The organism is Stenotrophomonas sp. YJH_SMC_53 (genome assembly GCF_059369995.1).
In genome coordinates, this window is the sequence record NZ_JCAFTF010000002.1 from 57,288 (window position 1) to 280,392 (window position 223,105).

Here is a 223,105-nt window from a genome sequence, read left to right on the forward strand (position 1 = left end):
TGGTTGACGGGATTGTCCGCTTGTTGTGGTACGCACATCTTTGTGACGGGTGTGTGAGCGCGTGGGTCGAAATGAAAACGGGGGCCCGAAGGCCCCCGCTGCGTACGCGTGGAAGGAGTGGCAAGGAGATCCACGCCATGCGTGGTCTCAGGCCGGGGTCAGAGCCCATTCCTGCGGAATGGGATCCGACCCCCGGCGTGGTGCAGTAGATCCACGCCATGCGTGGATGGAGGAGAGTCAGAAGAACGCGCGGATACCGAATGCGACGCCACGGCCCGGCAGCGGCGAGTAGTCGCGCAGCAGAGAGGTATGCGGACGCACTTCGCGGTTGGTCAGGTTGCTGCCATCCAGGAACACCTCGTAGCTGTTGCTGGCGTTGCGGTCCCAACGATAGGCCAGGTGCGCATCGACCAGGGTGTAGCCATCGCTCGGCTCCTCGTTCTGCGCCACGTCCTTCTGGCGGCTGTAACGCACCGCACCGACCGAGGCGCGCCAGCCGTCCTTCGACCAGCGCAGGTCGGCGCCGACGCGGGCCGGAGCAATGCGCGGCAGGTAGCCGGTGTTGGCCAGCTCCACCGTGTAGTTGTGGTTGTGGTCGCCATGCGGAACGGCAATGTCGAGGTTGCGGCTGCCGCTGCCATCCAGCTTGGCCTTCACGTAGTCACCGAACAGGCGCAGGTCCCAGTCACCGGCGCCGCCCTCGAACAGGTGCACCAGGGCCTCGGCCTCGGCACCGCGGAATACCGCGTCCTGCTGGGTCCACGCACGAACTGGCAGGCCCTCGGTAACGCCGGTGTCGGCCAGGTAGATGAAGTCCTTGAACCTGGTCTGGTAGACCGAGGCGGAGAAGTCCAGGCGCTCGCTGTGGGTGTGGATGCCCAGCTCCACGCGCTGGCCGCGCTCGGTCTTCAGGTTGCCGTCGCCGATCTCCAGCGAACGGGTAGCAATGTGCGCGCCGGCGGCGTACAGCTCTTCGTTGGTCGGTGCACGCTCGGAGCTGTCCACGCCGATGCGCAGGTCAACGGCATCGTTGAGCTTCCAGATACCGGCGGCAGACAGGTTGGTGGCACCGAACGTGCGGCGACGGTAGTCACCGGTCGGGTCCAGCTTGACCTGGTCGTGGCGGCCGCCCAGTTCCAGCTTGAACGGGCCGAACTGCTTTTCCTGCAGTACAAACAGGCCGATGTTCTTCGTACCGGTATCCGGTACGAACGCTTCTTCACCCTTGGCGCCGAAATCACTGTTGCCGAACTGCAGGCCGAAGGCGCCGTCCCAGCCACCGATCTGCTGCTGCACCGCTTCCAGGCGCGCTTCGATGCCGCGGTTGGTGAAGCGGGTGGAGGGCGTGCCAGCCTCCAGCTCCACGTGCTCGTAGTCGGTGTAGGCCACGCGTGCGTTGATGTTCTTCAGGAACGAGACCGGGTTGTAGATGCCGGCCTTGGTCTCGAAGCGGTTCTGCACCATGTCGATGCGCACGTCATGCTCGTCGCCGCCTTCCTCTTCATCGCCGTGGTCGTGGCCGTGGTCATGGCCGTGATCGTCGCCGTCGGCGTGCACGTGTGCGCCGTTGGGAATGCCGTAGTTGGTGCGGTAGGTGCTGGCCGACACACCGAAGTAGCCGCCGTCGCCCAGCCAGGTAGCGCCGACGCCGCCGGCGCGGGTGCGGATGGAGCTGTTGTCGAGGCGGCCGCGACGCGGCTCTTCGCCTTCCTCGCCCGCGTGGTCGTGGTCGTGGTCGTCGTGGTGGTCTTCCAGGCTGTCGATCACCGCATAGCCGGGAATGCGGTAGTCGTCGCCATTGCGCACCAGGCCGTCCACATGAAGCACGACATTGCCGCTGACGCCATCGAGGCGGAACATGCCGCTGCGCTCGTTGTTCACCGAATTGCCACGCAGCTCGGCGCGGCCGCTGAGCGGGCGCTCGGGCAGCTCGCGCGCGATGCGGCCGTCGACCACATTGACCGCACCACCGATGGCACCGCTGCCGAACAGCAGCGTGGCCGGCCCCTTCAGCACTTCGATCTGGTCAGCCAGGAACGGCTCGATGCTGGTGGCATGGTCCGCACTGACGGTGGATGCATCCATGTTGCCCATGCCGTTGGACAGCACCGCAACGCGTGGGCCTTCCTGGCCGCGGATGATCGGGCGCCCGACGCCGGGCCCGAAGAAGGTGCTCTGCACGCCGGGCAGCTTGGCCACGGTATCGCCGAGGGTGCCGGCCTTCTGTTCGTCCAGGCGCTCACCGGCCAGCACCTCCACCGGGCGCGCAAGGGATTCGGCATCGCCCTGCAGCGGCGACGCGGTGACTTGCACCGAGGACAGCTCGGTCAGGTGGCGGTCACGATGGGCGGTGTCCTGACCGGCTGCAAAGGCGACGGACGGCAGCAGGGCGGCGAGGGCCAGGGCCAGGGAATGCGGCTTGAGCCGTGCGGTGTGGGCGGGCATGGATGGGTCCTTTGTTACACTGTATCAATCGCGGGGCGCACGAATCCCGTCGATGGGACAGGGGGAGGGAAAGCGTGCGGGTCGGGAAGGGATGTTATATTATTCCATAACGATTCGCCGACCCTGCTGGAAGTCATGTCCTTGTCCTCACGCCTGCGCCACCTGCTCGACCGTTTCGGTGCCACCGGTTCGATGCTGTGCGCGGTGCATTGCGCAGTCATCCCGGTGCTGCTGGCGGCAGCGCCCTCGCTGGGCCTGTCGTTCTGGCTGAGCGACGGCGTTGAACAGGCGCTGGTGCTGTTCGTGACCCTGCTTGGGCTGTTCAGCCTGGTCTGGGGTTACCGCCGCCATGGCGCGCTGCGTGCGCTGGGCTTCCTGATCCCCGGCCTGGTCGCGCTGTGGGCCGGCGTGCTGTACGAGCCGCTGCATCACAACGCCGTGCCGCATGCGGTGGTGATGACCATCGGTGGCCTGCTGGTGGGCGTTGCCCATCTGGTCAACCTGCGCCTGAACCACGGCCACGTACACGACGCCAGCTGCGCGCACTAGGCGCTCCATGATAGGATTTTCGATCGTGCGCGGGGGCGCCCAGCAAGGCGGCCCCGCCGAACCCGTGTCAGTACGGGGTAACCAGATTTCACACTTGAGGAGTTGAAGACATGGGTAAGGGTGACCGCAAGACCGCCAAGGGCAAGCGCTACAACGCCAGCTACGGCAACGCCCGTTCGCATACCGCGAGCAAGGTCGCCGTAGGCGCCGCCGCCCCGGTTGCCAAGAAGACCGTGGCCAAGGCTCCGGCGAAGAAGGCCGTGGCGAAGAAGGCCGTCGCCAAGGCCTGATCCGGCCGCGCGACTGGTCCAAGGAAGAACGCGGCGCCTGGCGCCGCGTTTTTTTATGCATGATTTTGCAGAGCCGAGCCCATGCCCGGCTGGCGCAATGCAGCCGAGCGTGGGCTCGGCTCTACAACCGGATCAGCGCAGGGTCTTCTTCAGCGTTTCCGGGTTGCCGTCGTTCGGCGCGGCTGGTACCTGCAGAAGGTGTGCCAGCAGTGGATAGACATCGACATTGTCGAAGCCATCGATCACCAGGCCCTGGCGGAACGACGGGCCACTGGCCACGAACACCGCGCGCATGGACGGCAGCGCGTTGTCGTAGCCGTGCGAGCCGCGGTCCTGCTGTTCGCGCTTGGCGATCTTTTCCTGATGCAGGGCATCCCAGCCTGCATCCATCATGCAGACAATGGCGGGAATGCGCGGATGGGTGCCGTAGCGCAGGCGCGCCGGCAGTTTTTCTTTCTTCCAGCATTCGTAGTGCGCGTGGCGGCCGAGCAGAGCGCGTTCGGCGGCGGCTTCATGGCCGACCACCGGTGCGAAGCCGACCGACTGGCCCTGGCTGACATTGCGCGCAATCGCTGGGTCGACCATCGATTCGGTGGCGATCACCTGGCCAGCGGGGACACTGGCCATGCCATGGTCGGAGACCACGATCACATTGGTGGTTGCGGCCAGCCCACGTTGCTGGAGTCCGTCGAGCACCTGGCCGACGATCTGGTCGGCGCGCACGATGGCGTCGGCGTACTGCTTCGACTCGGGGCCGTAGTTGTGACCTGCCTTGTCCACGTGTTCCATGTACAGCGTGGTCAGGCGGGGGGCATCGGCGTCTGTCTGTGACAGCCAATCGAGCACGATGCCGGCGCGCTGTTCCAGCGGCTCCTTGCCGTCGTAGATGCGCCACTGGCTGGGGCGTACGCCACGGATCTCCGATTCACTGCCTGGCCATGACGTGGTGGCCGAACGCACGCCAGCATTCTCGGCGCCGACCCAGATCGGTTCGCCGCCCCACCAGCCACTGGTGGTAACCGCTTCGCGATTGCTCAGCTCGAACCGGCCCAGTGCTTCATCGTCCATGCTGTTGTTGACGATGCCGTGGTGGTCCGGGCGCAGGCCGGTAACGAGGGTGTAGTGATTCGGGAAGGTCAGCGACGGATAGGACGGGGTCATCCAGCGTGCGCGCACGCCGCCATCGATCAGGCGTTGCAGGTTCGGGGTCAGGCTGCGGTCCAGCGCATCGGCGCGCAGGCCGTCGATGGAGATCAGCAGCAGCTTCGGCGGTGCCGCCGCAGCGATGGAAGTGGGAACGGAGGCGGAAGGCGCGGGCGCGGTGGTGCAGGCAGCCAGGGGCAGCAGCAGCGCCAGCGCACAGGTCAGGCGTACGGAAGTCATCCGCGCATGATAAGCCGGCGCAATGACGCGCCCAAGACACGGCGCGCGCCCTTCAACAAGAAGGGGGCTTTTCTCCAGACAGATTCCAGATGCCTCCATCCACGCATGGCGTGGATCTACCGTGTCGACCAAGGTCGACACCTACCAGCCGCCGCGGGAATCTGTCGAAGGTGGGGCGGTGTGGGTGGGCAGGACCGTTGGCGCCATGGATGGCGCCATCGAGCCCCCATGGATGGGTTTACGGCGTGTCCTGCCCACCCATACCGCCCCACCCAACGCGTAGAAAATCGGAGCTGTATTGGCTCTTGACCTTGCCGTTGCCTCTGCGGGTGCCGGGCGCAGCCCGGCCGGCCCTCTCAGGCGAACAGCGGGGCCTGGCGCTGTTCCAGCCGCAGCAGCGCGGCCTTGGTTTCCAGGCCGCCACCGAAGCCGGTCAGTGCACCGTTGCTGCCGATCACGCGGTGGCAGGGCAGGATGATCGGCAATGGATTGCGGCCGTTGGCTGCGCCCACCGCGCGGGTCGCGCTGGGTTGGCCCAGGTGCTGCGCCAACTGCAGATAGCTCCAGGTCTGGCCGAACGGAATCAACGCCAGCGCCTGCCACACGCGCAGCTGGAACGGCGTGCCGCGTGGTGCCAGCTGCAGGTCAAACCGGCTGCGTTCACCGTGCAGGAACTGCAGCAGCTGTTCGCGTGCCTCCGGCAGTGCATCCGGTGCGTAATGCCAGCCGTCGCGCCCGCGTGCGGGGTGACGGTTCTCCGGAAACAGCACGTGCGCAAGACCACGCTCGTCACCGGCGATGGTCAACACGCCGATCGGGCTGTCGAAACGATCGAACAACAGGGTCATGTCGGTTCTCCAACGAACGTGCCGGACAGGTGCCACAGGTGCAGCACCGCGTAGGCGCGCCACGGCCGCCACGGTTGCGAGCGCGCTTCGGTCGCGCGTTCGCTCAGGCGCTGGCCCTGCGCATGGCCGAGCACCTGCTGCAGCACAAGGTCGCCGGCCGGGAAGGCATCGGGCTGGCCGAGGCCACGCAGGGCGATGTACTGCGCGGTCCAGGGGCCGATGCCGGGCAGTGCAACGCAGCGCGCAACGAATTCCTCCAAGGCCTGGCCGGGCCCGAAGTCGAGCCGGCCGCTGGCACAGGCGGCGGCCAATGCGCGCACGGTGGCGGCGCGGCTGCGCGGCAGGCCGATCGATTCCAGAGGCGCCTCGGCCAGTACCTCGGGCGCTGGAAACTGGCGATCGAAGTCGGATGGCATGCCCGGCAGGTGCGCGCCATAGGCGTCGACCAGGCGCCGCGCGAAGGTGGTGGCCGCGGCCACGCTGACCTGCTGCCCGAGCACCGCGCGTACGCCCACCTCGAAACCATCCCAGCCGCCGGGTACGCGAAGTCCGGGGCGTTCGGCGATGCCACGCGCGAGCAGCGGTTCTTCGCCCAGCGCGGCATGCACCTGCTGCAGGTCGGCATCCAGATCGAACACGCGACGCACGCGGCGCACGATGTCAGGGATCAAGCGCGGATCCACCGCGCCCAATTGCAGGCGAAGTTCCGGGCGCTTCGAATCGGCGGTGACGCGCAGCAGGGTGGGGCGCTCTGGCGTGCCCAGTACGCGCTGGTAGCTGTCTTCGCCGATCAGTTCGATGCCGGGCAGGCTGCGTTTGCGCAGGAAGGCCAGCATGCGTAGGAAGTCCAGTGGTGGACGGTAGCCCAGGCGCAGCACCAGGCCGCCATCATCTGCAGCCAACGGTTGATGCTGGCGACGCAGGGCGGTCGGCGCCATCCCACAGCCCTGCAGGAACGCGGTATTGAAGCGGCGCAGGCTGTTGTAGCCGGCAGCCAGCGCGACGTCGGTCACCGCCAGCGTGGTTTCGGTCAGCAACTGTTTGGCCAGCAACAGGCGATGGGTTGCGTGGATCTGCCCGGGCGTTGCGCCGAGATGTTCGACGAACAGGCGCTGCAGTTGGCGCGCGCTGAGGCCGAGCTTCGTTGCAAGATCGGCCACCGGCTGCTCCTGCAGGAAGCCGCCGTGGATCAGCGCCAGTGCGCGCTGCACGGTCTGTCCGGCCAGGGCCTGCTGGGCCTGCGGTGCCAATTCCGGGCGGCAGCGCAGGCAGGGGCGGTACCCGGCGGCCGCGGCGGCCGCGGCGGTGGGGAAGTAGGTGATGTTGCGCGGCTTCGGCGGCGGTGCCGGGCACACCGGGCGGCAATAGATGCCGGTGCTGCGCACGGCGGTGAAGAACACGCCGTCGAAGCGTGCGTCGCGGGCCAGGCGGGCGCGGTCGCAGGCGGCGGTGTCGAGGGCGAGAGGGGAGTCCATGGCGCCAGTCTAGGCCCGCGCGGGCGGCGATACTCGCCACATTCGGACATGGATGCTGAAGGGGGTCAGGCTGGGCTGCGCCCTGCACCCGCGGTAGTGCCGGCCGCTGGCCGGCAACGGCAACGGCAACGGCAACGGCAGAAGCTGGTTTTCTGTGGGGAGGCGGGGTGGGCCCGGTTGCGGGAGACGCCGTAAACCCGTCCTTGGGGGCTTGGTCGCGGCATCCATGCCGCGGACACTCCCGCAACCGGACCCACCCCGGCTTCGACAGGTTCCTGCGATCTGTCGGAAGGGCATCCCGCTCTGGTAGGTGTCGACCTTGGTCGACACGCTTTCCCAAGGGTCAGAAGGGGTTCATCACCACGCACTGAATGCGCGGCCTGGACGGGTAGACTGTGGCTCTTGCTCACGTGAAGACCGGTTGCCCGATGTCCGCCAAACTCCGCTGGTTGCCCCTGTTGTGCCTGGCCCTGGCGGGCTGCAGCCAGCTGGAGAATCCGGGCAATGTGACTGCCGCCGACAAGGCCGCGCGGGCGCCGTCCAGCGATGGCGAGAACATGGTGTCGATCAATGCGGCTGACGCACCGCCGCCGCCGGCACCGCCGCGCAGCCAGGCGGACCGGCCGTGGCCGCAGGCGCAGCTGGAGAATGGACGCGCCTGGATCAGTTGCAGCACCGAGTACGCCGGCGAAGCTGGCGACGGTGTCGAGCTGGAAGGCCTGCAGCGCGAGCAGATCACCCAGGCCTTGGCCCCGTGCGCCGAGCGTGGCCTGATGCGCGTGCGCTACGCCGGCAAGATCAATCCGGGCTTCGCCGAGATGATGTGGCGTCTGGCGGTGGTGGCCGACCAGCAGAAGATCCACAAGCGCATCCTTGACCTGGATTCCAGCGGCGGGCAGGTGGAGTCGGCGATCGTGGCCGGTGACAGCATCGGTGAATCGGGCTGGACCATCTGGGTGCGCGAAGGCTCGATCTGCCACAGCGCCTGCGTGTTCGTGCTGGCCGCCGGCGACAACCGACTGCTGTCGGGCAAGGTCGGCATCCACCGCATGATGCGCATCAGCTCCAAGGCCACCTCGCGCGCCGAGCTCAACCGCGAGCTGCACGAGGTCTACGACAACGTGAAGGACTACCTGCAGCGCAACGGCGTGGCGGTCGGTGTGGCGGATCTGATGATGACCGTGCCCAACCGCAGCCTGCGCCTGCTGACCCCGGACGAACTGCGCCAGTACGGCCTGGATGGCACCAATGCGGTGCAGGACGATCTGGAACGGATCAAGCAGATGCGTGCCTGCGGCGACGATTTCGTGCAGCGCAAGGACGCCTTCCTGGTCGCCTTCGACCAGCAGTGCAAGCGCGAAGGCGCCGACATGGAGTCGATCAACAGTTGTGGCCAGGCGTTGAAGCAGCGCTTCGGCTTCCCGGACGCGGTCTGTCCCGACGAAAGCCCGCTGTCGGAGATCGATGTGGCGACGCTGCCACCAGCGCCGCCGGAGCCCCCGCCGGTGGCCGAACAGGCGCCAGTGAACGCCGCCGCGCCCGCCGCGCAGGCTGATGCGGCAGCGGTGGCGGGCGACGCCCCGGCACGCTGACAGCATAGTCACCGCGCTGGCGTAGACTGCGGTTCTCTCCAGAAAACCGGCGGTGTCCATGAAGCGCGTGCTCCTGCTGCTGTCCCTGCTGCCCCTGACTGCGTTGGCGCAGGCACCTGCGCCGGCCACGCCTGCACCGGCTCCGGCACGCCCGGCCCCGGCATCGCCGGCGGCCGCGAAGCCCGCCACTGCCGGTGCCCCGGCGTTGACCGCTGCGCAGCAGGCCCAGGTGCAGAAGCAGGACGCGGAAATGGGCGCGGCTGCGTTGAAGGCGGCGCAGCTGGTCGATGCCAACCGCGCCGGCGAATTGTGGGATGGCGCTTCGGCCGTCGCGCGCCGTGCGGTGCCGAAAGCCACCTTCGTCAGCCAGTTGGCCGCCGAGCGCACGCGCCTGGGTGCGCTGGCCGGGCGTGGCCAGCCGACCATCACCCGGGTCAAGTACAGCCCCGGCGCCGCAGTGCCGGAAGGGTTGTACATCAACGTCAGCTTCCCGACCCGTTTCGCCAACAGCGCACAGCCGGTGCGCGAGCTGGTCTCGTTCCGCTTCGACGAAGACCAGGTCTGGCGCCTGGCCGGTTACAGCCTGCGCGCGTCGGCACCCTGAGGAGATGAACGATGGCAACTGAGCTGACAATGCTGGCCTGGTCGGTGCTGCTGGGCTTCGTCTACATCTTCGCCACCTCCACCGTGGTCACCCGCGAGCGCGGGATGAAGTGGAATGCCTCGGCACGCGATGGCGATGCAAAGCCGCTCAGCGCGCTGGCCGGTCGCCTGCAGCGTGCGCAGGCCAACTTCCTGGAAACGTTCCCGTTCTTCGCCGCCGTCGCGATCGCAGTGGTCGTGGCCGGGCGCAGCAACGACACCACAGCGCTGGCTGCGCAGGCCTACTTCTGGGCGCGTGTGGTCTACCTGCCGCTGTATGCCGCAGGCGTGCCCTACGTGCGCAGCCTGGTCTGGCTCGTATCGCTGCTGTCGATCCTGGCGCTGGTGTTCGCACTGCTGTAACCGGGCCTGATCCAGATCAAGGCCAGTCATGCGCGCGGCGCTATGCTGGCCCGGACTGAATCAACGGCAGGAGGCGCGCATGCGCAGGATGGACGTGGTGGTGGTCGGCGCCGGACCGGCGGGCCTGTGCTTCGCGCGTGCGCTGGCCGGCAGTGGCCTGCAGGTCGGGCTGGTCGAAGTGCAGCCGCGCCAGGCTCTGGCCGAAGCCGCCTTCGATGGCCGCGAGATCGCGCTGACCCATGCCTCGCGGCAGAGCATGGAGCAACTGGGGCTGTGGCAGCGCCTGCCGCAGGCCGAAGTCGCCGAGCTGCGCGATGCCAGGGTGATGAACGGCGGCTCGCCGTTCGCGTTGACCTTCGCCAGCAGTCAGGCTGATGGCCAGCCGCTGGGCTGGCTGGTGCCCAACCACCTGATCCGCCGTGCTGCATGGGATGCCGTGCAGGGCCAGGATGGGCTGGAGCTGTTCGACGGGCGCAAGGTGCTGGGCGTGCAGGCCGATGCGCAGGGCCACGTGGTCAGACTCGACGACGGCAGTCAACTGCACGCGCGCCTGCTGGTCGCGGCTGACAGCCGCTTCTCCGCCACGCGCCGCATGCTTGGCATCGGTGCGCAGATGCGCGACTTCGGCAAGTCGATGCTGGTATGCCGCATGCAGGTCGAGCGCGACCATCACCATACGGCCTGGGAGTGGTTCGGCTACGGCCGCACCATGGCGCTGCTGCCGCTCAACGAGGGCCAGGCATCGGCGGTGATCACGCTGCCGCCGCGGCAGATCGAAGAACTGCTGGCGATGGACGAGGTGGCTTTCGGCGAGGCCATCAGTGCCTGCTTCGAGCATCGCCTGGGCCGCATGCAGCCGGTGGCCACAGCGCAGGCGTATCCGCTGGTGGGGGTGTACGCGCACCGTTTCGTCGGCGAGCGTTCCGCGCTGATCGGCGATGCCGCGGTGGGCATGCACCCGGTCACCGCGCACGGCTTCAATCTGGGACTGGCCAGCGCACAGCGGCTGGCACAGGGCATCGCCGCGCAGCAGCGGCGCGGTGCCGACATTGCCGCCGCCGGCATGCTGGCCAGCTACCAGCGCGGTCATCGACTGGCGTCGCGGCCGCTGTACGAGGCCACCAATGCGATCGCCAGCCTGTACACCGACGATCGCCGCCCGGCACGCCTGCTGCGGGCCGCGGGCCTGCGCGTGGCGCAGGGCGTGGCACCGTTCAGACAGCTGATTGCCTCGCACCTGACCCAGCGCGTGGCCTGAACACTCTCGGATCAGCCAGCGGCCAGCACGCGGATCTGGCTGTCGGCGAACTCGACCACCTGGCCTGCGCGGATCTTGCAGGCCTTGCGCAGTTCGACCTCACCATCGACCCGCACCTGGCCCTCGCTGATGACCATCTTGGCCTCGCCGCCGCTGGTGACCAGGTCGGCCAGCTTCAACAGCTGCTTGAGTTCGACGTAGTCGCCGTCGAGGTCGAATTCGAGAATCTGCATGGAGCGAGGGGTCCTGGAAAGAGGGCGCAGGCCAGCGGCCGGGCCGGAAAGAAGGGCGCGTATTGTGCGCCAGCACGGGGCATGACGGCACGCGCATGGAAAGCTGTACGCCTCGTTCAGGATCAATGCGGTATCATTCCGCTCTGAGCGAGTGAAATCTCCTCCGACCGAGCAGCGCCAGGGCACGCGATAAGAAGGGCGCCCAAAGCGCGGACCATCACCCTTTTTATCGCACTGCCAGGAAGACGGCAGTGCCTTCGGAGTTCCCCATGTCCCAAGATTCCCAAGCGCCGCTGCAGTTCGCGCAGCTCGGCCTGTCCGAGCCCGTGATGCAGGCGGTCACCGCCATCGGCTACGAAACCCCGTCGCCGATCCAGGCCGCTACCATCCCGGCGATGCTGGAAGGCCGCGACGTGCTGGGCCAGGCCCAGACCGGTACCGGCAAGACCGCTGCGTTCGCACTGCCGGTACTGTCCAACATCGACCTGCAGCAGATCAAGCCCCAGGCCCTGATCCTGGCGCCGACCCGCGAACTGGCCATCCAGGTTGCCGAGGCGTTCCAGTCCTATTCGTCGAAGATCCCGGGCTTCCGCGTGCTGCCGGTGTACGGCGGCCAGCCCTACGGCCAGCAGCTGTCGGCGCTGCGCCGTGGCGTGCATATCGTGGTCGGTACCCCCGGCCGCGTGATCGATCACCTGGACCGCAGCACCCTGGACCTGTCCGAGCTGAAGACCCTGGTGCTGGACGAAGCCGATGAAATGCTGCGCATGGGCTTCATCGACGATGTCGAAGCGGTGCTGAAGAAGCTGCCGGAGCAGCGCCAGGTGGCCCTGTTCTCGGCCACCATGCCGCCGCAGATCCGTCGCATCGCGCAGACCTACCTGCAGGACCCGGTGGAAGTGACCATCGCGGCCAAGACCACCACCTCGGCCAACATCCGCCAGCGCTACTGGTGGGTGAGCGGCATGCACAAGCTGGACGCGCTGACCCGCATCCTGGAAGTCGAGCCGTTCGACGCGATGATCATCTTCGCGCGCACCAAGGCCGGCACCGAAGAACTGGCCAGCAAGCTGCAGGCGCGTGGCCTGGCCGCTGCCGCCATCAACGGTGACATGCAGCAGGCCCAGCGCGAGCGCACCATTGCCATGCTGAAGGAAGGCAAGCTGGACATCCTGGTCGCCACCGACGTGGCCGCCCGCGGCCTGGACGTGGAGCGCATCAGCCACGTGCTGAACTACGACATCCCGTACGACACCGAGAGCTACGTGCACCGCATCGGCCGTACCGGCCGTGCCGGCCGCAGCGGCGAGGCGATCCTGTTCGCCACCCCGCGCGAGAAGGGCATGCTGCGCCAGATCGAGCGCGCCACCCGCCAGCCGATCGAAGAGATGCAGCTGCCGAGCGTGGAAGCGGTCAACGACACCCGCATCAACAAGTTCACCTCGCGCATCAGCGAAACGCTCGGCGCCGGCGGCCTGGACTTCTACCGCCAGCTGCTGGAGCGCTTCGAGAACGAGCAGAACGTGCCGGCCATCGAGATCGCCGCCGCGCTGGCCAGGATGCTGCAGGGCGATACCCCGTTCCTGCTGCAGCCGCCGGTGCGTGCCCCGCGTGAAGAGCGCGCGCCGCGCGAGCGCTTCGACCGTGGCGACCGCCCGGAGCGTGGCGATCGCTTCGACCGCAACGAGCGGGGGCCGCGCTTCGAGCGTGGCCCGCGTCGCGACGACGCCGAAGGTGGTTTCGAGCCGCGTCCGCGCCGCGAGGTTCCGCCGCGTGGTGCGCCGGAGCAGGGCATGGAGACCTACCGCATTTCGGTGGGCCACCAGCACGGCGTGAAGCCGGCCAACATCGTCGGCGCCATCGCCAACGAAGCCGGCCTGGAAAGCCGCTTCATCGGCCGCATCGACATCCACGACGACTTCTCGCTGCTGGACCTGCCGGCACAGATGCCGCCGGACGTGCTGTCGCACCTGCAGAAGGTGTGGGTGTCCGGCCAGCAGTTGCAGATGCGTCCGCTGGCGGCCGGTGAAGAGATCAATCCGGCCCCGCGTCCGTTCAAGCCGCGCTTCGACAAGCGTGGTCCGGGCGGCCCGGGTGGCCCGCGTCGTGGCGGCCCGGGTGGTCCGGGTGGCCATGGGGGCGACCGCGGCGGTGACCGCGACAGCCGCCCGCCGCGTCGTGATGGCTTCAAGCCGCGCGGCCCGCGCAGCTTCTAAGCCGCACCCGCAGCCGTCAAGAACAACGCCAGCCCCCGGGCTGGCGCACAGGAAAAGGGGACGGAGGGGATTAAGTCGTATTTGGCAGGCCATGCGCTTATGCCGAAAACGACTTAATCCCCTCCGTCCCCTTTTTCGCATGGTCAACACATTGCCGGTCATAGGCTGGCCCGGTTCCAAAGGAGGTTGTCACCGCAGCACATTCGGGGGGATCCGGGATGGGTAGGAGTGGCACGGACCAACAGAGCCGGCGGGTGCCGATGACCCGGGGGCTGGGACTGCGTTTTGCGTTGTTGACCGGCATGGCGATCGGACTGGTCGCACTGTCGGCGTTGATCCAGGAACTGCAGGCGGCCTCCACCGCCTGGATCGCCGGCCAGGGATACTGGTCGCGCGGTCAGCAGGATGCGACCGCCGCGCTCAGTCGCTACCTGGCGCGCGGTGATGCCCAGGACCTGGACGATGCACGCCAGGCCCTGCAGGTGCCGTTGGGCGATCTGCAGGCGCGGTTGGCGCTGGAACAGGCGGAGCCTGACGAAGAGAAGGCCCGGCAGGGCTTCCTGCAGGGGGGCAACGCGCACGCCGACATTCCGCGCCTGGTGTTTTCGTTCCGCTACGCGCGGGATATCGGTGCCTTCCGCGAAGCGACCGCGTTATGGCGGCAGACCGACGGGGACCTGATGGCGCTGCAGCGCCTGGTCGATGAGTTGCAGCGGCGGCACGAGGGTGGCCCCGTACTGGCAGCCACGCGTGACCACTACCTGCAGCAGCTGCGCGACCTGGACCAGCGGATGAAGGTGCAGAGCCAGGCGTTCTCGCAGGCGCTGCTGCGGATGGCGACGCTGGTGAGGCTGGCCACGTTGATGGTCGCGGGCCTGTCGGTGCTGGCGATCAGCCTGATGGCGGTGGCCCTGGCGCGCCGCGTCGGCAAGGACCTGACCGAACACGAGAGCCGCTTCCGCGCAGCGTTCTACCAGGCCAACGTCGGCATGCTCAAGCTCGATACCGAAGGCAAGGTGATCGAGGCCAACCAGGCGATGGCCGACATCCTCGACCATCGTCGTGACATGCTGCTGCAGCTGTCGCTGGCTGACCTGCTGATGGACGGCGAGCTGGTCATTGATGGGGTGGGGCGCATCGATTGGGACCGCCAGCTGCGGCCGAGCGAACTGCGCTTCCGCCGTCGTGATGGCAGCCTGGTCTGGGGCCGCTGGAGCGGCACCGGTGTGCGCAGCGCCGGCGGTGGCCTGTCGGTGTTCGCGATCATCGAAGACGTCAGCCAGAACCATGCACTGGCGCGCGAGATCGAACACCACGCCAGCCATGACCCGCTGACCGGCCTGATCAACCGGCGCGAGATCGAACGCCTGCTCGAACGCGCGCTGATGCAGGTGCGCAGCGAAGGTGGTACGCACGCGCTGTGCTACATCAACCTGGACCATTTCAAGCTGGTCAATGACAGCTTCGGCCATGCCGCCGGCGACCAGATGCTGCGCAGCTTCGCCGATTACCTGGTGGCGGCGGTGCGCGATGGTGACTGGGTGGGCCGGCTGGGTGCGGACGAGTTCGCGGTGTTCCTCGCCCATGCCGGGCAGGACGAGGCCAAGCGCGTGCTGCAGCGGGTGATCCGCAATCTGGGGCAGGCGACGTTCCCGGTGAGCGAGGGCAGCCCGCAGTTGAGCTGCAGCATCGGCGTGGTCGAGGTCAGCGCCGATGCACCGGATGTGAACTGGTTGATGAGCGCCGCCGACAGTGCCTGCTATGCGGCCAAGCAGGCCGGGCGCAACCGCGTGCACTGCTTCAACGAGAACCGCATGGCGTTGGAGGAACGGCGCCGGGAAGCCGAGCGGCTGCAGGGCGTCAGCCTGGCCATGGCCGAGAACCGCATGGTGCTGTATGCGCAGCGCATCGCCCGCGTCGGCGATCCCACCTACCTGCACTACGAGGTGCTGGTACGCATGCGCGGCAGCGATGGCAGCCTGCACCTGCCGGGCCAGTTCATGCCGGCGGTGGAGCGCTATGGCATGGCCGTGGCGCTGGACCGGCACGTGCTCGGCCTGCTGTTCCGGCACCTGCAGGTGTGCCCGGCGCATGTGCGGCAGCTGGGACTGTGCAACGTCAACGTGTCGGCGCAGTCGATCGCCGAACCCGGCTTCCTCGCCTTCGTCTGCGACCTGCTGGAGCGCAATCGCGCGCTGGCCTCCAAGCTGTGCTTCGAGATCACCGAGACCGCAGCGATCAGCAACCTCAGCCAGGCGCGCGCGTTCATCGATGCGGTGAAGGCGCGCGGCTGCCGGATGGCGCTGGACGATTTCGGCTCCGGGCTGTCCTCGTTCGGCTACCTGCGCCAGCTGCCGGCCGACATCCTGAAGATCGACGGGGCCTTCGTGCGCGACATGGATACCGATCCGGTCAGCCACGCCACCGTGCGCGCGATCAGTGAACTGGGGCGCGAGCTGCAGATGGAGGTGGTGGCCGAATGGGTAGAGACCGCCGAAGTCGCCGCCGCGCTGACCCGGCTTGGGGTGCAGGGCCTGCAGGGCTATGCGGTCGAGCGACCGCAGCCACTGGAACGGATGACCCTGGCCGACCTGCGGCCGGTGCGCCTGGTGGCGGTGCAGGGCCCGCCTGCCGCAGGTTGAACGCCGTCGGCGACTTTGGTCTACACATGCGTTGCAGCCGCGGCTGCGATAATGCCTGCCAGGGGCGACGCGCAGTGGGCGCGGGCGTATGCAGGAACAGGACGTGGCGTGGGCGGCAGGCAGTGGCAGTACGGAACAGGGGCGGTGCTGGTCGTGCTGCTGGTGTGGTTGGCGACGCCGTGGCCACTGTGGGCCGCTGCCGTCGAAGCCGGCCGCGATTACCTGCTGGTCGGCGCAGCCACCGATGAACCCACTCCACATCGCGCATGCACGCCGGACATGCTGGCCGGTCACCGGCAGCAGGTGCAGGTGCCTGCGCCGCCGGGCGGCTGGTCGGGGCAACCGCAGGCCCTGGACGTGTTCAATGTGTTCGCTGGCGAAGTCCGCGTGCAGTATGGCGATCGCGAGATCTGCGGCAACATGCACGATGCCCGTACCCGAGACTCACGCTTCCGCGCAGGCATCGGGCTGGTGGCGGTGCCGCCAGCGGGCAGTCACGATCCATTCCTGGTGTCGTGGCAGACGCCGTTGAAGGCGCGTTGGGTACCCACCCTTCGGCTGGGCGCGCCCAGTCCCGTGCAGCAGAACGATACCGCCCGCCTGCTGGTGCGCGCGGCCTGCATCGCCGTGGCGATCGCACTGGCGTTGTCGGCACTGATGGCCTTCCTCACCACCCGCGACCGCAGTTTCCTGGCCTACATCGCCGGTACCACCGTGCTGGTGCTTTGGCAGGCCATCCTCGGTGGCCTCAGCGGCTATCCGGAACCCTGGTTGCCGGTGGGCGAGCGCGGTGCCTGGTGGCTGCTGGTGTTGACTGCGGCCACGCAGGCCTTGGTGCTGCCGGCGCTGTGGCGGCTGAATGGCGGTGATCGCCTGTTGCCGCGTTCGCGTCCGTTCCAGCTGGTGGCGCTTTGGGGATTGCTGGTGTTGGCTGCACTGGTGCCCTGGCTGCCATGGGACAGCCTGGCCTGGGTGGCGCAGGGCCTGCAGGTGTCCTATCTGCTGGGCTGTGGCCTGGCGTTGATGGCCGGGGTGTGGGCACGGCTGCGCGGTGACCGCTGGGCGCAGGCGGGGCTGGCGGCGCTGGCGCCGATGCTGGTGTTGATCCTGGCCGACGCCTGCCGCGCGGCGTGGTTGCTGGAATACCGCGTGGAGGCCCTGCAGCTGGCGGTGACCTGGCTGCTGATGATGGCCGCCTACGCACTGAACCAGCGGCTGGGCCGCCTGCGCCAGCAGCGCGATGAACTGCGCCAGCTGGCCGAGACCGATGGCCTGACCGGCCTGCCCAACCGCCGTGCCGGCCTGCAGCAGTTGGCCCGCCACCTGGAGCGGGTTGACCGCGAGCGTGGCCCGCTGGTGATCGGCTTCCTCGATATCGACCTGTTCAAGGACATCAATGACCGCCATGGCCACGCCGTGGGTGACCTGGTGCTGGTGGCGGTGGCGCGTGCATTGCGTGCCGCGGTACGCAGCCAGGACCAGGTAGTGCGGATGGGCGGCGAAGAGTTCCTGCTGCTGATGCCGGGCATGCCCCGCGAGGCGGCGTCGGCGCGCCTGGATCGCCTGCGCCAACGCATCACGGAGGCGGCCCGGGCGCTGCAGGTGCCCGGCCTGGAGGTCACCGCCAGCATCGGCCTGGCGCAGTGGCGGCCGGGCGAGGACGATCTCGCCGCGCTGCTGCGCCGGGCCGACCATGCCATGTACGTGGCCAAGCGTGCCGGCCGCAACCGGGTGTTCGACGGCGAAGAACTCGATCCACCCGGCCTGGCATGAAGCGCGGCGGGCGGCGATGCCGGATAATAGGGCGATGACCACCCGACTCAACAAACACATCGCCGACACCGGCTTCTGCTCCCGCCGCGAAGCCGATCGCCTGATCGCCGCCCGCCGGGTCACCGTCAACGGCCATCCGGCCGGCACCGGCGCGGTGGTGGGCGAGGAAGACCAGGTGCTGGTGGACGGCCAGCCGCTGCGCGCGCGCGTGGCCCGCAAGCCCGGCGCCCGCCGCCACGTCTACATCGCGCTGAACAAGCCGGTCGGCGTCACCTGCACGACCGAGACGTCGGTCAAGGGCAACATCGTCGACTTCGTCGGGCATGAACAGCGCATCTTCCCGATCGGCCGCCTCGACAAGGAGTCCGAAGGCCTGATCCTGATGACCAGCAACGGCGACATCGTCAATCAGATCCTGCGGGCCGAGAACGGCCACCAGAAGGAATACCTGGTGGCGGTGAACAAGCCGGTCACCGATGAGTTCCTGCGCGGCATGGCGCGTGGTGTTCGCATCCACGACCAGATGACGCTGCCATGCAAGACTTCGCGCATCGCCAAGTTCGGTTTCCGCATCACCCTGCAGCAGGGCCTGAACCGGCAGATCCGCCTGATGGCCGCCGAGTTCGGCTATCGCGTGACCCAGCTGCGCCGCGTGCGCATCGACAACATCAAGATGGGTGCGCTGAAGCCGGGCCAGTGGCGCAACCTGACCGAGCAGGAGCTGCAGGGCCTGCTGCCGAAGCAGCTGGACTGGTAGTGCCGGCCGCTGGCCGGCTGCAATGGGCGCGCGATGTATCCGGGATGCCGGCCAACGGTCGGCACCACCGCCATGCGGATTGCTCACCGGCATCCGCTAGACTTCGCGGTGACCTGCCGGAACGTGACGTTGCATGATCAAGCCCGACAAGCCCGCCAACGAAGCCCTTCGGCTCGAGGCGCTGTATCGCTACCGCATCCTCGATTCGGAGCGTGAAAAATCCTTCGACGACCTGGTGGTGATCGCCAAGGCGGTCTGCGGCACCTCGATGGCGGCGGTGACCCTGATCGATGTCGAACGGCAATGGTTCAAGTCGATCCAGGGCATCGATGCGGCGGAAAACCTGCGCAGCGAATCGATGTGTGGCCACGCCATCCTGCAGCCGCAGCAGATCATGGTGGTCGAGGATGCGCTGCAGGATGTGCGCTTCCACGACAATCCGGTGGTGGTCGGCGATCCGCACATCCGCTTCTATGCCGGCGCGCCGCTGATCAGCTCCGACGGCTTGCCGCTGGGTACGCTGTGCGTGTTCGACGCACAGCCGCAGCACTTGGCCAGCGACAAGGCCGAGGCGCTGGCCGCACTGTCGCGGCAGGTGATGCTGGTGATGGAATTGCGCCGTTTCGCGCTCGACATCCAGAACCACATGCTGGAACGCGATGATTACGAGCGCCTGCTGTCGGAGTACCACGACGTGCTGCTGGCGCAGAACGCCGACCTGGCCGAGCAGAGCCGCACCGATGCGCTGACCGGCCTGCCGAACCGCCGCGCGATGGCAGCGGCGCTGGACGAGGCGGTGGCGGTAACCGGGGATCAGCCCGCTGAGGCCTGCGTCGCGCTGCTGGACATCGATCACTTCAAGCACATCAACGACTTCCAGGGCCACGCTACCGGCGACCGCGTGCTGGCCGAACTGGGCGCACTGCTGCGTTCGCACTTCGCCGGCCGTGGCATGGCGGCGCGCTACGGCGGCGAGGAGTTCGTGGCAGTGATGCCCGCAACCGACCTGCGCACCGCCGAACTTCAGTGCGAGTTCCTGCGCCTGGCCGTGGCCGACCTGCCACTGGGCTTCCCGGTCACGATCAGTATCGGCATCGCCCAACACCAGCCCGGTGAAAGCGTGGACGACACGCTGGCACGTGCCGACAAGGCGCTGTACCGGGCCAAGGGCAATGGCCGCAACCGGGTGGAAGTGGCGGGCTGAAGTACCCCGCCCGGTAGATCCATGTCATGCGTGGATGCTCTTCCCGATTCACATCGCGTCGCAGCGCCTGCGATCAAGAGCGGGCAGCATGACGCTTTGTCTTCCCGGACGCCGACCATGCTGCAGACCCTGGCCATCGCCCACTATCGCTCGCTGCACGGGTTGGTATTGCCGCTGCAGCGGTTGAATGTGGTGACCGGCGACAATGGCAGTGGCAAGTCCAGCCTGTACCGCGCGCTGCGCCTGCTTGCGGAGACCGCACAGGGCGGAGTCGCGGCGGTGCTGGCCCGCGAAGGTGGGCTTGGTTCGGCGCTGTGGGCAGGTCCCGAATCCATCGATCGCAGGGTTGCGGCCGGCGAGATTCCGCTGCAGGGCGGGCTCCGGCAGGCGTCGGTGGGGCTGACGCTGGGTTTCACTACCGAAGAATTGGGCTATGCCATCGACCTGGGCTATCCGCCGCCCAGCCGTTCGGCGTTTGCGCTGGATCCGCAGATCAAGGCGGAGGCGATCTGGGCCGGGCCGTTCCTGCGCAGCGCCAACCTGCTGGTCGATCGTCGCGGGGCGATGGTGCGGCAGCGTCATGCGCGCGGTTGGGATCTGGTGGATGACCGGTTGTCGCTGTTCGACAGCCTGTTCACCCAGGTCGGCGATCCGCAGCGCATGCCCGAAACGATCACCCTGCGTGAGTACATCCGTTGCTGGCGCTTCTACGACCATTTTCGCAGCGATGGCGATGCCCCGGCGCGGCAACCGGCGATGGCCACGCGCACGCCGGTGCTGCATCACGATGGCCGGGACCTGGCGGCGGCCTGGGTGACCATCCTCGAGGTCGGTGACCCGGTTGCGTTGGCACGCAGCGTCGACGACGCGTTCCCGGGCGCCACGGTCGGTTTCGAGGAGCTGGATGGACGCCTGGCGCTGCGCTTCCACCAACCCGGGTTGCTGCGGCCATTGTCGATGGCCGAGCTTTCCGACGGCACGCTGCGCTTCCTGCTGCTGGCCGCAGCGCTGCACACGCCACGCCCACCGCCGCTGATGGTGCTCAACGAACCGGAGACCAGCCTGCACCCGGACCTGCTGCCGGCGCTGGCGCGGCTCATCATCGCAGCCAGTGCGCGCAGCCAGGTATGGGTGGTGTCGCACGCCAGCCGGCTGATCGCGGCGTTGGAACAGGCGCCAGGGTGCCATTCGCTGCATCTGTACAAGGAACAGGGCCGCACGCTGTTGAGCGGGCAGGGCCTGCTGGATGCGCCGGCCTGGCATTGGCCGCAGCGGTGATGCGGCCATCCACGCCATGCATGGATGCACTCAATCGGCGATGTTGCGTGCTTCGGCGGTACCGAGGATTTCCGGATGCTGTACCGGCTTGCGGCGGTTCAGCAGCGGATGCAGGAACACCGCGCCGACGATGATCGCCACGCCCAGGTAGAACCACGGGGTGACTTCGTGTTGCTCGCGCAGCAGCACCACGGCCAGTACCACCGCATAGACCGGCTCCAGGTTGGTCACCAGCTGCACCGTGTAGGCGCTCAGGTGGCGCAGCGCGACCAGGGCCAGGGCGAACGGCAGCAGCGTGCAGAACCCGGCCAGCACCAGCAGCAGGATGCCGTCGTGCAGATTCGGGACCACCCACAGCGGGCTGGCCAGCGCCGGCAGCAGATAGGGCATCAGCGGCGCCAGCAGGGTCAGGGTGAGGGTGCCGGCACCCAGCTCCAGCGCGGTGACCGTGAGCGGATCGGCATGGCTGACCATGCGCTTGTTGAGCGAACCGAACACCGCCACCAGCAGCGCCGAGATCGCGCCGATCAACACACCCAGGCGCATGCCATCGGGCACGCCACCGACCACCAGCGCAACACCCGGCAGCACCGCCAGGCCGAACGCCAGCTCACGCAGCTGGAACGGCCGCTTGGCCACCCACGGCTCGATGATCGAGGTGAACACCGGCGCCAGTGCGATGCAGGTGGCAGCCACCGAGGCATTGGCCAGCTTCACCGCGCCGTAGAACGTCAGCCAGTGCAGGGCGACCAGCGCGCCGATGCCGGCGTAGCCTGCCACCAGCCGCAGGGGCAGGGTGCGCAACCCGCGCCAGACCCGCGGCAGCAGCGCCAGCATCGCCGTCACCAGCAGCATGCGCCACCACACCAGCGGCAGTGCGGGCAGGGTGATCAGCTTGCCGAGGATGGCGGTGACGCCCCACAGCAGGACACAGAAATGGATCTGCCACAGCGCTTTGCGGGTGTCGGGTGTGCTCATCGGCCTATTGTGAGGCAATCGTACGGTCGCCGGCGACGCCTGTGGCATGCTCGCAGAAACTCCTCAGGAGAACCCTGCAATGGCTGCCAACCGCTCCGCCCTGCGTGCATGGGCAGCACTGACTGCACTGGTGGCCGCCACCGCGTTGCTGCTGCAATACCTGTTGCTGCTACGCGGCCCCGGGGCGGCTGCCGGGGTCGGCATGGCGACACTGCGCTTCGTTGGTTACTTCACGATTCTCAGCAACCTGGCGGTGTGCCTGGGATGCGTCAGGCTGATCCGTGCGGGTGTGCTGGACACGACTGTCGCCGCGGTGATCGCGTTGTGCATCGGGGTGACCGCGTGCATCTACATGCTGGCGTTGCAGGGGCTGTGGCAGCCCACCGGGCTGCAATGGTGGGTCGATGCCGGCCTGCACTACGCTGTGCCGGCGCTGTACCTGCTGGGGTGGTGGTGGCTGCTGCCGCATGGGGCGCTGCGCTGGCGCGCGCTGGGCGGCGTGCTGCTGGTACCGCTGGTCTACCTTGGCTGGGCGATGCTGGTCGCTGCAATGACCGGACAGGCGCCGTATCCATTCCTCGAACTGCAACGCCTGGGGCTGGCGGCCTTCCTGCTCAACGTGCTGCGCGTTGCGGGCGTGTTCGTGGTGGGGTGGACCCTGCTGTGGGGGCTGGACCGCTGGCGCCGTCGATGAGGCGCTGCAGGGCCATCGCTGCGGCCGGGTTGCGGGCCTTGCCGGCACCGATGCACAGCAGGTAGACCTCGCGCGGGGTTTCCGGGGCGGACCCGGCCAGGCAGGGCAGGTCGTCCACCGGCTCGCCGCGTGACCAGCGTCGCGCGCGTTCAGCCCAGCGCTGCTGCACGGGTGCAGGCAGGCCCTCGTTCAAGCGGGCCTGGCTGCGCTTGATCCGCGCGTAGACGAAGCCCGCACTGACATCGCCATGCAATGGCCCCTCGTCGCTGTCCTCGATCACCAGCGCCACGCCGTGGCGGCGCGCGGCGGCGACCAGTGCCGGTCCATGTGCTTCGGCGTTGCGCACTTCCAGAGCGTGCTGCAACGGCAGGCCCTCGAGCTGCTTCGGCAGCTGCGCCATCAGCGCTTCCAATGCATCGGCGTCGGCCGGATGGTGCGGATCGAACTGCCACAGCAGCGGGCCGAGCCGGTCACCGAGCGCAAGTGCCGCCTGCAGGAATGGCGTGGCTGCTTCCACGGTGCTGGCCAGGTCGCGGCGCTGCACCAGGTAGCGTGGCGCCTTCATCGAGAAACGGAAGCCTTCCGGCGTCTGCGCGGCCCACTGCGCGCACTGGGCCGCAGTCGGCGTGCGGTAGAAGGTGCCGTTGATCTCGATGCAGCGCAGGGCGCGGCTGGCATGGGCCAGTTCCTCGCGCTGCGGCAGTCCCACCGGATAGAACATGCCGCCGCGCCACTCGGGAAACACCCAGCCGCCAATACCGCAGCGGATCGCCATCTGGCCGGCGGCGGCAGCGTTCACTGGCTGTGGTCCTCGCGCCAGGGGTCGTAGCTGCCGAACCACCACAGGTAGCCTTCAGGATCGGCACAGGCATAGCCGCGGCCGCCGTAGTCCTGGTCGGCAATGTCGATGACGATGCGTGCCCCAGCCGCCTTGGCCCGCGCATAGTGCGCATCGACATCGGTGACGATCACGCAGGCGCTCTGGGTCTGGCGGCCGCCGACTTCTCCGGGCAGGACCGCGTGTTCACTCCACGCGCTCTGGTTGTTGGCCGAGCCGAGCATGATCATGCCGTTGCCGAAGGTGAGCTGGGCATGGAAAACCGTATCGCCATCGGCATACACGGCCTGGGCATGGAAGCCGAAGGCCCGCTGCAGCCAGTCGATGGCGGCCAGCGCGTCGCGGTAGCGCAGGCACGGAATGATGGTGGAGCCGTTGCTTGGTTGGCCATTCGCGCCCATGACACCCCTCCTATGGCACGGGGCAGGGTGCATCGGCGACCGTTACCATCCTGCGAAACCCCGGTGACGGCCTGCACATGGCCGCTACCCCTGTTCGGAGATGGTGCTGGATGAAAACCTGGATCGGAGGAGCCGTGCTGCTGGCGTGCACGACCATGGCCAATGCGGCGACCCCGCAGCAGCTGCAGGACCTGGATGCGACCGTCGAGCGCGTGCGCACGCAGTTCGACGTGCCCGGCATCGCCGTGGCCGTAGTCAAGGATGGCCAGGTGGTGCTCGAACGTGGCTGGGGCGTGCGCGAGCAGGGCAAGCCGGAACCGGTGCAGGCCGACACCCTGTTTGCCATCGCTTCCAATACCAAGGCGTTCACCGCCACCTCGCTGAACCTGCTGGCCGAGGACGGCAAGCTGAAGATGGATGACAAGGTGATCGATCACCTGCCGTCGTTCCGCATGTCCGATCCGTTCGTGACCGGGCAGATGACGATCCGCGACCTGCTGTCGCATCGCAGCGGGCTGAGCCTGGGCGCCGGTGACCTGCTGTTCTGGCCGGCCACCTCCTACAGCAACGCCGAAGTGGTGGAGCGACTGGGCAGGGTGCCGCTGAAGGGCGGCTTCCGCGAGAGCTATGCCTACGACAACATCCTGTACGCGGTCGCCCAACAGGTGATCGAGCGCGTGTCCGGCATGAGCTACCAGCAGTTCCTGCAGACGCGCATCTTCGACAAGGTGGGGATGGCCGGCACGCGCTACAACGCTGACCACCTGAAGCCAGGTGACAAGGCGGCGGTCGGCCACGCCAAGTACGATTTCAAGGACCTGCGCACCGTTGCACCGCTGACCTGGTCGAACAATGCCGGCGCCGGTGGCATCTATTCCAGCGCGCACGACATGGCGCGCTGGATGCAGGTGCAGCTGGCCGGAGGCAAGCTCGCCGATGGCACGGTGCTGTTCAGTGAAAAGAGCCAGCAGCAGATGTGGCGGATGATCACCCCGCAGTCGATCCCGGCGCCGAGCGTGCCGGAGCTGGCACCGGCGCGGGCCAACTTCGCCGGCTATGGCGAAGGCTGGAGCCTGAGCGACTATCGCGGGCAGAAGCTGGTCTGGCACACCGGTGGCTGGCCGGGCATGGTCTCGCGGTTGACCCTGGTGCCCGGCGAGAAGCTGGGCGTGGTGGTGCTGACCAACCAGGAAGTGGGCGCGGCGTTCAATGCGATCACCCTGAGCGTGCTTGACGCTTACCTGAGCGGAGAAAAGCACGATTGGGTGGACGCCTATGCCAAGGCCGTGGCCAAGGGCCAGGACAAGGCCGACGAGGCCTGGGCCAAGCACCAGAGCGCACGCGACAAGGGCAGCAGGCGATCGCTGGCGCTGGCCGGCTACGCCGGCAGCTTCCGTGACCGCTGGTATGGCGACATGCAGATCAGCGTCGAAGGCAAGGGCCTGCGCCTGCGCTTTGCGAAGACCGCGCAGCTGAGCGGGCGCCTGGAGCACTGGCAGCACGACACCTTCATCGTGCGTTGGGACGACCGTTCGCTCAACGCCGATGCGTTCGTGAACTTCAGCCTGGACCCGGATGGCAAGGTGCGCGAGGTGCGCATGCAGCCGATTTCCGACCTGACCGATTTCAGTTTCGATTTCCAGGACCTGCTGTTCACCCCGGCAACGTAACCCGATGCGGCCCACATGATCGGTAGCGCCGGGCCATGCCCGGCGAGCGCGCAGCGCGGTTGCAGGGGGAATCGCCGGGCATGGCCCGGCGCTACCAGAACCGGGGCATCGTCGGCCGGCGTACACATCCGGCGTGGGATACTCCGCCGGCTATTGATGGCGAGGGAATGCGATGTTCCGTTGGTTTGAATCCCTGATCCCGGTTTTCCCGCCCGTGGATGGGCGCATGCCACCGCGCAAGGTGCTGCCGTTCTACCTGCACTACCTGCGCCCGATCTGGCCGGTGCTGCTGGCGACCCTGATTGCCGGCCTGCTGCTGGCGCTGGTGGAAGTGGCCATGTTCGACTACCTGGGCCGCATCGTCGACATGGTCGCCGAGCAGCCCGGTGCCGATTTCTTCAAGCGCCATGCCAATGAACTGGGCTGGATGCTGTTCATCACGGTCATCGCGCGGCCGATCCTGGTGGGCCTGCACAACCTGCTGGTCAACCAGGCGATCGTGCCCGGCCTGAGCAACCGCTCGCGCTGGCTGATGCACAACTACGTGGTGCGGCAGAGCCTGAGCTTCTTCCAGAACGACTTCGCCGGCAGCGTCGCCAACCGGGTGATGCAGACCGGTACCTCGCTGCGCGAGTCGGCGGTACAGATGGTCGATTCGCTCTGGTACATCGTGGTCTATACCGGCACGGCGCTGTACCTGTTCGCGCAGGCGGACTGGCGGTTGATGGTGCCGCTGGTCCTGTGGCTGCTGGCCTACGCGGTGATCATGGTCTACTTCGTGCCGCGCGCGAAGGAACGGGCCTGGATTGCGTCCGAAGCGCGCTCCAAGGCGATGGGCCGCATCGTCGATGGCTACACCAACATTCCCACGCTGAAACTGTTCGCCCATGGCGGGCGCGAACAGGCCTACGTGGCCGAGTCGATCCAGGAACTGGCGGTCAAGCACCGCGCGCAGACCCGGGTAACCACCGGCATGGACCTGACCATCGCCATCGTCAACGGTTTCCTGATTGCCGGCACCTGTGGGCTCGCGCTGTGGCTGTGGAATGGCGGCCATATCACCGTGGGCGCGATCACGCTGGCGACCGGCCTGGTGATCCGCATCCACAACATGTCCGGCTGGATCATGTGGACCATCAACGGCATCTTCGAGGACATCGGCACGGTGCAGGATGGCATCACCACCATCGCCCAGCCGCTGACCGTGCAGGACCGCGGGGACGCGGCGCCGCTGCAGGTGACCCGTGGTGGCGTGCACTTCCAGGACATCCACTTCCATTACGGCAAGAAGGGCGGCGTGATCGCCGGCCTGGACCTGGTGGTGAAGCCGGGCGAGAAGATCGGCCTGGTCGGTCCGTCCGGCGCCGGCAAGTCGACCCTGGTGAACGTGCTGCTGCGCCTGTACGACCTGGAAAGCGGCCGCATCCTGATCGACGGCCAGGACATCGCCTACGTCACCCAGGAAAGCCTGCGCCAGCAGATCGGCGTGGTCACCCAGGACACCTCGCTGCTGCATCGCTCGATCCGCGACAACCTGCTGTATGGCCGCCCCGATGCGACCGAGGAGCAGCTGCGTGCTGCCGTAGCCAAGGCGCGTGCCGAAGCCTTCATCGATACGCTGGTGGACGGGCAGGGGCGTCGTGGCTACGACGCGCATGTCGGCGAGCGCGGGGTGAAGCTGTCCGGTGGCCAGCGCCAGCGCATCGCCATTGCCCGCGTGCTGCTGAAGGACGCGCCGATCCTGGTGCTGGACGAAGCGACCTCGGCGCTGGACTCGGAAGTGGAAGCGGCGATCCAGGACAGCCTGGATGAGCTGATGGGCGGCAAGACGGTGATCGCGATCGCGCACCGGCTCTCGACCATCGCGCGCATGGACCGGCTGGTGGTGATGGACCAGGGCCGCATCGTCGAGACCGGCAGCCATGCCGAACTGATTGCGGCCGGTGGCCTGTACGCGCGCCTGTGGGCGCGGCAGACCGGTGGTTTCGTGGCGGCCGATCAATGAGTACTTCCGGGGTCGGAGCCCTTTCCTTCGGAAAAGGCTCCGACCCCGGCGTGCTTCTGGAGACCTGCATGATCCGCGCCCTATGCTCCCTGTTTCTGCTGATCGCGCTGGCCGTGAGCACTGCGACCGCGATGGCCGCACCCGTTGCCGACGAGCAACTGCAGCAGGTCATCCTGCTCAGCCGCCACAACCTGCGCGCGCCGGTGGTCGCGTCGGGCGCCCTGGCCCATGCCACGCCAGAGCACTGGACACCCTGGGACGTAAGCCCCGGCGAGCTGACCACCAAGGGCGGCGTGCTGGAGGTCTACATGGGCCGCTACATCGGCCAGTGGCTGCGCCAGGCGCAGCTGCTGCCGGGGTCGGGTTGCCCGCAGCGGGCCGACTTTCACGCCCATGCCAACAGCCTGCAGCGCACCCAGGCGACCGCGCAGTTCTTCGTTGCCGGCGCGTTCCCGGGTTGTCATGTGGAGGTCGAGCAGCGCAGGGCGCTGGGCACGATGGATCCGTTGTTCAATCCGGTGATCCACCGTGACGATGCGGACTTCCGCGCCCGCGCGCTGGCGGCAATGCAGAACGCGCTGGCGGCAGCGGATCTGGCCCCGGCACTTTCCGTGGTGGAGGAAATCACCCGTTACCCGCAGTCGGCGGCCTGTGCGGGGCGCAGCGACTGTCATCTGGTGCCGGCCGATACCTCTTTCAGTGCGGAGCCGGGCAAGGAGCCTCGCGCCTCCGGTTCACTGGCACTGGCCAGCGGGCTGGTTGATGCCCTGTTGATGGAGCATTACCAGGGCAGTGGCATGCGCCGCGACGGTTGGGGGAGATTGAACACCCGGGCCCAATGGCAGGCGCTGGCGCAGATCCGCAACCTCTACCAGGACATCCTGTTCGGCACCGCCGAGGTGGCGCAGGATGTCGCCGGACCGCTACTGACCCACGTCAATGCGTTGTTCGCTGATCCGGCGTCACCGAAGGTGACCCTGCTGGTCGGCCATGACTCCAACATCGGTTCCGTGCTGGCGGCGCTGGGCATCACCGACTACACGTTGCCGGGCCAGTACGAGAAGACGCCGATCGGTGGCCTGCTGCAGTTCGAGCGCTGGCGTGACCGCCAGACGGGTGGCGAGCGGTTTCGCCTGGCCTACGTCTACCCGACCACCGCACAGCTGCGTGGCGCACAGCCGCTGACCGAGGCGCAGCCGCCGGGCCATGTCGCGTTGCGGGTGCCGGGCTGCGCGGCGCAGGGCTGCACCATCGCGGAATTCCAGCGTCTGCTGCAACCGGCAGCCCGCTGAGGCGCGTCACCAGCGCAGGGGCGTGCGCACGATGCCGTGCGTGGCCATCAGGGTAAGGTCACCGCCCAACCGCGGCGAATGGAACGGTCCGCGTGCATGCGCGGCATCGAACAGGCCGCCATCGGGTGAGCGCAACCGGTAGAACTCGACCCATCCGCTGGCCTGCAGGGGCAGTTGTGCAACACCGGTCTGCTGGTTGAACCACGCTGGGTCCTTGCTGCCTTCGATGACGCGACGCGCCAGGCGGTCGATGGCGTGATCGCGTCTGGCGTACCAGTCCTGACCGCGCAGCCGCGCCAGCTCCGCCATCATCACCAGCGGCGTCAGCGCGTAGTCGTGGTAGTGCAGGGCACGTTGCCCGCGCGCCATTTCCAGCGGCAGGCTGCCATCGTCCTGGATGTCATCGATGCCCTTCTGGAAGGCTGCATGACCAGCCTGCCACAGGGTCTGGTCATCGGTGACCAGGCCGGTGGCCAGCACGCCCAGGCCGCCCCAGTAGTAGTGATTGTTACGGCGCCGTTTCGGGTTGTCCCAGTAGGCCAGGTTGGCCCTTGCCAGCTGCTGCAGCCACGGATCGATGCGCGCGCGCTGCTGCGGGTCGGCCTGGTCATGCACTTTCAGGTAGGCCATGGCCACCGCATCGAGCATCCACTGCCGCATGTAGAACGACTGATCGTTGTTGACCCGGATCATCTGCCCGAGCATGGCGCCCTCGTCGGCCCACGCACCCAGCCAGTTCAACGTGCACTGCGCCGCTGCCGGGTCACCGCTGCGCAGATAGTCGTCGCTCATGCGCGCCACGTCGGCGGCATAGCGGTCCAGCGGCGCGGTGGCATCCTTGTTCTGCTGGTGCAGTGCCGGGTCGATCACCGAGCCGGCCTTGTCGGTGTAGTAGCCCAGGGCACGGATGTCGGGCTGGCCAGCGGGTGGCGCAGGGCACGCAGCAAAGGCACAGGCGCTGGCCAGCAGTGCGGGCAGCAGTGCAAGGCGGAGCAGAGGGAGAGACATGGATGCCGGTGGAAGGGGGAACCCGGCGAACGATGCGCCTGGCTCCGTTGCCGGCATGTGATGCGGCGATGGCGTGGCGATCCTGTGCAAACGGAACGGCCCGGGTTTGCCCGGGCCGCTCTCGTTCAACTCACACCTGCGCGATCACTCGATCGGCTGGTCCAGCATCAGCTGGCGGGCGAAACGCACCGGCGGTGCGCCGTAGGACAGCACCTGGTCGTGGTACGCCTTCAGGTTGAACTTGTCGCCCAGCTTTTCCTGCACTGCCTTGCGGGTGTCGAAGTGTTCCTGCGCACCGACGAAGTAGGTCGGCAGCTGTGCCGACGTCAGCTGTGCGCGCACCCACTTGCCCGCTGCCTCGCTCTCCTGCTGGAACGCATCGTGGGTCATCAGGTGCATCGCCTTTTCGCGATCCCAGTTGTCCACGTGCACGCCCTGGTCGAGGATCGCGTTGGAGATGGTGCGCAGGTAGAACTTCAGCTGCACCAGGTGGAACAGCGGATCGTTGTTGAGGTAACCCTGCTCCTGCATCATGCGCTCGGTGTAGACCGCCCAGCCTTCGGCGAACAGGCCCGAACGCAGCACCGCACGCAGGGTCGAGGGGAACTTGGCCGAGTGCCAGCCTTCCAGGTAATGGCCCGGAGTACCTTCATGGATGCTGAGCAGGTGGATCATGCGCGAGTTGTACTCACGCAGGAACGAGTCGACCTGCTTCTCGTTCCAGTCGTTCGGAATCGGCGACACGGCGTAGAAGGTCTTCAGGTTCTTGTCCAGCGGGCCCGGCGAATCGCAGTAGGCCACGGCCACGCCACGCTGGAATTCCGGCATCAGGATGATGTCCACCGGCGCATCGGGCAGCGTCATCAGATCGTGCTCGCGCACGAACGCGGTGGACTGCTCCAGCGCGGCCTTGGCATCGTCAACCACCTTGTCGCGTGCCGGCTTGTCGGCGTAGGCCAGTTCCAGCGCGGCCTCGATCGCCTTCTGCTGCTGCTCGTCGGTCGGCTGGGCCGGCATCTCAGGTGCACCCGGCTTGTCCTTCAGCACGGTCTGCGCGATGCCGTACATGTCCTCGCGCACGCGCTTGAGTTCGGCGCGCGCACGCTCACCGATCTCCTGGCGCGACAGCGAGGAGCTCAGCGCGAATTTCAGCTTCTGGTCGTATTTCTCCGCACCGATGCGGAAGTCGCCCTTGGCGTTTGGTACCAGGGTCTTGTCCAGCCAGGTCTGCTGCTCGTCCACGGCCTTCTTCAGGCCGTCGATGGCCGCTTGCAGACGCTGCTGGTCGGCCTGCGGCAGTTCGCCGATGTGCGGGGTGATGAAGGTATCGACGATGCTGAGGATGCCCTTGTTCTGCTTGGCAACGGTCTCGGCGTGGATCTTCGGCACGCGGGCCGGGTCCAGGTTCTCGCGGGCCTGGGCGAAGATCGCCGGCAGCTTCTCCATGCGCGCGGTGGCCGCCTTCAGGCGCTCCGGCAGCGGTGCGAACTCGCGCGCCATCAGGCCGTAGATCGCGCTGCCGGCGATGCCGTTGTACAGCTGCGGGTCCCACTTGCCGGACTGCAGCACTTCGGCGTTCCAGATTTCCGACTGCAGCTGGTTGCGCAGGATCGCTGCGTCCACCTGGTTCTCACGGCCCAGCTTGGCCACCTCGATCTTGTCCAGCTCGCCCAGCAGCGCCTTGTAGGCGGCCACGGTCTTCTGCTGGCCGGCGGCACTCAGGTCGTCCAGCTCGCTGTCGTAGCGGTGGTCACCGATCTGGGTGGCGCTGACTGGCGACAGCTGCATCCAGGTGTCCAGCGCGCGCTTGGACAGATCGGCGAAGGCGGCGTCGACCGCCGCGTCACCGGCCTGCTGGCTGGCGGCCGGGGTGGAAGCATTGGTCGGGGCGTCGGCCGGCTGGCAACCGGCCAGCGCGGCGACCAGGGCGAGGGCAAGAAGATGCGGGCGCATCGGCATTCCTGTACGGGGTCAAACCCTGAGCATAGGGCCCCGTCGCTGCTTTGTCCCCGTGCCATAGGATTACCATGGGCGGATTCAAGGACCCTCCAAAGGAGCGCAGGACATGGAATACCAAGGAAGCTGTCATTGCGGCAGGATCGCATTCACCGTACAGGCCGAGGCGCCGATCAGCGACGTCATCGACTGCAACTGTTCGATGTGCCGGCGTCGCGGCAGCCTGCTGTGGTTCGCCCCGCGTGCGGCGTTCCAGCTGGCCACCGATCCGGCTGACGTGGCCACCTACCACTTCAACAAGGCCCACATCGACCACCACCACTGCCGCCAGTGTGGTATCGCTCCCTACAGCGAAGCGGTCGACCCTCGCACCGGCACACCGATGGTGGCGGTGAACGTGCGCTGCGTGCCGCAGGTGGATCTGGCTGGCCTTTCGGTGACCTCCTACGACGGAGCGGCACTGTGAGGCCGGTGCGAGCGTGGACGCGCAGGGCGGCACTGCCGGTACTGCTGCTGGCGCTGGGCGCCTGCGCCAAGCAGGGCGACATGGTGGGGGATGCGGGCGCCACGGCCGCGGAGGCGGCCATCGCTTCGCCGGAAGGCGCCTTCCTGGCCTACGAACATGACGTGCAGGTGCAGCTGGAAGCGGCGCAGATCGCACCGCGCATCCAGCAGATCGCTCAGGCCTGCCAGAGCGCGAAGTTCGGTGACTGTGCAGTGTTGCAGGTCGAGCAGCACGGCGGCGAGCAGCCCAGCGGTGAAGTGAAGGTGCGCATCGCCCCGAAGGGCACCGAGCCGCTGATCACGATGGCTGGTGAAGGCGGCAAGCTGCAGTCCCGCAATACGCGCGCCGAGGATCTCGCGCAGGCGGTGGCCGACACGGCATTGACCAAGGCGCGGCTTGAAAAGGAGCACGCCCGCCTGCTGTCCTACCAGGACCGCAAGGACCTGAAGGTCGAAGACCTGATGGCGATCACCACGCGCCTGTCGGAGATCGAGGCGGGTGTCGAGCAGGCCAACAAGGACGCCGCGCAGCAGCGTCGGCGCATCGATACCCAGCTGGTGGCGATCCACTTCGACACCACCTCTGGCCAGCGCAGCCGCAGCGAGATCGGCGAGGCGCTGAGCGAGTCGGGCAGCATCCTCAGCACCAGCATTGCGTTCCTGATCCGCGCTGCTGCCGCGCTGCTGCCGGTGGCGGTGCTGGCCTTGATCGGGGCCTGGGGTGTGCGGGCATGGTGGCGTCGCCGCCGTCGCAAGCTACCGCCCAACCCCTGAGGTGAAGGCCGATGCCGGCCGTCAGCCGGCATCAGCCCTCGTCGGTCTCGTACTCGACGAACACATCGAGCTCCAGCGCCAGTTCCTGCACCGCATCGCGCACCTTCTGCGCGGTGCTTTCATTGCCGACTTCCACTTCCAGTTCGTGGATGCCCGGACCGATGTCATCGGACAGCCCGGCCGAACTGGAATCGTCGTCGTCCATGTGCGGCATCAGGTCGTCGGTTTCTTCAACATGTTCGATGCCGTCCAGGCCGAGCAGCAGGTCGCTGATGGCGCGGGCGTCGTCTTCGGTTCCGGTGATGCGCAGTCGCAGCATGGCCATGGCATAGGTACGTTGTGGGTTCGCCAGCAGCCTAGCCAGCGTGAGGCAAAGAACGGGTGAGGGCGCAGTCAGGCGTGCGTTGCCGGCCGCCCGAGCAGGCTGTCCGGCAATGCCGGGATCGGCGTGCGCTCGTCCTGCGCCTGTTCCAGCAACCAGTCGATGAACAGGCGCGCGGCCGGGCTCGGCGGTTGCCCTTCTGCGTGCACCACGTGATAGGCATAGCGCGCCTTCAATGCCGGGCCGGGCAGGCGTACCACCTCGTAGCGCTGCAGGTAGGGCTGGGCGATGTGGGTGCGCGCCAGCACCGCGCCCATGCCATACACCGCTGCACGCATCGCGTCGGTGCTGTCGGCGAAGGTGTGCATCGGCGGCATCGGCGACGGCGGGCGCGCGCCGGCGTGGCGGAACCAGTCGCGCCAGCCCTGCGGCGACAGGTCGGTCAGCAGCGGCAGCTCGGCGATACGCGCCGGATCGACCAGCGTTTCGACCCCGGCCAGTGCCGGTGAGGCCACCGGGAACAGATAGTCATCCATCAGGTGCTGCGCACGCAGGCCCGGCCATTGGCCCAGCCCGTAGCGGATGCCGACTTCCGGTCCGTTGTCGTCGTAGCGATCCAGCCCGCTGCCGGTGTGCAGCTCGATGCGGATGTGTGGATAGGCCTGGGTGAAGCGTGGCAGTCGCGGCAGCAGCCAGCAGTACGAGAGCGAGCGCAGCGTGGTGATCCGCAGCGGCACGCTGTCGGCATCCGGTTGCAGGTGATGGGCCACCGCCGCGACATCGGTGAAGGCGGCGCTGGCGGCGTCGGCCAGCTGCCGGCCCTCGGCGGTCAGGCGCACGCCGCGGGCGTGGCGCAGGAACAGGCGAACTTCAAGTACTTCTTCCAGGCGGCGCACGTGGTGACTGACCGCGCTGGCGGTCAGGTGCAGCTCCTGCGCGGCCTGGGCGAAATTCTGGTGGCGTGCGGCGACCGCGAACACGGCCAGTGCGGGGAGCAGGGAAGGACGGAGCAGCATGTCGAGCCTCAAGCCATATTTGTGGCTGACAGCGATACTACGCGCTTGTGCGGCGGGCGTCTGCGCCTGATCCTGTCTGCCTTGGCGAGGAATAGACGATGGACGGAGGCAGGACATGAATGCGATCCCACAGGCGGCCGAGCGCGACTGGCGCACGCCGCTGGAATTGACCCTGCTGGGCGCCATCTGGGGCTGCTCGTTCCTGTTCATGCGGGTGGCGGTGCCGTCGTTCGGCCCATTCGCGCTGGTCGAGGTACGGCTGGTGCTGGGGGCGCTGGTGCTGCTGCCGTTCCTGTGGCGCGCCCGCGCGCAGTTCCCGCCGCGCCGCTGGCTGTGGTTGGCACCGATCGGCCTGATCAACTCAGCGCTGCCGTTCGTGCTGTTTGCCTACGCCGCCGAGCAGGCGCCGGCCGCGATCGGTGCGATCTGCAATGCGATGACGGTGCTGTTCGCCGCGCTGATCGCGTTCCTGTTCTTCGGCGAGAAGATCGGCATGCGTCGTGCCGGGGCGCTGCTGGTCGGCTTCGCCGGCGTGGTGGTGCTGGCCACGGCCAAGGTCTCCGGCCTGAGCATCGGCACCGCAGTGCTGGCCGGTGCGGCGGCATCGCTGCTGTACGGCCTGGGCGTGAACCTGGTGAAGCGGCACATGACCGGGTTGCCGTCGGCCGCCGCCGCGGCGGCAACGCTGTCGTGCGCCTCGCTGTGGATGCTGCCGATGGCGGTCAGCCACTGGCCGCAGGCGGCGATTCCGTTGAAGGCCTGGGGCGCGGCGATCGCATTGGGCGTGGCCTGTACCGGGCTGGCGTTCCTGATGTTCTATCGCCTGATCGGTCGTATCGGCCCGTCGCGGGCGTCGACGGTGACCTACCTGATTCCGTTGTTCGGTGCGGCGTTTGCGTGGTTGTTCCTGGATGAGCCGGTGACGCTGCAGATGCTGATTGCCGGTGCGTTGATTCTGGGTAGCGTGGCGGTGAGTCAGAAGGGCTGAGACGTTTTTGCACGTGGCACGTGCTGAAGGAGCTTCACTGTTCATGGGCGTTACTTTTCTTTGTACGCAAAGAAAAGTAACCAAAAGAAACGTTCCGCCGGCCGCGAGCCGGTGCTGCGCACCGGTACCCTGCGCTCCTCGGCCCGTCGAGGGACGGCGCGGGAACTCGCTGCGCTCAAACACCCGCGCCTCTTCGCCCTCGCCGGACCTGCGGTGCTCGGCTCGCTCAAGGCGGACTGGAAGGTCAAGATCAACAGCAAGAGCATCCACGCATGGCGTGGATCTACTGGGTGCAGCTGTGGCCTTTGAACTGGGTCCGCCTTGAGCGAGCCGAGCATCGCAGGGGAATCAGGGGCGAAGAGGTGCCGATGTCTGAGCGCAGCGAGTTCGGCACCGTCCCCTGATTCACCGAGAAGCGGAGGGTACCGGTGCGCAGCACCGGCTCGCGGCCGGCGGAACGTTTCTTTTGGTTACTTTTCTTTGCGTACAAAGAAAAGTAACGCCCATGAACAGTGAAGCACCTTCAGCACGCGCCACGTGCAGGAAGCCAGGCTCCTACCGCACCGGCACCGGAATATTGCAAAGGTCGATATGCCCCGCCGGGCGCTTGTAGAAATCATCCACGCGGTTGCGCCGCGCCTCCACCGTATCGGCGAAGGTCTTCGAGTCGGTACGCAGTACCTGGATCGGTGTGCGCTCGGCCGCCGGCACGTCGCTGGCACGGCGGATCGACACGATCGGCGTGCGCAGCTTCGGGTCGGTGTAGAAGCCCATCGGCGCCGGTCCGCGCGGGGTCGCGCTGAGCAGTTCCATGCCCTTCAGCACGCGGCCGACCAGGGTGATGTTGCGGTCCAGCTGACGCGGTGACTGGCCGGTCACCACGTAGAGTTCGGCTCCGATGCTGCTGTCCTCTTCGTTGCTGCGGCCGGCGCCCAGCATGCCGTAGCAATGTGCCAGCCAGGCCTTGCCGGCCTGCGGGTCCTGGCCGACCGGGAAGCCGTCGACGAAACCGGTCTGCGCGGCCCAGCCATCGCGGTCCGGCAGCACGCTGACCTTCAGGCCAGCGCTGGCGCGCTCGAATTCAGCCGGCAGCTTGCGCGCGGCGCTGCCGAACGGCTTGGCCTTGGCCGCGTCATCGGCGTCGGCATCGCCGAACTGCACCACGAAGTTGTCCTGCGAACGGTAGATGCTGGTGCCGTCCCAGAAGTGCTCGTGGGCGAAGGTCTGGATGTTGGCGACATGGCGCGGGGCGAACTGCGGTGCCAGCTCGATGATCACCCGCCCGGCCGGCAGGTCCATGTACAGCAGGTTGGCCGGGTCCGGGGTGCGCCAGTCGTTGGCCGCCGACGCATCGAGGATCTGCTGCGGGCTGCGGTAGGGCGTGGCCGCACTGACCACGGCGGGCAGCAGGCAGGCGAGGGCGAGGGCGGTCAGGGCAAGGCGACGGCGGTGCGGCATGGGAACCCCGGAACATGAACGAGGCTTCGATTCTGCGCGAGCAATTCGGTCACGCCAACCGGCAGAGTGACTAACGACACATTCGCTATACCGAACTTCGCACTACTGTGGACTTCAACGTAGTGGAGGACCGGCCATGTCCGAGGACGATGTCCACCTGAAGAAGTTCCAGAAGGAGCTCAGTGCCGGAACGGTGTCGCTGGCCCTGCTGGCGGTGCTGGCCCGGGCCGGGGAGCCGCTGTACGGCTACCTCATTGCCAAGGAGCTGGAGCGGGTGGGCGAGGGCGTGCTGAGCGGCAAGCAGAGCGCGCTGTACCCGGTGCTGCGCAACCTGGAGGGCGCCGGGCTGCTGGAAAGCCATGTGGAGCCATCCAGCAGTGGTCCGCCCCGGCGCTACTACCGCATCAATGAACGTGGCCGCGAGGTGCTGGCGCATTGGCGCCAAGCCTGGCAGGCCACCCGTGATTCCGTCGATTCCGTGTTGGAGGGGGTACCGCAATGAACGACCCGAGCCTGGCAGGCCGCGCCCTGCCGACCACCATTCCGCAGTACCTGGCGCAGCTGCGCGCTGCGCTGGAAGGTGCCGATCCGGCGATGGTGCAGGACGCGTTGTACGACGCCGAGGAATACCTGCGCTCGGAGCTGGCGGCGCAGCCCGGCCGCAGCGAAGCCGAGGTGATCGCCGACGTGGCCGGCAGCTATGGCGCCCCGGACGAAGTGGCCGAGATCTACCGCGAGACCGAAGTGACGGTGAACCGCGCGCTGCGCACGCCGCGTGCGGATACCGCGCCGGTGCTGCGTGCAGCGGCCGAAGCCAGTGGCGTCGAGCCGGCCTCACCGCCGCAGGCGCCGGTGCAGCGTTCGCTGCTGGCGCGCTTCTTCGGCGTGGTGACCGATCCGCACACCTACGGTGCGCTGTTCTACATGCTGCTGTCGCTGGCCACCGGCATCTTCTTCTTCACCTGGGTGGTGACCGGCCTGTCATTGTCGCTGGGCCTGCTGATCCTGATCATCGGCATTCCGCTGACCGTGCTGTTCTTCGGCTCGGTGCGCGGGCTGGCGCTGCTGGAAGGACGGCTGGTGGAAGCGCTGCTGGGCGAGCGCATGCCGCGCCGCCCGCGTTACACCGACCGCAGCCGCACCTGGCTGCAGCGCATCGGCGACATGTTCACCGATGGCCGCACCTGGCTGACCCTGCTGTACTTCGTGCTGATGCTGCCGCTGGGCGTGGTCTACTTCACCATCGCGGTGACGTTGCTGTCGCTGTCACTGGGGTTCATCTGGGCACCGGTGGCCGCACTGTTCAGCGGTGACATTCCGGGCGTGTACGTCGACGGCGTGAACGTGTTGCCGATGGCCGCCTCGCCGCTGGTGGGCATCGTGATCGCAGCTGTGGGCGTGCTGCTGCTGCTGTTGACGATGCACCTGGCACGGGGCATCGGCAAGCTGCACGGGCTGATTGCCAAGAACCTGCTGGTGCGGTTGTAACAGGCCAGGGGTCGGATCCCTGTTCGCAGAACAGGGCTCTGACCCCGGGTCCCATCATGCTGGGTCAGAGCCCTCTCCGTTGGAAAGGGATCCGACCCCACGGCGGGGAGTTACCCCGCCTTTCGCCGCAACGGAGTAACGTTGCTCTTCTTCTTCGTGGCCTTCGCCGCCGGTGCCTCGGCATGGGCAGCGAAGAAGTCGCGCACCTTCGGATACACCACCTCGCGCCAGCGACGGCCGCTGAAGATGCCGTAGTGGCCGGCGCCTTCGACGATGAAATGCTCGCGGCGGTCAGTAGCAATGCCGGTGCACAGCGCCTGCGCTGCTTCGGTCTGGCCAAGGCCGGCGATATCGTCCAGTTCGCCCTCGATGCTCAGCAGCGCGGTATCGCGGATCGCCGACGGGTCGACCTTCTCGCCGTTGACCACCCACTCGCCACGCGGCAGCAGGAAGTCCTGGAACACCACGCGGATGGTATCCAGGTAGTACTTGGCCGGCATGTCCAGCACCGCGTTGTACTCGTCGTAGAAGCGACGGTGCGCGTCGGCGTCTTCCAGGTCGCCCTTGACAAGGTCGGTGTAGAAATCCCAGTGCGAACTGAAGTGGCGGCTGGGGTTCATCGACAGGAAGCCGGCGTGCTGCAGGAAGCCCGGATACACGCGGCGGCCGGCGCCGGGATAGCTGGCCGGCACGGTGTGGATGACGTTGTTCTCGAACCACGAAAGCGGGTTCTGCGTGGCCAGGTTGTTCACCGCGGTCGGGCTGCAGCGCGCATCGATCGGGCCGCCCATCATCACCAGGGTGCGCGGTGTCGGCTCGCCACGGCTGGCCATCAGTGAAACCGCGGCCAGCACCGGTACCGTCGGCTGGCACACGCTGACCACGTGCAGGCGTTCTACGCCCAGATGGCGGATGAACTCCTGGATGTAGGCGATGTAGTCGTCCAGGCCGAACTCGCCTTCGTTGGCCGGCACCATGCGCGCGTCCACCCAGTCGGTGACGTACACACGGTGGTCGCGCAGCAGCGTGCGCACCGTATCGCGCAGCAGCGTGGCGTGGTGCCCGGACAGCGGTGCCACCACCAGCACGAACGGCTGGTTGAGCATGGTGTGCAGCTGGTCGGCCTCATTGCTGTGGCGCTTGAAGCGCAGCAGCTTGCAGAACGGCTTGCTCACTTCCTCGTGCACGACGATCGGCACGCGCTCGCCGTCGACCTCGATTTCGTTGATGCCCCACTCGGGCTTCTCGTAATCCTTGCCGATGCGATGGAACAGCTCATTGACCGCCGCCAGGCGATCGGCGCCGGGCATCTGCGACCACCAGTGGCCCGGGTTGGCGAAGAATTTGGCGTTGGCCTGGGCCTGGTGCACCCAGGGGGCGAGCAGGTTGCGGGTCAGTTCGTGCAGTTGATAGAGCATGACGACCGAATATGTATGGTCATATGTTGCCGCGCAGCATATCCCATCCGGGTGTCCCGCAGGTTAAGTTGGCTGAAAATAATGAATCCGGATTCACATCCGTTCCAGCGCGGCGGCATCGCCTGCCAGGGCGGGGCCGAGCCAGCAGTGCGACCCTACCGGCTGCAGGCCGTGCCGGGCCAGCGTCCGCCGATACCAGCGTGCTGGGCGGGCCTGGAAGCCGTCGTGGTCGCCTTCGAACGCGTCCTCGGCGGCGAAGGTCTCCAGGAAGGCCACACCGCCGGTCAGCTCGGTCGCGCCGGCCAGGCCGGCGCGCAGCTCGCGGTCGGGCACGTAGTGCATCACGTCCGAACACACCAGCAGGTCGACCGGCGCGCAGGGCCGCAGCCAGGCGAAATCGCCGAAGCTGGCCAAGTGCAGGTTGCGGGTGCGGCCATAGCGGCGCACAGCGTACTCGCTGCTGTCGAAGCCCAGGTATTCGACCTTCGGACGCAGCTTCAGCAGCGGTGCGCGCCAGGCGCCTTCGCCGCAGCCGATGTCCAGCACACTGCGGATCGGTCGTTCCAGGTAGTACTCGGCACTGGCCACGGCCAACGCGACCTTGCGCGCCAGGCGGGCGCTGCCGCCGATGTCGGCGCGGCGGTACCAGCGTTGGAAGTAGGCGGCGTCGTAGGTCTTGTCCATGGGGCGGTGCGCGATCGGGAAAACGGCGCCTATCGTACGGTGTTGCGCCCCCGGGTGTGGTGGACCCGCAGTAGAGCCACGCCATGCATGGCTGTCCTGATGCGGCGATTGGACGCGGCAGCCACCCATGAGGTGGCTCTACTGCGACAATAGGCGCCCATCTACGCCAGCCGCCGGAGCGAGCGCATGCAGAGCTACTACTGGGTCAAGACCTTCCACATCGTGTTCGTGGTGGCGTGGATGGCCACGGTGTTCTACCTGCCGCGCATCCTGGTCAACCTGGCCGAGACCGCAGGCCAGCCGGCGGTGACCGAGCGCCTGCAGCTGATGGGCCTGCGCCTGTACCGTTTCGGCCACTCGATGTTCGGCCTGGCCTTTGTGCTGGGCCTGGTGCTGTGGCTGGGCTACAAGGTCATCCCGGATTTCCCGACCATGGTCGCGCCCGGTGGCGCTGGCTGGCTGCACGCCAAGCTGGGCCTGGTGGTGGTGCTGCTGGTGTATTTCAGCTGGATCGGCCGTCTGTTGAAGGGCGTGGCCAAGGGCAGGGCGCTGCCCTCGTCGCGCGCGCTGCGCTGGATCAACGAGATTCCGTTGCTGGCGTTCATTCCGATCGTGTGGCTGGTGCTGGCCAAGCCGTTCTGACCGTCCGTTATCCGTAGAGCCATGCTTGGCTCTACGGGTTCGCGTGATTCTTCGCCAAAGCAGAGGCATCCACGCATGGCGTGGATCTACTGGGTGCAGCCGTGGCTTTTGATGTTCAGGTCCGCCATGAGCGAGCCGAGCATCGCAGGTGAAACAGGGGCGAAGAGGTGCCGATGTCTGAGCGCAGCGAGTTCGGCGCCGTCCCCTGATTCAGCGAGAAGCGCAGGGAACCGGTGCATAGCACCGGTTCGCGTTCGGCGGCGTGTTCTTTGGTTACTTTCTTGCACGAGCAAGAAAGTAACAAGCCGATGAATCAGGCCGCTTCGTACGTGCCGTAGCTGCGCAGGCGGGTGTAGCGCTGCTCCAGCAGCTGTTCGGTGGACAGCTTGTCCAGCGCGTCCAGTTCGTTCAGCAGCACGGCCTTCAGGCGCTTGGCCATCTGGGTCGGGTTGCGGTGGGCGCCGCCGGTGGGCTCGCGCACGACCTTGTCGACCAGGCCCAGGCTCTTCAGGCGCGGCGCGGTCAGGCCCAGCTGCTCGGCGGCTTCCTTGGCCTTGCCGGCGTCCTTCCACAGGATCGAGGCGCAGCCTTCCGGGGTGATGGTCGAGTACACCGCGTATTCCAGCATCACGGTGCGGTCGCCCACGCCCAGCGCCAGCGCGCCGCCGGAGCCGCCTTCACCGATCACGGTGCAGATGATCGGCACCTTCAGCTCGGCCATCTCGATCAGGTTGCGCGCGATCGCTTCGGACTGGCCGCGCGATTCGGCGTCGATACCCGGCCAGGCACCGGCGGTGTCGATCAGGGTCAGCACCGGCAGGCCGAAGCGCTCGGCCATCTTCATCAGGCGCAGCGCCTTGCGGTAGCCCTCCGGCTTGGGCATGCCGAAGTTGCGCTTGATCTTTTCCTTGGTGTCGCGACCCTTCTGGTGGCCGATCACCATTACCGCGCGGCCATTGATGCGGGCCAGGCCGCCCATGATCGCCTTGTCGTCGGCGAAGGCGCGGTCACCGGCCAGCTCCTGGAACTCATCGAACATGACGCGGATGTAGTCGGCGGTGTACGGACGCGACGGGTGCCGGGCCAGCTGCAGCACCTGCCACGAGGTCAGGTTGCGGAAGATCTGCGCGGTGCGCATGCGCAGCTTGTCCTGCAGCGCGTGCACTTCCGCCTCGACATTGACCGCCGGCCCGGCACTGGCGTTGCGCAGTTCCTGGATCTTGGCTTCCAGGTCGGCGATGGGTTGCTCGAAGTCGAGGTAGTTCGGATTCATCGGAAGCCGTCGTGTAAAGAAGGGGGCAATTCTAGCCGAATGCGTGCAAACCGCCCGTACGCCTTCGTCTGGAAGGCGACGGTAGCGCAGCCGGGCAGGCGGCGCCAGTCAGCTCAGGGCACCACCAGGGCGCTGCGGCCCATCAACTGGCTGCGCTGGGAAACGAAGTCGTTGTAGGCCTCGTTGGCCTCCCGGCCCAAGCCGCTGCCCAGGGTGGCAGTGGCCGAGGTGAAGGCCATCTGCGCAGCGAAGTCCTGCTTGCGCAGGGCCTTCTGTTCATCGGCGGTGGTGGCCTTCAGCCATCGCGCGTAGACCTCGCGAAGCGGCGCGGCATGCGCCTCGAAGGCCGGTGCCAGCGCCGGCAGGCTGGCCGGTGCCGGTTCAAGGCTGTATGCCGGGGCCACGTAGCCGGCCGGCTGTTCGCGCTTGAACGCGCCCGGCTCGCCCATGCCTTCCTCGACGTAGGCGATGAAATCCGGTGCCGTGAACACCTTGGCGACGATCTGGCCACCACTGGAATCGACGTGGGCGACCACCTTTTCCTTCGGGAACGGTTCGCGCACGCCGTAGGTCCAGGTCTTGTCGATGAACAGGTCGTGGTGCTTCTCGAAGGGGCCCTCGAAGTCGACGCCGCCCAGCTCGATGCCGGCCTTGCCGGTGCCGAAATTCTTCAGCTTGCTCTCGTCGGTGACGTAGACCTCGCGTGCGATCACGTATTCGCTCAGGGTCGGGTTGATCAGGCCGCCACGACCGTCGACGTAGACGATGAAGCGCACGTCGCCGAGCGTGTCGGTATGCAGGCGATGCTCGCCAACGGCCAGCGAGACCGGGCGCGAGCCGTGCGCGGCCACCGGCAGGTCCTGGCCGTCGATGCTCAGCGCCAGCGACGTGTCGGTCGGGTTGTCGATCTGGAACTCGATCTTCGACGGCGAGCAGGCGGCCAGCGCCAGTGCGGCAACGAACGGGAACAGCAGGGTCTTCATTGGCGATCGTCCTTGATGTCTGGAACGGGAAAACTGGAACACGAAGCAGCCAGCCTCAGCTGGCCCACGGCGGGCTGTAGCGCACCTTCAGCGTACGTACGGCGGGGTCGGCGCGCAGCGCCTCCATCAGCTTGGAATCGATGCGCACTGCGCTCTGCCCGGAGACATCCAGCATGCCGGCGACACCGCCGTGCGGGCCCTTCAGCAGCAGGTCCAGGCGCAGCGGCGTGCGCCCCGGGCGATGGCGGTCGAGCAGGGCATTGATGCGCTCCCAGACCGGGCGCTGCTGGCGCAGGTCCAGGCGCAACGACAGCCGCGTGGCGTAGTTGGCGCAGACTTCGTCGAAGTCCCAGCACTGGCGGATGCGCAGTGCGTAGCCGCCGTTGAATTCGTCCTCGCGCAGGCCGCCCTTGACCACCAGGATGCGGTCCTTGGTCATCAGGTGGCCGAACTCGGCCATCGCATCGGAGAACGCGCTGCACTCCACGCGGCCGCGACCGTCCTCCAGCTGGATGAAGATCTGGCTCTCACCCTTGCGGCGCACGCCGACCACCTGGCCGGCCAGCACGGTCTGCACTTCCGGGCGCCAGCGCTTCTCGCCGCCGCCGCCGCCGCTGTTGGCGCTCCAGATCTTCTCCACCGAACCCAGGTCGTTGCCGACCAGGTCGCGCACATCGTCGCGCCAGGGATCGAACGGGTGGCCGCTGAGGTAGAAGCCCAGCGTGTCGCGCTCGCCGTTGAGGCGCTGCAGCAGCGGCCATTCTTCGGCTTCGGGCAGGTCCAGCTGGATCGACACGGTGCTCGGATCAGGCCCGCCAAACAGCGAATTCTGCCCGGACGCACGCTCGCGTGCCATCTGGTCGGTGGCCTTGATCACTTCCGGCAGCTGCAGCATCAGCGAGGCACGGTTGCGGCCGAGCTCATCGAGCGCGCCACAGTTGATCATCGCTTCCAGCGTGCGCCGGTTGAGCTTGGCCGAGCCGACGCGGGTGCAGAAGTCCAGCAGATCCTTGAACGGTCCGCCCTTCAGTCGTTCCTCGACCACCGCTTCGCAGGCGCCCTGGCCGACGCCCTTGATCGCGCCCAGGCCGTACTGGATCGTGTCCGGTGTGACCGCTTCGAACATGAAGGCCGACTGGTTCACCTTCGGCGGCAGCACGGTCAGGCCGAGGTTGCGCACCTCGTCGAGGAAGCCGACCACCTTGTCGGTGTTGTCCAGGTCCGAAGACAGCGTGGCCGCCATGAACTCGGCCGGGTAATGGCGCTTCAGCCAGGCGGTCTGGTAGCTGACCAGTGCGTATGCAGCGGCGTGCGACTTGTTGAAGCCATAGCCGGCGAACTTCTCCATCAGGTCGAAGATTTCGTCGGCCTTGGGGCCGTCGACGCCGCCCTTGGCTGCGCCTTCGCGGAAGATCTCGCGGTGCTTGGCCATTTCCGCCGGCACCTTCTTGCCCATCGCGCGTCGCAGCAGGTCAGCGCCGCCCAGCGAGTAGCCGCCGACGATCTGCGCCATCTGCATCACCTGCTCCTGGTACACCATGATGCCGTAGGTGTCCTTCAGGATCGCTTCGGTGCGCGGATCGGGATAGATGATCTCTTCCTGGCCGTGCTTGCGCGCGTTGAAGGAGGGAATCAGGTCCATCGGGCCGGGGCGATACAGCGACACCAGCGCGATCAGGTCTTCGAAGCGGTCGGGGCGCGCGTCCTTCAGCAGGCGGCGCATGCCCGAGGATTCGAACTGGAACACCGCGCCGGTGTTGCCGTTGGCGAAGATGTCCTTGTAGGTGGGCGCATCGTCGAGCGGGATCGCGGCAATGTCGACCGGCGGAATGCCCGCGCGTTCGTGGCGCTTGTTGATCGCCTTCACCGCCCAGTCGATGATGGTCAGCGTGCGCAGGCCGAGGAAGTCGAACTTCACCAGGCCCACTTCTTCCACGTCGTTCTTGTCGAACTGGGTGACCGGGTTCTTGCCGAGCCCATTTTCGTCGTGTTCTGCGTACAGCGGGCAGAACTCGCTCAGCGGCTCGGGCCCGATCACCACGCCACCGGCGTGCTTGCCGGCGTTGCGGGTCAGGTCTTCCAGCTGCAGCGCCAGGTCGATCAGGTCGCGGACATCGTCCTCGGTCTCGTAGCGCTGGATCAGTTCCGGCGAGGCCATTTCCGAGCTCGGGCCTTCCTTGCCCTTGCCCAGCGCATCCTTCAGGTGGATGCCCAGGATGTTGGGGATCAGCTTGGAAACACCATCCACCAGGCCGTACGGGAACCCGAGCACGCGGCCGGAGTCGCGCACCACCGCCTTGGCGGCCATGGTGCCGTAGGTGATGATCTGGCTGACGCGCTCGCGCCCGTATTTGCGCGCGACGTAGTCGATCACTTCGTCACGGCGGTCCATGCAGAAGTCGATGTCGAAGTCGGGCATCGACACGCGTTCGGGATTGAGGAATCGCTCGAACAGCAGGTTGTACGGCAGCGGGTCCAGGTCGGTGATCTTCAGCGCCCACGCCACCAGCGAACCGGCACCCGAACCACGGCCGGGACCGATCGGAATGCCCTGGTTCTTGCCCCACTGGATGAAGTCGGCCACGATCAGGAAGTAGCCGGGGAAGCCCATCTTGATGATGGTGTTGAGCTCGAACTCCAGGCGCTCGAAGTACTCCTCACGGGTCTTGCCCGGCGCCAGCGGATTCTTCTCCAGGCGCTCTTCCAGGCCGTCCCGCGACATCTTCTGGATCCAGGTGTCCAGGGTCTCGTCGTCGGGCACCGGGTAGTTGGGCAGGAAGTAGGTGCCCAGCCGCATCTCGATGTTGCAGCGCTCGGCCAGCGCCAGCGTGTTGTCGATCGCATCGGGGATGTCGGCGAACAGCGCGCACATCTCCTCGGCCGACTTCAGGTACTGCTGGTCGCTGTACTCGCGCGGGCGCTTGGGATCGTCCAGCACGCGGCCGGTGGAAATGCACACGCGCGCTTCGTGCGCGCTGAAGTCCGACGGCGACAGGAAGCGCACGTCGTTGCTGGCGACCACCGGCAGGCCGCGCTGGCCGGCGGCCATCAACGCGAACTGGTTGAAGGTTTCCTCGCCCTCGCGGCCGGTACGGGTCAGCTCCAGGTGCAGGCCATCGCCGAACACGCGCTGCCAGTCGGCCAGCTGCTGCTCGGCCAGTTCATGCTTGCCGTCCAGTGCCAGGCGCCCGGCCAGGCTCTGCCGTCCGGCCAGCGCGAACAGGTTGGCGTTGCCGGCCTTCAGCCAGTCCGGGTGGATGGCCACACCGCCTTCCGGGCGATGGCCTTCCATCCAGGCGCGGGTCAGCAACCGCGACAGGCTCAGGTAGCCCTCGCGGTCGCGGCACAGCAGGGTCATCCGCCACGGGTCCTGGCCTTCCTCGGCGATCAGCACGTCGGCACCGGCGATCGGCTTGATGCCCACGCCTTCGGCGGCCTTGTAGAACTTGACCAGGGCGAACAGGTTGTTGAGATCGGTCACCGCCAGCGCGGGCAGGCCGAGCTCCACCGAGCGCGACAGCAGGTTGGCCTGCTTGGCCTTCTTCGGGTCCGCCTGGTCCGGCTTGGCCGGCACGCGGATGGTCGAGTCCGCCAGCGAGAACTCGGTGTGGACGTGGAGATGTACGAAGCGGGAGTTGGACATGCCGGACCAGGTTGGAGCGCGCGGGCCCCGGGTGCTGACGGAGGTTCGTCGCCGGGGTCGGGAAGCGCTGGAATGCCCGGTCAGGGTAGCGAGGGCAGGGGGTTGCCACAAGGCTTGACAGGGGCACGGCGTGGCGCCGGATTCAGGCGTGCGGGAGGCCGCCTTCTGTAGCGCCGAGCCCATGCTCGGCTGTCCACAGCTGCCGAGCATGGGCTCGGCGCTACAACGCCAGCAGGCTCAGGCGATGGCCGCGACAGCCGGCGCTTCCAGGCACTCGCGCACCGGGGCGAAGCTGCGCCGGTGCTCCACGCAGGGGCCGTGCTCGCGCAGGGCGGCCAGGTGGGCCGGAGTGCCATAGCCCTTGTGCTGCTCGAACCCATACTGGGGGTGGCGGGCGTGCACGTCCTGCATGTAGCGATCGCGCGAGACCTTGGCCAGGATCGAGGCGGCCATGATCGCGCGGTCGATGCCATCGCCGCCGACCAGCGCCTGCGCCGGCAGTACCAGGCCCTTGGGCACCACGTTGCCGTCGATGCGGGCGAAGCCGGCCACGTGGGCGACCGCTGCAACGACGTCACGCATGCCCTGCAGGGTGGCCTGGTAGATGTTCAGGCGGTCGATGGTGTCCACGTCCACCAGCACCACATGCCAGGCCAGGGCGCGCTCGACGATGCGGTCATGCAGCTGCTCGCGGCGGGCAGCGGTCAACTGCTTGGAATCATCCAGGCCGTTGATCCGTGGCCGTGACGGATCGAATACCACCGCCGCCACCGCCACCGGCCCGGCCAGCGGGCCACGCCCGGCCTCGTCGACACCGGCGACCAGGCGCTCCGGCTCGACCACTGCCGTACCGTCGAACAGGGCCAGGCTTGCTGCTGCGGCGTGGCGGCGGCTCATGCCTGCGCCTGGTCGCGCATCAGCAGCTCGCCGACGGCATCGGCGGCACGCGCCGAGGCGTTGCGTCGCAGTCGCTCGTGCAGTCGCACATAAGTGTCCTGCAGGTCGATCACCCGCTGCGGGTGGTCGAACCACTGCTGGATGGCCGCGGCCAGCCTGTCCGGCGTGCAGTCGTGCTGCATCAGCTCCGGTGCCAGGTCCTGGCCGGCCAGGATGTTGGGCAGGGCGAAGCGGTCGACCTTGATCAGGCCAAGCGCCTTGACCAGTCGATAGGTCAGTTCGTTGACGCGGTAACCGACCACCATCGGCCGCTTCACCAGCATGGCTTCCAGGGTCGCGGTGCCGGAGGCCAGCACCACCACGTCGGCGGCGATCATCGCGTTGCGCGCCTGGCCGTCAAGCACGTGCGAGTAGGCCACCGGCAGCGCCGAGCGCGACAGCTGTTCTTCGATCAGCTGCCTGCAGGCCGGGTTGGCGGCAGGCACCACCACATGCAGGCCCGGAATGCGTTCGGAGACCTGCCAGGCGGCTTCGAAGAACGGTTCGCCCAGGCGCGAGATCTCGCCGAGGCGGCTGCCCGGCAACACCGCCAGCACCTTGGCCGAGGCCGGCAGGCCGAGCGCGGCGCGTGCTTCCTCGCGGTTGCCTTGCAGCGGAATGTCATCGGCCATCGGGTGGCCGACGAAGCGCGCGTCGATGCCGTGCCGGGCATAGATCGGCGGCTCCATCGGGAACAGGCACAGCACCAGGTCGGCGCTGCTGCCGATTTTCTCGGCGCGCTTTTCGCGCCAGGCCCAGACCGACGGGCTGACGTAATGCACGGTGCGCACGCCACGCTGCTTCAGCCAGCGCTCGATGCCCAGGTTGAAGTCGGGGGCGTCGATGCCGATGAACACGTCCGGCTGCCAGTCCAGCGCACGCTGGCGGAACGCCGAGCGCAGCTTGAGCAGGCGCGGCAGGTGGCGCAGCACTTCGGTCAGGCCCATCACCGCCAGCTCGCTGGCATCGTGCCAGGTCTGGCAGCCGGCGCTGCGCATGGCATCGCCGCCGATACCGGCGAACTCGGCATTCGGGAAGCGTGCCTTCAGTTCACGCACCAGGCCCGCACCGAGCAGGTCGCCGGAGGCTTCGCCGGCAACCAGCGCGATCCGCAACGGGCGCTCGCTGAGCACCCGCTGCGCGGGAACGCTGCCGGCCATCGAGGCCAGCGGGATCACCGCGGCGCCGGCCGGCGCCTGGCCGGTCGAGCAGCTCATCGCAGCAGGGGCCTCTCGGCGTGCTCGATGAAGTCCAGCATCGCCTTCACGTCGTCGCTGTCACGCGCCTGTTCGGTCAGCTGCACCTTGGCCTCTGCCAGCGGCAGGCCCGCGACGTACAGCGTGCGGTACGCACGCTTGATGGCCGAAATGCGGTCAGCGTCAAAGCCGCGCCGCTTCAGGCCTTCGCTGTTGATGCCACGCGGGCGTCCCAGCGAATCGGTGCCGACCATGGTGAACGGCGGTACGTCACCATTGGTCAGCGCGCCCATGCCGAGGAAGGCATGCGCGCCGATGCGGCAGAACTGGTGGGCACCGGCGAAGCCGCTGATGATCACGTAGTCGCCCACGGTCACATGGCCGGCCAGGGTGGTGTTGTTGGAGAACACGCAGAAGTTGCCGACATGGCAGTCGTGTGCCACGTGCGTGTAGGCCAGCATCCAGTTGTCGTTGCCGATGGTGGTGATGCCGCCGCCGCCGCCGGTGCCACGGTTGAGCGTGACGAACTCGCGGAACACGTTGCGATCGCCGATCACCAGTTCGGTGCGCTCGCCGCCGAACTTCTTGTCCTGCGGCTCGCCACCGATCGCGGCATGGCCGACGAAGCGGTTGTCGCGGCCGATCCGGGTCGGGCCGTGGATGCTGCAATGGGGGCCCACCACCGTGCCGGCACCGATTTCAACGTCGGGGCCGATCAGGGTGAAGGCGCCCACCTGGACATCGTCAGCCAGGCGTGCGGCCGGGTCGATGACGGCGGTGGGGTGGATCCGCGGTTCGTTGTCAGTCATTGCTGCCTCCAGTGGATCAGCCCTTGGCGCCGGCACACATGACCTCGGCCGACGCGACGACTTCGCCGTTGACCTTGGCTTCGCCGTAGTACCAGCCCATGTTGCGGATCAGGCGCTTCATCTGCACGTCCAGCATCAGCACGTCACCGGGCACGACCTGCTTGTTGAAGCGGGCGTTTTCCACCTTGACCATGTAGAACAGCTTGGACTGCGCATCGCGGCCGAGCGTGAGCTGGGTCATGACGCCGCCAGCCTGCGCCAGCGCTTCGATGATCAGCACCCCGGGCATGATCGGGCGGCCCGGGAAGTGGCCCTGGAAGAACGGCTCGTTGATGCTGACGTTCTTCTGCGCCAGGATCCGCTTGGCCTCGACGTCGAGTTCAAGCACCCGGTCCACCAGCAGGAACGGGTAGCGGTGCGGAAGCAGTTCCTGGATCTGGCAGACGTCGATCGGAAGCTGCAGCGAATCGTTCATTCTTTCTCCTTGCCAGCAGCCAGAACGCGGCGAGCCAATGCGTCCAGCTGCTTGAAGCGCGCGGCGTTCTTGCGCCACGTGCGGTTGTCGGTCAATGGGGTGCCGGACGAATACTCGCCCGGCTCATGGATGGAGTTGCGGACCACCGACTTGCCGGTGATCACGACCTTGTCGCAGATCTCGAGGTGGCCGACCACGCCAACGTGGCCGCCGAGCAGGCAGTAACGGCCGATCTTGGCGCTGCCGGCGATGCCGGTGCAGCCGGCAATTGCCGAGTGGGCGCCGATCTGCACGTTGTGGGCAATCTGCACCAGGTTGTCCAGGCGAACGTCCTCGGCAAGGACGGTGTCTTCCAGCGCGCCACGGTCGACGCAGGTATTGGCGCCGATCTCGCAATCGTCGCCGATGCGGACACCGCCGAGCTGCGGCACCTTGATCCACTTGCCAGCGTCCATCGCCAGGCCGAAGCCATCGGCGCCGAGTACGGCACCGGGATGCACGCGCACGCGCTTGCCCAGCGTGACCCGGGTGACCAGGGTCACGCGGGCGATCAGCTCACAGCCGGTATCCAGGCTGCAGTCCTCGCCGATCACGCTGCCGGTGCCGATGATGCAGTTCTCACCGACGACGCTGCGCGCACCGACCGAGACGAACGGGCCGATATGGGCGCTGGCGGCGACCTGGGCGCTGGGATCGATCACTGCGCTGGGATGGATGCCCGGCGGGCGGGTCGGCGCGATGTCGAACAGCGCGGCAATCTTGGCGAATGCGGTGTACGGGTCCTTGGCGACGAGCGCGGCGCCGGGGGCGGCCTCGACGTCATCGGCACGCAGGACCACCAGCGAAGCCCGGCTGTCGGCCAGCTGGACGCGATAGCGGGGGTTGGCAAGGAAGGTCAGCTGGCCAGGACCGGCATGGGCGAGGGTAGCCACGCCATGGATGGCGGTAGCGGGATCGCCATGGACCTGCAGGCCGAACTGCTCGGCGAGTTGCTGGGCGGTGTAGGTGGGAGTATTCACGGCGGGAGTTTAACGTGTGGCGCCATTTCGGTCATGCGGGGTCAAAAGAGGCGCCTGCCTGATGTCCCGGGGTGATGGCGCAGGGGGCTGCCCAGGACACGCCGTAAACCCATCCCTGGGGGCTCGATGGCGCCATCCATGGCGCCAACGGTCCTGGTCAGCCCCCTGCGCCATCACCAGATGATTTCACGCGAGCGCGGGAAGTAACGGCGGCGAGCAAGTAAAACGAAAACGCCGGGCAATGCCCGGCGCTTCGCACCCCGTCTGATGGAGAGCCCCCCTTTGATGAGGGGGGCGCCAGCGGCGCGGGGGATAGGTGGAATGCGGGGGCAGTTCTGGCGAACCGCCTCGCGGTTCCTCAGAACTGGCCACCGAACGTGAATTGCAGCCGCTCGATCTTGTCGCCGTCTTCCTTCTTCAGCGGGAAGGCATAGCTGATCGAGATCGGGCCGACCGGGGCGCGCCACAGCAGGGCGACACCGGTCGACACGCGCAGCTCGTTGGCCTTGAAGTTGTCCACGCCGGTGTAGACGTTGCCGAAGTCGACGAAGGCCGAGACACGCGCCGACGGGCTGTCGAACAGGCGCGGGAAGTAGGCTTCGACCGAACCGACGGTTTTCAGCGAGCCACCCAGCGGCTGGCCATCCGGATAGCCGTCCGTGGCCTCGCGCGGGCCCAGGGTGTTGTCCTCGAAGCCGCGCACCGAGTTGGTACCACCGGCATAGAAGTTCTCGTAGAACGGCAGCCCGCTGGCAGTGACCGAGCGCAGGTTGCCATCCTTGTCCGGCACCATCGCGGTCTTGTCCTTGCCGTAGCTGTCACCGTAGCCGATTTCGGCACGAGTGTTGATCACCAGCGACGGCATGATCGGCCAGTACTTGCTGATCTGGTAGTTCAGCTTGTAGTACTCGATGGTCGAGCCCGGCAGCGTGGTTTCCAGGCCGACGCGCTGGTAGGTGCCGCGGGTCGGCATGAAGTAGTCGTTGCGCGAGTCGCGTGCCCAGCCCAGCTCGGTGCGCCAGGCATGGAAGGTCTTGCTGCCGAGCACGTTGATGTAGTCGATGATCGACTGCGGGGTGGAGCCCCGGTAGGTGGTGATCTGGTTGCTGTCGATGCCGAACATCAGCGAGACGGTGTCGGTCTCGGTCAGCGGCACGCCGAACACCACCTGCGCGGCACCGTTGGTGCTGTTGTACTGCGCGGTGTTGAAGTCGGAGTAATCCAGTTCGCGCCAGGACAGGTTGTAGCCCAGCGACACGCCGTCATCGGTGAAGTACGGGTTGGTGTAGCTGAAACCGTAGCGCTGCAGGTAGCTGCTGCGCGAGGCTTCGACCGACACGCGGTTGCCGCCACCGAGGAAGTTGTTCTGCGACAGCTGCACCGAGGTGGTCATGCCGTAGGACTGCGAGTAACCCAGGCCGAACACGAAGCTGCCCGAGGTGGTTTCCTTGACGTTGTAGACGACGTCGACCTGGTCGTTGCTGCCGCTGACGGCCGGCGTCTCCACTTCCACCGATTCGAAGTAGCCCAGGCGCTGCAGGCGGATCTTGGAGCGGTCGATTGCGGCCTGCGAGTACCAGCTGTTCTCGAACTGGCGCATTTCGCGACGCATCACTTCATCGGACGTGCGGGTGTTGCCGCGGAACAGGATGCGGCGCACCGACACGCGCGGGCCGGGCACGACCTGCATGTTGATGGCCACGGTCTGCTCGGCGCGGTTGGTGGTCGGAATCGGGTTCACCTTGGCGAACGCGTAGCCGATGTTGGACAGCGAATTGGTGATGGTGTCCGAGCTGAATTCCAGCAGGGCACGCGAGAACGTGTCGCCGGACTTCTGGATCACCATGCGCTCGACGTCCTCCTGCGGGAGGATGGTGTCGCCGCTGACCTTGATCTCGGAGATCTTGTACTGCGCACCCTCGGTCACGCCCGCGGTCAGGAACATGTCGCGCTTGTCGGGGCTGATCGAGACCTGGGTGGAATCGATGCTGAAATCGACGTAGCCGCGATCCAGGTACCAGGAGTTGAGCTTTTCCAGGTCGCCGGACAGCTTTTCCTTGGAGTACTGGTCGTCACGGCGGTACCACGACGCCCAGTTGTGCTCCTTGGACTCCCAGGTCTCCAGGATGTCCTTGCTCTCGAACTTCTCGGTGCCCACCAGGTTGACGTGGCGGATCTTGGCGGCCTTGCCTTCCTTGATGGCGATGGCGATGTCCACGCGGTTGCGGTCCAGCGGGCTCACCGTCGGGGTGATGTCGACGTTGTACTTGCCACGGTCGTTGTACTGGCGGCGCAGTTCCTGGGTCACGCGGTCCAGGCTCAGGCGATCGAAGGTGCCGCCCTCGGTCAGGCCGATGTCGGACAGGCCCTTGAGCAGCTGGTCGGACTTGATGTCCTTGTTGCCGGTCACGGTCAGCTTGTTGATCGCCGGGCGTTCCTTGACGGTCACCACCAGGATCGTGCCCTGGCGGTCCAGCTGCACGTCTTCGAAGAAGCCGGTCTTGTACAGGGCGCGGATCGTCTCGCCGACCTTGTTGTCGGTGATCGTCTCGCCGCGTTCCACCGGCAGGTAGGTGAACACCGTGCCCGAGCTGATGCGCTGCAGGCCATCGACGCGGATGTCGCTGACAGTGAAGGGCTCGGCTGCCTGGGCCAGGGCGGGAGCGCCGGTGACGGCGGCGAGGGCGAGGGCCAGCAGGCGGCGATTGGGGAGTCGCGTCATGTCACGTCCGGTAGGAAGGTCGATTTCATTGGTGCGGGATGCCGACGCTGTAGACGGCAACAACGTGGAAAAGTTCATCGCGGGACCAGGCCGAGGATGTCGTTGTAGAACGCCAACCCCATCAGCCCGGCCAGCAACGCCAGGCCGATGTATTGGCCGGCGGCGATGGCACGCTCGCTCAGCGGGCTGCCCTTGACCAACTCGATAAGGTAATACAGCAGGTGGCCGCCGTCCAAGATCGGGATCGGCAGCAGGTTGATGATGCACAGGCTGAGCGACAGCAGGGCAAGGAACTGCAGGAACCAGTCGAGGCCGCGCTTGGCCGAGACATTGGCCACGCGGGCGATGGTGACCGGCCCGGAAACGTTCTGCAGCGAGGCCTTGCCGGTCACGATGCGACCCATCATGCCCAGCGAGTCGGCGGCCAGGCGGCCGGTCTCGCGCACCGCCACGGTCACCGCATCCAGCGGGCCATAGCGCAGCAGGGTGTCATAGGCGGGGCTGTAGCTGGTGGGGAAGCCGACGCCGATCTGCCAGACCGGATTGCCCTTGCCGTCCTTGCCCTGGCGCGGGGTGACTTCCAGCGCCAGGCGCTCGCCGCCACGCAGGACCTCGATCATTCCCGGCCCGCCGGCACGGCCCAGGGCCTGGATCTCGCCGATCACCTGGTCGACGCTGTCGATGCGCTGGCCATCGATGGCCACGATCAGGTCGCCTGGCTGCAGTTGCCCTGCCACCACGGAGTCCGCAGTCAGCGATTCCACTTGCGCCGGCTGCAGCCACGACTGCCAGTGCAGGCCAGCCAGGATCGGCACCCGCCGCTCATCGAAACCCGCCGGCAGCTGCGACAGCGGCAGGGTGCGCGTGCGTACCTGGTCGGCCGTATCCAGCACTTCCAGCTTCACGTCGCGGCGGTCCATCGCGGCTGCGGTCAGCGCCATGCTGGCCTCGCCGAGGGTGACCACCTGGCGGTCGTCCACGCGCAGCACGCGGTCGCCGCTGGCCAGGCCGGCACTGGCGGCGATGCCGCTGACACGGCCGATGGTGGGCGAGTAATCCTGCTTGCCGATCACGAACATCGCCCACAGCAGCAGGATGCACAGCAGCAGATTGGCGATCGGGCCGGCGGCAACGATCGCGATGCGCTGCCAGACGGTCTTGTGGTTGAAGGCCTGGCCGCGCTCGTGCGGGTGGACTTCGACCTCGCGTTCGTCGAGGAACTTCACGTAACCGCCCAGCGGGATGGCGGCGATGGCGAACTCGGTGCCGTGCCTGTCGCGGCGCGACCACAGCGGCCGGCCGAAGCCGACCGAGAAACGCAGGATCTTGACCCCGCACAGGCGCCCGACCCAGTAATGCCCGAACTCGTGGAAGGTGACCAGCAGCCCGAGGCTGACGATCATCCACCAGACCGATCCGATGAAGTCAGTCATGCAGGCTCACAGTGGTGGGCAGGGGCGGCGGCGTCATGCTGGGCGAGGCGGTCGTTCAGGCGGCGTCGATGGCGTTCAGGGTGAGCTGGCGTGCCCGCTGGTCGGCGGACAACAGGATCTCCAGTGTATCGGCTGGCTGGGTCGGCAGTGTTGAAAGAGCGTTAGCAACCAGCTCCGGGATCGTCAGGAAACCGATCCGGCCCTGAAGAAACGCTGAAACTGCCTCTTCATTGGCGGCGTTCAGTACCGCCGGTGCGGTGCCGCCGGCCTGCATCGCCTGCCAGGCCAGCGCCAGGCAGGGGAAGGCGTCAGTATCCGGGGCCTCGAAATCCAGGCGGCCCTGGGCCAGCAGGTCCAGCCCGGCCACGCCCGATTCGATGCGCTGCGGCCAGCCCAGGCCGACGGCGAGAGTGGTGCGCATGTCCGGCAGGCCCATCTGGGCCAGGGTCGAGCCATCGACGAACTCGACCAGCGAATGGACCAGGCTCTGCGGGTGCACCAGCACCTCGATGCGCTCGCCGGGCACGCCGAACAGGTGGTGGGCCTCGATGACTTCCAGGCCCTTGTTCATCAATGTCGCCGAATCGACCGAGATCTTCGGTCCCATCGACCACTTGGGGTGGGCAACGGCCTGGGCAGGGGTGACCTGGGCCAGTTCGGCGCGGCTGCGGCCACGGAACGGGCCGCCGGAGGCGGTCAGCAGGATCCGGCGCACGCCGGCGCCGTCGACACTGGCATCGCGCGAGCGCAGGCACTGGAAGATCGCGCTGTGCTCGCTGTCGATCGGGATGATCTCGGCACCGGCACGTTCGGCCGTCCGGGTCAGCAGTTCGCCGGCCAGCACCAGCGATTCCTTGTTGGCCAGCAGGATGCGCTTGCCGGCGGCCGCGGCAGCCAGGGACGAGGACAGGCCGGCCGCGCCGACGATGGCCGCGACCACGGTATCGCAGGCATCGCTGGCGGCCAGCTGGTCCAGCGCGGCCTGGCCAGCATGGGCCTCGGTGGCAAGGCCGGCCTCGCGCAGGCCGTCACGCAGTTCGGCGAACAGCGATGCGTCGGCGATCACCGCGTGCGCGGGTCTGTGCTGGCGGCACAGCGCCAGCAGCGCCTGCACCTGGCGGCCGGCAGCGAGCACCGTGGCCTGGTAGAGGTGCGGGTGGCGGGCGATCACGTCCAGCGTGGAGGCGCCGATCGAGCCGGTAGCGCCGAACACGGCGACCCGGCGCAGGTCTGCAGCAGCATTCATGGTCAGAACCCGAAGATTTCCTTGCCCAGCGCGAACACCGGCACGGCGGCGAGGACGCCGTCGACCCGGTCGAGCACGCCACCGTGGCCCGGGATCAGGTGGCCCGAGTCCTTGGCGCCGGCATGGCGCTTGATCAGGCTCTCGAACAGGTCGCCCAGGACCGAGGCGAACACCGCCACCACCGCGGTGATCAACAGGCCGGGCAGGTGTGCGGCATCGATGCCAGCCAGCCAGCCCAGGCCGAGGGCCACGGCGACACCGGCCAGCAGGCCGCCGAACAGGCCTTCCCAGGTCTTGTTCGGGCTGATCCGCGGCGCCAGCTTGTGCTTGCCGAAATGGCGGCCAGCGAAATAGGCGCCCGAGTCGGCCGCCCACACCAGCGCCAGCGCAGCCAGCAGCCACAGGTGGCCCTGCTGGCCCGGCGGATCGCCGCCGGCATGGATCAGCACCAGCGCGGCCCAGGCCGGGACGATGGCCAGGGTACCGGCCAGCATCTTCAGGATCCGCGAGGGTGCCGACGGCTGTGCACCGAAGTTGAAGAAGCGCAACCAGAGCAGCGCGGCCAGCCACCAGGCAACGCCGGCCAGCGTGGTTATCTGGAACAGGACCAGGGTGCTGCCATCGGCCCAGACCAGCAGCACCATCAGCAGCAGGTTCAGCACCAGCAGCACGGTGCGCGCCAGGGTGTCTTCGATACCGGCCAGCTTCAGCCATTCCCACAGGCCGATCAGCAGCACGGCGGCGGCGGCGGCGGCCAGCCATTGCGTGGGCAGCAGCAGGATCGCCGCAATGGCTAGCGGCGCCATGATCAGCGCGGCAAGGACTCGGGTCTTGGTCATGGGCTGGAAGTCTCGGTGGCCAGTGCGGCAATCTGGGCGCTGGTCAGGCCGAAACGACGCTCGCGACCGGCATAGGCGTCGAGCGCCTGCTGCAGCTGCCCGGCGTCGAAGTCCGGCCACAGGGCCTCGGTGAACCACAGTTCGGTATAGGCGAGCTGCCACAGCAGGAAGTTGCTGATGCGGGTGTCGCCGCCGGTGCGGATGAACAGGTCCGGCGGCGGCAGGTCGGCCAGGGCCACCTGGCTGCCCAGCAGCGCTTCGTCGATCTGCTCGGGCAGCAGGCGACCGGCCGCCACTTCGACGGCCAGGGCGCGCGCGGCGCGGGCGATGTCCTGGCGGCCACCGTAGCTGGCAGCGATCGACAGGGTCAGGGTGGTGTTGTCGGCGGTGCGCTGCTCGGCCAGCTGCATGCGGCTGACCAGCCCGGCGCCGAAGCGCTCGCGTTCCCCGATGAAGCGCACGCGCACGCCACGCCGGTGCAGCTCGTCCACTTCGCGGTCGAGTGCACCGAGGAACAGCTTCATCAGCGCGTCCACTTCCTCCTGCGGCCGGCCCCAGTTCTCGCTGGAGAAGGCGAACAGGGTCAGCGCCGGAATGCCCAGTTCAAGGCAGCGCTCGATGGTGCGGTTGACCGCGCGCGCGCCGGCACGGTGGCCGATCACGCGGGGGCGACGGCGCTGCTGTGCCCAACGCCCGTTGCCATCCATGATGATGGCAATGTGGCGGGGCAGGGAGGCAGGCAACGGAGGCGGGACTGAAGGCATCGACTTCAGACCGACAGCAGTTCTTTTTCCTTGTCGGCAACGACCTTGTCGACGTCCTTGATGTTGGCGTCGGTCAGCTTCTGGATGTCGTCTTCGCCGCGCTTCTTCTCGTCTTCGCTGATCGCTTTGTCCTTGACCAGCTTGGCGATTTCCTTGTTCGCGTCCTGACGGATGTTGCGGATCGCGATCTTGGCGCCTTCCCCTTCCTTCTGCACCTGCTTGACCAGCTCCTTGCGGCGCTCTTCGGTCGGCGGCGGCATGTTGATGCGGATCGCGGTGCCCAGCGTGTTCGGAGTGAACTCGGCATTGTAGAGACCCTTTTCGATCTCCTTGATCATGCCTTTGTCGAACGGGGTGACCAGCAGCGAGTGGGCGTCGGCGTTGGAGATCGACGCGACCTGGTTCAGCGGGGTGCTGGCGTTGCCATAGGCGCTGACCGTCACGCGGTCCAGCAGGGCCGGGGTGGCACGGCCGGTCCGGATGGAGGTGAGGGTGTGCTTCAGAGCGTCAATGCTCTTGGCCATGCGCGTCTGCGCGTTGTTCTTGATGTCGTTGAGCATCGCCCGGTCCTGGATGTATCTGGAATCGGGCGATTATAGGCGAATACGGGACGCTGCCGGGCCTGAATCGGCCCGGTCGTCGCTTTGCGCTCAGGCTCAGGCCGGGTCGCGGCCCTGGACCAGGGTGCCGATGTTCGCGCCGTTGAGGATCTTCAGCAGTTCGCCCGGCTGGCCCATGTCGAACACGCGCATCGGCAGGTCGCTGTCGCGGGCCAGAGCGAAGGCCGCTGTGTCCATCACTTCCAGGCCGCGGCGGATCACTTCGTCGTAGCTCAGGCTGTCGAAGCGGACCGCATCGCTGTGCTTGTTCGGGTCCTTGTCGTACACGCCATCGACCTTGGTGGCCTTCAGCAGCAGGTCGGCGCCGATCTCGATCGCGCGCAGTGCGGCGCCGGAGTCGGTGGTGAAGAACGGGCTGCCGACGCCGGCAGCGAAGATCACCAGGCGGCCCTTTTCCAGGTGGCGGATGGCGCGGCGGCGGATGTAGTCCTCGCACACGTCGTTGATCTTGATCGCGCTCATCACCCGGGCCTTGGCACCCAGCTTCTCGAGGGCGTCCTGCATGGCCAGGGCGTTGATGACGGTGGCCAGCATGCCCATCTGGTCGCCGGTTACGCGGTCCATGCCGCCGGCGGCCAGGCCGGCGCCGCGGAAGATGTTGCCACCTCCGATCACCAGCGCCACTTCGGCACCGGCCTGCTGGGCTTCGATGACCTCACGGGCGAGGCGATTGATGATCTTGGGGTCGATGCCGTAGTCCTCGTCTCCCATCAGCGCCTCCCCGGACAGTTTCAGAAGGATGCGGCGATAGGCGAGCTTGGACATGTGGACCTCGGGTGCGTGGAAATCGCGGGCGATTCTACGCGCATGCGGCGTTGTGCCAAAGTGTTTTGTGCACTGCGGCGCAGAATCCGATGGTTCGCCCCGGTCGGCCGGGGCGTCCCGTTCAGCCCAGTTCGGCGCTGGCCGTGGCTGACAGCTCGTCATGGCCCAGCGCCCCCGGCGAGCGGGCGATCACCCGGTTGCGGCCCAGGTTCTTGGAGCGGTACAGCACGTCGTCGGCCGCGCGCAGCAGGTCCTGGACGTCGGCGAAGCGCTCGTAGCCGCCCTGGGTGGCCACGCCGGCGGAGAAGGTGACGAAAAGCGGCCCGCCCTCCAGCTCGGCCATCGGCGTGGCGACGATGTTGGCCAGCACCCGGCGGATCACGTCCAGGGCCACGCTTTCGCTGGTGTTGGGCAGCAGCGCGACGAACTCCTCGCCGCCGAAGCGGGCCACGGTGTCGCTGTTGCGCAGCTGGCCCTGCAGCTTGCCGGCGAACGCGCGCAGCACCTCGTCACCGGTCAGGTGGCCGTGGGCGTCGTTGATCTTCTTGAAGTCGTCCAGGTCGATGAAGGCCACCGACAGTGGCCAGCCCTGGCGGCCGGCACGCAGGAATTCCTGCTCCAGCACCGCTTCCAGCTGGCGGCGGTTGAGCACGCCGGTCAACGCATCACGATGGGCCTGGTCGGCCAGGCGCTTGGCGCGCGCCTCGAATTCGTCGGCACGGCGGCGTGCCTGGTCGGCATCCTGCAGTTCGCGCAGGTTGCGCAGCGTGGCCAGTTCCTGCGCATGATCGATCAGCTCGCGCACCCGCGCCGGAGAATTGAGGCCGGCATCGAACAGGCTGGCGATGTCGGGCAGGGCCTCGCTGATGCGGGCCAGCACCTGGTCGAAGCGCGCGCTGTCCAGCTCCAGGCGGTCGTGCACCTGCTGCAGGGCGCGCTCGCGCGCGGCATCGGCGTCGCTATCCAGCCAGATGTCGGCCACTGCGCCGGACAGTTGCACGCAGGCCTGGAATGGCGATTCGGCGGCGTCCTCGTCCTCGCTGTGGCTGATGCTCTCCACCAGGTAGCGGGGCAGGCCCCATTGCTCGGCCACCCAGGCGCCGACGTCGGCGTGGCTGCAGCCCAGCGCCTCGCGCTCGAGGGAAACCAGGTCGATGTTGTCGCGTGCTTCGCGCAGCAGCGGCAGGTAGCGCTCCGACTCGGCCTGGGCCAGGCACAGCACGCCCAGGTCCTGCAGCAGTCCGGCCAGCATCAGCTCCTCCAGCCGGCGAAGGCCGCGCGCCTGGCCCAGCTGGCTGGCCGCCAGGGCACTGAGGATGCTGCGCTTCCACGCGCGCTGGCGCAGGTCATGATCGGCGCCACCGCCGGTCAGGCCCTGGGTGACGGTGAAGCCGAGGGCGAGGCTGATCGTGGCGTTCAGGCCCAGCATGGTCAGCGCCTGGCCGAGGTTCTCGATGCGGCGGCGGCTGGCATACAGCGGCGAATTGGCGATGCGCAGCATGCGAGCGCTCAGCGCCATGTCGATGGCGATGATGTCGGCGGCGGTGGCGATGTCCGCTTCCGGGTCCTGAGCCAGTTCGATGATGCGCAGGGCAATACCGGGTGGCGAAGGCAGGTTGCGGCAGAGCGCCAGGGCAGCTGTCAGCTCGGGAGGCATGTCGGGTCGTTCAATTCCATTGGGGCAAGAATACCTAGGAATGCATCACAGTCCGCGATTTTCGTTCCTGCTAAGTGACTGAGGATTCCCTGCGACTGAGTATCGGCTTGATTCGAGCGCAACGCAAAGGTGCCGGGACGGGTGTGCGCACCGTCGGATCTGGCCATCCACGGGTGGAGCGGCCATAAAAAAAGAGCCGCGGTTTCCCGCGGCTCCTTCTGGTCGTTTCACAGCCGAAGGGCTGGAATCAGACCTGCATCGCCTTGGCAACTTCGGCGGCGTAGTCTTCCACCACCTTTTCGATGCCTTCGCCAACGATCAGCAGCTTGAAGCCTGCCACGTCCGCGCCAGCGGCCTTGACCACCTGCTCGACGGTGGTGTCGCCCAGCACGTAGGTCTGGCCGTACAGGGTCACGTCGCTGACGATCTTGTTGATCTTGCCGCTGATGATCTTTTCCAGGATGTCGGCCGGCTTGGCCTTGTCCTTCTCGGTCATCTTGGCCAGCTCGATTTCCTTTTCCTTTTCGACGAACTCGGCCGGAACGTCCGCAGCCTTGTTGTGCGGCGGCTTCAGCGCGGCCACGTGCATCGCCAGGCCACGGGCCAGCTCGACGTCGCCGCCGATCAGGTCGACCAGCACGCCAACCTTGCCGTTGGTGTGGACGTAGGCACCGATGTTGCCGGTGGTGTCGACCTTGACCATGCGGCGGATCTGGATGTTCTCACCCAGGGTCTGCACGGCGGTGGCGCGGGCTTCTTCAACGGTGCGGCCGTCGGCCAGCGTGGCGGCCTTCACGGCTTCGACGTCGGTGGCGCCCGATGCCAGGGCAGCGGCAGCGACGGCGTTGACGAAGGACTTGAAGTTGTCATCGTTGGCGACGAAGTCGGTTTCCGAGTTGACTTCGACCAGCACGGCCTTGCCGCCGTCCTGGGCCAGGCCCAGACGGCCTTCGGCGGCCACGCGGTCAGCCTTCTTGTCGGCCTTGGCAGCGCCGGACTTGCGCATGGCTTCAGCAGCGGCGTTGATGTCGCCGTTGGCTTCGGTAAGCGCCTTCTTGCATTCCATCATGCCGGCGCCGGTGCGCTCGCGCAGTTCCTTGACCAGGGAAGCAGTGATTTCCACGGGATTACCTCACGAAAGAAAGGGGTTGGGCCGGCATGGTGGCCGGCCCGTGTGACACGGTCCTGTCACGCGCCAGGGGCTGCGTGCAGGGAGGGTGGACGCCGGGCGTCCACCCGGGGCCTGGATCAGGCCTGGGCGTCGTCGCCCTTCTTGGCAGCCTTCTTGGCCGGAGCGCGGCGGGCCGGCTTCTCTTCGCCTTCAGCAGCGGCTTCAGCGAACTCTTCCTCGCGCACCGAAGCGGCGTGCGGGGCAGCGGCCTTGCCTTCCAGCACGGCGTCGGCAGCGGCGCGGGCGTACAGCTGCACAGCGCGGATGGCGTCGTCGTTGCCCGGGATGGCGTAGTCCACCAGTTCCGGGTTGTAGTTGGTGTCGACCACGGCGATGACCGGAATGCCCAGCTTCTTGGCTTCCTTGATCGCGATGTCTTCGTGGCCGATGTCGATCACGAAGATGGCGTCCGGCAGACGGTTCATGTCCTTGATGCCGCCCAGCGAGGCTTCCAGCTTGTCGCGCTCGCGACGCAGGCCCAGCACTTCGTGCTTGACCAGCTTCTCGAAGGTGCCGTCGGTTTCACCGGCTTCCAGTTCCTTCAGGCGGGCAACCGACTGCTTGACGGTACGGAAGTTGGTCAGGGTGCCGCCCAGCCAACGCTGGTTCATGAACGGCATGCCGCAACGCTCGGCTTCTTCCTTGATGGTTTCGCGGGCGCTGCGCTTGGTGCCCAGGAACAGGACGGTGCCGCGCTTCTGGGCAACCGACGAGATGAAGTTCATCGCATCGTTGAACAGCGGGACGGTCTTTTCCAGGTTGATGATGTGGATCTTGCCGCGGGCGCCGAAGATGTACGGAGCCATCTTCGGGTTCCAGTAGCGGGTCTGGTGGCCGAAGTGGACGCCGGCTTCCAGCATCTGACGCATGGTGACCTGGGGCATTGCAATACTCCTGATATGGAACCAGCGATTCCGCCCGCGGGATAGGTATGCGGGACGCGTGGAAGCGCGATCGGTTCCGGGGTTGGGCTTCCCTGTTGCCTCCGTGGCCGAACTCCTCGCGGAGCACCCCGGCACGGATGGGGGCAGCAGGTGTGGATTCACCGGTGACGTCCGGTGTGGACGGGCTCCCGCGCACGCAGGCGGCAGGAATCCGGTCGATTATAGCCCGCTGGGGGCGTCCGCTGCAATTGCAGGGTCAGATGCGGCCAGATCGACCTCGCGGCCGTCCTGCAGACGGGCCCGGAAGTGGCCGCCCACATAGCCATCGGGGTGGGCAGGCAGGGGCCAGCGGCGTTCATGGCCTGCGAGGATATAGCCGGCCAGCCCGGCCACCAGCAGCGACGATTGGCCGTCGGCCGCTATGAATCGCAGATCGTGCAGGCGGCCATGCAGCGTACTGGAATTGCTGAGTCGCAGCATGGTCTGAGGCCCAAGTGCCTCGATGCGGGCCTGCAGCCGGGCATGCAGCGCTGGCGCCGCTGGGCCGCGGAACAACGGCAGCGAGTAGCGGGGCAATCCCGGCAAGGCCGGCGCCAGTACGATCCGATAGGCCTGTTCACCCACCGATGCTGGCGGACTGCCTGGCAGCAGCCAGACGCGCTGGGTGCTGCCAGGGGCCAGGTCCAGCCGCGCAGGGCTGACCCGGATCCGGTCGCTGGGCTGCAGTCGTTCGGCGTCCAGTTGCTGCTCCCAGGCCAGCACCTGCACCTGCCCCTGCCAGCGGCCGGGCCCCGGATTGCGCAGCCACAGTTCGGCGCGGCCGCCTTCGGCGGGTAGCTGCAGGGTGGTCGGCAACAGCTCCAGCGCCGCCGAGGGCTGCGCCAGCAGCAGTCCAAGCAGGATCAGCAGCGCGCGCATCAGTAGATGAGGGTCACGGAAGGCATTGCACTGTCGTCTGTCGCCGGTGGTGCGAGGTCGCGGACCTGGGGCGGCCCCTTGGGGGCGTCACTGCGCTGGTGGGGCGCCGCGCAACGGGGAGCGCCGCCATCGTCGCTGCAGGATTCGACCACGGTCAGCCGGATCTGCAGCGTGCTGCTGCGCGGTTCGGCGCGCGCCGGCGTGCTGGCGACCAGCATCGCCCCGATCAGAAATGCGCGAACCACCTGCCACCCACTGTGCTGAAAGACTCGCTGCGCGGTATCGGCCGGATGCGCCGCAACTGTAGCGCCGAGCCCGCGCTCGGCACGGCCTTCGTCCGGTGGGTGCCGACCGTTGGTCGGCACGCAGGTCAGTAGGTGATCGTCACCGTCACCAGGTCGTTGTAGGTGCCGGCCGGGGGCTGGCCGGTGACCGGCGGTACCCGGCCGTAGATGGTCAGCTGCTGTGCGCTTCCGGTGCCGGTGCTGCTGGCCGTGTCGACCGTCAGGGTGTTGCCCCAGCGCTGGCTTCGTGCCGGATCCCGGTACAGCTCGTAGGGCAGGTAGTAGGTGCTGTTGCCGATGGTGGTGGCCATGCGCCGGGTGGTGGTGGCGGCGGGATTGTTCTGGCCGTTGTTCAGGCCGACCTGGAAGGCGGTGTTCTTCAGGCAGGTCAGGGTGAGGGTGGCGGTCTGGTCGATGTTGGCCGGGATGCCGCCGGTGACGTTGCCGAAATTCATGTTGGTGGTGACGTAGCTGCCGCATTGCGGCAGCACGTTGGCGGTAGCGGTGAAACTGAAGGCCGCGCTCGCGCTGTTGGTACCGGTGGCGCCGCCGTTGCATGTGGCGGGGACGGTGGCGCTACCGGCCAGCACCTCGTTCCAGGCCCAGGTCAGCACCACGCTGGCACCGCTGAAAGTGCTGCTGTACGCGCCGGAGGCCAGGACCTGGTTGGCCGGAATCTGACCGAACAGCTGCACAGTCTGCGCACCACTACCGCCGGTCAGCAGCGGTACGTTGTAGCTCATGGTCAGCTCCTGCGCTGGCGGCGTGCCGCGGGGGACCAGGCCAGTGACCTGGCCGAAGCTGGCGTTGTTGTACAGCTGGAAATTCATCGTGTCGCTGGTAGAGGTGGCCATCGTGCGGAACGTGGAACTGCTGCCGCCGCCACTGCCTGCGCCGATGCCCACGCAGACGCGCACGCCGGTGGTGGCCAGCAGGCTCAGCGCGGCGGTGGTGCAGGTCACCGTGATGTTGAGGTTGGCCGTGCTCGGGCCGGGTGCATTGCTGTTGATGTTGCCGAACGGCAGGGTCGGATCGGCGACCGCCGTGCAGACCGCGGTGGCGCCGGCCGGCGCCGCTGCCAGCAGGCCGGCCCACAGCAGCAGGAAGAGCAGCAGCACCCTCATGGCGCCACCTCCGGAATGCACTGCTGCGGTGCCGGCTTCGGGCGGGCACCGGACGCCACCACCTTGGGCAGGTCCGGTACCTTCACCCGGCACGGGCCATGGCTGGTGGTGACGTACAGCACGCTGCCGGCGGCGACATCTTCCAGGTAGAGCAGGCCGTCGTAGCCGACCGTGGCCTGGCGACCGTCAGGCAGCTGCACCTCGCTGCCCACCTCCAGAGGCTGGCCGTCCATCGCCAGCAGGGTCAGGCTCAGTGACGACCGCGAACGCAGCTGGAAAGTCACGCGGGTGCCGGCGCGCTGGCGCGGCGTGACCCAGTCCTCGATGCGGTCGGCACGCATGTCTTCGGGCAGGTCCAGGGTGTCGATCGAGACCCGGTTGCGCTGCCAGGACAGCAACGGACTGACCAGCAGCAGGCCGCGATCGTCGGTGACACCGATCAGGCGGTTCTCCAGCCGCACCGGGACGCCGCCGACGCCATTGGTGCTGATCACCGCGAACGCATCGGATACCTCGCGGGTGGCGAAGGCGTGCCCGCCCATCCATACCAGGCTGCCGCTGGCACTGGCGTAGGCATAGTTGAGCCCGCCCTGGCGCGAGGCGCCGAATGAATAGCGGCCGACATCGTTGAGGATGCCAACTTCGGCCAGGCCGCCGTTGCCGTCCTCGCCGTGGCGCAGCTGTGCGCGCCAGCCGACGCCGCCGGCACTGCCATCGCCGGGCACCGGCTGGGTCACGTCCGCCACCCAGCTCTGGCTGTCGCCGTTGCGCTGGCTGGAGAGGCTGGCCTGGCGATTGTTGCCCAGGCTGGCAGTCATCGACAGGTAGATGCTGCGGTCATCGCTGCGGGCCAGGTTCTGGTTCACCGACAGGTAGGCCGACCAGCGTTGGCTCCAGGTGCGCGACCAGAACAGGCTGGCATAGCGGTTGTCGTCGCCTTCGGGGTAGCGCAGGCGCAGATAGCTGGCGCTGAGCGTGCCCAGCCGCAGCAGGTCCAGGCCGACCGTGGCCTGCTCGCTGATGCTTGGTGGCAGGTTGCCCTGCAGCGCGCCCAGGTCGCGGTAGTCGCCGTGGCCGCGCACGCTGCGCAGATTGACGTTGAAGCGACGGTTGTTCCAGCTGTAGCCCAGCGCCCATTGCCCACCCTGCAGGCCGTGGTAGTTACTGTGCGCATAGGCGGCATTGAACACGCCGGCGGCGCCGAGCAGCCACCAGCCGCCAATGCCGCCCTGGGCCAGGCCGCCGCCGCCTTCGGCATGCGCCTCGCCGGTGAACGCGTCGGTGACACCGCCGCGCCAGCTGGCGCTGGCCACCGTGCGATCGTCATAGGCGAAGGAGCGCTCGCCGAAATCCCGGCGCAGGTGGCCGACGCCGACCGACCAGTCCGACAGGCCCTTGGCCAGCAGCTGCTGGGTGCCGTAGAAGCTGAAGTCCAGCGTCTGCATGCGTCCGAATGCGTCGGTCACCACCACCTGCGCGTTGCCGGTGCCGCTGATTCCGGGCTGTGCTGCGAGCTGGAAGGGGCCGACCGGCACCTGCCCGCTGTACTGGCGCAGGCCATCGACATACAGCTCGACCGTGGAGGGCACCACGGCCTGGCCGAGGAAGCTCGGCGTGGGCGTCAGCACGCGGTAGGGCTGCAGGCCATAGTTGCGGCCGATCTGCAGGCCACCCAGGCGCACGGGGCGGGTCCAGTCGACGAACCCACTGTAGAAATCGCCGACCTCCAGGGTCGTTGCGCTATCGGGGAAATCCAGGCTCCAGCGTGTGTCCAGGCGCACGCTGGAGCCGCGCCAATGGCGATCGCCGGGTTGCTGGTAGCGGCGGCTGATGGCGGTGTTCTCGAAAGTGCCATTGCCGATACCGAACACGCGCAGCTCCGAGCTCAGGCTGAGGGTGCCGAGCGTGTCCACCCGGCTGCCGTAGACGTCGTAGTTGAGCAGCACGCCGGGCGAGGCGCTGCCGGTGGGGGCGCGCGTCTGCGGGCGGCTGAGCACGGTGGTGGGCAGTGTCAGCTGGTCCAGCGGCACGTCCAGCGCCAAGGTCTGCATGTGGGCGTCGTAGCGCACCACCGCACCGCTGATCTGGTCCAGGTAGACCGGTGCATCGCCGCTGGCGTTGAAGCCGAGCTGGCGCAGCACTTCGGGGCTGGCCTGCAGCCGGCCACGGTTCTCGGTGAACGGCAGCAGGCCGCGCGGCGTGCTGTTGAGCGACACATCCAGGTACAGCGTCTGGCTGGCGGTCAGTGGGGTGGGGGCGGGCAGGATCGCATCGGCCGACACGCCGGATACATCAGCCGCCGTGGCCACGCCGGACACATCGGCGGCCTCGGTCGCCGCGGGAGCCAGGGCAGCCAACAGCGCGCCCATCAACGCCTCAGCGAGCCGGTGGGGGCGACAGCGGCGTCTGTTCCGACTCGCCATTGAGCTTGGCCGTGATCTGGTCGTTGTCGCGGTCGATCGCCGTGCGTTCGATCGGCCAGCGCATCACCTGGCCGGGCAGTACGTAGCCCAGCAGCCCGGGATGGACGATGCGCGGGCGTGTGGCGCTGCCCAGCGCGAGATCGGCGATCTGAGCGTAACTGTTGCCCGAATTGGCTACTTCGACGCCGTTGCGGCCGTCCGCCAGCTTTACCAGCCGGGCCTGCAGCTGCGGCGCCAGCGTGCCGGCCGAGGGCTGCACGAACACCGGGATCGAATAGCGCAGGACGAACTGCATGCCACCCGCGCGGGTGGCCAGGTCGGGCACCTCGTCAACGATCAGGCGGTAATGTTGCTGTGCCGCTGGCGGTTCCTTGTCCGCACGCATGACCCGCACCAGCTGCTGCTGTCCGGCGGCCAGTTCCTGCATCGGTGGAGTGGCCATCAACGCCTCGGTGGGCAGCAGCTGTTCCTGGCCGTCCTGCTGCACCCAGCGGAACACGCGTACCTGCAGCTTCACCGGTGAGGTGCCGCTGTTGGTCAGCCACAATTCGCCGGCACGCTGGCGGGCTTCCAGCTGCAGGCTGGTCGGGGCCACCTGCAGGCTGGTAGCGCCGGCGGCCGCGATGGCGAGCAGGTACAGGGCGAGCAGCGCCACGCCGGTGGCGCGCCACGGGCGGGATCCGGCCATGCGGGCGTGCTCCATCAATAGGTGATCGTGGCGGTAACCGTATCCAGGTAGCTACCGGCGGCCGGGTTGTTGGTGCTCAGGTTCAGGATCTGGCCGTAGACGATGTAAGGCACGGCCAGGCCGGTGCCGATGCCGGCCTGGGTGTTGGTGCCGGTTGTGGCGCCCCAGACCAGGGTATGTGCGGCATCCTGGTAGAGCTGGTAGCCGACGTAGTTGTTGGCGGTCACCGCCGCATTGGTGTTCTTCATCCGCCGGGTGGTGACGTCATTGGCGGTGCTGGCATTGGCGCCCGCATTCAGCGAGATCGTGTACGGGGTCAGTGCCGAGCACTGGGCGGTCACCGTGCCCTGGCCCAGGGTGGGCGTGGTGGTGGTTGATGCCGCGGTGCCGAAGTCCACGTTGGTCGCGGCCGCCGCCGTGATGGTGCAGGCCTTGGTGACCACCAGGGTGACATTGAAGGTGGTGGTGTCGGCGGCCATTGCCGGGCTGGACAGCAGGAACCCGGCCACGGCCCATGCCAGCGGGGATCGAACTGGGGATCGCATGAACAACCTCCCTGACCCGAAGGTCCGTTGAACAAGGCGAAGACGGCACGTTCGGTGCCGCTTTGACGACGGTGGTTCCAGCTTAGGAGGCGTAAGTGTCTGTAATCCGTGATAAATAGGCAGACGAAAGAGCGGAGGCCATCACGCTTTCACTTACCTTGCCGGAACCGTGCATGACCCGGATCGGCAGTTGGGTGGCGTTCGTTCAGATTGCGGCCGGATCGGCGATAATGGGTGCCATGAGCGTGAATCTGAAAACCCCGCAGGAAATCGAGATGATGCGCATCGCCGGCCGCCTGGCCAGCGAAGTGCTCGACATCGTCACCCCCCACGTCAAGCCCGGTGTCACCACCGAGGAACTGGACCGCATCTGCCACGACCACATCGTGAACGTGCAGGGCGCGATTCCGGCCAACGTCGGCTACCGCGGCTTCCCGAAGACCGTGTGCACCTCGGTCAACAATGTCATCTGCCACGGCATCCCCAGCGAAGGGAAGGTGCTCAAGGATGGCGACATCATCAATATCGACGTCACCGTCATCAAGGACGGCTGGCACGGCGACACCAGCCGCATGTACTTCGTCGGCACCCCGTCGGTGATGGCCCGCCGCCTGGTGGAAACCACGTACGAAGCCATGTGGCGCGGCATCCGCGCGGTGCGCCCGGGGGCCACCCTGGGCGACATCGGCCATGCCATCCAGAGCTATGCCGAAGGCGAGCGTTTCAGCGTGGTGCGCGAGTACTGCGGCCACGGCATCGGCAAGGTCTACCACGACGAGCCGCAGGTGGTGCATTACGGCCGCCCGGGCCAGGGCCTGGTGCTGCAGCCCGGCATGACCTTCACCATCGAACCGATGATCAACGAGGGCACCCGCTACAACAAGGTGCTGCCGGATGGCTGGACCGTGGTGACCAAGGACCGCAAGCTGTCGGCGCAGTGGGAGCACATGGTCGCGGTCACTGAGACCGGCGTCGACGTGCTGACGCTGTCGCCGGGCGAGTCGCAGGTCTCCTGACGATGCTGCCGGCGAGTTCGCTGCTGGACACGCCGGCCGCGTCGCTCAACGACCCGGACTGGGCTGCTGCCGCGCGCCAGGCGCTGCAGCAGGCCGACGCGCGACTGTATCGCCGCTTCGACCAGGGCGACAACATCGAGCGCCTGCTGGCGCTGCGGGCGCGCGCGGCCGACCATCTGATCCGCCTGGCCTGGCAGCGTTGCCTGCCGGCCGACAGCGGCCTGTCGCTGTTCGCGGTCGGTGGCTATGGCCGGGGGGAACTGTTTCCGCGTTCGGACATCGACCTGCTGGTGTTCGGCGACCCGCCCGCACAACTGGCGCATGAAGCGGCATTGGCACGCCTGTTCGCGCTGTTGTGGGACTGCGGATTGGCGGTCAGCCATGCGGTGCGTTCTGCATTGCAGTGCCGCGAGGCGGCGGCTGACCAGACCGTGCTGACCGCGCTGATCGAGGCGCGTCCGATCCTGGCTGATGATGCAGCGCGCCGTGCGCTGCGCGAGGCCATCGACGACCGCGAGCTGTGGCCGGCGCGTGCCTTCTTCCTGGCCAAGCTGGAAGAGCTGCGCAACCGCCACCAGCGCTTCGGCGACACTGCCGACAACCTGGAGCCGGATCTCAAGGATGGTCCCGGCGGCCTGCGCGATCTCAACACGCTGGGCTGGATGGCGCTGCGCGCCTTCGGCGTACGCGACCTGGAAGCGCTGGTCGGCCTGGGCCACCTGGGTGCCGACGAAGCGGCTGCGCTGAAGCGCGAGCGTGCGGTGCTGGCGCGGCTGCGCTTCGGCCTGCACCTGGTCGCGCGCCGCCCGGAAGAGCGTCTGCGTTTCGATTACCAGAAGACCCTGGCCGCGCGCCTGGGCTTCGAAGACGATGCCGAGAATCTCGGTGTCGAGAAAATGATGCAGGGCTTCTACCGCGCCGCGCTGGTGGTGCGCCGGATCAGCGACCGCCTGCTGCAGCGCTTCGAGGAACAGTTCGATGGCGAGGCCCAGCCGGAACCGCTGACCGTGGGCTTCTCCCTGCGCCGCGGCTACCTGGCCGCCAACGAGGCCGACTGGCCGCGCGGTGACATCGGCCAGGTGTTCGCCCTGTTTTCCAGCTGGGCCAACAATCCACAGGTGCGAGGCCTGCATTCGCTGACCGCGCGCGCGCTGGCCGAAGCGCTGCCGTTGTTGCCGGCCTACGACCAGGCCGATGCCGATGCACGCGAGCAGTTCCTGTCCCTGCTGCGCGGCCAGCGCCCGGTCGACACGCTTTCGCGCATGGCGCGGCTGGGCGTGCTTGGCCAGTGGATCCCCGCGTTTGCCCAGGTCAGCGGGCGCATGCAGTTCGACCTGTTCCATGTCTATACGGTCGACCAGCACACGCTGATGGTCCTGCGCAACATCGGCCAGTTCGCCAGCAGCCGTGCCGACGAGCGCTTCTCGATCGCGCACGAAGTGTGGCCACGCCTGCGCAAGCCGGAACTGCTGCTGCTGGCTGGCCTGTTCCATGACATCGCCAAGGGCCGCGGCGGCGACCACTCGGAACTGGGTGCGGTGGACGCGCGTGCGTTCTGCCAGGCGCATGCGCTCAGTGGCACCGATACCGAGCTGGTGGCATGGCTGGTCGAACAGCATCTGCGCATGTCGGTGACCGCGCAGAAGCAGGACATCGCCGATCCGGTGGTGATCCATCGCTTCGCCACCCTGGTCGGCAGCCGCGACCGCCTGGACTACCTGTACCTGCTGACCTGTGCCGACATCGCCGGCACCAGCCCGAAGCTGTGGAATGCCTGGAAGGACCGCCTGCTGGCCGACCTGTACTTCGCCACCCGGCGCGCGCTGCGCGAGGGGCTGGAGCATCCGGTACCGGCCGCCGAACGCGTGGCCGAGGCACGTGACAGCGTGCGCGCACTGGTGCGCGAGCAGGGTTACGACGACGCCACCATCGATCGCCAGTTTGCGGTGATGCCGGATGAGGGCTTCATTCGTCTGCGCCCCGAGCAGCTGGCCTGGCAGGCAGCCGCGCTGGTACCGGTGAAGCAGGGCCAGGCGCTGGTGAAGGTGCGCCGGATCAGTGTGGATGACCCGGCGCTGGAAGTATTCGTGCACTCGCCCGACCGCGACGGCCTGTTCGCCGCGATCGTGATGACCCTGGACCGCAAGGGCTATGGCATTCACCGCGCACGCGTGCTGGACGGTCCGGCCGATACCATCTTCGATACCTTCGAAGTGAACCCGGCCGACACGTTTGCCGATGGCAGCAGTGCCAACCTGGAGGCGGCGCTGCGCGAGGCACTCAGTGGTGACCTGGCGCGCCTGCGGCCGTCGCGCCGTGTGGTACCGCGGCAACTGCGGCACTTCCGCTTCGCTCCGCGCATCGAGTTCCGCGATGAACCGGGCGCAACCCGTTTTGCCCTGGTCGCTCCCGACCGTCCCGGCCTGCTGGCCGATGTGGCGTTCGTGCTGCGCAACCAGGGCCTGCGCGTGCATGATGCGCGCATTGCCACGTTCGGCGAGCGCGCCGAAGACACCTTCGTGATCAGTGACGAACACGACCTCCCCCTGACTGAACCTGCCCGGCAGCAGCTGCATGACGCAATGCTGGCCTGCCTGGACCCTGATCGAAACGCCGGAGACCCCGCCTGATGGCCACCAAGCCCGCCAAGAAGACCGCCGCGACCCCCAAGAGCGCAGCGGCCCGGAAACCTGCTGCAGCCGCACCGGCCGCAAAGAAGGCCACTGCGCCGAAGAAGGCCGCTGCGGTGAAGGCCCCGGCGAAGAAAATGGCTGCGGTCAAGCGTGCTGTGAAGAAGCCGGCCCCGGCCAAGAGCGCCGAAGCCGTCCGCGCCGAAACCATCGCCCGCAAGTCGCTGCGCAAGCCGTCGGCACCCGGCGTGGAAGAACTCAAGTTCGGCATCGAAAGCGCCTTCGAGCGCCGCGCCACATTGACCCTGCATGAGCTGGAAGGCTCGACCAGGCCGCTGGTCAACCGCGTGATCGACGGCCTGGAGAGCGGTGAATTCCGCGTCGCCGAGCCGGACGGCCAGGGCGGCTGGAAGGTCAACGAGTGGCTGAAGAAGGCCGTGCTGCTGTATTTCCGCGTCAACGACATGGCGGTGGTCGATGCACGACCGGCACCGTTCTGGGACAAGGTCGAATCGCGCTTCGCCGGCTATGACGAAGCGAAGTTCCGCCGTGGCGGCGTGCGCGTTGTGCCCGGTGCGATCGCCCGCCGCGGCACGTACTTCGGCAAGGACGTAGTGCTGATGCCGAGCTTCACCAACATCGGCGCCTACGTCGGCGAAGGCACCATGGTCGATACCTGGGCCACCGTCGGTTCCTGCGCGCAGATCGGCCAGCACTGCCACCTGTCCGGCGGCGCCGGCATCGGCGGCGTACTGGAGCCGCTGCAGGCCAGCCCGACCATCATCGAGGACCACTGCTTCATCGGTGCGCGTTCGGAAGTGGTGGAGGGCGTGGTGGTGGGCCACCACAGTGTGATCGGCATGGGCGTGTTCCTCAGCCAGAGCACCCGCATCTACAACCGCGCCACCGGCGAGATCAGCTACGGCTACATCCCGCCGTACAGCGTGGTGGTGTCCGGCTCGCTGCCGAGCAAGGACGGCACCCACTCGCTGTACTGCGCGGTGATCGTCAAGCAGGTTGATGCCAAGACCCGCAGCAAGACCAGCGTCAACGACCTGCTGCGCGGCCTGGCCGACTGAAGGTGAGTGCGCCGGAGGACCTGGCGCAGTCCGCGATCTACCGGCATCCGTCCGACAACGCGTTCGGACGGATGCTGCCGCGCCTGCTGCACGCTCCGCGCTGGACCCGGTTGCGCCGGGCACTGTCGCGGCGCTGGCCGATGCCGGTACTGGTCAGCGACGTGCGCGACGTGGTCTACGCGAGCTGGTGGGTCGATGTGCGCCATGCCCCGCCAGCGCCACCTGGCCATCACTACGTGGTCCATGCAGGACGCACGCCTTACACCGTTCTCAGCTATCGCCATGGCCACTTCGGGCCGGCGCTGGCGGGACCGCTGCGCTGCCTGATGCCGTCGCCAGGGCAGAGCAACTGGCGCTGGTACCTGCGCCGTGACGATGATCCGGGCGGGACCCCGGTCGTGCTGTTCGATCGCAACGTGATGGACCAGCTGGCCTTCGTCGCCGGCGCGCGCGCTTTCAGCGATGCCATGCAGCCCCACCTGTCCACGCGCTTCGAGCATGTGGTGCGCGTCGATGGCGATGGGCACACCCTGATCGAAGGTGGGCAGGGGAGTGCGCCTGCGCTGCACCTGCAGTGGCGGGCCGCTGCGGGCTGGGAGGACGGGGCGTGGCGGGGGGCCTTTGGGGGCCATCAGGCCCTGCTGCGCTTCCTGACCTGCCAGGATGAGGCCATTGCGCGCACCTGTGACCGGCGCTGGGCCAGCACCTGCATCGCACTGCAGGTGGATGTCGACAGCCTGCAGCCGCTGCAGCTGGAAGGCGAACTGCAGTGCCCGCGCCTGCAGGCGATGGACGTGGCGCTGCACGAGGGGCTGGCCTTCCGGCTGCCAAGGGTACCGTTCCGGGTCGTGTCCGAGCGCCTGTTGTGAGATTCTGGGCCTCTGTTTTCCAGCATCACAGATGGCCATGAGTACCACTGTCTACGGTTTGAAGAACTGCGATACCTGCAAGAAGGCGAGCAAGTGGCTGGACCGCTTCGGCGTGCCGTACACCTTCGTCGACTACCGCGACAACAAGCCGAGCCCGGAAACACTGCTGGCGTGGGCTGAGCAGCTGGGTGGCCTGGCCGCGATGGTCAACAGGTCCTCAACCACCTGGCGGCAGCTGCCGGACAACCGCAAGGCCGCAGATTCCGAGGCGGAATGGAAGCTGCTGCTGCGCGAGTACCCGCAGCTGATCAAGCGCCCGCTGGTGGTCACCGCCGACGGCACGGTCAGCCAGGGTTTCAGTGACAATGGCTTCAAGGCCCGCTTCGGCGTGGGTGACGCATGAGCGCGGTCCTCGACCTGACCTGCGAACTTATCGCACGGCCCTCGGTGACGCCGGACGATGCCGGCTGCCAGGCACTGCTGGCGGCACGCCTGAAGCAGGCCGGGTTCCAGTGCGATCACCTGCGGCTGGGCGAGGTCGACAACCTGTGGGCGACCCATGGCCAGGGCGCGCCGGTGCTGGTGCTGCTGGGCCACACCGACGTGGTGCCGGCGGGCCCGCGCGAGGCCTGGGCCAGCGACCCGTTCACGCCGCAGATCCGTGACGGCGTGCTGTACGGCCGTGGCACCGCCGACATGAAGGGCAGCGTGGCGGCGTTCGTGGTGGCCGCCGAGCAGTTCGTGGCCGCGCATCCCGATCATCCCGGCACGCTGGCGGTGCTGCTGACCAGCGACGAGGAGGGCGATGCCATCGATGGCGTGCGCCACGTCGCACGGCTGTTCGCCGAGCGCGGCCAACGCATCGACTGGTGCATCACCGGCGAGCCGTCGTCGACCGCGACGCTCGGTGACCTGCTGCGCGTGGGCCGTCGTGGCAGCCTGTCGGCCAAGCTGCGGGTGCAGGGCGTACAGGGCCATGTGGCGTACCCGGAGAAGGCACGCAACCCGATCCACCAGGCGGCGCCCGCCCTGGCCGAGCTGAGCGCACGGCGCTGGGATGACGGCTACGAGAGTTTCCCGCCGACCAGCCTGCAGGTCTCCAACATCCATGCCGGTACGGGCGCCAACAATGTGATTCCCGGCGAGCTCGAGGTGGATTTCAACATCCGCTACAACCCGCACTGGGATGCGCCGAAACTGGAAGCGGAGATCACCGCGCTGCTGGATCGGCATGCCCTGCAGTACACGCTGAAGTGGCATCGCAGCGGCGAACCGTTCTACACCCCGGAAGGCACGCTGCGCGCCACTGCGCGTGCGGTGCTGGCCGAGCACATCGGCCGTGCACCGGAGGAAAGCACTGGCGGCGGCACCTCCGATGCCCGCTTCATCGCGCCATTGGGCGCGCAGTGCATCGAAGTGGGGCCGGTCAACGCCAGCATCCACCAGGTGGACGAGAACGTGCGCGTGGACGAACTGGAAGCACTGCCCGGGCTGTACCAGCGGCTGGTGGAGCGGCTGCTGGTGTGAGGAGGGTGGGTGCCGATCGTTGGTCGGCACGCCCCCCCCCCGCCGGAGCTACATCTCTGTAGAGCCGAGCCATGCTCGGCTGATGTCCACCGGCAGAAGCAGCCGAGCATGGCTCGGCTCTACTATTCTGAAAAAAGGAAGAACGGCGGCTTGTTCGCTTTTTCCCAGTAGCTCGGCGCGGCCATGTAGAAGTGCTGCGCTTCGGCCCTGGCGAACCAGCGCGCGGCTGCGTCGGTGTCCTTCTCCACGCCGGGCGCGCCGCGGCCCAGCAGCAGTCCGGCGAAGTACTGGCCGAACACACTGCCTTTCTCGCCAGCGCGCTGGTACAGCTGCAGCGCACGCGCAGGATCGCGTGGCAGGCCTACGCCCTTTTCCAGCAGCGCGCCCAGATCGACCTGTGCGTCGGCATCGCCACGCTCGGCGCGACGCTGGATCTGCGCAACCCGCGGATGCACGGTGTCACCCTGTGCGGCGACCGCATCCGGCAGTCGTGACGATGAACTCGGATAGCGCTCGTAGATCATTCCGCGCAGGTCCCAGCGCAGTGCCTGCTGCGCGTCGCCTTGCTGGCGATAGGCCTTGGCGAGTTCGTGGAACGCATAGGGATTGCCGTGGTAGGCGGCCGCCAGATAGGCACGTTCACCGCGTCGCCAGGACGCGCGCAGCACCGGTGCCGGGTTGATGTGGGGGCTGTCGGCATGGCGCAGCGTGCCGGAGATCCAGATCCTGCCCAGTGCTTCTTCCGCCCTGGTGGTGTGGAAGGTCCACGGCGTGACCGCTGCGGCGCGCTCGTAGTAGGCGATGGCGCGCGGATCGTTGAAGCGCTCGAAGGTCTGCGCGGTATCAAAGGCACCCTCGAAGCTGCCATCGGCGCCGCGTTGTTCCAGACCCTGCAGCTGAGCCGGCGGCAGGGGCGACGGACGGGGCGGGGTCTGGCAGGCGGCCAGGCCCAGGCAGAGCAGGGTGGCCAGCGCGACTCTGCGTCCAGTGCGGTGTTGCATTTCCATTACACGTTTCGCGGCGGGCCATGATGCGCGCCGGGGAGTGGTTGCCAACGCAACGGTTGCGCCGTGCCGGAAACCGGAGTAGGGTCGATGCCATGTCGATCCGCCTGGCCACCGCCGTCAATAACAACAACCGCAATAATCTGCGCGCGAATAATCGTGCGCGGCCGATGCGGGACTGCGCCCTGGGTAGATAGACAGCAACACACGCCCGGACACCAGAAAACCCGCATCGGTCGATGCGGGTTTTTTTTGTGCCCGGGCGCAGCCCCACCCGGGCCTGGATGGCCGGTCGAACACCCTCCCACCCGTGAAATTCCCCCAACAGGAGCTCCCCCATGTGTTCGATCTTCGGAATCTTCGGCCTGCAGGCCGGTGACGATCTTCCGGCCCTGCGCCGCCATGCGCTGGAACTGTCGCAGCGCCAGCGCCACCGCGGCCCGGACTGGAGCGGCGTGTATCTTGACGAAGGCGCGCTGCTGGTCCACGAGCGGTTGGCCATCGTCGACCCGGCCGGCGGCTCGCAACCACTGCTGTCGGCCGACGGCCAGCTGGCGCTGGCGGTCAACGGCGAGATCTACAACCACCAGCAACTGAAGGCCGCACTGACCACCGCCTATGACTTCCAGACCGGTTCGGACTGTGAAGTGATCAATGCGCTGTACCGCCAGGGCGCTTCGCCAGCGCAGTGGCTGGAGCAGCTCAATGGCATCTTCGCATTCGCGCTGTGGGACCGTGGTGCCGGTCGTGTGCTGGTGGCGCGCGACCCGGTCGGCGTGGTGCCGCTGTACTGGGGCCACGATGCCCAGGGACGCCTGCGCGTCGCCTCGGAAATGAAGGCACTGGTCGATACCTGTGCCGACGTCGCGCAGTTCCCGCCGGGTCACTATTTCGACAGTGCCAGCGGTGAGCTGGTGCGCTACTACCAGCAGCCGTGGCGCGACTACGCTGACGTGCAGGGTCGCCAGGCCGATCTGGCCGAGCTGCGCCAGGCCTTCGAGCATGCGGTGGAACGCCAGCTGATGAGCGATGTGCCGTACGGCGTGCTGCTGTCTGGTGGCCTGGACTCGTCGCTGGTGGCGGCGGTGGCCGCGCGCTATGCACGTCGTCGCATCGAGGATGGGGGGCAGACCGAAGCCTGGTGGCCGCGCCTGCACTCGTTCGCGATCGGCTTGAAGGGCTCGCCCGATCTGGCCGCCGCTGCAATCGCCGCCGAAGCGCTGGGCACCGTGCATCACGGCTTCGAGTACACGTTCGAGGAAGGCCTCGATGCGCTGCCGGAGGTGATCCGCCACATCGAGACCTACGACGTCACCACCATCCGCGCATCGACGCCGATGTTCCTGCTGGCACGGCGGATCAAGGCCATGGGGGTGAAGATGGTGCTTTCCGGCGAGGGCAGCGACGAGATCTTCGGTGGTTACCTGTACTTCCACAAGGCGCCGGATGCGCGTGAGTTCCACGACGAGCTGGTGCGGAAGCTCGACGCGCTGCACAACTACGACTGCCTGCGCGCCAACAAGTCGATGATGGCCTGGGGTGTGGAGCCGCGGGTGCCGTTCCTGGATCGCGAATTTCTCGATGTGGCGATGCGCTTCGACGCCGCGCACAAGATGGTCGGTGCGGGCTTTGGTGGCCGCCGCATCGAGAAGGCGGTGCTGCGCGAGGCGTTCGAAGGCTACCTGCCGGACAGCATCCTGTGGCGGCAGAAGGAGCAGTTCAGCGATGGCGTTGGCTATGGCTGGATCGACGGGCTGAAGGCGCACGCCGAAGCTCAGGTGAGCGACCGTGTGCTGGCAGCGGCCGACAAGCGCTTCCCGCACAACCCGCCGCAGACCAAGGAGGCCTACTACTACCGTCATCTGTTCGAGCAGTTCTTCCCGAGCCGTGCGGCCGCCGAGACCGTGCCGGGTGGCAAGTCCATCGCCTGCTCGTCGCCTGCGGCGATCGCGTGGGATGCCAGCTTCGCCGCAGCTGCAGATCCGTCGGGGCGCGCGATCGCTGGCGTGCACGAGCAGGCACTGGCGTAAGCCCCGAAAAAGGGACGGAGGGGGGGGGCGGGGCGCTTGTGCCACTAACGACTTAATCCCCTCCGTCCCCTTTTTGTATGATCGCCCCCCTGCACATTGGGGAATGTTCATGGACGTACACAGCGGGGGCCAGGTGCCACCGACGAAGTGGGGATGGCGCTACCTGGCCTGGGCCGGGGTCCCGCTGCTGGTCGGCGTGCTGCTGGCCCGTTATGCCGGGCCGGCGGCGCCCGAAGCTGTTGCCCGTGCCACGGGCCCGGCTGAAGCCACCTGGGTGCAGCATCTGGCGTCGCCGCTGGGCCTGTTCCTGCTGCAGCTGCTGGTGCTGCTGCTGGTGGCCAAGGGCGCAGGCGCGCTGCTCAAGCACTTTGGACAACCGGCGGTGATCGGCGAGATGGCCGCCGGCCTGATGATGGGCCCATTGATGCTCGGCAGCCTGTTGCCGCCGCTGCATGGAGCCTTGTTCCCGCCCAGCTCGCTGGGCCCGCTGGGCATGCTCAGCCAGTTGGGTGTGCTGATGTTCCTGCTGGTGGCCGGTGCCGAGCTGGACCTGGCGGCGCTGCGTGGACGCCGGCGTTTTGCCTTTACGGTCAGCCATGCCGGCATCGCGGTGCCGTTCGTGCTTGGCGTCGCCCTGGCGATCTGGCTGTACCCGCAGCACGGCCCACAGGGGGTGGGCTTCACGGCATTCGCACTGTTTGTCGGCATTTCGATGAGCATCACCGCCTTCCCCGTGTTGCTGCGCATCCTTGCCGATCGCGGCATCACGCAGACCCCGTTGGGTCAGACCGCCATCGCCTGCGCTGCATTGGGTGATGCCACCGCGTGGTGCCTGCTGGCGCTGATCGTGGCCGCCGCCCAGGCCAGCGGATGGCTGCCGGCCAGCCTCAACCTGCTGTGCGTGGTCGCGTTCGTGGCGCTGATGCTGGGGCTGGTGAGGCCGTGGTTCGCCCGCCAGCAGATCGCGCCGGGCCGTGAGGGGCGGTGGCTGTTGGGCATCCTGCTGCTGTCGCTGGCCAGTGCCCTGGTCACCGAGATGCTCGGCATCCATGCGCTGTTCGGTGCGTTCGCGGCGGGCGTGGCGGTGTCGTCCAATGTGCAGTTGCGCGAGCTGCTGATGGCGCGCGTCGAACCGTTCGCGGTGACGCTGCTGCTGCCGCTGTTCTTCGCCATGACCGGCCTGCGCATGCGCGCCGATACACTGCAGGCCAGCGATGGCCTGTTGTGCGTGGTGGTGATCGCGGTAGCCACGACGGGCAAGCTGCTGGGCACCTTCAGTGCCGCACGCAGTGCCGGCATGCCCGCCCGTGAGGCGTGGCGGCTGGGTGCACTGATGAACACCCGTGGCCTGATGGAGCTGATCGTGCTCAACCTGGGCTACGAACTTGGCCTGCTCGGTGACCGGCTGTTCGCGGTGCTGGTGATCATGGCGCTGGTGACAACGGCGATGACCGGGCCACTGTTGAACCTGATCGAGCGGCGCAGGGGCTGAGCGTTGAACGGTAGTGCCGGCCGCTGGCCGGCAACCTCATGATGCTGGATGCACCTGCATGGATGCCGGCCAGCGGCCGGCACTACCGCGCCGGCACCAGCGTCATGGTGTGCTGCGCCTTGCCGGGCAGGAACGGCGTCGGCCGGCCATGCACCCAGTCTTCGTGGCCGGCACCCCAGTAGGGCGACAGTGGATGCCCACTCTGGCCGCCGGGCATGTGCACGATGCCGTCTGCCTCGTGGCCCGGTGAAACCACCATGCGCTCGGAAGCGCCGAAGTTCGGCGTCTGCACGCGCGGCATGTCGCGGTCGCCGGGCAGGCGGTCGGCCGGCATGCACAGCCAGCGTTTGGCGATGTCCGGCAGCGCCCGTGCGATGGGATGGCAGATCGCTGCGGTGTTGCGTTCGCCCCAGCTGCGTTTGGCCAGCGGTCCCTGCCTGGTCAACTCGTTTTCGGTACGGCGTGCAGCGTCGATCAGCAGTGCATCCCAGCTGTCGAAGGCCGGTGGCAGCAGATTGGCCGGCCGCTGCTGCAGCATCGGCCAGGCCACGCCTTCCAGCTGCGCCAGGCGCGGCTCCAGATAGTCATCGCCCAGCTGCGCATTGGCCGGTGCCAGCAGTGCATCGGACAGTGTCTTCATCACCTGCGTACGGAACTCACGCACCACCCGGTAGCTGACCGAGCTGGTCGAGGCACGGCCGCCCCATTGATGGCTGGCCTCCTTCAAGCGCTTCAGTGCAGGGTCGTCACTGCGTTCGATGACGTCGTGCAGCAGCGCCCACCAGCGCTGCAGGAACACCGCGCGATCGTCGAGCTGGATCGCCAGCAGGTCGTGTTCATCGAAGCGCTCCTGGATCGCCAGCAGGTCGCGGATTTGCCGCGCACGGGCACCCAGGTCATAACCGCCATTGCCGACGGTAGCCAGCGCCTCGCCGTCGAGGACGCGGCCGTTGGCGGTCCACAGGCGATGGTTGGGGGGATCGATCAATGCCGGCGAGGCATCGCTGCGGATCGGCCAGGGGGCGCAGTCCTGGTTGTGGGCGGCGTTGAAGCCGGCCGGCGCGCAGCCCGGACCGCGATCCGGGCGGGCGCCGATCAGGCGCCAGGCGATGCGTCCGCTGCGGTCGCCGATCACCAGGTTCTGTGCGGGAATGCCGGCGTGGTCGGCGAACTGCAGGGCTGCGTCCAGATCACCGGCGCGGGCCAGGTCACCGAAGTCCAGGCGCACCGCACCGGGCAGCTGGGCGACCCAGCGCAGCGCGTCGCCGCTGCCATCGGCATGCGTGTGCAGGATCGGTCCCCAGGCGGTTTCGCGTACCGGGAACCGCACATCGGCCTGGCCGGCCACCGCAATCCGTTCTTCATGCACCGTCACTGCGGCATTGGCCGGTTCGGTGCGGTAGTCCGCCGTGTCGATGTAGCTGTTGGTGAAACCCCAGGCGACGTGCCCGTTGCTGCCGACGATCACGGCCGGAAGGCCCGGCAGCGAGAAGCCGGTGACGTCGACCTGGCCGCCAGCGGCCTGCGGGTCGGGGTAGCGCAGGCGCACGCGGAACCACAGGCCGGGTGCGCGCAGGCCCAGGTGCATGTCGTCGGCAACAATGGCGCGGCCGTCGGCGGTGAGCGCACCGGCCACCGCGAAGTTGTTGCTGCCGACGGCGTCGGCTTCTTCCTGCCCGGTGCCCGGTTTTCCCTTCAGCTTGCGCAGGTCCAGCTGGCTGGCATCGGGCAGCGTGACGTTGCCGGTCGGTTCGCCGAACAGCGGTGCATCCCATTCAGTGCCGTCGTGGGCGATCAGTGCGTACAGCGCCGACGGCACCACCGCGCGGATGCGGCTGAGCGCAAGCTCGGTCTGGTTGCCGGGATCCTGCAGGTCGGCGTACATGGCCAGCCCGGCCAGCACGCTGTCGCTGGCCTGCCAAGGCTGCGGTGACTGCCGCAGCAGCAGGTACGCCCACGGCCGCACGGAGAGGTCGGCAAGGCCTTCGTTGACGCCGTCCACGTAGGCGCGCACGGCATCGCCGTTGTCGCCCAATGCAGCGTCCATGTGTGCCTCGGTGCGTGCGCGCAAACGGTGCACGCGCATGCGCTTGTCGGCGTCGATGGCCTTCGGTCCGAACAGTGCGGACAGTTCGCCGGCGGCGCTGCGGCGCATCAGGTCCATCTCGAAGTAGCGTTCCTGCGCGTGTACGCGGCCGAGTGCGCGCATCGCGTCGGCCTGGCTGCCGGCCGTGATGGTGACCACGCCCAGCGCATCGCGTTCGAGGGTGACCGGCTTCGCCAGTCCCGGCAACGCATGCTCGCCGTCCAGATCGGCCAGGCTGCCGCGCAGCAGCAGCCACAGCACCAGGGCGGTGACCAGGACGATGGCGATCAATACGCCCAGCACCCAACGCCATGTACGTCGCATCGCACGTCCTTTCCGAACTCGTGGGCCGATTGTAGCCGCAGGCGCAACTGCGACTGATTCCGATTAGATCACCGTATTCTGAAATGCGGCACCCTATGCCACATCGATTCACAGGAGCCCCCCCATGAAAGGCAACCCGGACGTCATCGCCTGCCTGAAGGAACTGCTGCGTGGCGAGCTCGCTGCCCGCGACCAGTACTTCATCCATTCCCGCCGCTACGAGGATCAGGGCCTGTTCGCACTTTACGAACGCCTGAACCACGAGATGGAAGAGGAAACCCAGCACGCCGATGCGCTGCTGCGCCGGATCCTGTTCCTGGGCGGCGACCCGGACATGCGCCCGCATGCCACCGAGCCGGGCAAAACCGTGGAAGAGATGCTGCAGAAGGATCTCGACACTGAATACGCCGTTCGGAACAATCTCGCCGCCGGCATGAAGCTGTGCGAGGAGAAGGGCGACTACGTGAGCCGCGACATCCTGCTGGCGCAGTTGAAGGATACCGAAGAAGACCACGCCTGGTGGCTGGAACAGCAGCTGGGCCTGATCAAGCGCATCGGCCTGGAGCTGTACCAGCTGAGCAAGATCGACGGCAGCGGCGCCCCGGCGCACTGAGCCGACGTCGCTCTCTGTAGAGCCGAGCCAATGCTCGGCTGCCTTCCGGTAGAGCCGACCGCTGGTCGGCTGCTCTGCAGAAAGCAGCCGACCAGCGGTCGGCTCTACCAGAAGCGGGAAGCAGCCGACCTGCGGTCGGCTCCGCCAGAAGAAGCACAGCGTTCTGTCGCACGCCAGCACCGGAGCACCGCGAGCCCGCCTTCGCCCGCCAGCTGCTCCACCGCCCGCCAGCCGACAACGAAAAAGCCGGGGAATCCCCGGCTTTTTCGTGTCCGGGGTCAGATCCGTTTTCGACGAAAACGGCTCTGATCCCATTGGGATGGAAATCGCCAACCGAGGTTGGCGTGGACCGGGGTAATGCGTGTCAACCAAGGTTGACACCCACCTCAACCAAGGTTGACACCTGCCAGGAGCGGTGCCTCACTCCACCGACAACCCTTCCACCTTCTGCCAGCCGCGCGGCAGCAGGTGGCCGCGTGTGGCGCGGGCGCCGAGGTAGGCGTCGAGCTCGTTGAACTTCAGCCCCATCGTGCGCTGGCCGGCGCGGACCTGCAGGGTCTGCCCCGGGCTGATCGCCACGATGGCGACCACGCGTTCGGTGGCGAGCTTGGCCTTCGGGATCTCGATGATCTTGTTGCCCTTGCCCTTGTCCAGTTCCGGCAGGTCGTTGGCGGCGATCGCCAGCAGGTTGCCGGAGCTGGTCACTGCCACGATGCGGTCGGTGGCGACGTTGGCCACTGCCGACGGGGTCAGCACCGACGAACCTGCAGACAGGTTCAGCATCGCCTTGCCGGCCTTGTTGCGGCCGATCAGGTTCTCGAAGCGGGTGACGAAGCCATAACCGTGGCTGGAGGCCAGCACGAAGCGGGTGTCCGGCTCGGCGCTGGCCAGGGTCACGAAGCTGGTGCCCGGTGCCGGCGAGAAGCGGCCGGTCAGCGGTTCACCATTGCCACGCGCGGAGGGCAAGGTGTGCACCGGCGTCGAGTAGGCGCGGCCCTCGCTGTCGAGGAACGCGACCTGCTGGGTGCTGCGTGCGCGCACCGCGCCCTGCAGTCCGTCGCCTTCACGGTAGGACAGGGCAGATGCATCGACGTCGTGGCCCTTGGCGGCACGGATCCAGCCCTTCTCCGACAGCACCACGGTCATCGGTTCGCTCGGCACCAGCTCGGTCTCGTCGATGGCCTGCGCCGCCTGGCGCTGCACCAGCGGCGAACGGCGTGCGTCGCCGAACTTCCTGGCGTCGGCGGTCAGTTCATCGCGGATCAGCTTCTTCAGCTTGGCTTTGCTGTCGAGGATGCCGAGGATCTTCTCGCGCTCCTTGGCCAGCTCTTCCTGCTCGCCGCGGATCTTCATCTCTTCCAGGCGGGCCAGCTGCTTCAGCTTGGTTTCCAGGATGTACTCGGCCTGTTCCTCGGACAGTCCGAAGCGCGCGATCAGCGCCGCCTTCGGTTCGTCCTCGGTACGGATGATGTGGATCACCTCGTCCAGGTTGAGGAAGGCGACCAGCAGGCCTTCCAGCAGGTGCAGGCGGCGCTCGACCTTCTGCAGGCGGTGCTGCAGGCGGCGGGTGACGGTGTTGCTGCGGAAGGTCAGCCATTCGCTGAGCAGCGTCTTCAGGTTCTTCACCTGCGGACGGCCGTCCAGCCCGATCACGTTGAGGTTGACGCGGTAGCTGCGCTCCAGGTCCGTAGTGGCGAACAGGTGGCCCATCAGCTGGTCGGCGTCGACCCTGTTCGAACGCGGCACCAGCACCACGCGCACCGGGTTGGCGTGGTCGGATTCATCGCGGATGTCTTCCAGCCACGGCAGCTTCTTGGCGCGCATCTGTGCGGCGATCTGCTCGATCACCTTCGACGGCGACACCTGGAACGGCAGCGCCGTGATCACGATGTTGCTGGCTTCCTTGGTGAAGGTCGCGCGTGCACGCACGCTGCCGTTGCCAGTCTCGTAGATGTTGCGCAGGTCATTGGCCGCAGTGATGATCTCGGCGCTGGACGGGTAATCCGGGCCCTGCACGTGTTCGCACAGGTCGCGCACGGTGGCGTCGGGGTTGTCCAGCAGGTGCAGCAGCGCGCTGACGATCTCGTTGAGATTGTGCGGCGGCACGTCGGTGGCCATGCCCACGGCGATGCCGGTGGTGCCGTTGAGCAGCAGGTGCGGCAGCCGCGCCGGCATCCAGGTCGGCTCCTGCAGGGTACCGTCGAAGTTCGGTGCCCAGTCGGTGGTGCCCTGGCCCAGTTCGCCCAGCAGCACTTCGGCGATCGGGGTCAGCTTGGATTCGGTGTAACGCATCGCCGCGAACGACTTCGGGTCGTCGCTGGAGCCGAAGTTGCCCTGACCCTCGATCAGCGGGTAGCGGTACGAGAACGGCTGCGCCATCAGCACCAGCGCCTCGTAGCACGCGCTGTCGCCGTGCGGGTGGTATTTACCGATGACGTCGCCGACGGTGCGCGCGGACTTCTTCGGCTTGGACGCGGCATTCAGGCCCAGCTCGCTCATCGAATAGATGATGCGGCGCTGCACCGGCTTCAGGCCGTCGCCGATGAACGGCAGGGCACGGTCCAGGACCACGTACATCGAGTAGTCGAGGTAGGCGCGTTCGGCGTACTCGCGCAGCGGCAGTTGTTCGAATCCGTGGAACACGGGGCGGGCAAGTTCGGTCATGCGGCGTTGTTACCTATGTCGGGAGGCGGCGACGGCGGTCGCCGCTCGCAATCCTGTGATTATCCGGATGCGGCGGGGGATGCCAAGCCGCGCGCAGGGTCCAGCCCGGTTTCCAGGCCGTGGCCGGCCCGCGCCAGGTAGCGCCCCGGTGGCAGCCCGAAGTGGCGGCGGAACACGGTGACGAAGGCGCTGGCGCTGCTGAAGCCCAGTGCGTGGGCGATGTCGGCGACGCTGCGGCCATCGGTCAACTGGCGCAGGGCTTCGGAGAGCCGGGCCTGCTGCCGCCACTGGGCGAAGCTGAGCGTGGTCTCGTCGCGGAAGTGGCGGGTCAGGCTGCGCGGTGACAGGCCGGCCCAGTGCGCCCATTCGGCCAGGCTGCGTTCGTCGGACGGGTCGGCCAGCAGCTGCGAGGCGATCTTCAGCAGGCGCCGGTCATGCGGCATCGGCAGGTGCATGCGCTGGCGTGGCGCTGTGCGGATCTCGTCCACCAGCACTTCGATGATGTGCTGGCGTTCGGAGGTGGTGTCGTAGCCCGGTGGCCAGTCACAGATGCGGTCGGCGAGCGCCTGCGCCAGCTTGGACAGGCCCAGCACGCAGGGATCGGAGGGCAGGGTGGCGCAGACCGGAGCCGCCAGCGCCATGCCCCAGCCACGCAGGGGGCCGTCGAGGGTGACCGTGTGCGGCTCCAGCGGTGGCATCCAGCCGGCCGAGCCCGGCGCCAGCGACCAGGTGCCGTGCGAGGTACGGGTGGTCAGCAGGCCGCGCTCGACGCAGATCAGCTGCGCGCGCTGGTGATGATGCCAATCCACTTCACGGACCAGCCCTTGCGGGCTGTCGAAACGGAAACCGACCACCGGGGGACCGTCGTTGCGCTCGAACCAGTCCAGTGCCTCGTCCCTGAGCAGGCGTTTGGGAGCGGGGATTTCTGCCTTGTTCATCATGTCTGCTGGCTGAAATGTGTCATCCATTGGCTAGATTGTACTACCGGGCCACCTGGCGGGGTCATTAAGGTAGGCGCCTTCACTGATCCAGCCCACTGCTGCAACACAGCATTCGATGCCAGATCAAATATTTCCATTGAGAAATATTTTTTTTGGAAGAGAATGCTCCCCCATGATCTGTCCTGCAACCACTCCCCCCAGCTTCGGCCTGCTGCTGCGCCAGGTGCGCGACGGCCTGGTCCGCCAACTCGACGCGTCCATGGCTGAAGAAGATCTGGGCATCGGCTTCACCCACTACATCGGGTTGAAGGTGCTTTCGAACATGGCGCCGTGCACCGCCAACGAACTGGCCCAGGCCATCGATCAGGTGCCCAGCGCGGTGACCCGGCTGCTGGACAAGCTCGAAGCGCTGGGCTGCGTCCGCCGCGAACCGCATGCGCAGGACCGGCGGGCATTGCAGATCGTGCTGACCGACGAAGGCCGCGCGCTGTGGGCGCGCTTGAAGCTGCGTGGCGACGCGGTGATGGATTACGCCCTGCGTGATCTTTCCGCCGACGAGCGCACGCTGCTGCTGTCCCTCCTTACCCGAATCCGCGATTCACTGACGACCCCATGAACCCGATCCCGCATTCCACTCTCCGCCGGTCCGGGCGCGCGCTGCTGGTGTCAGCGCTGGCCCTGGCCCTGGCCGCCTGCGCCAGCAGTCGTGGCCTCAACCCGCAGGGCCACGTGCTTGACGTGGACAGCCTGCACAGCGAACGCACCTTGGCCGACACCGACCTGAGCGCCACCGGCTTCCCGGCGCAGGACTGGTGGAAGGCACTGGGTGATGCGCAGCTGGACGCGCTGGTCGCCGAGGGCCTGGCCGGCCACCCGAGCCTTGACGCCGCCGATGCCCGCCTGCGCCAGGCCCAGGCCCAGGTCGGCACCGCACGTGCCGACGAACTGCCGAGCCTGTCGGTGTCCGGTGGCTACACCGGCCTGCGCCTGCCCGAATCGATGGTCGGCAGCGAGATGGGTGGCCGTTACGGCGGCAGCAGCCAGGTCGCCTTCGACTTCAGTTATGGCGTGGACCTGTGGGGCGGCAAGCGCGCCGCCTGGGAAGCCGCCGTGGACGGCGCCCACGCCGCCACCGTTGAAGCGCAGGCCGCGCGCTTGAACCTGTCCACTGGCATCACCCAGGCCTATGCCGACCTGGCCTACGCGTGGCAGCTCAACGACGTAGCCGAGGAAGAGCTGAGCCGTTCGCAGAAGTCACTTGAACTGACCCGCCAGCGCCGCCGCGCCGGCATCGACAGTGATCTGCAGGTGCGCCAGGCCGAGGCCCGCGTGCCGGCCGCGCAGCAGCAGGTGCAGGCCGCCCAGCAGCGCATCGACGCGGCCCGCACCGCACTGGCCGCGCTGGTCGGCAAGGGCCCGGACCGTGGCCTGTCGATCCAGCGCCCGCAGCCGCTGAATCCGGTGGCACTGCAGCTGCCGGGCGTGCTGCCCAGCGAACTGCTTGGCCGCCGCCCCGACATCGTGGCCGCACGCTGGCGCGTTGAAGCGGCCGACAAGCAGATCAAGGTTGCCAAGACCAAGTTCTACCCGAGCTTCAACCTGACCGCGCTGGCCGGCGTGGTCGCCCCGGATGTGGGCGACCTGCTGAAGAGCAGTTCCACCTTCGCCTATATCGGCCCTGCGCTGAGCCTGCCGATCTTCGAGGGCGGCAAGCTGCGCGCCAACCTGGCCAATACCGATGCGCAGTACGACCTGGCGGTGGCCAACTACAACCAGACCGTGCTCGATGCGCTGCGTGATGTGGCCGACCAGGTCAACGCGGTGCGCTCGCTGGCACAGCAGGCGCAGTCGCAGCAGCAGGCGGTGGACACCGCACGCGCTGCCTTCGACCTGGCCCAGCAGCGCTACCGCGCCGGCATCGGCAGCTACCTGGACGTGCTGACCGCGCAGTCCACCCTGCTGCAGTCGCAGCAGCAGCTGGCCGGCCTGCAGTCGCAGCAGGTGCAGTCCTCGGTGCGCCTGAGCAAGGCGCTGGGCGGTGGTTTCCAACCCACTGACGCCGACCGCGCACCGATCGCCTCCCATTCCGATTCCTCGCATTCCTGAAGATCTCCGACATGAGCCAGACCCAAAACACCGCGGCCCCGGCCGCCCCCAACCGCCGCGGCAACCTGCTGCGCGGCCTGTTCGTGATCGTCGTGCTACTGCTTGCCGCTTTGGCGCTGTGGTACTTCATGTTCGGCCGTTGGTTCGAAGAGACCGACGATGCCTACGTGCAGGGCAACCAGGTGCAGATCACCCCGCTGGTGGCCGGCACCGTGGTCGCCATCAATGCCGATGACGGCATGCGCGTGGAGCGCGGCCAGCTGCTGGTGCAGCTGGACCCGTCCGACACCGCAGTGGCGCTGCAGCAGGCCGAAGCCAACCTGGCCAAGACCGTGCGCCAGACCCGCGGCCTGTACCGCAGCGTGGAAGGCGCGCAGGCGGACCTGAACGCCCGCCAGGTGACCCTGAAGCGCGTGCGCGAAGACTACGCCCGCCGCAAGGACCTGGCCGCCACCGGCGCCATCTCCAACGAAGAACTGGCCCACGCCCGCGACGAGCTGGCCGCGGCCGAAGCCGCCGTGGCCGGTTCACGCGAGACCGTCGAGCGCAACCGCGCGCTGGTCGACGACACCGTGATCGCCACCCAGCCGGATGTGCAGGCCGCCGCTGCGCAGCTGCGCCAGGCCTTCCTCAACAATGCCCGCGCCGGCATCGTTGCGCCGGTCTCCGGCTACGTCGCCCGTCGTTCGGTGCAGGTCGGCCAGCGCGTGCAGCCGGGCAATGCCCTGATGGCTGTGGTGCCGACCGAGCAGATGTGGGTCGAGGCCAACTTCAAGGAAACCCAGCTGCGCCACATGCGCCTGGGCCAGGAAGTGGAGCTGAAGTCGGACCTGTACGCCGGCGACGTGAAGTACAAGGGGCGCATCCAGAGCCTGGGCCTGGGCACCGGCTCGGCGTTCTCGCTGCTGCCGGCGCAGAACGCCAGCGGCAACTGGATCAAGATCGTGCAGCGCGTACCGGTGCGCATCGCCATCGATGCCAAGCAGCTGGCCGAGCACCCGCTGCGCATCGGCCTGTCGATGAAGGCCGAAGTGAGCCTGCGCGACCAGAAGGGCGAAGTGCTGCCGAGCACCCCGGCCAAGGGCACGGTGTTCGACACCGACGTGTATGCCAAGCAGCTGCATGATGCCGACGAGGTGATCCACACGATCATCCAGGGCAACCTGCCGCAGCAACAGGCGAAGGTGGGCTGAGGTCGCCATGTCCGCACAAGCTCCAGCCGCGCCCGGCGCTCCGGGCGCACCGGCGGCGCCGGCTGCAGCCTCCGGGTTCCTGCCGCCCAGCGTCGCCCTGTGCACCGTCGGCCTGGCGATGGCGTCGTTCATGCAGGTGCTCGACACCACCATCGCCAACGTCTCGCTGCCGACCATCGCCGGCAACCTCGGTGCCAGTTCGCAGCAGGCGACCTGGGTCATCACCTCGTTCGCGGTCAGCACGGCCATCGCGCTGCCGCTGACCGGCTGGCTCAGCCGCCGTTTCGGCGAACGCAAACTGTTCGTCTGGGCCACGCTGGCCTTCGTCATCACCTCGCTGTTGTGCGGCCTTGCGCAGAGCATGGGCATGCTGGTGGTGTCGCGTGCGCTGCAGGGTTTCGTGGCCGGTCCGATGTACCCGATCACACAGTCGCTGCTGGTCTCGATCTACCCGCGCGAGAAACGCGGACAGGCATTGGCGCTGCTGGCGATGATCACGGTGGTGGCGCCGATCTGCGGCCCGATCCTCGGTGGCTGGATCACCGACAACTACAGCTGGGAATGGATCTTCCTGATCAACGTGCCACTGGGCATCTTCGCCGCGCTGGTGGTGGGCAACCAGCTGAAGGGACGCCCGGAGCAGATCGAGAAGCCGAAGATGGACTACGTCGGCCTGATCACGCTGGTGATCGGTGTCGGCGCGCTGCAGCTGGTGCTCGACCTGGGCAACGACGAGGACTGGTTCTCGTCGATGAAGATCGTGGTGCTGGCCTGCGTGGCGGTGGTGACGCTGACGGTGTTCCTGATCTGGGAACTGACCGACAAGGATCCGATCGTCGACCTGAAGCTGTTCCGGCACCGCAACTTCCGTGCCGGCACGCTGGCGATGGTGGTGGCCTATGCGGCGTTCTTCAGCGTGGCGTTGCTGATTCCGCAGTGGCTGCAGCGTGACATGGGCTATACCGCGATCTGGGCAGGCCTGGCGACCGCACCGATCGGCATCCTGCCGGTGATCATGACGCCGTTCGTGGGCAAGTATGCGTCGCGCTTCGATATGCGCATGCTGGCCAGCGTGGCGTTCATCGTGCTGTCGATGACCAGCTTCCTGCGCTCGAACTTCAACCTGCAGGTGGACTACATGCACGTGGCCGGCGTGCAGCTGATCATGGGCATTGGCGTGGCGCTGTTCTTCATGCCGGTGCTGCAGATCCTGCTGTCGGACCTGGATGGGCGCGAGATCGCGGCGGGCTCCGGCCTGGCGACGTTCCTGCGCACGCTGGGCGGCAGCTTCGCGGCCTCGCTGACGACGTGGCTGTGGGCGCGGCGTACCCAGGTGCACCATGCCGATCTGACCGAGCACATCTCGGCCTATCAGCCGGGCATGCAGGAGCAGGTCACTGCAATGGGGCAGGGCGACCTGCAACATGGCGCGGCGGTACTGAACAACATGATCAACCACCAGGCATCGCAGATGGGTTTCAACGACATCTTCTTCCTGCTGGGCTGGATCTTCCTGGCGATCATCACCTTCCTGTGGCTGGCCAAGCCGCCGTTCGGCGCAGGCGCAGGTGCGGCGTCCGCGGGCGGTGGGCATTGATCGACCATTGGCGTTGAAACGCACAAAACCCCGCCGCAAGGCGGGGTTTCTGTCTGGTGGATCCACGTCATCGCGTGCCACCCAGCCTCCGGAAACGAAAAAACCCGCTTTCGCGGGTTTGATCATCTTGAGTCGTGGTGCCCAGGAGAGGACTCGAACCTCCACGGTTTTACCCGCTAGTACCTGAAACTAGTGCGTCTACCAATTCCGCCACCTGGGCGACTCAGGAGATGAATTGTGCGGCACGGCAGAGAGTGTGTCAACAACATTTCACACTATTTTCTGCGCTTGCACGCCCAGGTGGTGCAGCAGGCTGCGCATCGCCGGTGACAGCTGCGCCCACTCGGCGAAACAGGCGCACAGGCGGCGCTGTGCCCACGCATCTGCAAGCGGCACCGCAACGGTATGCGTGCTGCGCCGATGCTGGCGCGCAATGGTACGCGGCACGATACCGACACCGATGCCGTGGCCGACCATGATGCAGACGCCCTCGAAGGTCTTCATGCGGATGCGCACGTCCAGTCGGCGACCGATGTCGCGCGCCTGGTCTTCGATGTAGGTCTGCAGTGCATTGCCATCGGCCAGGGCAACGAAGGTCTCGCCGGCAATATCGGCGAAGGCCACGCTGCGCAGTGATGCAAAGCGGTGATCGGCAGGCAGCAGCATCACCAGTGGATCTTCGGCCACCACATGCTGCTGCAGGCCGGTGGCGTCGACTGCATCACTGATGATGCCGGCCTCGGCCTGGCCAGCGCTGATTGCACGCACGACTTCGGGGCTGGTGCGTTCCAGCAGTTCGACGTGCAGGCGGGGTCGTTCGGCCAACCACGGTGCGAGCCGCGAGGGCAGGTAGTTGGTCAGTGCTGCGGTGTTGGCATACAGATGCAGGGTGCCGCGCGCCCCCTGCGCGAATGCCTGCAGTTCGCCGCGCAGCTGCGCCTGCTGTTGCAGGATCAGGCGTGCATGGTGGGCGAGGGCGGCGCCGGCTTCAGTCAGGCTGACGCCACGTGGATGCCGGTTCAACAGCAGGGTGCCGGCATCGGCTTCGATCGTGCGCAGGCGCTCGCTGGCCGAACCCAGGGCCAGGTTCGCCTGCGTTGCGCCGGCAGTGATGCTCCCGGCCTCGGCGATTGCCAGGAACAGGCGCAGGTCGGCGATGTCCATCCGCATGTGGGTGCCCTCATCGCAGGGCCACCGCCTTCGGATCAGCCGAAGGCAGGGCCGGAAAGACCGCATTGTGCGCCGTTGCTCCGCCCGATCCAATGAAGGCATGGATGAATCGATGTACTTCTACGTGCTGCTGGTGCTGGTGTTCGTATTGGCCGGCGTGGTCAAGGGGGTGACCGGCATGGGGTTGCCGACGGTGGCGATGGGGCTGCTGGGCAGTACGCTGTCGCCGGTGGCGGCAGCGTCGATGCTGTTCATTCCGACCTTCGTCACCAATGTGTGGCAGCTGTTGTCCGGGCCAGCGCTGGGGCCCATCGTGCGGCGCCTGTGGCCGATGATGCTGGCCGTGGTGGTGGTGACGCTGGGTTCGGCAGCGCTGCTGGTACGGGTCGATCGCAGCGGGTCGCGCGTTGCGCTGGGCGTGGCCCTGATGGTCTATGCCGCCTATGCGTTGCTTGCGCCGGTGTTCCGCGTGCCGCAGCGGCGCGAGCGCTGGCTGGGGCCGCTGGTGGGCGCGCTGTCCGGCGTAGTGACCGGCGCCACCGGCGTGTTCGTGATGCCGGCGGTGCCGTACCTGCAATCACTGGGGTTGCAGCGCGAAGAACTGGTGCAGGCGCTCGGGCTGGCGTTCACCGTATCGACGATTGCACTGACCACGGGCCTGGTGCTGCACGGTGCGTTCGGCATCCAGCAGCTGGGCTTGAGTGCACTGGCGGTGGTGCCGGCGCTGCTGGGCATGTGGCTGGGGCAGGTGATCCGGCAGCGGATCAGCGCGCGGGTGTTTCGGGCGTGCTTCCTTGGCTTCCTGCTGCTGCTCGGCCTGGAGCTGGTGCTGCGGCCATTGTTCTGATGCCAAATTCCGGGCATGAAAAAACCCGCTTTCGCGGGTCTTTCTCATTCTCGACGTGGTGCCCAGGAGAGGACTCGAACCTCCACGGTTTTACCCGCTAGTACCTGAAACTAGTGCGTCTACCAATTCCGCCACCTGGGCGTCGAGGAGCGAGATTATGGGGTGTCGTTATGGGGGTGTCAATACTTTTTGCTTGCCCGGAGTCGGATCCTGTTTCGCATGCGAAACGGGCTCTGACCCCATGGGACCCGCACAGGCAAAAAAAATCCCCGCCGAAGCGAGGAGTTTTTTCGTTGGTGCCCAGGAGAGGACTCGAACCTCCACGGTTTTACCCGCTAGTACCTGAAACTAGTGCGTCTACCAATTCCGCCACCTGGGCGTTCCAGAGGCGCAATTGTGAAGATGAATCCGGGAGCTGTCAACGACTTCCTGAAATTATTTCATCCAACGCCTCCAGGGCGGGCGCTGACCCGTTCTGCACGCCATCAACGGCTACCATGTAGGGCGATGACTACCAAAAAACCAAGCAAGGGCGGGAGCAAGTCCCGCAGCCAAGCCCCGAAGAAGGGCCCGAAGGCGGGCGCAGCCCGCACCCCCAAGCCGGGCAAGCCGCTGCCAGGCTGGTTCCCCGAATTGAATGAAGGCGGTACGCCGCCGCGCGGCCGCAAGGTCCGCACCGCTGATGCGGCAGCGCCCGGCCCGGCCCCGGGCCGCAAGCTGCCGCCGACCGGCAAGGTGATCGACGATCCCTACGCCGCCCGCGAAGCCGAGAAATACGAACAGCCCATCGCCAGCCGCGAGGCCATCCTGGCCCTGCTGGAGCGTTGCGAAGGGCCGCAGACCGCCGAGGAACTTGGTGCACGCCTGGGCCTGACCGCACCGGATCGGGCCGAGGCGCTGTCGCGCCGGCTCGGTGCCATGGTCCGTGATGGCCAGCTGGTGCAGAACCGCCGCGGCGGTTTCGCCCCGATCCAGACGTTGAACCTGGTCACCGGCGTGGTGATCGCCAACCCGGAAGGGTTCGGTTTCCTGCGTCCGGTCGAGGGCGGCGACGACCTGTTCCTGCCGCCGTATGAAATGCGCAAGGTGATGCACGGCGACAATGTGCTCGCCCGCGTGACCGGCATCGATCACCGGGGCCGTCGCGAGGGCAGCATTGCGCGCGTGCTCGAACGCGGCATGACCCGCCTGATCGGCCGCTTCAGCATCGAGATGGGCATCAACTACGTGGTGCCCGATGACAAGCGCGTGCAGCGCAACGTGCAGGTGCCGCCGGACCAGACCGGTGGCGCGCGCGACGGCCAGCTGGTGGTCTGCGAACTGACCCAGGCCCCGGACAGCCGCCGCCCGCCGATCGGCCGCATCATCGCCGTGCTGGGCGACAAGCTGACCGCGTCGCTGGTGGTGGAGACCGCCATCCACGGTCACGAGCTGCCGTTCGAGTTCCCGCAGGAGGTGCTGGACGAAGCCGCATCGGTGCCGCTGGTGGTTGAGCCGGCGATGATCGGCGACCGTGTCGACCTGCGCAGCACGCCGCTGGTCACCATCGACGGTGAGGATGCCAAGGACTTCGACGACGCGGTGTACTGCGAGCCGAATGCCGATGGCTTCCGCCTGGTGGTGGCCATTGCCGATGTCTCCAACTACGTGCGCCCCGGTACGCCGCTGGATGAGGAAGCGCAGAAGCGCGCCACCTCGGTGTACTTCCCGGGCTTCGTGGTGCCGATGCTGCCGGAGACGCTGTCCAACGGCATCTGCTCGCTGATGCCGAAAGTCGACCGCATGTGCTTCGTCTGCGACATGCAGATCGACCGCGATGGCCTGGTCACGCATTCGCGATTCTACGAGGCGGTGATGAATTCGCACGCGCGCCTGACCTATACCCAGGTGTGGAAGGCGGTCGGCGAGGACGATGCCGATACCAAGGCCTGGATGGGCGACCTGTTGCCGCAGGTGCAGCGCCTGCACCAGCTGTACAAGGTGCTGTCCAAGGCACGTGCCAAGCGCGGCGCCATCGAGTTCGAAAGCAGCGAGGTGCGCTTCGTGCTGGACAACCGTGGTGAAGTCACCCAGGCCGGCATGCTGGTGCGCAACGACGCGCACAAGCTGATCGAGGAATGCATGATCGCGGCCAACGTCGAGGCGGCCAGGTACCTGCTGTCGCGCCACGTGCCGGCGCCGTACCGCATCCACGAGAAGCCGCCGGAAACCAAGTACGCCGACCTGCTGGAATTCCTCAAGGAGTTCAAGCTGAGCCTGCCGCCGTGGTCGAAGGTGCGCCCGGGTGACTACACCAAACTGCTGAAGAAGATCCGCGACCGCCCTGATGCGACGCTGCTGGAGTCGGTGCTGCTGCGCAGCCAGAGCCTGGCGATCTACAGCCCGGAGAACCACGGCCACTTCGGCCTGGCGCTGGAGGCCTACGCGCACTTCACCTCGCCGATCCGTCGCTATCCCGACCTGCTGGTACACCGCGCGATCAAGCACGCGCTGTCCGGCAAGCCGCTGGACAAGTTCACCTACAACGCCCGCGAGATGGCCGCGCTGGCACTGCAGTGTTCCGAGCGTGAGCGCCGTGCCGACGAGGCCGAGCGCGAGGTCGACGAGCGTTACCGTGCGGCGTGGATGGAAAAGCACGTGGGCGGCCAGTTCGACGGCGTGATCAGCGGCGTGACCAGCTTCGGCCTGTTCGTGGAACTGGACGAGTCGAAGGTGCAGGGCCTGGTCCACGTGACCCAGCTGCCGCAGGACTATTACAAGTTCGACGCGACCCGCAAGACGCTGACCGGCGAGCGCCGCGGCGGCAGCTACCGGCTGGGCGACCGCGTGCGCATCCTGGTGCTGAAGGCCAGCATGGAAGAGCGCAAGATCGACTTCCGGCTGGTCGAACACAAGGGCGAGGACGAGGGTGACGGGCTGCCGCCGCTGCCTGAGCGGGGCAAGCCGGCCAAGCGCACCAAGAAGCAATATTGAAAGGCGTGCCGACCAACGGTCGGCACCCACCTCACCCGGTAGGTGCCAACCGTTGGTTGGCACGCACCGCTCGTCAGGTAGGTGTCGACCTTGGTCGACACGATCTTCCGGAGGAAAGCAGCATGCAAGGCCAACCCGAATACAGCGGCGGCTGCCAGTGCGGCGCGATCCGCTTCCACGTGCGTGGTGCGCTGACCGACAGCTCGATCTGCCATTGCCGGATGTGCCAGAAGGCCTTTGGTGCCTTCTACGCGCCCTTGGTGTCGGTGCGCGGCGTGGAGTTCAGCTGGACCCGCGGCCAGCCGCGCTATTTCCAGTCGTCCAACGTGGTGCGGCGTGGCTTCTGCGCCGACTGCGGCACGCCATTGACCTACGAAGCGCCCGATGGCGTGGCGGTGGCTGCCGGCGCGTTCGACGAAGCCGAACGCCTGCCTCCGACGATCCAGTACGGGGTCGAGCGCAAGCTGCCCTTCGTCGACGGCCTGGCCAGCCTGCCCGTACGGCGTACCGAGGAGGACATCGCGGCCCTGGACTTCCTGGCCACGATCGTGTCCCACCAGCACCCCGACCACGACACGCCGCACTGGCCACCGCGCAGCCGGTGACGCACCTGTAGCGCCGTCTCCACGCTGTCGCCGCAGGCTGAACCCAGGACAGCCGAGCGCAGGCTCGGCTGTACAGGGAGGCGGGGCGCGGCAGCGCCCGGACCGCCGATGCTCTACCATAGCCACCCCCTTTCCGGTCCCCGCCCGCATGAGCAAGAACAGCCAGTGGATCGTCGGCGTCAACGCCGTCGCCTCCTCCATCGAGAACGACGCCGAGAACGTCCGCGAAGTGCTGGTCGAGGCCGGTGCGAAGAACCCGCGACTGACCGAGATCGAGGAAAACGCCCGCCGCAAGGGCATCGACGTGCGCAAGGTGAACAGCCAGGCGCTGGACGGTGTGGGGGGCTCGGTGCGCCACCAGGGCGTGGCCGCGCGCTATGCCGCCGCCCGCACCTACAGCGAGAACGAGCTGGAAGGCCTGGTCACTGCGGCCGACGGCAAGGCGCTGCTGCTGGTGCTGGATGAGGTGCAGGACCCGCACAACCTGGGTGCCTGCCTGCGCTCGGCGGCTGCGGCCGGTGCGACTGCAGTGATCATCCCCAAGGACAAGTCGGCCACGGTCAACGCCACCGTGCGCAAGACCTCGGCCGGCGCCGCCGACCTCATCCCGGTGGTGGCGGTAACCAACCTGTCGCGTTGCCTGAAGGACCTGCAGAAGCAGGGCGTGTGGATCTACGGCCTGGCCGGTGAAGCCACCGCCTCGCTGTACCAGCTGGACCTGAAGGGCAACATCGCGCTGGTGCTGGGCGGCGAAGCCGACGGCCTGCGCCGCCTGACCCGCGAGAACTGCGATGGCCTGGTCAAGATCCCGATGCCGGGCGAGATCGAGAGCCTGAATGTCTCCGTCGCCGCCGGCGTCAGCCTGTTCGAAGCCGTGCGCCAGCGCGGTTGATCGGGCGACAGCCCATGTAGAGCCGAGCCCACGCTCGGCTGCCGCGCGCGGCCCACCGCGCCGCATGGGCATTCAGACGAAAAGCAGCCGAGCATGGGCTCGGCTCTACAGAAGGCCTCAGCCCGCGCTGCCGCCCAGCGCCTTGAACAGGGTCACGTCGTTGTTCAGCTGGCCCTGGCGCACGCGCGCCAGCGACAACTCTGCATCGCGCCGGGTCTGCTGTGCTTCCAGCCAGGTGCGCAGATCGGTAGCACCCACGCGATAACGCACTTCCTGCGCGCGCTCCACTTCCACCGCTTCCTCGTACGAAGCCTGCGAGGCAGCGACCTGGCGCGCCAGCTGCTCGCGCGCGGACAGTGCGTTGTCCACTTCCGAGAGCGCGGTGTACAGCGTCTTGCGGAAATTGGTCGCGGCGATCTGATAGCTGGTGCCGGCGATATCGGTATCCAGCTGCGCGCGCTGCAGGTTGAGGAATGGCAGCGAAAGGCCGGCACCCAGCGTGGCCACCGGATTGCGCAGTACATCGCCCAGCGAGGTCGCACTGGAACCGAGGCTGCCGGTCAGGCTCAGCGCCGGGTAGTACTGGGTGGCGGTGACCTTGATGGTCTTCAGGCTGTTGCGCAGGCGGAGTTCTGCCGCACGCAGGTCGGGGCGGCGGCCGAGCAGGTCGGCCGGCAGCCCCTCGACAATGCGCGGGCTGCGTGCGCCCAGCAGGTCCTGAGGTTCGTCCTGCTGGGGCCAGGGCGTGCCGTCCAGCAGCACGGTCAGTGCGTTGCGCACCTCCACCCGCTGCTGTTCCAGCGCGCTCTGCGAGGCGCGCTGCGATTGCAGGTTCTGCAGCGCCTGGCGCACTTCCAGACGCGATACCGCACCGGCGTCGAAGCGGGCCTGCACCAGTTCGCGGGTGCGCTCCAGCCGCTCCAGGTTGGCCTGGCCGGTGGCGATCGACTGGTTCAGGTAGGCCAGGTTCCAGTACTGGGTGATGGTGTCGCTGATCACCAGCAGGGCGGTATTCTGCCGGTCTTCCTCGCTGGCTTCGGCTTCCCAGCGGGCGATGTCGCGCTGGGTCCGCAGGCGTCCCCACAGATCGACCTCCCAGCCCAGCGAAACGCCGGTGGAGTAGCTGCGGCGCCAGTCGTCGGCCTGGTCGGTGGCGCGGCTGGCATTGCCGCTGACGCCCGATGACGAAGGCTGCGGCCACAGCGCGTTGCTGGCCAGGCCGGCCTGCAGGCGCGAACGCTGCACGGCCAGGCCGGCGGCGGCCAGGTCGCTGTTGGCGGCCAGCGCCTGCGCCACCAGGCGGTCCAGGCGTTCATCGCCGAAGCCGGTCCACCAGGTGTCCTGGCGGATGTCGTGGCCCGGTGTGTCCATGCTGCTGCGCGGGTCGTCGGCCGGTGCGTTGAGGGTGGCATCGCCACGCCCATACTGGGCCGCCACATCGGGATCGGCCACCGGATAGCGGCCGACAGAAGCGCAGCCAGACAGGGCGAGCAGAACGGCACCCGCCAGCAGCCGGCGCGAAGGGGCGGGGAAGGGCAGTCGGTTCATCATCTTCATTCGCGTGCCAGGGCCTCTACCGGGTCAAGCTGCGCGGCATTGCGCGCGGGCAGGAAGCCGAATGCCACGCCGATCAGGGTCGAGCAGGCGAAGGCGGCAATGATCGAGGCGGTGGAGAACAGCACCTGGAAGTCGCTGGCGAAGCGGCCGATCATCGAGCCCAGCAGCAGGGCCAGGCCGATGCCGAGCACGCCACCGAGCAGGCAAACCAGCACCGCTTCGATCAGGAACTGCTGGCGGATATCACTTTGTCGTGCACCAACGGCCATGCGCACCCCGATCTCTCGGGTGCGCTCGGTCACCGACACCAGCATGATGTTCATCACGCCGATGCCGCCGACCAGCAGCGCGATGGCGGCGATGGCACCGATCAGCAGGGTCATCGTGCGCGTGGTCTGCTCGATGGTGTCGCGGATCTCCGCGCTGTTGCTGAGGAAGAAATCCTCGGTGCCGTGGCGCATCGTCAGCAGGCGGGTGATCGCTTCCTGAGCGGCATCCATCGGTGTGTTGTCGTCCACGCGCACGGTGATGCTGGAGACATGGCTCTGGCCGAGCATGCGCGACATCACCGTGGTGTAGGGCACCCAGACGCTGAGGCTGGTGCTGCCACCGAAGCCGAAACTCTGGCGCTTGGCCACGCCGACCACGCGTGCCGGCACGTTGCCGAGCAGGATCACCTGGCCGACCGGGTCGACATCGGGGAAGAACTGGGTCTGGGTGTTTTCGTCGATCACCGCTACCTGGCCGAGGCCCCTCACGGCATCGGCATCGAAGAAGCTGCCGCTGAGCAGGGTTACCCCCTTGACCCGGAAGAACTGCTCGCCGACGCCGCTGACCTGGGCGGTCGACGACTGGTTGCGATAACGCGCGGTGACCGAGGTCGATACGCTGGGGGTGGCGCTGTCCACATAGCTCTGCTTTGCCAGTGCATCGGCATCGCTGGCCTTGAGCGTCTGCACCCGGGCCGAGCGCATGTCGCCGAAACCACGGCCGGGATAGACGTCGATGGTGTTGGTGCCGAGCGCGCTGATGTTCTGCAGGATCTGCTGCTGCGAGCCATTGCCCAGCGCCACCACCGAGACCACCGAGGCGATGCCGATGATGATGCCGAGCATGGTCAGGAAGGTGCGCAGGCGATGGGCGTTCATCGCCAGCAGCGCCATCCGGAACGCTTCGGTGAAGCGGTCGCGGGCCGCCCGCCAGCTATTGCCGTGGGCGACGCCGGTACTGGCTTCGCGCTGGGCGCGGTAACTCGGCGCATCCGGATTGGCGCGGTCGGCAATGATCTCGCCATCGCGGATCTCGATGATGCGCTGTGCGTGCTGGGCCACGCTCATGTCGTGGGTGACGATGATGATGGTGTGGCCTTCGGCATGCAGTTCGCCGAGGATCGCCATCACTTCCTCACCGGATTTCGTATCGAGCGCGCCTGTTGGTTCGTCGGCCAGGATCACCTCGCCGCCGTTCATCAGGGCGCGTGCGATCGACACGCGCTGCTGCTGGCCACCGGAAAGCTGGCCTGGCTTGTGATGCATGCGGTCGCCCAGGCCCAGCCGCTGCAGCAGTTGCTCGGCACGCGCGTTGCGCACCGGGCCGGGACTGCCGGCATACACCGCCGGCACTTCCACATTGCCGCGCGCGTCGAGGTCGCCGAGCAGGTGGTAGCGCTGGAAGATGAAACCAAAATGCTCGCGGCGCAGTTCGGCCAGTTCGTCCGGCTCCATCTTTCCGGTTTCGCGGCCGGCCACCTGGTAGCTGCCGCGGGTGGGACGGTCGAGGCAGCCGAGGATGTTCATCAGCGTCGACTTGCCCGAGCCGGACTGGCCGACGATGGCGACCATCTCGCCGGCGTGGATGTCGAGATGGACGTCGCGCAGCACGGCGATCACATCGTCGCCGGCCGGGAATTCACGTCGCAGGTCGCGCAGCCGCAGCAGCGGCGCCGTCGTGCTCATCGGCGCCCCATGCCCGGGCCGCCGACCCGCATCTGCATGCCGCCGCGGTTGCCGCCGCCGGCGCTGGCACCGGCCGCACCGGCTTCGCCGACCACCACGCGCTCGCCTTCCTTCAAGCCGGACAGGATCTCGGCCGAGGCGCCGTTGTTGATGCCGACGGTGACCTTGCGCGGCTGCGGCTGGCCCTTCTCGTCCAGCACCCGCACCATCCGCTCATCGCCACGGCGCTTCGGTCCCAGTGCCACCGCCGGCACCATCAGCACGCCCTTGGCCTGCTTGAGCAGTACCGAGACCTGCGCGGTCATGTCGATGCGCAGCGTGCCGTCCGGGTTTTCCACATCAAACAGCGCGTTGTAGTAGACCGCGCTGCTGGAGCTGGAGCTGGAGGAGCTGCTGGAGCTGGACGAATTCTCGTTGGCGATCGAGGCCGGCGCCGGATTGATCTGGCGCAGCGTGGCGTGATACTTGCGGTCCGGGTCGCCCAGGGTGGTGAAGTACACCGGCATGCCGGGCTTGATCTTGACCACGTCGGCCTCGGAGATCTCGGCATTGACGGTGACCACGTCCAGCCGCGCCAGCATGACGATGGTCGGTGCGGTCTGGTTGGCGTTCACGGTACGGCCTTCCTCGGCCACCACCGCGACCACGGTGCCGTCCATCGGCGCGGTGATGCGGGTGTAGGCCAGGTTGGCGCGGGCGGTGCCCAGCTCGGTTTCGCGGCCCTTGATCTGCGCCTCGTAGGACTGCAGCTGGGCACGGGCGGTCTTCAGCTGCGCTTCGGCGGCATCGTATTCCTGGCGCGAGGTGGCCTCGGCGGCCAGCATCTGCTGCTGGCGCGCGAACTCTAGTTCGGCCTGGCGCAGGGTGGCCTGCTGCACGGCGCGCTGGGCGGTGACCTGGTCCAGCGAGGCCTGCGCGTTGAGCACCTGGTTCTGCTGGGTGGTGGCATCGATCTCGGCGATCAGGTCGCCTTCCTTCACGGTGTCGCCCAGCTGTACCTTCAGCGATTTGATCTGGCCCGAGGCCTGCGCGCCGACGCTGACCAGCTTGTAGGCGTCGATCACGCCGGTGGCATCCACCGTTTGTTCGATGTCACCGCGGCTGACCGGCGAGGTTGCCACCGCCGGGGCGGCGGGCTTGCGCAGCAGCCACCAGGCGGTCGCGGCGACGATCAGGGCGAGCAGGGCGATCAGCATCAGGCGACTCCGGCGGGTCGCTGGCAGCAGGCGGAACGTCACGTCGTGGCTTCACTCTCGAGGCCGCGAGGGCGGCGTTGGTGGGCATTGTGAAGACCGGGCGATGGACGGCTCAATCCTCGGGGTATGTCCGTATGTAACACTGTCGGTGAACAGGCGTAACCACAGGTATCCCGCCCGTGGGTGGATACACTGGTACGCATTGCCCCGGATGCGGTTCAGCTGCCGACACGGGATGATCGCGACATGGAGACTGAAAACCCGATGCATCGACTGCTGATCGTCGACGACGACAACGACATCCGCACGCTGCTGGCCGAGCAGCTCGGCCGCGCCGGCTACCAGGTGAGCACTGCGGCCGATGGCACCGCCATGCGCCAACTGCTGGACCGCGAGCACGTGGACCTGATCGTGCTGGACCTCAACCTGCCGCGCGAGGATGGTCTGACCCTGTGCCGTGACCTGCGTGCACGTTCGAACACGCCGGTGATCATGCTGACCGCGCGGGCCGAGCCGATCGACCGCGTGCTGGGCCTGGAAATGGGCGCCGACGACTACCTGGCCAAGCCGTTCGAGCCGCGCGAGCTGCTGGCGCGCATCCGCAACGTGCTGCGCCGGACCGAGGCGCTGCCGGCCAACCTGGAACCACTGGCGGTACGCCGCGCGCGTTTCTCGCGCTGGGTATTCGACCTCGAGCATCGCCACCTGGTCGATCCGGATGGCCGCGTGGTGGTGCTGTCCGGCGCCGAGTTCCGCCTGCTGCGGGTGTTCATCGCCCACGCCAACAAGGTGCTGTCGCGCGAGCAGCTGGTCGCGCTCAGCAGTGGCCGCAACTACGAGGCTCAGGACCGCGCGATCGACCTGCAGGTCAGCCGCCTGCGCAACAAGCTGGGCGACGATGGTGGCCCGGATGGACTGATCAAGACCGTTCGCAACGAAGGCTACGTGCTGGCCTCGTCGGTCAACCTGGAATAGACCGCGATGAAGCGCCTGCGCCATTTCCTGTCCTCGATGGTCGGGCGGTTGTTCGTGATCCTGCTGCTGGGCATGGCGGTGGCTGCGATCGGCGCGACCATGCTGGCCACCTCCAAGCGCCAGCAGGAGTTCGAGCGGCAGAACCTGAACCGCATCGCCGACCGCCTGCAGGGCTACGTCAACCTGCTGGACGGCAATCCGGAGCTGCGCGAGCGCCTGCTGGCGATCGGCGGGCCGAGCGTGCGCGCGCTGCAGCCGGGCGCACGCCTGGGGCGTGCCGACACGGCGCTGATGGAAGTGCTGGAAGACCGCCCCGGGCCGGTGTCGCGCGCGCACGTGCACTTCGCTTCGTTCCGCTCCTGCATTCCCAAACTGCAGGAGCTGCTGCCGCCGCCGCCGCCGGGCCACCGGCGGCCGCCGCGCGAACGCGACCCCGCGTTCATCCCGCCCAAATGCCGCGCGGTGGACGTGACCCTCAACGACGGCACGCTGCTGAAGCTGGCGCTGGACTCGCCGGCAGTGGCGCACAACGGCATCCTCGCCGTGGACCCATGGTTCCTGACCCTGCTGGTGCTGGCGATTGCCGTGCTGGCCTATATCGTCGCGCGCATGGCCAGCGCGCCGCTGCAGGAACTGGCCGCAGCCGCAGAAGACCTTGGCGATGACCTGCAGCGCGACCCGTTGCCACTGCGCGGGCCGCGCGAAGTGCAGCGTGCCGCCGAAGCCTTCAACGCCATGCAGCACCGCCTGCAGCGGCACCTGGCCGAACGCACGCAGATGCTGGCGGCGATCACCCACGACCTGCAGACGCCGCTGACACGGCTGCGCCTGCGCCTGGAGAATGTCAGCGACGAGGCCCTGCGTGAGCGCCTGATCGGCGACCTGGCGGCGATGCAGGCGCTGGTGCGCGAGGGCCTGGAACTGGCGCGCAGCGCCGAGAGTGCCGAGCAGCGCGCCGCACTGGACCTGGATTCGCTGCTGGAGAGCATTGTCGAGGACGCCGCCGAAGGCGGCGGTGATGTGGTCTTCGAAGGGGGCAGTGGTTCGGTGCTGATGTTGCGTCCGTTGGCCATGCACCGGCTGTTCTCCAACCTGGTGGACAACGCGGTGATGTACGCGCAGCGGGCCCGGGTGCGGGTTGAGCGCAGCGGCGGTGCGATTACCGTGGTGGTGGCCGATGACGGCCCGGGCCTGGCCGAAGAGCAGCTGGAGGCGGTGTTCGATCCGTTCGTGCGGGTGGAGACCTCGCGTTCGCGCGAAACCGGCGGGGCCGGCCTGGGCCTGACCATCGCGCGCGCCCTGGCCGAGAAGGACGGTGCCCGGCTGTGGCTGCGCAACCGGGCCGAAGGTGGCCTGGAGGCGGTGGTGCAGTGGCCGGCCAGTGCCCAGGTGGTGGCGCCCGGCCGCGCCGGCTGAGTCGGCGCGCTGCGGACGGTGACGCCGGGGCCGGGGTTTGGCCTATCATCTGCGCATCTCCCCAGTCTCCTCCCGATGAGCCAGCCCGTTCCTGCCGGCATGCCATTGCACGCTGCCCGGCTGTTCCCGCACGCTGCCGCGTCCTGCAGCCGCACCTGGCCGCCGCCGCTGCGGTGATGGGCGGGCAGGGGGACAAGAGGCGCTGGGTGGAGCGCCGCGCATCAGGATTCAGGCGGGCACTGCGGCAGGGCCTGTTGTGGCTGCTGCTGGCCCTTGCGCTGCCGTTGGCTGCGCAGGAAGGCGCGCCCCCGCTGCGCGACTACGCCATCGATGTATGGACCTCGCGCAACGGCCTGCCGCACAACTCGCTGCGCGACATCGCGCAGACGCCGGAAGGCCATCTCTGGTTCGCCACCTGGGAAGGGCTGGTGCGCTACAACGGCCTGGATTTCACCGTGTTCGACCGCAGCACGCGCCCGGGCCTGCGCGACAACGGCATCGGCGCCCTGTTCGTCGACCGCCAGGGCGGACTGTGGATCAGTGATTCGCGCGGGAACGTCAGCCACCGTGGCAGTGATGGCCAATGGCGGGTGTGGGAGCACCAGGCCGATACGCCGCAGGTGCTGATCCAGTCCATGCAGATGGACAGCCAGGGGCGGCTGTGGCTGCTGTACGAAGGCAAGGGCATCGGCTACCTGACGCCGGACAGCGGCATTGTCTATCAGGCGCCGGCGGCGGACCTGCCGATGGCGATGAGCTTCACCAGGCTGGTGGTCGATGCGCAGGACCGGGTCTGGGTCGGTACGCTGGACGGGCTGGTGCTGCGCGACAACGATGGCGTGCTCAAGCGCGCCCCCGCCGCATGGGGGCTGGGTGCCGGCAGTGGCCTGTCGTGGCCCTACCGCGCGCCGGATGGCGCGTTGTGGATCGTCGCCGGTGAGCGCCTGTACCGGGTGCAGGACGACCAGCTGGTGCTGGTGCACCGCCTGCCGGGCCAGCTGCACATGACCTCGATGCTGCAGGACCGGCACGGTGACCTGTGGCTGGGCACCGAGAACCAGGGCCTGCTGCGCATCTCCGCACATGGCCTGGAGCGACTGCCGGCCGGTCTGAACCTGCCGGGCGGACGCGTGGTCAGCCTGCGCGAGGATGCCGAAGGCAGCATCTGGGTGGGCGCCAACGGGGGGCTCTATCGCCTGCGCGAAACACTGTTCAGCAGCTACACCGAGCGCGATGGGCTCAGTGGCGATTACGTGCGCACGGTATTCGAGGATCGCGATCGCCAGCTGTGGGTCGGCAGCGCCAGCGGGCTTGACATGCGGACCGCAGACGGCCGTTTCCGGGCGATGCCGCTGCACAACCGCGGCGGCAAGGCACCTTCGGTGCTGAGCCTGGCACAGGGGCCGGACGGTGACCTGTGGGTCGGAACCTTCGGCGATGGGGTCTACCGGCTCGGCCGTGACGGCCACCTGCGCCACAACTACGCGGCAGCCGACGGCATGCCGGGTGGCAACATCCGTGCGATCAGCGTTGATTCCCAGGGCGTGGTCTGGGCCGGCACGCAGAAGGGCGTGGTGCGCATCGACGGCGACCATGTGCAGGTCTCGAACGTGCCGGGCATGCCCGGCGGCCTGATCACCGCGCTTGAGCATGACCATCAGGGCAACCTGTGGATCGGCACCATCGAAGGTATCCGCGTGCTGCGCGGCGACCACGTGCAGTCGATCGACCTGGCGCCGCTGGGCGGTGGCCGCAGCGTGTTCGGCTTCCACCAGCTGGGCGACGCGATGTGGATCAGCAGTGATCGTGGCCTGTACCGTTGGCGCAACGGTGCGCTGGCGCGGGTCGGCCTGGAGCAGGGCATGCCGGTGGATGCGGTGTTCCAGCTGGTGCCGGATCGCCTTGGCAATGTGTGGATCAGCAGCAATCGCGGCGTGTTGCGCACCGATATGGCCACCCTCAACGCCGTGGCCGATGGCCGCACGCCGCGGGTGGGGGTGGAGCGCTACAACGAGATCGACGGTATGGCCAATGCACAGGCCAACGGCAGCTCCAGCCCATCGGCGATCCTGCGCCAGGACGGCACGTTCTGGGTGGTCACTGCCGGCGGCCTGAGCACGGTCGACCCGCAGCGCCTGCAGCGTTTCCGCGAGCGGCCATCGCCGCCGGCCGCGATCGAGAGCGTGCAGGTGGATGGGGCGCCGGTGCATTGGGAAGGGCGAGATCGCAACCACATTCCCGGGGGGCGCCGGTTGGCGGTGAGCTATGTCGGCCTGAGCTACCTGATGTCCGACCGGATCCGCTATCGCACGCGGCTGGACGGGCTGGATGCCGGCTGGGTCGAGCGCGGCCCGCAGCGCAGCGTTGAGTTCGTCGGCCTGCCGCCGGGCGACTACACCCTGCATGTGGCGGCCGCCCATCCCGGCGGCAGCTGGGGCCAACAGGAGGCGGTGTGGAGCTTCACCGTGGAACCGTTCTGGTGGCAGCGCCGCAGCGTGCAGGTGCTGTCGGGGATGCTGCTGCTGACCGGACTGGTGGCGCTGTACCGGCTGCTGCTGCAGCAGCTGAAGGCCAGCAACCTGCGCCTGGCACGGCGGGTGGACGAAGCGACCTTCGACCTGCAGGCCAAGACGGTGCACCTGCAGGCGCTGAACCAGGAAAAGACCGAACTGGCCGAGCGCCTGGCGCGCCAGGCCGAAGCCTTCGAGCGCCAGGCCCGCGAGGATGTGCTGACCGGCCTGGCCAATCGCCGCGCCTTCGACGAAACGTTGGCGCGTGACTTCGCCCGGTCCCAGCGCAGTGGTCATCCGCTGTGCCTGGTGGTGCTCGACATCGATCACTTCAAGGAGGTCAACGACCGCCACAGCCACAGCATCGGCGATGCCGTGCTGGTGCAGGTGGCGTCATTGATCGCAGCGGCCTGCCGCGACTCCGACCTGCCGGCGCGCACCGGCGGCGAAGAGTTCGCGCTGCTGCTCAACGACACCCGCCTGGAGGAAGCCGCACAGCTGTGCGCGCGCCTGCGTGGCCTGTTCCATGACCATCCCGATTGGGCCGGCGTGGCGGGCCTGCGTGTGACCTTCAGTGCGGGCCTGGTAGAGCTGGATGCCGACGACCGCACCCCGGCGCTGCTGTGCCAGCGCGCCGACCGCGCGCTGTACCGCGCCAAGAGCGACGGCCGCGATCGCACGAGTATTGGTTGATCGCATCCACGCATGGCGTGGATCTACTGGAGTGCCGCACCAACCGGCGGTGCCGACCAATGGTCGGCACCCACCAAAGGAGTACCCACCACAGAGGTCGTCGGCAGCCCCAACGAGCGCAGCGATCCGCTGTTGCTCCTGCTTTTCTGATCTTTCCGTGGCACCCAGCAACGTGCCCGTGGCCGGACGGGTGGGCTGCGCAGGGGCGTGAGCCGCAAGGGCCTGAGGCATGCCTCGGGCGGGTTGGGCCGGATGCCCAACCCCGGTCTTGCCGTGTGCGCAGGACAGCGCACACGAGCAAGCGGCGACCGAGCTTACATGGACGTACTTGCAGCGTCCCCTGCGCAGTCCACCCGTCCGGCCCAACTGATGATTCGCTTCACGCCACGAGGGGCGCCGCCGTTGGCCGCTTCACCGCGGCCAGGCGTTGGCGATGGTGCAGAACAGCCGCGCGGTCTGCTCGGTGTCATACACCGCACTGTGTGCCTCGTTGGCATCCCAACCCAGCCCGGCGGCGGTGGCCGCACGCGCCAGCACGGTCTGGCCGTAGGCGATACCGGCCAGGGTGACCGTGTCGAACACGCTGAACGGGTGGAACGGGTTGCGCTTGTGGCCGGTGCGGGCCACGGCCGCGTTGACGAAGCCGAGGTCGAAATGGGCGTTGTGGCCCACCAGGATCGCGCGCTGGCAGCCGTACTTCTTCATCGCCGCACGCACCGGAGTGAAGATGTGGTCCAACGCCGCTTTTTCTTCCTTGGCCAGCCGGAACGGGTGGTCGAGGATGATGCCGGTCACTTCCAGCGACTTCGGGTCGATCTCCAGGCCCTCGGCCGGGACCACGTGGGCACTGGCGGTCTGGCCGGGGTAGAGCAGGCCGTTCTCGTCCATCTCGATCGGCACCGCAGCGATTTCCAGCAGCGCATTGCGCTGGCTGTCGAAGCCGCCGGTTTCCACATCCACCACCACCGGCAGGAAGCCGCGGAAGCGTTGTGACATCGCGCGCTGCGCCTGGGGTACTGCGGAATCGGGAGCGGCGGCAGGTGCGGAGGGGGAGTCAGTCATGCGTGAATTCTAGCAGAGCGACCCTGAGCGCCCGGCCAGCTTTCTGTGCATGGGCTCCCTGCGTGGGCGTGTGTCGACCAAGGTCGACACCTACCGGGCACCGCACGCTCTGGATTCCGGCAGGTGCCAACCTTGGTTGGCACACGGCGCGCCAACCCCGGTCGGCATCTAGCGCACCGCAGGCCGTGCCGTCGTGACCGATGGCTGCCACCGGGCCAACCAGGCGTCCACGCTCAGCTTGCCGGCGCCAGTGAAGATCAGCGGCAGCAGCATGGCCATGAACAGCACCGGCAGCTTGAAGTTGCCGTAGCCCTGGTCGCTGATGGCATACCCCATCGCGAGGTCACCCAGCGAATTCCATTGCATCGGCCAATGCACCGCATAGGTCGCCACCACGGTCAGCACCAGCAGGCTGGCGGCGGCGAAACGGGTACCGAAACCAAACAGCAGGCAGGCCGCGCCGACCAGTTCGAACCAGGTGGCCAGCTGCCAGTTCAGGGCAGCAGGCAGTTGGTTGAACGGGAACGGGAAGGCGCCCTGCAGGTCGGCGAACCAGTTCTGGCCGTGCAGCTTCTCACGGCCGGATTCGAAGTATTCCCAGGCCAGCAGCACGCGCAGGCCCAGCGGCGCCAACCAGGGGGCGAGACGGTCCAGCCGGCCGCGCGCGGCGGCCAGGAGCGGCAGGTTCATCGTTGGATCTCCAGTGGAAGAGGCGTCAGGGCGGGGGGGCGAGCGGGCCGATCACGCCGGCCTGCAGGAACTGCAGCAGCAGTGCGGCACCGGGCTCGGCCAGTACGTCCTCGGCCAGCCCGTGCGAGGTGGCCAGCTGCTGCAGGTACGTCTGTCCTTCCAGGCCGGGCCGTTCGCCGATGCTCGCCAGCAGGTGTACCGCCAGCGGGCTGAGCGCGGCGAATCGCACTTCACCGTCGGCTTCGCGGCGGACCAGCAGGCCGGTGGGTTCTGGAAGGGGCTGGGTCGGCGCATCCTCTGCACCGAGACGGTGCACCGGCCATTGATACAGCAGCGGCCATGCCAGCGGCGAACGCCGCAGCGGCACCCGAAGTGGATCAGTATCGCCAGGCGCAGGAAGCGGTTCGGCCTGCAGCTGGTACAGCGCGGTTTCCACCCACTCGTAGTGGGCCAGTTCGGCCAGCGCCGGGTGCGGCAGCTGCGGCTGCGCCTGCAGCCACTGCACGAACTCGGCGGCCAGCTCGGTGAACAACGGTGTCTGGCAGCGATGCGTGGCGAAGTAGTGGCGCACCAGGGCGCTCCAGGCCGGTTCGCCAAGCAGGCGCACGCAGACCGGGAAACCGTTGCTCAACAGGCCGAGCAGGTTGTTGAACAGCAGGTGCCGATACACCGCGACCCGGCGTGGCTCCAGTCCGGCCGGTGCGGGTACCGCCTGCGGGTTGCGCAGGTGCGCGGTGAAGGCGTGCTGCTGCGCGCGCAGGGTGTCGGCGGAATCAGCCATGTGCCGCCCCGGCATGTGTGGCCTGCAGGCGGCGGATGGTCTGCAGTTCGCCCTGCAGTTCTGCATACGGCGGGAAATTGAAATCGCGTTCGAGCAGGGTGGGACGCGGGCCGATGCGTGCATAGGTACGCGCCAGCAGCGCCCAGACCGGATCGATCACCGCGCTGCCGTGGGTATCGATCTTCAGGTCGGGTGCCTCGTCCAGGTGCCCGGCCACATGCAGGCAGACGATGCGCCGTGCAGGCAGGCCGGCGATGAAGGCATCGGCATCGTAGCCGTGGTTGCAGGCGTTGACGTAGACATTGTTGACGTCCAGCAGCAGGTCGCAGTCGGCTTCGGCAAGCACGGCATTGGTGAAGGCCAGTTCGTCCATCGCCGGCGTGGGTGCCAGGTAGTAGGACACGTTCTCCACCGCGATACGGCGGCCGAGCAGGTCCTGCACCTTGCGGATGCGCGCGGCGGTATGGCGCACGGCTTCGTCGGTAAAGGGAATCGGCAGCAGGTCGTACAGGTGGCCGTCGTCGCTGCAGTAGCTGAGGTGCTCGCTGTACAGCGGCACGCGGTGCTTCTCCAGGAACCGGCCGACCTGTTCCAGCAGCTGGGTATCCAGCGGTGCACTGCCGCCCAGCGACAGCGACAGGCCGTGGCAGCTCAGCGGATGGCGCTGCGCCAGTTCGGCCAGGGCATCACCGGCCGGGCCGCCGACATGGATCCAGTTCTCCGGTGCGCATTCGAGGAAGTCGAAGTCGCCTTCCGGGGCGTCACGCAGGTCCTGCAGCAGCGCCCGGCGCAGGCCCAACCCGGCGGCCGCCGCACGAAGCGGCGACCGCGGGTGGACGAGGCTGGCGCGGGCGTCAGTGCTTGCCACCGCACTTGCCTTCGCCGCACTTGCCTTCAGCCGACTTCGTGTCGCCGGTCTTGGCCTTGGCGCCCGCTGCGCCGGCAGCCTTGCCCTTGTCGGCGCCGCACTTGCCTTCGCCGCTCTTGCCGTCGGCGCCGCACTTGCCTTCGGCGTGCTTGGTCGCGTCAGCGGCCATCTTGTTATCGGCGGCTTTGGCATCGGTGCTGGCCTTGGCCGCCTGGCCGGCCACCAGGTAGCCCTGGGCGAGGTCGCTCATGCTCAGGGCCGAGGCACTGGCGGTCATGCCCAGGCCGGCGGCCAGGGCGGTAGCGGTCAGCAGGGACAGGGTCTTGTTGGAACTGCTCATCGGTCTTACTCCTGGGTGGTGGGCAGGTGCCCGGGGTGAATCGATGGTGCAGCGATCCTACTCAACGAATCCTCGCCAAGAACTCAAATTTTCGTGAGATTTGTTACAGAAGCATCCGGAAGGTCTGCGCCGGGCAAGCACGGCGCCCACAACGCGGGTGGAACACCGCAAAAAAGGAAGGCCGCTGTCACAGGACAGCGGCCACCTTGGAGTCGACTCCGGTGTTGCAATGCAGCGTCAGGGCTGGCCGGTGCTGGAGGTCTCGTCGCGCTTTTCACGCGGTGGCAGCGGCTGCTCGCCGTGCACCAGGAACCACACGTTCTCGGCGATGTTGGTGGCGTGATCGCCCACGCGCTCCAGGTTCTTGGCCATGAACAGCAGGTGGGTGCACGGGGTGATGTTGCGCGGGTCTTCCATCATGTACGTCAGCAGCTCGCGGAACAGCGCGGTGTACTGGGCGTCCAGGCGGGCGTCGTCCTCGCGCAGTGCCAGTGCGGCCTCGGCATCGTTGTCGCGGTAGGCGGCGATGGCACGGCGCACCTGCTGCGCGGCCAGGCGGCCCAGCGCGCGCAGGCCCTGGATCTGCGGCAGCGGCGGCACCTTGCCCAGCGCGATCGAGCGCTTGGCGACGTTGGCCGCATAGTCGCCGATGCGTTCGATGTCGGCCGGGATGCGCAGGCCCGCCAGGATCTCGCGCAGGTCGCGCGCCATCGGGCCACGCAGCGCCAGGCGCATCACGTCATGGCTGATCTGCTGCTCAAGCGCATCGATCGCTTCGTCGTTGGCGATGATGCGATGGGCGGCGTTCTCGTCGCGTTTCTCGATCACGTCCATCGCCGCTTCGAGCTGGGCGACGGCCATCTCGCCCATGCGCACGATTTCGGCCACCAGGCGCTGCTGCTCCTCGTCGTAGCTCTTGACGATGTGGTCGTTGGGAAGATTCATGGTCTGCAATCCGGGTAGAGCCAGGCCATGCCTGGCTGGAACATGTGGCGAAGGATCAGCGTCGATCAGCCGAAGCGACCGGTGATGTAGTCCTCGGTCTGCCGCTGCGACGGCTGCGAGAAGATCACTTCGGTGCGGTCGTGCTCGATCAGGTCGCCCAGGTACATGAAGGCGGTGTAGTCGGACACGCGCGCAGCCTGCTGCATGTTGTGGGTGACGATCACGATCGTGTACTCGTGCTTGAGTTCTTCCACCAGCTGCTCGATGCGGCTGGTCGAGATCGGGTCCAGCGCCGAGGTCGGCTCGTCCAGCAGCAGCACCGACGGGCGCAGGGCCACGGCACGGGCGATGCACAGGCGCTGCTGCTGGCCACCGGACAGGCCCAGTGCGCTCTGCCCCAGCTTGTCCTTCACTTCGTCCCACAGTGCGCCCTGGCGCAGTGCCTGCTCGACGCGGTCGGCCATGTCGGCCTTGCTCAGCTTCTCGTGGTGGCGGATGCCGTAGGCCACGTTCTCGAAGATGGTCATCGGGAACGGCACCGGCTTCTGGAACACCATGCCGACCTTGCTGCGCAGGCGGTTCATCGGGTACTTCGGCGACAGGATGTTCTCGCCGTCCAGCAGCACTTCACCGCGCGCCTCCAGCTTCGGGTACAGCGCATAGATGCGGTTGAAGATGCGCAGCAGCGTGGACTTGCCGCAACCGGAGGGACCGATCAGCGCGGTCACGCGCTTTTCCGGGATTTCCAGGTTGATGCCCTTCAGGGCGTGGAACTTGTCGTAGTAGAAGTCCAGTCCACGCGCAGCCAGCTTCACCGGCGACGGCGTGTGCAGGCTCTCGTGCGAGGACGGCACGGCGATGCGCTGCATCGGCACGGCGTTGGAAAGGTCGTTCATGGCGTTATCCACGGAAAGGTCAGTCATGGGAGATACGGTTGCGCAGCAGGATGCCGCGGGCGGCAAGGCTGACCAGCAGCACGAAGACAGTCAGCACCAGGGCACCGGCCCAGGCCAGTACCTGCCAGGATTCATACGGGCTGCCGGCGAACTGGTTCATCACCACCGGCACCGAAGCCATCGGCTGGAAGATGTTGTTGTTCCAGTACTGGTTGCCGAAGGCGGTGAACAGCAGCGGTGCGGTCTCGCCGGAGATGCGGGCCAGCGCCAGCAGGATGCCGGTGATGATGCCGGCCGAGGCACTGCGGTACAGCACCTGCACGATCACCTTCCACTGCGGGATGCCCAGCGACAGGGCCGCTTCGCGCATCTGCGAGGGCACCAGGCGCAGCATTTCGTCGGTGGTGCGCACCACCACCGGCAGCACGATGAAGGCCAGCGACAGCGCACCGGCGAACGCCGAGAAGTTGCCGCCGGTCTGCATCACGTACAGCGTGTACACGAACAGGCCCAGCACGATGGACGGCGCCGACAGCAGGATGTCATTGACGAAGCGGACCACGGTGCCGACCTTGCGGGCGTTGCCATACTCGGCCAGCCAGGTACCGGCCAGCACGCCCAGCGGGGTGCCGATGCCGATGGCCAGTGCACACATCACGGCACTGCCGAAGAAGGCGTTGGCGAGGCCGCCGTCCTGCATCGGCGGCGGCGTCATCTTGGTGAACAGATCCCAGTTGATGCCGGCCAGGCCCTTGGAGGCCAGGGTGAACAGGATCCAGCCCAGGAAGAACAGGCCGAACAGGGCGGTGGCGCAGGACGCGGTGATCGCAACGACGTTGCCGATGCGGCGGCGCAGGTACAGCGAATCAGCGGTGGTGGACATCAGTTGCCCTCCTTGCGGGACAGGCGCATCAGCATCAGGCGGGCGATGGCCAGCACCACGAAGGTGACGATGAAGAGGACGAAGCCGAGCAGCAGCAGGGCCGAACGATAGGTTTCAGTGGCTTCGCCGAAATCATTGGCGATCAGCGCGGCGATGGTGGTGCCCGGTTCCAGCAGCGACGGCGACAGGCGCACGCTGTTGCCGATCACGAAGGCCACCGCCATCGTTTCGCCCAGCGCGCGGCCCAGGCCGAGGAAGATGCCGCCGATGACCGCCGAACGGGTGTAGGGCAGGACGATGTCCCAGCTCACTTCCCACTTGGTGGAGCCCAGCGCGTAGGCCGATTCCTTCAGGCGGGTGGGCACGGTCAGGAACACCTCGCGCATCACCGAGGAAATGAACGGAATGACCATGATGGCCAGCACGAAACCGGCGGTGAGCATGCCGATGCCCAGCGGCGGGCCCTGGAACATCGGGCCGATGACCGGCCATTCGCCCAGGGTCTCGTTGAGGAACGGGGTGACGTACTCGGTCATCACCGGCACCAGCACGAACAGGCCCCACATGCCGTAGATGATCGAGGGGATGCCGGCCAGCAGTTCGATGGCGGTACCGACCGGGCCACGCAGCCAGCGCGGCGCGACTTCGGTGAGGAAGAAGGCGATGCCGAAGCTGACCGGCACGGCGATGACCATCGCGATGACAGCGGTGACCAGGGTGCCGTAGATCGGAGCCAGGGCGCCGAACTTGTTTTCGACCGGATTCCAGTCAGCGGAGAAGAAGAAGCTCAGTCCCTGCATCTGCAGGGCATGGCGACCGCCCCACAGCATCGACAGCGCGGCGCAGGCCAGGGCGATCAGTACGAAGATGACGGTGCCGACCAGCACCCATCGGAACAGTTTGTCGTTGCGGGCATCACGCGCATCACGCGTGGACGGGGCGGCTACAGGCTGGGCGATGGCATTCATGGGGACGGCTGGGCCAGGAAGGGGCGGGGCGGCACGGCGTGGAAGAGGCGGTGCCCGCGCGGGGCGGGCACCGTCGTGTCCATCACTTCAGGTCGGTCGCCCAGTAGGCCTCGATCTGCTTGACCAGTTCGGCCGGCAGCGGCACGTAGTGCAGCTCGTTGGCCTGGGCCTGGCCGTTCTCGAAGGCCCACTTGAAGAAGGCCAGGGTGTCCTGGTTGCGCTTGGCGTCCTTCGGCTTCTTCTGCATCAGCATGAAGTTGGTGGCGGTGATCGGCCACGCCTGCTCGCCCGGGGCGTTGGTGATGACCAGGTTGAAGTCCTTGGCGCTGGCCCAGTCGGCGCTGGCGGCCGCAGCGGCGAAGGTTTCCGCGCTCGGCTCGACCCAGTTGCCGGCGGCGTTCTGCATGGCGGTATACGGCATGCCGTTCTGCAGGGCATAAGCCAGTTCGACGTAGCCGATCGAGCCCTTGATCTGCTTCACGTAGGACGCAACGCCTTCATTGCCCTTGCCACCGACGCCGTCCGGCCACTGCACCGAGGTGCCTTCGCCGACCTTGCTCTTCCACTCCGGGCTGACCTTGGACAGGTAGTTGGAGAAGTTGAAGGTGGTGCCCGAACCGTCCGAACGGTGGACCAGGGTGATCTTGCCGTCCGGCAGCTTCACGCCCGGGTTGGCGGCGACGATCGCCGGGTCGTTCCAGGTCTTGACCTTGCCCAGGAAGATGTCGGCCAGCAGGGCGCCGCTCAGGCGCAGCTTGCCGGCTTCCAGGCCTTCGATGTTGACCACCGGCACCACGCCGCCGATGGCCGACGGGAACTGCGCCAGGCCGGCCTGGGCCAGCTCCTCGCTGCTCAGCGGCTTGTCGGACGAACCGAAGTCGACGGTCCCGGCCTTGATCTGGGCGATGCCGCCGCCGGAGCCGATCGACTGGTAGTTGATCTTGGCGCCGGTGCTGGCGTTGTAGTCAGCCGACCACTTGGAGACCAGCGGGAAGATGAAGGACGCGCCCGCGCCGGACACTTCGGCGGTCACCTTGGCACCGGCGGCGGCCTGAGCGGCGGCAGCGTCGGCAGCCGGCTGCTGCGCGGCCTGCTTGTCGCCACCGCAGGCCGACAGGCCCAGGGCGATGGCCAGGGAAAGGGCGGCAAGGCCGGCCGAGTGCAGTTTCATGGTCACTCCATAGCGGGGAAGAGCCGACGTGGTCGGCGGATGCGGCTATGAAATGATGTTTTTGTTACAGCCGTATTACGACCATGACAGAGGTGTCCTGGATCACGTTCTGACAAGGGTTTCACGGGATTGGCCCCGATCCCGCAGAGCCCGGGATGCCCCGATTTGCGCACCGGTATGACGGCGGGTTGGTCCTTGCCGCGTCAATGCGCGACAGCTCCTCGCCCACGGTAGGTGCGGACCGTCGGTCCGCACGCTCCAGAGCGCAGCCGAGCGTCGGCTCGGCTCTACAGAGGCAGGTGCATCCCCGAAAACAAGAAGAGCGCGAGATCTCGAGGATCTCGCGCCCGGGTGGGAGCGGCGGGGGAGAGAGGACCCGCCGCCCCCGTTCCTGCGGGGGAACGCGCTTACTTCAGGTTCTGCGACCAGTAGGTCTCGATCTGGCGCACCAGGCTGTCCGGCAGCGGCACGTAGTCCAGCTGGCGGGCCTGGGCGTCGCCGTTCTTGTAGACCCAGCGGAAGAACTCCTGGGTCGCCTTGCCATTGGCAGCATTCTTCGGCGTCTTCTGCACCAGGATGAAGTTGGTGGCGGTGATCGGCCAGGACTCGGCGCCCGGCGCATTGGTCATCACCAGGTAGAAGTCGCGGGCGTTGGCCCAGTCAGCGCTGGCAGCGGCGGCAGCGAACGAGGTGTCGCTCGGCTGCACGAACTTGCCGGCGGCATTCTTCATCGCGGTGTAGGAGAGCTTGTTCTGCAGCGCGTAGGACAGTTCGACATAGCCGATGCCGCCCTTGATCTGCTTCACGTAGGCGGCAACACCTTCGTTGCCCTTGCCGCCGATGCCGGCCGGCCACTGCACCGAGGTGCCTTCACCGACCGAGCTCTTCCACTCCGGGCTGACCTTGGACAGGTAGTTGACGAAGTTGAAGGTGGTACCCGAGCCGTCCGAACGATGCACGACGGTGACCTTGGCGTTCGGCAGGGTTACGCCCGGGTTCAGTGCGGCGATGGCCGGGTCGTTCCAGGTCTTGATCTTGCCCAGGAAGATGTTGGCCAGCACGGCGCCGTCCAGCTTCAGGGCGCCCGGGGCGATGCCGGCCACGTTGACCACCGGCACCACGCCACCGATCACCGACGGGAACTGCGCCAGGCCTGCAGCAGCCAGGTCTTCCGGCTTCAGCGGCGCATCGGAAGAGCCGAAATCAACGGTCTTGGCCTTGATCTGGGCAATGCCGCCGCCGGAACCGATGGACTGGTAGTTGACCTTGTTGCCGGTTGCGGCGCTGTAGTCGGCCGACCACTTGGACATGACCGGGTAGATGAACGATGCGCCCGCGCCGGTGATGTCGGCGGCGTTGGCGGCGAACACGGACGATGCAGCCAGGATGGCGACAGCGGCGCGCGATTTGAAGGCGTGGATCACGGGGAGACTCCTGGGGTGGTGGTCGAAGGGCGGTTGCCCGACGTTTCGGTGCACATTCCATAACGGTTGCGTGACACGTCCGCGTCTGTCATATGACGCGGGCGTGACACGCGTCATGAGGGATGTCGCGTCCGCTGTACCGGCAGGACGGCACGGGTATCGCTGCAACGACGAAGGCACGGCCGGGGCCGTGCCTTCGCTGTTCAACGCAGGTGGCTGGGCTTACCAGAAGAACTGCGCGCGGGCTTCCAGGATGTTGGGATCGTCGTTGACGAAACCGCGCGCCGTGGAGCTGTACTTCTTGCTGTCGACCATCACGTAGTTGAGCATCAGCTTGAAGTTGGAACGCAGGTACCAGTTGGCGCCCACGGTCCAGATGTCCATCTTGCCGCCCAGCACGCCATCGACGATCGGCGGGCGACCGGCGACCGGATTGGCGGCGAGGTTGCCGTCATTGAGGTCCATGTGGTCGTAGCGCACGCCCAGCTGCCACTGGCCGCCGGCCGGGTTGTTCGGCAGGCCGGTGCCCGGAGTGCCGCCCTTGTAGCTCCAGGTCTCGCCGGTGACGTTCCACACGCCGCTGATGTAGTAGCCGTCGCTGGTGTAGTTGTCGTGGTCGTAGCGCTTGGCCTTGCTGGTGTAGTACTCGGCCTGGGCCTTGAAGGGTCCCTGGAAGTACATCGCTTCGGCACCGATGGTGCTGACGCGGTCGGTGTCGGTCAGGTTGCCGCTGTCAACCAGGCGGGCAGTGGCGAGGTCGGCATTCGGACGCGCACGCACGCGCAGGGTGTCGGCGTCGGCGTCGTAGTTGACGTAGCTCAGACCGAAGTGCAGGACCTGGCCCTTTTCATTGATCGGGGCCCAGGTGCCACGCGCGCCGTAGCCGCTGCCGTGGGCCAGGTTGCGGGTCAGCTCGCGGCCGAAGGCGCTGGCGGTCACCGACCAGTTGTCCTGGCCGTAGCTGTACGCGCCGCCCAGGCGGCGGGCGATGGCATAGGTATTGGTGACCGCTGCCTTGGAAATGAAATCGTTGTTCTTGGTGCTGGACAGTTCTTCCAGGCTGTTGGGCTGCTTGAACTGGCCCAGCTGCAGGAAGTGGTTGGCGTTGCCCAGCAGCTTGTACTTCACGTTGGTGTCGAGGAACTTGTCGGCCTTGGCGTCATAGCCGACCACCCACTCCACGTTGCCCGGGCCCTTGCCCTTCAGCACCAGCTCGGCGCGACGCAGTTCGAATTCGCTGTTCTTGCCGTTGCCGGCGTCGCCACCGTTGAGGTCGACCACATCGTTGTGGAACCAGTTGCCGTCGGCCTGGACCAGGCCTTCGAAGGTGATTTCCGAACCGCCGATCACGTCGATGGCGACTTCGGCGTGTGCAGCCGGCACATACAGCGCAGCAGCCACGGCCACCGTCAGGAGTTGGTGATGCAGTTTCATGGAGAGGAGCCTTGCAGGCAGGTGGGAAGATGCGCGCAGGCTAGAAGGTAAAGATTGCGTAAATGTGACAGTTCACGCGCGGCAGACATCCGCCGCAGGCCCCGTCACGGCAGGGCCTGCCATTGAAACCGCTTGCGTATGACGCCCGGATTGCGACCCGGTTGCAGTAGAGCCACGCCCTGCGTGGATGTTGCCGTCACTCGGCCGTGGTCTTTTCCTTGAACCGGCACAGGTCGGCGATCACGCAGCCCGGGCAATCCGGCTTGCGCGCCTTGCACACATAACGTCCGTGCAGGATCAGCCAGTGATGCGCGTCGAGCAGGAACTCGGCCGGGATCACCTTCACCAGCTTGTCTTCCACTTCTCGCACGTTCCTGCCCGGCGCCAGTCCTGTGCGGTTGGCGACGCGGAAGATATGCGTGTCCACCGCCATCACCGGCTCGCCGAACGCGGTGTTGAGCACCACGTTGGCGGTCTTGCGCCCGACACCCGGCAGCGCTTCCAGCGCTTCGCGATCACGCGGCACTTCACCGCCATGCTTCTCCAGCAGGATCGCGCAGGTGGCGATCACGTTCTTTGCCTTGGCATTGAACAGCCCGATGGTGGCGATGTACTGCTTCAAGCCATCCTCGCCGAGCGCAAGGATCTTCGCCGGCGTGTTGGCGACCGGGAACAGGCGGCGCGTGGCCTTGTTGACGCCGACGTCGGTGGCCTGCGCCGACAACGCCACCGCTACCAGCAGCTCGAACGGCGAGCTGTACTCCAGTTCGGTCTTCGGGTGCGGGTTGAGTTCGCGCAGGCGGGTGAACATCTCCACCACGTCGGCGCGTGGCATCGTGCCGCCACGCCGCGCCGGGGCGCGTGCGGTCTTTTTCGTGGTGGCCATTACTGTTCCTTGCCACTGGCGCGGGCCTTGGCCCGGGCCAGAATCGCGGCTGCCGCAGCGGGCAGGGCGGGCTTCACGTCCGGGGCTGGTGCCGGAGTGCGACGTGCATCGCGCTCGGCCTCGCGGCGGGCCAGGCGCACCGCACGGGCACGGTAGCGTTCGCGTGCAGCCCAGGCCGCGCGCAGTTGCTGCTGGGCCTGGCACAGGCGTTGCGGAAGGTCGGGGTGGTCAGGCAGCAACCGGTCGTCGCCGGCACGGACGATGTAGTCCATCAGCCCGGCCTGCAGGGCACCATCGAGATCGTCTGCCTGGACCCGGGCGAACAACTGCGCGGGGTTGGGTCGGGATGCCATGGCGTCAGCGGTTCTGGAAGGCCGGCGCGCGGCGTTGCAGGAAGGCGCTGGTGCCTTCGCGCATGTCCTCGGTGGCGAACAGCAGGCCGAACTGCGCACTTTCGTATTCCAGCCCGGCCTCCAGGCTGCATTCGCCGCCCACGTGCACCGCGTCGAGCAGGCCACGCAGGGCCAGCGGGGCCGAGCGTGCCAGCTGGCGGGCGACGTCCTGCACCCGGTTGTCCAGCGCGTCGGCCGGCACGACTTCGTTGACGATGCCCAGTTCCAGCGCACGCGCGGCGTTGATCGGCGCCCCCAGCAGGCACAGCTCCAGGGTGGCGGCGCGGCCGCACAGGCGCAGCAGGCGCTGGCTGCCGCCGAAGCCGGGGATCAGGCCGAGGTTGATTTCCGGTTGGCCGACCTTGGCGGTATCTGCGGCGATGCGCAGGTGGCAGGCCATCGCCAGTTCCAGGCCACCGCCCAGTGCGAAACCATTCACGCGTGCGATGACCGGTTTGGGCATGCGTTCGATCTGGCGCATCAGGGCCTGGCCCAGCAGCGAGAAATCACGTCCCTGAACGGCGCTGAGCGTGTTCATTTCCGCGATGTCGGCACCGGCCACGAACGCCTTGGGGCCCGCCCCGGTCAATATCACGACGCGCACCTCCGGATCGGCGGCGGCGTCGCTGAAGGCATCGGCCAGGGCCTGCAGGGTCGCGGCGTTGAGGGCATTGAGCTTGTCCGGGCGCTGGACGGTCACGGTGCGGATGGCGCCGTCGTCAGCGACAGCGATCAGGGCATCGGCCACGGGGAAACTCCTGGAACATTAAAAAAAAGTGATATTGAACTCTGGAAACGCAGACGGGTCATAGCCTGCATCGTGAGTAGCGGTTACACGTTGCGCCCGTTATCCTAACCCGTCGCCTCAGGGCGGCGCAGAACGTCCCTGAGTTACCACCCCTGGAGAACTGTTTGATGAAGTTGCGTTCTATCGCGGTCGCCGTCGCGGCCCTGGCCCTGACGGGCAATGCCTTCGCCCAGGACGTCTCGTCCGAAAAGGGCAAGCTGAGCTACTACTTCGGTTACGACTACGGCAACAACCTGGCGGAGCTGGCCGGTCGTGGTGAGCAGCTGGACATCAACTCGGTGGTGAAGGGCCTGCAGGATGCCTACGCCAAGAAGCAGCCGGCGATCACCGCCGAGCAGCTGAAGCCGGCCGTTGAAGCGTTCCAGAAGCGCGAGCAGGGCCGTGCCCAGGCCGCCAAGGCCGAGTACGAAAAGGCGGCTGCCGAAAACAAGACCAAGAGCGACCAGTTCATCGCGGCGAACAAGGCCAAGGCCGGTGTGCAGTCCCTGCCGAGCGGCGTCCAGTACCGCGTGATCGAGGCCGGCAAGGGTGCCAAGCCGACCCAGGCCAGCACTGTGCAGCTGGAAGTGGCCGGTCCGTTCCCGTACGGTCAGCGCCCGACCGAAGCCCGCCCGGCCCAGCAGATCCCGTCGATCAAGGTCAGCGAAGTCGAAATGAAGGCCATGCGCGAGACCCTGCTGCAGATGCCGGCAGGCTCGAAGTGGGAAGTCACCCTGCCGCCGGACCAGGCCTACGGTGCCGATCCGCGCACCCCGTTCCCGCCGAACGTGGCTGTGCAGTTCGAGATCAAGCTGGTCAGCGTCAAGTAAATCGAAGCAGCAAACGAAACGCGCCGGTGATTCCACCGGCGCGTTTTTGTTTGCGCAGTCCCTGACGGTAGAGTCGACTGTCAGTCGACTGTTTTTGGGTCACATCGGGGAAACGCCCGCGCTGCGCGCGCGAGTCGACTGACAGTCGACGCTACCGTCCGGCTGGGCCACCCGCGCAAATTCAGCCCGATCGCGCTACTGTTGGCGGGTGCAAACAATGGAAGAAACGGCGCGTGTTGTCGCAAGTCCCTGCATCGGAGTGTGCACGCTGGATCCGCACCGGCAATGCGCCGGCTGCGGGCGGCATATCGATGAGATCGCGCGGTGGTCGTCGATGAGCAACGAGGAACGCAGCCGCATCCTGCATCGCGTGCAGCCCCTGCGGCAACAACTGCAGCAGTCCCTGCGCGGTTCGCTGGCCGACCACGAACGACTGATGCGCGCGCTGCACCCCTTGGCCCAACCACCTGCGGGCGACGGCTGGAACCGCAGTGAGCTGGTTGACCTGCTGCCGCCCGGGCCTCCAGTGGAGGCTGCGGTGCTGGCCGGCATCGTGCCGCGCGCCAACGGCGCACAGGTGATCCTCACCCGTCGCACCGAAACACTGCGCACCCATGGTGGCCAGGTCGGATTCCCCGGTGGCCGCACCGAACCCGATGACCGCGACGCGCTGGCGGCCGCGCTGCGCGAGAGCCAGGAAGAAATCGCATTGGCGCCCGGCCAGGTGCAGGCGCTGGGGTATCTCGATCCCTTCGTCACCATCACCGGCTACCGCGTCACGCCGGTGGTGGCGGTGGTCGATCCGGAGTTCGTGCCTGTGCCGCAGCCGAGTGAAGTGGCCGAGGTATTTGAGGTACCACTGGATTACCTGATGGCGCCTGACAGCCTGCGCCAGGTCGAAATCAACCATCGCGGCCGGGTACGCCACGTGCTTGAGTATGGCTGGCCGGGCCAGCGCATCTGGGGGGCGACCGCCGCCATTCTCTACAACCTGCGTCGCCGCCTGGAGCAAGTGCAATGAAGCTGATCGATCCGCCGTGGACCACCCTGGTCGATGTCGCCACCCTGGCTGCCGCGTTGGGCGAAGGCATCCGCGTGGTCGACGCACGCGCCACTGCCAGCACTGCGGTGCGGGTGGTCGATGCGCGCTCCTCGCTGGCCGACCCGCAGGCGGGAAGCAGCCAGTATCTGGCAGGTCATATCCCGGGTGCGGTGTATGCCGATCTGAATCGTGACCTGTCTGATCTGTCGCGCGTCGGCCATGGTCGCCATCCACTGCCGGACAGCGATGCCTTTGCTGCGAAGCTGGGGCAGTGGGGCATCGGCCCCGACACCCAGGTGGTGGTCTACGATGGCAGCGACGGCAGCATGGCCGCCTCGCGCCTGTGGTGGCTGCTGCGCCTGATCGGTCACAGCAGGGTGGCCGTACTCGACGGCGGCATCGCCGCCTGGCAGGCCGCCGGTCACACGTTGGAAAGCGGCCAGGCTGAAGTGACAGCGCTGCCTGCCTACCCGGACCGCTTCGACACCACCCAGATCGCCAACGCCGATGAAATCACCGCGCGGCTGAAGCATGCGCCGGGCTGGCTGGTCGACGCGCGGGCGGGTGAGCGTTTCCGTGGTGAAGTGGAGCCGCTGGACCCGGTGGCCGGGCATGTGCCGGGCGCGGTCAACCGCCCGTTCGCATTGAACGTACTCGACGGCCGCCTGCGCGACGCACAGGAGCTGCGCGCCGAACTGCAGGGCGTGATCGGCAACCGCGATCCGCAGCAGGTGGTGCTGATGTGCGGTTCCGGCGTGACCGCCTGCCATCTGCTGCTGGCGATGGAAAGCGCGGGCCTGAGCGGCGCGCGCATCTACGCCGATTCCTGGAGCGGCTGGGTGAGCGACAGCAGCCGCCCGGTGGCGACCGGCGCCTGAGCCGGGCGGGGTCGGATCCGTTTTCCAACGGAGAACGGCTCTGACCCCATCAACCGAAAATCGGGGTCAGAGCCCGTTGCGCAGCAACGGGAGCCGACCCCGTGTCGATTCGAAGGATCGCGGAGAACTGTCGAAGGCGGGGTGGGTCCGGTTGCGGGGGTGTCCGCGGCATGGATGCCGCGGCCAAGCCGCCATGGGTGAGGGCGCTTTGCTTGCGAAGCACTGCTTCGCAAGCGCCCGAACGCACAGCCGCCAGCGGCTGGGCCGGCCTGGGGCTTTACGGCGTCCCCCGCAATCGGATCCACCCCGCCATCCCCCGGAATGCCAGCTCTTGACGTTGACGTTGCCTCTGCGGGTGCAGGGCGCAGCCCTGCCGCTTACCCAACCGGCTGCAGTGGCACCTTGGCCAGGATCCGCGCCCACGGGAACAGCGGCCCCGGATCGCGCTTGCGCGCCACCGTCAGCGCCGCATCGTCGCTGGCCGGCACCTGCTCCAGGTCCAGCTGGTCATGCCCGGCAATCCGCCGCAGCGACGGATAGTGCGCCACCAGCGCTTGCAGGAGGCCTTCCAGCGCCTGCAGCTGTGCCTCGGTGTAGGGCTCGTCCATCGCCTGGTGGCGGCTGTCGAACCAGTCCGGATAGCGCCCGCGGTTGACCAGCTCGATGCCCAGCGTATGCGCGTTCATGCCGCGCACGTGATGGGCCACGCGTTCCGGCGCCACGTACTGCACCACGCTGCCATCGCGGTCGATGTAGAAGTGCCCGCTGTTGCCGGCGCCGCTGTCGTACAGCACGCGCTCGCCGTACTCGCGGGCCATCGCCAGATCGGGCAGCTCGGTGCAGTGGATCACCACCATTTCCAGCGAGGCGGGATCCCGCAGCGGCAATCGGTCGTGATAGGGCAGGGGCTGCAGCTGCAGGCCGGGCAGGAGCGGGTTGGGCATCCGGCGATGCTAGCATTGCGGCATGAACCTGCCTTCCCTTTCCTCGTCGGCCCGCGCCTACGGAACACGCGCATGAGCCGCGGCCACTGCATCCTCTCCCATGGCTTCGAGAGCGGCCCGGAGGCGACCAAGGTCACCGCGCTGGCCGAGGTGGCGCAACGCCTGGGCTGGACCCACGAGCGCCCCGACTACACCGACCTGGACGCGATGAGCGAGGTCAGCCGGGTGGGCGACGTGCCGACCCGCCTGCGCCGTCTGGTTGAACGCGCCGCCATCGCTGCCCGCCAGGGGCCGGTGGTGCTGGCCGGCTCCAGCCTGGGCGCCTACATCTCCGCCATCGCCTCGCTGCAGGTGCCGGTAGCCGGCCTGTTCCTGATGGTGCCGCCGACCACCATGGGCCCGATGCCGGCGCTGGACGCCGCTGCGGTGCCGACCACGGTGGTGCAGGCCTGGCATGACGATGTGGTACCGGCTGCCGGCGTGATTGCCTGGGCGCAGGCGCGTTCGGCGCAGTTGCTGCTGGTTGACGATGGCCACCGCCTGGAGCGCCACGTGGAGGCCTCCGCGCAGGCCTTCGAGCGCCTGCTGCGGCAACTGTGAAGCCAGGGCGCACGGCGCGCCCGCCCGCATTGACTACAATGGCAGCCCCGCCGCCCCCGGCGCGGGCCTGCCGGCCGTGCCTACGGCCCTCCTTTCCGACCGGCCCGGCCCCTGTGCCGCGCCCGACCACCTGCGAACCGATCCCGTGAAATTCTTCGTCTCCTGCGCCAAGGGCCTGGAATACCTGCTTGCCGATGAACTGTCGGCCCTGGGCCTTGGCAAGGCCACCGCCACCATTGCCGGCGTCAACGCCGACGGCGAACTGGCGCAGGCGCTGCGGATCGTGATGTGGTCGCGCCTGGCCAGCCGGGTGCTGTGGCCGATCGACGAGTTCGACTGCCCGGACGAGCAGGCCCTGTATGACGGCGTGCGTGCACTGCCGTGGCACGAGCACATCTCGCCGGAGATGACCTTGGCGGTGGATGCGCACGTGTCCGGCGACAAGATCACCCATGCACGCTTTGCCGCGCAGCGGATCAAGGATGCGATCGTCGACCGCATGCGCGACGAGGGCCTGGAGCGGCCCTCGGTCAATACCGATCTGCCCGACGTGCGCGTCAACCTCTCGCTGCGCAAGGGCCGCGCCTCGCTGTCGATCGACCTCGGCGGCGGCCCGCTGCATCGCCGTGGCTGGCGCGGTGCCGCCCACGAGGCGCCGCTGAAGGAAAACCTGGCCGCCGCGCTGCTGCTGCGCGCGCAATGGCCGCGCCTGCATGCCGCCGGCGGTGGCCTGCTGGACCCGATGTGTGGCAGCGGCACGCTGCTGATCGAAGGCGCGCTGATGGCCGCCGACGTTGCCCCAGGCCTGATGCGGCATGGCAGCCTGCCGCCGAGCCGTTGGCTGGGCTTCGACAAGGCGGCCTGGAAGTCCATCCAGAGCGAAGCACGTGAGCGCGAAGCGGCCGGTCTGGCCGCGCTGAAGCCGGTCATCCACGGCAGCGACATCGACCCGGCTGCGATCCAGGCGGCCCGCGAGAATGCCGAGGTCGCCGGCGTCGCCCACGCGATCCGTTTCACCCGCGCCGATGTCGCCGACCTGGCCGCGCCGGAACAGGAGATCGGTGCGGTGGTCTGCAACCCACCGTACGACGAGCGCCTGGCCGCCGATCCGGCGTTGTACCGTGCACTGGGCAATGCCTTGCAGAAGGCGGTGCCGCAGTGGCGCGCCAGCCTGCTGTGTGGCAATGACGAACTGGCCTTTGCCACCGGCCTGCGTGCCAGCAAGAAGTACCAGATGTTCAACGGTGCGCTGGAATGCGCGCTGATCGTCTGCGATCCGATTGCTGTGCCGGGCCGTGATCCGGCACAGCCCCGCGAGCTGAGCGAAGGCGCGCAGATGGTGGCCAACCGCCTGCGCAAGAACCTGAAGAAGTTCAAGAGCTGGCGTGCCCGCGAGGACATCACCTGCTTCCGCGCCTACGACGCCGACCTGCCGGAGTACGCGGCGGCCATCGACGTCTACGAGGAAGAGGGGGGCAGGCGGCGTACCTTCCTGCATGTGCAGGAATATGCGGCACCGGCGGCGATTCCCGAGAACGACGTGCGCCGCCGCCGCAATGAGCTGCTGGCCGCCGCGCGCGAAGTGTTCGGCGTGCCACCGGAACAGGTGTCGATGAAATCGCGCGAGCGCGGCAAGGGCGGCAGCAAGTACGGCCGCTTCGAGCAGCGCGACGAGTTCATCGTGGTGCGAGAGAACAACGCGCTGCTGCAGGTGAACCTGTTCGATTACCTGGATACCGGCCTGTTCCTCGACCATCGCCCGCTGCGCCGGATGATGGCCGAGCAGGTGCGTGGCAAGCGTTTCCTCAACCTGTTCTGCTACACCGGCGTGGCCAGCGTGCAGGCCGCCGTGGCCGGTGCCGCCAGCACCACCAGCGTCGACCTGTCGGCCACCTATCTGCAGTGGTGCTACGACAACCTGGCGCTGAACGGGCAGGGGGGCAACCAGCATCTGCTGGTCCAGGCCGATGCAATGGCCTGGCTGGAAGGCGACCGCGGCCAGTACGACGTGATCTTCTGTGACCCGCCGACCTTCTCCAATTCCGCCCGCGCCGATGATTTCGACGTGCAGCGCGAACAGCTGAAGCTGCTGCGGGCGGCGGTGGCGCGGCTGGCACCGGGTGGCGTGCTGTACTTCTCCAACAACTTCCGCCGCTTCAAGCTGGAAGAGAACGCCATCGCCGAATTCGCACAGTGCCGCGAGATCACCGCACGCACGATTGGTCCGGATTTCGAGCGCAACGCGCGCATCCACCGCGCGTGGGAACTGAAGCGGTTGGGGTAAGCCCGGTAGTGCCGGCCGCTGGCCGGCAACTGCGTCAGAACCGTGGAAGGTCCGCGGGATGCCGGCCAGCGGCCGGCACTACCCCATCTGGCCCGTAGATCCACGCCATGCGTGGATCGGCCTAAAGCACCAACAATCGCCCCGGCGCATGGGCCAGGGGCCAATGACCCTGTTCGTACAGCGCAAGCACAGGCTCCCAGTGTGCCGGCAGGCCGAGATGCGTTTCCAGCAGGCGTTGCCGGAAGGCGAACATCGCCCCATCGCGCGCCACCAGGTGCAGGTCATGCGCACCGCAGCGCAGTGCCGGCAGATCCAGTGCCGAAAGCGCGCGCATCAACGTGCGGTTGAGTTCGCGTCGGGCGTCGGCCAGTTCGGCGGGATGGGGCAGGGCGCCGTGAAACGGATCCGAATCGCCCAGTGTTGTGGGCATCCATTCGAAACCATTGGTATCGACGGTCCGCAGTGCTTCGGCCAGCGATCGAACGGCGACGACGCCGGCCGTTGTGGGCAGTGTTTCACCCAACCGGGAAAAGAAGCCGATTCCAGACATCCGCTGCAGCACGCTATCCATACCGGCATTGTAGTTCGACGCCATGCGTGGACGCCGCCGTCCACGTCCTGCGGCTACAGCAATTCCAGCACCAACCCCAGCACCGGCAGCGCGATCGCCAGAGGCGCAATCCACGTTGGACGATACGGATACAACCCGAACGACAGCGCCACGCCGGCCAGGGTCATCGCGCCCAGCCACAGCAACGGGCCCATCGCCCAGCCGTGGTCGGCCACGCACAGTGCGAACGCCGCCGCCAGCAGCGCCCAGCCCAGCACCCGCCACTGCACCCGCCGTGCGGGTGCGGCCGCGGCCTTGCCATGCAAGTCGTGCTGGTGCTTTTCCATCGACAGCGACAGCGCGGTGAACGCAGAGAACGACAGCGCCAGTGCCAGCAGCATCATGCGCTGGCCTCCGCTTTGGCCGCTTCTGCAGTGCTCACCGATGCCTTCGGCGCAGCCGCAGCGGCGGCACGCTTCTTCTTCTCGGCCGCACTCAGCGGTGGCGTCCAGCGCTGCATGCGCCAGCCGCACAGGGCCAGCATTGCGCCGAATGCGATCATCGAAAGATCGACGCCGGCCAGTACCCAGTCGCCGTTGCGCAGCGTGACCCCGAGGTGGGCATGGGTGGTCACTGCATTGACCACCGGCACCAGTGCGAACGCGGCCGCACCCAGGTACAGCTGCCACGCCCACATCATCCGCTTCGGCCAGATGAAGGCGGCCAGCAGCGCGGCGCCCCAGGCGCAGAAGAACACGTTGGCCTCGGCACTGGAGCGCTCGGCGATCTGCAGCGGCAGCAGGCGGTTGCCCCAGAAGTACGCCGCGAAGGCGATCGGCAGGCCGGCCACGGTGCCGATGTTCAGCGCATCGACCAGGCGCAGGCCGAATCCGGTACGCCCGTTCTTGGCATGCTTGGGACGCTCCTTCACCGCCCACAGCACCACGCCGCTGGCGACCATCAGGCAGCCGACCAGGCCGGACAGGAAGAACAGTGCGCGCAGGCCCCAGTCGGCGAAGCGCGCCAGGTGCAGGCCATACAGCACGCCACGGGTGGCGGTGGCACCGCCGGACGGTGGCGTCTCTTCCAGCAGCGCACCGCTGACCATGTCGTAGCGCAGCGCCGGGGTGTCGGTGGACAAACGCCTGCCGTCACGTTGGCGGATGTCGATCACCGCATTGGCAGCGCCCGGGTTGGACACGGTGAAGCCGGCCACTTCCACGCCGTGCCAGTGCGCACGCGCGCTGTCCAGCAACTGTGCGATCGGCAGCGGCGTGGCGCGGCCCTGCTCCGGCGCGGTCACCTCTGGCATGCCGCCGAAGGCTTCGCTGAAGAACTTGTCCTCGTCCTGCGGGTAGGCGACTTTCACCCCCCACGGCAGGTACATGATCATCAGAGTGACGATGCCGGTGTAGGTGATCATCGCGTGGTACGGCAGGGCCATCACCGCGCTGACGTTATGGAAATCCAGCCAGGACCGCAGGCCCTTGTCCTTGCGGAAGGTGAAGAAGTCCTTGAAGATTTTCTTGTGGGTGATGACGCCGGTGATGATCGCCACCAGCATGAACATCGCGCAGAACCCGACCAGGTAGCGCGCCCAGTACACCGGGATGTAGTGCAGGTCGAAGTGCAGGCGGTAGAAGAAGTCGCCGCCACGGGTCTCGCGCGCCTTCAGTGCCTGGCCGTTGTTCGGGTCGAGCGTGGCGTCGCCGAAGCCACCGCGACGGCCACGACTGGGGTCGGCCAGTTCCGGTGGCAGCCGCCAGAACAGCTGCATGGCCGGGTTGCGCGGCTGCGGCAGGGTGACGAACCAGTTCTCGGCGTGACTCGCATTGGCCTGCAGGTAGGCCACCGCGCGCTGCGCGGCCACGTCGATGCTGACGTTGCTGGACGGCAGCTCCGGGCGCATCCAGCGACTGATTTCCTCGCGATAGTAGCTGGCCGTGCCGGCCATGAAGATCAGCAGCAGCAACCAGCCGACCAGCAGGCCGGTCCAGGTATGCAGCCAGGCCATCGACTGGCGGAATCCGTTCTTCATGCCCAGGCGCCCAACAGGCGTGCGACCGCCGCCATCAGCAGGGCGGGGGCGAGGATGCCGACCCAGGCCCGCAGTGCGCTGCGGGTGGCAAAGGCCCACAGCGCCGCGCAGGCAGCCACCACAATGGCCAGCAGCATGCCGGTCAGCACGGTCTGGCCGCGCGCGCCGGGCAACGCCACCGCGCAGAACACGCTGGTCATCGAGGCCAGCGCATAGCCGCCGAAAATCGCGGCCAAAGCGCGTGACAGCACGCCCCAGCGCGGGTTGGAGAACAAGGTGCGGGGGCTGGCGGGTGTGGGCGAGCGGTCCACGGCGTTCCTGAAGGTAGGAGAAGGGATGGAACGCGTCCGCGGCCCCCTTGCGCCCTGCGCATGTCGCCCAGCGTGTCCCATCGACGAAGCACTGCCCGCGCAGACGGGCAGCCCAGAAGTCGGGGCAGTACACGGGCGATGGGCACGTTTTTCGTGCCCGTTTGGCTAAGCGTACAACCGATCAGTAAATGATATGTATTCGCATTTCATGAATCAAGCGTGCTGATCGTGGGCGTTGGCCGGGGCTAGAACCTGAACACCACGGTTGCCGCATGCAGCAGCAGGCCGATCAACCCGCCCACCAGGGTGCCGTTGAAGCGGATGAACTGCAGGTCGCGACCCACACTCAGTTCCAGTTGCTCGACCAGGTGCCGCTCGTCCCAGCCCTTCACGGTCTGCGCGATATGCGTGGTCACGCCCTCGCGCAGGCGGCCGGTCAGGCGCTGCGCACCTTCCAGCAGGTGCTGGTTGAGGGCCTCGCGCAGGGCCGGGTCGGCCTGCAGGCTGCTGCCCAGCGACGCCAGGCTGCGCCGCAGGTGTCCGACCAGCGCCGAGTCTTCGCGTTGCAGGTCGGCGCGCAGGCTGGCATGGATACGCGCCCACAGCCCCTGCACGTAGTCCTGCAGGGCGGGGTGGTCGATCATGTCCTGCTTGAGCTGTTCGATGCGCTCAGCCAGCGCCGGGTCTTCGCGCAGGCGCTGCACGTAGTTCTGCAGCCAGGTCTCGTAGTCCTGGCGCAGCGGATGCTGCGGCTCGGCCAGCACCTGTTGCAGCTCTTCCAGTACCGCCCGCGCCAGGCGTTCGGCCAGGCTGTCGCCGATCTCGTCGATTGGCTTGACCCAGTTCACCGTGCTCGACAGCGTCGGCCATTCGCGCTGGATGTAGCGCACGATCAGCTGCGAGGCGCGCTCCTTCACCTCCGGCTGCTCCAGCCAGCGTCCCAGGCGCTGCAGGCCCTCGTCAAGCACGCGCTGGTGGCGGCCATCGGCGGTCAGCAGGGCCAGCAGTTCACCGGCGGTGGCAGCAGCGTTCCACTGCCGCAGCTGCTGCACCACGAAGGCATGCAGTTGCCGCCGCACCGCGGTTTCGTCGAAGAAATCCAGTGCCTGCAGCGCCCAGCCGCGGGCCATGTCGGCCAGCATCCGCGAGCGTGCCGGGTCGGCCAGCCAGCTACCGAGACGACTGGCCGGATCGAACACCTGCAGCTTGGCCAGCAGCACACCCGGTTCCAGGAACTGGTCGCGCACGAACAGCGCCAGGCTGTCGCCGATGCGTTCCTTGCTGCGCGGGATGATCGCGGTGTGCGGAATCGGCAGGCCCATTGGCCGCCGGAACAGCGCAACGACTGCGAACCAGTCGGCCAGCGCGCCGACCGCAGCAGCCTCGCAGAAGGCCGACACCCAGGCCCAGATGCCGCGTTCGCCGTGCCAATGGCTGACCGCGAATCCGGCCAGCATCAACAGCAGCAGGCCCAGTGCGAGGGCTTTCAGGCGCCGCAGCTGGGCGCGGCGCGGATCGTGGGCAGGCGTCATCGCACGAGTCTAACCGCAGCCCGGTGATGCCTGCCTGTAGAGCCGAGCCCATGCTCGGCTGCCTTGCGCGCGGCACACCGCAGCCGAGCATGGGCTCGGCTCTACCTGAGAGGTTCGCGCGTTTTTAAAGCGCTTCCAGTTGCTTGCGCAGCGCGGCCAGCTGCGCGCGCAGGGTGTCGTTCTCGCGGGTCAACGCGACCACGCGGCGGCGCAGGGCCGGGGCATCCTCGCCCAGCTGTTCCAGTGCCAACAGTACCTCGGCGTCGCGGCTGGCGATCTCGTCCTCGCTGGGCTCCTCGAAGTCCATCTCGGCCGCGTCCCGCTTCGGCGCGCGCGGCTTGCGCTTGGATTCGCGCACGCGCTTGGCCGCCTGCTTCAGCTCATCCTTGCCGCCGGCGGCGGCGGCGCGTTGCTCCTCTTCGGGCAGATCGGCCACGGCTGCGGCGGCGCTGATCGAGATCACGCCGGCCTTCACTGCCTCCACCACTTCGGGTGCAGCCTGGGCATGGATGCGCTCGATCATGCCGACCTGGCTGGTACTCAGCTTGGCTTCGCGGGCCAGTTCGGCGCGGCTGAGCTTCGGTGCCGGCTCCCACGGCGGGCTGTCCTCGCCCGCCTCATCGGCAATCTCGGCGGTACCGTCGCTCTCGCGCTGCAGCTGCGCCTGCTCGGCCTGCTTGCGGGCGGCCAGGATGTCGCGCTTGCGCAGCGCCAGCACGCCGCGCTGGAAATCGGACACGCTGCGACGGCCCAGATGCTGCTCGATCATCCACAGGTGAACGTCTTCCATGCTCTGGAAGCGCGTGTTCTGCACGGTGTTGAAGGGCAGGCCATGCTTCTGGCAGATGCCGAAACGGTTGTGACCATCGACCAGCACATTACCCCACAGCACCAGCGCATCGCGGCAGCCTTCGGCCAGGATGCTGCGCTCCAGCGCGTCATGTTCGTCCGCGGTCAGCGGGTCGATGTAGGCCTTGAGTTCTTCTTTGACGACGATATCCATGGGCACGGCAACGAGCAGGAGCGGAACCGCCCATTGTACCCGCTCGCCACCGCCGGCCCGGGCTCAGGCGGTGACCCGGATCATCTCGCCCAGGGTGCCGGTGATCTGGTCGATCTGCGCCTTGTCCACGATCAGCGGCGGCGACAGCGCGATGATGTCACCGGTGCAGCGCACCAGCAGCCGGCCATCGTGGAAGCAGCGCCGGAACACCTCGTAGCCGCGGCTGCCAGGGGCATCGCGGCGCGGTGCCAGCTCGACCGCGCCGACCAGCCCGAAGTTGCGGATGTCGATCACGTTGGGCAGGCCCTGCAGCGCGTGCAGCCGTTCCTGCCAGTACTCGCCCAGTTCGATGGCGCGCTCGAACAGGCGCTCCTCGGCGTAGACGTCCAGTGTTGCCAGCGCTGCGGCGCAGGCCAGCGGGTGACCCGAGTAGGTATAGCCGTGGAACAGCTCGATGGCCTGCGGCGGGGCCTGCATCAGCGTGGCATGCACGGCGTCGCTGGCCAGCACGCCGCCCAGTGGCACCGCGCCGTTGCTGACCGCCTTGGCGAAGGTCAGCAGGTCCGGTGTGACCCCGAAGCGCTGCGCGGCGAAGGGCATGCCGACCCGGCCGAAACCGGTGATGACCTCATCGAACACCAGCAGGATGCCGTGGTGGTCGCACAGTTCGCGCAGGCGCTGCAGGTATCCGGGCGCGGGCAGGATCACCCCGGCGGAGCCGGCGATGGGCTCGACGAAGACGGCGGCAATCGTCGAGGCGTCATGCAGCCCGATCAGCCGTTCCAGATCGTCGGCCAGCTCCGCGCCCTGGCGCGGCAGGCCCTTGCTGAACGCGTTGCGCTGCAGGTCCAGGGTGTGGCGCAGATAGTCCACGCCCCCCAGTTGCAGGCCGAACGCCCTGCGGTTGTTGGGCAGACCGCCCAGCGCCATGCCACCGAAACCGACGCCGTGATAGGCCTTCTCGCGGCTGATGAAGCGCGTGCGCTGGCCCTCGCCACGCTGGCGGTGGTAAGCCAGCACGATCTTCATCGCGGTATCCACCGCCTCCGAGCCGGAGCTGGTGAAGAACACATGGTTGAGCGGGGCCGGAGCCAGTGCGGCCAGCCGCTGTGCCAGCGCGAATGCCGGCGGCGAGCCCACCTGGAAAGCGGGTGAGTAGTCGAGCGTGCGTGCCTGCCCGGCGATGGCCTCGACGATGTGCGGTCGCGCGTGGCCGGCGTTGCAGCACCACAGGCCGGCGGTGCCGTCGAGGATCTGTCGGCCATCGATGTCTTCGTAGTGCATGCCTTCGGCGCGGACCAGCATGCGTGGTGCCGCCTTGTACTGGCGGTTGGCGGTGAATGGCATCCAGTAAGCGTCCAGTGACTCGGGGCGCTGTGTGGTCAGGTCGTGCAGGTCGCTTCCGGGACGCTTCATGCCAGCTCCGTCGGGTCCGATGCGACGAATGTAGCGCAGCCACGTCACGGCGGAGTCGCGGTGACCCCTGTATAACCAAGGCTCGTTGAATGCTGGAGCTTCCCATGGCCGATGTTCCCGACCGCAGCCATTGGCAGGCACTGGCCCTCCAGCTGTCGATGCCAGGCCAGGCCTTCATCGATGGCCGCTATGTCGATGCAGCCAGCGGCGCCCGTTTCGACTGCGTCAGCCCGATCGACGGTCGCGTACTGGGGGCGGTCGCCGACTGCGACGCACAGGACGTGGAGCGCGCGGTACTGGCCGCGCGGCGCAGCTTCGAGGCCGGCCACTGGTCGCAGGCCAGTCCGGCCCAGCGAAAGCGCGTACTGTTGGCGCTGGCGGCATTGGTCGAAACGCATGCCGACGAGCTGGCCCTGCTGGAAACCCTGGACATGGGCAAGCCGGTGCGTGATGCGCGCTGCATCGACCTGCCAGGCGCGGTGCGCTGCCTGCGCTGGACCGCCGAGGCCGTGGACAAGCTGTACGGCGAGATCGCGCCGACCGGCCCGCACGAACTGGGACTGGTCACGCGCGAGGCCGCCGGGGTCGTGGCCGCGATCGTTCCGTGGAACTTTCCGCTGCTGATGGCCTGCTGGAAGATCGCGCCTGCATTGGCCATGGGCAACTCGGTGGTGCTCAAGCCGTCCGAGCGCTCGCCCTTGAGTGCGTTGCGGCTGGCGGCGCTGGCCGCCGAAGCGGGCCTGCCAGAGGGCGTGCTGAACGTGCTGCCGGGGCACGGTGCGCGCGTCGGTGAGCCGTTGGCCCTGCACATGGATGTGGACGTGCTCGCCTTCACCGGCTCCACGGCCACGGGCGCGAAGCTGCTGCAGTGTTCAGGGCGATCCAACCTCAAGCGGGTCTGGCTGGAGTGTGGCGGCAAGAGCCCGCATGTGGTGTTTGCCGACGCCCCTGATCTGGACGCCGCCGCGAAGGCGGTGGCACAGGGTATCTTCTTCAACCAGGGCGAGGTCTGTACCGCAGGTTCGCGGCTCCTGGTACAGCGTTCGATCCGCGAGGATTTCGTGCATCAGGTGGTTGCTTATGGCCAGCACATGCACCCCCGCCATCCATTGGACCCCGATGCGCCGATGGGCGCGCTGGTGGATGCCGCGCACCTGGACAAGGTGATGGACGATATCGCGCGCGCCGAAGGCGAGGGTGCCCGGTTGCTGCTGGGTGGGCGGCGCGCCGAAGTGGAAGCCGGCGGCAGCTACGTCCAGCCCACCGTGTTCGACCAGGTGCGCCCGGAGCAGGCACTGGCGCGCGAGGAAGTGTTCGGGCCGGTGCTGGCTGTGCTTGGTTTCGAAGACGAGGCCGAAGCGGTGCGCGTGGCCAATGACAGCCGCTACGGCCTGGCCGCCGGCCTGTGGACACGGGACCTGGGGCGAGCCCACCGCGTCGCGCGCCAGCTGCGTGCCGGCAGCATCTGGGTGAACGGCTGGGATGGCGGCGACATGACCGCTCCGTTCGGGGGCTACAAGCAGTCCGGCAACGGGCGCGACAAATCGCTGCATGCGTTCGACAAGTACAGCGAGATCAAGGCCACCTGGATGCAGCTGTAACGACGCGATTGCTGGACGGCTGTTCGCTCTCTGTAGAGTCGAGCGATGCTCGACTGCCGTTCGTTCTTCTGTAGAGCCGAGCCATGCTCGGCTGCATCTCGCGAAGAACCGTCGAGCATGGCTCGACGTTACAGGAGGCGCCTGCCCCCTCGTCGGCATCGGTGTCGGCTGAAACCATCGTGCCGTACCGCCGCCAGCCCGTGGCAGAATCGGTCGATCTGCCATTTCCCGTGTTGCCGATGTCCTCGATCACCGCTGCCGCGCCGCCCGTGAATTCCCCCCGTCGTGTTCTGCTGGCCAGCCTGATCGGTACCACGATCGAGTTCTTCGACTTCTACATCTACGCCACGGCCGCGGTGCTGGTGTTCCCGCACCTGTTCTTCCCGGACAGCAGCGAACAGGCAGCCCTGCTGCAGTCGCTGGCAACCTTCGCGGTGGCCTTCATCGCACGCCCGGTTGGGTCGGCAGTGTTCGGCCATTTCGGCGATCGCATCGGGCGCAAGGCCACCCTGGTGGCTGCGCTGCTGACCATGGGGCTGTCCACGGTGCTGATCGGCCTGCTGCCGACGCACGCACAGATCGGTCTGTGGGCGCCGGCGCTTCTGGCGCTGTGCCGTTTCGGCCAGGGCCTGGGTCTGGGCGGCGAGTGGGGCGGGGCAGTGCTGCTGGCCACCGAGAACGCACCGCCGGGCAAGCGTGCCTGGTACGGCATGTTCCCGCAGCTGGGTGCACCGCTCGGCTTCCTGCTGTCGGCCGGCATCTTCCTGGTGCTCGGCCGTTGCCTGAGCCAGGCCGACTTCCTGCAGTGGGGCTGGCGCATTCCGTTCGTGGCCAGCGCGCTGCTGGTCGGCCTCGGCCTGTGGGTGCGGTTGAACATCCACGAGACCCCCGACTTCAAGCAGGCGCTGGAGCGCAAGGCGCCGGTGCGGCTGCCGATGTGGACGGTGCTGCGCGACCACCCGGTGCCGATGCTGCTGGGTACCCTGGGCGCGTTCGCCACCTTCGTGCTGTTCTACCTGATGACCGTGTTCAGCCTCGGCCATGGCACGGCGGTGCTGGGTTACAGCCGCGAGCAGTTCCTGCTGATGCAGATGGCCGGCATGCTGTTCTTCGCGCTGGGCATCCCGCTGTCGGCGCGCTATGGCGACCGCTGGGGGACGCGCCGCACGATGATCGTGGCCAGCGTGCTGATCATCGGTTTCGGCGTGCTGTTCGCGCCGCTGTTCCAGCCGCACAGCCCGTGGATGGTCACCGCCTTCCTGTGCCTGGGCCTGTTCCTGATGGGCCTGACCTATGGTCCCTGCGGTACCTTCCTGGCCGAGATCTACCCGGTGGAGGTGCGCTATACCGGCGCATCGCTGTCATTCAACCTGGCCGGCATTCTGGGTGCGGCACCGGCGCCGTACCTGGCCACCTGGCTGGCCGAACGCTTCGGTCTGGTCGCGGTTGGCTACTACCTGTGCCTGACTGCGGCAGCGACGCTGTGCGCGCTGGTGGCACTGCACCGGCGCGCGCTGCGGTTCAGCCAAAGAAGCGCTTGAGCGTGCGTCCCAGCCAGCCACCGCCCTGGTGCTCGCGGGTGAACTGGTTCAGGTGTGCCTTGACCTGTTCGGCGTAGGCCTGGTCATCGCCGCGGATGTGGTTGAACAACCAGCGCGAGAGCATCGTGCGCAGTTCATCGCTGATGTCCTCGCCGGCCTGGAAGCGCAGCCGGTACTCGGCCACACGCTTGATGAAGATCTCATGCACGCGCTTGTGCGCGGCACAGAACGGGTAGCCCGCTTCCTCCATCAGCTCTTCCTCGAACGCGAAGTGCGACATGGTGTAGTCGACCACCTCGTCGATCACTTCACCCACTGCCGCGCGCTGCAGGCTGGACTGGGCCACGTGCAGGTGGTTGAGCATCTCGATGATGCGGCGGTGTTGTTGGTCGATCACATCGATGCCGATGTTCAGATCGTCCTGCCAGACCAGTAGTGCCATCCCCGGCTCCCCTTCATGCGTATGTCGGGGCCGACTGTAGAGCTGTCGTGCGGGAACGGCGTTGATCTGGATCAAAGCGAGCCGGTCAGGTCAGCGCAGGCTCGCGTGGACGCAGCGGGCTGGCCACCGTGGTGCAGCTGACCCGATTGCGGCCACCGGCCTTGGCCAGGTACAGCTGGCGGTCGGCCTCGGAGATCAGCCGGTGCAGCGCATCGCGCTGCGGGCGCAGGCAGCACAGGCCGATGCTGACCGTCATGCGCAGGGTAGCGGTGCCGATGTCCACCTCCAGTGCGGCGATGCGCTGGCGCAGCTCCTCGAAGTACAGCAGCGCCTCGTCCTGTTCCATGTCTGGCACCAGCAGGCAGAACTCCTCGCCGCCGAAGCGCGCGATCAGGTCGTGGCTGCGTGCATGCGCGGTCACCGCGCCGGCCACCGCGCGCAGCGCGTCGTCGCCCGCTTCGTGGCCATGGGTGTCGTTGATGTGCTTGAAGTGGTCGATGTCGATCATCGCCACCGCCACGCATTGGCCGTGCAGCTGCAGCTGCGGCAGCTGACGCTGGCTCTGCTCCAGGAAGAAGCGTCGGTTGGGCAGGCCGGTGAGGAAATCGCGGGTGGCCAGGTCCTGCAGGGTGCCGATCAGCTCCAGCTGGTCCACGTTCTGCGAGACGCGGCAGAAGAACTCCTCGCGCGAGAACGGCTTGCGCAGGAAATCGTTGGCGCCGTTCTTCAGGAAGCGCGGGATCAATGAGGCGTCGGTATTGCCGGAGATGCCGATCACCGCCACCTTGTCGCGCGAGCGCAGGGTGCGCAGGCGACGGGTGAATTCCACGCCCTGCATGCCGGGCATTTCCTGGTCGACCACCGCCAGGCGGATCGCCGGATGCGCCTCGATTGCAGCCAGGCCCTCGTTGCCGTCGGCGGCTTCGTGCACCTCATGCCCATACATGCGCAGCAGGGCGGCGGCATAGCCACGCGCGGACGGCGAATCGTCCACCACCAGCGCGGCGATGCGTCGGTTGCGTTCCAGCCGCTGCACCAGCCACACCAGGTAGTCGATGCTGCCCGGGGTGTTCTTCAGCACGTAGTCGATGATCTGCTGCTGTAGTACGCGCTTGCGCAGGTCCTCGTCGTAAACGCCGCTGACCACCACCGTCGGCAGGTCGCGCTTGAGGAAGAACTCGACCACCGCATCGCGGTCGCCGTCGGCCAGCACCAGTCCGGTCAGCACCAGGAACCAGCCCCCGCCTTCGCTGAGCAGCCGGTCGGCCTCGGCCAGGGTGGAGGCGATCACCACCGGCAGTTCCAGGCGCTGCTCGATGGCTTCGCGCAGCATGCCGGTGAACGCACGGGAGTTTTCGACCAGCAGGATCCGCTGCGGCAGCGGATCGGCCAGGTCGCCATCGACGGCGGCCTGCGGCAGCACGGGCATGATGCGGTGGCTCACGAGGGAGGGGCTCGGCACGGATAGCGGCGGTTTCGGGTGTAACTTTAGCGGGGCAGTATGCCCTGCGTGTCGTTCGGCGATCAGGCGGGCGATGTGAATGACGCCGCTGTGCCCGCAATGGATTCGTGCAGGACGAACCGGAGCCGGTTGCCACGGCAATGCACCGTACCGCCGTAGGCCATTATCCGGCCGGCCAGACGCTCCGTGGCCTGCTGAACGGTCCCACTCGACAGCGTGCAGCTGCGGTCAAGCAGGCCCACGACCACCACAATGCCGCGGCGGTCGCCAGCCTGGCCGCTCCGGGCGCGCACGCTGACCTGTCCCGACTCCAGCTCCAGCAGCAGCGACACCGCCTCGATCAGCGAGCGATAGATGGCGAGCTGCAGGTCAACAGTCAGCATGCAGGGGTTCCCCTCCAGCCGGGGCGGTATCACGCGATGGGAGTTGTCCCAGTTCTCGCATGCGCCGCCAACGCGCAGCGCGATATACAGCCCAACCTGCTCCAGCCCCGTGGGGTAGACCAGACTGGCCTGTTCACGGAACAGCCGCGAGTGCACGGATGAGGCGTGCTGCAGGCTGTTGGCCACCGCATGATGCCCCTGCGCCTTCAGCCAGCTGACCATCTCGCCGAGCGAGCTGTCCATGCCTTCGCCGAGTTGCCTGAGATGGGAGGCGCGCGCGCGAAGTTCACGCTCACGGATCTGATGCGAACTACGTGCCAAGCGCAATGTGGTTTCCTCAGCCAGTCCACGGGACCGTGCACGTTCGTGGTGATAGCTGATGCTGGATCCCAGGGCGAGCAGTGCGACACTCATCACGGCCATGTTCTGCTGGGTGGCGAAGGTGCCCAGGTCGAACGAGGACGGTAGGCCGGTGCTGGGAGTGGCGAAATGGAGTGGAAGGTTCAACAGCGGAATCGCGATGGCAGCGCCACGCCACCCATGCATGAAGGTCAGGGCGATCGCCGGTAGGGAGGACAGCAGCACCAGGTGGGTGCGTGTGGTGTGGGCGCTGATGGCCGTAAGCTGCATGCACAGGGCCAGGACCAGCATCACCAGGATGGCCGTGACCGTAGGTGCAGCAAAGCGGCGCGTCCAATTGGGGGCCGCGTCTCGTCGCGACCAGAGGAATGCCAGTGGCACGAGGGTAATGATGGCGGCGAAGTGGCCAAAGATCGTGCGATCAACTGCGCTAAGCAGGTTGCTCGGCGGCGGGTTCGACCACAGGGCGAATGAAATGCCCATATTGAGAACCGGGACGAACAACGCCGTGCAGAAGGTCAGCGACAGCAGCCAGAGGCCGGCGGCGGACTCCGATGGCATTCTCATGCGGTGCAGGTGGACCACCAGCATCGCCATCGGCATCAGCAGCGTCGAGGCCAGGATGACCCAGGCCAGGCCGTAGCTGTCGATCATGGGGATGCGCAGGGTTGCGAAGTAGGCGTACTCGCCAAGCAGCAGGTAGGGCCACAGGCGGGTCGGGACGATCAGGAGTGCCGCTGCCCGGATGCCCGCTGGCAGGAAGAACTGATCCAGCGAGAACTGACGCGAGACAAGGCAGCTCAAAGCGTAGACGGCCGCGAGTGCGATTCCGACGGGTCGGATCCGGAAGCTCAGTTCAATTGCTTCTTTGAATCGGTCCAAGCCCCGCCTCTTGCCTCCCGGCCAATGATGACTGGCCACGTCCGTAGACATTATCGACAGTCGGAGAAGGGCGCAATCGAGGTGTCTGGCCTCCCTTTGCGCTGCAATTGCCGGCTTCCTGCGCTTCGTGGCCCTACACGGTCAGCAGTGCGTCGGCATAGCCACCAGCGGACGGTGAATCATCCACAATCAGCGCGTCCTCGGTTCGATCACGTTGCAGCCGTTGCACCCGCTACATTCGGCAGTTGATGCTGTCCACTGTGTTCACTATCGCGCAATCGACAATGTCCTGCTGTTACACGCGCCTGTCCAGGTCATTTGTCGCAGATGCAGCTGACCCGCACCGTGGGCGGGTTTCGCTACGGGTATTGGCGATTTCGGACGCAGCATCGGCGTGGCATGGGTTTGCATCGATCCAGTCGATTATGTCCCATGGGCTTTACGGAGTCCGCCCGGTATATGCTGATGCGATTGGGGGTAGCATCCTGCTTGATCCGTATTGCATCCAACCTGGAGGTTAGTGTGGGAAATTTCCGAATTCATGCATTTGCTGGTGCGTTGATGTTGGTGCCGGTATCCGTTCTTGCTTTTGCCCCAAGTGACGACCATGGAATCAAGATGGCCGGCCAAGGACTCGGCCAGTCGATTCCGCAGGCACAGGACCTGAGCGTGGATCCCGGCTGGTTGGTCTATGGGTTCGAGCGCGATGGCATGGATTATTTCCAGGTAAACGATCTCGCGGGCCACGTGCACATCGTGATCGGCAATGCTGCGGGCACGTTCTGGGTACTGCCGGCAGGTGACCCATCTGCGAAGGTGTCGTTGCCTGAGCAGCGCCTGCCTGTTCCCGCCAAAGCCACCAGGACGGTTGTCTATCGGTCCCCCGCATTCACGCTGGTCAGATATGCAAGCGGAGCTGATGTCTTGTGGGCGGTAGAGGCACCCTGATACCGCCTGTTGCCGGGATATCGGAGAGCGCCAGTGTCAGACTGCATGGGCACCCGGATGTTCGCCGGGTGCCCATGACGCCTTTGGCCAGCGGGATGAGCGGGACGTTCATGCGATACCGCTGCGTTGGTTCGATCCGATCGCTTGACTGTGAAATGCGCTACTGCAGCGCAGAGGGTGCAGGGCAGCTGTACCGTGATGGAGCACTGGGCTGTGTCTCAAGTTTTGTTTCACGGTCGAGGAACAGGATCCTGACCCGGTTGCGATAGCAGTCAACGGTCCCGTCATAGGGCAGGGTTCGCCCGGTCAGCCGCTCGAACGCTGCCATGGTTGTCTGCTGGGAAAGGCGCCGACGCGACTCCAGCAGCGACACGATCATGAGGATTCCGCGCCTGGAGCCCATTCCGCCGCATCTTGCACGAATGCGAATCTGTCCACCTTCATGCTTGAGAAGAATGGAGACTGCATCAATCAGTGTCCGGTAAGCGGCCAACTGCAGTTCCACGCTCAGGTTGCAGGGGTCGCCTTTCAGATCAGGGCGGAGAACGCGCTCCGTCAGCGTCCACGACTCACGGATGCCACCAGCCTGCAAAGCCACGTAAAGCCCAAGATGCTCCAGGCCCGAGGGATAGACCATGCTTGTCTGTTCGCGAAGGAGCCGCGAATGTACATTCGAAGTATGCAGAAGGCTGCTGGCCACTGCGTGATGTCCCTGGGCCTTGAGCCAGTCGGCCAGCTCCACCAGTGAGGTATCAATGCCGTCGCCGAGCTTGCGAAGGTGCAGGGCACGCTCACGCAGCTCCATCTCGCTGGCCAATTGCGAGCTCCTCGCAAGATGGATGGCGTCCCTTTCCCCCATCTCGCGCAGCCTGTAACGATGGTAGAAGTGGGTGATGCGTGATCCGAGCAACAGCAATACGATGCCGCTGATCGCCATGATCTGCTGGGTGATGAAGGCCGCGGGATCGAATGCGGTGGGATGGGTGTTGGGCGTGGTCAGGCCGATGACCATGTTGAGCACCGGTACTGCAAGGGCGGCACCCTTCCAGCCATACAGGCAGGTAAGTGCGGCCGCGGGGAGTGCCAGCAGCAGCAGGAGCGTTGCCTTCAGCGCAACCCAGTCTGCGGGCAGTTGAGTTGCTGCTATCCCGATCAGGAGCATCGATGAAAGTGCCGCCAGCATCGGGGTCTTTCGTCCAGCGTTCCACTCCTGCCCCAGGTCCTGTCGCGCCCACAGCATGGCGATGGGTGCCACCGTCAGAATGCCGATGAAGTCGCCCACGCTGTAACGCGCCGCACTGGTCAGGAAGGGCGTGGAAGGGGGTGTTGGCCAGAGCAGATGGGAAAAGCTGAGGTTCAGCAGCGTAACTACGACGCTGGAAGCGGCGGCAATCAACAAGAGGCCGATCGTCTGCGACTCCGCCATCAGTCGCCGTTGCAGCTTCACAATCAACATCACTGCGGGCATGAGGAACGCGGAGGCAACAATGACCCATGTCAGGCCGTACTTCTCGATCATTGGTACGCGGGACTGTGCAAAGTACGCATATTCGCCCAGCAGCAGATAAGGCCACAGGCGCGGCGGGCACAACAGTACGGCCGCCACCCGGATGCCGGCTGGCAAATAGAACTGATCCAGCGACAGCTGTCGGGTTGCCCAATAGGCAACTGCATAAAGCAAGGCAAGCATCAGGCCAGCCGGACGAATGCGCACCTTCAGCAACAATCCTTCTTTCCACCAGTCCAATCGCACGTCCCCCTCTCCTACGTGTCCCCTGTCAGCTTCCATTCGCCGCGGGGCCCGGTTTCTCAGGACGTTATCGGTCTGCGAACGATTATGCAATTGCACAGCGGCGCATTTAGGTAATTGACCAACCATCCATCACACATGTTGCGTGAAAATCTGTAACGTGTGCAGCACGATCAGCGCTGCGGTGCGCTTGTCAGAACGTTCAATACAGGTGGAGATGCAGAATCTTCACCACAATGCATCCCGCAGCTTGTACCACGACATCGCCGCCACCAGCAGCGGCATGCGCAGCAGCCGGCCGCCGGGGAAAGGCGCATGCCGCAGGCGCTGGAACACGTCCAGGCGCTCGCTCTGGCCGGCAATCGCGGCGGCGATGACTTCGCCGGCCAGCCCGGCGGCGGCCACCCCATGGCCGGAGAACCCCTGCGCGAAGTACAGGTTGCCGTCCAGCCGGCCCCAATGCGGGGCGCGGTTGCGGGTGATGTCCACGTAACCGCCCCAGACCTGCTCCAGCGGCACGTCGGCCAGTTGTGGAAACACCTGGTGCATGCGCCGCTGCATCACCCCGTGCAGGCCGGGTGGGGGCAACGCCGAGTAACTGGCGCGACCGCCGAACAGCAGCCGGTGATCGTGGCTGAGGCGGAAATAGTCCAGTGCCCACGCGGTGTCGGCCACGGCCATGTTGTTGCCGATCAGGGCGCGGGCGCGCTCGGCACCGAGCGGCGCGCTGGCGCCGATATAGGTGCCGACCGGCATGATCCGGCGTTCCAGCTCGGGCAGCAGGCCCTGCAGCCAGGCATTGCCGGCAACCACCAGGTGCGCAGCGCGCACGCTGCCCCGCGCGGTATGCAGGGTGGGCTGCGGTCCGCGCTGCACGCGGGTCACTGCGGAGTTCTCGTGGATCACCACGCCGGCCGCGCGCGCCGCATCGGCCAGGCCACGCGCATAGGCCAGCGGGTGCAAGTGCGCGCTGTGCGGATCGAACATCGCGGCGCGGTAGCGCGGGCTGTCCAGCTGCGCGCGCAGGGCATCACGGTCCCACCACTGCATCGGGTAGTCGTAGTGGCGCTGAAGGTGCTCGCAGTTGGCGTGCAGGTCGCGCTCGTGGCGTTCGCGGATGGCGACGCTGGCGTGGCCCTCCACCCAATGGCAGTCGATACCATGGCGATCGATGCGCCTGCGCATCGCCTGTACCGCTTCGCGCGACCAGTCGAACAGGTGGCGCGCATCGTCACGGCCGAGCTGACGCTCCAGTTCGTCCACCTCGCAGCCATAGCCGGCCAGCGCCTGGCCACCATTGCGGCCGGACGCGCCCCAGCCGACCCGCTGTGCGTCCAGCACCACCACGCGCTGGCCACGCGCGGCCAGTTCCAGTGCGGCGGTCAGGCCAGTATAGCCGGCGCCCAGCACCGCAACGTCGGCCTGCACCTGCCCCTGCAACGAGGGCAGTGCGGGCGGTTCGGGCAGGCTGGAGGCATACCAGCTGGGCGGAAACGCGGCGCTCACTGCAGGCCTCGCGGGTGCAGTGCGGGAGGGCGGAGCATGGCAGGTCGATCAGCGTTCACCCCGGTAGTTTCGCCGATGCATGGCAGCTGTGGTGTGACGGCAGCGACTTGCCGCCGTTGCCAGGCGACGGGTAACGTGTCGGCACGCCAAGGAGTCTTCCCATGCGCCGCCTGCCCTGGGTGGGCCTGCCCACCGACAGCACCGTGCTCGGCCACCACCGTTTCGCGGTGGCCGGCGAGAAGTACGTGCGCGCGCTGGCCGAGGCGGCCGAGGTGACCCCGGTGGTGTTGCCGAGCCTGCAGCCACGGTTGCCGGCCAGCGACTGGCTGCTTGGGCTCGATGGCCTGCTGTTGACCGGCGCGGTCAGCAATATCGAACCGCAGCACTACGAGGGCGGTCGCAGCTGGCCAGGCAATCCGCATGACCCTGCCCGCGATGCCAATGCCTTCGCGCTGCTGCACGAGGCGCTGGCGCTGGACCTGCCAGTGCTGGCGATCTGCCGGGGCTTCCAGGAGTTGAACGTCGCACTGGGCGGCACCCTGCATCCGCAGGTGCATGCGGTGCCCGGCCTGGCCGACCATCGCGACGACCCGCGGGCGCCGGTGGACGTGCAGTATGGGCCGGCCCATGCGGTGACCCTGGCCGCCGACGGCTGGCTGGCGCAGTGGCACGGCAGTGGCCGCGCGCAGGTCAATTCGGTGCACGGACAGGGCATCGCCCGCCTCGCGCAGGGCCTGCAGGTCGAGGCCATGGCCGATGACGGACTGGTCGAGGCGGCGCGCAGCCTGCACCATGGATTTGTGCTCGGCGTACAGTGGCATCCGGAGTGGCGTGTCACGCAGACGCCGTTCTATCACGCTATTTTCCGTGCGTTCGGCCAAGCTTGCCGGCAGCACCAACAGAACCGACTGGATTCCCGATGAGTTCCCGAACGCGCCCGCGCAAGACGGCCACGCCCCCCGCACCGCAGGAAAGCAGCCTGCTGCGCTGGCTGAAGGAGCGGCGCATCACCGAGGTGGAATGCCTGGTGCCGGACATCACCGGCAACGCCCGCGGCAAGATCATTCCTGCCGACAAGTTCTCGCACGACTACGGCACGCGCCTGCCGGAAGGCATCTTCGCCACCACCGTCACCGGCGAGTTCCCTGACGACTACTACGAGCTGACCTCGCCGTCGGACTCGGACATGATGCTGCGCCCTGACCCGGATACGGTGCGCATGGTGCCGTGGGCAGCCGATGCCACCGCACAGGTCATCCACGATTGCTACACCAAGAGCGGCGAACCGCACGAGCTTGCGCCGCGCAACGTGCTGCGCCGCGTACTGGCGGCTTATGCGGAACTGGGCCTGCGCCCGGTGGTGGCGCCGGAGCTGGAGTTCTTCCTGGTGCAGAAGAACACCGACCCGGACTTCCCGCTGCTGCCACCGGCCGGTCGCTCGGGACGCCCGGAGACCGCGCGGCAGTCGTACTCGATCGACGCGGTCAACGAGTTCGACCCGATCCTCGACCTGATGTACGACTACGCCGATGCGATGAAGCTGGACGTGGACACGCTGATCCACGAATCCGGCGCAGCACAGCTGGAGGTCAATTTCACCCATGCCGATGCGATGGACCTGGCCGACCAGGTGTTCCTGTTCAAGCGCACCATGCGCGAGGCGGCGATGCGCCACGGGGTGTACGCCACGTTCCTGGCCAAGCCGATGGAGAACGAGCCCGGTAGTGCCATGCACATCCACCAGAGCCTGGTGCGGGTGAGCGATGGCAGCAATGTGTTCGCTGGCGAGACCGATGCTGAGGGCGAGTTCAGCCCGGTGTTCGGCCACTACCTGGGCGGCCTGCAGAAGTACGCGCCGCAGGCGATGGCGTTCTTCGCGCCGAACGTGAATTCCTACCGGCGCCTGGTGTTCGGCGAAGTCTCGCCGAGCAACGTGCACTGGGGCTTCGACAACCGCACCTGCGGCCTGCGCGTGCCGCTGGATACGCCGGAAAACATGCGCGTGGAGAGCCGTTTCGCCGGCTCCGACGCCAACCCCTACCTGGCGATGGCCGCGACCCTGGCCTGCGGCCTGCTCGGCATCCGCGAGCGGCTGGCGCCGGACGCGCCGGTGACCGGCAGCGCGAAGGAACTGGGCTACAACCTGCCGCGCTCGCTGGGCGAGGCGCTGGACGGGCTGGAGCAGTGCAGCGAGCTCCAGGCCCTGCTGGGCGAGCGTTTCTGCCGCGCCTACATCTCGGTCAAGCGCAAGGAATACGAGACCTTTTTCCGCGTCATCAGCTCGTGGGAGCGCGAGTTCCTGCTGCTGAACGTCTGAGCATCTGGAATAGAAAAATCCGCCGCCGGGGGGTAGGCTGGCACCCGTCGCCGGCCCCGCCGGCCCCCCTTCCCGCATTCTGGAGCACCCGATGAAGCTGCGTATCCTCACGCTCGGCCTGGCCTCCGCCATGCTTGCCGCCTGTGGCGGTGGCAACGGCGGCGCGCAGGACAGCCAGGTCCTGAACGTCTACAACTACAGCGATTACATCGCCGAGGACACCATTCCGACCTTCGAGAAGGAGAGCGGCATCAAGGTGACCTACGATGTGTTCGACAGCGATGAGATGGTCGAGACCAAGCTGCTGGCCGGCAACAGCGGCTACGACGTGGTGGTGCCGACCCTGAACTTCTTCGGCCGCCAGATCCAGGCCGGCGTGTTCCTGCCGCTGGACAAGAGCAAGATCCCGAACCTGGCCAACCTCGATCCGGCGGTGATGAAGCGCATCGCCACCCAGGATCCGGGCAACCAGTACGGCGTGCCGTACATGATCGGCACCACCGGCATCGGCTACAACGTGGACATGCTGAAGCAGCGCTTCGGCGGCAGCACCGATATCGCCAACAGCTGGGACCTGGTGTTCAAGCCGGAGAACATCAGCAAGATGAAGGACTGCGGCGTGACCATCCTGGACACGCCGGCCGACATGATCCCGATCGCGCTGCATTACCTGGGCCTGGATCCGCACAGCGGCGACCCGGCCGAACTGCAGAAGGCGGCCGACCTGCTGAAGTCGATCCGCCCGTACGTGCAGAATTTCCACTCCTCGCAGTACGTCGGTTCGCTGGCCAATGGCGGCACCTGCCTGGTGGTCGGCTGGTCGGGTGACATCATCCAGGCCCGCGACCGCGCCGAGGAAGCCAGCAATGGCGTGCACGTGGCTTATTCGATCCCGAAGGAAGGTGCGCCGCAGTGGTTTGACATGCTGGCGATCCCGAAGGACGCCAAGCACCCGGAAGCGGCTTACAGGTTCATCAACTATCTGCTGGAACCGAAGGTCGCCGCGGCCAACACCAACTTCATCCACTACGCCAACCCGATCCCGGCCGCGACACCGCTGGTGGACGAGGCGATCCGCACCGACCCGACGATCTATCCGCCGGCTGACGTGGCCGAGAAGATGTTCACCTACTCGATCAACACGCCGGAGACCGACAAGCTCTACACCCGGCTGTGGACCGAGGTGAAGACCGGCCGTTAAGCGGGTCTGGCGCCGCCGGGCGTTGCCCGGCGGCCGCCTTGCTTCACCGTGCCGGAATCGGTACCGCCGCCCTCGCCAAGGTGCCTCAGGATGGCCGGCAGCAGGTCGCGTGCATCGCGGCCGCCGTTGCACAGGAACGACGAACTCATCCGCTGCAGGTTGTGCATGCCGATGAAGAACAAGCCCGGTTGCGGGGAAACGCCAAACTCGCCCAGCGGATAGCCGTGGGCATCCAGCGCGCCCTGTACATCGAGCCAGGGCCACTCGGCGACGAAACCGGTGGCCAGCACCACCGAGCGGATGTCTGCGGACGGCAGATCCAGCTCGCACGGGGACGGGTCCGGCTCCCAGTGCAAGTAGACCTCTTCGGGAATGTAGCGGGCATCGTCGGTGCGCGGTTCGGGCCGCGTGGCGTAGTACGCGCTGGCCAGCGAATCGAGATAGGCATACTCGGCCCGAGTGGCCTTGATCGCGGTGCGGAGCTGCGGGCGGACATCGGCAAAGCGGGCGGTGTTTCCACTGAATTCCTGCAACCGGCCCAGCAACCTGATACCTGCGCGGTGCATCGCCAGCAGGCTGATCGAGCTGCCCCGGCCGCTGCTTCCCTTGCCCGAGATCAGCGGAAACTCCGCAGTGCGGGCCCTGCGCAGCGCATCCGGTTCTCCGGCCAGTACGGCGGCCGCTTCACTCACATGCTGGTGGATGCGCCCGGCCATGTCCCACCAGGTCATCGAGTCCTTGCCGCGCAGCCGGCGGGTGTGCGAGTGACGCTGGGCCAGTGACCAGTACACGCTGCGACCGCTGTCGCGCAGGTCCTGGGCGATCTGCGCGCCGGACTGGCCGCCGCCGATGACCAGCACCGCGCCCTCGGGTAGCTGGCCGGGACCGCGGTAGTCGCTGGAGTGCAGCACGGTGAGGCCTGGTGCGGGCGCGAACGGGGCCCGGGGCAACCGCGCCCGGCGGTATTCACCGGTGGCAACCACCACCGCCTGGGCATGGATCAGCCCCCGGCTGCTGTCGATGGCATAGCCACCGGACTCCGGCCCGACCCGATGGACCACGCACCCCTCGCTGATCGGCAACGCGCGCTCGTCGGCATAGTCGCGCAGCCGTCGGATCACTTCCGGGGCCCCCATGAACCCTTCCGGGTCATCCCCGGCATAGGCATGGCCATGCAGGGCCATGGTCGCGTTGGCGGTGTTGGTCTGGAACGAATCCCAGCGTCGCCGCCAGCTGGCACCCACGGTTTCGGCCTCCAGCACGCGATGCTCGACGCCGGCCTCCTGCAGGAGCGCGCTGAGCGACAACCCGGCCTGGCCGGCGCCGATGATGACCAGCGGCAGCCGTGCAGGCAGGCAGCCTGGCAGGCGGGGCGGGAAAGGGGAGGGGCTGTCCGGGGAAATCACCAGGGTCGGTCCATGCAAGGCCTAGATCCGGGGCATTGCGCGGGGAATGTCCCGGGCTTTCAATGGATCCCGCTCTGAAAAATGTTGCAGATCGGGCCGCCGCCCGTGGTGTGTGGCCGGGACGGCCGTCCGGGCGTCGAGGAGAGCTCGGGCCTTCCGGCGCAGAGGCCACCATGGCGGGGGAAAACCGACACACCTCGGGAGGCCTGGGCGCGCCAGCGGCCGCTTCCACCCACTGCCGTCATATCCCCTTCGGCCCCCGGCCGTTAGAATGGCCGCCGCTGTCCACCGCCCGCTCCCGGAGCCCCCATGCCCGTTGAAGCCCAGCCGGTAGCCGCCGTCGTCGACACGACCGGTGCGCCCGGCTATCTCTCCATTCGTGATCTGCGCAAGGAATTCGACGGATTCGTCGCCGTCGACGACGTCAACCTGGACGTGCGCAAGGGCGAGATCTTTGCCCTGCTCGGTGGCTCCGGCAGTGGTAAATCGACCCTGCTGCGCTGCCTGGGCGGCTTCGAGACGCCCACCAAGGGCAGCATCACCGTCGATGGCCAGCGCCTGGACGCGCTGCCGCCGTACCAGCGGCCGGTCAACATGATGTTCCAGTCCTATGCCCTGTTCCCGCACATGACGGTCGAGCAGAACATCGCCTTCGGCCTGAAGCAGGATGGCCTGGGCAAGGACGCGATCAGCAAGCGCGTCGGCGAGATGCTCGACCTGGTGCAGATGGGCCACCTGGGCAAGCGCAAGCCGCACCAGCTGTCCGGTGGCCAGCAGCAGCGCGTGGCGCTGGCGCGGTCGCTGGCCAAGGGGCCGAAGCTGCTGCTGCTGGACGAACCGATGGGCGCGCTGGACAAGAAGCTGCGCTCGCAGATGCAGCTGGAACTGGTCAGCATCATCGAATCGTCGGGCGTGACCTGCGTGATGGTCACCCACGACCAGGAAGAAGCGATGACCATGGCCACCCGCATCGCGGTGATGGATGCCGGCTGGATCCAGCAGGTCGGCAAGCCGGACGAGGTCTACGAGCAGCCGGCCAACCGCTTCGTCGCCGAGTTCATTGGTTCGGTCAACCTGTTTGACGGGGTGATCGACGAGGACCTGCCCGAGTACGTGACCGTGCGCTCGCCGCTGTTCCCGGCGCCGATCTACATTGCCCATGGCATCACCTGCTATGAAGGGCAGCCGGTCGCGTTCGCGCTGCGCCCGGAGAAGGTGATGATCGGCAAGGACGAGCCGGAAGGGCACACCAACAAGGCGCAGGGCGTGATCGAGGACATCGCCTACTTCGGCAGCCACTCGGTCTATCACGTGCGCCTGCCCAGCGGCGCCAAGGTGCTGGCCAACTTCGCCAACTCGCAGCGCTGGGCCAGTGATGGCTTCACCTGGGGCGACGAGGTGTGGGTGCACTGGCGCGACAACGACGGCGTGGTGCTCACCTCATGAGCGTCGCCGGCCTGAAGCGCTGGCTGCCGGGGCTGCGTGCCACGGTGATCGGCATTCCGTACCTGTGGCTGCTGCTGTTCTTCGCAGTGCCGTTCCTGATCGTGCTGATGATCAGTTTCTCGCTCAGCCGGGTCGGCTCGCCGCCGTATACCTGGCTGTTGCAGTACGTGGACGGCGGGTTCTCGCTGAAGCTGAACCTGGAGAATTACCTGGCGCTGTTCCGCGATTCGATCTATGCGCAGGCCTTCCTGAGCTCGATCAGGATCGCGGCCATCTCCACCTTCCTGACTCTGCTGATCGGCTACCCGATGGCCTATGCCATCGCCCGCCTGTCGCCGGCCGCACGCAACGTGGCGATGATGCTGGTGGTGCTGCCGTCGTGGACCTCGTTCCTGATCCGCGTGTATGCGTGGAAGGCGATCCTGGACCGCAACGGCTTGCTTGACCAGTTCCTGCAGTTCACCGGCCTGCAGGCGCTGATGACGTCGATGGGCCTGCCGAAACTGCAGTTGATCGATACGCCGACCGCGGCCTACATCGGCATCGTCTACTGCTACCTGCCGTTCATGGTGCTGCCGCTGTACGCCAACCTGGTCAAGCATGACCACCGCCTGCTGGAAGCGGCCTACGACCTGGGGGCCAAGCCATGGCAGGCCTTCCTCCGCATCACCCTGCCGCTGTCGAAGGCCGGCATCATCGCCGGCTGCATGCTGGTGATGATCCCGGCAGTGGGTGAATTCGTGATTCCGGAAATGCTGGGTGGCTCGGAGACGCTGATGGTCGGCCGCCAGCTGTGGAACGAGTTCTTCAACAACCGCAACTGGCCGGGCGCGTCGGCGATGGCGGTGGCGATGATCCTGTTGCTGCTGGTGCCGATCCTGCTGTTCAACCGTTCCCAGCAGCGCCTGCTGGAAGGGAAGCAGGCATGAGCCCGCGTACCGCCAAGGGCCTGGGGCTGGGCGTGCTGCTGCTGGGCTTCGCCTTCCTGTACCTGCCGATCCTGCTGTTGATGTTCTATTCGTTCAACAGCTCGCGGCTGGCGATGGTCTGGGCCGGGTTCTCCACCCGCGCCTACAGTGACCTGTTCGCCGACCGCGCGCTGATGGATGCGATGTGGACCAGCCTGGTGGTGGCGTTCTGGACCGCCTGTACCGCCACCGTGCTGGGCACGCTGGCGGCGATGGTGATGACCCGCTTCAAGCGCTTCCGTGGCAAGCCGCTGTTCGGTGCGCTGGTCACCGCGCCGCTGGTGATGCCGGATGTGATCCTGGGCTTCTCGCTGATGGCGCTGCTGGCCTCGATGGGCGCGATTCCGGGCTTCCCGGCACGCGGCCTGGCCACCATCTGGATCGCGCACGTCACCTTTACCCTGTGCTTCGTCACCGTGGTGGTGTCTTCGCGCCTGCAGGAAATGGACCTGTCGCTGGAAGAAGCCGCGATGGACCTGGGGGCCAGCCGGCTGACCGTGTTCACCCGCATCACCCTGCCGATCATCGCGCCGGCGCTGGTGGCGGGCTGGCTGCTGGCGTTCACCCTGTCGCTGGATGACGTGGTGGTGGCCAGCTTCGTCGCCACGCCGGGCTCGACCACGCTGCCGATGAAGGTGTTCGCGTCGGTGCGCATGGGCATCAGCCCGAAGATCAATGCACTGGCCACGCTGCTGGTGTCGGCGGTATCGATCGCCGCGGTGATCGGCTGGTACATCAATGCCCGCGCCGACAAGCGGCGCCAGCGCGACCTGCAGCTGGCGCGGCAGGACAACGGCTGAGTACACGATCCGTCCACTGTGCCGGCAACACCCGGCTCACGGCCGGCGGCGCACAATGGGGGTCTTCCAGATGGAGATCCCCCATGACCGTCGAGATCGTCGACCCGGCCACCGGCCAGGTGACCTACCGCCATGAACTGATGGGCGCTGCCGACATCGAGCAGCGCCTGCAGGCCGCCGCCGATGCGTACCCTGGCTGGGCCGAGCGTTCGCTGCAGGAACGCGGCGTGATCCTGCGCCAGATCGCGGCGCAGCTGCGCACGCGCCGCGACGACCTGCAGCAGGCGATGACCCACGAGATGGGCAAGCTCAAGGCCGAAGCGCTGGCCGAGGTCGACAAGTGCGCTGCCGCCTGCGAGTACTACGCCGACCACGCGGCCGACTACCTCAAGCCGCAGTTGATCGACACCGAAGCCCAGCGCAGCTACGTGCGCTACGAGCCGATCGGCTGTGTATTCGCGGTGATGCCGTGGAATTTCCCGATCTGGCAGGTGTTCCGCTTCCTCGCACCGGCGTTCATGGCCGGCAACGTGGCCCTGCTCAAGCACGCCAGCAACGTGCCGCAGTGTGCCGACCTGATCCTGGCGGTGTGCCGTGATGGCGGCCTGCCGGACGGCGTGTTCGACGTGCTGCACATCGACAACGACCAGGCCGCCGACGTGCTGCGCGACGCACGGGTGAAGGCGGTGACGCTGACCGGCAGCGAGCGGGCAGGGCGCTCGATCGCCTCCAACGCCGGCAGCCAATTGAAGAAGTCGGTGATGGAGCTGGGTGGCAGCGATGCCTTCGTGGTGCTCGACGATGCCGACCTCGACAAGACGGTTGCGGCAGCGGTGAAGTCGCGCTTCGACAACAGCGGGCAGACCTGCATCGCGGCCAAGCGGTTCATCGTGGTCGAGGCGGTAGCCGATGAATTCACCCGTCGCTTCGTTGAAGCTGCGGCCGAGCGCCAGTACGGCGACCCCGATGAGCGGGGCACCACGCTGGCGCCGATGGCCCGTGCCGATCTGCGCGATGAACTGCACAAGCAGGTACAGGCCAGCGTGGCCAAGGGTGCGCGGGTGCTGATAGGCGGCGAGCCGATTGCCGGCACCCATGCCGGCTATCCGGCCACGGTGCTCGACCAGGTCGGCCCGGGCATGCCGGCCTACGACGAGGAACTGTTCGGTCCGGTGGCTGCGGTGATCCGGGTCGCTGATGAGAGCGAGGCACTGCGCGTGGCCAACGACACGCGCTTCGGCCTGGGCGGCAGTGTGTGGACGCGCGATCCGGTGCGCGGCGAAGCCTTCGCGCAACGCATGGAATGCGGTGCGGCCTTCGTCAATGCCATCGTCAAAAGCGATGCGCGGCTGCCGTTCGGCGGCAGCAAGCAGTCTGGCTTTGGCCGGGAACTGGCCGACCACGGCATCCATGAGTTCATGAACATCAAGACCGTTTACGTGGCTTGATGGATCATGCAATGCGCCACGACCAACGGTCGTGGCCTACCAGTCTGGTGGGTATCGACCGTTGGTCGATATGTCCCCGGTTTCGTGGGTATCGACCGCGGGTCGATACGCTCTACAGCCAGCCCGAACGCTTGAACAACCGGTACAGGCCCACGCAGACGCCGCCCACACCAACGATCATCAGTGGGTAAGCCCACGGTTGGCTCAGCTCCGGCATGTGGCTGAAGTTCATCCCGTACCAGCTGGTGATCAGCGTCGGTGCCGCCAGCAGCGCGGCCCACGCACCGAGGCGCTTGACCGTCTCGCCCTGCGCCAGCGTCACCAGCGACAGGTTCACGCTGAGCGCGGTGCCCAGCATCTCGCGCAGGGTGTCGATCACATCGCTGATGCGTACCGCGTGGTCGTGCACGTCACGGATGTACAGCTTCACTTCGTCCGGAACCAGCTCGCCCTGGTAACGGCGCAGCTGGGCCAGCACATCCTGCAGCGGCGCCACCGCCATCCGCATCTTGTTCAGTTCGCGCTTGAGCTCGTACAGCCGCACCACGGTGCTGCGCTTGTAGTTCTCGGCGAAGATGTCCTTTTCCAGCAGGTCCAGGGTGTCGCGGAAGCGGTGCACGATCGGCAGGTAATTGTCGACCACGAAGTCGGTCACCGCGTACAGGCAGTACGACGGGCCCATCTTCAGCAGCTGCGGCTCACGCTCGACCCGAGCACGTACCGGCGCGTAGGACAGCGAGGCGCCGTGGCGCACCGTCACCAGGAAGCGCGGGCCGAGGAAGGCGTGGGTTTCGCCGTACTGGATGCGTTCGTCGACCATCTGTGCGGTGGTCACCACCACGAACAGCGAGTTGCCGTAGGTCTCGACCTTGGGCCGCTGGTGCGCGTTGCGCGCATCCTCGATGGCCAGGTCGTGCAGGCAGAATTCTTCCTGCAGCTTCAGCAGTACATCGTCGTTGGGGTCGTACAGGCCTACCCAGACGAAGCCGTTGCCGCTGGCAATGACATCGCTGATGGCATCCAGGCTGATGTCGTGGCGTTTGCCCTCGTCATCGTAGTGGACGCAGTTGATGACGCAGGCGGGGTTGGCCGAGGCAGGGGCGGAAGCGGAGGCGGGCAATGACATGCCCGCCATCGTGCGTCAGTGCCGTGTTTCGGACAAGTGAGGATGGCGCCCCAGTACCCACGCCAGCGCCACATGCACCGGCAGCAGCAGCACGATCCACTGCACGTTGTACTGCGCCTGCAGGCTCAGCCAGTGCAGCACCAGCGCGGCCACCGCCTGCACCGCCAGCAGCCACAGCACGATCCTGAACATGCGCCCCGGCACGCGCCGACGCAGCAGGCTTATCGCACCCGGCAGCAGCAATACGGCCAGCGGCGAAAGCAGCAGCAGGTTCCGGTTGGCCCAGGCGGCGTAGTGGGTGCTGAAGCCCCACAGGAACACCAGCAGGCTGCCGGCGACGGCGCACAACAGCCAGAACGGCAGGGCCAGCCCGGCCAGCAGGCGCGGCCGGTTGCGCAGCGCCAGCACGCCGCCGGCCACGACCAGGCCAAGCAGCAGCCACGGCCACCAACGGCGCGCGAACTCCTTCGGCTCCGGAGCAATGCGGTGCGGCAGCAGTTCCTGTTCGGACTGCACCAGCGGCCGGCCATCACTGTTGCGTGCCTGGCGCAGCGCATCGGCCAGGCGCATCGGCACGAACGCTTCCTGCCAGCGCGACAGCGGCTGGTCGGCGAACGGCCCCAGGCCGACATCGAAGCCCAGCCACATCCACGGGGCGGGCGAGGCCAGGCGCACCGACTCGCTGCGGTAGGTGTTGCCGCGCGAACGCCCCGACAACTGCGACTGCAGGCCACCGCCCAGTGCCTTGTCCACCGTGTCGCGTACCATCGTGGCGCAGTTGGCGGTGTAGTAGTCGTAGTGGTAGCGCGCGTTTTCCGGCTTGGCCCGCTCGGCCAGGTCAGCGGCCAGGGAATGCGCCTGTTCGGGGCGCAGGTCCAGCCACTGCACGCTGGCACCGCGGCCGGTCTCGTCGTAGTACGACAGGTCCTGCTGCAGCGGCAGCGCCACCAGGTAATACATCATGTCGCCGCGCACGAAGCGGCTGATGAAGTCGTCCTCGGACGGATCGAAGTAGCCGAAGTTGTATGAGGTCGCTTCGCCACTGGCCGGATCGACCACGACGATGGCGTCATGGCCGAAGCGTTCGAAGAAAACCGTGCCCGGCTGCATGGTCACCACGCCGATGCGCGGGGCCGGGGCCTCCGCGTTGGCGGTGGCCGGTGCGGGCACGGCTGCCGCCGGCTGCGCGAAGGCCGCCAGCGGCAGGGCCATGGCCAGCACCCACAGTGCCAGCCACACCATGAGGATCAGGCCGCGGCGTTTCAAGCGTCGTCCTGCGCGTCCGGCGGCAGCACGGTCACGTGGAAGGCCTGAACCCGGCGCGCATCGGCGCGGGCCACGCGGAACATGAAGCGGTCCAGTGCCAGCTCATCGCCGACTTCCGGAAGGTGGCCCACGGCCTCGGTGACCAGGCCACCGATGGTGTCGTAGTCCTCGTCGGAGAACGTCGCGCCGAAGCGCTCGTTGAAGTCGCCGATCGGGGTCAGCGCGTCGACCACGTACTGGCCGTCGGACTGGATGGCGATCTGCGCGGACGGATCCTCGGCCTCGTCGTGCTCGTCGTCGATCTCGCCGACGATCTGCTCCAGCACGTCCTCGATGGTGACCAGACCGGCAACACCGCCGTACTCGTCGACCACGATGGCCATGTGGTTGCGCGACAGGCGGAACTCCTTCAGAAGCACGTTCAGCTTCTTCGCCTCCGGGATCAGCACCGCCGGGCGCAGCAGCTCGCGCACGTTGGCCGGGCCGTTGTCGGCGACCACGCCGCGCAGCAGGTCCTTGGCCAGCAGGATGCCAAGGATGTCGTCCTTGTTCTCGCCGTGCACCGGGAAGCGCGAATGGCCCGATTCGACCACCTGCTTCATCAGTTCCAGGAAGGGCGCTTCGACCGGCAGCGAGACCATCTGCGAGCGCGAGATCATCACGTCGCCCACGGTCAGCTCGGCCACCGAAATGGCGCCTTCCATCATCTTCAGGGTATCGGCGGCGATCAGACCCTCTTCCTGCGCGGTGTGCAGGACAGCGACCAGCTCGTCGCGGGTGTGGGGTTCGCCGGAGAAGGCCGAGGTCAGGCGTTCAAGCCAACCGCGCTTCTTTTCACTGTGCTCCGCAGGGGAGCTACTACTGTCGTCTTCTGACATCTCTGGAAAAAAGGCACCCGGCAGGCCGGGCGTTGGCCCAAGTCTAGCAGGATGTGGCGGCCTGTCAGTGACCGTCGCTGCCCGGTCCGGTGATCGGCGGCGGGGCCAGTTCAGGCCGGGCAGGGGCTTCTTCTTCAGGCAGGTCCAGGCTGTAGGTACAGCCGGCCAGGGTCTTGCCCGGATGGGAGGCCACGGTGGAGACGCTGAGGATGATCGACTCGATCTGGGCCTCGCCGCTCTTCGGGTCGGTCACGTCGCGGCTGACCAGCTCGCGGCCGGCCATGAACTTGCCGTCCTGGTCGTAGCCGGTCTCCAGCGCAAGGCGTTTGGCCAACGGCCGCGGGTCAGCCTGGTCGAGGATCGCCATGATGCTGGAGCCGGCCACGGCGACCCGTTCGGTGCGGTCGCCGAACACGCTGATCGGCTGGGCCAGTCGGTACTCGCTCATGAACTGGTTGCCCTGGGGCAGCGGCTGCAGGCCGTGGGCGACGGCCTTCAGCGGATCGGCCAGCAGCGGCGCCAGTGCAGCGTGATCGGCTACGCCCTGGCGGCATTCGATCAGCGCCGGCAGGTCCAGGCTGGTGGCGAAGGAGGGAGCGGCGAGGGCACAGAGCAGGGGTAGGCAGCAGCGCAGTGACACGGTTGGTTTCCGCAGGCGAAGGGGCGCCATCATAGCCCCGATGAGCGCCTGAACAGTCCGGTGAGAAGGCGCAGGAAACCGGTCATCGCCCGCCGCACGACCATCAGTGAAAGGGACAGCACGACCGCAAGCATGGCGATGTGCATCGATTGACCCGCAATGCGCGCCACAGCTGGCCACAGGCCTGGGCTGGTAAGCCAGGGCATCAGTTCCGATGCGGCCGTCCTGGCCACTTTCATGTAGATCACGGCCAGCACGAACAGCACCAGCAGCGAGGCGCGGCTGGCATGGAAGAACGGGAGCGTGTCGACCGGACTGCCAAGCCGCTGCTGCAGCAGCGTTCGCCACAGCATTGGCAGGGTCAAGGCACCGACCAGTATCAGTACCATCGATGTTTCCCACAGCCCGGGTAGGTGGGCAGGTTCCACCTTGGTCGTGAGGTGGGGGCCGATCATGCCGGTCCCCAGCCCGGCCAGCAGGCACACGGGCGAGAGCAGGGCCAGGCTGCGCAGCAGCCAGTGCCTGCCGCTGGGGTCGCGGGCGCTGATGCGGCGCACGGTGTACGCGCCCAGCACCAGCAGGCTGGCGAACAGGCCCGCGCTCATCGTAAACGTCGTGAAGCTGTTTCCCTGCTCCATCCCTTTTCCTTCCGCGTCCTGTCCGGTGTTGAACAAAAGTGCAGCGCATGGGCTGGCCGTCCAGCCCGGGCGCAGTCAGGGCGGATTCCAGCGCGTGGCCGCTGGGTACCAGCGCAGCCGGACCGGGTAGCCCAGATTCACCTGCAGGTGGTCACGCACGGCCGCCGCCGTCGCGCGGTTGGCTGGGGTATCCCGCAGCTCCACCTCCAGCTCCCCGGTCTTGACATCAAGGCTATAGCCGAACAGGTCGGGCAGCTGGGCGAGCAGCCCGTCCCGCTGAGCGTGCAGGCGGCGCCTCATCTCCGCTTCGGTCATCGCGGCACCGGTGATGTAGTGCACACGTTGCGGGCCATCCGCCCCTGGATGTGTCTCATCGGCCTCGGGTGCGGCACCTGTCAGTCGCACTACAACATTCCAGCCCCTCGCATTGTCCACCCATATGCCGGCCAGACGTGCCGCGTGCCGCGCTTCCAGACGCTCGATCAGCGCCCGTTGCTGGGCAGTGGCGACGATGTTGCGGGTGTGGCGCTCGCTGATGCCGAAGAACGCCCGTAGTTCGGCGATCTTTGCGGCGATGTCGGCCTCGCTGTCGCTGGTGGGGAACGGTGAGGGACGGTCAGGATCGGGCATCAGGCCTGCCCCGGACTGCAGCAGCGCGGCAAGCACAAGGGCGGGCAGGGTCATGCTGTGCTCCTCTTCCGTGAGTGCGTGGGTTCCGAACAGAGCTCGGTGTCAGCGCTCGCCCGCGTACGGGTCGTCAATGCCCAGCTCGGCCAGGATCTCGCGCTCCAGCTGTTCCATTGCGTCGGCTTCCTTGTCGTCCTCGTGGTCCCAGCCAAGCAGGTGCAGCACGCCGTGCACGGTCAGGTGCGCGTAATGGGCGTTGAGCGCCTTGCCCTGTTCGTCGGCTTCGCGGGCCACCACCGGTGCGCAGATCACCAGGTCGCCGAGCAATGGAAACTTGACGCCCTTGGGCAGGCCTTCGGGCACGTCGGCCGGGAAGCTGAGCACGTTGGTGGCGTAGTCCTTGCCACGGTAATGGCGGTTCAGCGACTGCCCCTCCTTGGCATCGACCACGCGGATGGCCAGGTCGGCCTCACGGATGCGGCCCTTCAACGCAGCGGCCACCCACTTGCGGAAGCTCACTGCGGCCGGCAGCCCGGTACGCGGCAGGGCATAACTGACGGCGACGTCCAGTCGCACGGGACCACGGGTCATGGCGTTGCTCCAGGCTGGATCTGATGCAGGTCGCGGCGGTCGTAGGCGCTGACGATGCGCGCCACCAGCGGATGCCGGACCACGTCGCGGGATTCGAAGAAGGTGAAGCTGACGCCCTCGACCTCGCGCAGCACATGGATGGCATCGCGCAGGCCGGACTTCACGTGCTTGGGCAGGTCGGTCTGGGTCAGGTCACCGGTGACCACCGCCGTGGAGCCGTAGCCCAGGCGGGTCAGGAACATCTTCATCTGTTCGATGGTGGTGTTCTGCGCCTCGTCCAGGATCACGAACGCATCGTTGAGCGTGCGGCCGCGCATGTAGGCCAGCGGCGCGATCTCGATGACGTTCTTCTCCAGCAGCTTGACCACCTTCTCCACGCCCATCATCTCGTACAGGGCGTCGTACAGCGGTCGCAGGTACGGGTCGACCTTCTGGCTCAGGTCGCCGGGCAGGAAGCCCAGCTTCTCGCCGGCTTCCACCGCCGGGCGCACCAGGATCAGGCGCTGCACCCGTGACTCGTTCAGTGCTTCGACCGCGCTGGCCACGGCCAGGAAGGTCTTGCCGGTTCCGGCCGGGCCGATGCCGAAGTTGATGTCATGCGTGGCGATCTGGTGCAGGTAGCGGCCCTGGTTGGCGCCGCGGCCACGTACCGTGCCACGCTTGACCTTGATTGCCACGTCCTGCGCTTCGTAGGAGCGTTCGGCGATCTGCTCGACGTTGGCCTGCGCCAGGCGCAGGTGGATGGCGTGGTTGTCGAAGGTGGTTTCGCCGGCTTCGGCGTACAGCGCTTCAACCAGCTTCTGCGCCTCGACGATGGCTTCGTTGGGCCCGCTGATGCGGAACACGAAGCCACGATTGGCGATCTCCACGCCGAGCTTCAGCTCGATCTGGCGCAGGTGCCCGTCGAAGGGGCCGCACAGGTTGGCCAGTCGCTCGTTGTCTTCCGGCGACAGGGTGAAGTCTCGATGATCGATGCTTTTCATTGCTTGGGGTGGGGCGGGGTCGCCGTCCACCACGATGGACTCGGGGTGACAAGGTTACGCGCGTACCGGGCATGCGGCCAGCGGCGGGCCGATACGCGGTTTTCCACACCCGGTGTGGACGGGGGGCGCGAAAAGCTGTGGATAGGCCTTCGCAGTGCTTGTGCCACAAGGCGTATGAGGTGGTGGTGAAAAAACCGTCACGGTCGGCCGCTCCTGTGACGGCAGCGCATCTTCCGCTGCCAGGCAGCCAGTACGGCCGCCCCCGTCCGGTTCTCCACACCGGCTGTGGAATGATGCCGAATCAAGCTGTGGATAGGTGGCGAGGAACCTTGCAGCAAAAGGCTCGCCCGTACGTGGCGAAAAAACCGTCAGGGCTGATCGGAATCATTGAGGGTGCACGGGGCAGGTGGCACCGTGTCGCCGTCGCAGGAGGGGATGGCATGGGCATCGGCAACGGGATGCGTGGACTCGGGCTGGCGGGCATCGGCCTGCTGGCGGGCTGTGGGCAGTCAACGCCAACGGCGCTGGGCACACTGGAGTGGGACCGGATCACGGTGCCGGCGCCGGCGGCCGAGGTGATCGCCACGGTGGAGGTGCGCGAGGGCCAGCGGGTCAAGGCCGGGGCCGTGCTGATGCAGCTCGACCCCGCCCGCGGCGACGCGCAGTTCGCGGCGGCGCAGGCCGACACGGCGCGCGCGCAGGCCCAGCTGGAAGAGCTGAAGCTCGGCCCGCGGCAGGAACAGATCGCACAGGCCCAGGCACAACTGGCCGCGTTGCGCGCGCAGTCTGCTGAAGCCACTGCCTACTATCGTCGGGTGCAACCATTGGCACGCCAGCGCCTGATCGCCGCCGCCGAGCTGGACCGTGCACGGGCAGCCGCCGGCAATGCCGCGGCCAGCGTGCGTGCCGCCGAGCAGGCCTGGCTGGAACGGGTGCACGGCAGTCGCGCGCAGGACATCGCTCAGGGCCAGGCGGCCGCCGACGCCGCACAGGCGCAGCAGGTGGTGCAGGGCGTCAACCTGCAGAAGCTGCAGCTGCGCGCACCGCGCGATGGCGTGATCGATGCCTTGCCCTACCGGCAGGGTGACCAGGCACCGATCGGGGCGCCGCTGGCGGTGATGCTGGTCGGCGAGCGCCCCTATGCGCGCGTCTACCTGCCGCAGCCGCTGCGCCTGCAGGTCAAGGTCGGTCAGCCGGCACAGATACAGCTGGAGGGAGGGGGCACCACCGTACTGAAGGGCCATGTGCGCGCGATCCGCAGCGAGCCTTCTTTCACCCCGTACTACGCACTGACCGGCGATGACGTCGAACGCCTGAGCTACCTCGCCGAGATCGAAGTGGATGCAGCCAGCGACATGCAGAAGCTTCCGGCCGGACTGCCGGTGCAGGTGCGCTTCTGAACACCGGTGCGGACATTGCGGTGCATGCGCAGGGCCTGACTCGCCGCTTCGGTGAACTGCTGGCCGTGGACAAGGTCGACCTGACCGTCCCGCGCGGGCAGGTTTACGGCTTCCTGGGCCCGAACGGGTCAGGCAAGTCGACCACCATCCGCATGCTGTGCGGCCTGCTGCAACCCAGTGCGGGGCAGATCGAGGTGCTGGGCCTGGCGGTTCCCGAGCAGGCCGAAGCACTGCGCCGGCGCATCGGCTACATGACCCAGCGCTTCTCGCTGTACGAAGACCTGTCGGTACGCGAGAACCTGGAATTCCTCGCCGCCATCCAGGACCTGCCGCGCAACCAGGCCCGGCAACGGGTCGATGCGCTGCTGCAGCAGTACCGGTTGCAGGACCGGCAGCCGCAGCTGGCCGGCACGCTCAGTGGTGGACAGAAGCAGCGCCTGGCCCTGGCCGGCGCCGTGGTGCATTCGCCCGAACTGCTGTTCCTGGATGAGCCGACCAGCGCGGTCGACCCGGAATCGCGCCGCGACTTCTGGGAGGCCCTGTTCGAACTGGCCGACGCGGGAACCACGGTGCTGGTGTCGACCCATTACATGGACGAAGCCGAGCGCTGCCATCGCCTGGCGATCCTTGATCGCGGCGCACTGGTGGCCGACGGCACGCCGGCCGAGCTCTGTTCACGGCTGCAAGGACGCACACTGCAGGTCACGTCATCGCAGCCACGCCAGGCCAGCCGCGTGCTGGCCGAGCTGCCCGGCGTGCTGAGCGTGGCGCAGATCGGCACCCATCTGCGCGTGCTGTGCAATGAGGGCGCAGCGGATGTCGCAGTGCTGCGGCGCGCGCTGGCCAGCGCCGACCCGCAAGCGCATATCGGAATCGTGGCGCCGAACCTGGAGGACGTGTTCGTGGCCGCCACCCGTGGCCGTGGCAGGGAGCCAGAGGCATGAACCTGCGCAGGCTATGGGCGATCATGCTCAAGGAGCTGCGGCAGCTGCGCCGCGACCGCATCACGCTGGCGATGATCGTCGGCATTCCGGTGATGCAGCTGCTGCTGTTCGGGTATGCGATCAACCTCAACCTGCGCCACCTCGATACGGGTATCGCCGACCAGGCCAACAGCGCCGCCTCACGCGTGCTGGTGCAGGACATGGTCGCCACCGGCGTGATCACGCCACGCAGCGAGGCCTACACGCCGGACCAGCTGATGCAGGCGCTGCGCCGCGGCGAGATCAGCGTCGGCATCGTGGTGCCGGCGGACTTCGAGCGTCGCCGCTTCGATGGACGCGAAGCGGTACAGGTGCTGGTCGATGGCAGCGACACCGTGGTGCAGAGTGCGGCGATCCAGCTGGCGCAGGTGCCACTGGATACGCGCCCGACCAGCAATACGCGGCCGCTGCGCGAAGGCAGCATTGCCGGTGGCCAGGTCAGCGTGACCAGTTTCTACAACCCGCAACGGCGCTCGGCGGTGAACATCGTGCCCGGCCTGATCGGGGTGATCCTGACCATGACCCTGGTGATGTTCACGGCGGTGGCGGTGGTGCGCGAGCGCGAGCGCGGCAACATGGAACTGCTGATCGCCACGCCGGTATCGCGCAGCGAACTGATGGTCGGCAAGGTGCTGCCCTATGCAGCGATCGGTCTGCTGCAGACCACGCTGGTGCTGGTGCTGGGCACCTGGCTGTTCCAGGTGCCGATTCGCGGCAGCCTGCTCGACATCTACCTGGCCGCGGTGCTGCTGGTGCTGGCCAACCTGGCGCTGGGGCTGCTGATCTCCACGCGCGCGCGTTCGCAGTTCCAGGCGATGCAGATGACCCTGTTCCTGTTCCTGCCGTCGATCCTGCTGTCGGGCTTCATGTTCCCGTTCGCCGGCATGCCGCGGCCGGTGCAGTGGCTGGCCGAAGTGCTGCCGCTGACCCACTTCCTGCGCCTGGTGCGCGGCATCATGCTGCGCGGCGCCTCGCTGTGGGAGCTGTGGCACGACGCACTGGCGCTGCTGGCCTTCATCGTGGTGATGATGACCCTGGCGATCCTGCGTTTCCGCAAGCGGTTGGATTAGTGAATGCCGACCAACGGTCGGCATCTACCCCGGTGGGTGCCGACCGTGGGTCGGCACGCCTTATTCCGCCACCACGCGCCCACGCAGCGAATTGGTCAGCGCTTCGGTGATCACCACATCCACGAACTGCCCGATCAGGCGCGCAGGCGCCGGGAAATTCACCGACCGCATGTTCTCGGTCTTGCCGGTCAGCTCGTTCGGGTTCTTGCGCGACGGCCCTTCCACCAGCACGGTCTGCACGGTACCGACCATCTTCTCCGAGATGCTGGCGGCGTGCGCATTGATGCGCTCCTGCAGGCGCGACAGGCGCGCATGCTTCTCGGCATCGCTGATCGTGTCCTCCAGATCGGCCGCCGGCGTACCCGGTCGACGCGAATAGATGAAGGAGAAACTGTGGTCGAAGCCGATGTCCTCGATCAGCTTCATGGTCTTCTCGAAGTCGGCATCGGTCTCGCCGGGGAAGCCGACGATGAAGTCCGAGCTGATTGAAATGTCCGGGCGCACCGCGCGCAGCTTGCGGATCTTCGACTTGAATTCCAGCGCGGTGTAGCCGCGCTTCATCGCCGACAGCACGCGGTCGCTGCCGGCCTGCACCGGCAGGTGCAGGAAGTTGGCCAGCTGCGGAACGTCGCGGAACGCATCGATCAGCGAATCGCTGAACTCGAGCGGGTGCGAGGTGGTGAAGCGGATGCGGCCGACCCCATCGATCTCGGCGATGGTGCGGATCAGCAGGCCAAGGTCGGCAAACTCACCGTCTCCATACGGGCCGCGATAGGCGTTGACGTTCTGGCCGAGCAGGTTGATCTCGCGCACGCCCTGCGCGGCCAGCTGCGCCACTTCCACCACCACGTCCTCGAACGGGCGGCTGACTTCGGTGCCGCGGGTGTAAGGCACCACGCAGAACGAGCAGTACTTGGAACAGCCTTCCATGATCGACACGAACGCCGAGGCACCTTCGGCGCGTGGCTCGGGCAGGCGGTCGAACTTCTCGATCTCGGGGAAGCTGATGTCCACCTGCGGGCGCTTCTGCTCGCGGCGTGCGCGGATCAGTTCCGGCAGGCGATGCAGGGTCTGCGGACCGAACACAAGGTCCACGAACGGGGCGCGCTTGATGATCGCTTCGCCTTCCTGCGAGGCAACGCAGCCGCCCACGCCGATGATGACCTCGCGGCCCTTGTTCTTCAGGCCCTTCCACACGCCGAGTTGGCTGAACACCTTCTCCTGCGCCTTCTCGCGGATGGAGCAGGTGTTGACCAGGATGACGTCGGCGTCGTCCGGGCTGTCGGTCAGTTCCAGGCCATCGCTGGCGGCAAGCACGTCGGCCATCTTGGCCGAGTCGTACTCGTTCATCTGGCAACCGTGGGTCTTGATGTACAGCTTGCCCTTGACCTGGTCAGGCTTGCGCGGACCAGCGGGCAGGGCAACGAGCGGGGTACCGCCCAGCGTGGCGGGCGGAAAGACGTCTGGCGTCCCGGTCATGGCGCTTAATCCATTCGGGTGGCGGGAAAGCGGGCAATTCTACCCGCATCCCGCGCCAGCCGCCGCGCCCTTGTAGAGCCGAGCCCACGCTCGGCTGCTCTTCCCGCTTCCCATGGGGCAGCCTGGCATGGCCTGGCTCTATTGAAGCCAGCCGAGCGTGGGCTCGGCTCTACAAGGGGGCGCTGCTTACGCCGCCGCCAGCTCCGCATCGATCTGCCGCGAACGGTCGAAGGCGGTCATCGCGCTCATCCGTGCGATGTAATCAGCCGTGGCCGGCGCAGGCTGCACCAGGCCGAAGGCCGTGGTCCAGGCCAGCGCATTGCCCCACAGCACGTCGGCGGCACTCATCGTCTCGCCGAGCAGGTACGGGCCCTGCGCCAGCTGGGCCTCGACCACCTGCAGCACGGTCTCGGCGTCGTTGTACGGCGACATCAGGCGCGGCGGCGGCTCGCGGTGCATCGCCTTGTCGATCATCGCCGGCTCGAAACAGGCACCGTAGAAGGCCATCCAGCGCAGGTAGGGGCCGCGCAGGGCGTCGCCGATCGGCGGGGCCAGCCCGGCCTCCGGATACAGGTCGGCCAGGTACAGATAAATGGCGACCTGCTCGGTCACCAGTGCGCCGTTGTGGACGATGGCCGGCACCTTGCCCATCGGGTTGATGGCCAGATAGGCCGGGGCCAGGTTGGCACCGGCCTTCAGGTCCAGCACCTGCATGCGGTAGTCGGCACCCAGCGCTTCGAGCAGGGCCACGGCGCCGCTCGAACGGGATCTGGCGGCGTGGTACAGGGTGATCTGGCGTGAGTTCATGGCATTGCTCCTTGCGGTGGGTGGGTGAACTGGAAGCCATCCTGAGGCACTATTGCGGACGACTTCTGTCCTCGATTCTTCATGCGCCATACCGCCCATCGACTGCTGCGCCTGATCGCCCTGCTGCAGGCCCGCCGCCAGTGGTCCGGGGCTGAGCTCGCCGAGCGCATGGGCGTGGACCGGCGCAGCATCCGCCGTGATATCGAACGCCTGCGCGAACTGGGCTATCCGGTGCGGGCCTCATCGGGGGTCGGCGGCGGCTACCAGCTCGGGGCGGGGGCACCGGTGCTGCCGATGCTGCTGGACGAGGACGAGGCGACGACCCTGGCGATCGCCCTGCGTGCCGCGTCAGCGACCGTCGCTGGCATCGACGACACCGCGCGGGGCCTGTTGTCCAAGCTCGATCCGCTGGTCCCCACCCGTCGCCGGCGGCAGGCCGGCGAGGTGCATGCGGCGACGGCCACCCTGTCCGACCTTCCCTCCACCGACGCACGCCTGCTGGGACGGCTGGCCCAGCACTGCCGGCAGGCGTCACGGCTGGCCTTCGAGTACCGCAGTGCGCAGGAGGAGGTGACCCAGCGCGAGGTCGAGGCGCAGCACCTGGTCAACTATGGGCGGCGCTGGTACCTGCTGGCGTGGGACCTGGGCCGCCAGGACTGGCGCACCCTGCGCGTGGACCGGATGGGCGCGGTGCGCGAATGCTCCGGGCCGGGCATGCATCGGCGCCCGCCCGCGCCCCCGGACGTGATGGTGCGGCAGGCGGTCAGCCAGGCGCCCTTCGCGCTGCAGGCCATCGTCCGCCTGGCCGGCAGCCGCACCGAGCTGGAAGGGCGCATCCCGCCGTGGTGTGGTGTGCTGGAGGCTGATGGTGCCGACCATTGCCTGTTGCGCATGGGCGCCGAGAGCCGCGGCATGATGCTGGCGCAGATCCTCAGCCTGGACCGGGTGCCGGTGGCGTTGTGGACCACACCGCCGGGCCTGCGCGATGAGCTGGCACAGCGTTTGGCCGGATTGGGCCAGGTGCTGGCTGTGCCGCCGGTCACAGGCTGAGCCACATCGCTTGGCAAGCCCCGGCGAAGCTGGGACACTCGCGGCATGAAGGGGATACTGGGGACAACGGCGATCATCATCGCTGCGCTGACCGCTGCGCCGGCCAGCGCTGGCACCCTGTACAAGTGCCAGGGCGCCGACGGGGTCACCAGCTACGTTAGCAAGCGAGTGGCCGGCGCGCGCTGCAGCAGCATCAGCTACAGCCGTGATACCCGCCCGGCACCGCGCCCCGTGGTGGCCGCACCGAAGCCTGCGCCGACCTCGGTGGCCAGCATCGAACGCAATCCGGTCGCCGTGGCGGCCAGCGCCGCTGCGCCCGCTGCGGTCGCGCCGACGCCTGCTGCACCCGCGCCTGCTGCGGCACCGACGGCCTCACGGGCCGGGCGGATGGTCAGCGGCCAGGTCTATTCCTTCATGAAGGATGGGGTGCGCCACTACACCAGTGCGCGGCCGACCCAGGTCGCCAACCTCGGCCCGGTGCGTACCATCCGCTACAGTTTCATGGAGCGCTGTTATGCCTGTGGCGTCAACCCACGCGTGGACTTCGGTTCGGTGCGCTTGAACACCACCGCGTTCCAGACCGAGATCACCTCGGCCGCACGCGAGTTCGGCGTCGAAGAAGCCGTGGTGCGCGCCATCATCCACGCCGAGTCGGCCTACAACCCGACCGCGCTCAGCCGCGCCGGCGCGCAGGGCCTGATGCAGCTGATGCCGCCGACCGCGGCCCGCTTCGGGGTCAGCGATTCCTACGATGCCGCGCAGAACATCCGTGGTGGCGTGCAGTATCTTGCGTGGTTGCTGAAGCGCTTCAATGGCGACCTGACCCTGGCTGCGGCCGGCTACAACGCCGGCGAAGGCGCGGTCGACCGCCACGGTGGCGTGCCGCCCTACAGCGAGACCCAGTACTACGTGCGCCGGGTCGGACAGCTGGCCGAGCGTTACCGCACCGCATTGACACACCAGTAGTGCCGGCCGCTGGCCGGCAACCCCGTAATCAATGTTGCTGCAATGCGTTGTGTGGCGCGCGACGGTTCCGCTACACTCGCCCATGATTCAATGCGGCTCTGGCCCCCACCGGATCCGCTGGCAGCCTTAAAGCTACCTAATCAATATCGGAGTGCCGGATGGCCAACGATGGGGTACACGATCCAGTCAACACCGGACGTCGGCGTTTTCTTTCTGCCACCACTGCTGTGGTTGGCGCCGTCGGCGTCGGATTCACCGCCGTTCCTTTCATCAAATCCTGGAACCCCAGTGCCCGTGCCAAGCTTGCCGGTGCACCGGTGGTGGCCGACATCAGCGCCCTGCAGGAAGGCCAACGCCTGATCGTGGAGTGGCGTGGCCAGCCGATCTGGATCGTCAAGCGGTCCAAGGCGATCCTGGATGCACTGCACGGGCTGGATGGCCGCCTCAAGGACCCTGAGTCCGGCGAGAAGGACCAGCAGCCGGACTACGTGCTGAAGCAGAATCCCGAGCTGCGCTCGATCAAGCCGGACATCTCCGTGCTGGTCGGCCTGTGCACGCACCTGGGCTGCTCGCCGGAAATGGTCGCCGAGATCCGGCCTGAACCCTACGACCCGCAGTGGAAGGGGGGCTACTTCTGCCCCTGCCACAAGTCGCGCTTCGACATGTCCGGCCGCGTCTTCAAGGATGTGCCGGCACCGATCAACCTGAAGGTGCCCGCGCACCATTACCAGGACGACAACACCATCATCATCGGTGTCGATCCGCAGGGGGCAGCCTGATGGCCAATATCCTCGCCCGTACCGCCAGCGGCGTCGCCGACTGGGTCAATGCCCGCGCGCCGGGCCTGATGCCGGTCTACCGCAAGCACGTTACCGAGTATTACGCGCCGAAGAACTTCAACATCTGGTACTACTTCGGTTCGCTGGCACTGCTGGTGCTGGTCAACCAGATCGTCACCGGCATCTTCCTGACGATGCACTACAAGACCAACGCCGCCGAGGCGTTCGGCTCCATCGAATACATCATGCGTGATGTGGAGTGGGGCTGGCTGATCCGCTACATGCACTCCACCGGCGCCTCGCTGTTCTTCATCGTGGTCTACCTGCACATGTTCCGCGGCCTGCTGTACGGCAGCTACCAGAAGCCGCGCGAGCTGGTGTGGATCCTGGGCATGCTGATCTACCTGGTGCTGATGGCCGAGGCCTTCATGGGCTATGTGCTGCCGTGGGGCCAGATGTCGTTCTGGGGCGCCAAAGTGATCATCTCGCTGTTCGGCGCGATACCGGTGATCGGCAACGGCCTGACCGAATGGATCATGGGCGACTACCTGCCCAGTGACGCCACGCTCAACCGCTTCTTCGCGCTGCATGTCATCGCACTGCCGCTGGTGCTGCTGTTGCTGGTGGTGCTGCATCTGGGCGCGCTGCACGAAGTGGGGTCGAACAACCCCGATGGCGTGGAGATCAAGAAGGGGCCGAAGGGCAACCGCTGGTCGCCGAATGCTCCGGCCGACGGTATTCCGTTCCATCCGTACTACACGCTCAAGGATGGTGTCGGCGCCGGCTTCCTGCTGATCATCGCCGCCTTCATCATCTTCTTCGCACCGGGCTTTGGCGGCCTGTTCCTGGAACACGACAACTTCACCGAGGCCAACCGCCTGGTGACCCCCGAACACATCAAGCCGGTCTGGTACTACACGCCTTACTACGCGATGTTGCGCGTGGTACCGAACAAGCTCGGTGGCGTGCTGGTGATGTTCTCGGCCATTGCGATCCTGTTCCTGGTGCCGTGGCTGGACAAGGCCAGGGTGAAGTCGGTGCGCTACCGCGGCTGGATCTCGAAGGTGATGCTGGGCGTGCTGGCGGTGTGCTTCGTGTGGCTGGGCGTGATCGGCTCCGGCCCGGGCACCGACGTGCATGAAACCTACATCGGGCGGGTGCTGACCTTCCTGTACTTCGCGTTCTTCATCACCATGCCGCTATGGACAAGGTTGGACAAGACCAAGCCGGTACCGGAGAGGGTGACCACGCATGACTGAGCGCTGGATGGTCCGGCTGGCCCTGACGGCCACCCTGATGCTGGGCAGTTTCCTGGCCTCCGCCGCCGAGGGCGGCACCAAGCTGCTGCAGGCCGGCAACGACCTCGGTGACCGCGCCTCGCTGCAGCGGGGTGCGCAGCTGTACATGAACTACTGCTCCGGCTGCCACGCGCTGAAGTACCTGCGCTACTCGCGGATGGCGCAGGACCTGGGCCTGACCGAAGAAGAGGTGATGAACAACCTCAACTTCACCGGCTCGGCGATCGGCGACCCGATCCCGGTGGCGATGCCCAAGGAAAACGCGGAGAAGTGGTTCGGCAAGATGCCGCCCGATCTCAGCCTGATCGCGCGTGTGCGTGGCAGCGACTGGGTCTATACCTATCTCAAGTCGTTCTATCTGGACAGCAGCCGCCCGCTGGGCTGGAACAACGCGCTGTTCGCCAACGCCTCCATGCCCAACCCGCTGTGGGAGATGCAGGGGCTGCAGCATGCGGTGCACGGCAAGGCGGAAGCGCCCGGTATGGACCCGCCGGTGACCGGCCTGAAGATTGAAACGCCGGGATCGGTGGACGCCGGGCAGTACGACCAGGCCGTGCGGGACATCACCAACTTCCTCGAATACGCCGGCGAACCGGCCGCACTCAAGCGCCAGCAGCTGGGCGTGTGGGTGATCCTGTTCCTGGCCCTGCTGACCTTCCTGCTGTACCTGCTGAAGAAGGAATACTGGAAGGACGTTCACTGATTCTGCCACCGGCCATCGCATGGGCCTATTGGCTTTTGTGATGGTCGGTTGCACACTCGGGGAGGAGTCGACCGCTGGCACGGTGCCGGCGGCGCCGATGCGGCAGGCGGTCTCCTGTCGTGGGAGAGCCTTTGATGGCGGCGAGCGTACGCATGCGCAATACACTGACGCTGTTTTCCTCGAACGACGACGTACTGTGCCACCGTGTACGCCTGGTCCTGGCGGCCAAGGGCGTCACCTTCGACTTCGTTCCGGTCGATCCGCAGAACCCGCCTGAAGACCTGATCGACCTCAATCCGTACCACTCGGTGCCGACCCTGGTCGAACGCGAGCTGGTGCTGTACGCCGCGTCGGTGGTCAGCGAGTACCTGGATGAGCGCTACCCGCATCCGCCACTGATGCCGGTCGACCCGTTGTCGCGTGCACGCATCCGCCTGGCCATGCTCCGCATCGAGCACGACTGGGTGCCGCAGGTGCAGGCCATCCAGCTGGGCAACAAGACCCAGGCCGAGGCCGGGCGCAAGCGCCTGAAGGAGCTGCTGACCGCCTCGCTGCCGCTGTTCAAGGCCAGCAAGTTCTTCCTCAACCCGGAAATGAGCCTGGCCGACTGCGCGATGGCGCCGATCATCTGGCGCCTGCAGTCGCTGGATGTGCCGCTGCCGAAGGACGGCAAGGCGATCGAGGACTACGGCAACCGCATCTTCCGCCATCCGGGTTTTGTCCGCAGCCTGACCGAGCAGGAAAAGAAACTGCGCGACCTGCCGGTCTGATCCCGGCCCCGCGTTACCCGTCTGCACGCCGACCGGCGTGCAGACGATCCGCCCCGGCGGGGCGCCGGGCGCGTACACTTCACGCATGACCGAAGACTTCTTCCACATGACCAGCCACCGCCCGTACCTGCTGCGGGCGCTGGTGGAATGGATCAACGACAACCAGCTGACCCCGCACATCCTGGTCGACGCCGGCGTCCCCGGCGTGCAGGTCCCGCCTTCGGCGGTCAAGGATGGCCGGGTCGTGCTCAACATCGCCGAACGTGCCGTGGTGCGGCTGATGATCGACAACGAAATGGTGAGCTTCTCGGCCCGCTTCTCCGGAACCAGCTACCCGGTGCAGGTGCCGATCAGCGCAGTGCTGGCGGTCTACGCCCGCGAGACCGGGCAGGGCATGGCATTGCCGGATGACATTCCGGGCAACGAAACCGCACCGACCCGCGATGAGCTGCTGCACGAGGAAGGCACGCCGCCGGACGACACGCCGCCGGCCAGTCCGCCGCCGAAGGGCCGCCCGAACCTGCGCGTGGTCAAGTAACCCTTCCGACGCCGCCCCGATGGGCGGCGTCTTCCTTTGCAGGTTTTACCGGTGGGTGCCGGAATTGTGTGGGTGCCGACCGTTGGTCGGCACACCTTCAGTTCTTACACATCCTCGGCGTCCTCCACATCCGGCCGGATCTGGCTGATCCGCGCGGCACCGGGGCCGGTGAACGAGATCAGCTGGTCGCCACGCAGCACCATGCGGCCCACGTGGCGATCGATGCCATCGTAGGAATACTCGAACTTGAAGGTGCGCTCGAAACCGAGCCGGCCATCTTCGCCACGCGACAGTCGCAGGCCGGTGGCGTGCACCGCCTGGTCCAGCCACTGCACGTCGGCGGCGCGGCAGGCATTGCGTCCCAGCTCGACCGCGCGCTCGGCGGCCGAGCGTGCGGCGTTCCAGAAGAAGTAGATGATTCCGCCGGCAATCAACAACAGCAGCAGGGTAGGCATGGCGTCAGCCGTCAGAGGTCGATCCGGCAAAGATGGCGGCGAACGTGCGCTGGATCAAGCACGGGTATCACCGCCTCGGCGGTGGCTGGCCCGTCGTCGGCGCTGCGGGCGCGTTGGCCGGTACGGCCTGCATCGGCGCTGCGGAGGGTGACGGCATCACCAATGGCGCAGTCGCGGTCAGCTGCAGCAGCGCTGCCCAGTCCTGGCGGTTGAAGCTGCATTCGTCCTCGCGGCCCGGCGTGCAGCTGGGGTCGATGCCGGTGCTGTTGCCTTCGCGTGCCGGGGGCAGCTTGATCAGCCCGGTGCGGTCCAGCGGCAGCAACCGCATCGCCACGGTGTTCATCACGTTGCCACCGACCAGGTACAGGGTCTGGTCGCCTCCCAGGTTGGCAGCCACCACCACTTCGCAATGCGATTTCCAGTGGCCCACCGAACCGTTGCCCAGCGCCTGCACCAGCCCGCTGTAGCTGAGCGTCGTGCTGCGGTCGCGCAGGAAGCACAACAGGTCGCCCGGTGCGGGCTTTGCGGTCGCGGGATCGACCAGCCGGTACGGCACGCCCGAGGGGCCGCCCTGGTACGCGGCACGGATGTAGTCGATGTGGCGCGGCGACGTGTTGAAGCCGGGAACGCTGGCCTGCACCATCACCCAGGAAATGAAAGCGGCCGACCACGGGTTGTCGATCAGGAACGCGCGGCAGTCGCTGTCGGTGTAGCGCGTGCCCAGTGGTGCCAGACAGCTGCTGGCGCCGGCGATGCTGCCCATCGCGTTGAGCGTGCCGCTGTTGCGCCAGTAGCCGGCCACGCGCTGCCAGGCGATCAGGCCGTTGTCGGCCAGGTGATCGCTTTCGGCTTCGGTGACGCTGAGGCTGGCGGCGCGGCCATCGCGATCGATGAAGGGCCGGAACCACAACCGGTGCTCGTTGCAGGCGGTATTGCGGATGGCCACCGCCAATGGGCTCAGGCCGAAGCGGGGAGGGACATCGCAGGCTTCAGCGGCTGCGGCGGACAAGGGGGCTGCCGCGAGCAGCAGACAGGCAGGCAAGAGCATCCGGCGCATGCGCGGCTCCTGTGGGGGATGCCCGCAGCGTCGCAGAGGCTGGCGTAGCCGAGCCGTGAAGGCGCCCGGGTCGTGTAGAGCCGAGCCTACGCTCGGCTCATCGCGCAAAGCGGGTGCCGGGCGTGCCGCAGATCGAGAAGCAGCCGAGCGTGGGCTCGGCTCCACAAGGTCCCGTAGGCCTCAAGCCGGCGGCGGGCCCAGCTTCAACGACAGATCGATGGCCTGCACATGCTTGGTCAGTCCGCCGATGGAGATGCAATCGACGCCATCCTCAGCGATCGAGCGCAGGCCGCCCAGGCCGACGCTGCCGGAGACTTCCAGCGGAATGCGTCCGGCGGTGATGCGCACCGCCTCGCGACGCAGGTCGGGACTGAAGTCATCCAGCAGGATGCGTTCGCAACCGGCTTCGAGCGCCTGGCGCAGCTGTGCCAGGTCTTCGACCTCGACCACCAGTGGCAGCGCAGGCCACTGCCGGCGTGCGGCGGCCACCGCCGCGGCCAGCGAACCGGCGGCGCGGATGTGGTTCTCCTTCAGCATCACCGTGTCGTACAGGCCGAAGCGGTGGTTTTCGCCGCCGCCGCAGCGCACCGCGTACTTCTGCGCCAGGCGCAGGCCGGGCAGGGTCTTGCGGGTGTCGAGGATGCGGGTACCGGTACCGGCCACCGCGGCCACGTAGCGGGCAGTGGTGGTCGCGGTGCCGGACAGCGTCTGCAGGAAATTCAGCGAAGTGCGCTCGGCACTGACCAGGCTGCGGCTGCGCCCGTGCAGCAGGGCCAGCACGGTGCCGGCGGTGACGGCACCGCCTTCGGCGATGTGCCATTCAATGCGCACGTCAGGGTCGAGCGCGCGATGGGTAGCGTCGAACCAGGGGCGCCCGGCGATCACCGCATCCTGCTTGCACAGCAGGTAGGCGCTGTCGGCCTGGTCGGGGAGCAGGGCGGCGGTGACATCACCGCTGCCCAGGTCCTCGGCCAGCGCGCGCGCGACATCGGCGGCGACAACGGCCGCATCCGGCGTCGGCAGCGTGCTCATGCGGCCGGGAAGTCGGCGATCTGGGCGGTCGGAATGGCTTCCTCGGCCAGCAGCACCGGGATGCCGTCGTCGACGCGGAACACCTGCTTGCGGTCACGGGTGACCAGCGCCTCGCGCAGCGGCTGCGCCAGCGGGTTGCCATCGGCCTTGGTCACCGTGCCGGCGGAAATGGCCTTGTTGAGGGCTTCCAGGCCCTTGCCATCCAGCAGGGACAGGGGCTGGCGGGTGTCCGGGGACACCAGCAGGTCGAGCAGCTTGCGATCCATGGTTCTTCGTCTTGCGTGGAAGACGGCTAGAATACGTCTTTAAGGCAGGTGACGGCCAATGACCCCCAACCCGATCGCGCCGCTTGTCGGCATCGTCATGGGTTCCCGTTCCGACTGGGAAACCATGCAGCACGCCGCCCAGAAGCTTGAAGCCCTGGGTGTTCCGTTCGAAGTGAAGGTGGTGTCCGCGCATCGGACGCCGGATGTGTTGTTCAGTTACGCCGAGCAGGCGGGCCCGCGTGGCCTGCGCGCGATCATCGCCGGTGCCGGCGGGGCCGCGCACCTGCCGGGCATGATCGCGGCCAAGACCGCCGTGCCGGTGCTGGGCGTGCCGGTGCAGTCCAAGGCCCTCAACGGAATGGATTCCCTGCTGTCGATCGTGCAGATGCCGGCCGGCATCCCGGTCGCCACCTTCGCCATCGGCAACGCCGGCGCCTCCAACGCCGCGCTGTTCGCGGCGGCGATGCTGGCCAGCGACCAGCCGGCGATCGGCCAGGCGCTCGATGCCTTCCGTGCACGCCAGACCGAAGACGTGATGGCCCACGACGATCCGCGCCAATGAGCCTGACTGTCGGCATCCTGGGCGGCGGCCAGCTCGCCCGCATGATGGTCCTGGCCGGTGCGCCGCTGGGGCTGCGCTTCGAACTGTACGACCCGGCCGCCGACGCCTGCAGCGGCCCGCTGGCGCCGCTCACCGTGGGCGCCTTCGACGACCGCCAGGCCTTGGCGGACTTCGCCGCCAAGGTCGATGTGGTCACCTTCGATTTCGAGAACGTGCCTGCCGACAGTGCACGGTTCCTGGCCGACCGCGTGCCGGTCTATCCGCCGCCGGCCGCGCTGGCGGTGGCCCAGGACCGGTTGAGCGAGAAGACCCTGTTCCAGCAGCTGGGTATTCCGCTGCCGGCCTTCGCCGACATCCGCAGCCGCGACGCGCTGGCGGCGAAGGTGGCTGAGTTCGGCCTGCCGTGCATCCTCAAGACCCGCCGCCTCGGCTACGACGGCAAGGGTCAGTTCCGCCTGCGCAGCGAAGCCGACATCGACGCCGCATGGGATGCGCTCGGTGCCCAGGTCGAGCGCACCGGACTGATCCTGGAAGGCTTCGTGGCCTTCCAGCGCGAGGTCAGCGTGGTGGCCGTGCGTGGCCGCGATGGCAGCTTCGAAGCCTGGCCGGTCACCGGCAACTGGCATGTCGACGGCGTGCTGTCGGCCAGCGTGGCACCGGCGGTGCTGTCCGATGCCGAGCAGCAGGCAGCGATCGGCTATGCCCGCCGCGTCGCCGAGCACCTGCAGTATGTGGGCGTGTTCGCGCTGGAGCTGTTCTGCCGTGATGGTGAGCTGCTGGCCAACGAGATGGCACCGCGCGTGCACAACTCCGGCCACTGGACCATCGAAGGCAGCGAGACCTCGCAGTTCGAGAACCATCTGCGTGCGGTGCTGGGCCTGCCGCTGGGCAGCACCCGCATGCTCGGCCATGCCTGCATGCTGAACTGGCTGGGCGCGATGCCCGATCCGGCGCCGGTGCTGGGTCAGGCCAGTGGCCATTGGCACGACTACGGCAAGGAGCCGCGCGAAGGTCGCAAAGTCGGCCACGCCACGTTGCGTGACGATGATGCCGCTGCATTGGCCGATGCGCTGGACCAGGTCGGCCTGGAGCTGGACCGCCAGGCCCAGGTGGCGCCGGCGGTACACGCGCTGCGCAACCGCTGAGCCCGGGCGTGCCGGCCAATGGCCGGCACAACCTTGTATGCCTGCAACGGTGTGGCGCGCCGGTGCAGGCATCGGCGCACCATTGCCGGTGGTAGCGTGGAGCTCCTTTCACAGGAGTCACGACCATGCTCGACTGGAATGCCTACCGCAAGGAACTGAAGGGCCGCATCGGCGAGATCGGCAAGCTCTCGCCGGACACGGTCAAGGGCTACGCCACCCTGGCCAATGCCGGTGCCCAGACCAACCACCTGGATGCCAAGACCCGTGAGCTGATCGCATTGGCGGTGGCGGTGACCACCCGCTGTGACGGCTGCATCACCGTGCACGTGGACGCGGCGCTGAAGCATGGCGCCAGCCGCGAGGAAATCGCCGAAGCACTGGGCGTGGCGGTGTCGCTCAACGCCGGCGCGGCGCTGGTGTACTCGGCGCGGGTGATGGACGCGGTGGCTGCGCACGAGAACGCGTGAAGCTTCATCTGTAGGGCCGAGCCCATGCTCGGCTGCTGTCCGGCCAGCCGAGCATGGGTTCGGCCCTACAGGCGGTCAGCGCAGCTGGCTCTCGGCGAATTCCCAGTTGACCATCTGCCAGAAGGCATCCAGGTAACGCGCGCGATCATTCTGGTAATCGGTGTAGTAGGCGTGCTCCCAGACATCGCAGCACAGCAGCGGGGTGCTTTCGCCGGTCAGTGGCGTGCCGGCGTTGCGGGTGGCCTGGATGCCGAGCTGGCCACCGGGGTGCTGCACCAGCCACACCCAGCCCGAGCCGAACAGGCCCAGCGCGGTGCGGTTGAATTCCTCGCGCAGGCGCTGCGCATCACCGAACTGGCGCTTGACCAGCTCGCCCAGCCGGCCCTGCGGCTCGCCGCCGCCGCGCGGGCGCAGGCACTGCCAATAGAAGCCGTGGTTCCAGGCCTGGGCGGCCGCATCGAACAGCGTGCCCTGGGCATGGCGCACGATCTCTTCCAGTGACGCCTCCTCCCACTCGGTGCCGAGAGTGCCGGCGTTGACCGCGTCAACGTAGGCGCGGTGGTGGCGGCCGTGATGCAACTCAACGGTCTGCGCGGACAGGTGGGGCTGCAGGGAGCCGGGGAGGTAGGGCAGGGCAGGCAATTCGACGGGCATGGACAGGTTCGTGGCCAGGGGACGGCGGTAGCCTGTTCCATCCGCTTACAATGGCGGCTACCGTGGGCAGTCTAGCCGACCATCACGGTCGGTTTGTCCGGCGAAGCAAGGAGTGTGGTTGTGGCGGTAATGCAGCAAATCCAGGCCGAGGTCGATCGTTACCCGCTCGTGCTGTTCATGAAGGGCACCCCGCAATACCCGATGTGCGGCTTTTCCAGCCGCGCCGTGCAGGCATTGATGGCAGCCGGCGCCGTCACCCTGCGCACTGTCAACGTGCTCGAAGAGCCGGAGATCCGCGCCAACCTGCCGCGCTTTTCCAATCTGCCGACCTTCCCGCAGCTGTTCATCAATGGTGAGTTGATCGGCGGCTGCGACATCGTCATGGAACTGTTTGAATCCGGCGAGCTCAAGCGCATCGTCGAAGAGGCGACCCAGGGATGAGTGCCTGGCCGTCGACGTCACCGACTGACGGGGCGATCGATGGCCGCCCGTTGCAGGATCGCGTCGTACTGGTCGCCGGCGCCGGGGGAGGGCTGGGCAGTGCCGCGGCGGTCGCCGCAGCCGCAGCCGGTGCCACCGTGGTCCTGCTGGGACGCAAGCCGCGCCGTCTGGACCGGGTCTATGCCCAGGTCCAGGCGGTCGGTCCGGAACCGCTTCTGTACCCGCTGGACCTGGAAGGCGCCAGCCCCGATGACTATGCCGAACTGGCCCAGGCCCTGCAGCGCGAGCTGGGGCGACTGGATGGACTGCTGGTCTGCGCCGCGCATTTCCCCGGGCTGACTCCGTTTGAACTGGCTGACCCGGCCAGTTTCGCCCGTGCGGTCCATGTCACCCTGACCGCACCGGCCTGGCTGGCCCAGGCCTGCCTGCCGCTGCTGCGGCAACGCGAGGATGCCGCCATGGTGTTCGCGGTCGATGCCCCCGACCGGGTGGGGCAGGCCTATTGGGGGGGGTATGGCGTAGCCCAGCACGGCCTGCGTGGCCTGATCGCCAGCCTGCACGATGAACTGGGCCGCAGTCCCGTCCGGGTCAGCGGCCTGTACCCCGGCCCCCTGCGCACGGCGCTGCGGGCACGTGCCTATTCCATCGACCAGGACCCGGCTGCGCAAGGCCCGGAAGCCGCGGCGGCCGCGGCGGTGACCCTGCTGTCCGCCGCTGGGAGCACCTGGCGCGGGCAGATTCTCGATGCCAGTGAGACGCCCCGGGAAAGGTGAGCCCTGTGGAAAGGCGGAGTGAAGAACCCGTCACGATTGCGTTGCGAACCGGTGCCGTTTGTCGCACAACCGTCACATTGATGGCGTAGCGTGTTAATCTAGTGTTAACCGTTAGGGCTGCCTTCAGCCGAGCGGTAGGGAACCCCAGATAACTCTCCGATCAGCCACCCGCAGGGCTGCTTGGATGCGCTTTTTTTCCGCCATCGCCAACTCGCATCGAGGCTACCGAAAAATGACCCACCCACTCCGGATGTCCAAGCTTACCCTTGGTCTCGTGGCTGCACTTGCTGCCGCTCCCGCCTTCGCCCAGAGCAGCACCTCCGCCGGTGTCGGCGGCCAGGTGATGTCCGCTGCAGGCCAGCCTGTCGCTGGCGCTGAAGTCACCATCACGCACACCGAGTCGGGCACTGTTTCGCGTGCCACCACCGATGCGTCGGGCCGATACAACGCGCGCGGCCTGCGCGTGGGTGGTCCGTACACCATCACCATCACCAAGTCCGGTGAAGGCACCAAGACCGAGGAAGGTGTCTACCTGAACCTGAACCAGGTCAACACCGTCAACGCCAACCTGGGCGGCGACCTGGCTGCAACCAACCTGGACGCGGTGAACGTTGTTGCCACCGCCGGCGGCCTGGACCTGTTCAGTGCCAACAAGATGGGCACCGGCACCAACGTGACCCGCGAAACGATGGATGCGCTGCCGTCGGCCAGCCGCAACATCCAGGACTACGTGCGTCTCGACCCGCGCATCTCGCAGGTCAGCAAGGCGGACGGCGCGATCTCGGCCGGCGGCCAGAACACCCGTTACAACGCCATCCGCATCGACGGCATCAGCGCCTCCGATCCGTTCGGCCTGGGTTCCAACAACCTGCCGACCGAGCGTCAGCCGGTGTCGATGGACGCCATCCAGGAAATCAACATCGACCTGGCCAACTACGACACCACCATCGCCGGTGGCACCGGCGCGGTGATCAACGCCGTGACCAAGTCGGGTACCAATGAATTCCACGGCACCGTGTACGGTTCGTACCGCGACAAGGACATGGTCCGCTCGCGCCTGGAAGGTGACAAGCAGGACTTCAACGGCTTCGAGGACGAGAAGACCTACGGCATGACCTTCGGCGGTCCGATCGTCAAGGACAAGCTGTTCTTCTTCACCAACTATGAAAAGTACGAGCGCTCGGCTGCCGGCGTCGCCCTGAGCGACACGCCGATCGGCCGTGGCACCATCACCCAGCAGCAGATCACCGACGTCCAGAACTTCCTGGGCAAGCTGGGCTACGACCCGGGCAGCCTGGCGGCGCCGAACAGCAAGACCGAGATCGAAGAGTATGCGGTCAAGCTGGACTGGAACATCAACGAGAACCACCGTGCGGCCCTGCGCTACAACAAGATGGAGCAGAACGTCGTTCGCTTCCCGCAGGTCAGCAGCAGCGCCATCTCGCTGAGCAACTTCTGGTACCAGCAGCCGACCCAGTACGAAACCTGGATGGGCGAACTGTTCAGTGACTGGTCCGAGAACTTCTCGACCGAGTTCAAGGTCTCGCACAAGGATTACTCGGCCAACCGCGTCCCGCTGGTGGACATGCCGCAGATCCGCATCAAGTCGGGCAACGATTCGCTGTACGTCGGTACCGAACAGAACACCCACGTCAACATCGTCGAGTCGAAGGAACTGAGCGCCTTTGGTGCCGGTACCTGGTACATCGGTGACCACACCGTCAAGTTCGGCTTCGATTACTCGAAGAATGACCTGATGAACTTCTACGGCCGCAACCTCAACGGCGTGTACGAATTCAACAGCGTCAACGATTTCCTGGCGGGCAAGGCTTCGCGCTACCAGCTGCGTGCTCCGCGCGCCGATGGCAGCCGCAGCGACATCCCGGCCGACTTCACCCTGAAGAACACCGGCGTGTTCGTGCAGGATACCTGGGCGATCAACTACAACCTGAACCTGATGTTCGGCGTGCGCATCGACATGCCTGACTTCAGCACCCAGCGCCTGTACAACCCGCGCATCGAGCAGCTGTACGGCTTCAACAACACCAAGCTGGTCGACAAGAACCTGGTGCAGCCGCGCGTCGGCTTCAACTACACCTTCGACAGCGATCGCCCGACCCAGCTGCGCGGTGGCGTGGGCCTGTTCGGCGGCGCCGCCCCGAACGTGTGGCTGGCAGGTGCCTACCAGAACACCGGCCTGAACTACATCGAGTACGACGAGCGCAGCATCCCGGCCGGTGCCTTCACTCCGGACGGCAACAACCCGTACATCCCGGCCGGTGGCCCGGCTTCGGCCCGTCAGAACGTCGACATCATCGCGCCGGGCACCCGCCTGCCGTCGGTGTGGAAGGCCAACCTGGCGTTCGACCATGAGCTGCCGTGGTACGGCATCGTCGCGTCGGCCGAAGTGCTGTTCACCAAGGTCAAGGACGGCATCTACTTCGACCGTCTGGACGTATCGGCGCCGACCGCCTTCGGTCAGGATGGCCGCGCGATCTACTGGAACGATGCCGGACGCAACTCGGCGAATACTCGCATCGATAAGGGTGTCGACTACGGCATCTCCACCGGTACCAAAAATGCAGTTGATCGTTTCAACCGTCCGAAGGATATCGGCGACGTTCTGGTCCTGCGCAACACCGACAAGGGCCGCGGCACCCAGGCCACCTTCTCGCTGGCCAAGCCGCTGACCGAGAACTGGGGCTGGTCGCTGGGTTACACCTACACCAAGTCCACCGAAGTCAGCCCGCTGTCCAGCTCGCAGAACACCTCGAACTGGAACAACACGCTGATCTTCAATGCCAACGAGAACGTGGCCTACAACTCGCGTTATGCGATGAAGGACCGCGTCACCGGCACCCTGGAGTGGAAGCACAACTTCTTCGGTGACAACGCCACCCGCGTCGGCCTGTTCTACGAAGGCCGTTCGGGCCGTCCGTACAGCTACATCTTCTACAACGATGCCAACGGCGACGGTGCTGCCACCAACGACCTGTTCTACGTGCCGAAGGGTCCGGGCGACGTGCTGTTCACCGGCGGTGCCGCGATGGAGAAGCAGTTCTTCGACTGGCTGGCGCAGAACCCGGAACTCGATGCCTACCGTGGCAGCGTGGTCCCGGCCAACCGCCACCGCGCCTCGTGGGTCAACAGCTTCGACGTCCGCGTCAGCCAGGAATTCCCGGGCTTCATGAAGGGTCACAAGGGTGAAGTCGCCCTGGACATCATGAATGTCGGCAACCTGCTGAACAAGAAGTGGGGCCTGATCGACGACTACGGCTTCTACTCGACCCGTCGCGTTGCCAACTACGCAGGTATCGATCCGGCCACCGGCAAGTACGTGTACTCCTTCACTGGTTCGACCGACAACCCGTCGGTGCAGGAAAACAACAACGACAAGGGCAACACCGCCGTGTCGCGTTGGTCGATGCAGCTGACCCTGAAGTACAAGTTCTGATCCATCAGCGCTTGAAGCGGTAAGTGGAAACGGCCGGGGAAACCCGGCCGTTTCCCGTTCAGGCGAAAGTCCTTGCAGGGCGTGGGGCAACGGCGTAGCATCCAGAAATGTGCGCGGTGCCAACGCCGCCGATGCGGTCCCGGAATGGCGGACGCGGGTGGCACACATCCAACGGTCGGGTTTCCCGGCCGTTTTGCTTTTTAAGGGGGCGGCAGTACAGTCGGGAACCTTGAAGGAAGCGAAAAATTGGATATGACCACGAACGAAAAATCGGCCCGTGCACTGCCGGTGCAGGATGCCCGGATCTACCCGCGCGGTGGGCTGGATGTGCTGTCGCGGGCCGAGGTGGCCCGCCTGCGCGATGCCTCCGCCGGCGGCATGCATGAGCTGCTGCGCCGCTGCGCGCTGGCCGTGCTGACCAGCGGCAGCGCCTCGGACGATCCGCGCGCCGCGCGCGATCTCTACCCTGATTTCGACATCCAGGTGGCGCAGCAGGATCGTGGCGTGCGCATCGATCTGGTCAACGCGCCGGCGATGGCCTTCGTCGACGGCGAGATCATCCGCGGCGTCGCCGAACTGCTGTTCGCCGTCGTGCGCGACCTGGCCTACATGGCCATCGAAATGGGCCCGGCCTACGCGGCCGAGCTGGAGTCATCCGAGGGCATCACCAACGCGGTGTTCGGCCTGCTGCGCAACGCGCGCATCCTCAATCCGGGTGATCCGAACCTGGTGGTGTGCTGGGGCGGACACTCGATCTCGCGCGACGAATACCTGTACACCAAGCAGGTGGGCTATGAACTGGGCCTGCGCGGCCTGGACATCTGCACCGGCTGTGGCCCGGGCGCGATGAAGGGCCCGATGAAGGGTGCCACCATCGCCCACGCCAAGCAGCGCCGCACCGTGACGCGTTACATCGGCCTGACCGAGCCGGGCATCATCGCCGCCGAGTCGCCGAACCCGATCGTCAACCACCTGGTGATCATGCCGGACATCGAGAAGCGCCTTGAGGCCTTCGTCCGCATCGGGCACGGCATCATCGTGTTCGCCGGTGGCGTCGGCACCGCCGAAGAGATCCTGTACCTGCTCGGCATCCTGCTGCGCGAGGAGAACAAGGACCTGCCGTTCCCGCTGATCCTGACCGGCCCGACGGTAGCGGCACCGTACTTCGAGCAGATTGATCGCTTCATCCGCCTGACCCTGGGCGATGCGGCTGCCGAGCGCTACGAGATCATCATCGGCGACCCGGTGGCGGTTGCGAAGAAGATGGCCACTGGCATCAAGCGCGTGCGCGAGCACCGCCTGGCGCAGAAGGACTCGTTCTTCTTCAACTGGTCGATCGAGATTCCGTGGGAGTACCAGCAGCCGTTCGTACCCACCCACGAAGCGATGGCGGCGTTGGACCTGCACCACGGGCGTGCCCCGCACGCGCTGGCGGCCGACCTGCGCCGCGCGTTCTCGGGCATCGTCGCCGGCAACGTGAAGGAAGACGGCATGCGCCGCATCGAGCAGTTCGGGCCGTTCCAGATCCACGGCGACCCGGACATGATGCAGGCGCTGGATGCGCTGCTGCGCGCCTTCGTCGAACAGCGCCGGATGAAGATCTCCGGCGAGTACCAGCCCTGCTACCAGGTGCTGGCCTGAACCCGGGCCGGCGCGATGGGGATCGCGCCGACACTGGCAGGGAAGGGCGGGTCGTCAAGCCTTTGACGCCCGTCGCCCCGGATTGACCGTTCATCCTGCCGCCGCTTGCCGGTGGCGGGGCGATGGCCCATCGTGGCCACCAACACGCTGGGGAGCGTCCAATGTCTTTGCGCCGGCAAAACGGCTTCACGCTGGTTGAACTGATGGTCACGCTGGCCGTCTTCGTGGTCCTGGCGTCGATCGCCTATCCGAGCTTCCGCGGCATGATCCGCTCGAACCGGCTGGCGACCGCCAACAACGAGCTGATCGCGCTGGCCAACCTGGCCCGCAGCGAAGGCATCCGCAACAGCAACGGTGGCGGCGTCTGTGGCAGCGCCGATGGCAAAGCCTGTGATGGCGACTGGTCCAAGGGGGTACTGGCCTGGTCGGACCTGGATGGCGACGGCCAGATGGGCAGCAATGACGTCGCGCTGCGCTTTTCACAGGGCAATCCGCAGCTGAGCGTAGTTGGCCCGCCGGGCGCGGTCATCGCCTTCGACGGGCGCGGCCGGCGCAGGGCGGTCGCCGATCAGACGCTGGTGCTGTCGCCGGATGCGTGCAAGGCCGGCGAATCGAAAAGCACCTTGACGATCAACCAATCCGGCCAGGTCCGGGTGACCAAGGGAACCTGCTCATGAGCCGCCGCAACCTGGCCCGCCCGCGTTCGTCGCAGGGGGGCTTCAGCCTGATCGAAGTGATGGTGGCGGTGCTGATCCTGGCATTCGGGCTGCTGGGCTTCGCCCTGCTGCAGACCACCAACGTCCGCTTCGTGCAGAGCGCGAACTACCGCACCCAGGCGACCAACCTGGCCAACGACCTGATCGAACTGATGCGCGCGCAGCGCACCGACACCCTGGCCGGTGGCGCCTATTCCTCGGCCTCGTTCTCGGCCGGCTCGGTGAAGCCCAGCGGCGCCTGCGCCTGGCCGACCGGCGCCGCCGTGACGCCGCAGGCGAACGTCGCGCGCTGGCAGTGCGAGGTCGCACGCACGCTGGGCGAGAAGGCCAGCGCACAGGTGACCTTCGTGCAGAGCACCGGCGAGGTCACCGTGGCCATCAGCTGGGGTGACCAGCGCTGGGATCCGAAGGACCCCGACAGCCTTACCACCTTCGGCCTGACGACCTTCCTGTGAACATGCCCATGAGTCCAATTTCGCGCACCCGAGGCCTGTCGCTGATCGAACTGATGATCGCCATGGTCATCGGCCTGGTCCTGATGCTGGGCGTCACCCAGATCTTCATCGCCTCGCGTGCGGCATCGCGCCTGTCCGAAGGTGCGGCCCGTACCCAGGAGAACGCGCGCTTCGCGCTGGACTTCCTGCAGCGTGACCTGCGCATGGCCGGCCACTTCGGCTGCGTCAACGACCAGGCTCATGTGGTCAAGAACACCGGCGATGTCGGTTATCACCTGGGCATCAGCTCGGGCAGTGGCGACCCGCAGGATTTCTCGGTTCCGGTGCAGGGGTATGAGGCGGCAGGTACGGCGCCGGGCGCCACCCTGACCCTGGGCCGCGCGTGGAGCGCGGCGCAGTCGGTGCCGAAGAGCATCGCCAACCTCAAGCCGGCGCCACTGCCGGGCAGCGACATCCTGGTGCTGCGCCTGATGAGTCCGGAAGGGGCCGTGGTGACCGGCATCTCCGTGGCCGCGGGCGCGACCACGCTGACCGTCTCCAGTGATGGCATGGCCCGGCTGAAGGCCAACGCCGCAGGTGCGCCGACGGTCTTCGGCATAGCCGACTGCACCCGTGCCGACGTGTTCCCGGCCACCATCAGCGGTTCGACGGTGAAGGTGGACAAGGTCGACCTGAGCAACTATTCGATCAACAACGCGATGACCATGCTGTATCGCGCCGATGGCATGGCGTACTACATCGCGACCAATCCCAATGGCGAGCCGGCGCTTTACCGGGCACGCGCGAATGGCGCCGGCGGCTACGCCGATGGCGAGGAGCTGGTGGAAGGCATCGAGAACATGCAGTTCCTGTACGGACTGGATGCCACCCCGGATATCGCCCTGCCCACGCCGCCGACCGGTCGCATCGTCGACCAGCGCGTGGCCAGTGCGGTCAGCACCGGTACCGATGCCACCGCCGCAGGGCAGTGGCGCCGCGTCGGCATGGTGCAGGTCGGCCTGCTGGCGCGCAGCCCGCAGCGTGCGTCGGCCGAGGCGCCGGGCAGCGCGGCCACCTATCCGGCCATCCTCGGGGTGGGCTTTGCCCCGGCCGATCCTTACGACCAGCGCCATCGGGGCGCCTATGAAGCGTCCGTTGCGCTGCGCAACCGCTTGTTCGGGAACTGACGACCATGCGCACTCATCCTTCCTCCCGACGCCGTCCCTTCGTTGCCCAGGCACGACAGCAGGGTGCCGTTCTCTACGTCGCGCTGATCATGCTGGTGCTGCTGGCCCTGCTGGGCGTCATCGGCATGCAGGTGGCCGGCATGCAGGAGCGCATGGCGGCCGGCTACCGGGCGACCAACATGGCGTTCCAGAACGCCGAAGGCGCGGCACGCAGCGCCGAGAACGCGGTGGAGAACATCGCCAATCGCAAGGATGCCGGTGCCAATCCGGCCGTAGCGTCCGCCGACATCAGCCAGCAGTGCGATGACGGCTTCGATCCGTCGGCCTGGGTCGCGAAAACCAAGCTGGGCAGCAAGCCGGCCATCTATGTCCGTGAGATCCAGGGTTGCATCCAGGGGGAGGGTGCGCTGGACATGGGCAAGTCGGTGGAGAAGCCAACGCCGGTCTACCAGATCACGACCTATGCCGGTGATACCACCAGTGATGCGACGTCGCGTGCGGCGATCGATACCGTATTCAAGCTGTGAGGGTGGGGAACCCATGAACACTCGCAACCGCAGGATCCTGGCAGGCGTTGGCCTTGCCGTGTTGGCCGCTGGCGGCTATCTGGCGCATACCTTGTTTGCCGCACAGGCGCAGGGCGTACTGGCACAGGAGCCGATGAACGTGCAGACCCGCGCGACACCGGCGTTCATCATGGCGGTGGACGATTCGGGTTCGATGAACTTCGAGCGCATGTTCCCCGGTGGTGACGGCCGCATGCGCTGGAACAGCAACACCAACAGCTTCTTCAACAACGACGGAAGCTTCTTCAGCGTGGGCTCGGCGTGTGCCAACAACTCGGTGGACTGTTACCTCTACCTTTACCCGCACGCGGAATTCAACAAGGAATATTCACCGGGCCGGGCCATTCCGCCGTTGGACATCTACGGTTTCGCGCGTTCGCATGTCTACAACGCCAGTTACTTCAATCCGGCAGTGACCTACCGGCCGTGGACCAATGCCGACGGCACGCTGTGGCCGAATGCCTCGATCACCCAGACCCGCGCCGATCCCCGGTCCGGGCAGCGCGGCTACAATGCCGTGTACAACATGACCGTCAATCGCGCCGAGACGTCGGAGAAGTTCCAGTTCGTCAGCGGCATGCGGATTCCCGACCTTTCCGGCACCGGCAATGAATACTATGTCGACAGCTGGTGGGATGGCGGGTGGAAGACCGCTGCGATCAGCAACACCGGCAATACCACATACGCGATCAGCTACTTCCCGGCCACCTTCTACCTGCCGGCCGCAGCGCCTGCACCGGACGGATACAAGACCGACGACGCCAGTCGCCCGGTGATCAAGGGTGCCTGTGGTCCGGGCTGCGACATGCGCCGCTACCAGATCAAGTCGGGCAACTACTCGAGCCCGGCCGCCTACAACGCCGCGATCCAGAATTTCTCCAACTGGTTCCAGTATCACCGCAATCGCGTGCTGGCCATCGTCGGTTCGTCGACTGCCGCCCTGGTGAGCGTCGATACGATGCGCGTGGGCTACTTCACCATCAACAAGCTCAGCAACGCGACCATGTATGACATGGTCACCAATCGTGCCGATCTCTACAAGCAGATCTACACGCTCACCGGCAATGGCGGCACGCCCAACCGCCGCGCGGTTGAATATCTGGTCGACCAGTTCCGTCGTACCGATGCCGACGCCCCCGTGCAGCTGGCCTGCCAGCGCAATGGCGGCATGCTGTTCACCGACGGCTACACCAACTCCGGCAATGCACCCAACGGATCGTTCGGTGATGCGGACTCGGTGAATTCCACGCACCTGCCGTCCATTCCGTTCGCCGATGGCTACAGCAATACCATCGCCGACATCGCGGCGGCGGCCTATGCCGGCGCCCGCACACCCCTGCGCACCGGCACCAGCTTCCCGGCCGGCCAGGTGCCGGTCAGTGACAAGTGCAGTTCGCTGGACAAGAGCAGCCCGGACTGGAAGCGCCTGGACTGCCAGACCGACCTGCACATGAACTTCTACGGCGTGACCCTGGGCGCGCAGGGCAAGATCTATGGCGTCAACCAGGCAGCGACCGATGATCCCTACAAGAACCCGCCGAACTGGGCTGGCAACGGCAACCCGCTGAATGTCGACGACGGTACGGTCATCGATGAACTGTGGCACGCGGCCGTCAACAGCCGTGGCGAGTTCATCAATGCGCAGACGCCGGCCGACGTCACCGAGGCCATGCGCCGGGTACTGTCCTCGATCACCGGTGGTGCGTCGCCTTCAGGCACGATCGGTATCAGTGGTGCACGCATCGGTACCGGCTCGTTGGCGGTCACCCCGCGTTATGACATCACCAACAGCGGCACTGATTGGTCGAGCAAGCTGACCGCGTCCAGCGTCAAGGTCAACGCCAACCAGGTGGCCGAGCTCACCGAGGTGTGGGAAGCCTCCAGCCGCCTGACATCGTCCGGCCGCCGGATCGTCGCCAACAAGCTGGGTTCGCCCGTGGATTTCAACAGCGCCCGCATCAGCCTGCAGGACCTGTGCAGCAAGCCTGACGGCAAGTACGCGACGATGCTGGTGTGCTCCACCGACAAGCTGACGGCGATCAAGGCTGATCTGGCCAGCGCGATCAACTATCTCAGTGCCGACAGCTCGACCGAAGTCCGCAACGGTGGCAAGTATCGTGACCGCACCACGCCGCTGGGTGACATCGTCAATTCGGCGCCGGTGGTGAGCTCGCCGCTGGACGACTACGGTTACCGCCAGTTGGGTGGCACCTACGCAAAGAGCTATACGGACTACCTGGCCACCAAGGCCAAGTCGCAGCGGTACATGGTCTATGTCGGCGCCAATGACGGCATGCTGCACGCCTTCGACGGCGGCATGAAGGCCGATGCCAAGCAGGACGGCACCGGTGGCACGGAGAGCTTTGCCTACATCCCGGCCACCGCGCTGGGCCACATGGCCAACCTGCTGTTCCCCTACAAGTCCGACACGGCCGACCAGACCTTCCGTCATCGTTACTACGTCGATGGTCCGGTGACGGTGTCCGATACGTTCAACGGCACCGCCTGGCAGACCAGCCTGGTAGGCACCACGGGTGCGGGTGGCCGTTCGGTGTTCGCACTGGACGTCACCACGCCGGGCAGCTTCGGCACCGGCAACGTGCTGTGGGAAATCAGTGACATCAATTCGTCGCTGCGGGATGAGGTGCGCAACAACATCGGTTTCGTGCTGGGCAAGCCGGTGATCGTGCCGGTGAAGAGTGGCACCGGCGTGGCCTGGAAGGCGATCTTCGGTAATGGCTACGGCAGCGCCAACGGCAAGGCGGTGTTGTTCGTGGTCGATATGGCCAGTGGCGACATCCGGATGATCGAAGCCGTCGAGGGTACCTCGGGCGCTGGCATCTCCGGTGACAACGGATTGGGCAATGTGGTCGTTGTCGATCGTTGGACCGGTACCAACCAGGATGCGCGCGGTCGTGATGGCCTGGCCGACACCGTCTATGCCGCCGATCAGCGTGGCGCCGTGTGGAAGTTCGACCTGACCAGCAGTGCGAATACCACGTTGACCGTGCCGATGTTCACCAGCCAGGTTGCCCAGGACTCCTCCAACAGGACCTACCGTCAGCCGATCACCGGTGGCATGACCGCCGCGACCGGTCCTTCGGGCGGCGTGATGCTTTACTTCGGCACCGGCAGCTTCTCCTTCACCAGCGACAAGGATGACAAGTCGCAGCAGGCGCTGTACGCCGTGAACGATCTGTCGGGCAAGACGGTGACCTCGACGGTGACCGCTGCCAACCTGGTACCGTACACGGCCGCGGCCGCCGCTGCAGGCGTTGATGAGCGCAAGATCACCGCGGGTGCGGCGCCGGCCAACGCCCGCGGCTGGATGATCCAGCTGCCTGCCGGCAACGGTGAACGCGCAGTAGGTAACCCGATCCTGGTCAGTGGCATTGTCTTCATGCCGACCTATGTACCCAACATGGAAACGGTTGGCTGTTCGACCAGTGGTTCGAACTGGCTGTTCGGGTTGTCGTCGATCAGCGGCCTGCCAATGCTGGAGAACGTCCGTTATGGCTCGCCGACCGGCAGCCGACCCGCCTCCGGCACCGCGGCCATTGCATTGAAGACAGGAGGAACCGCGCCGGTGCGTGACGTTTCGCTGTCGGTGTTGCCACGTCCGACGGACAACAAGGCACCGCCTGGTGGCAGCTCCTGCTGGATGGCGGTGGGTGCTGCGGGCAGCCAGTCGCTGTATCTGCCTTACCCGTGCGGTCGCCAGTCCTGGCGCCAGCTCCAGTAACCCAAGTGCGAGGATCCACGCCCATGTTGCACACTCCCATGCCTCGCCGCGCGGCTGGCTTCACGCTCATTGAATTGATGATCGTGGTGATCGTCATCGGCATCCTGGCGGCGATCGCCATTCCGTCTTACCAGGAGTACGTGCGCCGATCGCATCGCGCCGTGGTGAAGGCGGACCTGGCCGAGTATGCGCAGCGTGCGGAGCGCTACCACACCAGCAACAACTCCTACACCGGCTACGCACTGCCGACCAAGGTGTCGCCGCGTGATGGAGGGACTGCGCGCTACAACCTGGATTACAAGGGAGACGGCACCAGCTTCACCATCACCGCCACCCCGCAGGGCACGCAGGCCAAGGACAGCTGTGGCAAGTTGAGCGTGGACCAGGCCAACCGCAAGACGGCCGACGGTGGCGTTGCCAGCTGCTGGTGAAACAGGTGTTGATCTTCCTGTAATCGACCAGTACAATGCGCCTCCCCGCCCGAATAGCTCAGCCGGTTAGAGCACTTGACTGTTAATCAGGGGGTCGTTGGTTCGAGTCCAACTTCGGGCGCCAGATACTGCAGAAGCCGCGAGAAATCGCGGCTTCTGCTTTTCTGCGCAGGCATTCAGCAGGGCGTATCGCGGTTCACGCGCTCACTCCGGACGCGGCCGCCATTGTTGACGATCAATGCGCCATGCAGCTGGTTGCCCGCGCAGATGCGCAGGGTCAGGTTGGCCCCCGGGCTGCGTCCATCTGCCTGGAAGAACAGCAGCGGACGCCCGCTGCTGGCCTGGGCAAGGATCGAGACGTCCGAGCGCCCGGTGTGGTGGCTCAGGATCGCCTCCGGCGAGGCAGGCTCCCCGCGCTGGTCGCCGCTGCGGTAGATGATCCAGCCGGCGCTCCAGTCGTCACTGCAGTGCCGGCCGTCGACACTGGCGCAGAGGCCGATCAGCTCCCGTCTGCGCACGGCCTCGCTGCGTGCGCCGGACAGGCTGGCATGCAGGGTCAGTTGCAGTGCATCGGCGCGTTGCCGCAGCAGCAGGGGCTGCAGCGCCGGCCAGGACGCGGCCAGCAGCACCGCCAGCACAGTGATGACCACCAGCAGTTCGGTCAGGTGCACGCCCCGCGCAGAGCGGGGGCCGAGCGGGCAGGGGGCTTGGGCAGTGCGCATGCATCCAGCCTCCGCGCCCGGCTGTGCGGCCGCCATCGGGAATCCCCGTAGCGGTCTGCCCGGAGACCCCTCAGCCGGCCGTCACCCCTCGCCCCGTATACTGACCCTTCCCGGGAACTGGCAACACCATGAGCGACAGTTTTGAACTTGTCTCGCCGTATTCGCCGGCGGGCGACCAGCCCAACGCCATCGCGAAGCTGACCAGCAACTTCGAGGCCGGCATCGCCAAGCAGACCCTGCTGGGCGTGACCGGCTCGGGCAAGACCTACACCATCGCCAACGTCATCCAGAACGTTCAGAAGCCGACGCTGATCATGGCACCGAACAAGACGCTGGCGGCGCAGCTGTATGGCGAGTTCAAGGCGTTCTTCCCGCACAACGCGGTGGAGTACTTCGTCAGTTATTACGACTACTACCAGCCCGAAGCCTACGTGCCGTCGTCGGACACCTTCATCGAGAAGGACAGTTCGATCAACGAACACATCGAGCAGATGCGGCTGGCCGCGACCAAGACCCTGCTGTCGCGCCCGGACGCGATCGTGGTGGCCACGGTGTCCGCGATCTATGGCCTGGGTGCGCCGGAAGACTACCTTTCACTGCGCCTGATCCTGTCCAAGGGCGAGCGCATTGACCAGCGCGACCTGATCAACCACCTGACCCAGCTGCAGTACACGCGCAATGAGTACGAGCTGCAGCGCGGTACCTTCCGCGTGCGCGGCGAAGTGATCGACGTGTTCCCGGCCGAGTCGGACAGCGAAGCACTGCGCCTCGAACTGTTCGATGGCGAGGTCGAGAAGATCACCCTGTTCGATCCGCTCACCGGCGAGACGCTGCGCAACATGCAGCGCTTCACGGTCTACCCGAAGACCCACTATGCGACCACGCGCGAGCGCGTGCTGGCGGCGATCGAGACGATCAAGGTAGAGCTGAAGGAGCGGCTGGAGCAGCTCTACGCGCAGAACAAGCTGGTGGAGGCGCAGCGCCTGGCGCAGCGCACGCAGTTCGACCTGGAAATGATGGCCGAGGTCGGTTACTGCAACGGCATCGAGAACTACTCGCGGCACCTGACCGGCAAGAATGCCGGCGAGCCGCCACCGACCCTGTTCGACTACCTGCCGCCGGATGCGCTGCTGGTGATCGACGAATCGCATGTGACCATTCCGCAGATCGGCGCCATGTTCAAGGGTGACCGCTCGCGCAAGGAAACCCTGGTTGAGTTCGGTTTCCGCCTGCCGTCGGCGCTGGACAACCGCCCGCTGCGCTTCGAGGAATGGGAGGAGCGCTGCCCGCGCAGCATCTACGTGTCGGCCACGCCCGGGCCCTATGAACTGCGTGAAGCCGGTGACGAGATCACCGAACTGGTGGTGCGCCCAACCGGCCTGATCGACCCGGTGGTGGAGATCCGGCCGGTCGGTACCCAGGTCGACGACCTGATGAGCGAGGCCAACGCGCGCATCAAGGCGGGCGACCGCGTGCTGGTCACCACGCTGACCAAGCGCATGGCTGAAAACCTCACCGAGTACCTCACCGAACACGGTATCCGCGTGCGCTACCTGCACTCGGACGTGGATACGGTCGAGCGCGTGGAGATCATCCGCGACCTGCGCCTGGGCAAGTTCGACGTGCTGGTCGGCATCAACCTGCTGCGTGAAGGCCTGGACATGCCCGAGGTATCGCTGGTGGCGATCCTCGATGCCGACAAGGAAGGCTTCCTGCGCTCCACCGGCTCGCTGATCCAGACCATCGGCCGCGCCGCACGCAACGTGCGCGGCAAGGCGATCCTGTACGCCGACAAGATCACCCGCTCGATGCAGGCGGCGATCGATGAGACCGACCGGCGCCGTGCCAAGCAGGTCGAGTACAACGAAGAACATGGCATCGTGCCGCGCTCGGTGGCGCGCCCGATCGTCGATGTCCTCGAAGGCGCGCGTTCGGATGCCGCCGAGAAGGAAGCCAAGAAGGGTAAGGGCAAGGGCCGGGCGAGTGTGGCCGAAGAAGCGGCCGACTATCGTTCGCTGTCTCCGGCGCAGCTGGCGACCCGTCTCAAGGCGCTGGAACAACAGATGTACCAGCACGCCAAGGACCTGGAATTCGAAGATGCCGCACGGGTGCGTGACCAGATCCGGCAGCTGAAGGAAGCCAGCCTGGGCTGAACGTGGCAGTGCAGCATCATCTTCACAAAAGTGTTGCGCTTCACGGCCCGCATCCGTAATATACGCGGCCTGCACCGACGCAATCGCGGAAATGCAGAAGCAAAACGGGCGGTTAGCTCAGCGGTAGAGCACTACCTTGACATGGTAGGGGTCACAGGTTCGAACCCTGTACCGCCCACCACGAAGTCCTCGGAAGAGGGCTGTCGTGAACTGCAAAGCCCGGCCCTGGCGCCGGGTTTTTACGTAACAAGGCCAGCCTTCGGGCGGCAAGAACAAGATGGGCGGTTAGCTCAGCGGTAGAGCACTACCTTGACATGGTAGGGGTCACAGGTTCGAACCCTGTACCGCCCACCACCTGCTCCCGGCGTTGCCGGTGAAGTGGTGGAAACGATGAAAGCCGGCCCCGGGGCCGGCTTTTTTCGTTCCGGGGAGCCTGGCGTTCCCGCGAAGCTGCATCCGTGCCGGTTCAGTGGAATGAAATCAGTGGGTAATGCTGATCGAACGCTGGATGCGCCACTGGCCGTCGACGCGTTCCCACAGCTGCGCCACACCTACCCGGGCCAGCGCAGGATGAGGGCTGGCGCCAGTGTCGTCTGTCGATTGCTGGCTGCCCAGCCGCAGCACGCGGTCCTGGCGCAGGTGATAGAGCTGAAGGGGCTGCGCTTCATGCATGGCCTGCCGATCCTCGGTGCGCAGGATCTGGCTGCGCAGGGCATCCTCGGTGGGCCCGCAGCCGTCGCCGAACAGGCTGGAGAACAGCAGGATCAGGGCAAGCATCGGCATGGCACGGTGCTCCAGCGGGAAAGTGCATGCAGGCTGGCAGGGTCGGCCGGGCACCGCAGCCGGCCTGCGACGAAGGCGGGGATTGGGCCGCCAAAGGCAGGCAGATGGCGATGAATCCGGGCCGCGCAGGCGTAGACTCGGCGCTACTGCGCAACTGCGCAATTACTGCAAGGAACTGCCGCATGAGTGATCACGTCCCGGTGTCCAGGCCCAATCCGCTCATGGAACGCCTGTTCGGCGGCAACATGCTGGAAGGCACGTTCAAGGCAGTGATCTGGGTCGCAATCCTGAGCGCGCTGCTGGCGTGGACCACGCTGCGCTGAATGACGCTGCCGCGCCGGGCCTGCCGGGTGGCGGGACCTGCTGACCCGATCACTCCCGCTGCCGCCAGTGCGGCGGCAGTGCCTGTGCGGGTGCTGTCAGGCGCTGAAGGCCTGGCGCAGGCTGCGCAGGGTGGCCTGGCGATGTTCCCTGGCCGTTGGCTCGCCCATCTCCAGCTCCTGCAGGCGCAGTCCGACCAGAGTCATCGACAACGCATAGCCGCGTGCCGCGTCGGCAACGCGTGACAGGCCTACTGCACGGCGGGCCAGTGCATTCACGTGTTCAAGGTCGGGCATCAGTCCCAGATAGGCGCGTTCTGCGCTGTCCAGGTCCGGTGCACGCAGGATCGCGTGGGCTTCTGCGGTGGGGGAGACGGAGGCCATGGGGGTCCTTGTCAGGGGCAGCGACAGCATCGTTCGGCCACATTGCGGGTGATGGCTGCGCATGCTGAAGGGGCAACATTGTCAGAACATTGCGCCTGCAACCGCTGGCATGCATGGGCGCAAAACCATAGCGCCAGGCACTATGATCGGCAGCGTTTCCGGTTGACGAGTCCCTGATGCGCATCCTCCTGGTCGAAGACGATCCTGATCTGTCCCGCGCCCTGCAATCGGGCCTGGAGCGGCAGGGCGTGGTCGCCGATGTGGTCGGCAGCCTGGCCGAGGCCGCGCTCGCGTTGCGCGAACCGGTACACCAGCTGCTGTTGCTCGATCGCCAGCTGCCCGATGGCGATGGCGCCGGATTCGTCGCCTCGGCGCGTGCGCTGCGGCCGAACCTGGCGGTGATCATGCTCACCGCCAAGGGGACGCTGTCGGACAAGGTCGAAGGCCTGGACGTCGGTGCCGATGACTATCTGGTCAAGCCGGTGGCGATCGAGGAACTGATGGCACGCATCCGCGCTGTATCGCGCAGGCCTTCGGCGATGGTGACGCCGAGCCTGCGGCTGGGGCGGCTCGAGTTCGATTTCGAATCGCTGCAGGCACAGGTGGAGGGCCAGCCCCTGGCATTGCCACGTCGGCAGGTGCTGGTGCTGCAGGCGTTGGCGATGCGGCAGGGCCGCACGGTTACCCGCAGTGCCCTGGAGGCTGCAGTGTACGGGTTCGATGATGAGATCCAATCCAATGCGCTCGATGCGCATATCTCCAAGCTGCGCAAAGCGCTGCAGCAGGCCGGGGCGGGGGTGGAGATCCATGTGATCCGCGGCGTCGGCTACCTGCTGGCGGAGGCCTGAGATGGCCCGTCCGATCCGTTCGATCACCCTTGGCCTGGCTTGGCGCCTCTTCCTGGCGCAGGCCTTCACCGTACTGTTCGCGGTGGTCGCATTGATCCTGACCTGGGGTGACAAGGACTCCTGGGGCATGGACATGTTCGTTGCCGAGGCGGTGGCCAAGGCGGTGCACAGCGAAGGCGGGCGCCTGGTGCTGGACCAGGCGCGCTGGGACAAGCTCGATGCCAACGCCGGGGGAAATCTCTGGTTCGCCGCGGTGGATGACAAGGGCATGTGGCTCGAGCGCGGCACCATCCCAGCCATCCACGCGCCGATGCTCGCGCGGCTGCCGACCGTGGGCGCCACGGAACTGGGCTCGCTGGTGCCCCCCTACCTGGACGTGGCGCGGGTGATGATCCGCAACGAGGACGGGCGCCGCATCACAGTGATGGTCGGTGGCGCGCCCAAGGGCGGGCTGCTGGATGGCGCGCTGATGGTGCTGCGCCTGATCGGCCTGTGGTTCTTCCTGCCACTGATCGTGGTCACCCTGCTTGTGATGCCGACCGTGATCCACCGTGCCATGCGCGGCGTGCGCCGTTCTGCGCAGCAGGCCAAGGAACTGGATATCGGCCAGCCCGGTGCGCGGCTGGATGCGCGGCTGGTCTCCACGGAAGTGGCGCCGCTGGTGGAAGCCTTCAACGATGCCATCGACAAGGTGCAGCAGGGCTATGCAGCGCGCGACAAGTTCCTCGCCGACGCGGCGCACGAATTGCGCGTGCCGATCGCCGTGGTGCAGGCGAGACTGTCTCAGCTGCCGCAGGGCGAGCTGAAGTCGCAGTTGCTGACCGACGTGGCGCGGCTGGGCAATGTTGCCGAGCACCTGCTCGATCTGCAGCGCCTTGACCGCAATGTCGGCGCACTGCAGCGGCTGGACCTGGCCCTGCTGGTGCGTGAGGCAGCCGCGGACCTGGCGCCGTTGGTGGTGGGCGCCGGCTATGGATTCGAAGTGGACGCGCCGGAATCTTCGGTGTGGATCCACGGCGACAGTCTGGCGCTGGGGCGGGTGATTGCCAACCTGGTGCACAACGCGATCGTGCATGGTGGTGGCCGTGGCACCATCTGCGTGCGGTTGGATGCGCGCGGCTTGCTGGAGGTCAGCGATCAGGGTGCGGGCATTCCATTGAGCGACCGCGAGGCGATCTTCGAGCCGTTCCATCGCCTGCGCGCGGCGGGCAGCGGCAGTGGCCTGGGCCTGCACCTGGTGAAGGAGATCGTGCAGCACCACGGTGGCTCGGTCAGTGTCGGTGAGGCTGCGGGAGGCGGCGCAAGCTTCCGGGTCAATTTCCATCGCGGTAGCGTCCGGCGCTGACGCGTTTGCGGGGCAAGTCCCGATAGGCAAGCTGCCGCCGGTAGCGGCAGGCTGGACCCATGGCCGTCCAGCTTTCCCCGTCTCCCTTGCTGGGCAGTGGCGCCGCTGCGGCGCTGACACTGGGGGCGCTGGCCTGCGTGCAGCTGCCGCGGCTGCCGCCGCTGTGGGTCTGCACGGTGATGATCGTGCTTGGCATGGCGGGGTGGGGCCTGCGTTGGCGGGGGCGCCTGCCCGCGGTCGTGCTGTTCGGTGCCGGATGGACGGCGCTGCACGGGCACTGGGCAATGCAGGAACAGCTGCCGCCAGGCCAGCCAGCACGGGATGTGGTGGTCAGTGGACGGGTCATCGATCTGCCGGACCATGGAGCCGCGCACACCCGCTTCCTGCTGCAGGTCAGCGAGAGCAGCGAACTGCCATCGCTGCGCGGCAAGCGCCTGCAGGTCACCTGGAACGATGCCTGGCGTGCCGCTGACGCCACCGACGCCGGGCGTGGGCGCCATCAGGTCCTGGCCGGCGCGCAGTGGCATCTGGCCTTGCGCGTGCGGGCGCCGCGTTCGCGGATCAATCCCGGTGGTTTCGACGGTGAACGCCACGCGCTGCTGCGCGGCGTGTCCGGCAACGGCACGGTGCGGGCGCCGGCCAGCGCGCGCGAGCTTCAGGCCGCGCATGGCCTGCCGGCATGGCGTGAACGCACCAGCGCCGCCATCGCCGCGCAGGTGGCCCATCCAGCCGCGCGCTTCGTGCAGGCACTTGCCCTGGGCGATACGCGTGGCCTGTCCGACGCCGATTGGGATCAGCTGCGGGCGCTGGGCCTGACCCATCTGGTGGCCATTTCCGGATTCCATGTCGGGGTAGTGGCCGGGCTGGGGGCGTTGCTGTGTCGAGGGCTGTGGTGGCTGTGCCCGCTGCTGGCCCGGCATTGGCCACGCCCCCAGGCGGCGGCCTGCGCCGCGGCCCTGTCCGCAGCGGGCTATGCGGTGCTGGCCGGCGGTGAATTGCCGACCGTGCGCACTGCACTGATGATCGGGCTGGTGGCGCTGGCGCGTAGCGGGCGGCGCCCACTGGGTCTCGTGCAGGGGCTTGCACTGGCGGCGCTGGCGCTGCTGCTGCCGGCGCCGCTGTCAGTGCTGTCCGCGGGCTTCTGGCTCAGCTTCGGCGGCGTCCTGTGGCTGGTCTGGTGCCTGCCGCAGGGACGTCCGCGTGGGGTGGTCGCCAACCTGCGCGGGTTCCTGGCCGCACAAGGGGTGGCCAGCGTCGGCCTGTTGCCGCTGGGCATCGCCTTGTTCGGTGGCACCGCCTGGCTGGGGCCGCTGGTGAACCTGCCGGTCATCCCGTGGTGGACATTGCTGGTGGTGCCCTTGTCGCTGCTCGGCACCGCCCTGCAGGTGCTGCATGACGGCGCCGGGCGCTGGGCGTGGCGCGCAGCGGCGTGGTTGTTCGAAACCAGCTGGCAGGTCCTGCAGCCACTGGCGGCGCATCCACAGGCGATGTGGTGGTTGGCCGAGGCACCGGCCTGGGCAGTGCCGGCGGCGCTGCTGGGCGTGTTCTGGTGGCTGCTGCCACGCGGTGCCGGGGGCGGGCTGGCTGGCCTCCTGCTGTGCCTGCCGCTGCTGTGGCCGTTGCGCGAGCGGCCGGCCGAGGGAGAGCTGGAGCTGCTGGTGCACGACGTCGGGCAGGGCACGGCGGTATTGCTGCGTACCGCGCGGCATGCGCTCTGGTACGACGTGGGACCGCCGATCGGGGGTGAGGGCAGCGAGCGGGTCCTGGTTCCGTCATTGCGGGCGCTGGGGCAGGCACGGCCCGACCGCGTGCTGATCAGTCACGACGATCTCGATCATGCCGGCAACCTGCCGAGCCTGCGCCTTCAGTTGCCGGAGCTGCCCCTGTTGGCGCCGCCGGGCAGCACGATCGCCGGGGCCGGGCGCTGTCAACGCGGCCTGCGCTGGCGCTGGGACGGCGTCGACTTCCAGGTACTGCACCCGGATGCCGGCAGCCAGCGGGCTGAAAACGAGGACAGCTGCGTGCTGCGCGTGGCCAGCGCGCATGGTGGGGTCCTGTTGCCCGGGGACATCGGCCGCCCGGCCGAACAGGCGCTGCTGCGGGCGTCTCCGGCGGCGCTGAAGGCGGATGTGGTGCTGGTGCCGCACCATGGCAGCGGCGGCAGCTCCAGCGCGCCCTGGGTGGCGGCGGTGTCAGCCCGGCTGGCGCTGGTTTCGGCCGGGCACCAGAACCGCTTCGGCCACCCGCGCCGGGACGTGGTCCGGCGCTGGCAGGCGCAGGGAGCCGAGGTGGTGTCCACTGCGGAGTCCGGGGCGATCCGCGTATGGCTTGGCGCACAAGGGCTGCAGCTGCGTGAACAGCGTATCCATGCATCCCGGTGGTGGGATGCCGCTGGGCGGGCGCGGTCGGCTGTTATCCTATCGCCGATCAAACAAGCGGCCGTTGGGCCGGAGGGTTGAAACGTGTGGGAACTGGTCAAGGCCGGTGGCTGGCCGATGGTGCCGCTGCTGCTGTTGGGCGTACTGGCTTTGGCGATCATCCTGGAGCGTTTCTGGTCCCTGCGGCGGACTGAAGTGCTGCCGCCCGGCCTCGGCCAGGAAGTGCGCAACTGGGCCGCACGCGGCAAGCTTGACCCGGCGCACCTGCAGACCCTGCGTGCCAACTCGCCGCTGGGGGCATTGCTGGCGGCCGCGCTGGAAGCCCGCAATCGTCCGCGCGACCAGATCCGCGAGCGCATCGAGGACACCGGCCGCCATCTGGTGCACCGCATGGAACGTTTCCTCAACGCGCTGGGCACCATTGCCTCGGCCGGCCCGCTGCTGGGCCTGCTGGGCACGGTGATCGGCATGATCCAGATGTTCTTGGGCATCCTCGACCATGGGGTGGGCGACGTGAACCAGCTGGCCGGCGGTATCGGCAAGGCGCTGGTGTGCACCGCCACGGGCATGATCGTGGCCATTCCGGCACTGATGTTCCATCGCTACTTCAAGGGCCGCATCCACGGCTACGTGGTGGAAATGGAGCAGGAAGCCAGTGCCCTGCTGGACACGCTCGACGGTCGCCCCGGGGTGATGAACCCGGCCGCGCCGGCGCGACCGGCCAACGCCGCGACGGCGAAGGCCTGATCGATGCGTATCGGCAATGACCGCTCCCAGGATGAGCCGCATATCGATCTGGTTCCGCTGATCGACGTCATCCTGGTGCTGATCATCTTCTTCGTGGTCACCACCACCTTCGATGCGCGCTCGACGCTGCAGGTGCAGCTGCCTACCGCCAGCCAGCAGCCCAACAACGAGCCGCCGCGTTCGCTCAGCGTGCTGATCAACGCCGAAGGCCGCTATTTCATCAATGACCAGGAAGTGCTGCGCAGCGACGTCGAGTCGGTCAAGCAGACCATCGCGTCCGTGGCCGGCAGTGACCGCAGCCAGCCCGTGCTGCTGCGCGCCGACGCACGCACTCCCTACCAGGCCGTGGTGACCGCGCAGGACGCGCTCGGTCAACTCGGTTTCCGTCGTATCGCCATTGCAACTGCGCCAGAGGTGCGTCCATGAGTTCCCATCACGCGCCGGTGTGGCCGATCTACAAACGTCTGCTGGGCTACACCCGCACCTACTGGGTGTTCATGGTGGGCGCGGTCATCGCCATGGTGGTCGAGGCCCTGGCCGGCTACCACTTCACCAAGCTGATGGAGCCGCTGGTCAACGAAGGTTTCGTCGACCCGCAGCCGCGCGCGGCCGTGGTGCTGCCGCTCACCATCCTCGGCCTGTTCCTGATGCGTAGCGTGGCCACCTGGGTCAGTGACTACACGCTGGCCAAGACTGGCCGCAGCGTGGTCCGCGACCTGCGTGAGCAGGTGCTGCAGAAGTACCTGCACCTGCCGTCGTCGCACTTCGATACCGAAGCGACGCCGGTGATGGTCAGCCGCCTGAACTTCGATACCGAGCAGGTCACCCAGGCCAGCGCCGACGCGCTGAAGACCGTGGTGGCCGACACCCTCACCATCATCGCGATGCTGGCGGTGATGCTGCAGATGAGCGTCAAGGTGACCTTGGCAATGCTGCTGGTGGTGCCGCTGATCGGTGGCATCGTGTCCTACGTGGGCAAGCGCTACCGCCGCATCAGCCGCGGCATCCAGGACGGCATGGGCACCATGGCGCAGACTGCCGAGCAGTCGCTGGCCGCGCAGCAGGAAGTGAAGGTACACGGCACCCAGCAGCATGAGATCTCGCGCTACTCGCGCCTGGCCAACCGCATGCTGGCGCTGAACATGAAGGTCGAGGTCACCCGCGCCGCCGCCTCCAGCGTGGTGCAGTTCCTGGCCGCACTGGCGCTGGCGGTGATCGTCTGGGTATCGACCCGCGAGGCCCTGGCGGGCCGGCTCAATGCCGGCCAGTTCATGGGCCTGATGACCTCGATGATGGCCATCATTCCATCGCTGCGCCGCCTGACCAGCGTACAGACGTCGATTTCGCGCGGTGTCTCTGCTGCCGAGCGCCTGTTCGGCATTCTCGACATGCCAGTGGAGCGCGACCAGGGGCAGCGACACGTGCAGCGCGTGCGGGGCGAACTGGCGTTCGACCACGTCATGCTGCGTTACCGCGAGGACAGCGGCATCGCCCTGGATGACATCAGCTTCGTTGCCAGGCCAGGCACGGTGACGGCCATTGTCGGCCGTTCCGGCAGTGGCAAGACCAGCCTGATCCGGCTGGTGCCACGCTTCTACGAGCCCAGCGGCGGTGTCATCACCCTCGACGGCGTGGCACTGGACGACTACCCGCTGGCCGACCTGCGCCGGCAGGTGGCAATGGTCGGGCAGAAGGTCATGCTGTTCGATGACACCATCGCTGCCAACATCGCCTATGGCATGGAAGCGACCGACGAGCAGATCCGCGCGGCGGCCGAGGCCGCCAACGCGTGGGAGTTCATCGCACGCATGCCGCAGCAGCTGCAGACCCCGGTGGGCGAGAATGGCGCGCTGCTGTCCGGTGGCCAGCGCCAGCGCCTGGCGATTGCCCGCGCGATCCTGCGCGACGCCCCGATCCTGATCCTCGACGAAGCCACTGCGGCGCTGGACAACGAATCCGAGCGCCTGGTGCAGGACGCGCTGCAGCGCCTGATGCCCGAACGCACCACGCTGGTCATCGCGCACCGGCTGTCGACCATCGAGCATGCCGACCAGGTACTGGTCATGGATCATGGCCGCATCGTTGAACGCGGCACGCACAAGGAGCTGCTCGAACTGGGCGGCCTGTACCAGCATCTGCACAGCATGCAGTTCCGCGAAAGGCAGGACTGATGGCCGGCAAGGGCACCCAGACCCCGCCGTACTGGTATGACGGCACCCCGGTTCCGTGGGCGATGCGGCTGTTGGCGCCGCTGTACGCAGGTGTCACCGCACTGCGCCGGCGCGCCTATCGGCGTGGCTGGCGCAAGCGCCACTCGCTGCCGGTGCCGGTCATCGTGGTCGGCAACATCACCGCCGGTGGTACCGGCAAGACGCCGCTGACGATTGCCCTGGTCGAGCGCCTGCGCGCGGCCGGCTGGAAGCCGGGCGTGGCCAGCCGCGGCTATGGTCGCGAAGACGCCGACAAGCCGCTGTGGGTGCAGGCCGATACGCCAACCGCGAAGGGCGGTGACGAACCGGTGCTGATCGCCTGGAAGACCGGCGTGCCGGTGCGCGTGGACCGTGACCGTGTCGCCGCCGGCAAGGCGCTGATCGAGGCCGGCTGCGATGTGATCGTCTGCGACGACGGTTTGCAGCACTACCGGCTGGCGCGCGACATCGAGATCGAAGTGGTCGATGCCCAGCGTCGCTATGGCAATGGCCGGATGATCCCGGCCGGGCCGTTGCGCGAGCCGGTCAGCCGCGCGAGCGAGTGCGATTTCCGCGTGGTCAACCTCGGCCAGGCCGATGAGGAGACCGCGGCACAGGCCTGTGGCTTCGGCCAGTGGCCAATGTCCCTGCACATCGACAGTGCGCAGCCGCTGGCCGGTGGCCGCGCGCGCCCGCTGGCGTACTTCAAGGGCCAGCGCGTGCACGCGGTGGCCGGCATCGCCCATCCACAGCGCTTCTTCGACATGCTGCGCGCGCGCGGGATCGGCGTGGTGCCGCATGCGTTTGCCGACCACCAGGCCTACCAGCCGCAGGACCTGTCCTTCGGCAGCCAGTTGCCGGTACTGATGACCGAAAAGGATGCGGTGAAATGCCGGGCGTTCGGCAACGACTGGCACTACGCGGTTCCGCTGCGTGCCGAGTTGCCCGCCGCGTTCTGGGTGGCGTTGACCGATCGCCTGGACAAGCTGCGACCGAACTGAGTGGCGCGGCGGCGCTTGCATTCACGCGCCGCTGGCCGCATTCCCGTTGTAACGAGCCTGCCGAGAACCGCCCGCATGACCGAATTCGTCGTCGCCATTCCGGCCCGCTTTGCCGCCTCGCGGCTGCCGGGCAAGCCGCTGCGCCCGCTGGGCGGTGAGCCGCTGGTGCTGCATGTGGCGCGCCGCGCGCTGCAGGCCGGTGCCCGCGAGGTCTGGGTGGCGACCGACGACCAACGCATTTCCGATGCGCTGTCCGGGTTGGCCGAGGTGAAGGTGGCGATGACCGCGACCACGCATGCCTCGGGCACCGATCGCCTGGCCGAGTGCGCACGCATTGCCGGCTGGGCCGATGACACGGTGGTGGTCAACCTGCAGGGCGACGAACCGTTCGCGCCGGCGACCGGCATCCGCGCGGTGGCCGATGCGCTGGTCGCTGGCACTGCGCCGATGTCGACTCTCGCCACGACCGTCGAGGACGCGCACACCCTGTTCGACCCGAACGTCGTGAAGCTGGTGCGCAACGTGCGCAACGAGGCGATGTACTTCAGCCGCGCGCCGATCGCCTGGCACCGCGACGGCTTCGCACGCAGCCGCGACACGCTGCCGCACGGCCATCACTGGCTGCGCCACATCGGCATCTATGGCTATCGCGCCGGCTTCCTGCAGCAGTTCGCGGCGATGCCGCCTGGCCAGCTGGAGCAGGTCGAATCGCTGGAGCAGCTGCGCGTGCTGGAAGCGGGCTACCCGATCAGCGTGGCGATCTCGCCCGAGCCGTTCCCGCCGGGCATCGATACGCCCGAGGACCTGGAGCGCGCCGAGGGGCTGCTGCAGGCGATGGCCGCGCGATGAGGCTGCTGGTCGTCTGCCTCGGCAACATCTGCCGTTCGCCGATGGCCGAAGGCGCGCTGCGCGCACACCTGGATGCCGCGCCGCTGGCCGGGCGGGTGCAGGTCGATTCGGCCGGCACGGGCGACTGGCACGTGGGCGAGCCGCCGGACCGCCGCGCGATCGCCTGCGCGGCCGGGCACGGCGTTGACATCGGCGGCCTGCGCGCACGCCAGCTGCAGGCCGTGGATTTCGAACGTTTCGACTGGATCCTGTGTGCCGACGAGGCCAACCTGCGTGATGCCGGGCGCCTGGCGACGGCGGCCCAGCGTGAACGGCTGGCGTTGTATCTGCCCTGGTCCGGCGGGCAGGGGCGGGTAGCCATCCCTGATCCCTACACCGGCGGCAGCGATCATTTCGAACAGGTCTGGTCGCTGGTCGACGATGCTGCAAAACGTGCGGTGGCACGACTGTTGCATGACGCCGACTCCGGCATAATCAGTTCATGAACGTCCAGCCCGTCCCGGACCTGCCCGAATTCGCCACCTGGCTCAATGCCACCCCTTGCACCCTGACCGAACTGCGCGGCCGGCCGGTCGCGCTGCTGTTCGTCAATGCGGCCTCCGCCTGGAGTGCGCAACGCCTGGCCGAGTTCGGCCAATGGCTGTCGCGCCACCCGGGCAAGCTGCAGCCGCTGGTGCTGCAGGTGCCGCGTTTTGACTTCGAACGCGATGCCACGGCCGCACTGAAGCTGCTGCGCCGTCAGGGCCTGACCATGCCGGTGCTGCTCGATGCCGACTGGGATGGCTGGCGCCGCTTCGGCGTCACCGCCTGGCCGACCATGGTGCTGCTGGACGCGCAGGGCCGTGAACAGCAACGGCTGGTCGGGCAGGGCGCGCCCGGTGAACTGGAGCGCGCCTTGAACGCGCTGTGCCAGGGCGCACCTTCGGCGCCGCCGCGTGGCGGCAGCGAACTGCATCCGGAACCGCGCCAGGCCCTGCGCTTCCCGCAGGGGCTGGCGGTCAGCACCGAACGTCTGTACATCGCCGACAGCGGTCATCACCGCATTCTCGAATGCAGCCATGGCGGCCGCATCCTTCGTCAGTTCGGCCTCGGCACCGCCGATTTCATGGATGGCAATCTCGCCGAAGCAGCGTTCCACCGCCCGCAGGCGCTGGTGCTGGAGCGCGATTCGCTGTACGTCGCCGATACCGGCAACCATGCCGTGCGCCGCATCAATCTGCTGACCGGCATCGTCGACACGCTGTGCGGCAACGGGCGACCCGGCGCGCCGGTGGAGGGCCCGGTGGCGCAGGCGCGGCAGGTCTCGCTGGACCATCCGGTTGGCCTGGCCATCGCCGACAACCAGCTGCACATCGCAATGGCCGGCGACAACCGCATCTGGAGCTACCACCTGGGCCAGCGCAGCCTGCAATGGCGCGCCGGCAGTGGTTCCATCGACGAGCGTGATGGCAGTGGCCATCTGGCTGCCTTCGCGCAACCGACCGCGCTGGCCGTGGTGCAGCAGGTGCTGTACGTCGCCGATGCGTTGGGATCCTCGATCCGTGCACTGCAACTGCGTGGTGACCTGGTGCAGACACTGGTCGGGCAGGGGCCGTGGCGCTTCGGCAGTGAAGACGGCCCGCGCGCGCAGGCCAGCCTGCAGTTCCCGCAGGCGATCGCACTGGGCGCGGACGCCCCGCTGCTGTGGATCGCCGACACCGGCAACGGTCGCCTGCGCACGCTGCGCCTGGGCGGCGGTGAACTGACCACCCAGCCGCTGCCGCGCCGCCTGCACGGCCCGGCTGGCCTGGCCGTGGGCGCAGGTGCGGTGTGGATCGCCGAGACCGACGCCCATGCCGTGCTGCGATTCGACCCCGACAGCGGCGTGCTCAGCGAAGTCCCGATCAGCGAATGACCGACGTTCCCGCCCCGGCCTTCGACGGCAAGGCCTTCGCGGCCCAGCTCAGCACTGCCCCCGGCGTGTACCGCATGTACGCGGCCGACGACACCCTGCTGTACGTGGGCAAGGCGCGCGCGCTGCGCAACCGCGTCGGCAGCTATTTCAACGGCAGCCCGAAGAACGCGCGGATCATGTCGATGATCTCGCAGATCACGCGCATGGACGTGACCGTGACGCGCTCGGAAGCCGAGGCGTTGCTGCTGGAGAATCAGCTGATCAAGTCGCTGTCGCCGCGCTACAACGTCTCGCTGCGCGACGACAAGACCTACCCGCATGTGCTGCTGACCCGCGAGGACTGGCCGCGCATCGCCCTGCATCGGGGCCCGCGCGCCATTCCCGGCCGCTATTTCGGGCCGTATCCGGGCGTGACCGCAGTGCGCGAAACGCTGAACCTGATGCACAAGTTGTTCAAGCTGCGCAGTTGCGAGGACAGCGTGTTCCGCAACCGCTCGCGGCCGTGCCTGCAATACCAGATCGGCCGCTGCAGCGCGCCCTGCGTGGAGCTGGTGCCGGCCGCGGACTACGCCGAATCGGTGCGCCGTGCTGCGCTGTTCCTGGAAGGCAAGAGCGACGAGCTGACCCGCGAGCTGGGCGAGCAGATGCAGGCCGCCAGCGAGGCCCTGGAGTTCGAGCAGGCCGCGCGCCTGCGCGACCTGATCTCCTCGCTGCGCAGCATGCAGACGCGCCAGTACGTGGACGGCCGCGCCGCCGACCTGGACGTGCTGGCGGTGGCCATGCAGGGTTCGCAGGCCTGCGTGCTGCTGCTGGCCTTCCGCGATGGCCGCAACCTCGGCACCCGCCCGTTCTTCCCGCGCACCAATGGCGAGGAGAGTCCGGAGGAAGTGCTGGCCGCGTTCGTCTCGCAGTACTACATCGAATTCGAGCCGCCGCGCGAGATCCTGCTGGATCGCGAGATTCCCGATGCCGACCTGCTGGTTGCGGCGCTGTCGGCCTCGGCCGAGCGCAAGGTGCAGCTGAAGTGGAACGTGCGCGGCGAGCGCGCCGGCTATGTGGAGCTGGCCAGTCGCAACGCGCAGCTGACCCTGGCCACCGAGCTCAACAGCCGCAACGCGCAGCACGCGCGCAGCGATGCACTGCGCGAGATGCTGGGCCTGGCCGAGCCGGTCAAGCGGGTCGAGTGCTTCGATATCAGCCATACGCTGGGCGAGGCCACTGTGGCCTCGTGCGTGGTGTTCGACGCCGCCGGTCCGGTACGCGCGCAGTACCGCCGCTTCAACATCAGCGGCATCGAGCCGGGCGACGACTACGCCGCGATGCGCCAGGCCATCGATCGGCGCTTCCGCCGTGCGGTGGAAGAGCAGGGCGTGCTGCCGGACGTACTGCTGATCGACGGTGGTGCCGGTCAGCTGGCGCAGGCGCAGGCCGCGCTGGCCGACCTGGGCGTGGAAGGCGTGCTGCTGGTGGGCGTGGCCAAAGGCGTGGAGCGCCGCGCCGGCCACGAAGCGCTGGTGATGCCCGATGGCCGCGAGCTGCGCCCGGGCGCGGCCAACCCGGCGCTGCAGTTCATCCAGCAGGTGCGCGACGAGGCGCATCGCTTTGCCATCACCGGCCACAGGGGGCGCCGCCAGAAGGCACGGATGACCAGCAAGCTGGAGGATATCCCCGGCATCGGGCCGCGCCGCCGCGCCAGCCTGCTCAAGCATTTCGGCGGTCTTGTGGGCCTGAAAGCCGCTGGCGAAGCGGAAATCGCCAAGGTGGAAGGCATCAATGACGCCCTCGCGGCACGTATCTACGCTAACCTGCACGGGTTGGCCACGCCTGATGCGGCCGAGTAGAGAGAGAAGCACGCAAGCATGAAGTTGACCCTGCCCACCTGGCTGACGTTGTTGCGGATCGTGATGATCCCGGTGCTGGTGCTGGTGTTCTACCTGCCCTACACCTGGACCAACTTCGCTTCGGCGGCGATCTTCGGCCTGGCCGCGATCACCGACTGGCTCGACGGCTGGATCGCACGCCGTTACCAGCTGGAGTCGGCCTTCGGCGCGTTCCTCGACCCGGTTGCGGACAAGCTGATGGTGGCAGTAGCGCTGTTCCTGATCGTGCAGGGCCATCCGACGCCGTGGATGGCGTTCTGGGCGGCAGTGATCGTCGGCCGCGAGATCGCGGTATCGGCGCTGCGAGAGTGGATGGCCGAGCTGGGCCAGCGCGCCAAGGTGCGCGTGGCGATGATCGGCAAGATCAAGACCACCGCGCAGATGGTCGCGCTGCTGTGCCTGCTGTATTCGGTGGCGCCGAACGTGCCGGTGGAAGACATCTGGATGGGCTGGCCGGTGTTCCACATCGGCGACTGGACCCTGGCGATTGCCGCGGTGCTGACCCTGTGGTCGGGCCTGCAGTACCTGCACGCCGCCTGGCCGAGCCTGCGCGAAGACGAGCGCGCCGCACGCGAGCGCTCGCGGCAGAAGAAGCTGGGCAACTGAGCCCCGGGGTCGGATCCCTTTCCGCAGGAAAGGGCTCTGACCCCACGGTTGCTGCCATCCACGCATGGCGTGGATCTACTGGAAATGCTGCATCCACGGATGATGCGGATCCAACGGTGTGCGGGGATGCTGTAGTAGATCCACGCCATGCGTGGATACGCGGTGCAAGGCGCCTCGCAGGCCCCGAAAAAACCGCTTGACGCCATTCCCAGAATAGGTAGAATTTCGCCTCCCAAGCGGGAATAGCTCAGTTGGTAGAGCGCAACCTTGCCAAGGTTGAGGTCGCGAGTTCGAGTCTCGTTTCCCGCTCCAGATTCAAGAGGAACGCTCCCGACAGGGGGCGTTTTTCGTTTGCCTGGCGCCTGCTTCATCCCCACTTCACCGCCACTCCTTCGCCTCGCCACGCGCCAGTTCGAAGCTGCATCTGTGTTCCTCCAGAACGATGCAGCCATGCCCCAAACTCCTTCCGCCTACGACCATGATGTGGTCATCGTCGGCGCCAGTTTTGCCGGTGCCGCCTGCGCACTGGCTGCTGCCCAGTACGGCTTGCGCGTCTGCGTGCTGGAACGCAAGGCCGACCCCGGCGAGCGCCTGCACACCACCGGCATCGTGGTGAAAGAGGCGATGGAGCAGACCTGGCTGGGGCGCATGCCCGAGCACCTCGTGAAGCGCGTTGCCAACGTGCGTCTGTATGCGCCGAACCTGCGCAGCGTGTTGCTGGCCGCGCCGGGCTATTACTTCCTCACCACCGATACGCCGAACCTGATGCGCTGGCTGGCCAGCGAACTGCGCGCGAACGGTGTCGACCTGCGCCTGCAGCAGTCCTTCACCGACGCCCGTCGCTGCGGTGATGGCTGGCTGGTGGATGAGGCAGGGCGATGTGCCTATCTGGTTGGCGCTGATGGCGCACGCTCACGCGTGGCCCGGCGCACCGGGCTCGGCCAGGTGCGTGACAACCTCTACGGCGTCGAACGTGAGTTCGCTGGCTTGCAGGTCGCGCAGGGCGACGCGCTGCATTGCTTCGTCAGCAAGCGCTACGCGCCGGGTTACATCGGCTGGGTCGCCCAGAATCCGACCGGCCTGCAGGTCGGGCTGGCCCTGCGTCATGATCCGCGACAGGCGCGGCCGCCGGATATTGATGGTTTCCTTGAGCATGTGCGCGATGTGGTCGGCATCCCGCCATTTGCGCGTCCCTCGGCCACCCGTGCTGGCCTGGTGCCCTGCGGCCGACCGGATGGGCCGATCACCGGCCAACGCGTGATCCTGACCGGCGACGCGGCGGGCATCGTCTCGCCGCTGTCCGCCGGGGGCATTCACTCCTCGTGGCGGCACGGCTGGGCGGTCGGCGAGGCGATGGCCCGCCATCTACGTGGGCAAGGGCCGGAAGCGGAACGGGTGGCGCGGCAGGTGGCTCCGGCGTTCCATGGAAAGCGCCTGCTGCGCTGGGCGATGGATCATCTGCAGCCCGATTGGCCGTTCAATGCACTGCTGCACACGGCGGCCACGCGGCGCATTGCCGAGCAGGTCTACTTCCACCGCCGTGGCCTGCGCACGTGACGCGCGCTTTACCAATGTAATTCCAGAATTCTGTATTTATATAACTGAATGAGCAAATAAAGCACAAAATCCGGGAGTTAAATCAATTGAATGGAGTTGGGGTTAATTCTATAATTTGGGGTGCTAAATGGCATAGATAGAGGATCATGCACGCTATGTTGGATTTAAGCTTCAGCAAGCCCAGCGAGGTCGTCAAGCGACTCTGCGGGCGCTTGCGCACAGAACGCATGGCGTTGGGCATGACACAGTCGGATCTGGCCGGGCGTGCCGGCATTGGTACCAACACCGTGTCCAACCTGGAGGCCGGGCGCAATGTTGGCTTCGAGGCGGTGGTCCGCGTGGCGATGGTCCTTGGTCGGATCAACGAGCTCGAAGGCCTGTTCCAGCCAAAGCTGGACAGCATCGAAGACATTCGGCGCTACGAAGAGGCTGCGAACCGCCTCCGGACGAAGAGGAAGCCCCGTAATGCCTGAACAGGTGAAGGTCTTCTACGAAGGGTGGGGAGAGCGATGGCACTGGGGAACGCTGATCTCCAGCCTCGCCCTGACCGGCCGCCCGCTGATCGCGTTCGAGTACAGCAACGAGGCCCGGCGAAGGGGGCTGGAACTGTCTTCGTACAAGCTGCCGCTGGCCGGCCCTCCGTTGCGGCGGGATTTTCCGGACCATCAACTGCAACTGCCCGGACCTGTGTATGACGCGTTGCCAGACGGCTGGGGCATGCTGCTGATGGACCGCATGTTCAGGCGCCGCGGAATCAACGCAGCACGCATTGGCCCGCTCCAGCGGCTGGCCTATATCGGTGGCAACGCGATGGGGGCCATGACGTTTGAGCCCGTGGCGCCCGAAGGTGAGGCGCCGCAGGTCCATATACCGCTGGAGCAGCTTTCCGCGGAAGTGCAGGAGGTGCTCCACGGAGAAGGAGGTGAATTCCTGCAGACCTTGCTGCTGGTGGGTGGCTCGCCCCAAGGTGCAAGGCCCAAGGCCCTGGTCTATCGCGATCCGCGATCGGGCGCGTTCACCACGGCTGTCACGCCCGGCTTCGAAGCCTGGTTGATCAAGTTCCCGGCCAGAGAAGAGCATGCCGAGGTGTGCGCCATCGAAATGGTCTACGCCGAGTGCCTGCGCAGGTGTGGCATCGAGACCCCGGACACGCAGTACTTCAGCCTGCCCAACGGGCTGGCCGCGTTCGCCAGCAAGCGCTTTGATCGCCACGATGGGTTGCGTGTGCCGATGCAGAGTCTTGCTGCATTCACGGCTGCCAACTACCAGACGGCGGGGTCGTTGGACTATGTCAACTTCCTGCGCGCGACCCGGTTGTGCACCAATGACGTGCGGCAAATGGCCGTGGCCTTCGAACGTGCGGTCTTCAACGTTGCGTTCAACAACCGGGACGATCATCCGAAAAACTTTGCCTACATCATGTCGCCGGATGGGCAATGGCGCTTGGCTCCGGCCTACGACGTGACCTTCTGCGAAGGACCCAACGGATATCACCAGATGGACGTCATGGGGGAGGCACTGGAGATTTCCCGTGCTGACCTGCTTCGCCTTGCCGAAGAGGCAGAAGTGCAGCACGGGGACGCCAGTCTGGCGATTGGCCGCATTTGCGACATGGCCAGCCAGTTCACGGAAATCGCCAACAGCATGTACTCAAACGTTATTGCTCAAGACACCTTGATCATGATCCAGGGGCGCATCAACGAGAACGTAGCTCTGTTGCGGGAAGCCCGGCGTGGCCTGCGGACCCGAGGGCCAAGTCCAAGGGCCTGAACGCCGCCCCACAATGCGGCCGAAAATTCCTGTTGACGCCGTGCAGCAATATCGACACAATAGCGCTCCTTCGACGCAGGTCGAACGAAATCTGCGGGAATAGCTCAGTTGGTAGAGCGCAACCTTGCCAAGGTTGAGGTCGCGAGTTCGAGTCTCGTTTCCCGCTCCAGATTCATGAAGAACGCTCCCGAAAGGGGGCGTTTTTCATTTGTCATGATGTTGGCGGCAGGGGCCGCTACAGTCGCGCCACGGCATCTTCATAGCGGGCGTGATATCACTGGCCCGGCGTGACGAATCCGAGGTCAGTGTCGCAATCGGAATGGCGGGACGCATCGGTCGTGGGGACGACCGCAGGCGAGGGAAGCGGAGAGCGCGTCAACAAGACGCAATGGCCTGGATGTTGCACCAGCGTTCCGCGCGTCGCATGCACTGAAAGGCTGGCGAAAGGCCAACACCATCGTTGCCTGAACCGCACGCGTGTTGTGACCGTTTTCGGACCAATTCTCCATGTTCGCTCCACAATCGCACGGTAGCCTTCATGCTCCTTCTACACGTTGGCGGGCTGGTGGTCAGGCGTATCACTCCAGTGGCAGTGCCCAGGACCGGGCGCGGACTCTCCCTGCAGGCATTGCTGCGCCCGGGCGCACTGCTGACCAGCCTGGCGCTGGCAGGTTGCATGTCGGTGCCGGCTCCGGACCTGCCTGATCGCACCCCCAGCACCTGGACCCAGGTGCCGCAGGGCCAGGGCGTGGCGGTGGATGCCAGGCAGTGGTGGAAGGTGCTGGCCGACCCGGCGCTGGACGGCCTGGTCGATCAAGCCATCGCCGGCAACCTTGATCTGCAGCAGGCCACGTTGCGCCTGCAGGCAGTGCGGATCGTCGCCGGCACCTCGGATTCGCGCTTCCTGCCGGAGATCTCGGCCAGCGCCAAGCAGGTACAGGACGCCGCCGCGGTCGACACCTATTTCCATGCAGGCATCGAAGCGATCTGGGACCTGGGCCTGTTCGGCGCCGCCGAGAGTGCCCATCTCAGCGCGCAGGCCTCGGCCGGCAATGCCGAGGCGTTGCGCAATGCCGCACAAGTGGCGGTGATTGCCGACGTGGTGCGCAGCTATCTGGACCTGACCGTAGCGCAGGCCCAGCAGGATCTGCTGGTCAGACAGCAGGCCGTGGATGATCGCGGCGAACAACTGGCACGGGTTCGCCTGCGCCTGCGCCTGGATGAGCCGGGCGAGCTGGAACGCCTGCGCGCGCGCCAGGCGGCGACCCGGGCAGCGACGGCGCAGGCCCGCGAAAATGCGGACAACGCGGCCCGCGCGCTGGCGCTGCTGCTGGGGCGTGACGGGCCGGATCCCGCCTGGCGCGCGTACCGCGCGCCGCCGAAGCTCGGTGCATTCTCGCTGCATCAGGTCCCTGCGGATCTGCTGCGCCACCGCCCGCAGATCCTGCTGGCCGAATCAGAGGTGATGCAGGCAGCGGCCAGCAAGGGTTCGGCGCGCGCAGCGATGTATCCACGGGTCAGCCTTGGCGGCTCCATCCTGTACGCGTACAACCTCACCCAGAACGCCCGCTCCAATTCCGATTCGAGCCCGTCGATCGGCCCGTACATCGATATTCCGCTATGGGACTGGGGCCAGCGTCGCGCGCGCTTCCATGCCAATGAAAAGCAGCTGGATGCCGCCTTGCTGGGATACCGCAAGGCGGTGCTGGAAGGCGTGAGCGAAGTGGAAGGCGCGCTGGGCAGCCTGGCGCGGCAGGACAGCAGCATCCAGTCGTTGCGCGCGGCCAACGACGCCGCCGGCCAGCAGGTCAAGCGCCAGGCGCGGCAGGTGCAGCTGGGTCTGTCCAGCGAGTTCGATGGACTCGACACGCAACGCGCCGCACTCGCCTCGCAGGCTGATCTGATCGCTGCGCAGGGTGCGCGCGTGCTGGCCTTTGCATCGCTGTACCGCGCCCTCGGCGGTGCCCCGCTGCCTGCCGAGGGTGAGGGCGAACCGCAATGATCGCACTCGCCCGCAAGACCCTGGCCTATGAGTGGCGCCGGTTCCTGCCGGTGGTGCTGGCGATGTGTTTCGCCGGTGTGCTGTTGATCGTGCAGGCCGCACTGGTGCTGGGCATCTTCGGTACCGCTGCGATCTATGTGAAAGCGTCCTCGGCTGATATCTGGGCTGGTTTCCCCGGCACCCAGAGTGTCAATTACGGCCATGCAATCAGCGCGGATGTGGAAAGCCATCTGCGCATGGACCCGGATGTCACCCGCGTCGAGCCCTACGAGTGGGTCGATGGCGAATGGCGATCCGTCGCGCAGGGCACCGGCAATGTGTCGGTGTACCTGTCCGGTATCTCCACCCGGGACGATGCGATGATGTTCGCGCGCATCCTCCCTGCCAACCTGCGCGCGCAGCTGCGCGAGCCGGGTGCGGTGATCGTCGACAGCGCCGATCTGGATACGCTGGGCGTGGACCTGCAGAACAACCGTGCCTGGATCAATGGCAAGGCGGTGCGCGTGGTCGCTGCACAACCGGGCCTGCGGGGCCTTGGCGGTGTCAATGTACTGGCCTCGCTGGACACCGCGCGCGCCATCGCCGGCACCGACCCACACGAGGGAAGCACCTATTTCGTGGCGGGCCTGCGCTCGCCGCAACTGGCCGACCGCGTGCGTGACCGCCTGGCCGCGTCGATGGGCCAGGCCACACCGGTCGAGTTCTGGACCGCGCCGGCGTTCGCCAGCCGTTCGCAGCAGTATTGGCTGTTCGATACCGGCGCAGGTATCGCCGTGTTGTTCATGGCCGTGATCGTCTGCTTCGTCGGTGCGGTGATCACCAACCAGTCGTTCGCCTCGGTGGTGGCCGGCTCGGTACGCGAGTACGCCACGCTCAATGCACTCGGTGCAGGCCGCTATGCGCTGGCACGGGTGGTGTTCGAGCAGGCATTGCTGATTGGTGGCGTGGGCATGCTGCTGGCGGCGGCGTTCAGCACCCTGGTGCTGCTGATCGCGCAGACCCAGCGCGTACCGGTGCAGCTGACGCCGATGGTGATCCTCGGCTGCGTGGCGCTGGTGGCGGTGATGGCCATGCTCTCCAGCATCATGGCGGTGCGCAGTGTCGTCCGCTCCGATCCATCGTTGCTGCTGCGTTGAGGACCGGCCGATGACTTCCGCACGCACCGTCGCCCCGACCCTGCAGGCCGACGCATTGGAAAAAGGCTTCATGTCCGGTGATGTGCAGGTGCCGGTGCTGCGTGGCCTGTCGCTGGACATCTATCCCGGCGAGCTGACCCTGGTATCCGGCCCGTCCGGCTGCGGCAAGAGCACGCTGCTGTCGCTGCTGTCCGGCCTGTCCGCGCCCGATGGCGGTCGCGTGCACGCGCTGGGCCAGGACGTGGGCCACATGACCCGCAGTGAAGTGGAGCGTTTCCGCCTGCACCATGTCGGCTTCGTGTTCCAGGGCTTCAACCTGTTCCCGGCACTGACCGCGCTGGAGCAGGTGCAGCTGCCACTGGGCTACCGCGGCATGCGCAATCGCGAAAGCGAGCCGCTGGCCCGCAAGGCGCTGGAAGAAGTCGGCCTCGGCCATCGAAGCCACATGCGCCCGGCGCAGCTGTCCGGTGGCGAGAAACAGCGCGTGGCGGTTGCCCGCGCGTTTGCCAAGTCGCCGACCCTGATCTTCGCAGACGAACCCACCAGCGCGCTGGATGCCGAGAACGGCCAGCGCGTGATCGACATCCTGCATCGCTACGCACGTGCGCATGGCGCCACCGTGCTGTGCGTGAGCCACGATCCGCGCCTGATCCGGCATGCCGATCGGGTGATCGCCATGGAAGACGGCATGGTCCGTGATGACCGCCGCCAGAACGAAACCGTAGAGTCCGCCCCATGACCAAGACGTCGCATCTGCTTCCCCTCAACCTGGCCCTGTCCGCGGCACTGCTGCTCGGCGCCTGTTCCAGGGAAGCGCCCACCGCTGCATCGGCCCCCTCAGGCAGGGAGGGTACTGCCGCCGCCGGCAAGGTCGCCGTGGCGCGGGGCATCATTGACGTCGAAGGTGGCCTGATCGCACTGGCACCGCCGGTGGATGGCTCGATCACTGCAGCGCCGGTGAAGGAAGGCGCCACGGTGAAGAAGGGGCAGTTGCTGCTGTCGCTGGATGGCGCCCTGTTGCAGCAGGAAGTGGCAATGGCCACCGCCGATCTGGCCTTGGCCAATGACCGCCTGAAGGGCAGCCAGGCGCAGCTGCGCGAACTGGAACGCAACGCCACCCGCCTGTCCACGGGCGCCAGCGAAGGTGTGTCCTCGAACCAGCAGGCCGATGCGGCCAAACAGCAGCTGGCCGGTGTGCGTGCCGATGTCGAGGTGGCCGGTGCGCAGGTCGACATGGCGCAGCACAAGCTGGAGCACGCGAAGCTGAAACTGCAGCAGATGTCGTTGAGCGCGCCGGAAGCCGGCACCGTGGTCGGCCAGGTGCCGGGCGTCGGTGCCTTCGTGCAGGCGGGCAAGCCGGCGATCTCGTTGTTGCCGGCGCGTCCGCTGCAGGTGCGTGCCGAACTGAGCGCCGCCTACGCCGATGCCGTGCAGGTGGGCATGAAGGCTACCGTTGTGCCGGACAGTGATGGTGCGGAGAACATGGGCACGCTGCCGCCTGCACGCGTGGTGCGCATCAGTCCGGTGTTTGCGCAGGCACGCCTGCCTGAAGATGCAGGACGTGGCATGGCCAAGGTGGTGGAGTGCGTGTTGGAGTTCGACGGGCAAGCCAAGGCGCGCTTCGGCCAGCACGTGCGGGTGGAGTTCCGGAAGTAGGCCTCTAGCGCTGCGGCGGGGGAGTCTGTGGTGACCCGCGCCGCCAGAGCGCCCGCCACGCGCTCACCGCCGACACCATGCACAGCGCCAGCAGCAATCCCACGTCCAGCAGCAGCAACCACAGCAGGTGCATGCCTTGTACCGGCGGTTGGTGCATCGCCGACAGCATCCACGGTATCGACCACACCAGCAGCAGGGCGAAGGCGATAAGCAGGCGCAGCCACAGGCGTTTGAGTTTCCACGGGCGCACGATCAGTGCCGCCACCACCAGTTCAACCGTGCCCAGCAACGCGAACACGATGACGGTGCTGGTCGGATAGGGCAGCTGGGCGCCTTCCAGGCGATGCAGCAGCCAGTAGTCCGGAGTGAAGCCAGCATTGACAAGTGCGGCGATCAGCGCCAACCAGGTCAGCGCGACCAGCAACCAGAACAGGCGGACGTAGCGTCTCGGCATCGGGGGTGTCCGTGCTTGGGCGGAGCAGCGTAACCCAGTGCGGACGCCAGTGACCGCATGATGTGAAGACTGTTGACGGCGTGAAGGAACTTGGACACAATAGCGCTCCTTCGACGCAGGTCGAATGGAATCTGCGGGAATAGCTCAGTTGGTAGAGCGCAACCTTGCCAAGGTTGAGGTCGCGAGTTCGAGTCTCGTTTCCCGCTCCAGATTCTACAGGCCCCGGTAGGGGCCTTGTTTTTCTCCCGCCACGGCAAGGCGGGGCGCGTTGGGCCACAAGGCTTTGCGCGCAGTCAGAAAAGTGAAATCGCTGGTGTGTTTTCCGGATTTCCGGTAGCATGTCGGCTTACGCGGGAATAGCTCAGTTGGTAGAGCGCAACCTTGCCAAGGTTGAGGTCGCGAGTTCGAGTCTCGTTTCCCGCTCCATGTTCCGACAGGCCCCATCTTGGGGTTTTGTCTTGTCAGGGCTACGTTCCTGGCGCGCAGTACGTTGGCCTCATGGCAGAGTGGCTATGCACCGGATTGCAAATCCGTTTACAGCGGTTCGATTCCGCTTGAGGCCTCCAATTGAAAAGCCCTGACTCCGGTCAGGGCTTTTTTGTTTGGCTGCGATCAATTTCCGCTCGCGCGATCACCGCCCGGCAGTCAGTCATGTCAGATGCGGTGGCGCTACACTCGTGTGATGAACCAGATTGATCACTTCCGCGGCGCCTTGCTCGGCCTCGCGTGCGGCGATGCCGTCGGTACCACGCTGGAGTTCAAGCCTCGTGGCAGCTTCACTCCTATCACCGACATGGTGGGTGGTGGGCCGTTCCAGCTGCAGCCGGGGCAATGGACCGACGATACCTCCATGGCGATGTGCCTGGCCGAGAGCCTGGTGCGTTGTGACACCTTCGATGTGCACGATCAGATGAACCGCTACGCCAACTGGTACCGGCATGGGTACTGGAGTGCGACCGGCGAGTGCTTCGATATCGGTATGGCAACGCGGGCTGCCATCGACCGGTTCCTGCAGGACGGCCAACCGCTGGCGGGTAGTGACGACCCACGCAGCGCTGGCAATGGCTCGATCATGCGTTTGGCGCCGGTGGCATTGCGCTACGCCGGAACTTCCGACCTGCAGGCAATGGCCGAGCTGAGTTCGCGAACGACGCACGCTGCACAGGAGTGCCTGGAGGCGTGCCGCTTGCTGGCGGTCGCGCTGGAGCGGGCGTTGGCAGGTGGCACCCGTGACGCGGTGCTGGATCTCAGCAATGTCCCTGTCGAGAGCGCGCGGCTGCGGCAGATCGCGGCGGGCGGCTACCGCGGTGCCACGCGTGAGCAGATCCGTGGCAATGGCTATGTTGCCGACAGCCTGGAAGCTGCACTCTGGTGCTTTGATCGCCACGACACCTTTGAAGCCGTCGTACTCGAGGCGGCCAATCTTGGCGAGGACGCCGACACCACGGCCGCCATCGCGGGGCAGCTGGCGGGCGCATTCCATGGTGCGCGCGGAATCCCCGGGCGGTGGTTGCAGCGGCTGGCCCTGCGTGCCGAAATCCAGGCGCTGGCCGATGCGCTGCACGCCTTGAACCAGGGCAGCGACCGCGCTGCGTGAGTCGGGTTCCCTGCCTGTGAACTGCGCCGGCAGGATGCTCCCTGCCGCCGCCATTTCCGACGCCGCGCTGCTTCACCTGCAGCAGTCCGCCAGGCCCCGGTCACCAGTCTCAGCCGGCCACGACATGGAAAGGCGCTATGGTCGAGTTCCACGTCTCAGGGAGCCGCAATGGCGAGCAAGGACATCACGCGTCGTTCCAGCCACGGAGCGAAACGGAAATGAGCAAAGTCACGGCAGATGTGCGCTGGTTGACCTTCCGCTTGAAGAACGGGCAATCCATTGGCCCTGATCGGCTGAAGGACGGATGGGTCATCGCCTCGGAAACCGCCCGCTGCGGGGTGC

The 223,105-nt window shown here is 67.1% G+C and carries 198 protein-coding genes and 11 tRNA genes (1 of these 209 running past the window's edge); 111 read left to right on the top strand and 98 right to left on the bottom strand.

Features of this window, described 5'->3' with window-relative positions; all coding sequences use genetic code 11:
- Nucleotides 1-237: 237 nt before the first annotated feature.
- Nucleotides 238-2,445 carry a TonB-dependent receptor gene (locus tag AC5P7X_RS02840; RefSeq protein WP_495214400.1) on the bottom strand — a complete coding sequence of 736 codons (2,208 nt, stop codon included), beginning with the start codon at nt 2,443-2,445 and terminating at the stop codon, nt 238-240.
- Between the two features lie 135 nt (nt 2,446-2,580).
- Here AC5P7X_RS02840 and AC5P7X_RS02845 point away from each other — a divergent pair, with 135 nt between their 5' ends.
- Together AC5P7X_RS02845 and AC5P7X_RS02850 are read left to right on the top strand one after the other, a co-directional pair.
- Nucleotides 2,581-2,994, top strand: a complete 414-nt coding sequence (locus AC5P7X_RS02845) for a MerC domain-containing protein (RefSeq protein WP_005415804.1) — start codon at nt 2,581-2,583, stop codon at nt 2,992-2,994.
- Between the two features lie 110 nt (nt 2,995-3,104).
- Nucleotides 3,105-3,284 carry a 30S ribosomal protein THX gene (locus tag AC5P7X_RS02850; RefSeq protein WP_004150462.1) on the top strand — a complete coding sequence of 60 codons (180 nt, stop codon included), beginning with the start codon at nt 3,105-3,107 and terminating at the stop codon, nt 3,282-3,284.
- 132 nt (nt 3,285-3,416) lie between these two features.
- On the opposite strand, the gene AC5P7X_RS02855 is transcribed toward AC5P7X_RS02850, so the two are convergent.
- From AC5P7X_RS02855 to AC5P7X_RS02865, 3 genes are all read right to left on the bottom strand, one after another.
- Nucleotides 3,417-4,667, bottom strand: coding sequence for an alkaline phosphatase family protein (locus AC5P7X_RS02855; protein ID WP_495214401.1), 1,251 nt, complete (start codon nt 4,665-4,667; stop codon nt 3,417-3,419).
- A 356-nt stretch (nt 4,668-5,023) separates the two neighbouring features.
- A complete protein-coding gene (locus tag AC5P7X_RS02860) occupies nt 5,024-5,515 on the bottom strand; it encodes a methylated-DNA--[protein]-cysteine S-methyltransferase (protein WP_005415806.1) in 492 nt (163 codons plus the stop codon).
- Complete coding sequence (locus AC5P7X_RS02865; RefSeq protein ID WP_495214402.1) at nt 5,512-6,990, bottom strand: DNA-3-methyladenine glycosylase 2 family protein; 1,479 nt, start codon at nt 6,988-6,990, stop codon at nt 5,512-5,514. The genes AC5P7X_RS02860 and AC5P7X_RS02865 overlap by 4 nt, the downstream gene beginning before the upstream one ends.
- A 428-nt stretch (nt 6,991-7,418) precedes the next feature.
- On the opposite strand from AC5P7X_RS02865, the gene AC5P7X_RS02870 reads away from it, so the two are divergent.
- The 4 genes from AC5P7X_RS02870 to ubiM all read left to right on the top strand — a co-directional run bounded on the left by AC5P7X_RS02870 (nt 7,419) and on the right by ubiM (nt 10,845).
- Nucleotides 7,419-8,582: a COG3904 family protein gene (locus tag AC5P7X_RS02870; protein WP_070488886.1), complete on the top strand. Its 1,164-nt coding sequence runs from the start codon at nt 7,419-7,421 to the stop codon at nt 8,580-8,582.
- A 58-nt stretch (nt 8,583-8,640) separates the two neighbouring features.
- Nucleotides 8,641-9,186, top strand: coding sequence for a DUF4019 domain-containing protein (locus AC5P7X_RS02875; RefSeq protein ID WP_005415810.1), 546 nt, complete (start codon nt 8,641-8,643; stop codon nt 9,184-9,186).
- Nucleotides 9,187-9,197: 11 nt separating this feature from the next.
- Nucleotides 9,198-9,587 carry an MAPEG family protein gene (locus AC5P7X_RS02880; RefSeq protein WP_053497038.1) on the top strand — a complete coding sequence of 130 codons (390 nt, stop codon included), beginning with the start codon at nt 9,198-9,200 and terminating at the stop codon, nt 9,585-9,587.
- Between the two features lie 79 nt (nt 9,588-9,666).
- Nucleotides 9,667-10,845: a 5-demethoxyubiquinol-8 5-hydroxylase UbiM gene (gene ubiM / locus AC5P7X_RS02885; RefSeq protein WP_206620732.1), complete on the top strand. Its 1,179-nt coding sequence runs from the start codon at nt 9,667-9,669 to the stop codon at nt 10,843-10,845.
- A gap of 11 nt (nt 10,846-10,856) precedes the next feature.
- Here the strand turns inward: ubiM and AC5P7X_RS02890 are convergent, their stop codons facing one another.
- Nucleotides 10,857-11,078 carry an RNA-binding S4 domain-containing protein gene (locus tag AC5P7X_RS02890; protein ID WP_014036469.1) on the bottom strand — a complete coding sequence of 74 codons (222 nt, stop codon included), beginning with the start codon at nt 11,076-11,078 and terminating at the stop codon, nt 10,857-10,859.
- A 269-nt stretch (nt 11,079-11,347) separates the two neighbouring features.
- Here AC5P7X_RS02890 and AC5P7X_RS02895 point away from each other — a divergent pair, with 269 nt between their 5' ends.
- From AC5P7X_RS02895 to AC5P7X_RS02920, 6 genes are all read left to right on the top strand, one after another.
- Nucleotides 11,348-13,294, top strand: a complete 1,947-nt coding sequence (locus AC5P7X_RS02895; protein ID WP_053497041.1) for a DEAD/DEAH box helicase — start codon at nt 11,348-11,350, stop codon at nt 13,292-13,294.
- 218 nt (nt 13,295-13,512) lie between these two features.
- Nucleotides 13,513-15,936, top strand: a complete 2,424-nt coding sequence (locus AC5P7X_RS02900) for a putative bifunctional diguanylate cyclase/phosphodiesterase (protein WP_346607883.1) — start codon at nt 13,513-13,515, stop codon at nt 15,934-15,936.
- 108 nt (nt 15,937-16,044) lie between these two features.
- Nucleotides 16,045-17,709: a sensor domain-containing diguanylate cyclase gene (locus AC5P7X_RS02905; RefSeq protein ID WP_329841642.1), complete on the top strand. Its 1,665-nt coding sequence runs from the start codon at nt 16,045-16,047 to the stop codon at nt 17,707-17,709.
- Between the two features lie 34 nt (nt 17,710-17,743).
- On the top strand, nt 17,744-18,466 hold the full coding sequence (locus tag AC5P7X_RS02910) for a pseudouridine synthase (protein WP_053497046.1): 723 nt from the start codon (nt 17,744-17,746) through the stop codon (nt 18,464-18,466).
- A 133-nt stretch (nt 18,467-18,599) separates the two neighbouring features.
- Nucleotides 18,600-19,670, top strand: a complete 1,071-nt coding sequence (locus AC5P7X_RS02915) for a sensor domain-containing diguanylate cyclase (RefSeq protein ID WP_053497048.1) — start codon at nt 18,600-18,602, stop codon at nt 19,668-19,670.
- Between the two features lie 117 nt (nt 19,671-19,787).
- On the top strand, nt 19,788-20,948 hold the full coding sequence (locus tag AC5P7X_RS02920) for an AAA family ATPase (protein ID WP_346607884.1): 1,161 nt from the start codon (nt 19,788-19,790) through the stop codon (nt 20,946-20,948).
- Nucleotides 20,949-20,978: 30 nt separating this feature from the next.
- Here AC5P7X_RS02920 and AC5P7X_RS02925 read toward each other — a convergent pair whose 3' ends face one another.
- A complete protein-coding gene (locus tag AC5P7X_RS02925; RefSeq protein ID WP_012479593.1) occupies nt 20,979-21,926 on the bottom strand; it encodes a DMT family transporter in 948 nt (315 codons plus the stop codon).
- Nucleotides 21,927-22,005: 79 nt separating this feature from the next.
- On the opposite strand from AC5P7X_RS02925, the gene AC5P7X_RS02930 reads away from it, so the two are divergent.
- Entirely contained in the window at nt 22,006-22,620 is a 615-nt protein-coding gene (locus AC5P7X_RS02930; RefSeq protein WP_070488875.1) for a Pr6Pr family membrane protein, read from the top strand.
- Here AC5P7X_RS02930 and AC5P7X_RS02935 read toward each other — a convergent pair.
- Both AC5P7X_RS02935 and AC5P7X_RS02940 read right to left on the bottom strand, forming a co-directional pair.
- A complete protein-coding gene (locus AC5P7X_RS02935) occupies nt 22,541-23,395 on the bottom strand; it encodes a DUF72 domain-containing protein (protein WP_346607888.1) in 855 nt (284 codons plus the stop codon). The genes AC5P7X_RS02930 and AC5P7X_RS02935 overlap by 80 nt on opposite strands.
- A gap of 20 nt (nt 23,396-23,415) precedes the next feature.
- Nucleotides 23,416-23,859: a VOC family protein gene (locus AC5P7X_RS02940; protein ID WP_070488872.1), complete on the bottom strand. Its 444-nt coding sequence runs from the start codon at nt 23,857-23,859 to the stop codon at nt 23,416-23,418.
- Nucleotides 23,860-23,969: 110 nt separating this feature from the next.
- Here AC5P7X_RS02940 and AC5P7X_RS02945 point away from each other — a divergent pair, with 110 nt between their 5' ends.
- The 3 genes from AC5P7X_RS02945 to agp all read left to right on the top strand — a co-directional run bounded on the left by AC5P7X_RS02945 (nt 23,970) and on the right by agp (nt 28,826).
- Nucleotides 23,970-25,529, top strand: a complete 1,560-nt coding sequence (locus tag AC5P7X_RS02945) for a serine hydrolase (RefSeq protein ID WP_346607885.1) — start codon at nt 23,970-23,972, stop codon at nt 25,527-25,529.
- A 172-nt stretch (nt 25,530-25,701) separates the two neighbouring features.
- Entirely contained in the window at nt 25,702-27,534 is a 1,833-nt protein-coding gene (gene smrA, locus AC5P7X_RS02950; RefSeq protein WP_495214403.1) for a multidrug efflux ABC transporter SmrA, read from the top strand.
- Between the two features lie 68 nt (nt 27,535-27,602).
- A complete protein-coding gene (agp, locus tag AC5P7X_RS02955; RefSeq protein ID WP_346607887.1) occupies nt 27,603-28,826 on the top strand; it encodes a bifunctional glucose-1-phosphatase/inositol phosphatase in 1,224 nt (407 codons plus the stop codon).
- Between the two features lie 6 nt (nt 28,827-28,832).
- Here agp and AC5P7X_RS02960 read toward each other — a convergent pair whose 3' ends face one another.
- Both AC5P7X_RS02960 and AC5P7X_RS02965 read right to left on the bottom strand, forming a co-directional pair.
- Complete coding sequence (locus tag AC5P7X_RS02960) at nt 28,833-29,834, bottom strand: polysaccharide lyase (protein WP_329841649.1); 1,002 nt, start codon at nt 29,832-29,834, stop codon at nt 28,833-28,835.
- A 144-nt stretch (nt 29,835-29,978) separates the two neighbouring features.
- On the bottom strand, nt 29,979-31,787 hold the full coding sequence (locus tag AC5P7X_RS02965; protein ID WP_329841650.1) for a DUF885 domain-containing protein: 1,809 nt from the start codon (nt 31,785-31,787) through the stop codon (nt 29,979-29,981).
- Between the two features lie 112 nt (nt 31,788-31,899).
- Here AC5P7X_RS02965 and AC5P7X_RS02970 point away from each other — a divergent pair, with 112 nt between their 5' ends.
- Together AC5P7X_RS02970 and AC5P7X_RS02975 are read left to right on the top strand one after the other, a co-directional pair.
- Complete coding sequence (locus AC5P7X_RS02970) at nt 31,900-32,256, top strand: GFA family protein (protein WP_053497067.1); 357 nt, start codon at nt 31,900-31,902, stop codon at nt 32,254-32,256.
- Nucleotides 32,253-33,068, top strand: coding sequence for a DUF4349 domain-containing protein (locus tag AC5P7X_RS02975; protein WP_329841652.1), 816 nt, complete (start codon nt 32,253-32,255; stop codon nt 33,066-33,068). Before AC5P7X_RS02970 ends, AC5P7X_RS02975 begins: the two co-directional genes overlap by 4 nt.
- Nucleotides 33,069-33,099: 31 nt before the next feature.
- On the opposite strand, the gene AC5P7X_RS02980 is transcribed toward AC5P7X_RS02975, so the two are convergent.
- Together AC5P7X_RS02980 and AC5P7X_RS02985 are read right to left on the bottom strand one after the other, a co-directional pair.
- A complete protein-coding gene (locus AC5P7X_RS02980) occupies nt 33,100-33,393 on the bottom strand; it encodes a hypothetical protein (protein WP_005415831.1) in 294 nt (97 codons plus the stop codon).
- Between the two features lie 68 nt (nt 33,394-33,461).
- On the bottom strand, nt 33,462-34,406 hold the full coding sequence (locus AC5P7X_RS02985; protein WP_005415832.1) for a LysR substrate-binding domain-containing protein: 945 nt from the start codon (nt 34,404-34,406) through the stop codon (nt 33,462-33,464).
- A 115-nt stretch (nt 34,407-34,521) separates the two neighbouring features.
- Here AC5P7X_RS02985 and AC5P7X_RS02990 point away from each other — a divergent pair, with 115 nt between their 5' ends.
- The gene (locus AC5P7X_RS02990) at nt 34,522-35,394 is read left to right on the top strand and encodes a DMT family transporter (RefSeq protein WP_065177444.1); all 873 of its coding nucleotides are present in this window, start codon (nt 34,522-34,524) and stop codon (nt 35,392-35,394) included.
- A 555-nt stretch (nt 35,395-35,949) separates the two neighbouring features.
- On the opposite strand, the gene AC5P7X_RS02995 is transcribed toward AC5P7X_RS02990, so the two are convergent.
- On the bottom strand, nt 35,950-36,852 hold the full coding sequence (locus AC5P7X_RS02995) for a peptidylprolyl isomerase (protein ID WP_329841654.1): 903 nt from the start codon (nt 36,850-36,852) through the stop codon (nt 35,950-35,952).
- A 136-nt stretch (nt 36,853-36,988) separates the two neighbouring features.
- Here AC5P7X_RS02995 and AC5P7X_RS03000 point away from each other — a divergent pair, with 136 nt between their 5' ends.
- Together AC5P7X_RS03000 and AC5P7X_RS03005 are read left to right on the top strand one after the other, a co-directional pair.
- Nucleotides 36,989-37,354, top strand: coding sequence for a PadR family transcriptional regulator (locus AC5P7X_RS03000; protein ID WP_329841655.1), 366 nt, complete (start codon nt 36,989-36,991; stop codon nt 37,352-37,354).
- The gene (locus AC5P7X_RS03005; RefSeq protein WP_251102973.1) at nt 37,351-38,340 is read left to right on the top strand and encodes a sensor domain-containing protein; all 990 of its coding nucleotides are present in this window, start codon (nt 37,351-37,353) and stop codon (nt 38,338-38,340) included. The genes AC5P7X_RS03000 and AC5P7X_RS03005 overlap by 4 nt, the downstream gene beginning before the upstream one ends.
- 110 nt (nt 38,341-38,450) lie before the next feature.
- Here the strand turns inward: AC5P7X_RS03005 and AC5P7X_RS03010 are convergent, their stop codons facing one another.
- Both AC5P7X_RS03010 and AC5P7X_RS03015 read right to left on the bottom strand, forming a co-directional pair.
- Complete coding sequence (locus tag AC5P7X_RS03010) at nt 38,451-39,758, bottom strand: polyhydroxyalkanoate depolymerase (RefSeq protein WP_053497077.1); 1,308 nt, start codon at nt 39,756-39,758, stop codon at nt 38,451-38,453.
- 93 nt (nt 39,759-39,851) lie between these two features.
- Nucleotides 39,852-40,442 carry a class I SAM-dependent DNA methyltransferase gene (locus tag AC5P7X_RS03015; RefSeq protein ID WP_495214404.1) on the bottom strand — a complete coding sequence of 197 codons (591 nt, stop codon included), beginning with the start codon at nt 40,440-40,442 and terminating at the stop codon, nt 39,852-39,854.
- 186 nt (nt 40,443-40,628) lie between these two features.
- Between AC5P7X_RS03015 and AC5P7X_RS03020 the strand changes: the two genes are divergently transcribed.
- Nucleotides 40,629-41,084 carry a CopD family protein gene (locus AC5P7X_RS03020; RefSeq protein ID WP_053497082.1) on the top strand — a complete coding sequence of 152 codons (456 nt, stop codon included), beginning with the start codon at nt 40,629-40,631 and terminating at the stop codon, nt 41,082-41,084.
- A gap of 313 nt (nt 41,085-41,397) precedes the next feature.
- On the opposite strand, the gene AC5P7X_RS03025 is transcribed toward AC5P7X_RS03020, so the two are convergent.
- The 24 genes from AC5P7X_RS03025 to AC5P7X_RS03140 all read right to left on the bottom strand — a co-directional run bounded on the left by AC5P7X_RS03025 (nt 41,398) and on the right by AC5P7X_RS03140 (nt 69,501).
- Nucleotides 41,398-42,357 carry an acetyl-CoA carboxylase carboxyltransferase subunit alpha gene (locus tag AC5P7X_RS03025; protein WP_019659134.1) on the bottom strand — a complete coding sequence of 320 codons (960 nt, stop codon included), beginning with the start codon at nt 42,355-42,357 and terminating at the stop codon, nt 41,398-41,400.
- A gap of 113 nt (nt 42,358-42,470) precedes the next feature.
- Nucleotides 42,471-43,340, bottom strand: coding sequence for a hypothetical protein (locus AC5P7X_RS03030; RefSeq protein WP_329841659.1), 870 nt, complete (start codon nt 43,338-43,340; stop codon nt 42,471-42,473).
- A gap of 55 nt (nt 43,341-43,395) precedes the next feature.
- On the bottom strand, nt 43,396-46,983 hold the full coding sequence (gene dnaE, locus AC5P7X_RS03035) for a DNA polymerase III subunit alpha (protein WP_070489906.1): 3,588 nt from the start codon (nt 46,981-46,983) through the stop codon (nt 43,396-43,398).
- Between the two features lie 237 nt (nt 46,984-47,220).
- Nucleotides 47,221-47,880 (bottom strand): ribonuclease HII, encoded by a 660-nt coding sequence (gene rnhB / locus AC5P7X_RS03040; protein WP_005415842.1) that lies wholly within the window; start codon nt 47,878-47,880, stop codon nt 47,221-47,223.
- Nucleotides 47,877-49,079, bottom strand: coding sequence for a lipid-A-disaccharide synthase (gene lpxB, locus AC5P7X_RS03045; protein ID WP_231109109.1), 1,203 nt, complete (start codon nt 49,077-49,079; stop codon nt 47,877-47,879). Before lpxB ends, rnhB begins: the two co-directional genes overlap by 4 nt.
- A gap of 53 nt (nt 49,080-49,132) precedes the next feature.
- Nucleotides 49,133-49,924: an acyl-ACP--UDP-N-acetylglucosamine O-acyltransferase gene (lpxA, locus tag AC5P7X_RS03050; RefSeq protein ID WP_053497089.1), complete on the bottom strand. Its 792-nt coding sequence runs from the start codon at nt 49,922-49,924 to the stop codon at nt 49,133-49,135.
- Nucleotides 49,925-49,940: 16 nt separating this feature from the next.
- Nucleotides 49,941-50,399, bottom strand: a complete 459-nt coding sequence (gene fabZ, locus AC5P7X_RS03055; protein ID WP_005415845.1) for a 3-hydroxyacyl-ACP dehydratase FabZ — start codon at nt 50,397-50,399, stop codon at nt 49,941-49,943.
- Nucleotides 50,396-51,418, bottom strand: coding sequence for a UDP-3-O-(3-hydroxymyristoyl)glucosamine N-acyltransferase (gene lpxD, locus AC5P7X_RS03060; protein ID WP_053497091.1), 1,023 nt, complete (start codon nt 51,416-51,418; stop codon nt 50,396-50,398). Before lpxD ends, fabZ begins: the two co-directional genes overlap by 4 nt.
- A gap of 358 nt (nt 51,419-51,776) precedes the next feature.
- Nucleotides 51,777-54,140: an outer membrane protein assembly factor BamA gene (gene bamA / locus AC5P7X_RS03065; RefSeq protein ID WP_329841661.1), complete on the bottom strand. Its 2,364-nt coding sequence runs from the start codon at nt 54,138-54,140 to the stop codon at nt 51,777-51,779.
- A 74-nt stretch (nt 54,141-54,214) separates the two neighbouring features.
- Nucleotides 54,215-55,573 carry an RIP metalloprotease RseP gene (rseP, locus tag AC5P7X_RS03070; RefSeq protein ID WP_061480177.1) on the bottom strand — a complete coding sequence of 453 codons (1,359 nt, stop codon included), beginning with the start codon at nt 55,571-55,573 and terminating at the stop codon, nt 54,215-54,217.
- Between the two features lie 55 nt (nt 55,574-55,628).
- On the bottom strand, nt 55,629-56,819 hold the full coding sequence (locus tag AC5P7X_RS03075) for a 1-deoxy-D-xylulose-5-phosphate reductoisomerase (RefSeq protein ID WP_329841663.1): 1,191 nt from the start codon (nt 56,817-56,819) through the stop codon (nt 55,629-55,631).
- Nucleotides 56,820-56,821: 2 nt separating this feature from the next.
- Entirely contained in the window at nt 56,822-57,658 is an 837-nt protein-coding gene (locus AC5P7X_RS03080; RefSeq protein ID WP_005415851.1) for a phosphatidate cytidylyltransferase, read from the bottom strand.
- Entirely contained in the window at nt 57,655-58,422 is a 768-nt protein-coding gene (uppS, locus tag AC5P7X_RS03085; protein WP_032954050.1) for a polyprenyl diphosphate synthase, read from the bottom strand. Before uppS ends, AC5P7X_RS03080 begins: the two co-directional genes overlap by 4 nt.
- 5 nt (nt 58,423-58,427) lie before the next feature.
- Nucleotides 58,428-58,982 carry a ribosome recycling factor gene (gene frr, locus AC5P7X_RS03090; RefSeq protein ID WP_005415853.1) on the bottom strand — a complete coding sequence of 185 codons (555 nt, stop codon included), beginning with the start codon at nt 58,980-58,982 and terminating at the stop codon, nt 58,428-58,430.
- 96 nt (nt 58,983-59,078) lie between these two features.
- A complete protein-coding gene (gene pyrH, locus AC5P7X_RS03095) occupies nt 59,079-59,807 on the bottom strand; it encodes a UMP kinase (RefSeq protein ID WP_005415854.1) in 729 nt (242 codons plus the stop codon).
- Nucleotides 59,808-59,928: 121 nt separating this feature from the next.
- Nucleotides 59,929-61,464: a GGDEF domain-containing protein gene (locus AC5P7X_RS03100; RefSeq protein WP_065177433.1), complete on the bottom strand. Its 1,536-nt coding sequence runs from the start codon at nt 61,462-61,464 to the stop codon at nt 59,929-59,931.
- 247 nt (nt 61,465-61,711) lie between these two features.
- A complete protein-coding gene (tsf, locus tag AC5P7X_RS03105; protein ID WP_005415856.1) occupies nt 61,712-62,587 on the bottom strand; it encodes a translation elongation factor Ts in 876 nt (291 codons plus the stop codon).
- 125 nt (nt 62,588-62,712) lie between these two features.
- Nucleotides 62,713-63,519 carry a 30S ribosomal protein S2 gene (gene rpsB / locus AC5P7X_RS03110; RefSeq protein ID WP_005408748.1) on the bottom strand — a complete coding sequence of 269 codons (807 nt, stop codon included), beginning with the start codon at nt 63,517-63,519 and terminating at the stop codon, nt 62,713-62,715.
- Between the two features lie 219 nt (nt 63,520-63,738).
- Nucleotides 63,739-64,437 (bottom strand): fimbrial biogenesis chaperone, encoded by a 699-nt coding sequence (locus AC5P7X_RS03115; RefSeq protein WP_495214407.1) that lies wholly within the window; start codon nt 64,435-64,437, stop codon nt 63,739-63,741.
- Nucleotides 64,437-64,655 (bottom strand): hypothetical protein, encoded by a 219-nt coding sequence (locus tag AC5P7X_RS03120; RefSeq protein WP_495214539.1) that lies wholly within the window; start codon nt 64,653-64,655, stop codon nt 64,437-64,439. Before AC5P7X_RS03120 ends, AC5P7X_RS03115 begins: the two co-directional genes overlap by 1 nt.
- 152 nt (nt 64,656-64,807) lie before the next feature.
- A complete protein-coding gene (locus tag AC5P7X_RS03125; RefSeq protein ID WP_138952847.1) occupies nt 64,808-65,845 on the bottom strand; it encodes a Csu type fimbrial protein in 1,038 nt (345 codons plus the stop codon).
- Nucleotides 65,842-68,214 carry a fimbria/pilus outer membrane usher protein gene (locus AC5P7X_RS03130; protein ID WP_495214408.1) on the bottom strand — a complete coding sequence of 791 codons (2,373 nt, stop codon included), beginning with the start codon at nt 68,212-68,214 and terminating at the stop codon, nt 65,842-65,844. Before AC5P7X_RS03130 ends, AC5P7X_RS03125 begins: the two co-directional genes overlap by 4 nt.
- Nucleotides 68,215-68,221: 7 nt before the next feature.
- Nucleotides 68,222-68,971 carry a fimbrial biogenesis chaperone gene (locus AC5P7X_RS03135; protein WP_206620716.1) on the bottom strand — a complete coding sequence of 250 codons (750 nt, stop codon included), beginning with the start codon at nt 68,969-68,971 and terminating at the stop codon, nt 68,222-68,224.
- On the bottom strand, nt 68,971-69,501 hold the full coding sequence (locus AC5P7X_RS03140; RefSeq protein WP_032954051.1) for a Csu type fimbrial protein: 531 nt from the start codon (nt 69,499-69,501) through the stop codon (nt 68,971-68,973). Before AC5P7X_RS03140 ends, AC5P7X_RS03135 begins: the two co-directional genes overlap by 1 nt.
- Before the next feature lie 230 nt (nt 69,502-69,731).
- Here AC5P7X_RS03140 and map point away from each other — a divergent pair, with 230 nt between their 5' ends.
- From map to dapE, 6 genes are all read left to right on the top strand, one after another.
- On the top strand, nt 69,732-70,517 hold the full coding sequence (gene map / locus AC5P7X_RS03145; protein WP_032955117.1) for a type I methionyl aminopeptidase: 786 nt from the start codon (nt 69,732-69,734) through the stop codon (nt 70,515-70,517).
- A gap of 20 nt (nt 70,518-70,537) precedes the next feature.
- Entirely contained in the window at nt 70,538-73,147 is a 2,610-nt protein-coding gene (locus tag AC5P7X_RS03150; protein WP_447576427.1) for a [protein-PII] uridylyltransferase, read from the top strand.
- Nucleotides 73,148-73,284: 137 nt separating this feature from the next.
- Nucleotides 73,285-74,226 (top strand): 2,3,4,5-tetrahydropyridine-2,6-dicarboxylate N-succinyltransferase, encoded by a 942-nt coding sequence (dapD, locus tag AC5P7X_RS03155; protein WP_375366190.1) that lies wholly within the window; start codon nt 73,285-73,287, stop codon nt 74,224-74,226.
- 2 nt (nt 74,227-74,228) lie between these two features.
- The gene (locus AC5P7X_RS03160; protein WP_329841667.1) at nt 74,229-75,095 is read left to right on the top strand and encodes a hypothetical protein; all 867 of its coding nucleotides are present in this window, start codon (nt 74,229-74,231) and stop codon (nt 75,093-75,095) included.
- 31 nt (nt 75,096-75,126) lie between these two features.
- The gene (locus AC5P7X_RS03165; RefSeq protein ID WP_170944942.1) at nt 75,127-75,498 is read left to right on the top strand and encodes an arsenate reductase; all 372 of its coding nucleotides are present in this window, start codon (nt 75,127-75,129) and stop codon (nt 75,496-75,498) included.
- The gene (gene dapE / locus AC5P7X_RS03170) at nt 75,495-76,622 is read left to right on the top strand and encodes a succinyl-diaminopimelate desuccinylase (protein WP_005415868.1); all 1,128 of its coding nucleotides are present in this window, start codon (nt 75,495-75,497) and stop codon (nt 76,620-76,622) included. The genes AC5P7X_RS03165 and dapE overlap by 4 nt, the downstream gene beginning before the upstream one ends.
- A 122-nt stretch (nt 76,623-76,744) precedes the next feature.
- On the opposite strand, the gene AC5P7X_RS03175 is transcribed toward dapE, so the two are convergent.
- Nucleotides 76,745-77,623, bottom strand: a complete 879-nt coding sequence (locus AC5P7X_RS03175; protein ID WP_495214409.1) for a tetratricopeptide repeat protein — start codon at nt 77,621-77,623, stop codon at nt 76,745-76,747.
- Nucleotides 77,624-77,964: 341 nt separating this feature from the next.
- On the opposite strand from AC5P7X_RS03175, the gene asnB reads away from it, so the two are divergent.
- Both asnB and AC5P7X_RS03185 read left to right on the top strand, forming a co-directional pair.
- Nucleotides 77,965-79,656 (top strand): asparagine synthase B, encoded by a 1,692-nt coding sequence (gene asnB, locus AC5P7X_RS03180; RefSeq protein ID WP_072166802.1) that lies wholly within the window; start codon nt 77,965-77,967, stop codon nt 79,654-79,656.
- Between the two features lie 103 nt (nt 79,657-79,759).
- Complete coding sequence (locus AC5P7X_RS03185) at nt 79,760-81,148, top strand: cation:proton antiporter domain-containing protein (RefSeq protein WP_053497121.1); 1,389 nt, start codon at nt 79,760-79,762, stop codon at nt 81,146-81,148.
- 82 nt (nt 81,149-81,230) lie between these two features.
- Here AC5P7X_RS03185 and AC5P7X_RS03190 read toward each other — a convergent pair whose 3' ends face one another.
- Nucleotides 81,231-83,558, bottom strand: a complete 2,328-nt coding sequence (locus tag AC5P7X_RS03190) for a penicillin acylase family protein (RefSeq protein WP_495214410.1) — start codon at nt 83,556-83,558, stop codon at nt 81,231-81,233.
- Nucleotides 83,559-83,682: 124 nt separating this feature from the next.
- On the opposite strand from AC5P7X_RS03190, the gene bfr reads away from it, so the two are divergent.
- Nucleotides 83,683-84,171 (top strand): bacterioferritin, encoded by a 489-nt coding sequence (gene bfr, locus AC5P7X_RS03195; RefSeq protein ID WP_005415872.1) that lies wholly within the window; start codon nt 83,683-83,685, stop codon nt 84,169-84,171.
- Between the two features lie 420 nt (nt 84,172-84,591).
- Here bfr and parC read toward each other — a convergent pair whose 3' ends face one another.
- Together parC and AC5P7X_RS03205 are read right to left on the bottom strand one after the other, a co-directional pair.
- A complete protein-coding gene (parC, locus tag AC5P7X_RS03200) occupies nt 84,592-86,835 on the bottom strand; it encodes a DNA topoisomerase IV subunit A (protein WP_005415873.1) in 2,244 nt (747 codons plus the stop codon).
- Between the two features lie 59 nt (nt 86,836-86,894).
- Nucleotides 86,895-87,776 carry a helix-turn-helix domain-containing protein gene (locus tag AC5P7X_RS03205; protein WP_171958382.1) on the bottom strand — a complete coding sequence of 294 codons (882 nt, stop codon included), beginning with the start codon at nt 87,774-87,776 and terminating at the stop codon, nt 86,895-86,897.
- A gap of 172 nt (nt 87,777-87,948) precedes the next feature.
- Between AC5P7X_RS03205 and emrR the strand changes: the two genes are divergently transcribed.
- The 4 genes from emrR to emrB are packed head-to-tail and all read left to right on the top strand — an operon-like array spanning nt 87,949 to nt 92,672.
- Nucleotides 87,949-88,392 carry a multidrug efflux system transcriptional regulator EmrR gene (emrR, locus tag AC5P7X_RS03210; RefSeq protein ID WP_005415875.1) on the top strand — a complete coding sequence of 148 codons (444 nt, stop codon included), beginning with the start codon at nt 87,949-87,951 and terminating at the stop codon, nt 88,390-88,392.
- Entirely contained in the window at nt 88,389-89,882 is a 1,494-nt protein-coding gene (emrC, locus tag AC5P7X_RS03215; protein WP_053501022.1) for a multidrug efflux transporter outer membrane subunit EmrC, read from the top strand. The genes emrR and emrC overlap by 4 nt, the downstream gene beginning before the upstream one ends.
- An 11-nt stretch (nt 89,883-89,893) precedes the next feature.
- Nucleotides 89,894-91,075 (top strand): multidrug efflux MFS transporter periplasmic adaptor subunit EmrA, encoded by a 1,182-nt coding sequence (gene emrA / locus AC5P7X_RS03220; protein WP_495214411.1) that lies wholly within the window; start codon nt 89,894-89,896, stop codon nt 91,073-91,075.
- Nucleotides 91,076-91,082: 7 nt separating this feature from the next.
- The gene (gene emrB, locus AC5P7X_RS03225; RefSeq protein WP_005415878.1) at nt 91,083-92,672 is read left to right on the top strand and encodes a multidrug efflux MFS transporter permease subunit EmrB; all 1,590 of its coding nucleotides are present in this window, start codon (nt 91,083-91,085) and stop codon (nt 92,670-92,672) included.
- 135 nt (nt 92,673-92,807) lie between these two features.
- Here emrB and AC5P7X_RS03230 read toward each other — a convergent pair.
- Both AC5P7X_RS03230 and AC5P7X_RS03235 read right to left on the bottom strand, forming a co-directional pair.
- A tRNA-Leu gene (locus tag AC5P7X_RS03230) sits at nt 92,808-92,892 on the bottom strand.
- Between the two features lie 50 nt (nt 92,893-92,942).
- Entirely contained in the window at nt 92,943-93,842 is a 900-nt protein-coding gene (locus AC5P7X_RS03235) for a LysR family transcriptional regulator (protein ID WP_188217972.1), read from the bottom strand.
- 100 nt (nt 93,843-93,942) lie between these two features.
- On the opposite strand from AC5P7X_RS03235, the gene AC5P7X_RS03240 reads away from it, so the two are divergent.
- Complete coding sequence (locus tag AC5P7X_RS03240; RefSeq protein ID WP_329841673.1) at nt 93,943-94,689, top strand: sulfite exporter TauE/SafE family protein; 747 nt, start codon at nt 93,943-93,945, stop codon at nt 94,687-94,689.
- A gap of 56 nt (nt 94,690-94,745) precedes the next feature.
- Here the strand turns inward: AC5P7X_RS03240 and AC5P7X_RS03245 are convergent.
- Together AC5P7X_RS03245 and AC5P7X_RS03250 are read right to left on the bottom strand one after the other, a co-directional pair.
- A tRNA-Leu gene (locus AC5P7X_RS03245) sits at nt 94,746-94,830 on the bottom strand.
- A gap of 153 nt (nt 94,831-94,983) precedes the next feature.
- Nucleotides 94,984-95,068 (bottom strand) — tRNA-Leu (locus tag AC5P7X_RS03250).
- 128 nt (nt 95,069-95,196) lie between these two features.
- Between AC5P7X_RS03250 and rnr the strand changes: the two genes are divergently transcribed.
- The 3 genes from rnr (at nt 95,197) to rlmB (ending at nt 99,159) form a co-directional block, all read left to right on the top strand.
- Entirely contained in the window at nt 95,197-97,662 is a 2,466-nt protein-coding gene (rnr, locus tag AC5P7X_RS03255; protein WP_495214413.1) for a ribonuclease R, read from the top strand.
- 122 nt (nt 97,663-97,784) lie between these two features.
- Nucleotides 97,785-98,267, top strand: coding sequence for a GFA family protein (locus AC5P7X_RS03260; protein WP_495214414.1), 483 nt, complete (start codon nt 97,785-97,787; stop codon nt 98,265-98,267).
- A 148-nt stretch (nt 98,268-98,415) separates the two neighbouring features.
- Nucleotides 98,416-99,159, top strand: a complete 744-nt coding sequence (gene rlmB, locus AC5P7X_RS03265) for a 23S rRNA (guanosine(2251)-2'-O)-methyltransferase RlmB (protein WP_372485913.1) — start codon at nt 98,416-98,418, stop codon at nt 99,157-99,159.
- A 117-nt stretch (nt 99,160-99,276) separates the two neighbouring features.
- On the opposite strand, the gene AC5P7X_RS03270 is transcribed toward rlmB, so the two are convergent.
- From AC5P7X_RS03270 to AC5P7X_RS03280, 3 genes are read right to left on the bottom strand one after another with little or no spacing between them, the layout of a single operon-like run.
- Nucleotides 99,277-100,716, bottom strand: coding sequence for an efflux transporter outer membrane subunit (locus AC5P7X_RS03270; RefSeq protein WP_206619703.1), 1,440 nt, complete (start codon nt 100,714-100,716; stop codon nt 99,277-99,279).
- Entirely contained in the window at nt 100,713-102,671 is a 1,959-nt protein-coding gene (locus AC5P7X_RS03275; protein ID WP_053499927.1) for a MacB family efflux pump subunit, read from the bottom strand. Before AC5P7X_RS03275 ends, AC5P7X_RS03270 begins: the two co-directional genes overlap by 4 nt.
- Nucleotides 102,668-103,909 (bottom strand): efflux RND transporter periplasmic adaptor subunit, encoded by a 1,242-nt coding sequence (locus tag AC5P7X_RS03280; protein ID WP_032954055.1) that lies wholly within the window; start codon nt 103,907-103,909, stop codon nt 102,668-102,670. Before AC5P7X_RS03280 ends, AC5P7X_RS03275 begins: the two co-directional genes overlap by 4 nt.
- Nucleotides 103,910-104,113: 204 nt before the next feature.
- Here AC5P7X_RS03280 and AC5P7X_RS03285 point away from each other — a divergent pair, with 204 nt between their 5' ends.
- The 3 genes from AC5P7X_RS03285 to AC5P7X_RS03295 all read left to right on the top strand — a co-directional run bounded on the left by AC5P7X_RS03285 (nt 104,114) and on the right by AC5P7X_RS03295 (nt 109,461).
- Entirely contained in the window at nt 104,114-104,842 is a 729-nt protein-coding gene (locus AC5P7X_RS03285) for a response regulator (protein ID WP_005415886.1), read from the top strand.
- Nucleotides 104,843-104,848: 6 nt separating this feature from the next.
- Nucleotides 104,849-106,258, top strand: a complete 1,410-nt coding sequence (locus AC5P7X_RS03290) for an ATP-binding protein (protein WP_053499929.1) — start codon at nt 104,849-104,851, stop codon at nt 106,256-106,258.
- Nucleotides 106,259-106,434: 176 nt separating this feature from the next.
- Nucleotides 106,435-109,461 (top strand): two-component regulator propeller domain-containing protein, encoded by a 3,027-nt coding sequence (locus AC5P7X_RS03295; protein WP_346607982.1) that lies wholly within the window; start codon nt 106,435-106,437, stop codon nt 109,459-109,461.
- A gap of 411 nt (nt 109,462-109,872) precedes the next feature.
- Here AC5P7X_RS03295 and rnt read toward each other — a convergent pair whose 3' ends face one another.
- The 15 genes from rnt to AC5P7X_RS03370 form a co-directional block, all read right to left on the bottom strand.
- Complete coding sequence (gene rnt, locus AC5P7X_RS03300) at nt 109,873-110,457, bottom strand: ribonuclease T (RefSeq protein ID WP_005408782.1); 585 nt, start codon at nt 110,455-110,457, stop codon at nt 109,873-109,875.
- 234 nt (nt 110,458-110,691) lie between these two features.
- A complete protein-coding gene (locus tag AC5P7X_RS03305) occupies nt 110,692-111,213 on the bottom strand; it encodes an HvfX family Cu-binding RiPP maturation protein (RefSeq protein ID WP_012479631.1) in 522 nt (173 codons plus the stop codon).
- Between the two features lie 25 nt (nt 111,214-111,238).
- Nucleotides 111,239-111,994, bottom strand: coding sequence for an HvfC family RiPP maturation protein (locus tag AC5P7X_RS03310; RefSeq protein ID WP_012479632.1), 756 nt, complete (start codon nt 111,992-111,994; stop codon nt 111,239-111,241).
- Nucleotides 111,987-112,862 carry an HvfB family MNIO-type RiPP peptide maturase gene (locus AC5P7X_RS03315; protein WP_495214415.1) on the bottom strand — a complete coding sequence of 292 codons (876 nt, stop codon included), beginning with the start codon at nt 112,860-112,862 and terminating at the stop codon, nt 111,987-111,989. Before AC5P7X_RS03315 ends, AC5P7X_RS03310 begins: the two co-directional genes overlap by 8 nt.
- Nucleotides 112,849-113,202 (bottom strand): hypothetical protein, encoded by a 354-nt coding sequence (locus tag AC5P7X_RS03320; RefSeq protein ID WP_495214416.1) that lies wholly within the window; start codon nt 113,200-113,202, stop codon nt 112,849-112,851. Before AC5P7X_RS03320 ends, AC5P7X_RS03315 begins: the two co-directional genes overlap by 14 nt.
- A gap of 237 nt (nt 113,203-113,439) precedes the next feature.
- A complete protein-coding gene (gene phoU, locus AC5P7X_RS03325; protein ID WP_005415893.1) occupies nt 113,440-114,147 on the bottom strand; it encodes a phosphate signaling complex protein PhoU in 708 nt (235 codons plus the stop codon).
- A 65-nt stretch (nt 114,148-114,212) separates the two neighbouring features.
- The gene (gene pstB, locus AC5P7X_RS03330; RefSeq protein WP_005408788.1) at nt 114,213-115,043 is read right to left on the bottom strand and encodes a phosphate ABC transporter ATP-binding protein PstB; all 831 of its coding nucleotides are present in this window, start codon (nt 115,041-115,043) and stop codon (nt 114,213-114,215) included.
- 19 nt (nt 115,044-115,062) lie between these two features.
- Nucleotides 115,063-115,926 (bottom strand): phosphate ABC transporter permease PstA, encoded by an 864-nt coding sequence (pstA, locus tag AC5P7X_RS03335; RefSeq protein WP_053499935.1) that lies wholly within the window; start codon nt 115,924-115,926, stop codon nt 115,063-115,065.
- A complete protein-coding gene (gene pstC, locus AC5P7X_RS03340) occupies nt 115,926-116,894 on the bottom strand; it encodes a phosphate ABC transporter permease subunit PstC (protein WP_012479635.1) in 969 nt (322 codons plus the stop codon). Before pstC ends, pstA begins: the two co-directional genes overlap by 1 nt.
- 82 nt (nt 116,895-116,976) lie before the next feature.
- Nucleotides 116,977-118,065, bottom strand: a complete 1,089-nt coding sequence (gene pstS / locus AC5P7X_RS03345; protein ID WP_495214417.1) for a phosphate ABC transporter substrate-binding protein PstS — start codon at nt 118,063-118,065, stop codon at nt 116,977-116,979.
- A gap of 407 nt (nt 118,066-118,472) precedes the next feature.
- Nucleotides 118,473-119,489: a phosphate ABC transporter substrate-binding protein PstS gene (pstS, locus tag AC5P7X_RS03350; protein WP_005415897.1), complete on the bottom strand. Its 1,017-nt coding sequence runs from the start codon at nt 119,487-119,489 to the stop codon at nt 118,473-118,475.
- Between the two features lie 222 nt (nt 119,490-119,711).
- Entirely contained in the window at nt 119,712-120,923 is a 1,212-nt protein-coding gene (locus tag AC5P7X_RS03355; RefSeq protein ID WP_049411264.1) for an OprO/OprP family phosphate-selective porin, read from the bottom strand.
- A gap of 196 nt (nt 120,924-121,119) precedes the next feature.
- Nucleotides 121,120-121,809, bottom strand: coding sequence for an endonuclease III (gene nth / locus AC5P7X_RS03360; RefSeq protein ID WP_053501078.1), 690 nt, complete (start codon nt 121,807-121,809; stop codon nt 121,120-121,122).
- Nucleotides 121,809-122,162 carry a hypothetical protein gene (locus AC5P7X_RS03365; RefSeq protein ID WP_005415900.1) on the bottom strand — a complete coding sequence of 118 codons (354 nt, stop codon included), beginning with the start codon at nt 122,160-122,162 and terminating at the stop codon, nt 121,809-121,811. The genes nth and AC5P7X_RS03365 overlap by 1 nt, the downstream gene beginning before the upstream one ends.
- Nucleotides 122,163-122,166: 4 nt before the next feature.
- Nucleotides 122,167-122,949 carry an enoyl-CoA hydratase-related protein gene (locus AC5P7X_RS03370; protein WP_053501080.1) on the bottom strand — a complete coding sequence of 261 codons (783 nt, stop codon included), beginning with the start codon at nt 122,947-122,949 and terminating at the stop codon, nt 122,167-122,169.
- A gap of 167 nt (nt 122,950-123,116) precedes the next feature.
- Between AC5P7X_RS03370 and AC5P7X_RS03375 the strand changes: the two genes are divergently transcribed.
- The 3 genes from AC5P7X_RS03375 to AC5P7X_RS03385 all read left to right on the top strand — a co-directional run bounded on the left by AC5P7X_RS03375 (nt 123,117) and on the right by AC5P7X_RS03385 (nt 125,738).
- Nucleotides 123,117-123,818, top strand: coding sequence for an FKBP-type peptidyl-prolyl cis-trans isomerase (locus tag AC5P7X_RS03375; RefSeq protein WP_495214418.1), 702 nt, complete (start codon nt 123,117-123,119; stop codon nt 123,816-123,818).
- 217 nt (nt 123,819-124,035) lie between these two features.
- Nucleotides 124,036-124,839: a CoA pyrophosphatase gene (locus AC5P7X_RS03380; RefSeq protein WP_032954058.1), complete on the top strand. Its 804-nt coding sequence runs from the start codon at nt 124,036-124,038 to the stop codon at nt 124,837-124,839.
- Nucleotides 124,836-125,738, top strand: a complete 903-nt coding sequence (locus tag AC5P7X_RS03385; RefSeq protein WP_053501082.1) for a sulfurtransferase — start codon at nt 124,836-124,838, stop codon at nt 125,736-125,738. Before AC5P7X_RS03380 ends, AC5P7X_RS03385 begins: the two co-directional genes overlap by 4 nt.
- 377 nt (nt 125,739-126,115) lie before the next feature.
- Here the strand turns inward: AC5P7X_RS03385 and AC5P7X_RS03390 are convergent, their stop codons facing one another.
- A complete protein-coding gene (locus AC5P7X_RS03390) occupies nt 126,116-126,682 on the bottom strand; it encodes an N-acetylmuramoyl-L-alanine amidase (RefSeq protein ID WP_053498686.1) in 567 nt (188 codons plus the stop codon).
- Between the two features lie 72 nt (nt 126,683-126,754).
- On the opposite strand from AC5P7X_RS03390, the gene AC5P7X_RS03395 reads away from it, so the two are divergent.
- A complete protein-coding gene (locus AC5P7X_RS03395) occupies nt 126,755-127,282 on the top strand; it encodes an alpha/beta hydrolase (protein ID WP_024958728.1) in 528 nt (175 codons plus the stop codon).
- Nucleotides 127,283-127,427: 145 nt separating this feature from the next.
- A complete protein-coding gene (gene rlmKL, locus AC5P7X_RS03400; protein WP_061478530.1) occupies nt 127,428-129,566 on the top strand; it encodes a bifunctional 23S rRNA (guanine(2069)-N(7))-methyltransferase RlmK/23S rRNA (guanine(2445)-N(2))-methyltransferase RlmL in 2,139 nt (712 codons plus the stop codon).
- A gap of 121 nt (nt 129,567-129,687) precedes the next feature.
- On the opposite strand, the gene AC5P7X_RS03405 is transcribed toward rlmKL, so the two are convergent.
- The 7 genes from AC5P7X_RS03405 to aptA form a co-directional block, all read right to left on the bottom strand.
- Nucleotides 129,688-130,161, bottom strand: a complete 474-nt coding sequence (locus tag AC5P7X_RS03405) for a hypothetical protein (protein WP_053498681.1) — start codon at nt 130,159-130,161, stop codon at nt 129,688-129,690.
- Nucleotides 130,162-130,190: 29 nt separating this feature from the next.
- A complete protein-coding gene (locus AC5P7X_RS03410) occupies nt 130,191-130,520 on the bottom strand; it encodes a DUF3325 domain-containing protein (RefSeq protein WP_053498679.1) in 330 nt (109 codons plus the stop codon).
- Nucleotides 130,517-132,154, bottom strand: a complete 1,638-nt coding sequence (locus tag AC5P7X_RS03415) for a PepSY-associated TM helix domain-containing protein (RefSeq protein ID WP_329841689.1) — start codon at nt 132,152-132,154, stop codon at nt 130,517-130,519. The genes AC5P7X_RS03410 and AC5P7X_RS03415 overlap by 4 nt, the downstream gene beginning before the upstream one ends.
- Nucleotides 132,151-132,465: a DUF3649 domain-containing protein gene (locus AC5P7X_RS03420; protein WP_053498676.1), complete on the bottom strand. Its 315-nt coding sequence runs from the start codon at nt 132,463-132,465 to the stop codon at nt 132,151-132,153. Before AC5P7X_RS03420 ends, AC5P7X_RS03415 begins: the two co-directional genes overlap by 4 nt.
- 245 nt (nt 132,466-132,710) lie before the next feature.
- The gene (locus tag AC5P7X_RS03425) at nt 132,711-133,997 is read right to left on the bottom strand and encodes a DUF445 domain-containing protein (protein WP_065177404.1); all 1,287 of its coding nucleotides are present in this window, start codon (nt 133,995-133,997) and stop codon (nt 132,711-132,713) included.
- A 124-nt stretch (nt 133,998-134,121) separates the two neighbouring features.
- A complete protein-coding gene (locus AC5P7X_RS03430) occupies nt 134,122-135,000 on the bottom strand; it encodes a plasmid replication/partition related protein (protein ID WP_070489529.1) in 879 nt (292 codons plus the stop codon).
- Between the two features lie 63 nt (nt 135,001-135,063).
- Entirely contained in the window at nt 135,064-136,416 is a 1,353-nt protein-coding gene (gene aptA, locus AC5P7X_RS03435) for an omega-aminotransferase AptA (RefSeq protein WP_070489531.1), read from the bottom strand.
- 104 nt (nt 136,417-136,520) lie between these two features.
- On the opposite strand from aptA, the gene AC5P7X_RS03440 reads away from it, so the two are divergent.
- Entirely contained in the window at nt 136,521-138,017 is a 1,497-nt protein-coding gene (locus AC5P7X_RS03440; RefSeq protein ID WP_070489533.1) for an aldehyde dehydrogenase, read from the top strand.
- A gap of 239 nt (nt 138,018-138,256) precedes the next feature.
- Nucleotides 138,257-139,558, top strand: a complete 1,302-nt coding sequence (locus AC5P7X_RS03445; protein WP_032954064.1) for an MFS transporter — start codon at nt 138,257-138,259, stop codon at nt 139,556-139,558.
- On the opposite strand, the gene AC5P7X_RS03450 is transcribed toward AC5P7X_RS03445, so the two are convergent.
- From AC5P7X_RS03450 to AC5P7X_RS03460, 3 genes are all read right to left on the bottom strand, one after another.
- Nucleotides 139,539-140,000 (bottom strand): bacteriohemerythrin, encoded by a 462-nt coding sequence (locus AC5P7X_RS03450; protein WP_005415916.1) that lies wholly within the window; start codon nt 139,998-140,000, stop codon nt 139,539-139,541. The two genes, AC5P7X_RS03445 and AC5P7X_RS03450, sit on opposite strands and share 20 nt — an antisense overlap.
- 85 nt (nt 140,001-140,085) lie before the next feature.
- Nucleotides 140,086-141,429, bottom strand: coding sequence for a diguanylate cyclase (locus AC5P7X_RS03455; protein WP_049416322.1), 1,344 nt, complete (start codon nt 141,427-141,429; stop codon nt 140,086-140,088).
- 95 nt (nt 141,430-141,524) lie between these two features.
- A complete protein-coding gene (locus AC5P7X_RS03460) occupies nt 141,525-143,087 on the bottom strand; it encodes an MASE1 domain-containing protein (protein ID WP_329841693.1) in 1,563 nt (520 codons plus the stop codon).
- A 489-nt stretch (nt 143,088-143,576) separates the two neighbouring features.
- On the opposite strand from AC5P7X_RS03460, the gene AC5P7X_RS03465 reads away from it, so the two are divergent.
- Nucleotides 143,577-144,035, top strand: a complete 459-nt coding sequence (locus tag AC5P7X_RS03465) for a hypothetical protein (RefSeq protein ID WP_229766026.1) — start codon at nt 143,577-143,579, stop codon at nt 144,033-144,035.
- A gap of 160 nt (nt 144,036-144,195) precedes the next feature.
- Here AC5P7X_RS03465 and AC5P7X_RS03470 read toward each other — a convergent pair whose 3' ends face one another.
- Both AC5P7X_RS03470 and AC5P7X_RS03475 read right to left on the bottom strand, forming a co-directional pair.
- The gene (locus AC5P7X_RS03470; RefSeq protein WP_070489553.1) at nt 144,196-145,788 is read right to left on the bottom strand and encodes an MASE1 domain-containing protein; all 1,593 of its coding nucleotides are present in this window, start codon (nt 145,786-145,788) and stop codon (nt 144,196-144,198) included.
- Nucleotides 145,789-146,013: 225 nt separating this feature from the next.
- Entirely contained in the window at nt 146,014-147,252 is a 1,239-nt protein-coding gene (locus tag AC5P7X_RS03475) for an NAD(P)/FAD-dependent oxidoreductase (RefSeq protein WP_235642933.1), read from the bottom strand.
- A gap of 200 nt (nt 147,253-147,452) precedes the next feature.
- Between AC5P7X_RS03475 and AC5P7X_RS03480 the strand changes: the two genes are divergently transcribed.
- From AC5P7X_RS03480 to AC5P7X_RS03490, 3 genes are all read left to right on the top strand, one after another.
- Nucleotides 147,453-148,214 (top strand): gamma-glutamyl-gamma-aminobutyrate hydrolase family protein, encoded by a 762-nt coding sequence (locus tag AC5P7X_RS03480; RefSeq protein ID WP_206619715.1) that lies wholly within the window; start codon nt 147,453-147,455, stop codon nt 148,212-148,214.
- Entirely contained in the window at nt 148,211-149,608 is a 1,398-nt protein-coding gene (locus AC5P7X_RS03485) for a glutamine synthetase family protein (RefSeq protein ID WP_049416306.1), read from the top strand. The genes AC5P7X_RS03480 and AC5P7X_RS03485 overlap by 4 nt, the downstream gene beginning before the upstream one ends.
- Before the next feature lie 91 nt (nt 149,609-149,699).
- Nucleotides 149,700-150,809 carry a polyamine ABC transporter substrate-binding protein gene (locus tag AC5P7X_RS03490; RefSeq protein ID WP_005415924.1) on the top strand — a complete coding sequence of 370 codons (1,110 nt, stop codon included), beginning with the start codon at nt 149,700-149,702 and terminating at the stop codon, nt 150,807-150,809.
- On the opposite strand, the gene AC5P7X_RS03495 is transcribed toward AC5P7X_RS03490, so the two are convergent.
- Entirely contained in the window at nt 150,806-152,233 is a 1,428-nt protein-coding gene (locus tag AC5P7X_RS03495) for a flavin-containing monooxygenase (protein WP_053498658.1), read from the bottom strand. The two genes, AC5P7X_RS03490 and AC5P7X_RS03495, sit on opposite strands and share 4 nt — an antisense overlap.
- Before the next feature lie 291 nt (nt 152,234-152,524).
- Here AC5P7X_RS03495 and AC5P7X_RS03500 point away from each other — a divergent pair, with 291 nt between their 5' ends.
- The 4 genes from AC5P7X_RS03500 to AC5P7X_RS03515 all read left to right on the top strand — a co-directional run bounded on the left by AC5P7X_RS03500 (nt 152,525) and on the right by AC5P7X_RS03515 (nt 156,877).
- Nucleotides 152,525-153,661: an ABC transporter ATP-binding protein gene (locus AC5P7X_RS03500; protein WP_005415926.1), complete on the top strand. Its 1,137-nt coding sequence runs from the start codon at nt 152,525-152,527 to the stop codon at nt 153,659-153,661.
- A complete protein-coding gene (locus AC5P7X_RS03505; RefSeq protein ID WP_005415927.1) occupies nt 153,658-154,590 on the top strand; it encodes an ABC transporter permease subunit in 933 nt (310 codons plus the stop codon). The genes AC5P7X_RS03500 and AC5P7X_RS03505 overlap by 4 nt, the downstream gene beginning before the upstream one ends.
- Complete coding sequence (locus AC5P7X_RS03510; RefSeq protein WP_329841696.1) at nt 154,587-155,429, top strand: ABC transporter permease subunit; 843 nt, start codon at nt 154,587-154,589, stop codon at nt 155,427-155,429. Before AC5P7X_RS03505 ends, AC5P7X_RS03510 begins: the two co-directional genes overlap by 4 nt.
- Before the next feature lie 83 nt (nt 155,430-155,512).
- On the top strand, nt 155,513-156,877 hold the full coding sequence (locus AC5P7X_RS03515; RefSeq protein ID WP_329841697.1) for an NAD-dependent succinate-semialdehyde dehydrogenase: 1,365 nt from the start codon (nt 155,513-155,515) through the stop codon (nt 156,875-156,877).
- A gap of 112 nt (nt 156,878-156,989) precedes the next feature.
- On the opposite strand, the gene AC5P7X_RS03520 is transcribed toward AC5P7X_RS03515, so the two are convergent.
- The 8 genes from AC5P7X_RS03520 to AC5P7X_RS03555 form a co-directional block, all read right to left on the bottom strand.
- Nucleotides 156,990-158,012 carry a magnesium and cobalt transport protein CorA gene (locus AC5P7X_RS03520; protein ID WP_329841699.1) on the bottom strand — a complete coding sequence of 341 codons (1,023 nt, stop codon included), beginning with the start codon at nt 158,010-158,012 and terminating at the stop codon, nt 156,990-156,992.
- 6 nt (nt 158,013-158,018) lie between these two features.
- The gene (locus tag AC5P7X_RS03525) at nt 158,019-159,269 is read right to left on the bottom strand and encodes a lipoprotein N-acyltransferase Lnb domain-containing protein (protein ID WP_329841701.1); all 1,251 of its coding nucleotides are present in this window, start codon (nt 159,267-159,269) and stop codon (nt 158,019-158,021) included.
- Nucleotides 159,266-160,147, bottom strand: a complete 882-nt coding sequence (locus AC5P7X_RS03530; RefSeq protein ID WP_005408827.1) for a CorC family transporter — start codon at nt 160,145-160,147, stop codon at nt 159,266-159,268. Before AC5P7X_RS03530 ends, AC5P7X_RS03525 begins: the two co-directional genes overlap by 4 nt.
- A gap of 64 nt (nt 160,148-160,211) precedes the next feature.
- Nucleotides 160,212-160,817 (bottom strand): hypothetical protein, encoded by a 606-nt coding sequence (locus tag AC5P7X_RS03535; RefSeq protein ID WP_495214540.1) that lies wholly within the window; start codon nt 160,815-160,817, stop codon nt 160,212-160,214.
- Nucleotides 160,817-161,425: a hypothetical protein gene (locus AC5P7X_RS03540; RefSeq protein WP_495214422.1), complete on the bottom strand. Its 609-nt coding sequence runs from the start codon at nt 161,423-161,425 to the stop codon at nt 160,817-160,819. Before AC5P7X_RS03540 ends, AC5P7X_RS03535 begins: the two co-directional genes overlap by 1 nt.
- A gap of 75 nt (nt 161,426-161,500) precedes the next feature.
- Entirely contained in the window at nt 161,501-162,109 is a 609-nt protein-coding gene (locus AC5P7X_RS03545; RefSeq protein WP_495214423.1) for a hypothetical protein, read from the bottom strand.
- A gap of 48 nt (nt 162,110-162,157) precedes the next feature.
- A complete protein-coding gene (ybeY, locus tag AC5P7X_RS03550) occupies nt 162,158-162,643 on the bottom strand; it encodes an rRNA maturation RNase YbeY (RefSeq protein ID WP_329841703.1) in 486 nt (161 codons plus the stop codon).
- Entirely contained in the window at nt 162,640-163,626 is a 987-nt protein-coding gene (locus AC5P7X_RS03555; protein ID WP_495214424.1) for a PhoH family protein, read from the bottom strand. The genes ybeY and AC5P7X_RS03555 overlap by 4 nt, the downstream gene beginning before the upstream one ends.
- A gap of 440 nt (nt 163,627-164,066) precedes the next feature.
- Here AC5P7X_RS03555 and AC5P7X_RS03560 point away from each other — a divergent pair, with 440 nt between their 5' ends.
- From AC5P7X_RS03560 to AC5P7X_RS03570, 3 genes are read left to right on the top strand one after another with little or no spacing between them, the layout of a single operon-like run.
- Nucleotides 164,067-165,026, top strand: a complete 960-nt coding sequence (locus tag AC5P7X_RS03560) for an HlyD family secretion protein (protein WP_053498639.1) — start codon at nt 164,067-164,069, stop codon at nt 165,024-165,026.
- Nucleotides 165,027-165,046: 20 nt separating this feature from the next.
- On the top strand, nt 165,047-165,970 hold the full coding sequence (locus AC5P7X_RS03565; protein ID WP_329841704.1) for an ABC transporter ATP-binding protein: 924 nt from the start codon (nt 165,047-165,049) through the stop codon (nt 165,968-165,970).
- A complete protein-coding gene (locus tag AC5P7X_RS03570; RefSeq protein ID WP_053498634.1) occupies nt 165,967-167,079 on the top strand; it encodes an ABC transporter permease in 1,113 nt (370 codons plus the stop codon). Before AC5P7X_RS03565 ends, AC5P7X_RS03570 begins: the two co-directional genes overlap by 4 nt.
- A 60-nt stretch (nt 167,080-167,139) precedes the next feature.
- On the opposite strand, the gene miaB is transcribed toward AC5P7X_RS03570, so the two are convergent.
- Nucleotides 167,140-168,558: a tRNA (N6-isopentenyl adenosine(37)-C2)-methylthiotransferase MiaB gene (gene miaB / locus AC5P7X_RS03575; protein WP_329841705.1), complete on the bottom strand. Its 1,419-nt coding sequence runs from the start codon at nt 168,556-168,558 to the stop codon at nt 167,140-167,142.
- Between the two features lie 186 nt (nt 168,559-168,744).
- On the bottom strand, nt 168,745-169,365 hold the full coding sequence (locus AC5P7X_RS03580) for a glutathione S-transferase family protein (protein ID WP_005415942.1): 621 nt from the start codon (nt 169,363-169,365) through the stop codon (nt 168,745-168,747).
- 81 nt (nt 169,366-169,446) lie between these two features.
- Here AC5P7X_RS03580 and AC5P7X_RS03585 point away from each other — a divergent pair, with 81 nt between their 5' ends.
- The 7 genes from AC5P7X_RS03585 to AC5P7X_RS03615 all read left to right on the top strand — a co-directional run bounded on the left by AC5P7X_RS03585 (nt 169,447) and on the right by AC5P7X_RS03615 (nt 175,469).
- Nucleotides 169,447-170,415 carry a helix-turn-helix transcriptional regulator gene (locus AC5P7X_RS03585; protein ID WP_053500828.1) on the top strand — a complete coding sequence of 323 codons (969 nt, stop codon included), beginning with the start codon at nt 169,447-169,449 and terminating at the stop codon, nt 170,413-170,415.
- Between the two features lie 45 nt (nt 170,416-170,460).
- Nucleotides 170,461-171,381 carry a lytic transglycosylase domain-containing protein gene (locus AC5P7X_RS03590; RefSeq protein ID WP_053500831.1) on the top strand — a complete coding sequence of 307 codons (921 nt, stop codon included), beginning with the start codon at nt 170,461-170,463 and terminating at the stop codon, nt 171,379-171,381.
- Nucleotides 171,382-171,539: 158 nt separating this feature from the next.
- Nucleotides 171,540-172,160: a ubiquinol-cytochrome c reductase iron-sulfur subunit gene (gene petA, locus AC5P7X_RS03595; protein WP_004151998.1), complete on the top strand. Its 621-nt coding sequence runs from the start codon at nt 171,540-171,542 to the stop codon at nt 172,158-172,160.
- Nucleotides 172,160-173,419, top strand: a complete 1,260-nt coding sequence (locus tag AC5P7X_RS03600) for a cytochrome b (protein ID WP_005415946.1) — start codon at nt 172,160-172,162, stop codon at nt 173,417-173,419. Before petA ends, AC5P7X_RS03600 begins: the two co-directional genes overlap by 1 nt.
- Nucleotides 173,412-174,161, top strand: a complete 750-nt coding sequence (locus AC5P7X_RS03605) for a cytochrome c1 (RefSeq protein WP_049414892.1) — start codon at nt 173,412-173,414, stop codon at nt 174,159-174,161. Before AC5P7X_RS03600 ends, AC5P7X_RS03605 begins: the two co-directional genes overlap by 8 nt.
- Nucleotides 174,162-174,295: 134 nt before the next feature.
- Nucleotides 174,296-174,931 (top strand): glutathione S-transferase N-terminal domain-containing protein, encoded by a 636-nt coding sequence (locus tag AC5P7X_RS03610; protein ID WP_005415948.1) that lies wholly within the window; start codon nt 174,296-174,298, stop codon nt 174,929-174,931.
- An 85-nt stretch (nt 174,932-175,016) separates the two neighbouring features.
- Nucleotides 175,017-175,469: a ClpXP protease specificity-enhancing factor gene (locus AC5P7X_RS03615; RefSeq protein WP_005415949.1), complete on the top strand. Its 453-nt coding sequence runs from the start codon at nt 175,017-175,019 to the stop codon at nt 175,467-175,469.
- Between the two features lie 104 nt (nt 175,470-175,573).
- Here the strand turns inward: AC5P7X_RS03615 and AC5P7X_RS03620 are convergent, their stop codons facing one another.
- The 4 genes from AC5P7X_RS03620 to AC5P7X_RS03635 form a co-directional block, all read right to left on the bottom strand.
- The gene (locus AC5P7X_RS03620) at nt 175,574-175,924 is read right to left on the bottom strand and encodes a DUF3301 domain-containing protein (protein WP_005415950.1); all 351 of its coding nucleotides are present in this window, start codon (nt 175,922-175,924) and stop codon (nt 175,574-175,576) included.
- 67 nt (nt 175,925-175,991) lie between these two features.
- Nucleotides 175,992-176,981 (bottom strand): DUF2272 domain-containing protein, encoded by a 990-nt coding sequence (locus AC5P7X_RS03625; protein WP_329841706.1) that lies wholly within the window; start codon nt 176,979-176,981, stop codon nt 175,992-175,994.
- A 180-nt stretch (nt 176,982-177,161) separates the two neighbouring features.
- On the bottom strand, nt 177,162-178,013 hold the full coding sequence (nadC, locus tag AC5P7X_RS03630) for a carboxylating nicotinate-nucleotide diphosphorylase (RefSeq protein WP_329841708.1): 852 nt from the start codon (nt 178,011-178,013) through the stop codon (nt 177,162-177,164).
- The gene (locus AC5P7X_RS03635) at nt 178,010-178,279 is read right to left on the bottom strand and encodes a Trm112 family protein (RefSeq protein ID WP_005415953.1); all 270 of its coding nucleotides are present in this window, start codon (nt 178,277-178,279) and stop codon (nt 178,010-178,012) included. Before AC5P7X_RS03635 ends, nadC begins: the two co-directional genes overlap by 4 nt.
- Nucleotides 178,280-178,337: 58 nt before the next feature.
- Here AC5P7X_RS03635 and purE point away from each other — a divergent pair, with 58 nt between their 5' ends.
- The 3 genes from purE (at nt 178,338) to AC5P7X_RS03650 (ending at nt 180,453) form a co-directional block, all read left to right on the top strand.
- Nucleotides 178,338-178,841, top strand: coding sequence for a 5-(carboxyamino)imidazole ribonucleotide mutase (gene purE, locus AC5P7X_RS03640; protein ID WP_005412808.1), 504 nt, complete (start codon nt 178,338-178,340; stop codon nt 178,839-178,841).
- On the top strand, nt 178,838-179,986 hold the full coding sequence (locus AC5P7X_RS03645) for a 5-(carboxyamino)imidazole ribonucleotide synthase (RefSeq protein WP_329841710.1): 1,149 nt from the start codon (nt 178,838-178,840) through the stop codon (nt 179,984-179,986). Before purE ends, AC5P7X_RS03645 begins: the two co-directional genes overlap by 4 nt.
- 125 nt (nt 179,987-180,111) lie before the next feature.
- Nucleotides 180,112-180,453 carry a carboxymuconolactone decarboxylase family protein gene (locus AC5P7X_RS03650; RefSeq protein ID WP_019659022.1) on the top strand — a complete coding sequence of 114 codons (342 nt, stop codon included), beginning with the start codon at nt 180,112-180,114 and terminating at the stop codon, nt 180,451-180,453.
- A 75-nt stretch (nt 180,454-180,528) separates the two neighbouring features.
- On the opposite strand, the gene AC5P7X_RS03655 is transcribed toward AC5P7X_RS03650, so the two are convergent.
- Nucleotides 180,529-181,107: a superoxide dismutase gene (locus AC5P7X_RS03655; protein ID WP_032954072.1), complete on the bottom strand. Its 579-nt coding sequence runs from the start codon at nt 181,105-181,107 to the stop codon at nt 180,529-180,531.
- Between the two features lie 120 nt (nt 181,108-181,227).
- Between AC5P7X_RS03655 and grxD the strand changes: the two genes are divergently transcribed.
- From grxD to AC5P7X_RS03710, 11 genes are all read left to right on the top strand, one after another.
- Nucleotides 181,228-181,548, top strand: coding sequence for a Grx4 family monothiol glutaredoxin (gene grxD / locus AC5P7X_RS03660; protein ID WP_005415957.1), 321 nt, complete (start codon nt 181,228-181,230; stop codon nt 181,546-181,548).
- Nucleotides 181,545-182,321, top strand: a complete 777-nt coding sequence (locus AC5P7X_RS03665) for an SDR family NAD(P)-dependent oxidoreductase (protein WP_329841712.1) — start codon at nt 181,545-181,547, stop codon at nt 182,319-182,321. The genes grxD and AC5P7X_RS03665 overlap by 4 nt, the downstream gene beginning before the upstream one ends.
- Before the next feature lie 232 nt (nt 182,322-182,553).
- Nucleotides 182,554-185,775: a TonB-dependent receptor gene (locus AC5P7X_RS03670; protein ID WP_080104289.1), complete on the top strand. Its 3,222-nt coding sequence runs from the start codon at nt 182,554-182,556 to the stop codon at nt 185,773-185,775.
- A gap of 252 nt (nt 185,776-186,027) precedes the next feature.
- On the top strand, nt 186,028-187,416 hold the full coding sequence (gene ppnN, locus AC5P7X_RS03675; RefSeq protein WP_019659018.1) for a nucleotide 5'-monophosphate nucleosidase PpnN: 1,389 nt from the start codon (nt 186,028-186,030) through the stop codon (nt 187,414-187,416).
- Between the two features lie 161 nt (nt 187,417-187,577).
- Nucleotides 187,578-188,093, top strand: coding sequence for a pilus assembly FimT family protein (locus AC5P7X_RS03680; protein WP_005415961.1), 516 nt, complete (start codon nt 187,578-187,580; stop codon nt 188,091-188,093).
- Complete coding sequence (gene pilV, locus AC5P7X_RS03685; protein ID WP_005415962.1) at nt 188,090-188,587, top strand: type IV pilus modification protein PilV; 498 nt, start codon at nt 188,090-188,092, stop codon at nt 188,585-188,587. The genes AC5P7X_RS03680 and pilV overlap by 4 nt, the downstream gene beginning before the upstream one ends.
- Nucleotides 188,588-188,595: 8 nt before the next feature.
- Nucleotides 188,596-189,753 carry a PilW family protein gene (locus AC5P7X_RS03690; RefSeq protein ID WP_005415963.1) on the top strand — a complete coding sequence of 386 codons (1,158 nt, stop codon included), beginning with the start codon at nt 188,596-188,598 and terminating at the stop codon, nt 189,751-189,753.
- A 5-nt stretch (nt 189,754-189,758) separates the two neighbouring features.
- Nucleotides 189,759-190,280 carry a pilus assembly PilX family protein gene (locus AC5P7X_RS03695; protein ID WP_032954069.1) on the top strand — a complete coding sequence of 174 codons (522 nt, stop codon included), beginning with the start codon at nt 189,759-189,761 and terminating at the stop codon, nt 190,278-190,280.
- Nucleotides 190,281-190,293: 13 nt separating this feature from the next.
- Entirely contained in the window at nt 190,294-194,061 is a 3,768-nt protein-coding gene (locus AC5P7X_RS03700; protein WP_495214427.1) for a pilus assembly protein, read from the top strand.
- Nucleotides 194,062-194,084: 23 nt separating this feature from the next.
- A complete protein-coding gene (locus AC5P7X_RS03705) occupies nt 194,085-194,492 on the top strand; it encodes a type IV pilin protein (protein WP_005415966.1) in 408 nt (135 codons plus the stop codon).
- A gap of 47 nt (nt 194,493-194,539) precedes the next feature.
- Nucleotides 194,540-194,616, top strand: a tRNA-Asn gene (locus tag AC5P7X_RS03710).
- Between the two features lie 52 nt (nt 194,617-194,668).
- Here AC5P7X_RS03710 and AC5P7X_RS03715 read toward each other — a convergent pair.
- Complete coding sequence (locus AC5P7X_RS03715) at nt 194,669-195,214, bottom strand: GspH/FimT family pseudopilin (RefSeq protein WP_005415967.1); 546 nt, start codon at nt 195,212-195,214, stop codon at nt 194,669-194,671.
- Between the two features lie 128 nt (nt 195,215-195,342).
- On the opposite strand from AC5P7X_RS03715, the gene uvrB reads away from it, so the two are divergent.
- The 3 genes from uvrB to AC5P7X_RS03730 all read left to right on the top strand — a co-directional run bounded on the left by uvrB (nt 195,343) and on the right by AC5P7X_RS03730 (nt 197,721).
- Nucleotides 195,343-197,367, top strand: coding sequence for an excinuclease ABC subunit UvrB (gene uvrB / locus AC5P7X_RS03720; protein WP_005415968.1), 2,025 nt, complete (start codon nt 195,343-195,345; stop codon nt 197,365-197,367).
- Between the two features lie 106 nt (nt 197,368-197,473).
- Nucleotides 197,474-197,548 (top strand) — tRNA-Val (locus AC5P7X_RS03725).
- 98 nt (nt 197,549-197,646) lie between these two features.
- Nucleotides 197,647-197,721: transfer RNA gene (locus AC5P7X_RS03730), tRNA-Val, on the top strand.
- Nucleotides 197,722-197,847: 126 nt separating this feature from the next.
- Here AC5P7X_RS03730 and AC5P7X_RS03735 read toward each other — a convergent pair.
- Nucleotides 197,848-198,150, bottom strand: a complete 303-nt coding sequence (locus tag AC5P7X_RS03735) for a hypothetical protein (protein WP_053500528.1) — start codon at nt 198,148-198,150, stop codon at nt 197,848-197,850.
- A 182-nt stretch (nt 198,151-198,332) separates the two neighbouring features.
- On the opposite strand from AC5P7X_RS03735, the gene AC5P7X_RS03740 reads away from it, so the two are divergent.
- Nucleotides 198,333-198,473 (top strand): hypothetical protein, encoded by a 141-nt coding sequence (locus tag AC5P7X_RS03740; RefSeq protein ID WP_171955946.1) that lies wholly within the window; start codon nt 198,333-198,335, stop codon nt 198,471-198,473.
- 96 nt (nt 198,474-198,569) lie between these two features.
- Here AC5P7X_RS03740 and AC5P7X_RS03745 read toward each other — a convergent pair whose 3' ends face one another.
- Nucleotides 198,570-198,854 (bottom strand): hypothetical protein, encoded by a 285-nt coding sequence (locus tag AC5P7X_RS03745; protein ID WP_053500526.1) that lies wholly within the window; start codon nt 198,852-198,854, stop codon nt 198,570-198,572.
- Between the two features lie 176 nt (nt 198,855-199,030).
- On the opposite strand from AC5P7X_RS03745, the gene AC5P7X_RS03750 reads away from it, so the two are divergent.
- The 21 genes from AC5P7X_RS03750 to AC5P7X_RS03850 all read left to right on the top strand — a co-directional run bounded on the left by AC5P7X_RS03750 (nt 199,031) and on the right by AC5P7X_RS03850 (nt 220,712).
- Nucleotides 199,031-199,702 carry a response regulator transcription factor gene (locus AC5P7X_RS03750; protein WP_049415866.1) on the top strand — a complete coding sequence of 224 codons (672 nt, stop codon included), beginning with the start codon at nt 199,031-199,033 and terminating at the stop codon, nt 199,700-199,702.
- A gap of 1 nt (nt 199,703) precedes the next feature.
- Nucleotides 199,704-201,047, top strand: a complete 1,344-nt coding sequence (locus AC5P7X_RS03755; RefSeq protein WP_495214428.1) for a sensor histidine kinase — start codon at nt 199,704-199,706, stop codon at nt 201,045-201,047.
- A 59-nt stretch (nt 201,048-201,106) separates the two neighbouring features.
- On the top strand, nt 201,107-203,506 hold the full coding sequence (locus tag AC5P7X_RS03760) for a DNA internalization-related competence protein ComEC/Rec2 (RefSeq protein WP_495214429.1): 2,400 nt from the start codon (nt 201,107-201,109) through the stop codon (nt 203,504-203,506).
- Between the two features lie 3 nt (nt 203,507-203,509).
- Nucleotides 203,510-204,172: a MotA/TolQ/ExbB proton channel family protein gene (locus AC5P7X_RS03765; RefSeq protein WP_005415976.1), complete on the top strand. Its 663-nt coding sequence runs from the start codon at nt 203,510-203,512 to the stop codon at nt 204,170-204,172.
- A gap of 3 nt (nt 204,173-204,175) precedes the next feature.
- Nucleotides 204,176-204,598, top strand: a complete 423-nt coding sequence (locus AC5P7X_RS03770) for an ExbD/TolR family protein (RefSeq protein WP_005415977.1) — start codon at nt 204,176-204,178, stop codon at nt 204,596-204,598.
- Complete coding sequence (gene msbA / locus AC5P7X_RS03775) at nt 204,595-206,343, top strand: lipid A export permease/ATP-binding protein MsbA (RefSeq protein ID WP_053500520.1); 1,749 nt, start codon at nt 204,595-204,597, stop codon at nt 206,341-206,343. The genes AC5P7X_RS03770 and msbA overlap by 4 nt, the downstream gene beginning before the upstream one ends.
- Entirely contained in the window at nt 206,343-207,362 is a 1,020-nt protein-coding gene (gene lpxK / locus AC5P7X_RS03780; protein WP_065177370.1) for a tetraacyldisaccharide 4'-kinase, read from the top strand. Before msbA ends, lpxK begins: the two co-directional genes overlap by 1 nt.
- A 75-nt stretch (nt 207,363-207,437) precedes the next feature.
- Complete coding sequence (kdsB, locus tag AC5P7X_RS03785) at nt 207,438-208,211, top strand: 3-deoxy-manno-octulosonate cytidylyltransferase (RefSeq protein ID WP_206619725.1); 774 nt, start codon at nt 207,438-207,440, stop codon at nt 208,209-208,211.
- Nucleotides 208,208-208,696 (top strand): low molecular weight protein-tyrosine-phosphatase, encoded by a 489-nt coding sequence (locus AC5P7X_RS03790; RefSeq protein WP_495214430.1) that lies wholly within the window; start codon nt 208,208-208,210, stop codon nt 208,694-208,696. The genes kdsB and AC5P7X_RS03790 overlap by 4 nt, the downstream gene beginning before the upstream one ends.
- On the top strand, nt 208,693-210,105 hold the full coding sequence (locus AC5P7X_RS03795) for an NHL repeat containing protein (RefSeq protein WP_005415983.1): 1,413 nt from the start codon (nt 208,693-208,695) through the stop codon (nt 210,103-210,105). The genes AC5P7X_RS03790 and AC5P7X_RS03795 overlap by 4 nt, the downstream gene beginning before the upstream one ends.
- On the top strand, nt 210,102-211,946 hold the full coding sequence (uvrC, locus tag AC5P7X_RS03800) for an excinuclease ABC subunit UvrC (RefSeq protein WP_053500510.1): 1,845 nt from the start codon (nt 210,102-210,104) through the stop codon (nt 211,944-211,946). The genes AC5P7X_RS03795 and uvrC overlap by 4 nt, the downstream gene beginning before the upstream one ends.
- A gap of 18 nt (nt 211,947-211,964) precedes the next feature.
- Nucleotides 211,965-212,591 (top strand): CDP-diacylglycerol--glycerol-3-phosphate 3-phosphatidyltransferase, encoded by a 627-nt coding sequence (pgsA, locus tag AC5P7X_RS03805; protein WP_021203601.1) that lies wholly within the window; start codon nt 211,965-211,967, stop codon nt 212,589-212,591.
- A gap of 236 nt (nt 212,592-212,827) precedes the next feature.
- Nucleotides 212,828-212,903, top strand: a tRNA-Gly gene (locus AC5P7X_RS03810).
- Between the two features lie 138 nt (nt 212,904-213,041).
- The gene (locus AC5P7X_RS03815) at nt 213,042-214,148 is read left to right on the top strand and encodes an NAD(P)/FAD-dependent oxidoreductase (protein ID WP_495214431.1); all 1,107 of its coding nucleotides are present in this window, start codon (nt 213,042-213,044) and stop codon (nt 214,146-214,148) included.
- A 146-nt stretch (nt 214,149-214,294) separates the two neighbouring features.
- Entirely contained in the window at nt 214,295-214,621 is a 327-nt protein-coding gene (locus AC5P7X_RS03820) for a helix-turn-helix domain-containing protein (protein WP_229766071.1), read from the top strand.
- The gene (locus AC5P7X_RS03825; protein WP_495214432.1) at nt 214,614-215,918 is read left to right on the top strand and encodes a type II toxin-antitoxin system HipA family toxin; all 1,305 of its coding nucleotides are present in this window, start codon (nt 214,614-214,616) and stop codon (nt 215,916-215,918) included. The genes AC5P7X_RS03820 and AC5P7X_RS03825 overlap by 8 nt, the downstream gene beginning before the upstream one ends.
- A gap of 93 nt (nt 215,919-216,011) precedes the next feature.
- A tRNA-Gly gene (locus AC5P7X_RS03830) sits at nt 216,012-216,087 on the top strand.
- A 369-nt stretch (nt 216,088-216,456) separates the two neighbouring features.
- Nucleotides 216,457-217,920 (top strand): efflux transporter outer membrane subunit, encoded by a 1,464-nt coding sequence (locus AC5P7X_RS03835; protein ID WP_495214433.1) that lies wholly within the window; start codon nt 216,457-216,459, stop codon nt 217,918-217,920.
- Nucleotides 217,917-219,056, top strand: coding sequence for an ABC transporter permease (locus AC5P7X_RS03840; protein WP_053501196.1), 1,140 nt, complete (start codon nt 217,917-217,919; stop codon nt 219,054-219,056). The genes AC5P7X_RS03835 and AC5P7X_RS03840 overlap by 4 nt, the downstream gene beginning before the upstream one ends.
- Before the next feature lie 10 nt (nt 219,057-219,066).
- Entirely contained in the window at nt 219,067-219,795 is a 729-nt protein-coding gene (locus AC5P7X_RS03845) for an ABC transporter ATP-binding protein (protein ID WP_069137933.1), read from the top strand.
- Nucleotides 219,792-220,712: an HlyD family secretion protein gene (locus AC5P7X_RS03850; protein WP_346607599.1), complete on the top strand. Its 921-nt coding sequence runs from the start codon at nt 219,792-219,794 to the stop codon at nt 220,710-220,712. The genes AC5P7X_RS03845 and AC5P7X_RS03850 overlap by 4 nt, the downstream gene beginning before the upstream one ends.
- A 4-nt stretch (nt 220,713-220,716) precedes the next feature.
- Here AC5P7X_RS03850 and AC5P7X_RS03855 read toward each other — a convergent pair whose 3' ends face one another.
- Nucleotides 220,717-221,166, bottom strand: a complete 450-nt coding sequence (locus AC5P7X_RS03855) for a hypothetical protein (protein WP_495214434.1) — start codon at nt 221,164-221,166, stop codon at nt 220,717-220,719.
- 133 nt (nt 221,167-221,299) lie between these two features.
- Here AC5P7X_RS03855 and AC5P7X_RS03860 point away from each other — a divergent pair.
- The 5 genes from AC5P7X_RS03860 to AC5P7X_RS03880 all read left to right on the top strand — a co-directional run.
- Nucleotides 221,300-221,375, top strand: a tRNA-Gly gene (locus tag AC5P7X_RS03860).
- 141 nt (nt 221,376-221,516) lie between these two features.
- Nucleotides 221,517-221,592, top strand: a tRNA-Gly gene (locus AC5P7X_RS03865).
- Nucleotides 221,593-221,658: 66 nt separating this feature from the next.
- Nucleotides 221,659-221,732, top strand: a tRNA-Cys gene (locus AC5P7X_RS03870).
- A 116-nt stretch (nt 221,733-221,848) separates the two neighbouring features.
- Nucleotides 221,849-222,763, top strand: a complete 915-nt coding sequence (locus tag AC5P7X_RS03875; RefSeq protein WP_495214435.1) for an ADP-ribosylglycohydrolase family protein — start codon at nt 221,849-221,851, stop codon at nt 222,761-222,763.
- Between the two features lie 218 nt (nt 222,764-222,981).
- Nucleotides 222,982-223,105: the 5' end (the start) of a hypothetical protein gene (locus tag AC5P7X_RS03880; RefSeq protein WP_005415995.1), read on the top strand. The gene runs 146 nt beyond the window's last position; only the first 124 of its 270 coding nucleotides appear in the window; it begins with the start codon at nt 222,982-222,984; its stop codon lies off the right edge, out of view.

What these genes read in the sequence shown, in the direction of transcription:
- AC5P7X_RS02840 (WP_495214400.1), bottom strand. Translation starts at nt 2,445, where the DNA reads ATGCCCGCCCACACCGCACGGCTCAAGCCGCATTCCCTGGCCCTGGCC.
- AC5P7X_RS02845 (WP_005415804.1), top strand. Translation starts at nt 2,581, where the DNA reads ATGTCCTTGTCCTCACGCCTGCGCCACCTGCTCGACCGTTTCGGTGCC.
- AC5P7X_RS02850 (WP_004150462.1), top strand. Translation starts at nt 3,105, where the DNA reads ATGGGTAAGGGTGACCGCAAGACCGCCAAGGGCAAGCGCTACAACGCC.
- AC5P7X_RS02855 (WP_495214401.1), bottom strand. Translation starts at nt 4,667, where the DNA reads ATGACTTCCGTACGCCTGACCTGTGCGCTGGCGCTGCTGCTGCCCCTG.
- AC5P7X_RS02860 (WP_005415806.1), bottom strand. Translation starts at nt 5,515, where the DNA reads ATGACCCTGTTGTTCGATCGTTTCGACAGCCCGATCGGCGTGTTGACC.
- AC5P7X_RS02865 (WP_495214402.1), bottom strand. Translation starts at nt 6,990, where the DNA reads ATGGACTCCCCTCTCGCCCTCGACACCGCCGCCTGCGACCGCGCCCGC.
- AC5P7X_RS02870 (WP_070488886.1), top strand. Translation starts at nt 7,419, where the DNA reads ATGTCCGCCAAACTCCGCTGGTTGCCCCTGTTGTGCCTGGCCCTGGCG.
- AC5P7X_RS02875 (WP_005415810.1), top strand. Translation starts at nt 8,641, where the DNA reads ATGAAGCGCGTGCTCCTGCTGCTGTCCCTGCTGCCCCTGACTGCGTTG.
- AC5P7X_RS02880 (WP_053497038.1), top strand. Translation starts at nt 9,198, where the DNA reads ATGGCAACTGAGCTGACAATGCTGGCCTGGTCGGTGCTGCTGGGCTTC.
- ubiM (WP_206620732.1), top strand. Translation starts at nt 9,667, where the DNA reads ATGCGCAGGATGGACGTGGTGGTGGTCGGCGCCGGACCGGCGGGCCTG.
- AC5P7X_RS02890 (WP_014036469.1), bottom strand. Translation starts at nt 11,078, where the DNA reads ATGCAGATTCTCGAATTCGACCTCGACGGCGACTACGTCGAACTCAAG.
- AC5P7X_RS02895 (WP_053497041.1), top strand. Translation starts at nt 11,348, where the DNA reads ATGTCCCAAGATTCCCAAGCGCCGCTGCAGTTCGCGCAGCTCGGCCTG.
- AC5P7X_RS02900 (WP_346607883.1), top strand. Translation starts at nt 13,513, where the DNA reads ATGGGTAGGAGTGGCACGGACCAACAGAGCCGGCGGGTGCCGATGACC.
- AC5P7X_RS02910 (WP_053497046.1), top strand. Translation starts at nt 17,744, where the DNA reads ATGACCACCCGACTCAACAAACACATCGCCGACACCGGCTTCTGCTCC.
- AC5P7X_RS02915 (WP_053497048.1), top strand. Translation starts at nt 18,600, where the DNA reads ATGATCAAGCCCGACAAGCCCGCCAACGAAGCCCTTCGGCTCGAGGCG.
- AC5P7X_RS02920 (WP_346607884.1), top strand. Translation starts at nt 19,788, where the DNA reads ATGCTGCAGACCCTGGCCATCGCCCACTATCGCTCGCTGCACGGGTTG.
- AC5P7X_RS02925 (WP_012479593.1), bottom strand. Translation starts at nt 21,926, where the DNA reads ATGAGCACACCCGACACCCGCAAAGCGCTGTGGCAGATCCATTTCTGT.
- AC5P7X_RS02930 (WP_070488875.1), top strand. Translation starts at nt 22,006, where the DNA reads ATGGCTGCCAACCGCTCCGCCCTGCGTGCATGGGCAGCACTGACTGCA.
- AC5P7X_RS02935 (WP_346607888.1), bottom strand. Translation starts at nt 23,395, where the DNA reads ATGGCGATCCGCTGCGGTATTGGCGGCTGGGTGTTTCCCGAGTGGCGC.
- AC5P7X_RS02940 (WP_070488872.1), bottom strand. Translation starts at nt 23,859, where the DNA reads ATGGGCGCGAATGGCCAACCAAGCAACGGCTCCACCATCATTCCGTGC.
- AC5P7X_RS02945 (WP_346607885.1), top strand. Translation starts at nt 23,970, where the DNA reads ATGAAAACCTGGATCGGAGGAGCCGTGCTGCTGGCGTGCACGACCATG.
- smrA (WP_495214403.1), top strand. Translation starts at nt 25,702, where the DNA reads ATGTTCCGTTGGTTTGAATCCCTGATCCCGGTTTTCCCGCCCGTGGAT.
- agp (WP_346607887.1), top strand. Translation starts at nt 27,603, where the DNA reads ATGATCCGCGCCCTATGCTCCCTGTTTCTGCTGATCGCGCTGGCCGTG.
- AC5P7X_RS02960 (WP_329841649.1), bottom strand. Translation starts at nt 29,834, where the DNA reads ATGTCTCTCCCTCTGCTCCGCCTTGCACTGCTGCCCGCACTGCTGGCC.
- AC5P7X_RS02965 (WP_329841650.1), bottom strand. Translation starts at nt 31,787, where the DNA reads ATGCGCCCGCATCTTCTTGCCCTCGCCCTGGTCGCCGCGCTGGCCGGT.
- AC5P7X_RS02970 (WP_053497067.1), top strand. Translation starts at nt 31,900, where the DNA reads ATGGAATACCAAGGAAGCTGTCATTGCGGCAGGATCGCATTCACCGTA.
- AC5P7X_RS02980 (WP_005415831.1), bottom strand. Translation starts at nt 33,393, where the DNA reads ATGGCCATGCTGCGACTGCGCATCACCGGAACCGAAGACGACGCCCGC.
- AC5P7X_RS02985 (WP_005415832.1), bottom strand. Translation starts at nt 34,406, where the DNA reads ATGCTGCTCCGTCCTTCCCTGCTCCCCGCACTGGCCGTGTTCGCGGTC.
- AC5P7X_RS02990 (WP_065177444.1), top strand. Translation starts at nt 34,522, where the DNA reads ATGAATGCGATCCCACAGGCGGCCGAGCGCGACTGGCGCACGCCGCTG.
- AC5P7X_RS02995 (WP_329841654.1), bottom strand. Translation starts at nt 36,852, where the DNA reads ATGCCGCACCGCCGTCGCCTTGCCCTGACCGCCCTCGCCCTCGCCTGC.
- AC5P7X_RS03000 (WP_329841655.1), top strand. Translation starts at nt 36,989, where the DNA reads ATGTCCGAGGACGATGTCCACCTGAAGAAGTTCCAGAAGGAGCTCAGT.
- AC5P7X_RS03005 (WP_251102973.1), top strand. Translation starts at nt 37,351, where the DNA reads ATGAACGACCCGAGCCTGGCAGGCCGCGCCCTGCCGACCACCATTCCG.
- AC5P7X_RS03010 (WP_053497077.1), bottom strand. Translation starts at nt 39,758, where the DNA reads ATGCTCTATCAACTGCACGAACTGACCCGCAACCTGCTCGCCCCCTGG.
- AC5P7X_RS03015 (WP_495214404.1), bottom strand. Translation starts at nt 40,442, where the DNA reads ATGGACAAGACCTACGACGCCGCCTACTTCCAACGCTGGTACCGCCGC.
- AC5P7X_RS03020 (WP_053497082.1), top strand. Translation starts at nt 40,629, where the DNA reads ATGCAGAGCTACTACTGGGTCAAGACCTTCCACATCGTGTTCGTGGTG.
- AC5P7X_RS03025 (WP_019659134.1), bottom strand. Translation starts at nt 42,357, where the DNA reads ATGAATCCGAACTACCTCGACTTCGAGCAACCCATCGCCGACCTGGAA.
- AC5P7X_RS03030 (WP_329841659.1), bottom strand. Translation starts at nt 43,340, where the DNA reads ATGAAGACCCTGCTGTTCCCGTTCGTTGCCGCACTGGCGCTGGCCGCC.
- dnaE (WP_070489906.1), bottom strand. Translation starts at nt 46,983, where the DNA reads ATGTCCAACTCCCGCTTCGTACATCTCCACGTCCACACCGAGTTCTCG.
- rnhB (WP_005415842.1), bottom strand. Translation starts at nt 47,880, where the DNA reads ATGAGCCGCCGCCACGCCGCAGCAGCAAGCCTGGCCCTGTTCGACGGT.
- lpxB (WP_231109109.1), bottom strand. Translation starts at nt 49,079, where the DNA reads ATGGCCGGCAGCGTTCCCGCGCAGCGGGTGCTCAGCGAGCGCCCGTTG.
- lpxA (WP_053497089.1), bottom strand. Translation starts at nt 49,924, where the DNA reads ATGACTGACAACGAACCGCGGATCCACCCCACCGCCGTCATCGACCCG.
- fabZ (WP_005415845.1), bottom strand. Translation starts at nt 50,399, where the DNA reads ATGAACGATTCGCTGCAGCTTCCGATCGACGTCTGCCAGATCCAGGAA.
- bamA (WP_329841661.1), bottom strand. Translation starts at nt 54,140, where the DNA reads ATGACGCGACTCCCCAATCGCCGCCTGCTGGCCCTCGCCCTCGCCGCC.
- rseP (WP_061480177.1), bottom strand. Translation starts at nt 55,573, where the DNA reads ATGACTGACTTCATCGGATCGGTCTGGTGGATGATCGTCAGCCTCGGG.
- AC5P7X_RS03075 (WP_329841663.1), bottom strand. Translation starts at nt 56,819, where the DNA reads ATGAATGCTGCTGCAGACCTGCGCCGGGTCGCCGTGTTCGGCGCTACC.
- AC5P7X_RS03080 (WP_005415851.1), bottom strand. Translation starts at nt 57,658, where the DNA reads ATGACCAAGACCCGAGTCCTTGCCGCGCTGATCATGGCGCCGCTAGCC.
- uppS (WP_032954050.1), bottom strand. Translation starts at nt 58,422, where the DNA reads ATGCCTTCAGTCCCGCCTCCGTTGCCTGCCTCCCTGCCCCGCCACATT.
- frr (WP_005415853.1), bottom strand. Translation starts at nt 58,982, where the DNA reads ATGCTCAACGACATCAAGAACAACGCGCAGACGCGCATGGCCAAGAGC.
- pyrH (WP_005415854.1), bottom strand. Translation starts at nt 59,807, where the DNA reads ATGTCCAAGCTCGCCTATCGCCGCATCCTTCTGAAACTGTCCGGGGAG.
- AC5P7X_RS03100 (WP_065177433.1), bottom strand. Translation starts at nt 61,464, where the DNA reads ATGCCTCCCGAGCTGACAGCTGCCCTGGCGCTCTGCCGCAACCTGCCT.
- rpsB (WP_005408748.1), bottom strand. Translation starts at nt 63,519, where the DNA reads ATGCCCCAGGTCACCATGCGTCAGATGCTGGAAGCCGGCGTCCACTTC.
- AC5P7X_RS03115 (WP_495214407.1), bottom strand. Translation starts at nt 64,437, where the DNA reads ATGCGCGCGCTGCTGATCCTGCTTGGACTGCTGCTGGCGCAGCCCTCG.
- AC5P7X_RS03120 (WP_495214539.1), bottom strand. Translation starts at nt 64,655, where the DNA reads ATGCTGGTCGCCAGCACGCCGGCGCGCGCCGAACCGCGCAGCAGCACG.
- AC5P7X_RS03125 (WP_138952847.1), bottom strand. Translation starts at nt 65,845, where the DNA reads ATGAGGGTGCTGCTGCTCTTCCTGCTGCTGTGGGCCGGCCTGCTGGCA.
- AC5P7X_RS03130 (WP_495214408.1), bottom strand. Translation starts at nt 68,214, where the DNA reads ATGGGCGCGCTGTTGGCTGCCCTGGCTCCCGCGGCGACCGAGGCCGCC.
- AC5P7X_RS03135 (WP_206620716.1), bottom strand. Translation starts at nt 68,971, where the DNA reads ATGGAGCACGCCCGCATGGCCGGATCCCGCCCGTGGCGCGCCACCGGC.
- AC5P7X_RS03140 (WP_032954051.1), bottom strand. Translation starts at nt 69,501, where the DNA reads ATGCGATCCCCAGTTCGATCCCCGCTGGCATGGGCCGTGGCCGGGTTC.
- map (WP_032955117.1), top strand. Translation starts at nt 69,732, where the DNA reads ATGGGTGCCATGAGCGTGAATCTGAAAACCCCGCAGGAAATCGAGATG.
- dapD (WP_375366190.1), top strand. Translation starts at nt 73,285, where the DNA reads ATGGCTGCGGTCAAGCGTGCTGTGAAGAAGCCGGCCCCGGCCAAGAGC.
- AC5P7X_RS03165 (WP_170944942.1), top strand. Translation starts at nt 75,127, where the DNA reads ATGGCCATGAGTACCACTGTCTACGGTTTGAAGAACTGCGATACCTGC.
- dapE (WP_005415868.1), top strand. Translation starts at nt 75,495, where the DNA reads ATGAGCGCGGTCCTCGACCTGACCTGCGAACTTATCGCACGGCCCTCG.
- AC5P7X_RS03175 (WP_495214409.1), bottom strand. Translation starts at nt 77,623, where the DNA reads ATGCAACACCGCACTGGACGCAGAGTCGCGCTGGCCACCCTGCTCTGC.
- asnB (WP_072166802.1), top strand. Translation starts at nt 77,965, where the DNA reads ATGTGTTCGATCTTCGGAATCTTCGGCCTGCAGGCCGGTGACGATCTT.
- AC5P7X_RS03185 (WP_053497121.1), top strand. Translation starts at nt 79,760, where the DNA reads ATGTTCATGGACGTACACAGCGGGGGCCAGGTGCCACCGACGAAGTGG.
- AC5P7X_RS03190 (WP_495214410.1), bottom strand. Translation starts at nt 83,558, where the DNA reads ATGCGACGTACATGGCGTTGGGTGCTGGGCGTATTGATCGCCATCGTC.
- bfr (WP_005415872.1), top strand. Translation starts at nt 83,683, where the DNA reads ATGAAAGGCAACCCGGACGTCATCGCCTGCCTGAAGGAACTGCTGCGT.
- parC (WP_005415873.1), bottom strand. Translation starts at nt 86,835, where the DNA reads ATGACCGAACTTGCCCGCCCCGTGTTCCACGGATTCGAACAACTGCCG.
- AC5P7X_RS03205 (WP_171958382.1), bottom strand. Translation starts at nt 87,776, where the DNA reads ATGATGAACAAGGCAGAAATCCCCGCTCCCAAACGCCTGCTCAGGGAC.
- emrR (WP_005415875.1), top strand. Translation starts at nt 87,949, where the DNA reads ATGATCTGTCCTGCAACCACTCCCCCCAGCTTCGGCCTGCTGCTGCGC.
- emrC (WP_053501022.1), top strand. Translation starts at nt 88,389, where the DNA reads ATGAACCCGATCCCGCATTCCACTCTCCGCCGGTCCGGGCGCGCGCTG.
- emrA (WP_495214411.1), top strand. Translation starts at nt 89,894, where the DNA reads ATGAGCCAGACCCAAAACACCGCGGCCCCGGCCGCCCCCAACCGCCGC.
- emrB (WP_005415878.1), top strand. Translation starts at nt 91,083, where the DNA reads ATGTCCGCACAAGCTCCAGCCGCGCCCGGCGCTCCGGGCGCACCGGCG.
- AC5P7X_RS03235 (WP_188217972.1), bottom strand. Translation starts at nt 93,842, where the DNA reads ATGCGGATGGACATCGCCGACCTGCGCCTGTTCCTGGCAATCGCCGAG.
- AC5P7X_RS03240 (WP_329841673.1), top strand. Translation starts at nt 93,943, where the DNA reads ATGGATGAATCGATGTACTTCTACGTGCTGCTGGTGCTGGTGTTCGTA.
- rnr (WP_495214413.1), top strand. Translation starts at nt 95,197, where the DNA reads ATGACTACCAAAAAACCAAGCAAGGGCGGGAGCAAGTCCCGCAGCCAA.
- AC5P7X_RS03260 (WP_495214414.1), top strand. Translation starts at nt 97,785, where the DNA reads ATGCAAGGCCAACCCGAATACAGCGGCGGCTGCCAGTGCGGCGCGATC.
- rlmB (WP_372485913.1), top strand. Translation starts at nt 98,416, where the DNA reads ATGAGCAAGAACAGCCAGTGGATCGTCGGCGTCAACGCCGTCGCCTCC.
- AC5P7X_RS03270 (WP_206619703.1), bottom strand. Translation starts at nt 100,716, where the DNA reads ATGAAGATGATGAACCGACTGCCCTTCCCCGCCCCTTCGCGCCGGCTG.
- AC5P7X_RS03275 (WP_053499927.1), bottom strand. Translation starts at nt 102,671, where the DNA reads ATGAGCACGACGGCGCCGCTGCTGCGGCTGCGCGACCTGCGACGTGAA.
- AC5P7X_RS03285 (WP_005415886.1), top strand. Translation starts at nt 104,114, where the DNA reads ATGGAGACTGAAAACCCGATGCATCGACTGCTGATCGTCGACGACGAC.
- AC5P7X_RS03290 (WP_053499929.1), top strand. Translation starts at nt 104,849, where the DNA reads ATGAAGCGCCTGCGCCATTTCCTGTCCTCGATGGTCGGGCGGTTGTTC.
- AC5P7X_RS03295 (WP_346607982.1), top strand. Translation starts at nt 106,435, where the DNA reads ATGGGCGGGCAGGGGGACAAGAGGCGCTGGGTGGAGCGCCGCGCATCA.
- rnt (WP_005408782.1), bottom strand. Translation starts at nt 110,457, where the DNA reads ATGTCACAACGCTTCCGCGGCTTCCTGCCGGTGGTGGTGGATGTGGAA.
- AC5P7X_RS03305 (WP_012479631.1), bottom strand. Translation starts at nt 111,213, where the DNA reads ATGAACCTGCCGCTCCTGGCCGCCGCGCGCGGCCGGCTGGACCGTCTC.
- AC5P7X_RS03310 (WP_012479632.1), bottom strand. Translation starts at nt 111,994, where the DNA reads ATGGCTGATTCCGCCGACACCCTGCGCGCGCAGCAGCACGCCTTCACC.
- AC5P7X_RS03320 (WP_495214416.1), bottom strand. Translation starts at nt 113,202, where the DNA reads ATGAGCAGTTCCAACAAGACCCTGTCCCTGCTGACCGCTACCGCCCTG.
- phoU (WP_005415893.1), bottom strand. Translation starts at nt 114,147, where the DNA reads ATGAATCTTCCCAACGACCACATCGTCAAGAGCTACGACGAGGAGCAG.
- pstB (WP_005408788.1), bottom strand. Translation starts at nt 115,043, where the DNA reads ATGAACGACCTTTCCAACGCCGTGCCGATGCAGCGCATCGCCGTGCCG.
- pstA (WP_053499935.1), bottom strand. Translation starts at nt 115,926, where the DNA reads ATGTCCACCACCGCTGATTCGCTGTACCTGCGCCGCCGCATCGGCAAC.
- pstC (WP_012479635.1), bottom strand. Translation starts at nt 116,894, where the DNA reads ATGAATGCCATCGCCCAGCCTGTAGCCGCCCCGTCCACGCGTGATGCG.
- pstS (WP_495214417.1), bottom strand. Translation starts at nt 118,065, where the DNA reads ATGAAACTGCACTCGGCCGGCCTTGCCGCCCTTTCCCTGGCCATCGCC.
- AC5P7X_RS03355 (WP_049411264.1), bottom strand. Translation starts at nt 120,923, where the DNA reads ATGAAACTGCATCACCAACTCCTGACGGTGGCCGTGGCTGCTGCGCTG.
- nth (WP_053501078.1), bottom strand. Translation starts at nt 121,809, where the DNA reads ATGGCCACCACGAAAAAGACCGCACGCGCCCCGGCGCGGCGTGGCGGC.
- AC5P7X_RS03365 (WP_005415900.1), bottom strand. Translation starts at nt 122,162, where the DNA reads ATGGCATCCCGACCCAACCCCGCGCAGTTGTTCGCCCGGGTCCAGGCA.
- AC5P7X_RS03375 (WP_495214418.1), top strand. Translation starts at nt 123,117, where the DNA reads ATGAAGTTGCGTTCTATCGCGGTCGCCGTCGCGGCCCTGGCCCTGACG.
- AC5P7X_RS03380 (WP_032954058.1), top strand. Translation starts at nt 124,036, where the DNA reads ATGGAAGAAACGGCGCGTGTTGTCGCAAGTCCCTGCATCGGAGTGTGC.
- AC5P7X_RS03385 (WP_053501082.1), top strand. Translation starts at nt 124,836, where the DNA reads ATGAAGCTGATCGATCCGCCGTGGACCACCCTGGTCGATGTCGCCACC.
- AC5P7X_RS03390 (WP_053498686.1), bottom strand. Translation starts at nt 126,682, where the DNA reads ATGCCCAACCCGCTCCTGCCCGGCCTGCAGCTGCAGCCCCTGCCCTAT.
- AC5P7X_RS03395 (WP_024958728.1), top strand. Translation starts at nt 126,755, where the DNA reads ATGAGCCGCGGCCACTGCATCCTCTCCCATGGCTTCGAGAGCGGCCCG.
- AC5P7X_RS03405 (WP_053498681.1), bottom strand. Translation starts at nt 130,161, where the DNA reads ATGGCGTCGAACTACAATGCCGGTATGGATAGCGTGCTGCAGCGGATG.
- AC5P7X_RS03410 (WP_053498679.1), bottom strand. Translation starts at nt 130,520, where the DNA reads ATGATGCTGCTGGCACTGGCGCTGTCGTTCTCTGCGTTCACCGCGCTG.
- AC5P7X_RS03415 (WP_329841689.1), bottom strand. Translation starts at nt 132,154, where the DNA reads ATGAAGAACGGATTCCGCCAGTCGATGGCCTGGCTGCATACCTGGACC.
- AC5P7X_RS03425 (WP_065177404.1), bottom strand. Translation starts at nt 133,997, where the DNA reads ATGACGCCTGCCCACGATCCGCGCCGCGCCCAGCTGCGGCGCCTGAAA.
- AC5P7X_RS03430 (WP_070489529.1), bottom strand. Translation starts at nt 135,000, where the DNA reads ATGGATATCGTCGTCAAAGAAGAACTCAAGGCCTACATCGACCCGCTG.
- aptA (WP_070489531.1), bottom strand. Translation starts at nt 136,416, where the DNA reads ATGAAGCGTCCCGGAAGCGACCTGCACGACCTGACCACACAGCGCCCC.
- AC5P7X_RS03440 (WP_070489533.1), top strand. Translation starts at nt 136,521, where the DNA reads ATGGCCGATGTTCCCGACCGCAGCCATTGGCAGGCACTGGCCCTCCAG.
- AC5P7X_RS03445 (WP_032954064.1), top strand. Translation starts at nt 138,257, where the DNA reads ATGTCCTCGATCACCGCTGCCGCGCCGCCCGTGAATTCCCCCCGTCGT.
- AC5P7X_RS03450 (WP_005415916.1), bottom strand. Translation starts at nt 140,000, where the DNA reads ATGGCACTACTGGTCTGGCAGGACGATCTGAACATCGGCATCGATGTG.
- AC5P7X_RS03455 (WP_049416322.1), bottom strand. Translation starts at nt 141,429, where the DNA reads ATGCCCGTGCTGCCGCAGGCCGCCGTCGATGGCGACCTGGCCGATCCG.
- AC5P7X_RS03480 (WP_206619715.1), top strand. Translation starts at nt 147,453, where the DNA reads ATGCGCCGCCTGCCCTGGGTGGGCCTGCCCACCGACAGCACCGTGCTC.
- AC5P7X_RS03485 (WP_049416306.1), top strand. Translation starts at nt 148,211, where the DNA reads ATGAGTTCCCGAACGCGCCCGCGCAAGACGGCCACGCCCCCCGCACCG.
- AC5P7X_RS03490 (WP_005415924.1), top strand. Translation starts at nt 149,700, where the DNA reads ATGAAGCTGCGTATCCTCACGCTCGGCCTGGCCTCCGCCATGCTTGCC.
- AC5P7X_RS03500 (WP_005415926.1), top strand. Translation starts at nt 152,525, where the DNA reads ATGCCCGTTGAAGCCCAGCCGGTAGCCGCCGTCGTCGACACGACCGGT.
- AC5P7X_RS03505 (WP_005415927.1), top strand. Translation starts at nt 153,658, where the DNA reads ATGAGCGTCGCCGGCCTGAAGCGCTGGCTGCCGGGGCTGCGTGCCACG.
- AC5P7X_RS03510 (WP_329841696.1), top strand. Translation starts at nt 154,587, where the DNA reads ATGAGCCCGCGTACCGCCAAGGGCCTGGGGCTGGGCGTGCTGCTGCTG.
- AC5P7X_RS03515 (WP_329841697.1), top strand. Translation starts at nt 155,513, where the DNA reads ATGACCGTCGAGATCGTCGACCCGGCCACCGGCCAGGTGACCTACCGC.
- AC5P7X_RS03520 (WP_329841699.1), bottom strand. Translation starts at nt 158,012, where the DNA reads ATGGCGGGCATGTCATTGCCCGCCTCCGCTTCCGCCCCTGCCTCGGCC.
- AC5P7X_RS03530 (WP_005408827.1), bottom strand. Translation starts at nt 160,147, where the DNA reads ATGTCAGAAGACGACAGTAGTAGCTCCCCTGCGGAGCACAGTGAAAAG.
- AC5P7X_RS03535 (WP_495214540.1), bottom strand. Translation starts at nt 160,817, where the DNA reads ATGGCGCCCCTTCGCCTGCGGAAACCAACCGTGTCACTGCGCTGCTGC.
- AC5P7X_RS03540 (WP_495214422.1), bottom strand. Translation starts at nt 161,425, where the DNA reads ATGGAGCAGGGAAACAGCTTCACGACGTTTACGATGAGCGCGGGCCTG.
- AC5P7X_RS03545 (WP_495214423.1), bottom strand. Translation starts at nt 162,109, where the DNA reads ATGACCCTGCCCGCCCTTGTGCTTGCCGCGCTGCTGCAGTCCGGGGCA.
- ybeY (WP_329841703.1), bottom strand. Translation starts at nt 162,643, where the DNA reads ATGACCCGTGGTCCCGTGCGACTGGACGTCGCCGTCAGTTATGCCCTG.
- AC5P7X_RS03555 (WP_495214424.1), bottom strand. Translation starts at nt 163,626, where the DNA reads ATGAAAAGCATCGATCATCGAGACTTCACCCTGTCGCCGGAAGACAAC.
- AC5P7X_RS03560 (WP_053498639.1), top strand. Translation starts at nt 164,067, where the DNA reads ATGGGCATCGGCAACGGGATGCGTGGACTCGGGCTGGCGGGCATCGGC.
- AC5P7X_RS03570 (WP_053498634.1), top strand. Translation starts at nt 165,967, where the DNA reads ATGAACCTGCGCAGGCTATGGGCGATCATGCTCAAGGAGCTGCGGCAG.
- miaB (WP_329841705.1), bottom strand. Translation starts at nt 168,558, where the DNA reads ATGACCGGGACGCCAGACGTCTTTCCGCCCGCCACGCTGGGCGGTACC.
- AC5P7X_RS03580 (WP_005415942.1), bottom strand. Translation starts at nt 169,365, where the DNA reads ATGAACTCACGCCAGATCACCCTGTACCACGCCGCCAGATCCCGTTCG.
- AC5P7X_RS03585 (WP_053500828.1), top strand. Translation starts at nt 169,447, where the DNA reads ATGCGCCATACCGCCCATCGACTGCTGCGCCTGATCGCCCTGCTGCAG.
- AC5P7X_RS03590 (WP_053500831.1), top strand. Translation starts at nt 170,461, where the DNA reads ATGAAGGGGATACTGGGGACAACGGCGATCATCATCGCTGCGCTGACC.
- petA (WP_004151998.1), top strand. Translation starts at nt 171,540, where the DNA reads ATGGCCAACGATGGGGTACACGATCCAGTCAACACCGGACGTCGGCGT.
- AC5P7X_RS03600 (WP_005415946.1), top strand. Translation starts at nt 172,160, where the DNA reads ATGGCCAATATCCTCGCCCGTACCGCCAGCGGCGTCGCCGACTGGGTC.
- AC5P7X_RS03605 (WP_049414892.1), top strand. Translation starts at nt 173,412, where the DNA reads ATGACTGAGCGCTGGATGGTCCGGCTGGCCCTGACGGCCACCCTGATG.
- AC5P7X_RS03610 (WP_005415948.1), top strand. Translation starts at nt 174,296, where the DNA reads ATGGCGGCGAGCGTACGCATGCGCAATACACTGACGCTGTTTTCCTCG.
- AC5P7X_RS03615 (WP_005415949.1), top strand. Translation starts at nt 175,017, where the DNA reads ATGACCGAAGACTTCTTCCACATGACCAGCCACCGCCCGTACCTGCTG.
- AC5P7X_RS03620 (WP_005415950.1), bottom strand. Translation starts at nt 175,924, where the DNA reads ATGCCTACCCTGCTGCTGTTGTTGATTGCCGGCGGAATCATCTACTTC.
- AC5P7X_RS03625 (WP_329841706.1), bottom strand. Translation starts at nt 176,981, where the DNA reads ATGCGCCGGATGCTCTTGCCTGCCTGTCTGCTGCTCGCGGCAGCCCCC.
- nadC (WP_329841708.1), bottom strand. Translation starts at nt 178,013, where the DNA reads ATGAGCACGCTGCCGACGCCGGATGCGGCCGTTGTCGCCGCCGATGTC.
- AC5P7X_RS03635 (WP_005415953.1), bottom strand. Translation starts at nt 178,279, where the DNA reads ATGGATCGCAAGCTGCTCGACCTGCTGGTGTCCCCGGACACCCGCCAG.
- purE (WP_005412808.1), top strand. Translation starts at nt 178,338, where the DNA reads ATGACCCCCAACCCGATCGCGCCGCTTGTCGGCATCGTCATGGGTTCC.
- AC5P7X_RS03645 (WP_329841710.1), top strand. Translation starts at nt 178,838, where the DNA reads ATGAGCCTGACTGTCGGCATCCTGGGCGGCGGCCAGCTCGCCCGCATG.
- AC5P7X_RS03650 (WP_019659022.1), top strand. Translation starts at nt 180,112, where the DNA reads ATGCTCGACTGGAATGCCTACCGCAAGGAACTGAAGGGCCGCATCGGC.
- AC5P7X_RS03655 (WP_032954072.1), bottom strand. Translation starts at nt 181,107, where the DNA reads ATGCCCGTCGAATTGCCTGCCCTGCCCTACCTCCCCGGCTCCCTGCAG.
- AC5P7X_RS03665 (WP_329841712.1), top strand. Translation starts at nt 181,545, where the DNA reads ATGAGTGCCTGGCCGTCGACGTCACCGACTGACGGGGCGATCGATGGC.
- AC5P7X_RS03670 (WP_080104289.1), top strand. Translation starts at nt 182,554, where the DNA reads ATGACCCACCCACTCCGGATGTCCAAGCTTACCCTTGGTCTCGTGGCT.
- ppnN (WP_019659018.1), top strand. Translation starts at nt 186,028, where the DNA reads ATGACCACGAACGAAAAATCGGCCCGTGCACTGCCGGTGCAGGATGCC.
- AC5P7X_RS03680 (WP_005415961.1), top strand. Translation starts at nt 187,578, where the DNA reads ATGTCTTTGCGCCGGCAAAACGGCTTCACGCTGGTTGAACTGATGGTC.
- pilV (WP_005415962.1), top strand. Translation starts at nt 188,090, where the DNA reads ATGAGCCGCCGCAACCTGGCCCGCCCGCGTTCGTCGCAGGGGGGCTTC.
- AC5P7X_RS03690 (WP_005415963.1), top strand. Translation starts at nt 188,596, where the DNA reads ATGAGTCCAATTTCGCGCACCCGAGGCCTGTCGCTGATCGAACTGATG.
- AC5P7X_RS03695 (WP_032954069.1), top strand. Translation starts at nt 189,759, where the DNA reads ATGCGCACTCATCCTTCCTCCCGACGCCGTCCCTTCGTTGCCCAGGCA.
- AC5P7X_RS03700 (WP_495214427.1), top strand. Translation starts at nt 190,294, where the DNA reads ATGAACACTCGCAACCGCAGGATCCTGGCAGGCGTTGGCCTTGCCGTG.
- AC5P7X_RS03705 (WP_005415966.1), top strand. Translation starts at nt 194,085, where the DNA reads ATGTTGCACACTCCCATGCCTCGCCGCGCGGCTGGCTTCACGCTCATT.
- AC5P7X_RS03715 (WP_005415967.1), bottom strand. Translation starts at nt 195,214, where the DNA reads ATGCGCACTGCCCAAGCCCCCTGCCCGCTCGGCCCCCGCTCTGCGCGG.
- uvrB (WP_005415968.1), top strand. Translation starts at nt 195,343, where the DNA reads ATGAGCGACAGTTTTGAACTTGTCTCGCCGTATTCGCCGGCGGGCGAC.
- AC5P7X_RS03735 (WP_053500528.1), bottom strand. Translation starts at nt 198,150, where the DNA reads ATGCCGATGCTTGCCCTGATCCTGCTGTTCTCCAGCCTGTTCGGCGAC.
- AC5P7X_RS03740 (WP_171955946.1), top strand. Translation starts at nt 198,333, where the DNA reads ATGAGTGATCACGTCCCGGTGTCCAGGCCCAATCCGCTCATGGAACGC.
- AC5P7X_RS03745 (WP_053500526.1), bottom strand. Translation starts at nt 198,854, where the DNA reads ATGGCCTCCGTCTCCCCCACCGCAGAAGCCCACGCGATCCTGCGTGCA.
- AC5P7X_RS03750 (WP_049415866.1), top strand. Translation starts at nt 199,031, where the DNA reads ATGCGCATCCTCCTGGTCGAAGACGATCCTGATCTGTCCCGCGCCCTG.
- AC5P7X_RS03755 (WP_495214428.1), top strand. Translation starts at nt 199,704, where the DNA reads ATGGCCCGTCCGATCCGTTCGATCACCCTTGGCCTGGCTTGGCGCCTC.
- AC5P7X_RS03760 (WP_495214429.1), top strand. Translation starts at nt 201,107, where the DNA reads ATGGCCGTCCAGCTTTCCCCGTCTCCCTTGCTGGGCAGTGGCGCCGCT.
- AC5P7X_RS03770 (WP_005415977.1), top strand. Translation starts at nt 204,176, where the DNA reads ATGCGTATCGGCAATGACCGCTCCCAGGATGAGCCGCATATCGATCTG.
- msbA (WP_053500520.1), top strand. Translation starts at nt 204,595, where the DNA reads ATGAGTTCCCATCACGCGCCGGTGTGGCCGATCTACAAACGTCTGCTG.
- lpxK (WP_065177370.1), top strand. Translation starts at nt 206,343, where the DNA reads ATGGCCGGCAAGGGCACCCAGACCCCGCCGTACTGGTATGACGGCACC.
- kdsB (WP_206619725.1), top strand. Translation starts at nt 207,438, where the DNA reads ATGACCGAATTCGTCGTCGCCATTCCGGCCCGCTTTGCCGCCTCGCGG.
- AC5P7X_RS03790 (WP_495214430.1), top strand. Translation starts at nt 208,208, where the DNA reads ATGAGGCTGCTGGTCGTCTGCCTCGGCAACATCTGCCGTTCGCCGATG.
- AC5P7X_RS03795 (WP_005415983.1), top strand. Translation starts at nt 208,693, where the DNA reads ATGAACGTCCAGCCCGTCCCGGACCTGCCCGAATTCGCCACCTGGCTC.
- uvrC (WP_053500510.1), top strand. Translation starts at nt 210,102, where the DNA reads ATGACCGACGTTCCCGCCCCGGCCTTCGACGGCAAGGCCTTCGCGGCC.
- pgsA (WP_021203601.1), top strand. Translation starts at nt 211,965, where the DNA reads ATGAAGTTGACCCTGCCCACCTGGCTGACGTTGTTGCGGATCGTGATG.
- AC5P7X_RS03815 (WP_495214431.1), top strand. Translation starts at nt 213,042, where the DNA reads ATGCCCCAAACTCCTTCCGCCTACGACCATGATGTGGTCATCGTCGGC.
- AC5P7X_RS03820 (WP_229766071.1), top strand. Translation starts at nt 214,295, where the DNA reads ATGCACGCTATGTTGGATTTAAGCTTCAGCAAGCCCAGCGAGGTCGTC.
- AC5P7X_RS03825 (WP_495214432.1), top strand. Translation starts at nt 214,614, where the DNA reads ATGCCTGAACAGGTGAAGGTCTTCTACGAAGGGTGGGGAGAGCGATGG.
- AC5P7X_RS03835 (WP_495214433.1), top strand. Translation starts at nt 216,457, where the DNA reads ATGCTCCTTCTACACGTTGGCGGGCTGGTGGTCAGGCGTATCACTCCA.
- AC5P7X_RS03840 (WP_053501196.1), top strand. Translation starts at nt 217,917, where the DNA reads ATGATCGCACTCGCCCGCAAGACCCTGGCCTATGAGTGGCGCCGGTTC.
- AC5P7X_RS03845 (WP_069137933.1), top strand. Translation starts at nt 219,067, where the DNA reads ATGACTTCCGCACGCACCGTCGCCCCGACCCTGCAGGCCGACGCATTG.
- AC5P7X_RS03850 (WP_346607599.1), top strand. Translation starts at nt 219,792, where the DNA reads ATGACCAAGACGTCGCATCTGCTTCCCCTCAACCTGGCCCTGTCCGCG.
- AC5P7X_RS03855 (WP_495214434.1), bottom strand. Translation starts at nt 221,166, where the DNA reads ATGCCGAGACGCTACGTCCGCCTGTTCTGGTTGCTGGTCGCGCTGACC.
- AC5P7X_RS03875 (WP_495214435.1), top strand. Translation starts at nt 221,849, where the DNA reads ATGAACCAGATTGATCACTTCCGCGGCGCCTTGCTCGGCCTCGCGTGC.